Raw genomic sequence first — 230686 nt, forward strand, 5'->3', positions numbered from 1 at the left:
AGATGCCAGCCAAAGGAATTTTTCATCTTCAACGATAGACACAATACCCGCATCTTTTTTTAGTTCAGGTACTAGCTCGCGCATATTAAAATGTTCAAAGGTTTGGTCATCGGGATTAAATCGGCTGAAATTGCCGTTACGATAACCAATCCAAATATAATTTTGTGAGTCTAAGAACAAACTGAGAATTCGATTCGATGAAGGCGCATTGGCAGAGTGACTACCAGCCTCTTTCCATGGGGTAAATGTTTGTTTAGCCGCATTAAATAAGTTTAGTCCACCGCCATCAGTGGCTATCCACAAACGCTTTTTATGATCTTCTAGTACCGCGAATACGTTGCTACTACTAAGGGAGTTATCGTTGCGAGGCTCATGGACGAAATGCAACATTTGATAACCATCGTATCGATTAATGCCTTCTTGAGTCACTATCCACAAATAGCCAGTACTATCATGGTATATCTGACGCACGGTTTTTTGGGTTAATTGAGTGGTTAAATCTGCAGAAGAAAAATAGAAATTAGGAGAGTCGTCAGCAGTAGCGCTACTGCTTATTAACAGGAAAAATAAATAATAAAATAGTCTTTTGCTGACCATACTTCTTCACGACGCTTTGTTTTTAACCTAGGTTAACCTAACAAATTAACGAAGCCAATAAAATGCACACAATACCTGTAAAAAATCCTTATTTATTATACTCCTAATGGTTTAAAAATGACTTAGCCCCTGCAAAGCTGAACCTTGAGGGGCTAAGAGTATTATGTGTTCAGATTTATTCTTGCGGTAAGAAGTTTTCTTGGTTTACGTAAGCTTCTTCCCAGATGAATGCTTCTTCCCAGATGAATGCCTCTTCCCAGATGAATGCCTCTTCCCAGATGAACGCTTCTTCCCAAATGAATGCCTCTTCCCAGATAAACGCTTCTTCCCAAATGAATGCCTCTTCCCAGATGAACGCTTCTTCCCAGATGAAAGCTTCTTCCCAAAGTTCAAATTCGAACCCTTGGATGTAATAATTGCCGTCTTCATCTTTACGAGCTGCGCCCATATAGTGTTGTTCACCACTTAGGTCGGCGGCGATATCCATACCATTGTTTGCACACCCTGTGGCTGTCGATTCAACGGCTTTAACGGCATTAACACTACCAGAACCCTGTTGGAAAGGACTGTATGCAAGCTTGCCATTTGATAACTGTGCCATGGTAGTGCTGCTCATTAAACGACACTTCACATCGTTTGCACTCAGACTCGGATCATTTTGCAGCATCAAAGCGACAATTCCACTTACCACGCCTGACGCTTGCGATGTACCCGACATAATAAACCGATCATTTCCAACCATATATTGTGGGAATTTATTCGGCATATACATATCTTCACTGGCTAAACTAAATATATGACCACCTGGGGCAACTAAATCTGGCTTTACAAAAGCTTCATGAGTCGGACCTTGTGAAGAGAATGAAAGTAACTCGTCATCATGAGGGTTATCTTGGGTGTAATTATCAGTGATAGCGCCCACGCTAATAACATAAGGAACATTAGCAGGTACGCCGATAGTCATTGCCGCAGGTCCGGTGTTACCTGCTGAGGTCACAACTACAATATCTTTTTCCCAAAGCTTCATAATGGCTTGGTTAATTGGATCTGCCCAATAATTCGAGCGAGGTGGCGCACCAAAAGATAAATTGACTACGCGAATATTCAGCTCTTCATGATGATCAGAAACATATTGAATAGCACGAAGTGCATCCAAATATGTGCTGTGACCATCTTCATAAAAGGCTTTGATAACGACTAAATTTGCATCAGGGGCGACACCTTGATAATAATTGCGCATTTGGCCATCAACCACTGCGTAGTCACTATTAGCGATTATCCCTGAAATATGCGTACCATGACTATTCTCATCAGTCATATCTTCAGCTTGCATTTCTTGATTTTCAATTGCGTCAAATGCGGCTGTAATTCGAGGGTTATTATCAGTGTCGTTTTTTAACGCTTTATGGTCAGCCCAAGCCCCACTATCAATAACAGCGACAGTTATATCTTTCCCTGTAATGCCATCTTCATGAAGCTCGTTAGCCCCTATAGTGTTAACGTAATAACTGTTGCTGTCCCCATCATTTGCTTGAGTATCATAGCCTTTAACTAATTCACGATCACAATTTTGGGTAAAGGAGACATTCATTGAAAAGTCGTTTTGTTGATAATTTTCAGCACCACTACGAGCAAAGGTTAATTCTACTTTTGCATCATCATACGCATTCATTTTTGCGTAACGACTTAACCAAGAGGAGTCCAGTGTTAACTCCCCATTTTGGCGTCCAAAGAAACTCCAAAATACAGTGCTTCCATTAAATTTAACCGAAGTAACATTGCCTAGGCTTGTGGGCCAGGTAAATTTCATCTCATCAACATTTGTTTGCATGTCACGGGCGTTGTATAAATTCCAACTAACCTTTTTTCGCTCTAAGTCAACAACATGACTTCCATATACCTGACAATTATCAAGGGCACCAGCAGTAAAAAGAGGCTGGTTCTCAGTAATGGTTATCAACGTCGGAAAGCTCTTTAACAATTCCAATTGTAAATCAGAAACTCGCACACCAATACCGTCAACAAGGGATAATTCATGGGTTACAATCCCACCTACCAAGTTAACCAAATCGTTGACTACAGCAATATCACCACCCTGGATTAAAATTTCATTGTCCATTGAAAGGATACTGTCAATGACAGGCACTTCAGGTAAACCTAGAGAGGTTGTGAGGGCAGACACATCTGTTAAGTCAGCCACGCTATCAAGATCTAGACCTAATAGCCCACTGCTAGCAGCACTAGCATTAAATGTTGAAAAGCTTAACAAACCACTGACTAAAACTGCGAAAGTACTTCTTTTGTGTAGTTTCATATTAATTATCTCTTTGTGTTTCCATGCATGAAATGGTGTTGCACACCAATAGCAGGTTCCGTAACTTTCCATTCTAAGCAATTTGCGTGCCAATGATTAAGGCGCCATTTTCATTAGCCTTTAGTCTAATGTGAAAATTATGAACGCAACCAAAAAGAAAATAATGACTGTAAAAAATGGAGCCACAAACCAATATTTGCAATCATATTTTTCAAATATTATTAAAAATAGCGAGTTTGAACGACTTCTTATCCATCCATAAGCTTGCCTATACTCATCAGAAATATCATTGCAGTTAATCTCGATGACTATTATTTATTAAACTTGTCGTGTTTAATGAACCTTATTCCTTGAAAATAAAAATCACTATGCAACTACGTTTTGGTTTATTCATACTCACCTTGCTTACGTCGAATTATGGGATCGCTGATGCTAGCTCATTCCCTGTAACCTGTATTCCTCAGCCCCTCAAAGATATAGAAATTTGTTCACTGTCTACTCAATCTGAGCATTTTCCGGTGAATGATCTCGTATTGTATAAACGCGAAAAAGATCGCTTTCCTGTGCTTCTAGAAGTGATTAAAGGCGATGTTGCCGTTAGTTGGTTTTGGGGCTTTTCACGACATGGAAAGTACACTGTTATGGCCTTTGCTGAAGAAGGACATCCTTACTTTGTCGTTTACGAGACCAGCCGCTTTTTAGAAAGTGAACAACGTCCAACCGCCATAGCCATTCTTTCAGATTACTTTTTAAGCGATTTAATAGTACTGGAAGATGATGGTACCGCGCGTTTTGCAAAAAACCACGACACAAATAGGGAAGGCGAAAATATCGACTGTTTTGACCCGAACATTGATCGTGAATTACATAACGATACCTGTTTTGTGAACATCAATATATTCCATAAGAGCCACAAGCCTGTTAATTAAAGGCAGCTAGTCAAATATAAATAAAGATGAAAATATTTCTTTCACTAGGGTCACTTTTGCTTGTTCCCTAGGCGTCTTTTTACTAACTAAAGATTGAGTGAACTCATAATGGTATTGCGCGGGATGTATTTGTTTAATTTCACCACTTTCTAATTCATGTTTAATATAACTAAGTGGTAAATAACCAATATACATAGCGGATAAGATAAGCGTTTTACGGGTATCAAATTGATAAGCTTTGGCTTCTAGCTTGAGCTTCTGCAATTGTTTGCGACCTCCTTGATCAACATCTAGCCCGGGATGGATAGCAGCGTAAGAGGCAAGTCTTGACTCATCGAAGCCGTCATCAACAACGTCATACAACGGATGCCCCCTAGCGCAGCATAAATACATTGTCTCGCGAAATGCGGGAGAATACTCGAGGCCATCTACGGGCTTATAGTTCGGAAATAATCCAATATGCGCCTTATCTTTAAGCAAACTTTTTTCAATAAAATCAATGGATCCGCCATCTAAAACCAAATTTATCTTAGGCGCTCGTTGATGGATTTGATTCACCACCTTAGCTAAACTTTTTTGTTTACTACCATCAAGTTGATCGGCACATAAAATGACTAGCTCACCACTTAATTCACTATTTAACGAACGCACCAATAACGAAAAGTCATTCAAAGAATCAAAAAGATCTGTGCAAGCATGATAAACCACCTGGCCAGCTTCGGTGAGGGTAAATCCTTGTCGCCCTCGTAGACACAATTTGAGCTTCATGCGGCTTTCAAGGTTTCCCATATGAACGCTAATAGTAGATCGAGAGACACCAAGCTCACTTTCCGCAGCTGAAAAACCTCCATTTTCTACAACAGACTTGAACACCCTTAATAATCTTAAATCGTACTCGGTGATTGGTTTAGGAATTAAATTGTTTCTAGACATAATGTTTTACATCCTTAAACGTATAGATTGAAAGTTTAATATTTAAAGAGTAATTTAATTAGGTTTCAATAGCGAAAAAATTTGATGGAACCCTACATGCTTAACTTAAACGATCCAACCTTATTAAAAACAGCGTCCTATATTGATGGACGTTGGTTAATAACCGACAATCAAATCCCAGTAATTAATCCAGCCAATGGTCAAGAATTAGTCTCTATCTGCGACGCAGATGTAGAAGATGCTAACCGAGCCGTAGAAGCTGCCCACCGGGCCTTGCCGCAGTGGTCAGCTTTAAGTGCGCAACAACGCGCGAATTTGTTACGCAACCTTTTCCAATTAATGATGCAACATCAAGATGATTTAGCTCAGATTCTCACCTTAGAACAAGGCAAAACCTTTGCTGAAGCAAAAGGTGAAATCGCCTATGGCGCATCGTTTATTGAATGGTTTGCAGAAGAAGGTAAACGAATCTATGGAGATGTTATACCGGCCCCTAGCAGCGACAAACAAATTATTGTGCTAAAACAACCCATTGGAGTTGTAAGTGCAATTACGCCATGGAACTTCCCTAATGCAATGATCTCCCGAAAAGCGGCAGCGGCTTTAGCTGCGGGCTGTACTTTTGTGGTGAGACCGGCAACACAAACACCTTTATCCGCAATGGCAATGGCAGAACTGACCCACAGAGCGGGCTTTCCCCCAGGCGTTTTTAACCTGATAGTCGGTAAAGACTCTCAAGGATTGGGTAGCGTGTTAACGCAGCATCCACACGTAGCTAAATTCACTTTTACAGGTTCCACAGGGGTCGGCAAGAAGCTCATTGCCCAGTGTGCAACCAGCGTAAAACGCGTGTCCATGGAGTTAGGCGGTAATGCCCCCTTTATCGTCTTCGATGACGCCGATATCGACGAGGCTGTACAAGGCGCATTAGCTTCAAAATACCGAAATTCAGGCCAAACTTGTGTTTGCACAAACCGTATTTTGGTGCAAAAAGGTGTGTATGCTCAGTTTTGTGAGAAATTCATAGAAGAAACTGCAAAGTTAAAATTAGGCGCAGGAATGGACGCTGACGCCCATATTGGTCCCATGATTAATGCCAAAGCAGCCAATGATGTAGATGAATTGGTACAACAATCCATCGACCAAGGTGCAGTATTGAAATTAGGTGGCACCACCACCTCACAAGGTCCAAACTATTATCTACCAACTGTGCTGACCAATGTCAGCAATGATATGCCTATTGCCAGCAATGAAATCTTTGGGCCTGTTTCACCCATTATTCAATTTGAAGAAGAGAGCGAGGTAATTGAGTTAGCTAACGCCACTGAATATGGATTAGCAGCCTATTTTTACAGTCGCGATGTAGGTCGCATATTCCGAGTAGCCAAAGCACTCGAATTTGGTATGGTGGGGATTAATGAAGGGGCTATTTCAAATGCAGCGGCTCCCTTTGGCGGTATGAAACAATCAGGTAATGGCAGAGAAGGATCCCGTTACGGATTAGACGATTATTTAGAAATTAAATACCTATGTTTAGGTGGGCTAAACAACACTTAAAAACTAAAAATCACTCATACAAAGATGTCTATATATGTCATCTAAGATAAAAAAAACGCTATTTTTAGCCAATCAAGCCCTGCACTAACAGGGCTTGATTGTTAATTGAATGCCACATCTTTTGAGTATACCCTGACTCTATTTACGCCTGTTTCCTGTTTCCTGTTTAGCGTAAAACGATCATAGGAATATGACTGCGCTCAAGCATTTTCATTGTGTTACTGCCCACAAAAAACTGCCTAAGCTTAGAGTGAGCAAATGCGCCCATCACAATAAGCTCAATGTTTTGGGATGTTTTATATGTCATCAGGGATTCAAAAATATTTCCTTCAATATAAGCCGCTGTGACTTGAAATCCTTCATCTTGCAGCCTTTGCTTGGCCGATATAAATTTATCATGTAGATCTTTTTCGTTATTTTTTACCGAAACTAAATGACAATGAAGACCACGCAATAAGCCCCCTTCTATCACACGCTGCAACGCTTTATCAGCCGTTTCCCGGCCATCATAAGCGATCATAAATGAAGATGGAGGGTTAAATGCATTAGGAATAAGCAATACAGGATGACAAGCCTTGCGAAGTAACGTTTCAATATTAGAGCCTAGCGCGTCAAAGCTATTATCATGTTCTTTACCATTACGGCCAATAACAATGAGTCTGGTTTTCGCCTTTAAATCGGTGATGGAATCTACCACCTCACCATGTCTTTGCATGGACTCAACCTCGACCACACCTGAATTTTGAGCATGTTGCACCGCACCATCAAGTAACTCACGGCCAAGTTGCAACGCGACTTTTGCGCGTTGCTCATCAAGCTTAGTCATTTCTTCAAGCAATGCTGAGCGCGCACCTAAACCAATCGCACCAGTATAGTCATCCGCACCATGCTGCTGTTCTTTTTCCAAGGCATGCAAGAACAGAATAGGTTTATTTAGTTTTTTTGAAGCCCAGACAGCTGCATCTGTCACCGCAGGCGTGATTGCAGAACCATCTACACAGGTCACAATTTTAGTCATCATTATCTCCTTAATGTCCGCCAAACAGTTTTTCAACTTCTTTAGGATCGTTATGCACCCCAAATTCATCTACTACTGTAGCCGTTGCGTCATTCATTCCCATAAGCTTAACGGTTGCACCTTCGCGACGGAATTTAATGACCACTTTATCCAAAGATGATACCGCCGTTATGTCCCAGAAATGCGCATGAGTAAGATCAATTACAATACTTTCAACAGCTTCTTTGAAGTCAAACTGATTGACAAATTGTTCTGCTGAGGCAAAAAATACCTGACCAACAACTTCATAAGTTCGCACTTTTTCATGTTCATTGTAATAAGACTTAACTGCCATATAACGACCAATTTTATTGGAAAAGAACAAGGTCGCCAATAACACGCCTACAAACACCCCAATGGCTAAGTTATGGGTAGCAACAACCACAATAACGGTACTTATCATCACAATATTCGATGATTTAGGGTGCTTACGTAAATCGGTGATAGAAGACCAAGAAAACGTGCCTATGGAAACCATAATCATCACTGCCACCAGCGCCGCCATTGGAATTTTACCCACCCACTCGTCAAGGAATACCACCATAATGATTAAAAACAAACCGGCGATAAAGGTTGATAAACGTCCCCTTCCCCCAGATTTCACATTAATAATAGATTGACCAATCATCGCACAACCGGCCATTCCACCAAACAAACCAGCGCCAATATTTGCCATACCCTGGCCTTTACATTCTTTATTCTTGTCACTGTTTGTATCGGTTAGATCATCGACAATGGTTGCCGTCATCAAAGACTCAAGCAACCCAACTACGGCTAAACCGAGGGAATACGGCAAGATAATTTCTAGAGTGGTTAAATTAAGGGGCACTTCCGGCCATAAAAATATGGGTAAAGTATCAGGTAATTCCCCCATATCACCTACGGTTCGTATATCTAAGCCTAAAACAATGGACACGATAGTGAGACTAACAATACACACCAAAGGAGAGGGTACGATTTTCCCGATACTAGGAACGTAGGGTAATAGATAAATAATCCCCAATCCTGCGGCAGTCATGGCATAAACATGCCAAGTCACATTGGTCAGCTCAGGTAATTGCGCCATAAAAATCAGAATCGCTAGGGCATTCACGAAACCAGTGACAACAGAGCGAGAAACAAAGCGCATTAAACTGCCAAGCTTTAAGAAACCGAAGATAATTTGCAGCACACCGGTTAGCAAAGTAGCAGCAAGCAAATATTCCAAGCCATGCTCTTTAACTAGGGTAACCATCAGCAATGCCATTGCTCCGGTAGCAGCAGAAATCATTCCCGGACGACCTCCGACAAAGGCAATGATCACAGCAATACAAAACGAAGCATAGAGGCCCACTTTAGGATCCACTCCGGCAATAATAGAAAAAGCAATCGCTTCAGGTATTAAGGCTAGCGCTACCACAATACCAGCAAGCACATCACCACGAATATTAGAAAACCATTCTCTTTTCATGTTTTCGAGCATGTAAATAACCTAAAAGTTGAAGATTCTTGGCAATCAAGAAAAAAAGTATGTTTCAATGCAATAACATCGACGAGCAAACGAAATTCTTTGCGCGTTAAGCAATAACGAATTATTAGAGGAAGGGCACCCTAGGGTGGCGTGAATTTCAAGCTTTTAATCCTTAATAAATTGACTATAGTTTAGACGATATAACTTTAGAAATATGCTTACAAGCGCTAATGATAGAAAGTCATTAAAACCACTGTCCCACTATTAATTCAAGGCAGACTAAAATATCAGTACTGAATATTAACCTAATAAATTTAGATATTGCCCCTGTTTTATCAAGTACGTCTAAAAATGCGAAAACTCCCCAAACTCACGATGGGGAGCACAAAAACGGCAACAAATACCCAAGTAAGGGTACCGTAACCACTACCAATTAAAGCAACCAGCCCTACGGAAGAAGCGAGATAAATTGACAAAATCAGTGCTATTGCGGCAATTGTAGGACGCATTAACTTAGGCATTTTTTGTTGATTTTCTTTATACACTTCGGCGATTCGCTCATTCATACCATGGATAAAAGCAGTGCCTGTCTCGATAAAAGTACCAAATAACACTACATAAAAAATGGCCTGCAACCATGGAACGCCCAATTGCTGCATCATAAAATCAGATGGTACTTTTGCCTCAGTTACCTGCGCCGCATTTACCACCATCGCCACAAAGAAAAACAGCGCAGGCAGCATGGCTAGAGGGCCGGCAATAGCCCCAGCTAAAAGCGCGTCTTGGGATGTACGCATGTGCCGCACACAGAACAAAATGAGCGGTAAAGCGGCAATATTGTAACCAACGTACTGGATAGCGCCAATGAACCAATTATCCTCAATTTCGCCATAAAATAATTGCTCATATACATTCTCACCATACTCATGCAAGTACAAATACACAAACACGCCGTAAACTAGATACAACAGAAATGACCAGCCGGCTAATACCTTCTCAATTAATTTAGTGCCCCAGGCAACCAATACACAAATTGATGCCATCAACACCACTGTACCCAGGGTACTGGAAATAGACAGATGCTCAGAAACCACTTCTCCGGCAGCAGAGCCAATTACCGCTAAAACTAAAACCCCTAGGGCAAAATAGGCCAACTCATACACAAACCAAGCTCTTCCCAACAGCTTTTTAAAAAAGCGTCTGTAAGTATAACTTTGGGTTTGTCGAGCAAATTCAAAGCTAAGCATACTGATTACGCTAAAGGCAGCAGTTGCAACTAAAATACCTAAAAAACCACCTAATGCCCCTGAACTTAGAAAAAACTGAACTAATTCTCGACCTGTCGCATACCCGCCTCCAATCAAAACCGACTGGAGGATAAAACCTGGCAGTAAAACACGTTGGAAGAAACTTGTTTGCATAGTTTTCTCTTTTTGAGATGTGTTGAGCTAAGCAATTCTGTGTGGTTGATTCAACCCCTTGGAATTATTGTTTTAGCCGTTGATAACTGGACAATAAACGCTGCCATATGGGACCTGGTTTTCCTGCGCCAACCTTTTCCCCCTCGATGCTAATAATGGGTTTTAATTCTTCAAAAGAATTACTCACCCATACCTCATCAGCTTGTTTTACTTGTTCGACTGTGGGCGCGAGTTGTTTTACTGGAATACCTTGACTTTCGGCCAAATCAATAATGATTTTACGGGTGACTCCCGCCAAAATGTTATCCACAGGAGGGGTGAAAATAACGCCATTTTTTACTATGAACAAATTACTGCTAGGGGCTTCTACTACATACTCATCTCTAACTAGCAGAGCCTCACTATTGGCCACGCCATCATGTGCCAATTGCATATAGGACATCACATTACCCATCAAGCTTATGGATTTTATTGAGCAACGTTGCCAGCGCAAATCTTGTTGAAAATAAGCATCACAACCAGGATAAGACATGTCGATAGGGGGCGTAAAAGGAGTACTAAACATAAACACTGTCGGCTTTGCATCCACAGGGAAACGGTGCTTGCGAACGGCTTCAACACCTCGCGTAATTTGTACATATAACATTTGCGCGGGTTCATTATCGGTTAGCAAGGGTTGTGCAATATTGCTTAATTCCTGCACCGTTAAGTCCAGTGGAATATCGACAGAATTAAGTCCTTCAAGTAAACGTTGCCAGTGTTGAACCCCACCTAAAGCTTTGCCGTTATAAACAGGAACAACCTCATAAATACCATCTCCAAACAGAAAGCCCCGGTCCAGTGGCGAAATATTCACCTCCCTCAACGGCATATATTGGCCATTTAAGTATGCTGCACAATCGTTGTTATCCGTTTTATCATTAGCCATATAAAAACCAGCCTACAGAATTGTTTAGTATAAAAATCAAAAATGTACTGTACTGTAAATTTCTCTTATGTGTAATTTTTTTCGAATGACTAGAGGTAACCGCGCCCCAACACAGTTGTTGAATTAACCGCGAGGGCTTCGGATAAGTTAGCAACGTCATTCGCTTTCTACCTCCTTTGACTATTGAGCAATCAATTCATGAGGAAGTTATTGCCAAAATCACACAACTCTTTCAGGATGTAATACAAAGATAGAAATAGCCTAATAAAAAGTGAATTACCATGTTGAAACAGCTTATCCATATCGATACGACAATCAGTGAAAGTCTGCAAAGTCAGATTCGTAACAAATTGGTAGAGGGGATATTGGTAGGCTCGTTTCCATTGGGATGTAAACTCCCCTCATCACGTCGACTCGCTGAACAACTGGGCGTGGCGCGCAATACTGTAGTCTTGGTTTACCAAGCGTTACAAGATGAGGGTTATATCGTCACCAAAGAACGCAGTGGTATTTTCGTTAATGAAAAAATCCACCAAGGATGGGTAAACCAATCTCAAACAAAACCACGCTTTCAACCCAAAGCCACTGACAATACCCACCGCTTTAAAGGGGCTTTACAAACAACCAATCAAACAGCATGTCCAGCAGATTGGCAAAAATATAGCTATCCATTTATGGATGGAAAATTTGATGCTTCACTATACCCAGTAAAAGAATGGCGCGATGCCAATCAACAAGCCAACGTAACTCGGGAAATAAATCAATGGTCACAGCTTCAAGGCCTTGGCGATGATCCCAAACTCATTGATGAAATTCGCACTAAAATAATCCCGCGCAGAGGTATTCAAGCAACAAGTAGCGAAATACTTATAACAGTAGGCACTCAACAAGCGCTGTACTTGATTAGTGAGTTATTTGTGGATAAATCTATTACCGTGGCCGTAGAGGAGCCCGGATACCCAGAGGTGAGAGAGTTATTACAACATAAAGGAGCAAATTTAGTATATCAACCCGTTGATGACAACGGCATGCAAGTCGACTCGCAGTTAGATAAATGCGACATCGTTTACACTACCCCCAGTCATCAAACACCAACCAGTGTCACCATGTCGATGTCTCGCCGACAAGAGTTATTAGACAAAGCCAATCAGCAAGATCTGTTAATTATCGAAGACGACTTCGAGTTTGAAAGCAACTTTTTACGACAACCCCACCCGGCTCTGCGCAGTTTAGATGATAAAAATCGCGTGGTGTACATATCTTGTCTGTCCAAAGTCTTAGCTTCGGGTATTCAGATCGGATTTATCGTTGCAGACTCTGGCGTTATCAGCGAACTCAAAAAATTACGTAAAATTACCATGCGTAATCCGCCTTTAAATAATCAACGAGCGGTAGCTTATTTCCTGTCGTTAGGCTACTACGATGCATTTATGCTGCATTTGCATAAGGTCTTTTTTGAACGTTGGTTAACCTTAAGAGAAGCGTTGAATACGTATTTACCAAATTGCATAGATACAGGTCCAATCCAAGGTGGCACGGCTTATTGGATAACAGGTCCAAAGCAATTAGATGGTGAAAACTTGCAAGAAAAAGCCGCTGAGTTGGGGATTCTCATTGAGCCGGTAAAACGATATTTTGCCCTAAATAAACATCCAGAAAATTGCTTTCGAATGGGAATTACTAGTATTCCCAACAACAGAATCCGTGCAGGAGTTAAAATGCTTGCCGATCTAATTCGGCAATTAACTGCTCAGCACGAAGAGAAGCTTGATAACGCCAAAGGTAAACTATTAGATGAACAAGCATTACGTAACTTGTTACCTGGCATTCATTTAGAGTGCCAAATGGTTTATGGCGTTCCCTGTACAATCGAATTACTCCCCGATGGCACAATGACTGGTCGCACTGGAGGCATTGGTAGCGAAGAAGACACAGGTCGTTGGTGGATTGAAAACGGCATGTATTGGCGTCAATGGAAACTATGGAGCTATGGAGAAATTCGTGGATTTTACGTGATCATGGATAGCAAAAAAATGAAATGGTTTGACCAAGATTATCGATTTGTACGTGAACTGGAATTAATTTAGCTTCATCAGAACTGGACCAACACATCCATTCATTCTGGCACTATCACTTTACCTCTGGACCCATTAGAGTTTTACCTTATGCAAAGCAGTCAATTCAAATTGCTTTATAGTGAGGAACTAAATGAGTCATTTTGCCATAGCGGGTTTACAACTAGCCTCGTCAAAAGGTAACAACACCCAGCAAATCGCCGCTGAAATTACGCTCTGTAAACAGCGTTTCCCTTGGTTAAACATGTTAGTGCTGGGCGAGTTAAATAGTCACGGTCCAGAAAAGAAATATGCCGAGACCATGCCAGGCCCAACGGAATCCTTTTATCGCGATTTGGCTAAGCAACTTAATATTTGGTTAATTCCCGGCAGTTTATATGAAATAGCCAATCATCACATTTATAACACTACACCAGTCATAGATCCTCAAGGTCAGGTAATTTGCCGTTACCGAAAAATATTTCCTTTTTGCCCTTACGAAAGTGATGTATCACAAGGCCAAGACATTGTCGTTTTTGATGTTCCTCAAGGACGCATTGGTATCGCGATTTGCTATGACCTTTGGTTTCCAGAAGTAGCACGCAGCATGGCTTGCAAGGGAGCTGAAGTACTCATTTATCCGACCATGACAGGCACTATCGACCGTGGAATTGAATTAAATTTGGCACGGGCAACCGCGGCTAGCAATCAATGTTATGTGGTGGCCATCAATACTGCCGGTGAACTTGGCAATGGCCAGTCGATTATCGTTGGTCCGCAAGGTAACGATATTTACGTTGCAGGGGAGCAACAAGAAATTATCCCGGTAGAAATTGATTTTGCCCAAGTACGCCGCGACAGGAAGCGAGGACTACATAACCTGGGACAACCCCTAAAGAGCTTCAGAGAAAGTCAATGGCAAAAGTCAGTGTCTTCCTCTACAAACGACAACGAATTTTTAGCGTCTTTAGGCGAGCTAAAAATTCCAGAGCGCGATGACAATGAATAGTCATTCTGGACCAAAAGCGAGTCCCTAACTGGTACTACGGATTTAGTAACCACTGAACTACCCTCAAATAAGACTAAAAATAAAAAGATAATTGGAGTAACACTATGCATTCTGTGACATTTAGAAAACATACCATTGCTAAAGCTATTGCCAGTGCCTTGGTATTGGGGTCACCTGTTTATCACGCCTCCGCGCAACAAGTTGCGAACCAAGAAGGTAAGACAATTGAACGCATTGAAGTGACTGCCAGCCGCCGAACACAAAGTATTCAAGAAGTGCCTTATAATATTTCAGCCATTTCTGGAACCGAATTAGAAGACGGCCAAATTGTAGACTCAACGGAATTATTACGAAATATACCAGGTGCCACTATTGTTGACAGAGGTTACCGCAACTCTGGGGTTATCAGCGGTGTGGTAATACGTGGTATCAATGTAAACAGTGGTGCTCAAGGTGATGTACCATTATCTGCGGTTTCCACTGTTGCTGCATATGTCAACGACACCCCATTAAACGCCAACTTTATCCTCAAAGATATTGAAATGGTCGAAGTACTTCGCGGTCCTCAAGGCACATTGTACGGCTCAGGATCGCTGGCAGGTACAGTAAAATACCGCATGAATAAAGCTGAAACAGATGAGTTTTATGGCAGCGTGGGGATGTCAGTAGGTCAAACAAAAGGGTCTGAAGGCAATAGTATCAATATGGATGCGATGGTAAATATCCCGCTTTCAGAAACGTTAGCATTTAGGGCAAATATAGGTCGTATCGATAATGACGGCATTGTTGATTACACCAATGTTTACGTTTTAGATGCTGACAACTATGCCCCTGCAGCACAAGGTGGGGATCTCGCCACCGGTGGTGTAAGTTTTCGAAGTGTAGAAGATGCAGATACGGTAGATATTGACTACGGTCGCATGTCATTATTTTGGCAACCCACTGACAATTTAAATATCAGCCTGTCTTATCAAAAACAAACCGATGAAATCGGTGGTCGTAGACAAGTAACTCGCGGCACCAATTGGGTGGATGGAACTGAACAGGCTTATGGTGATTACCAGAATGGTGCAGTATTATTAGAACCTTCTGAACGAGATGTAGATTTAACCGCGCTAGAAGCGGAGTGGGATCTTGGCTTCGCCACATTAACGTCTAGTAGCTCAAAGTACAATCACGAAGGTAGTTCTACAAGTGATAATACCGGCTTTTACGCTAAGCAGAACTGGTTTGCCGATTTATACTATGGTTCACCTCGACCAATGGCATTGGCGGATAGAAGCTACGATGATGAAGCCTTTGTTCAGGAATTACGTTTAGTTTCGAATCAAACGGTCAACAACATAGATTGGGTGGTTGGGGCATACTATATGGACCAAGATAGTGTCGCCACACAAGATAGCTACATGCCTGGGTATCAAGAGTGGGCTGGCGCGGCTTTCCCTTGGTGGCCGAGCATGGCCGATTTTGGCATGGTTTACACAGATAACGACTTTCACTACGTCCGTACTGAGAACTTTAAAGATAAAGCGTTATTTGGCGAACTAACCTATCACTTTTCCGACGATTTGCGCAGCACTGTGGGTATTCGACGATTTGATAACACCTTTACTAACAATACTGAATTACTCCTTCCAATTTGGCCGTTTTTAGGGGCACAACCTAATTTTGAAACGTCAGAAAGCGATACCTTATTTAAGCTCAATATGTCTTATGACTTGAGCCAGGAAACAATGCTTTATGGCACAATTTCTGAAGGTTATCGTAGAGGAGGGGCTAATGCGGTGCCACTCAACGGGAGTTTGGCAGAAAGGCCAGAATGGCAGCAATATGACTCAGATAAAGCTGTAAATTATGAAATTGGTGTGAAGGGTTATTTAGATAACAAAAAACACAGTTACAGTTTATCTGCTTTCGTGCTCGATTGGGATGATCCTCAGCTTAGTACGTCTTCATTCTGGGGATTCTATACAGTTACTAACGGCGAGTCTGCACGTACCCAAGGCATTGAATTAGAGTTACAAGGCTATCTCAGTGACGAAATTCACTATGTGTTAGGTTATGCCTATGTCAATGCTGAACTAACCGCTGATTTCATCGTTCCTACCGGCGTATCAGCCGAAAACGCGACACGAGTACAGGCCTCAGATGGAACTCGATTGCCGGCATCGCCTGAACACACCTTGAGTTTAGCGCTAGACTACACTTACGAAATGAATAATGGCATGTACTGGATCACTCAAGTAAACACTTACTATCAGTCTGACTCTTTAAATTATCTAGGTGAAAGTCAAGCGTTGCAAGCTGACATAGATGGCTTCTCATTATGGAATTTAACCTCGAGAATTAGCAAAGATGATTGGAATGTCACTTTCTACATTAAAAATATGTTTAACGAAGATGGCACCACAGGCACATTGCCAGAAGCCTATATGGGTACTGATCCCGATGAAAACTTTTTGGGTAACTCTTCCAAAGATTACATCAGTCTTCCAAGAACCCTAGGTGTTGCATTTAACTATCGATTTTAATTTTATCCGAGCCATTTTACGTCCAGCACTCAGTGGTCAAAATGGCTCGCTAATACCGAAGCAGGTTAATATGCTCTAAACTCAATGACAAAATTTCATTATGACGCAATTTTTATGTTAACTGAACAATCGCAGAACGCACAAAAAAAACTCGATGATATTTGGCTACAGATTCGCAATAAGCAACTAGAAAGTGCTTTAGCACAATGCAAATCTTTGTGTGCTGATTTTCCTGAATATGCCCCTGCTTGGCATACATACAGCGAAGTGAACCTATTTTTAGGTAAACATGCATTAGCGTTGCGTTACATTGAAGCGGCATTGGCACTATCACCAAATATTCCAGATTGGTTATTACTCGAAGCAAAACTCCATTTTATATTGGGAGATAGAAGAAGCGCACAAGATATAGCTAGCTCGTTAACTGCTGAAGACAATGATTCAGTCGTCTTTAATGCTGAACTGGCTCTTCTACTGAATAAACTAAACCTCTATCAATCATCTTTAACTCACTATCAACGTGCGCTTACTTTGCAACCTGATAATCCGCAAATATTATTTAATTTAGCCTCAGTGCAACGATATGTAGGTAAGTTAGATAGTGCCAAGAGTACTCTTGATAAGCTCATAGCGCTGAACCCCAATGACAGTGAAGCTTGGCTAATGCGTTCTAACTTGCACAAACAGACCAGTGAAAGTAATCACGTAGATAAGATTAAAACGGCACTTACCCGCCTTGCTTCCCCTATCTCAAAATCACAACTTTATTATGCATTAGGCAAAGAACTTGAAGATTTAGCTGAATACGGAGATGCCTTTAATGCGTTTCAACAAGGTGCATCTATTCGGCGTCAGCATATGCAGTACTCTCTGGACAATGATCTTGCATCACTGGACCAAATTCGCAATGTATTTGATGCCAACACTGTCCATAACGATCAACCTGGATACGACTCCCAACAACCTATTTTTATTGTTGGTTTGCCCAGAACTGGCAGTACCTTGGTGGAGCGTATTATTAGCAGCCACTCGCAGGTAATGAGTGCCGGTGAGTTAAATAATTTTGCACTGCAAATGATGCAACAGATTCAGCACAGTGGTGCTGCTAAACCGGTTAATAAACTGGACTTAATCTCACTCACAAAACAGATAGATTTTAAACGTTTAGGCCAAAGTTATATCGAAAGCACCTACCCAGATACGCAAGGTCATCGCAAGTTTATAGATAAGTTGCCCTTGAACTCTCTGTATGTTGGGTTAATTCATTTAGCCCTTCCCAATGCCAAAATCATCCATGTAGAAAGAAACCCACTGGATACCTGTTACGCAATTTTTAAACACATTTTTACCCAAGGTTACCCTTTTTCTTACAATTTGGATGAATTAGCTCAGTATCAGATTGCTCACCATAAACTGATGACACATTGGAAAACCTTGTTACCGAATAAAATACACAGTATTTCATATGAAAACCTTACATCGAACATCGAGGCGCAAACAAACGCGATTTTAGACTATTGTGAACTTCCAATAGAACAACAATGTCATAATTTTCAAGATAATATTGCAGCTTCAACAACCGCCAGTGCAGCGCAAATTAGGCAACCGGTGTATTCAAGTTCTGTGAATAAATGGAAACATGTGAGTAAGCAATTGTCTTCAGTACATGCGAAATTTGAACTCGCAGGTTTAGTATGAGAATAATTTGGGCGATAACGTTGTTGTTGGTTAATTGCCTATTTGTTGTGTCAGCAACAACAATAAACGCCATTTTGGAAAGCCCTTCCGCGATACCCCAAAAACCTATTTTGATGTCTGAATTATTCATTCCTGATAGGGCTCAGAAGAAAAGTCAAAAAGGGCACATTGCATTACAAATGGATAAACTTAGGGCCAAAATTCAAGTCATTCAATCGGCGTCTCCCCTGCAAGAAAATATTGAGATTCTGCCGGATATGAGCTTTAACTGGGTGAGCAATGAATTAGGAGAAGTTATCCCTGAAAAGCGGCACTTGCTGCATAGTGACAACCCCAATTGGGACTTTTTTATCGGTGTAGGGAAATTTTGGGGCACTCCCCCTGAACATCAAGGGAGTAAAATCAGCCTGCCATTTGCGATAGTCGAGAAAAATGAGAACTGTGTACATAATGGTGTTTTAGTCATTGAATTAGGCTTAGCGGGCAGTTCTAATCAATTTTACTATCAAATAAGTAGTGAAACCTGTGCCTATTTTAAGGCTGACTTTTGGGGAACGGGCACCGCCCACTACACAGAAAATACGAGTGATTCACCCGGTGAAATAGTGACTCAATATGAAGCTGAGAAACACGCTAGATTACCCTGGGTTGCGTTAGATGAATTAGCCAAGAAACTCCCTAAAATAAAGATAGAAAACTTAGCTTTGCCACAACGAATAGCGCTGACAGATATGAGTGCTTATGGCGTACTTTATAAAGATATACATTATGTATCGTCATGTCCCACGCGCGCTGGCAACTACCCATTTTGTGAACAACTAGTGCTTCCATCCTACTCTACCGCAAAGTCATTATTTGCTGGATTAGCAATGTTTTATTTAGAAAAACACTACGGAAATGTGTTTGAACAGCCGGTAGACCGCTGGATAGAGCAATGCAGCGATAGCCAATGGCAGGGGGTAACTTTCGGTCATTTGTTAGATATGACCACGGGAAATTTCGATTCAGCTCAATACGGCGTTGATGAGGCATCTGCAGATAAGCTTAGTTTTTTTACTGCGAAAACAAACGAAGGTAGAATTGCCTATGCCTGCAACCACTATGTCCGTAAACGTTCTCCAGGAAGCACTTTTGTTTATCATTCCTCGGACACCTATTTGTTGGGTGTTGGCCTAAACAAATTTATAAAATCTAAACTGGGAGAAAATGCAGATATCTTCACCGATATTTTGTACAAACAGATTTTCCTTCCCTTAGGGCTAAGCCAAGTAAGTGCAAAAACAAGACGTACCCAAGGTGAGGCAAAGCAACCTTACACAGGCTATGGGCTATTCTTTAATCGCCACGATTTAGTTAAGTTGTCCCGTTATATTCAACGTCAATCGACTTCAACTGAATCCGCTTCGGAGCTCTCCAAAAATTATCTTCTAGCAGGATTACAACAAGCCCCAAACAATCGTGGTGCCACAACTGATTATCCTAACATTCGTTATCAACATGGTTTTTGGGGAAGAAAAGTGGATGCTAAGTTCAAATGTAAATCCGAAAGTTGGATACCATTTATGTCTGGCTATGGCGGAATTACGTTAGCACTTTTAGGCAACAACAATACCTACTATTACGTCAGTGATAGTTATCAGTTTAACTGGACAGAAGCCCTCAGTGAATTAGATAAGCTAAATTCGGTTTGTAGTGGTTAACCTATGAACCTTAATACATCAGCAGTACGGGAGAAGTAAGTGACTAAGCATATAGCCATCGAACACACTCAATTAAATCAATGGAAAGTCGATTCGAATGGCGCACTAGCCCGTATTTTCTTAGCTTTTCTGACCACCGCAGGTATCTTCTATATCAACATTATGCCCGCGCTAGTCAGTGGCTTAATTGAAGGTTTAAATTTTACTAACCAACAAGCAGGCTTTGTTAGCTCTTCAAATCTATATGGAGCAGCAGCCGGTGCGCTTTTAGCCGTCTTTATCGTCAAGCATATTAATTGGAAAAAATGGGCGTATGTACTGCTCCTCACTATTCTACTGGTCGACTTTTTATCTATTTTTATTACCTCCCCCACTATTATGGTGATAATCCGTGGCGCACATGGTTTAGTGGGCGGCTTGCTAGTAGGGATTGGTTTTGCCGTTATTTCACGCACCCGAGATGCAGATAAAACGTTCGGTTACCTGCTTCTTATCCAATGGGGATTAGGTGGTCTTGGGATTATGTATTTGCCCGCGATGGTACCTGAATATGGCACCTCCGCGTTATTTATCGCGTTGATGAGCTTTACTTTTATCTCACTTGCTATGCTGCCTTTTCTACCAAGTTATCCGGTAGCTGCAACCGATCCTTTAGCCAAGTTACCGGCTAAAGTTCGTCGTCAACCATTGGTCTTAACATTGTTGGCTATTTTCTTGTTTCAAGCTGCCAACATGGGATTATTCGCTTATGTAATTGGACTAGGAAAAGCAGAAGGCTTAACTATGGATTTTATGAGCCCAGCATTGGCCAGCGCCAGTTGGGTGGCACTCCTGGGTTCCATGTTAGTGATATTAATAGGTACAAAATACGGAAGAACTATGCCCTTAATTGCAGCAATTATTGTCACGGCAATCTGTACTTGGGTATTAATATATAGCGAAGTTTCAATGGTGTATTTGATAGCCAATGTGCTCATCGGTATCACCTGGGCGTTTGCGTTACCCTATATGTTTGGCATTTGTTCTGAATTAGACAAAGCAGGACAATTAGCTGCGTTAGGCGGATTTGCATCAAAGATGGGCTTGGCTTCCGGTCCAATGGCAGCCGCTTTGCTTCTCAATGATGATAGTTATGAAACCGTTATCTATTTTTCGTGTATCTTACTTATTGTTTGTTCCGCTGTAATTTTTTGGCCTGCAAGGCTGCTAGATTCTGATAAGAAGACCTCACTTTGACATGCAATTCTATCAACCAAAGAGTAAATGAGTAAATTGTCGGAAGCGTTTCACCTAGGACGTTTTCGAATAAACAGGAAAAAGCCTGAACTAAATAAAATAAACAGAAAAGTAGATGGCTCACTTACCTCTGTAACCTGCTGTTCAATTGCCGCTAAATTTGAATAAGTAATCAGATGGGACATGCTGATTTCTTCTCCGGGTTGCAAGGTAACACCCAATGCATAGGAAAACGTACCATCTCCAAACGCCTGTTGACTGCCACCAATATCCGATCCCGTCGCACTTGCGTTACCTGTAAAACTCAAATGGCCAGTATTTGCTACGTCAGTTTCCCGAATTAATGACGTAATGGCATTATCGCCGGTTTCAGTTTGATCATTGATATACAGGCTGGTATCGGCAAAGACAATGTCTAACCCATTACTGGACGTAAAAAACAGATCTAGCATTGCGAAGGCTTCAGCAAAGCTATTTTCACCATCAGCCATGGCAAAAAACCCCATTTCAAAGGTTCCTTCAATGGAAAATGTTAATGCTGTGGCGTTTTCATTGGAAAGCGTAAACTCTCTTTCCAAAGACACATCAGAGTCTGCTTGAGTATCAAAAAGTTCAGAGCTAATACTTGCTTGGGCCTGCCCACTGCCCCAAACTCCACGCTCAGAAATATCATTATTACCATCAGGAACTAATTCCTCCTCCACAATTTGATACAACTTAGTATCATTCATGCCGAAGGCACCTTCGGTGTCTGCGTTACGAGTACTGCTACTATACCGTGTAACAGTCGAGGGGGCTTCAGGAGCAAGACCGGCGATAACAATTTCTAAATCGTCAAATTCAACGGCATCATCTGCTTGCAATTCAGTATTGATTGGATTGCTAAAATCGGGAGCACCGGATCTAACCTCTAATCCAATCGGCAACTGCCCCCCGCCAGCAATGATGATGTCGTGGTAAAATGACACACCACTATCAGCACTAATGGGGACAGCCATGCTAGTCCCAAACCATACTGAAGTCACAGCAGCGATAAAAATCGAGTTCATTGCTTTCATGATTTTTCCTTATTTTCACGGGAGACCAAATACAATTGGTGCACAATCCTATGACTAAAAGTATAAGCGCATAAATGTGTTTAAAAATGTGCACTGGCACCTGATTTTTGAAATCTGAATACCTAAATTTGGTAAAAACTCTGCAATTTAGCCTAATTTAACTTAAATTAAATTGTATAGTTTAGGCTCAGCGAGCAGGTAATTTACATGTTATTAGAGCGAGAAGTCGCAATTGATAAGATATCAAACACTATCTCTCAAATAGCGCAGTCGGGAAAGGTATTGCTACTCAGTGGTGAGGCTGGAATTGGTAAAACCACCTTGCTAGAGCACGTACGTTCCCATGCAGACGATACCTTAGATATTTATTGGTCTGGTTGCGATCCTTTATTTACGCCGCGCCCCTATGCTCCCATCTACGATTTTGCTCAGCTCCTATCGCCTTCATTGCTTACTCAATTGGAAAACGGCGCTATTCCTAACTTAATTTATTCCAGCTTTTTTCAAGCCATAAGCCAACTGGGCAAACCGACTATTTTGGTAATAGAAGATGTGCATTGGGCCGACCATGCCAGCCTAGATCTCATCAAATATATAGTTAGACGTATCTCGTTTTTACCCTGTTTACTGTGTTTGAGTTATCGGGTTGATGAAGTGACACAAGATCATCCATTGAGCTCAGTACTTTCATTAGTGCCATCAGCTCATACAGTGCGAGTTCACCTTGAACAATTGAGCCAAGACGCAGTATCAAAGTTAAGTAAAGACAGTAGTTATGATCCAGAAACCTTGCACAAAATCACTGGCGGAAACCCGTTTTTCATTGCTGAATTATTAGCTAACAATGGTTATAACAATCACACAATACCGGCATCAATTAGAGAAGCAGTGAGCAGTAGAGTGCATTTATTAGGTCGCAATGAACGTGAATTGTTGCAAGTATTAAGCCTTATCCCTTATAGCATTCCAGCGGCTTTAATTAGCCAATTATTTGATGAAAACGCAGAGTCCTTCGCAATGGCCTGTGTAGCCAGAAAATTATTGGTTTGTGATCACCAAAGTGTGTTTCGATTTAAGCATGAGCTAGTTCGCTTAGCCATATTGGAAAATCAATCACCCCCGCAAATAAAACTAACTCATAAGCGCATAATTGAAAGTTTAGAAACATTGCCTTTGGTCACTAACTTAGCTTGGCTTGTGCATCATGCTGAAGGGGCCTTAGATGCAGAAAGAGTACTTAAATACGCACCTAATGCAGCGACTAAAGCTGCAGAACTAGGCGCACATAAGGAAGCCGCCTCGTTTTACCGTAAAGCCTTAAGTTTTGTAGAATATGCAGACCCTGAACTCGCCGCAAGCCTACATGAAAACTGGGCCTACGAAGTCAGCTTAACTACCCATATGCAGCAAACCGTCATTGACGCACGACGCCATGCTATTAGTCTATGGCGAGCCTTGGATAGGCAGGATAAAGTAGGGGAAAATTTACGTTCATTGTCGCGTCTATATTGGTATCAGGGCCATGCAGAGAAAGCGGAGCAATACGCCAATCAGGCAATCAAAACCTTTGAATCAATACCTGCTTCCAGCGAACTGGCCATGGCATACTCGTTACGCTCACAATTAGATATGCTTAACGATCGAATGGAGGACTCCTTGTATTGGGGAAATAAAGCCCTCGAATTAGCAGATCAGTTCTCAAATCCCACGGTGAAAGCACATGCCCTAAACAACATTGGAACGGCTTTATTGATGCACGGCGATGCCGCGGGTGAAGATAAACTAAAACAAAGTCTGGCTATTTCAGAACAACATGGATTCCACGAAGATGTGGCAAGGGTTTATACAAACTTTTCAGACTACTGTATTCGATTCAAGAAACTTGAAATGGCTGAAACTATGACCCTGAAAGGTATACAATATGATATTGCCCACGATCTCGATTCCTGGACGTACTATTTAGTCGGATTACAAGCCCAACTGCGACAAGAGCAAGGTCGATTAATAGATGCACAAACCATTGCTGCCGGTGTGCAATCAATTAGCAATCAAACATTGCTAATGAAACTGCCCGCGTTAATTGTATTAGCGCGAGTCAACTTACGATTGGGGGTAGCAAATAGCCAGGAACTGCTCAACCAAGCCTTAAAAGACGCCCAATCAACCAACGAAAATCAGTACATGATTCCAGCAAGGTTAGGATTGATTGAATACCTATGGTTAAACGCTGATAATACAATTCGTATAGAGGAGGCTAAAAAACACATAGATTGGCTAAATGAGTTGCCCTCTGGTGTATTAAACCCATGGCAGTTGGGCGAACTGTTAGTTTGGGCTAAACTTTTGCAATACGACATTTCAAATGGGCGGGAAGACAGTATATCAAAACCCTACCAACTCCAATTAAAAGATAACGGCGAAGCGGCGTATGCAGCATGGGATACCCTTGGAATGCCATTTAATGCAGCGATGTGTCTGCTGTCAATTCAAGGAAAGCATCGGCCATCTTCTTTGATAAAAGCATGGCAACTATTTGACAAGATGCATGCAAAAGCCTTTCAACAAAAGGTTAGGAGTATTGCTGCAGCAGAAGGCATTGCCGATATGCTTCCAAAAATTCGTCGCGGTCCTTACTCTAAAACACGTAAACACCCCATTGGGCTCACCAATAAAGAACAACAAGTTTTGAAGCTTTTAGTCACAGGCGCGAGCAATCTCGATATTGCCACTTCCCTTTCTCGCTCAAATCGCACAATAGAAAACCACGTGTCTTCGATTTTGAGTAAACTGAATGTGGATAACCGAGTTGAAGCGATGCTTAGAGTGCAAAACGAACCTTGGTTATCGGAATAATAGAAACCACAGCACACACTGTGCAAGCATATTAAAGTTTGAAAGTGGGGATCAATGTTAGAAACTCGAACAACTAAATTGCCCCCAATGTTGGTCGGGTTTGTGCCATGAGCAATCAGTGAGCAGGCGTTATTTGACAAGTTGCAGTGAGCCTTAAAACGGCCAGTCGAGTTATCCTTTAAATGATGACAGAAAGTGCGACATTCCTGACATTGTCGATGTCTAAGATAGGTAGGAAACTATTTTCATAATTGACGACGGCTTATTGAAAATTACAGGAAAAAAGCACCCAAAAATGTTGCGGGATAACAATTACCTCCATCGAAGGTCTTTGTTAAATTAAATTCAACAATAGGTGCTTTTCATTGATTAAATCAATTACTCAATGTTGTAACGAATAGCAACTTTTATAAATGTATATATAGTAACGACCAACAGCCATAAGAACACCAAGGTTTCGTCGTTATATAGTTTTGCCCAAAAATTATTTTCGATTTGAATAGGTTCGGCTTTATATCTGTATATTTGTCCTGATTCACCCTTACCGCTGAAATTAATGTACAAACCTTTCTCTTCATTCGCATATATGAACCCAGAACTTTGTGTAGAAGGTTTTAAAATTGAAAATTGTTCTCCCATTTTCAAATCGAAAATCTCCGCCAAATAGTAATTCTGCGAGAGGGCAGCTTTGTCAGCAATTTGCACTTGTCCTGAGTACATAATTGGAAACACAGAAACTTCTTCTTTAATAGAGCCACCTACTCTTACAATGCCATCAATTGGTAAGGTAACCGCAGACTCTTTAGAGGGATTCAAAATTAAGGTTGCACAATCAGTGAACTCAGTTACCTGGCCGTTATCGTTTGTAATTGAGCCAGTAGTAGGTTCATCGATTGAATCTAAATTAATTTCTAGCGTGCCTGTACTTAGTCGTGTGAACTCGATAGAAGAACTACCTGAGACTTGAACCAACCCAGACATTTCTTTATAGTCATTGCCACAGTCAAATGCAATTTTTGCCTTTTCGACTCTCCAAATTGGGTAAGCGACATCTTCGAACGGCATCACTTCTATAAGTTCAGCTCTAGCAGATACAGAAAATAAGGTGTTTTTTTCCGTAAAAAATAGTACTGAAACTACAATTATCCCGATCAAAATAAGCCAGAACAGACTTAAAAATATAAAGATAATTCTACCTTGAGCTTTTTCAGCAAATTCGTTAGCAGAATATGGAATGTCTTCGGATACGAAAAAAATACTAAGTAAAAATTTACGTATATAAAAAGCAAATGAGCTTTTAGTTTTAGAATTAGCTGTTTTCTTTTTAGCCATTACATTGCCAATAATATGGTTTCGTCAGGGATTTTTATATATTTCTTCCGTTTGACGACTAATTTGTTAATGCTTGTTAAATCTGTATTTTCTAATACGCATTTTTTGTCATATGATACGTTAGATGGACTATTAATTTTCTCACATTTGAATGACTTACCCGTGTCACCAACCGAAACACTGTCTCTTCTAGCGTTACTCCGAATCAACATTACGACATTACTTTTCGCTACTGAATCTGTCCAAGTAGATATAAAATAACGCTTGTCAGTGGATTCACAAGAACCTGCGACACTAGCGAGTACTGCCAAGCTGTTAGAATCGTATTCTTGCAATTCATCCATAAATTTAGATTGGTAAACTATTCTAGTAAAACCAGATATTTTTCCATCTATCTCATGTGACATAGAGGCTTTGTATTTTCCATCTTTACTTGTAATTGAGATACACAAAAGCCCTTGTATTCCACTTATCAGCTTAACGCTCAGAAATTTTTCATCGTCAGCTGATTCGTATTGAATGCCTTTGAGAAAAGTACCTGATACCTTGACCTTTTTGCTTAATGATTCAGAAAAGTCGCTTATGTTTATTACGTTCTGTGCCAGTGCTGAATTTGCAGCGAGCAGACACATGAATAGAAAGCATTTTATAATCATAAATGTAACCTTTGAGTTTTAACGTCAATCTCAAGCTAAAGAATTATTATAAGACGCATTTTCATTAAGGTTGCGAAACCAATAAATGAAATGGACCGTAATTTCCAGTAGCTATTAAACGAACGGTGTATAAAGCCGACTTGGGTGGCGTGAAAGGTAAATTGGCGTTTTTACGTGTGCTAATTTCCCATTGTCTTAAAGTCTTTCCTTGTTTATCAATAATGGCGAGGGTAAAGAATACTCGCTGCGCTGCGGCCAAACTCTCAAATACAATTGGGCTGTTTTCTCTTGCTTCCAACTGGTATTCGGCGATGCTACCTTCCGCAAACTGACCCTGAATTATATCGCCAACCTTGACCTTATTAGCGTCTCCGCGTAAGTCCGAATTTAATGCCCATTGATTGAGTCCTATATTGAACTCTCCATAGCCTTTAGTTGCTGTCAAACGGACCGTGTATAAACCCGACTTGGGTGGTGTGAAAGGTAAATTGGCGTTTTTACGTGTGCTAATTTCCCATTGTCTTAAAGTCTTTCCTTGTTTATCAATAATGGCGAGGGTAAAGAATACTCGCTGCGCTGCGGCCAAACTCTCAAATACAATTGGGCTGTTTTCTCTTGCTTCCAACTGGTATTCGGCGATGCTACCTTCCGCAAACTGACCTTGAATTGTATCGCCAACGTTGACCTTATTAGCGTCTCCGCGTAAATCAGAATTTAACGCCCATTGATTGAGTCCTATATTGAATAAGCCGTGATAGTTGTTAGCAACTAAGCGAACGGTATAAAGACCCGATTTAGGCGGAGTGAAAGGTAAATTGACAGCTCTACCTGAGCCAATGTCCCATTGTTTTAGGGTTTTTCCACGTTCGTTGATTATCTGAAATTTGAAATCAACACGTTGTTGTGTCGTTAAATTCTCAAATACAATAGCGCTATTTTCTCTTGCTTCCAACGAGTATTCGGCGATGCTACCTTCCGCAAACTGACCTTGAATTGTATCGCCAACGTTGACCTTATTAGCGTCTCCGCGTAAATCAGAATTTAACGCCCATTGATTCAGTCCTATATTGAATAAGCCGTGATAGTTGTTAGCAACTAAGCGAACGGTATAAAGACCCGATTTAGGCGGAGTGAAAGGTAAATTGACAGCTCTACCTGAGCCAATGTCCCATTGTTTTAGGGTTTTTCCACGTTCGTTGACTATCTGTAATTTGAAATCGACCCGTTTATCAGTTTTGTAGTTTTTAAGAATGATAGGACTATTTTCTTGAGCTCTAAAACGATATTCAGCGATACTCCCAATGGCAAATCGGCCGTTTATTGCATCCCCTTTATCTAATAAATTGGCTTCTCCACGTAAGTCTGAGTTGATAGACCACTGATGAAGTTTAATCTTATAGTTTCCGCTGTAGTTAGTTCCAGTAAGACGAATGGTGTAAGAGCCGGTCGTTAGAGGTGTAAATGCAAAGCGAGAGTGTCTTCCGGATCCTATGTCCCAACCAGCTTTTTGAATACCATTTTCGTCTAGTATTGCTAGCCTGTAGTCGACGCGTTTATCGGTTTTGAGGTTTTCAAGCTCAATAGCGCTATTTGCTTGACCGTCAAAGGTATATTCCTTTGTTTGGCCTTTTGCAAATGTACTTTGAAGCGTGGTTTTACCAATGACTAAGCTTTCATTGCCATCAGTTGGTACACCGTTCGGATAGAAATAATCATCTAGCAATGAACTAACAACATCGTACCTATATACGTACCCAACGTCGTCTTCTATTTCATATAGAATTCCCGCCGGTAAATTAGCAATGTATAATAGACTCCCGCTAAAACCCTGCTTAAGTGTGTCAGAGTTCAGTGCAGAGCGAATACCGAGAGCAGTTGTATTTTCTACCCCTATTATATTAACAAGCACCTGCTGGGTACTGCCATCTTCTAATTTCGTTTTCAATATACCTTCTTCTAATATATTGAGGAGCTGGGTTAATTTTTCGTGCTTTCGGAAAGTAGACAAATGACAGATGTTTGGTTTATCAATCAATGACAATAACGCTAAGTCGAATTCAAACTCTGTTTCAAACTCTGTGAGAAGTTCTGCCCGATAACTAATATTCTCGGCAGTAAGGACTGAGGGTTCACTGGAGTCTTTAACTACATGAAAAGGTGTGACAACGTAGCAGATATCTTCGTGCTCATACAAGAAACCTTGCCCTTCGCTAGAGCCTGCTGATATCAATACATCTGAAGCAAATGTTGAAGAAACAAGCATTAATGCAAGACAAATTATATATAAACGGTGCACTCACTATCCCTAAAGACATCAGTTTATCTTTTTACCATGTCAAAAATCGTTTAATTATTCAACAAAAATAAACAATTAGAATCACTTATTAATATTGTGACATCGCTAGATAAGAAATTTAACATGGAAAGTGCTGGGCATTCTTCTGATTGGCTTTATAGCAAAAGCGAGATTCAAGGGGCTGAACGCTTGAAAACTGACTTGTACAAAGCAGAGATTTAGGCACCATCACTTGAACGGCACCTCTTGGATGAGACAGCTAATGATTGTGAGCCAGTTTTGTCACAGTTTTATAGGATATTTGCGTATCACTCGCGTAATTTCTATGAAATTCTCTCGCTCAATAAAATAGACGGAATACGTTTGATAAATTGCTCTACGGTATCCTTTGCGGACCTCATCTATTCGGGCAAATTGAGCAGGATTATTAACGATTTTACGGATTAGACTTAGTAAGCCTTCGTAAAATCCGAGCGCTGCTTCAGTACCGAAATGTACTTCGCCGTATTCTAAAATGTCAGCGAGGTCCATTTCTGCGGCGAGTGTTAACCTATATTCAGACATTTATGCGGCGTTTTTCTTTAAACTCCTGCAAAATTTGTTCAGCTGATTTCGTGGAGTAGCCACTTTTTTCACCGGTAATTAACGCCTCTCTGATAACTTTAATTTCTTCGTTCCTTCGTTGTTCTTTACGTATTAAGTCTCTCAATAACTCACTATCACTAGCGTATTCGCCGCTTCTTAACTGACTTTGCATCCACTCATTTTGTTTATCAGTAACAGTGATGCTCTTTTTAACCATGCTCATTATTCACCTCACAGCCTCATTGGTAGTATTTAATAGTATTATGTATGGTATTTGTATTGCAATTAAATTCTCACAGTCTGCAGTCCTTCATAATTCTGGAGAATACTTATGTACCCACTTGCCGTTTATAAGAAAAAAGAGCCTTGGAATAAGGGAGAGCTAGTTGGTCAAGAACTAGCTTTGAAGCAAAAAACGGGATGGCCTATTCAATTTGAAATCACTGAACAGACTCGATTGGCAATAAAAAGCATTGATTCAAAAAGATACTCTCGGCCATTCTAAATTAGAAAGTTCGGTTTAATATCTGGGCATCGAAGTTGACGACGCATTAGAGATTACAGAGAACATCGATACATAAACTTTGTAGTGACTGCGCACAACCGCGTTGGGATGACACTTGCCGGTCAAACAAGTTAATCAAATAACCATTTTATTCAAAATAATTAGCTTATAAGCACCGGCTGTTTCCTTATGCTAAGCAGACGGTTGGCTAAATCAGAACCAACGGCTGCAATTCACCGAAACCTAGGCAAAGCCCATTGTTAGATTACACTAGAAAATTAGAGTTTTTTGCAGGACTCACGTATCTCCAACGAGCAAGGGATCAATATTTTGTGGGAAATATTAGTTTCTTTTGCAATATTATTTAATAACAACTTCGACGCTTCAATGCCTATGCTGTAAGGCTCTTGTTTTACTACGGTAATGGGCACTTTGAAGAATTCAGCCATAGGAACTTCATCAAATCCAAGTAATGAAACATCATCTGGGACCGATATATTAGCTCGGTTTAAACTTCTCAATAGCTCAACCGTGATGGGTAAATGCTGGGTAAAAAATGCGGTGGGAGCGTAAGATTTTATAATCTCTATTGGTGCCGTCTGAAAACCAGATTCACGGTCCCAACGCTGCACTAAATTATCGTCTAGTGGAATGTCATGCTTGCTCAATGCCTCTGCGTAGCCTTGGTAACGATCTATTCTAGAATTGACATTGTTGAAGTCTTGAGTCACGAAGCAAATGCGTTTGTGACCTAAGTTTATAAGGTACTCAGTGGCATCAAAAGCGGCCTTTTTATAATCGGATAGAATTATATTCTGCTCACTCCCATCATTTTCAATTTGAAAGTGGACAATAGGCATACCTTTCTCGATATATCCTGAAATAAGTTGAGTGTTATTCCCTGAAGAGGCAATAATAACGCCGTCGACACGCAACTGATACAGAGCCTCGATTGATTTTGCTTCCGTCTCTGGATCAAAATCCGTATTGTAAATCAATGCGTTATACCCCTTGGCTTTGCAATAATCATCTACCCCACGAATAACCCGACTGGAATAAAATCCGGTGATATCTCTTACCACTACCCCTATGGTTTTTGTCTTTGTTGCTTTTAGGTTTCTTGCAATGGGATTAGGCACATAATCCAACTCAGCCACGGCTGCGCGAATGCGTTCTTGGGTTTCTTTCGACATATAGTCAAAGCGGCCATTCAGGAATTGAGAGGCTGTACTTTTTGATACACCAGCAAAACGGGCCACATCAATTAATTTCACTTTTGCCATTTAGGTATCACTGTTTTTTAATTTGTTAATAGAAAGTTGACATACTGCAATACTATGCTAAATTAATCAACTAAACCGGTTTAGTAAGTTTATCTGCAAAGAGAGAATATCCGTTGAAAATTAAAGAAATCAAAGTATTTGTTTGTAATCCTGGCAGAAATTTTGTCACAGTGAAAATCATTACTGATGCAGGCATACATGGTATCGGCGATGCGACCCTAAATGGTCGCGAAATGGCAGTGGTTAGCTATTTAGAAGAGCATGTTGCACCTTGTTTGATTGGTCGTAATGCCCATGATATCGAGGATATCTGGCAGTATTTGTATAAAGGTGTTTATTGGCGTAAAGGGCCAGTGAACATGGCAGCGGTGGCAGCGATAGATATGGCGCTGTGGGACATTAAAGGAAAAGCTGCGGGCTTGCCGGTTTATCAGTTATTGGGTGGCAAGAGCAGACAAGCTGTGACCCTTTATGCCCACGCCAGTGGTGAAGACATCAAAGACACCCTAGATAAAACCGAAGAGTTGATTAATCAAGGGTTTAAGGCGGTTAGATTGCAATCTGCAGTCCCTGGCTTGAATGTCACCTACGGTGTACTGGGCGATAAAAAGGACTATTACGAATTACAGGGTAATCGACCTTTGCCGCCAGAAGAGGCTTGGTCCACACAAAAATACTTCAATATGATTGTCGATCTTTTTGCTCAGGCCAGAGAACGTTTTGGCAATGATGTTCATCTGCTCCATGATGTTCACAGTCGCTTAACCCCCATTGAGTCGGCAAGATTGGGTAAGTTATTAGAACCGTATAATTTAATGTTCTTGGAAGATGCATCCATCGCTGAGAATCAAGACAGTTACAAAGTCATCAGACAGCATACCACTACGCCATTGGCCATTGGTGAAACCTACAATACCATTTGGGATTGTAAGGATTTAATTCAAAACCAGTTAATTGATTACCTTCGAGCTGCGGCTACCCACGCCGGCGGCATCACCGCATTGAGACGCATGGCAGACTTTGCCAGTATTTATAACGTCAAAACGGCCCCCCATGGTGCCCCTGATTTATCGCCAGTTTGTTTTGCCGCCCATATGCACCTCAATATTTGGGCACCTAACTTTGGTATTCAAGAATTCGTTGGCCTAGGTAACGAGCAATTAAAGCAAATTTTTAAACATCAAATTAAAGTAGAACAAGGTATGGCATACGTAAGTGATGCACCAGGTCTAGGGATTGAGTTTGATGAAGAAGAAGCGAGTAAATATCCCTATAAGCGTTCTTATCTTCCCGTTAGTCGACTAGAAGATGGAACTGTTTGGAACTGGTAATTCAGTTCTACTTTTTTGAATTTAAACTTTGTTAGGTTGGAGAAACAACATGAGCAAAAAGATAAGCGTATTAGTATTCGGCACTGGCTTTGCGGGTCAAGGGCATGCAGAAGCATTTAGAGATATGGGTGCTGAAGTGGTTGGGATCGTTGGCAGAACGCAAAGTGTCGTTGAGCAAGTCGCCAAAGACATGAACATCCCTTATGCCGGCACAGACTGGCAAAAAGCTCTGCAAGATTGTCAACCCGATGTGGTGTCTATTGCCACCCCAGGAGGCGCTCACGTTGAAGCAATAACAGCTGCAATTGAAAATGGTTGCCACGTATTCTGTGATAAACCCTTAACTGAAAGTGGTGAAACCTCCAAACAATTATACGATTTAGCCGTTGCCAAAAACGTTAAAACGGCCTTTGCAGCAAGTTTTCGCTATATGCCTGATGTGATCCATGCCAAACGCTTAGTTGAAGCTGGCGCTATCGGTGAACCTTTGGAAGTTGAATGCATATCCCACTTCAATTTAGAACGAGACATTCCCTTTGGTTGGTCACACAGAAAAGAGCATGGTGGCGGACGGTTAAACAACAACTTCACCCATAAACTGTCAATTGTGACTTCTATTGTTGGCGAAAAAATCCTATCCATTATGGGCGAAGTACGGGATGACTTGGTCAAAGCGCCGATCGTTGAAGGTGTGCATAACTTCAAAAAGCGTCGTGATTTCATCCCCAGCGATCTAAATGATCCAGATCTAAAATGGGGTGAGTCAAATGTAGAATGGACTTATACCGTGCTGGCACAAATTGAAAGTGAGATGGCTAAAAATCCGGTATCAGTATTATTTAAACATGGTGGGTTACATCCTCGCTTCAACGAAGATCACGTTGTTATCTATGGCAGTGAAGGAGCTATTTATATTAAAGGCCATTATGCAAGTGGCCCCTTGTACGTCCACGACAAAGAAAATGGATGGCAAGAGCTTGCGTTACCAGAAGACATAGCCAATAACGTGCCTGATGCCGAAGGTGACACTGAAAAGAATTGGCGCTACCTCATCAGAGAATTGTTAAACGACATTAAAGGTGAAAAGGTTGCCCCTTATCAAACGTTTAAAGAAGGCAGCCAATATCAACAACTGATCGATTTAATCCGTAAAAATGACAATTGGATTGACGTTAGTCATCTGCAATAAAAGGCTTACTCATGTTATATGAATATATTGTTATTGCCGGCTATTTTACCTTGGTCATCGGAATTGGCTTTGCGTTTAAAAAAATGGCGGCAAACTCAACTAGTGATTACTTTCGTGGCGGCGGTCGTATGCTTTGGTGGATGGTTGGTTCAACTGCGTTTATGGCGCAGTTCTCCGCATGGACATTCACCGGTGGAGCCGGTAAAGCCTTCACCGATGGTTTTTCCATAAGTTTAGTATTTTTTGCTAATACCTTTGCATATTTTTGCGGCTGGGCCTTTTTTGCTGCGCGTTTTCGTCAAATGCGCGTAGACACCCCTACTGAAGGCATAAAACGCCGCTTTGGTCACCAAAACGAATTGTTTTTCTCGTGGGCACTCATTGCTTTTAGTTTTATTAATGCAGGTGTTTGGCTCAATGCCTTGGGGGTATTTACTAGTGTTGTTTTTGACGCGGATGTGAGTACCACCATTATCGCCACTGGCTTAACGGTACTATTTGTATCAGTATTGTCTGGTGCTTGGGGAGTAGTGGCTTCCGACTTCGTGCAAACCTTAGTGGTTGCCGTTATTTCTGTTGCCTGCGCCATCATTGCCCTGATTAATGTGGGCGGGCCAACAGCGATGATAGAAAACTTCCCGGTAGATTTTGTGATGGGACCAGATATGAACTACGGCATTATTTTAGTCGCTACTTTCGTATTTTTCCTGGCTAAGCAGATGATCACCATAATGAACATGCATGATTCATTTCGCTTTCTAAACGCAAAAGATTCCGATAATGCCCGTAAAGCTGCGTTGTTAGCAATGGTGCTGATGGGCGTAGGCAGTATTATTTGGTTTATACCACCTTGGACTTCTGCCACTTTGTATCCAGATGCAGCAGCGGCTTACCCTGAATTAGGCAACAAAGCCGCCGATGCGGTGTATTTGGTATTTACCCGCAATGCTATGCCAGTAGGCACAGTTGGACTTTTACTAGCCGGTTTGTTTGCCGCCACCATGTCTTCTATGGACTCTGCTTTGAATAAAAACTCAGGCATATTTGTGCGCAGTATTTACCAACCCTTTTTGACCAAAAGAAATAAAGATGTCAGCGATAAGCACATGCTTACCATCAGTCAAATTGTCAGTTTTATCAGTGGTATTTTAGTAATCGCCGTGGCCTTATTCTTCAAGTCTTTAAAAGAACTAAGCTTGTTCGATTTGATGATGAATGTGTCGACTATGATCCAAGTTCCCCTGCTCATTCCCCTTATTTTTGGTTTGTTTATCAAAAAGACACCACAATGGGCCCCATGGGCAACCGTGATAGTGGGTTTGTTCGTGTCATGGTTTGCTGCAAATATCTTCACGCCACAAGTTTTGGCTGATTTGATAGGCATGGAACAAGAGTTCACCCGTCGTGAATCCATCGATATTAATTTGATGATCACTATCGGCGGACACCTACTTATCACGGCAAGCTTCTTCTGTTTATCCAGTTTGTTTTATTCAGAACAAAAAGATCAGCATATCGCTGAAAGGGAGTTTTTCTTCAAAGATCTTGAAACTCCGTTTATTGCTGACTTTGAACAAGATGAATTTGACCGCCAACAACGAAGCAAACTCGGTTCTATGGTGATGTACATGGGAGTGGGTGTATTTGCGATGATGTTGATACCAAACCCAATGTGGGGAAGGTTAGTCTTTGTTGGCTGTGCACTGACCATTCTAGCCGTCGGTTTTCTATTGAAAAGAAGCGCAAATCCTAAAAAAGCTCTAAGCACCGCATAAGCGGTGCCTCTAGCTTGTATTTTTAACCTCTTATTACACGAGTAAACTCTATGTTTTCAAAGTTTAAATACCTTTATGTGGTGGGATTTATTTTACTGATCGCAGGTTGCGCGCCAAGCAACGACGAAAAGGCAGTAACCTTATCCCATGGCATCGATGAGTCTGCAGGCGGACTGGAAGCCTATATAGTCAATATTGCAAACGCCACCTTTTATCTTGAAAAGCAAGGCGGCGGTCTATCCAGTATGTTGGATAACGATGGCGTAGATTGGATAGGCTTCCATAATGAAAAAGGCTCTGGTTGGAAGGGTGAGTATCGCGGCTTTCCCAATGCTATCCATAAACAAGACGGTAATTATTTTCATGCCATGAACGCGGGAACAGATCCAGCATCATCCGTTGTGGAAATTGAAAGTGATAAGCACGTTCGTATCACTTTTACCTCAGACAATGGCAAATGGCAGGGACAATGGGATTTTTACCCAGATCGCTGTGATTTCACGATGATACAAGTCAGCAACGGTTATCAATATTGGGTACAATATGAGGGCGTGCCCGGTGGAGAAATGGACAAAACGGATTTCTGGTTTAACTCTGTAGATAATCAGCAACACCAGATAGATGAATCTTTTATCGGTGACCTTCCCTCACCTGAATGGTTCGCTTTTGGTGATGTTAAAACATCCAGAATGCTATACCTAGTTAATCATCAGGATGATGCACATCCAGATGATTATGTCAGCAGACCATACATGACCGTACTGGGATTTGGACGTCATGAAAAAGACAAGTCTTTAACTACTCCCCAAACATTTTCACTGGGATTTATTGAGTCATCTGACTATGCCCAAGTGAAGCAAAAAATAGAAAAAACACTTGAATGAGTTAACTTTAAAAGGTTCGAATAGCGCTTAAACCACACTATTTTTTGCGCTAATCAAGCTAAAATCAGATTTGCTAAAATTGTACTCCCCCTTGAAAAAGGTTATGTTTAAAAAACATACTCGTAAGGGAAGCCAAGATGCCAATCAAACTGTTTTTCAATATGCTCTTTGCGGTGATGCTACTCACCGCGTGTGCCGCCCCTCAACAAACTAAAAATACCATTTCAGTATCAACAGCGTCTAATGATGCAAAACAACAATTACAGCAAATACTGGATGAGGAATGGCTGTACTTTTTAGATACCAACCCAGTTTATGCTAGTTACCTTGGGTTAGGTAATAATCAGCAAAATAGTCGTTGGCAAGACATGAGTTTATCTGCTCTCAATGCTGTTGACGCCCACAATCGTAACGTCCTGGAAAAGCTCTCTACTATTGATGTCCAACAGTTAACTCAAAGCCAAAAGACTAACTATCAATTGTTTAAATGGCAGCTGGAAATGTCTGTCGAAGAGCACAAATATAAATCCTACCTTATCCCATTAGATCAAAACCAAGGGATACAAACCTTGGACGATATGGCCAATTTCGTGCCGCTAAGTTCTGTCAATGATTATGAAAATTGGCTAACCAGGTTGAAAAGCTTGCCCACATTAATTGGCCAAAATCAAACCTTGATGGAAACTGGCATGTCGCAAGGAATGATGCCAACCCGTGCTACTATGCTACGAATCCCAGATCAGCTCCAAAAGCAATTGGTAGATACACCTGAAGAAAGTCTTTTCTATCGACCCTTTGTTAACATCAGTGACGATATACCAGCTGATCAGCAGCAGCGTTTACAACAACAAGCAAAAACAATTATAGCGGACGAAATAATCCCAGCTTATTACGCATTTAATCAGTTTTTTGTAAATAAATACTTACCAGCAACTCGCACCAGCCATGGCTTATGGGACACCCCCAATGGCAAAGCTGCGTACGAACAAAAAGTACGCTATTTCACCACTACTGACCTTACGCCAGATGAAATCCATCAAATAGGCTTAGATGAGGTTGCTCGGAATCGTGCCGAGATGGATAAAGTCATAGAAGAAGTCGGCTTTGAAGGAACCTTTGAAGAATTTGTTAACTTTTTACGTACAGATCCTCAGTTCTATTATGAAACTCCAGAAGAATTGTTTGACGCCTATCTCGCAATCAGTAAACGCATTGACCCTGAGCTTGTGAAATTATTTGGCAAACTTCCCCGTATGCCCTATGGACTAAAAGCAATCCCAGATGCCGTGGCCCCAGACTCAACTACTGCATATTATAATACGCCTGCAGCTGATGGCTCTCGTGCTGGTTATTACTATGTGAACCTATATCAGCCTGAAACTCGCCCTAAATACGAAATGGAAGTATTGAGTGTTCATGAAGCGGTACCAGGTCACCATTTACAATTGGCGTTACAAATGGAATTAGATGATATGCCGAATTTTCGTCGTTTCTTAGGTTTCACCGTATTTGTAGAAGGATGGGGATTATACAGCGAACGCTTAGGATACGACTTAGGCTTGTACAAAGACCCATACTCGCGCTTTGGCCAATTAACCTATGATATGTGGCGCTCAGTGCGCTTAGTGGTGGATACCGGAATACATTACAAAGGTTGGACTCGACAACAAGCCATCGACTACTTCAAAGCCAATGCTGCAAAAAGTGAAGAAGATATTATTAATGAAATTGACCGCTATATTTCTTGGCCTGGGCAGGCCCTTGCTTACAAAATTGGACAGTTAAAAATGCTTGAGCTGCGCCAGCGGGCTGAAAATGAATTGGCTGATAAATTTGATATTAAAGGATTCCACGATACCTTATTGGGCAGTGGCTCTATACCTTTATCTGTTTTAGAAGCAAATATCGAAAACTGGATAGAATCAGTAAAATCGCCAAAATAAAGCCAATTTGGAGCCAAATACGGCGAAAATCTGTTAAAAGTAATAAACATCAACGACGGTTTAAACCTGTTGTTGATGTTCCCTCCCCCGTAAATTGAAATCTTAACCCATTAAAAATGGCAACTATTCCTGTTTGTCTTTTGCCTAAATTGGTATCTTAAAAACAACGCCATTTAGCTGAACACTCGATTTTATTTTAATCGTATTTACGAGGTCACTAACCCTTTAAAAGTGCCTCCGCTGTGCTTTTCTATGGTGAATGGAAGATTAATTCTAATCCTAACCATCCCCTAAGTTTAAGGGCATTTTATAAACTGTATTTTAATCCCTTCTTTCCTGCCTTTGACTCATTGACACGAACAACTAGCGGTTCTCACCCCATAAAACTGTCATGAAATGGATATTGACATTTTATCATCATATGTTAATTTAATTAAATAAACCGGTTTAGTAAACCGGTTTTTAAAAGTCTTTACACAATCAGATTGATAACCTTGTACGAGGCCGAAATGGGTAAAAATAGCGAATGTTCAGTACTCACTCAGCTTTCTGTCTACCAACTGGTTGGCTCCGCCATTGAAACAATTTATTTACAATTTGCCGAGGCATAAACAATAAATTTGACACTACTAAGTTAATGGAGACCCCATGGAAACTAAGCTTAATAAAATCAGTGCAGTACTTAAGAATCGCAGAACAAATACCGCAGTTTACAGTGCCGCTATAGTTGCGATGCTGACAGCACAAACTATTAATGCACAGGAACAGCAAAGCAATGAAGATCTTGAAGTAATACAAGTCAGTGGAATACGCAGTGCATTAACTAGTGCACTATTGGAAAAGCGTGAATCGAATAACCTAGTTGAAGTTATTGAAGCGGTAGATATTGGTAAATTACCCGATCAAAACTTGGCAGAAGTGCTTGAGAATATTACCGGAATACAAATTACGCGCTCTGCAGGTGTGGGTACCGGCGTACAAATTCGAGGAACTAATGCCAACCGCACCGAAATAAATGGGGTTTCTACCGTAGGTTCTGGCGCGGGTAGAACGGGCATTAACTTTGAAGATGTGTCAGCTTCCATTATTGCTGGGGTCGAAGTCACAAAAGCCCCCGATGCAAAAACCATCGAAGGTTCTGTGGGCGGCACTATCAATCTTAGAACGATTCGTCCATTACAACTAAATGAAACCTTAGCTTCCGTTAGAGTCCAGGGGGAATCAAGTAGCCTTTCGACCGACGGTGTTAAACCTAGGGTATCAGGAACCTATGGAGATAATTGGGAGTTTGATGCAGGAGAAATTGGCGTTGTAATAAGCGCTAGCTATGCTGAACAAGACGTCACTGCTTTTCGCCCACGTGTTGATCGAGACAACGTTGTGAGATCAGATGGCGGCACCGTTAACGCCCAAGAATTTGATTTTTTAGGTATTCAATTCCTTAACCAAGATTACGATAACCATGAATATGAAACGGTTAATTTATCGGGCTCTCTTGAATGGGCTCCCAATTCTGACTTGAAGTTTTACTTTGATGCCATCATCAATGATCAAGAGCGTTACTCAGAAAGTGTTTCAGCACAAGCATCTGGGGTAAGTGACCTTATTGGAATATCAGTTCCTAGTGAATTTGAAACCGTTAACTTTGGTAGTTTAGATGGCCAGGAGCTAGGCAGTATTCAAGCCGCCTTAAAAGGGGTTATTCCCGTTGAAGATGGAGGTGCTGATCCAAACCTACGTTTTGCAGGTGATACCATATCAAGGGTCACCAAGAGTGAAATATTTAGGCTTGGTGGGGAATGGCAAGGTGAAAACCTTAAGGTCACCCTGGAGTTGGCATCGTCGAGCTCTGAAACCACCAACCCTCGAATTAACACCACACTTAACTTCATCAATCCCAACGCTGCCACTAACTCTTCAAATGAAAATGGTACGCCATTTATTTACGATTTAACGGGAGGTTCACTGGCCTTTGGTATTGCATTTGACGAACCTAATGCACCCAGTACCGCAGACTTACTCGATCCAGCTAACTATATGTTGCGTTCCGTAGATACTGCGCGCGATCTCACTGAAAACACCGAAGACGCCTTTCGTGCTGACTTTGTTTACGATTTAGACTGGTCTGTGCTTACCACCCTTGATTTTGGCTATCGCCATAGTAAAGCAACCAGTATGACTGACGAAGTTCGTGCAAACGTGAACTTAAGAAGTTATGACGATAGCCCAACAGGTGATCTTTTTGCAGAAATACTGACTACCGGTCCCGATAACTTTGGGGATGCAGATGGTCGAGATTTATTTGTAAAAGATTTTCTGATGGTAAACCCCGAGATGATAACGGCTGATCAAGATAACGTATTGCGGATACTCAATGATGCTGTTACTGCTCATGGAGGCTCAATTCCAGTCACTGCGCCTACTTCTGCGGTAAACGCATTCTTTGATATCGAAGAAACCACTGATGCAATTTACTTGCAAGCAAACTTTTCAACTGATTATATGCGCGGTAATTTTGGTGTGCGTTATTTAGAAACCGAAGTGGTATCAACAGGTAATTCAACGACCACAGACGCAAATGGCGAGCTGACTATTTCGCAAATTACGACCGTTGGTGATTATGATTTTTTATTACCTAGAATTAATCTTGTAGCAGACATAACAGACGATGTTGTGCTTCGTGCCGGTTGGGGAAAAGATATACGCCGTCCTGACTTTGATGATCTATCCACTTCGGTTACTTATTCTACTAGCCCTAACCCTGCCGTAACTGTAGGTAATCCTGGCTTGGTTCCTGAAGAAGTGACCTCTTTTGATATCTCGGCTGAATGGTATTTTGCACAGGCAAGTGTTGTAAGCATTGGTTACTTTCATAAAACACGTAAAGATTTGCACGTTGGACAACAAAACGACCCTTATGAAGATCCAGTAACTGGTTTCCGTGACATTATCGGCCCTGAATGTGAACAAGGTGGCATCTGGAACCCCATTGCAGATATCAATGTATTCGGTCCTGTTGGTGTAGGAGTGTGTGTTCCTTGGTCAACTACCATTAATGATACTGGCGAAACCACCCAAAAAGGAATTGAAATGGCAGTGCAATATGACCTCTCGGGCTTCGAAGACGAGTTAGGTTGGGCATCGGGATTTGGGGTTTTAGCTAATTACACAATTCAGAAATTCGAAGGTGGTGAAGCAATTGATAATGCCACAAGCCGCGCCAACGCAATTTTTGCAGCATCCACAGGGATAGAAGACATTGATGTTTCAGCAAAACAGTCATTGATCGATCTATCTGAAAATGCTTACAACTTTACCTTGTACTATGAAAAGTATGGTCTGTCTGCACGTATGCGTTATACGTGGCGTGAAGCCTACCGTTCAACGGATTTTGGAAGTACTTCAAGCTTTCCATGGGGATTCCCAGTGGTTCAAGAAGATAGAGGGCAGCTGAATGCCAGCGTGAGTTATGACCTAACTGAACAGCTAAACATTGGAATTGAAGCGGTGAACTTAACAGAGTCAGAAGTTGAACAGTCTTGTGTAAGTGAAGGGGCGCTATTGTGTTTCCAAGGTTTAACAGACCGTCGTATTACAGTGGGTGCTAGCTATCATTGGTAAGGCTTTCACCGAGCAAAATTAAGATATGGAGTTATCGAAATAAACGAAAAGGCATGTAACCAAACTTATTGAGTTATTTTGGACATTTTGTGGTTTGGAAAAACGGCAACTTGTCCTCAGTCTTTTTGATATGTGCCTAAACGCAATAAACTTTAACCACTTCGAATACAGCATAGCGGGAGATCACAGAATATGAAAATGAGTCTAATAATATTAACGACAATGATGTTGTGTGCGACTTTTACAGTTAAATCGCAAACAACCTACACCCTCACAGATAACGATGTGACAGTGGTCAATGGAATAATTACAGCAGCTACTTTAACTGGTGTAAAAGGGGACAATTATCGCGCGGAAATTATGATCCCCAAGATCCTTGATGGACAAAAAGTAACAGGGATTGGCAATAATGTCTTCCAAGGTAACGGCCTAACTCGGGTGGACTTTCCTGATGGGCTGACATCTATTGGTAAACTCGCGTTTCAGAATAATCGCATCAGTAAAGTAGACTTACCCGATGGGCTCACCTCCATTGGCAGCGGTGCGTTTGAATTTAACAATATTGCCAGTGTGGATTTGCCTGAAGGGCTGACAACTATCGAACAAAGCGTTTTTGCTACAAATAGTATTATTAGTGTGACATGGCCAACTGAGCTAAAGTCTGTTAAAAGCAGTGCATTTCGCGACAACAGCCTCATCGTTGTGGACTTGCCCGCAAGTGTTACCTCCATTGGCGATTTTGCATTTCAAAATAACCGTATCACCACGTTGAGCTTGCCCGCTGGCTTAACCACCATTGAAGAGAGTGCATTTAACGTTAACTTTCTTATCAGTGTAGATTTACCATCAGGGCTGATATCCATTGAAGATAGCGCATTTCGAGACAATCGATTAACCCATTTATCGTTACCTGCAGGGTTGAAATCCATCGGCCATAAAGCCTTTCTTGCTAACCGCCTTAGCCATGTAGATTTGCCTGCTGGACTGAAATTTATCGGTGAAGATGTGTTTAAGATTAACAGTGATTTATCCAGTTTTGTTTTACCCATGGGGTTAGGCAATGGTAATGCAGTAAAATGGCAAGCTAGCGATGGCAGCATGCTAAAAGCCGGTGATGTCATTCTACCTGCTAACTTTGCTAAAAGTTATACTGTCATTGCACCTTAGTTAAAATCCAAAATACATCAATAGAGGCGGGTCAGTTGAAAACACAGTCAAGCGTTCTAGCCCCTATACTTCCCCTACGGCACCCATTCCTCTGTTACCTTAACAGTTCGATAATCAATAACGACTTGTTAAATTCATCTTATCAGGCCCTTGCGTATTATCCATGGCTTAACCTTCCCCCTCTTCCAAAAAACAATACTAAGCATTGAAATAGTTCTCTAGCACAGAGATATTCAGTATCAACACAACAAGTAAACACTCTGCACTGTAACGTCAATCATGACCCAGTGAGGATAGCTAATGACAAAGTTTTTGACAGCAAAGCCTCTGGTATTCAGAGTGCTAATTAAGACGAGGAGACAATAAAAAAGCAAACCCGAAGGTTTGCTTTTATCAATTACTTAACTAACTCTCCGGTTTCGTTAGAAACCTATTGCCGCCATTGACGGCAATCCGAGTTAGGATTTACTTATCTTAGAAGCGGTAGCTAGCACCAAGAGTAATTCTGCGGTCTGTTAAACCTTGGTAACAAAGCAATGCACCTTCGTTGATACAACTTTGTTCAACTTCAGATTCAGTAATGTTCACAGCTTCTATACCAACGTTGAATTGCTCATTGATATCATAATTTACGCTAGCGTTAAGCTGTCCTCTGTCTTCTTGAACCACTGGGAATCCCCAAGGCAAACTAGAAGTACTACCGAAGTCAGTTGAACGATACCCTTCACGCCATGTGTAACGCATACGAGCCGACAAACCGTACTTTTCATAGTACAAGGTAAAGTTATAAGAGTTCTCAGACAAATCAAGTAACCCTTGTACTGCTGAAACGTCGATATCCTCAACACCAGTCGTTAATGCAAACACTGTATTTGCACGACTAGTTGCTGAATCTTCAGCTTCACCGCCTGAGAATTCTTGAATGGTATAGTTGAAAATCACACCGAAACCAGACGCCCAACCTAGGTCATCTTCGAAACCAGCCAAGTCGTATTGAACGGCAAATTCAATCCCTTTTTGCGTCGTTTCACCACTGTCATTAATTTTCTGTGAGGTTGGTACACAAACCCCAGTCCCAACTGGACCGAATACGTTGATATCAGCGATAGGGTTAAAGATACCACCCTGTTCACAAGGATCGGTAATATCACGGAAACCAGTTACTGGATCTTCATATGGGTCATCTTGTTGAGTCACGTGTAGGTCTGAACGTTTTTTGTGGAAAATACCAAGACTTACCATACTCGCTTCAGCAAAATACCATTCTGCTGATAAGTCAAATGACGTCACTTCTTCTGGTGCTAAGCCTGGGTTACCAAGCTGAACCGCAGGGTTTGGACTAGTAGAGAAGGTATAAGAGGTAGAAAGGTCATCGAAATCTGGACGGCGTATATCTTTCCCCCAACCAGCACGTACTACAACATCATCGTGCACATCGGCTACAACGTTAATACGTGGTAATACAAAGTCATAATCACTTTCTGTTGTTACTGCTGTGACAACATCGTTTGTTACCGAGTTACCTCTTGAAGTGACGTCTGTTTTTAAATAACGCACACCGAAGTTACCGCGGAACATTTCATAGGAGAAGTTACCTTGTGCATACAATGCAGTTGTTTTCTCTTCAATGTCGAAGAAAGCAGCTGAACTTGATGTTGGAGAACTAATTGGACCACGAGTTGAACCGGTAATCGCATTATTAGCAACAATGGCGTCATTCAAGATATCCAAAACACCGTCTGGGTCTGAAGCAACTCTTTCAGCATCAATTAGTAGGAAATCACGAACATAAAGTTCTCTACCATCCGCATCGTTAAAGTTAGTTGGACCAGGTACAAGCAATTCTGCAAACAAATCACCTGTAGGGCTATCAGCGAACTCGCGCAGACCTACACTAGTGGTAATTTCATCACGAAGACTATTTACTTTGCTGTAACGGAAACCAACATCAACTGAGGTGACAACACCGTCTAGGTAATAAGTGAAATCCGTACGGAAAGCATCTTCACTATTTTCTGCAACGTTTTGACCAATTGCCACATCACGTAACACAACATTAGCAGGGTCAAGTAACTGTTCTGAGGTAGGACCGTTTGCTTCACCAGTTGCAACACCAAAGGTAAGTGCATTGCCGGTCAAATCATAAATAAAGGGTGTACCATTTTCGTTAGAGTCATATAAATCTTCGTTACCATTTGCTTCATTTTCAAAGTGATTGGCAAGAAGTGCTTCAGCATCTAACGGAGAGTTAGGGTTGATAAAGTTCAAAGTAGTATTGAAGCTGGGAGTGGTTGTATCAGAGCTTGAAGAAGATAACTCGGCACTGACTTTAAAGTTATCACCTGTCCATTCGCCACCAATTCGATAGATTTCACTTTTGGTTAAACGAGAGTTGGTATCACCGGAGAAACGTAGGTTACCATCAGAACCATCTTCGTCAATTGGAATAACGCCGCGAACCGCTGCTTGGATACTGCCCAAGTCTTGACCACCTAAAGAACCAAAGTCAACAGTTTCAAATTCGCTAGGTGTTGCAAGATTTTTAAGGCCACTAATACCTGATGCTTGAATTCTTGAGCTTTCTTGTCGACGTTCTTGGTCGTTGATAACCGCATCAAAGAACAACTTCAGCTCTTCTCTTGGCGCCCATTCAAACGTGGCCGCGATATTAGTAGATTCATATTCATAGTTATCATAATCTTGTACGAAGAATTGAATAGGAAGAAAGTCAAATTCTTGCGCACTTGCTGCACCGCTATCTGCAGCCACAGAGTTATCTCTGTCGGCACGAGGACGGAAAGCGGTAACATCTTGTTCTGCGTAGTTAAGACTGACTACAACACCAATCTCGCCGTTATCAGTATCCCAATTGTCACCGAAGGTGCCAGATAGTCGAGGTGTAAAAGTACTGTCGGTAGACAGACTACTATTTTCACCTTGCACTCGCACGGAAATTAGGGTGTCGTTTAATTGCAGTGGACGTATTGTTTTAAGGTTTACAGTACCACCCACAGATCCTTCAATTGTTTTAGCTTCAGGCGACTTAGTCACCTCAACACCAGCAATAATGCCAGCTGAAACGTCTTCAAAGCTAATACCACTTCGTCCCGCACCAGAACCCACAGTTGACACACCGTTAATTTCTGTTCGGTTAGAGTTTGTACCACGGATTTGAACACCTGTACCTACACCTGCGGTTCTGGTGATTTGAATACCAGTTACGTTTTCTAATACTTCCGCCAAGTTTTGGTCAGGTAACTTACCAATATCAACCGCTTCAATGACTTCAACGAGGTTATTAGATTCACGCTTTTCTGCTAAGGCACTAGTTAGTGAGCTGCGAATACCCGTTACTTGAATAACTTCGTAGTCGTCATCTGCATTTGCTTGAGCATCTTGTGCAAGAGCAGATGCGGACATATTTAGCGCGGTTGCTGAAAGCATCGCCAAAGTAATTTTCGATAATCTGTGTTGAATATATTGTTCCTGTGAGTTTTATGTGTGTTTTAACTTATTTGTAACAATTGAGTGTCTTCTTATTGGAATATAGTTTAGATAAAAATTTACACAAACTTATTCGTTTACATCAAAAAGGCCCAAGACTTACAAATAATTTACGTAATACTTACAAGTAATTTCGTAAAGGTCAACCTTTTGGTAATAAATAATTTAACAAATATTTAAAGTATTGGTCTAACCAAAGGTGAAAACTTAGTTACCAAAGTTTAAAATATACTAATAATTCAACTTTTAATCTATATATAACAACGACTTGAATAATTTTAAAAGTGTGCTTTTTAATCATTAGCCTTTGTTGATGAAATGAATTTCATCCTGACTAATTGTGTTAAAAAGAATCGAAAAATGATTAAAAATCTGTAACCCAGCTAATATATTGGTTGACCAATTTACTATTATTGGATACTTTGATTTTCGATTTTCACAATCACGCAACTTGCTAAAATGGAAATAGACACACATTAAATTGTGTCAAGCATGCACATGACGGTTAGGCTAAGAAACTGTCAAAGGTGTAAATCTGAGTTAAATGGCCATGGGAATATTTTTATATCCATAATCATGATGGCGCTGCGGTGAAGGTGGGAAGTTTATTTTTATCCTAATTAGAGAATCTTAACATGCGTGAATCTTGGAGATGGTTTGGTCCCAACGACCCGGTAACCATAAATGACATTAGACAAACAGGTGCAACTGATGTTGTCAGTGCACTTCATAATATCCCTACCGGTGATGTTTGGACGATTGACGCCATTCGCCAATATCAAGCACTTATCGAAGACTGTGAAGAGGGTCTGACAGCGTTAAAATGGAGCGTAGTGGAAAGTATTCCCGTTCATGAAGATATCAAATTAAAGCGCCCAGGCCATCAAAAGTATATCGATAATTGGATTGAATCCATGGAAAATCTCGCCAAATGCGGGATAAAAACGATTTGCTACAACTTTATGCCCGTCATTGATTGGACTCGTACCGATCTCAAATTTAAGCTTCCTAATGGTGCTTATGCACTGCGTTTTGATCAGAAAAAATTTGCCGCTTTCGATCTGTTTATACTGCAACGTGAAAATGCGGAATCAGAGTACAGTGCCGCTGAAATAGCTGAAGCCAAGCACATTTTTGAGAGCATGTCTGAAGCCGAAAAAGAGCAACTGACCAATAATATTATTGCCGGTCTGCCAGGCAAAATGACTGACGCTTATGGGTTAGATGACTTTCGTAAAATGTTAGCCAACTATAAAGATGTCACCAGTGACACCTTACGTGAAAGTCTCTTTGGATTTTTATCCCAAGTGCTTCCTCGCGCCGAAGCTTTGGGCGTGAAACTGGCCATTCATCCCGATGATCCTCCTCGTGATATGCTAGGACTACCGCGCATTATATGTACAGCAGACGATCTCGATATTCTATTTAATGCGCTACCTAGTCCTGCTAATGGTATTACTCTATGCGTTGGCACCTATAGTAGTCGTCCAGACAACGATCTACCGGCGATGGCAAAACAGTTTGGACCTCGCATTCACTTTTCACACCTTCGCGGTGTGAGTCGAGACCCTGAAGAACAACGCACGTTTTACGAAGCCAGTCACCTCGACAGTGATATTGATATGATTCATGTGGTCAAGGAATTGTTATTAGAAGAAAAGCGTCGTCGCCAAACAGAAGCTAAGGATCAAGCTATATTTATCCGTCCCGATCATGGCCACCAAATGATGGATGACATCGATAAAACCGTTAATCCGGGATACTCAGGCATAGGTCGTCTCAAAGGGCTTGCTGAAGTTAGAGGGGTCATCAGAGCCCTTTCAGCTCAATTAGAAGAACCATCATCATGAAAGATATTATCAAGTTCTCAGCGAACCGAGTTTGGCGTACTTACCAAGGTGGAAAGTTACTCGATTTAATCGAAGGCAAAGTTAACCCCCAAGACTCAAGTTTTCCAGAAGATTGGATTGGTTCAACCGTAGAGGCCCGCAACATCGGCCGCGAAGATATCTCAGAAGGTTTAGCGACCGTTAATCTTGAAAATGGCGAGTCGGTAACTTTTCGCGATTTGCTAAACCAAGACCAGCAACATTTTCTAGGCTCCGTAGGCGACGCCCCCCGCTCTTTAGATGATATTCCATTAGTAAAGTACTTGGACAGTGCAACGAGATTGCATTTCCAAGCGCACCCTACCCGCGAATTTGCGCAACAGCGATTAGGCTTTCCCCGCGGGAAAACGGAAGCATATGTGATTCTCGAGATCCGTGAAGATGTCACTGATCCCTATATTTACGCTGGCTTTCAAAGATCACCCAGTCGCGAGCAACTCAAAAAATGGATAGAAGAACAAGATATTGCTTCCATTGAAAAGTGTTTCGATCGCATACCTGTAAAACCCGGTGACGTATTTTTGTTACCAGGCGGCCGTCCCCACGCTTTGGGTGAAGGCATTTTGATGTTGGAGATCATGGAACCATCTGATTTAGCCGTCAGGTTTGAATTCGAAAGATGTGGTTATGTGATCCCGGAAAAAGCACGCTTTATGGATCGGGGCATCGAAACTGCGTTAGATGCGTTTAACTTCTCTCCTGTTCCACCAGAACAGATTGATGATGAATTTCGTTGCCTACCTGAAGTGTTAATTGACGACCACGCTGGGAATACACTAGAAGAACTCATTGGGCCTGAAAAAACCCCTTGTTTTACCGTCCGACGCGCTATCGTGAATGGTAATTTTGAGCGAAAGCAAGATGCGTTTTTCATCGGCGTAGTGACCCAAGGCAGTGGTCTTTTGCGAGTTGGAGATGAAGTTACCCAGTTAAATCAGTGGGACCGCTTTTTCTGTCCCGCAAAGGTGGATGATTTCCAATACGAATCCGAATCGGGAATGACGGTTTTGGAATGCTATCCCGGCGGATAGTACCAATAAAAAACGGTTTCGCCTGTGACTCATTAACGAGTGAAGCCGTTACAATAACTTAGGTAGTTAAAATGCAAAATTCCTCGCAAAAATCCCTGAAACAAAAATTCGCTCAAGGCTTAGCTTTGTTTCTACCTGGTATTTTCTTACTCGGTTTCAATATTGGTACTGGCAGTGTAACCGCCATGGCCAAGGCCGGCGCAGACTATGGTATGTCTTTATTGTGGACCATAATCGCGTCTTGTTTATGTACCTTTTTCATGATCAACTTGTATGGTCGCTATACCCTGATTACAGGCGAAACCGCCCTGCAAGCCTTTAGAAAACACATTCATCCTGGCGTAGGCATCTTTTTCTTAGTCGCACTGACCTTTGGTGTATGCGGCAGTGTCATGGGTGTGATGGGAATAGTGGCTGATATTTGTTACGAGTGGTCAAAATCTGCTGTTGATGGTGGTATCTCCCCTATTTACTTTGCTGGTTTTTTTCTCAGCTTGGTATATTTCATTTTTTGGAATGGTAAAACCCAGTTTTTTGAACGCAGCTTGGCGGTAATTGTTGCCATTATGTCAGCTTGTTTTCTAATTAACTTTTTTATCATGATGCCACCTCCAATGGAGATTTTGAAAGGCTTAGTACCCAGTATTCCAGAAGTAACATCAACTACTGATAAGGGACCATTTTTAGTCATTGCGTCTATGATTGGCACCACAGTATTTTCCGGATTATTTATTATCCGTACTACTTTGGTAAAAGAAGCGGGCTGGACCTTGGCAGATTATAGCAAGCAACGAAATGATGCTATTTTCTCAGTGTTTCTGATGTTCATTATTAGTGCCTCCATAATGGCTGCAGCAGCCGGAACCTTGTATGTAGAAGGTATTGGTTTATCAAAAGCATCACAAATGATCAGCATTTTAGAGCCACTCGCGGGAGCTTTGGCCACTTCGATATTTGCCTTTGGATTAATTGCCGCAGGGGTATCTTCACAGTTTCCAAACATATTAATGTTACCTTGGCTATTGTGCGATTATACCGGCGCTAAACGGGATATGACTCTGCCTAAGTACCGTATTATGGTGTTTGCTATTTCTTTGTTAGGGTTAGTGGTACCGATTTTTGAAGCACGCCCAGTATTTGTGATGATAATCTCGCAGGCGTTTAACGCCGTAATCCTGCCTGTTACCGTAGCCTGTATCTTCTATTTAGGTAATCGCAAAGATTTGATGAAAGAACACGCAAACAGCGCGTTCGCTAACATTGTTTTAGGCGCAATATTGTTGTTCTCTATTTTCACTTCAGCAGTGGGGATTAAAGGTGTTTGGCAATTAGTGGTTGCCTAGATAAATCATACTCTTGGGCAGGTCAGTGAATAGTCGGAGCCCTTCACTGACCTGCGGATAAATTCTGTTTGTTACCTTTCTCTTTTACACCCTAGCGTCAACAGTTTCCTCTCCAATAGAAAGAAATTCACAGTGCAATTTTCTGTCAGGTCAACGATTCGATATCCCCAGCTAAGGAAAAGTAAGTGGCCCCAAGCTGGTAAAAATTGCCGCGCATCTTCCTCAATGGGTTGCTTGGCTACACATTTAATAGCTTCCCATTGCGCCCGCTTAGGGCGCTTTTTTAAATAGATAGGTAAAATAAGCACACTGGGTAATTGTCTAGCCGCATCATCCTCCACTCCCTGATTAATTTAAGTCCTCTAATATCTGCATTTCAACGTAAACTAATGTTAACCGCATAGGTTTTTATCTAGGATGAAGACGAAAGCTTATAGACTAATGTTATCTGCGTCTCTAAGCATAGTGCTGTAGTTAAGCGTCATTCAAACTAACCGTTACAATAAAGGCAGCTAAAATGATTCAATCATATTTACCGACAACCAACTTGGCTTTAAAGACACTTGGGTTCAGCTTGTTTTCACTTTTTTGTGGTGTGTCCGAGGCCCTACCAACAAAGAATGAAAAGGTTACTCATAATAGCTTGGTCTCTGTAGAGCGTTATCCGGCAACGAATCCAACTCATAAAGTTCCACAATTTAGTGTGGATGCAAGCTGGCCGACTATGCCTGCGACTTGGTTAATGGGGCAAGTTCCTGGTTTAGCCGTAGATAAACAAAATAATGTGTGGGTTTTGCACCGCCCCAACTCCCTCAGCGGCTTAGATCTTGGATTAACCAACAACACTGGCTTATGTTGTGAAGCTGCACCGCACGTCATGCAATTTTCCCAAGCTGGAGAGCTGCTCGAAGCATGGGGCGGTCCAGAGTTAGCGCCCAGCCTAGCAGGTACTAACCAGTGGCCGGCGACTGTGCATGGCCTCTATGTCGATGACGATAATACGGTTTGGCTAGGAGGAAACGGTAATGACGACCATGTAGTATTGAATTTTACAACTAAAGGAAAGTTCATTCGTCAGTATGGCCAGCGGGGTAAAACCGATGGTAATTTGAGCCAAGATGCGTTGGGTAATCCGGCGGATATTTTCCACAACATTCAAAACAATCAGGTTTTTATCGCCGACGGATACATTAATAAACGCATTACTGCGTTTGATACCAAAGACAACCGTTTTGACCAACTATGGGGAGCCTACGGCGGTGAGCCAGGCGGTGGCACAAGACAAGGTGCATTTGACGTTTCCCAGGCTACTAGTAACAGCGAAAATACCAGTACTGAGGCCCAGAGTTTTGGTGACATCGTGCATTGCGTAACTCAATCCAAAGACGGACGTATATATGTCTGTGACCGCCGAAACAATCGTATTCAGGTATTCAAAGCCAACCAAGACGGCAAAGTGCAGTTCGTACAAGATGTAATTGTTGCCGGTGATACAGGCGGCTTAGGAACCGCATCAGATATCGACTTCTCTCCTGATAATAAATACATGTACGTTGCCGATATGATGAACGGTCGTATTTGGATTTTATGGCACGATACCTATGAAGTACTTGGTAGTTTTGGTCGCCCTGGTCGCTACCCCGGACAATTTACTTGGCTTCACAGCGTTGTGGTAGACGGCGACGGGAATTTATATACCTCAGAAGTGAGCTCTGGCAGACGGGTTCAGAAGTTCGTCCTAACGGGCTTTGATGGGAAATAGATAAGTGTTGGGCTTGGAAGCGTGGCGCTTTCAATATTATCAGGCTTGCAAAATCGGCTAAGTTGCAAGCCTGATATACTGTTCGCTCTTAGATTTTTAAAGTTAATTAGCTTCTAGCGTCAGAGAAACGCCACTTTCATCACTGGCTAAATGTTGACGGCTGTTAAGAAGAAACAATCGATTGGGGTCGATATTTCCTTGGGTGGTCAAAAATAATTTAACAGCTTTGGCTCTTTCTGCGGCTAAGTTTGCCAACTCACGTCTTGAAATATCAATAGAGCTTCTGACTTGGTTATACATCGCAATCAGAAGTGCTTGCTCTAATTGCTGTTCTGGGATCACTTTTTCGCTATCACCCTCTTGAAGTATTCCTTTTACAACTTCGCGTTCTTGCTCAACCAGTTTATTGGTAGTTGAAGTAAATAAACGAGTTAAGGCGTCAGTGAGTGGCCCTGACAGAGGCACAGTGCTTGGACCAAAGTCATCCGGCAATGAGGTTTCGCCTGACAGCTGGAGCAATTGTTCTAGTAGTTTCTGTTCTGCCAATTCATAGGCATCCGTGACTTCATCCACTGTACCTTCGATGTCGACTCTGAGTCCGGGACGTTTTGCCAAAGCCGCAGCTAAAGTACTAAGCGTTTGTGAAGCGGTTTCGTCCAGTTCGGCCACCCCATCAGCAAAGGCGACTTTGTTGAGTTCATCTTCACTCCCCACTAAATTGGCTAATAAAGAAAATGGTGCGGTTACCGCTTTGGTGATGATATTTCCCAGGGCTTTGAATATGATTGAACCAAAACCAAAGCTCGGATTGTTCAAGTCTCCAGAGACTTCCATTCCCAAATCAATAACACCATTAGAGTCTTGCAATAATGCAATGGCCAAGGATAAGGGCAGACTCACCGCTTGCTCGGATTGAGTTTTACGCCCTAAAGTGAGTTGGTCGATCACGATTTGGTTATCCCCCACCAACTGGTTATTTTCAAGTAGATAATTCACATTGATTGACAGTAGTCCTTTATCAATAAAATGTCCCATATAGGTACCCGAATAAGGGTTAACTGATGTTAGTTCAGCGCCATCAACGGTAAAATTCAAATCCAAAAACATTTGTTCGATGAGCGGGTTAACTTCCCCTTTGAGGAGCACAGGTGCGTAACCGTCTATTTTCCCCACTAAGTCAACTTTCGCTGCGCTCTGTGGTGAAGAAGAAAGTGATGCAATATTTCCGTTTAGCTGTTCAATACCTGAGGCGAAAGGCGCTTTTAAAGAGTTATCTTCGAAATAAGCACGACCATCATTGATACTAATATCATCAATAATAATAACCATGGGCGAGGTTGCAGCTTGTGCATTTTCAACACTTTGTTGTTGCGCTGACGCCAAAGAAGCACTCGGTGACGAAGGTGAACCATCTTCTAAGTCTAGTGTTGAATCTGGGTTAGATGACGAATTCTGAACAAGAATATTTCCGATATTCGTTTGTTTATCTTGATAAATAATAAATTTGCTAAAGGGTTTATCGAACCTGACAGTTTTTACTGACAGTTGATTTCCCGCAGACTGATATTGAATACCTTGAATATTCATATCTTGCCAATTGACTAGGGGTTGTTGGTGCAGTCCATCAATCACACTCAGGTTAGCGATATTGGCTTCCCCCGCAATGCTAATTGCATTGCTTGTACCGCCGTCGAATGTACCTGAGACACTAGCTAAACCATCGTCGATAGTGGCATTTACATAAGGAAGCAAATAAGATTGAAGTTGGGTTAACGCAAACTCTTCAATCTTAAAAGAACCAGTAACCTGCTCAGTGGCTACGCTGACCTCTCCGTCACTGCTAAAGTGGCCAGATGCCAATATGGGCTGGGCACTAACGTCACCACCTAGAGCTAGTGCTAACTTGTATTCAATGGGGGTTTCAAAGGCTGTATCTATAACACCGGTGGCGAGATTTAAATCAAGAACTTGCCAATACATGCCATCGGAAACCATTGATTCTTTAAGCTCAATAGTCCCCTTGTTTAAAGCAAAAGATTGTAAAATCACGCGCCATTTAGACTCATCAGCTTGGCTTTTTGGTGAATTCACCTGGGGCCCAGTTGGAGACGGTACTTGGGTTGACGTTGCCGCTTTGGTGGGCGTAAATAACCCTTGTAAATCTAAACCTTGTTTATCAAAGTTGGCGTCAATCCATGGCTGATCAATCGTAACTTCAGCCAAGTTAATTTGTTCTGAATCCGTGTCCAAACTGAGCTGCTTTATATCGATTGCGGCTACTTTTATGCGTGGTTCATTACTAGCGGATATGGCCAAATTGGATAACGATAATTGGGTATTATCGGCCCGAAAGCGCATTCCACTTTGCTCTTCTGACAGATGATAATCAGCATAAAACCCAAGCAAACCATCAGTTAATTTAGCTTCGATGAGGTCATTTGATAACGGCCATAAGGGGGCTAGAGCGATATCTGAAAGGGCAATATTGCCCTTAATTTCAAACGGCGCTAATTGCATTTGCCCGGTAAAATCAATGGATCCGCCTTCTGCGGTTTCGATGTGCACATCATAATGATTGTCGTCGGTTACCGGGTCTTGTTGCTGAATGACCTTAGAAATCGCCCCTTGGGTATCGAATTCCGTTAGTTCAAAGGCTAAATTAGGTAATGCGATATTGGTACTGGAAACCTCATCCGATAGCAGTATCTGTCCGCCCTCCAGAGTGAAATAATTCACTCGAAAATGGGCAATACCGGCCTCTTCTGTGGCAGCTTCTTGCTGACCATCTTCTGCTTGTAAAGTATCGAGAATATCGGAAAAGTTAAACTCGGTATGTTCTTTTTCTGCAAGCCTTGCTAAGTGCAAGTATGGTTGTTTAATTGACAGACTTTCTAACGTTGGCGTGAAATTTATCAAGGTTTGCCAGAAGCTCGCATCCACTTCTAATTGCGAAACGTTAACAAAGCGTTCGTCCCTTTTATTCTCCTCAATAACGAAATTGGCAACACGAATACGCAATAAAAATGGGTTTATGCTGATTTTTTCGATAGTGACATCCCGTTGCAGCTTGTCACTTAATATTTTCGGAAGCTGGGATTGTAGTATCAATGGCGTCAACAAACCCAAAATTAAGGCATAAATGAAATATGCGCTAAGCAAGTAAGTGGTGTATCGCAACCACCCGGGTTGTTTACGAAAGGCTAAAGATATATTTCTAGGAGTCATAATATGGGTTTTGTATCGTTGGCAAAGGGTAACAAAGGGCCAGAACTAAATAGGCCGCCAGATCGTAAGAAACAGGGTAACAATTAAAACTAACGTGTTACCCGTATTCACAAATTAAAGGGCTGTTGCTAAGTTACCTAAACCCGATTGCAACAGGGAAAGCGTATCTTTATCTTCACTAAAGAAGCTATTAATTTGGCTAATAAAGCTAGTGATCATCTCAGTATCTAAACCCAGAGCGTCAAATTGTTGTTTTAATTCATTAATAGTACTTAAAGACGAGCTGTATTCTGAGGCTTTGCTAAGTAAGCCGGATACAGAAGCGCTATCAGTAGATGCGTCCGAAGTAAGCGCTGGTACATTGTCTAACAGAGAATCTAAACCTGGGATAGTTTGCGCAAGTTCAGTGTAATTTGTATCAGAAAGATTATCTTTAGCGTAATCAAAGATCGAAGCCAAGCCACCTTCCGATTGTGCTTCAGATACGTCTAAATTTTCTGAAACCATGGTTACTAAACTGGCGATATCAAAAGATTGCGTGTCTTCGTTAGTATCTGTTCCTTGTGCATCCGTCACCTGTGAGCTAGATGATGAACTGCCAAGTAATCCCTGCAATTTATTGAGCGTGTCGTCGGCGGCAAGTACATTTCCAGAAAAGACAAATGTAGAGATAAGTAGAGCGGATAAAATTTTCATTTATATTCCTTCAAATCAGAGTCACGCTAGACAAGGCAAAAATTAATAACCTACGGGCCTTAAGAACCTAAATGGCAAAACGTGAGTTCAAATGTAGTGGTTGGTGGATTTTTCGCGCAGAATTTTACCAGTTATCGTTCGAAAATACCTGATTTGAAGTGTAAAGATTGTCTTTACAAAAGGGCGGTACTGACTGCCTACTGACATTGCCAATTGCAGCTTAAAGGCTAATTAGCTAAGACAATCACACCATCATGACTGCCAAAGCTGAAGAGTTAAGCCGTGAGTTTAGGTTGTTCCCCCAACTTACCTAAGCGCCATATTGCTGCTGTCGAATGATCTTTTGCAACTCAGAGATATTATGCTTGATATCCCTTCGATTAGGATTCAATTTTATCACCTGCTGTAACAGCCCTACAGCTTGTTGAAATTGACGCTGTTCAATTTGCATTTGCGCATGAGCCACTAATGCTTGCTGCTGAACTTGCGGTAAGGAGCTGGCTCGCACAAAGTAGTTTTCTGCCTGCTGATACTTATTTTGACTTTGATAGAGCTTAGCAATCCCAAGCAATGCTTCGGGCAACAGGGGATCATGTTTGATGGCTTGAGAAAAATACTTGAGTGCTCGCTTATTTGCGTTTCGCGCAACCGCGATTTGACCGCGATACAAATTAAGTAGCCCTTGAAAATCCACAGGTACTTCAACACGAGCCGCCGCGCTAAGTAAAGAATCAACAGATGCATAACGTTGTTGGTTCAATAGCCAAGGAAGCACTTGTTTTAATGTTGCCCAATATTCTGCAGATTCTACCACCTCATCGTTTCCTAAACTTAGTTTCAACAACTCAATAGCGCGCGGAATACTGCCGTGTTGAACATGTAACTTGGCTGCTAATAAGCTATTGCTTAAATCTTGGGGAGACAATTGTAACGCCACTTCTAAACTGCTTAGGGCTTGTTCGGGGTGTTCACGTTGCAAGGCAATTTGACTTCGCAACAACCAAAGTTCGTGAGGGTTTTCGTGTTGACCTTGTTCTATCATGTCTTCTACTAGACGCTGTGCTGAGTCAAAATTGTGACTGTTGAGCCAAGCGTAAAGCAAACCTTGTTGCCATTGCAGATTATCAGGTTGTAAATACAGAGCTTGTTGATAACCTGCAATCGCTGCCGCTGGCCGTTGACTATTTAAATTGAGATAAGCTAATTGGCCATACAGTTGCGCGTCGGCCACCCCTAATTCAATACTGCGGCTTAAGTGTTCTCTGGCCTTGCTATAATTTTTATTTAGCATGTAAAGCATACTCATGCTGCGGTGAGCTAACGCCAAGTTAGGCATCTGTTGCAAGGCAGATTTTAACGCGTTTTCAGCTTCATCATAACGTTTTAAGCTCAACATCACTTGCCCCCGCAGTTGTTGCAAAGCCGCACTGTCGTTTGCCAATGGCCGTTGCTCAAAAGCTGTTGCTACAGCTTCAAATTCTTGTTTAGATAACAAGGGTTGAATCTCGCGAGCAAAACGTTTTTCCTGAGGGGGTAATTGTGCGCTGATGGGACTCACCGGTGCACTTTCTAATAAAAATTGCCAATTAGGTTCAGCTAATGCAACCTCCACATTAGCAAAAACCTGTGTGCTCGATAACAGCAACAGTAAGCCAGCAAATACAGAATCTACCGCAGTTTTAAACCGCGTAGCTGGAATACATAAGTTAGGGAATAATTTAATCTTCATATATTAGTTAAACACTTATTTCTATTGGCCAAATGAAACGAGCTCGGGCAGGTTCGTTGTCTTTTTGTGGCGGGCTAAATCGGCTTTTTCTGACCAATTTACGTATTTCTTGATTAAGTTCAGGATAGGAATTGCTGGCCACATTGATTAAGGTAACCTTGCCCTCTTCATCAATCATTACATCTAATTTTACCAAGGTTTTGGTGACTCCCCGACGTTGCAGACTTTTAGGAAAGTCGACAACCAGTGGGGTGAGTAAAGTGGGTACAGCATCCAATGACTCTATACCCACTGCATCCCAATCAACCTCTAATGACTGCCATTGGGTGTTGAGGGGATCAATATTGATTTCTTGGGGTTTGAGTAAATCGATAGACTGTACGTCAAATTCAATAACCGGCAAAGTTGCGCCCTCCCCCTGCACGTTTAATTGCACATCGGTTTGACTGACTTCATGGGTTTGCTGAGGAGGCGGCGGTGGAGGTGGTGGCGGTAAATTAACTGTTGAGACGGTTCTAACAACCAAGGTTTCGTCGGTTTGGGTTTTCAACCAGTCACTCATCCACATAATGAACAAAGCCATGCTAAGCATTGCAATGCTGATTAACAATGATAAAGCGCGCCCACGCAGGTAATTATACAGGACAGTCATGATTTTAACGCCGCGATGTTCACTGTTATCGAGCCCGCCAACTTAGCTTCGTCAATAACTTCAAGCAACAGTTGAGTTGGCACATTTTTATCTGCTTGGATAACCACAGGTTTTGGATCATATTGCTGCAACTGCTCTAACGTACTGCGCACACCAACAACCCCAATTTGGCTGCCGTCATAAAACACTTCACCTGCGTCAGTGATTGCCAACAATATTACGGTTTTATCTAATTGTGAGGCTGAAATGGCTTGGGGTTTATCCACTTCCACACCGGTTTCTCGCACAAAAACCGTAGTGACAATAAAAAATATCAGTAAAATAAAAACCACATCTAGCAAGGGTGACATATCAATGCTGTGGTCATTTTGTTGTTCTATGCGTTGCTGTAATCGGGAAGCCATTGCTTATTCACTCCTAACAGAAACATAAGCTTGCTGTCTTGCTATTCGATTACGAATGTTACCTTGTAAGATCCAAGCGGGAATTGCACAGACTAACCCTAACTGAGTGGTTAACAATGCTTTGCCAATACCATCGCTCAATAGCGCACTGCTTGCCCCATCTGAAGCGATACCAGCGAAACACTCTAGTAATCCCATAATGGTTCCTAACAATCCCATTAAGGGTAATGCACCAATTAACACGGCTGTAAATTCACTGCTCAGGTTATTTTGTGTGCTGCCATTGTCATTTTTATCCATGCGAGTATCAGCAACAGCTTTGTTTGAGCTGCGGCCGTTGCTTCTACTAAATAAATACTGTTGCCACAATTCTTGATAACAATATATCGCCAGCAACAGTATCGCCCAGCACACCCAGCTGTGACTTATCTGTGAGATCATGCCGCCTCCTGTTTCAGTTCGCTCAGCGGCTCATCTGCCGGCTGACTGAGTAATACCGCAAAGTTTTCAAGCTCATGATAATAAGATTTAGTCCGCTTTGATAAAATAGCATTTAAAATCAAAGCCGGAATGGCAACTACCAGTCCAAGTTCGGTAGTGATCAAGGCTTGAGCAATGCCCCCAGACACCACTTCAGGATCACCACTGCCAAATAAGGTCATCATTTTAAATGTTTCAATCATGCCACTCACCGTACCCAAGAGTCCTAATAAAGGCGCAACAGATGCGGTAATACCAATCACTAACAACCAACGTTCTAACCAGTATTTATCTTGCTGTAATTGCACAAACAATTGGTCATCCCGCACTCTGTCATTTTTAGCTTGTAACGCGATTTCAAACAGCACCTTTTGTTGACCTTTAATAGTGGCAACTACTTTGTCACTTGGTGTGGATAATTGGCTTTGTAGGTAGGCCGGGGTAAAACGCTGCAACTTAGGTAAGCGCGCTAATTGAACCGATTTATAGATTGCGATAACTAAGGCCAAAACGGCAAAGGTAAGAATAGGGATAACCCACACGCCACCTTTTACAACATGTTGCCAGGCAGTCTGTTGATGTTGCTCACGGGCAACCGCACGATTCATGGTTGGATCAAAAAACAGCTCTCCGCGCCCTTCAGTTTGAATATCCTTTAGGCCAGAACTGGCGCTACCATCGAGTAATAAGGTTGCATGCAATTGGCCATTTTCTCGCGACGCTAACCCTGCTTGTTGCAACTCCTCATGCCAAAACCAATTTAGAGGACCTAGTGATAAAGTGGGTAACTGCTCAACTTTTCCATTACTCATCACAATGGATTGAGGTTGCCATTTGGGTGACAGTTTAGCTTGCAATTCTTGACTGAAGTTTTGTATCAACTGCATTTTCTCTGCAGTAGCTAATCCAGCAGGTTGATTATGCAGTTGTTGCTGGTGTAAAAAACGATTTAATAGGTTTTGTTGATATCGTTGTTGTTCTCGCCAATCTTTAATACGTGATTCAAGCTGATTCAAACTCAATGTTTTTTCATCACTCAGCCGTCTAGCCGCAGCGGTTTTCTGCTGTAGATTTTGCACTTCTTCTTCAAGTTTATTTAACTTTTCGAGTAAATTACGCTTCTGGGAAGCAATTTTTTTCTGACTGGAGCTCAATCGATTCTGGGCGTCACTTAACTTAGTTACTAACCCCTTATCGACAGCCTCATTTGCTAGAGCGATGTTTTGTAGTCCTAATAAGATCAATACACTTAGTGTGATAATTAAGGAACGATAATAATGAGTAAATGACATGGTTACTGCTCTTTTAGGCTGGAAATAGAAAACGGTAAACTGACAAAATCAGCTTCACTCTGTTTCTCGAATATGGCAATTGCCTGACTGATAGCATTGCTGTCTATATTGTCATCGAATTGCCACTGCCAACCGCTTTGTGTTACTCGCCCCGTTCCACTAAAACTGCCATCTAAGCTAACAAACCATGCGCTTGAAGCCCCAAGGTAAAGTTGCTTAACAAGTATCTGGTCGTTTTCATTATTAGCTATGGGCATTTGAACAACAGAAATTCGCTGGTCAAATTCAGCTAATTTCGATAGTCGTGCCAGGTTCCCCTGCAATTGAATGGAAGATTCTGCAGCACTATCCAACTCACCAATATCCTGTTGCCAAGCTTGCTTCACCGGTGGCGGTAAAGTTTCATCTAAGCCATTTAGTTGATTGGTTAACAAACCAATTTGTTGTTCCAATATCCCTTGCTCTTGTTCTAACCTTGTCTGCTCTTCAGCTAATGCCAAGCGCTGCTTTTCAACTTGAGAAGAATCCCCTTTTTTCTCCGATAGCATGGTTAAAAGCTGCTCTTTTTCCAGCTCAAGCAATCGCATTCTCTGGGTTAACAAAGGTTGCTGTTGTTGCCACTCCGATTCCAGAGCATTTATTTGGCGTTCAATTCCTAACCATTGATTCACCATAGTTTCAACTTTACTAATTTCTTGCCCATACAAATGACTAGACAATAAACAGCCAACTACCACCAGTATTCTATGATCTACCAGCTTATTTAATTTAAATCTCATGATTACCGTCGCTCTTCACTTTTATTTCCTACCGAAGCCCGTGCCTCATCGTGTCGACATCAAAATAAAAGATTGATTTATCACCGATATCCTCATTCTGACAGAAACGAACACAAGTGTAAATAACCATGCGAATGATAATTACTTGCATTTAGATTTATCATAAAATAAGCTTACTCCACCTTGAGTTATCTACTCAACACAAAAAACAAACCACACATAATTAACAATGGAGAACATAAATGACTGCAGTACAACACGCAGCGGTAAAAGATAAATTCGCCCGCAATGCGATTACTTTGGCTTTGAGCGCTTTATTACCAATGGGAGTTGCCCACGCTCAAGAGGTGCAGGAACTAGCGATTTCACAGGCAACGGCACAATCTGAAGAAAATTATAAAGTAGAGAGCTCTACTTCTGTAAAGTACACGCAGCCGCTGTTGGATACAGCTAAGTCAATTACTGTTATTCCTCAGTCTGTCATGAAAGATCGCAACGTTGATAGCTTGCGTTCTGCCTTGCGCAATGTACCGGGCATTTCCATGGCCGCTGGTGAAGGTGGCACACCCACTGGGGATAGCATGTCTATTCGTGGTTTCAACGCGGCAAATAATATTTTAATTGATGGCGTTCGTGATATCGCCGGCTATTCACGGGATATTTATAATATTGAAGCTGTTGAAGTAGCGAAAGGCCCAGGTGCCGCTATTTATGGCCGTGGCGCTGCAGGTGGGGCAATAAACCTGCAAACGAAAACCGCCACTCTTGATGAATTTGCTGATGTTAGTCTCAGATTAGGCACCGAAAATGATTACCGAGCACAAGTTGACGCTAACTTGACCCTTGGTGACACTTCAGCTTTGCGTATCAACGCATTATTAGACGATGGAGATGTAGCAGGTCGAAACTATGTTAACAACAGCAATAATGCCATTGCTATGTCACTTGCTACCGGTTTAGGCACAAATTCTCGTTTCAGCGTGAATGGCGACTATCAAAAACAAGATAACCTTCCCGACTATGGCATGCCTTGGGTATCTAACAGTGCCACATCCGATCCCGTTGCCGAATTAGCTGACTACGAAGGTGGCCCTTCAAACGCCGATTTCGATAATTTCTACGGTAATATTTATCGTGACTTCGAGGACATTAAGGGTCAGTCATTAACCGCTAAATACGAGTATGATGTAGATAGTTCCACGACTTTACGGGCTTTAGTCAGAACCGGCTCTATCGAACGTCAATCTGTTGTGACCGCTCCTAGGTTTATCAGTTTAACCACCAGCACGGATGTGCGCCTGAGTGATGAAAAAACCCGCGACACCAAAGATTCGATGACCGTTTTTCAAGGTGACCTAATCGGCAGTTACCAACTAGGCGATATTAAACATGATATTGCGACTGGCATAGAAATAAGCCAGGAAAAATTTGAGCGTTGGAATTTTGAAGCCATTGTGCCTGATAACCTCAATGATACCCCTGAATTGGTCGATTTATACAACCCAGATGCCGCAGTAGAGTTTACCGGACAATATGCCCGTACCGATAAAAGTAACGAAGCCACTGGCGACACCAAGGCTATTTATGTATTTGATACCATCACCTTAGATCCACAGTGGCAACTAACCCTTGGTCTTCGTTGGGATAGCTTTGAAACTGAGTATTTCTATGACCTAGATGGTGATGACCCAAGTGTTAAATTGAATGCGAAAAATGACGAATTAAGTTGGAACGCTGGCGTCGTTTATAAACCGGATGCAAGCAGTAGTATATATTTAAGCGCAGGCAACTCATTTAGTCCATCCGCTGAAGATTTAACCGCATCCACTAGAAGTAACAGCAATCAGAATGACCTAGATCCAGAAGAAACCCTCAGCTATGAACTAGGCTATAAGTGGGAGATGTATGACGGTAAATTATTTGGTAATGCCGCTATTTTTAGAAGCGAAAAAACCAATGCACTTACCGATGACCCTTTCTTCGAGGGAGATGAAAGTGGCTATGATACTCTAAATGGTAAACAACGAGTTGACGGTATTGAACTGGGGCTGGCAGGCAACCTAACCGACGAATTATCAATTATCGTAGCCTATACATATCAAGATAGTGAAGTGGTTAATGCTGAAGGTGATGATGAATCACAAATCGGCTATGAATTACCCCGCACTCCTCGAAACTCATATAGCCTCTGGGGTCGCTACGATTATTCAGACGCCTTAGCTTTTGGTCTAGGGGCGCAATATATGGGTAAGCGATACAACAGCAGTACACCTGAAAGTCGTGAAGCTGCTGACAGTTACTTGATCTGGGATATGATGGTATCGTACCAAGCTACTGAAAAATTAAGCCTCCAGTTGAATGGTAGTAACCTGACAGATGAAGACTATGTTGATCAATTAGCCGGCGGTCATTACATTCCTGGAGAAGGACGATATTTAAGTGTGACTGCAAACTATCAATTTTAATCGTCTACTTTATAGCGAATTAAAATAACCAAATAGAGTTAAACTAGAACCGACTTGTAAGAGTCGGTTTTGCAATTTTAGGAAAGCCTAGATGTTATTAAAAATACCCGCTGTTTTAAGCAAACAACAGGTTGAAACCGCAAGAAAAGCGCTTCTAGAAGCCCAGTGGTCAGATGGCAATATCACTGCGGGTTACCAAAGTGCGAAAACCAAAAATAACCTACAATTACCGGGTGATTCTCAGGTTGCTCGCGAATTAGGTGATGTTATTTTAGCGGCACTAGCACAAAATAACTTGTTTATGTCAGCGGCATTACCGAATAAAATTTTCCCGCCATTGTTTAACTGTTACCAAGGAGGTCAATCCTTTGGTACTCATGTCGACAACGCAATTCGCCAAGTGCCCGGCACGCCGGTAAAAGTAAGAACCGACCTTTCCATGACCTTATTTTTATCAGAGCCGGATGAATATGAAGGCGGAGAACTGGTTATGGAAGACACTTTTGGCTCCCAGCGAATTAAACTCGCGGCAGGTGATATGGTGCTCTACCCTTCCACCAGCTTACATCGCGTTACTCCGGTAACCAAAGGACGACGTTTAGCCTCATTTTTCTGGCTACAAAGCATGGTCTCCAGCGATGAAAAACGCAGCATTTTGTTCGATATGGACATGGCAATCCAAGCTTTACGCAATAAACTCGATGACAGCCCGGAAATAGTCCAGCTCACAGGGGTTTATCACAACTTGCTTAGGCAGTGGGCCCAAACATAGTAAAAAGCGATTTATTTATGTAAAAAAGATCAGCGACTTTGTAATCGCTGATCTACACATATTAACCATTTCTTACTTTAGAATCGAATAGATCTAGAATCTAGCACTCACACCGAAATCAGCATTGACGCCGTAAACTTCACGGGATGTAAATCGGCTTGAGTCACCTTGATATCCCACTAATGGCTCTTCGCTAACGTTAGATGCCGATACAAAGATCTCAATCCCCTCTTGAATTCGATAGGCCACCTTCGCATCAACCACAGTTCGTCCTTTAGTATAACTATCAAAATCAGCACTGGAACCCACACTGTTTAGATAGTCATCTCGATAGCTAAACGCAATTCGTGCATCAAAAGGCCCTTTTTCATAAAAAAGCGCACCGCTAGCTAACCATTTAGATTGACGGAAAAAGGTAAGGTTATCGTCTTCTCTGCCGGGTACATCGACACTAGAGTCAACATAGGTCAAGTTAGCTGAAATTCCGAAACCATCAAATATAGAAGGTAAAGAAGTAAAACGAGTCATCGCATTTAACTCAATCCCCAATAAATCACCGTCATTTGCATTTTGTGGTTGAGATAAACTCAGCAAATCAACGCCAGCAAATTCAGTATCGTAGACTGTCTGTGTATAAATTGGGTTTTTAATACGCTTGTAGAATGAGGCAACCGCCATGACGGTGTCCGCATCAGGATAAAACTCAGCTGAAAAGTCTAGACCCATAGATGAATAGGGTTCTAATTCTGGATTCCCAGACTCACCATTTCCATCTTCTTCTTCAAACGTCGGGACCACATCGCTGTAGTTGGGACGACCAATGGTGTTCGTCCATGCTGCACGCACCACAACTTCTGGTTTTGGCCGATAATTCAGCGCAAGACTAGGTAACACATCAGTATAGTCTTTATCGAAATTCAAAGCTTGAATATCAGATACGTCAATATCACCGTTACCATCAGTATCTCTAATTGCAAACGCGCTGTACTCGCCAGCTGTGCGCTCAATTCGAACACCGCCTATAACGGTAAAATCACCATACTCAAGGCTTGCCATACCGTAACCTGCGTATATTTTTTCACTAATATCATAGTCAGAAGCCTTATCGTTAAATGCGGTTGTTTCCTCATCTAATTCTAATAGGTCGATATTCTCAACGTAGTAATAATCCATGACGCCACGGTAGTCCATACTCGGGCCAAAGTCATATTGGCCATCATAAAAATTCGCTACGTCACCCAATGCACCGCCAGTATCGGCAAAGGTTGAATCTGTGGTTGGTTCCCACAATTCTTGTGCATTTTCACGTTCTTTTGATCGATCCGTTAACTTCATACCGACTTTAAAGAAGCTATCAGTGCCATCGGTAAAGTTAAATTTCACATCTGTCTTAAATGCATGTAAGTCCTCATCAATAGCCTCTTTACGCAAGCGAATACGACGCAGTGGGAAACTTTCCGGGTCATATAAAGCGCTATCAATATCAGTAAATACTGGCATTGAACTATCAACTAAGATTGTGGATGTATTATTGCTTCCAGTACGAAACTCAATATCGTTGCGCTCAGGGGTGTGCTCTTCAGCATGGGCATACGTATAATTTAGTTTCACTTCAATATTATCAAACTGCCAGTCTATTCCTGGCGAAATATTATAGAGCTTCTGAGTTTGATTATTTTGACGAAACTCGCGGGTAGCTCGACCACTGTCGTAGGTCACTTCATTGGCTGAAGGAAAGCTCACCTCTCCACGATACATGTCGTAGTCAAACTGGTCCCGGCCTTCTTCATCAGTGAACTCATTGTAAATCGTATTTAAATAAATTCGACTTTCGACATTGGGTCGCCATTCTAAATTGACAATCGCACCGATTCGCTCGCGCATAATTGAATAGTCATACATACGCATTCCGGTTGGAGCCCACTTGCCATTATCCAACTCTTCCCAACTCAATGGATTAACCAGTTCCGAATCGATAAAGCGTTTTGAATAGCTTGTACCAACAACGATACCAAACTGTTCATCATCACCAAAAACTTGACCATGCATCGCACTAACTGCAGGCCCAACTTTATCCGCTTCACTACCATACATCCCGCGCACGGAAAGAAACGTAAAAGGGTCATACTGATCATACGCACTAGGAGTTACGATGTTAATTGCACCACCAATCGCATTTGCATCGTAGTCTGCGGTAACTGTTTTCACTACTTCAATTGAACCAACTAAGTCGGAAGGAATAGTATCTAATGCAACGCGACGACCTTCAGCTTCTGGGATACCGACTACGTTACCGTCAATAGTAACCAAGTTAAGGTTTGAATCTACCCCACGAATCATTACATAGCGCGGTTCACCTTGGTCAATCTCTACTGAAATACCAGGTAATCGTTGCACGGCTTCAGCAGTATTATAATCAGGTAACTTACCAATCCCACCTGAGGATACTACATCAGCGACAACTGACATTGCACGCTTTCGCTCTACCGAAAGTAAACGAGATGCACGGGTACCAGTTACAACAACATGTTCGATTTGCTGATCAGATTGCAAAGATAAGCTGGCGTCAGCGATAACTTGACCTTCAACTGGCACATCAGCCGTTATCGTTTCACTGCCATACCCCGGCTGATGAATAGAAATGCTATATTTACCTGCATCCAACCCGTAAAAAACATATCGCCCTGACTCATTGGTTTGTGCTGATACATCCGTTCCCTCTATCGTTACAACCGCACCGCTCAATGGTCGGTTAAGTGCCGCACCAGAAATGGTGCCAGTCACTTCTCCAGCAATAACTGAAATAGGCGCAGCCAAACTGGTTAAAATTGCCATACTGATAAGATTACGACACCTTCTGTTCTGGGTGTTTTTACGACTAATCATACTTTCCTCTTTGGTTTTTATTAGCAATTGAAACCTGTACTGTTGAAAACAAAAGTACCAATGCTAGTGATTTTTAGGCGGCTGAGTGTAGGTTTAACTTATGAATTTTTGATGTGTTTTTTATGACAGAAAAGCGACAAAGGTTTGCAATAAAACTGTAATACCCCTGCGATAATCTTGAGGGAATAAATAGCGCTTTGTTGTTAATGTTAATGACCCACAAACCCCCTTACCCAACGTTCACTCGACGTAGTTTACTGCAGGCTACAGCACTATTATCCGCTGCAGCCATTTTGCCAGGAGAGCTATTTGCCTCTTTAAAAAATGGATTTACCCACTCAGTGGCAAGTGGCGATCCGCTGCAGCAAAGTGTGACTTTATGGACACGGTTTGTGACTCCAAATGGAGAAAGGGATGAACTCAAAGTTCAGATAGCTAAAGATAAAAGCTTTCGAAGTATTGTAAGAACTGAATCTACGATTAGCACTCCGGAAGCAAACTTTTGTGTGCACTCCCGTCCTACTGGTTTAGAACCTGGAGAATGGTATTGGTATCGTTTTATTTCGAGTGATGGGCAAATTTCAGATGTAGGTCGTACATGCACATTGCCCAGTGGTGACATCGATAACTTTCGCATTGGTGTATTTTCTTGTGCTAATGCGACCTCTGGTTGGTTCAATGCTTATGGTCATGCTGCCGCAAGAGATGATCTTAACTTATTAGTCCATTTGGGCGATTACATTTATGAATCCAAACTTACTCGCTCCGATGCACTAAAAGAGCTGGCCGTATCTCGGGGTATTCAACCTCAGCACGAAACAGTTTCCTTAGCAGACTATCGTTTACGTTATCAAAGCTACCGAATGGATCCAGATCTGCAAGCCTTGCATCGTCGTTACCCGATGATTTCTATGTGCGATGACCATGAAACCGTCAATAACAGCTGGCAACACGGAGCTAAAAACCATGGTAAAGACGAAGGTCCATGGCCATTACGAATGCAATCAGCTATGCAAGCCCATGATGAATGGATGCCCATGCGTCGTGAACCCTATACTCGTTATGAGTTGGGTAATTTAGCGACGCTTTTTCGTATTGAAACGCGCACTGTTGGCCGCAGTAAGCAATTAGATATAGCGGCTTGGCTTGCAAATCAGCCTGATAAATTAAAAGCTGCGAAGGAATTTCGTGATGGTCCTTTAGCTGATCCTTCTCGCACACTTATGGGTAGCGCTCAAGAAAAGTGGTTAACTGATGGATTGACCAATTCAACGCTTAACGGCACCAAATGGCAGATACTCGCCCAACAAGTCATTATGGGTACGACTATTATGCCACGTGATTTTATGGCGTGGTTCAAACCAGACGCGCCTCCTACCGAAAGTAAAAAAGCGTCACTAGAATTTGCAAGCCAATTAGGTGAGTTAGGCATTCCAACCAGTATGGATCGCTGGGATGGATATCCCGCAGCGCGAAAGCGTGTTCTGTCAGCTTCACAACAAGCCAATGCTAATTTGGTGGTATTGAGCGGAGATAGTCACAATGCTTGGGCGTATGACCTAGAAAACAATGGAAAAGCCGCAGGAGTAGAATTCGCAGTGCAAGGGGTTTCATCGTTGGGAATGGACAAACGCTATTTTGGCAATCCAGCTGACATTGAGCGTAGCTTTATGGACACCAACAAAAACATAAAGTGGTGCGATACAAGCCGTCGTGGATACATGGTAATAGATATCACCCCAGATAAAGTCACCAATGAATGGATATTTCTACATTCACGACATAAGCGCTCATTGGCCTTATTAGGGACGCACCGACTCACGGTCAGTAGAAATCAAAACAAATTAGCCAGTATTTAAATTTATTGGTGACATAATTCGGTTATTTTGGAATCTCAATTAAATGTACAGACTCAATACAGTGCTACTTTTATTTATTACTTTAACAGTTAATGCCGGTACTTCCTCAGATAGTGAGTGGCCAATTCACGAACCACCAATAATTCAAATGCTTCAATCAAAAGAACTTGTTCGACTTGATGCACCAGAAGCACGTCAAGGTGTGGCTGTAGACGCAAAACACTATTATGCAATTGGAAATTATGAGATTGCTAAGTATTCCCGCAACAAACATCAGCGAGTAGCACGATGGCGTGGGGCTAAAGGCGGCCCCGTGACTCACCTAAACTCATGTTTTGTGGATAAAGATGAATTAGTTTGTGCCCATTCCAATTATCCCAATGTTCCATTTGCGAATTCGGTGGAATGGTATGACCGAGCGACATTACAGCCTAAACGTTCAAAATCCCTAGGCGTCATGGATGAAGGCTCACTTGTATGGTTAGACAAAATATCTGATGGCTGGATTGTTGGCTTAGCCCATTATAATAATGCAAAAGGACTCGGATTTAAGGACAACCGATACGCCACAATAGAACGTTACGATTCACAATGGCGCAGAACAGGCGGTTGGGCATTTCCTGAAGCATTATTGCAGCATATTTCACCCAAAGCAGCCTCTGGCGGTGCATTAGGCCCAGACGGATACTTATATGTTATGGGTCATGACTATAAAGAAATGTATGTTTTGGGAAAACCACTTTTAGGTCCAACTCTTGTGCACTTTGCGACGATTGCAATTGATGCTGAAGGTCAGGCCTTTGACTTCGATGAGGATGCCTCAAGAAATGTATGCGCCATTAGTCGTCCCAATAAACAAATACGTTGTTTTGAGCTTCCCAATGTCGCCGCCAATCCTAAGCAATATTTACCCTTGCGGTAATAAATCGTCTCCGCGGGGCTAAAGCCCCCGCCTACAATTCCCCTGTAGCATGGTCTTTAGGCCATAGGCCATAGACCATAGACACAAAAAGCCACCACCGCGGGGCTGAAGCTCCCGCCTACAACCCCCCTGTAGCATGGCCTTTAGGCCATAGACACTAAAAACCCACCGCCGCGGGGCTAAAGCCCCCGCCTACAATCCACCTGTAGCATGGTCTTTAGGCCATAGACACTAAAAACTCACCGCCGCGGGGCTGAAGCCACCGCCTACAATCCCTCTGTAGCATGGTCTTTAGGCCATGAATTGTTAATGCGTTATTTTTTGCAATTCTTAATCGAATTTTTTCTGAATTGCTAATTTTATGCTCCATTCTATATCAGCTTTTATTTTGACAACGCCATAGCTATTGTGTATAAAATAATCTTATACGTGAGTATTCAAGTAATAAATAACGTATTTTATCTAGTTTTAAAACACACACATTTGTTAACACACCCAGTACTGGGCATTTACCGTTCACACATAAAAACTCTAATAATTAGGAAGGTATTACAACATGAGACACCACAAAATCGCCCTCGCTGTTGCTGCAACTCTAAGTCTAGGAATTACGTCCACCGCCATTGCGCAAGAAAGTGGTGTTTTTGAAAAAATTCAAGTGACGGCAAAGAAAAAATCCCAGGACTTGCAAGACGTCAGTGTCTCTGTCACCGCTTTTTCAGGTGATGCATTACGCGAACTCAATATGACCGACAGCGTTGATATTTCAGCGCAAACCCCGGGATTAAATATAGGTACACCTGTGGGTGAAGGTAATAATCCGTCTATTTCTTTACGCGGTGTGGGACTTAACGATTTCAATGACAACAACGAAGGCCCTATAGCGGTGTACCGTGATGAAGTATACCAATCAGCCATGCCAGGTTTGACCTTTCAATTATTCGACTTAGAACGTGTTGAAGTATTAAGAGGCCCGCAAGGTACATTGTATGGCAGAAATGCCACAGGTGGATTAGTCCACTTTATTTCCAATGCCCCCACTGAAGATACCGAAGTTTTGTTCGATTTAACCGTAGCAGAATACAATCAAATTAAAACTGAAGCAGCTGTTGGTGGCAGTTTAACAGACTCAATACAAGCACGACTTGCCATTGCAACAAACAATCACGACGGTTACGTGGAAAATAGAATTGGAAAAGATGCCAATGAAGCGGATAGTCGAGCTTATCGCTTGCAAGTCAACTTTGATATCACTGATGACTTTTCAGCGCTGTTGAATGTGCATGGCGGTAAATCCAATACCAACGCGCCTCAATACCAACATTTAGCAACGGATGACGGTGCTGGAAATTCTACCTCTGATTTTTATGGTTACGCAGATACAGATGGCGATAAATACGCTGGTGAATATAACCGACAAGGCGTATTAGATATAGATTCCGATGGCCTTTCTTTAAAATTAAACTGGGATAATGCTGATTATACCTTCACCTCAATCACCGCCATTGAAAACGTTGAAAAGCTCCATCAGGAAGATACGGATGTAGGGCCTTACAGTGGATTGATCCCCCAATTTGCTTCAAAAAACGAACAGTTCAGCCAAGAGTTTAGATTAAGTGGTTCAGCCGAGTCATTTGACTGGATAGTAGGGGCGTATCATTTTGAAAATGAAGTTAACGGCGCTTTGAATTTAGATATCAACTACCCTGGCCCTCTTATTGATGCTATTACTGGCGCTCCAGAAGGCACATTTGGCCCAGATTTAGTACCTTTTGTAAGTTACGATATAGACTATGATCAAGACACCGAATCCTACGGTTTATTTGGTCAAATAGAAAAGTCGCTAACTGATAAACTAACCCTTACGGTTGGGTTACGCTATACATCAGAAGAACGCAGCATGGACTATCAAAACCTTGCGACTACGAACCCTGATGCTGTGGTGAACTCTTGTCTCATCCCCGCAGGAGATGTGTGTGGTTTAGTGGGTGACACTAGCTATCCAGGCACCGATTACTATTTCGACTTTACCGAACAAAATCCTGCAGCGGCAGGGCTAACAACCATTGATGACGATAATATTTCAGGCCAAATTGGACTTGATTACAAAGTAAGCAAAGATACTTTGGTATTCTTCAATATAGCCAATGGGTTTAAAAGCGGCGGCTTTAATGGCGGCTTCCTCGACTTCACCGACGGCCTAACAGAGGACGACGTTGCATTTGATTCTGAAGAATTAACCAGTTACGAAGCAGGTATAAAAACCACCTTAGCCAGTGGCGACGTAAGAATAAACAGCAGTGTTTTCTATTACGATTATAAAAACTATCAAGCTCTAACGTTTGCCGGATTAAGCCAATTCATTAATAATTCTGATGCAACCTTACAGGGCTTAGATGCAGAAATAACCTGGGTTCCAGGTGACGATTGGGATATTAAACTCGGCGCTAGTTTACTCGATACTGAAATTGACAGCGTAGTTGTTCGTGGCGTTGGAACAGTGGAAGATAGAGAAATGGTGCTAGCACCCAAATTTACCTTCAATGGTATTGTTCGTTATCAAGCTACAGACGCACTTTCTGCACAAGTAGATTTCAATCACCAAGGTGAACAGTTCTTTGATATCACTAACAGTGAAACATCTAAAGAAGAATCATACACTGTGTTTAATGCACGACTCGGTTATCAGATAAATGACTATTGGAAAGCGTCAGCTTTTGTGAAAAACATCACAGACGAAGAATATCGAGTTTACACTTTTGATTTCACTCAAAGCGCTGGCTTCATCCAAGAGTTTTACGCTAGACCAAGATGGATTGGTGTTAACATTCAATACAACTACTACTAAAACGACACCAAAAGTAGATTTAACACACCTTAGTAACGGATGTTCCTTATTAGCGTTCACGCAAAATGGGTTCATCCGTTAAATTGTAAATAGTCAAACATAGCTGCGGTTAGGATTAAAACGATATGTTTATGAAAATCAAGCCCCCTAAAAAACTACTCACGAGCGTCATAATTTCAGCACTTGTGGCTGGCTGTTCAACAAGCCCTGAGATAACACAAGAAGCGTCAACTCAAGAGGCAAATATAAACCAAGAAAATGCTGTTATTAGCACACAGATAGATCCCAGCTTACCTCCCTTACCAATTGAAAAAACCGGTAATGTAGAAGTTTTACCCGCCCAATATCCCGAAAGCTGGATTTTCGTCGACGAAGCAAGCTTTACCAGTATGTTCGGCGGAAAAGTCATCATTTTAGACATAAATGCGCCAAAACAATCCAAGCAAATAAAAGGGACTGCGGATAAGAATTTGCTCGGTAATTTCGTCGCCGCCAAAACACGCCCTGAGTTTTACATTGTTGAATCATTTCACAGTCGTGGTAGTCGAGGCCCCAAAATAGATGTGCTAGCCATTTACGATAAAGTGACCTTAGCACCTATCAAAGAAATCACCTTAGAACATACTCGCCTGCAATCTCTGCCAAGACGAGATGCTATTACATTGTCCGCCGACGAGAAGTTTCTCTATATCGCTAATTTTAGTCCTGCGGCCTCTTTCACAGTGGTTAATCTAGACACCCATGAAGTGGTTAATACAGTTGGCACACCTGGTTGTGTTCTGCCCTTCCCCACAGGCAAATACAGTGTGACATCACTGTGTAGTAATGGCAGTTTGCTGACCACAGTGCTAGATGAAAATGGCGTCAAAGCTTCGCAACAACGCGTCCCACCATTTTTTGATACTGATAAAACACCGATTTTTGAACGTCCTGCTCATATAGATAACATTGCCTATTTCCCAAGTTTTGAAGGGGATGTACATGCTATCGATTTATCTTCTGAGATAGCAACTTACCAAGGAAAATGGAGCCTTGTTACTGAGCAAGAAAAAGCAGCTGGATGGAGACCTGGCGGATTGGCGCTAATCGACACTGATGAGCAAGGTTTAATGTATGTGGTCATGAACCCAAACGGTTTTGATGGATCGCAAACCCACGGCGGCGAGCAAATATGGGTATTTGACGTTAAAACCCAATCTCGCATTGCCACAATCGACGCTCCAAACTGGGCGGTATCCGTCGCTGTGACTCGCGGTAAAGAACCTATGTTGGTGGTCTCTAACGGTGAAATGAATCTAGACATTATTAACCCAAGAACGGGTAAGCTGATTAAAACTATAAGTGACTTTGGCAACATCACCCCACTTGTCATTCATAAGGCTTACTAATGAACCTGCTAAACTTTCTATCCGATGCTATTGCCTTGTTCTTTATGTGGCTGTTTATACGCGCCGCCATACATAAATTACAAACCGATAATGCCGAGTATTACCAACAGACCTTTGCCGACTATGGTGTTACTCAAACAAAGTTAGCATCTGCATTACGTTACACTCTGGGCTCGTTAGAATTAGTTATTGCAGTGGCTCTAATCTTTGATGGCAGCCGCACTAGTGCCTCAATGGTTGCTGCCTTGCTGTTAAGTGCTTACCTTATTGGCATGACTATTCAGCTAATTCAAGGTAAACGAGATATCAGTTGTGGATGCAGTGGCCCGAATTCTCACATAAAAGTCAGTTGGTCTTTGATAGTAAGAAATGCGCTATTAGTGCCGTTGGTATTAACCTGCACAATGCCCTCTGCCGGTTTTGCATCTTCCCTGTGGTTCGCCGTACTCATGACAGGGACATTTCTGATTTTAACTTATTCTTGCGTTGAGAATTTAATCGCTAACGCACAAAAAATTTCCATACTGAGGACCAACTAATGGACTTTATTACTGTTTCAAATAGCGTGTTGTGGATAATTGTTATTCTACAATCAATCGTAATATTCGCATTAACTCGCCAAGTGGGTGTGCTGTTTGAGCGAGTTGCTCCTGCAGGTGCTTTAGCCATGAATCAGACTTTAACAGTGGGAGATCCTGCTCCTAATTTAAGTCTCCAGACACTAGCCTCTACCTTGGTAGATGTGGGCGGAAAATCGAAAACTAACAAATCGCAATTAGTCTTCTTCGTTTCACCCGATTGTCCTGTGTGTAAGAGCTTATTACCCGCACTGAAATCTGCCGCTAAATCTGAAAGTGCCTGGATTGATTTAATCCTAGCGAGTGACGGAAAAACACAGGATCACGCCGGTTTTGTGAAGCAATATGGACTTTCTGATTACCCTTATATTGTGTCTGAGTTGTTAGGGAAATCCTACGGTGTAGCCAAACTACCCTATGGGGTGGTTATCGATGAATTAGGCAATGTTGCATCTATGGGAATAATCAATTCCAGAGAGCATTTAGATAGCTTGTTTGAAGCTAAAGAGCGAAAAATAGCGTCAATTCAAGATTTCATGCAAGGCCAACAAGCCGAAGAACAGTTCGTGGAGGTTAAATAAAATGAAATTTTTAGACCGAATGTTTGAAAAAAAGGCTCGTGAGTTAGCACAAACTAATGGAAGACGAGGATTGCTTAAAAAGCTTGGCGCTACTTTAGTAGGCGCAAGTGCGATTCCATTGCTTCCCGTTGCCAGAGCAGCCGAACCAAAAGGACTCCCGCAAGAAGTCGGTGATCCAGGAAGTTGTGACTATTGGCGCTACTGTGCAGTAGACGGATTTTTGTGTGAATGTTGTGGTGGCTCAACTAATTCTTGCCCTCCGGGTACTGAAATGTCACCTATTACCTGGATTGGCACTTGTACTAACCCAGTGGATGGCCGTAATTATGTTATTTCTTACAACGATTGCTGTGGCAAAACGCAGTGCAATACCTGCTTATGTCAACGAGACGAAGGCGACCGCCCATTATATCGCTCAGACAAATCTAACGATGTGAACTGGTGTTTAGGTGCTAGCAGTTCTGTGTATCACTGTTCAACCGCAATCGTGGTTGGTATCGCGTTTGATAAGTAATTGTAGATGAAAAAGCATCTTATCCGTCTGCTGTGGTTATGTTGTTTATTTAGCTTTAATTGCAATGCCGAAGAAGCCATTAATGAAGCTAGAGCATTGTTTAACTACCAAATGTTATGCCAGGGCTGCCATGTAGGCGATGGCACTGGCGGCAAGGACGTACCGAATTTAAAGGGTGCAGTCGGTGTGTTTCTAAATAGCACTGCTGGACGTGAATACCTAATTAAAGTGCCCGGTGCGGCTAACAGTGCATTGAATAGCAAAGATCTTGCTGAGTTGATGAACTGGATGATACCCGTCATGGGAAAAGACAGTGTTCCCGATGACTTTGTACCCTACACCGAACAAGAAGTCGAAACATTACGACAAGAACCATTAATGGAAGTGGTTGAACATAGAGCTAAGGTGCTGAACCAGATTTTAACCAACAGCACATCAATAACCACAATAAATTAAACACTTTTTGAGAAAAAATAATGATGAAAATCTCCTTAAAAAACGTGTCTCTTAAAATATTTTTATTAGTCAGTTTTTGTTTGTTAACTGCACAAACTTCTGCCGCCGATAATATCGAAACCTTAACCGCCAACTGTGTTGCTTGTCATGGTGAAAACGGCATTGCTAGTGTCAGCGAATGGCCCAGTTTAGCCGGACAAAAACAAGGCTACCTGTTAGCACAATTAAAAGCGTTTAAAGATGGAAGCCGAGAAAATATGTTAATGACGGGCTTATTAGATAGTATGTCGGAGCAAGACTTGGCCAACATTGCAGAATATTATTCAGACTTGCCCTTCGAAAAAGCAGCGTCTTCATCAATTAATCAAGCCGGCCAAAATGTTCGTGCCAATTGCATTTCATGCCACGGTATGACCGGCCAAACCATAAACGATACCTGGCCTAATTTAGCCGGTCAAAATAAAGCATATCTATTTCAACAATTAAAAGACTTTAGCAGCAACAAAAGGCATTCAATCATCATGAACGTCATTGCTAGCGAGTTAACCGAACAACAAATGAAAGATGTGGCCGAGTATTATGAACAAGTAGGTACGGTGCAATAAATTAAAATCGCGGGGCTAAAGCCCCCACCTACAACGCCCCTGTAGCATGGCCTTTAGGCCATGGACACTAAAAAGTCACCACCGCGGGGCTGAAGCACCCGCCTACAATCCAACCTTAGCGCACGTTATCATAGGCTGAGATCAAGGACGCTTTAAGGCTAGTTGTGGGTCGACCAATCAAAGCCGACAATGTTTTACTGTCGTCTTGCAACCATCCTGAAGCTGCATAATATTCAGTATCAGCTAGCGCAGCGGCGAGGCCTTCTGGTAAACCGGCGTCGACAAGTGCACTTCTAAAAGTGTCCTGATCTAAGTCGACAAAACCAATTTGTGTACCGGTAACAGTACTAATTTCTTCGGCATACTCTTTTAAGGTAAAACCGTCATCGCCCGCCAATTCATAGGTTTTTCCCACTTGAGAATCAGTAGCGATGAGCACAGCGGCAGCGGCTTCTGCATAGTCCTGACGGCTAGCCGTATTGAGTTTACCCTCCTTGGCTGCACCTGCAACTGCTCCCATTTTTAATACTGCGGCTAGGTTGTCAGTGTAGTTTTCTGTATACCACCCATTGCGTAGTAATACATAAGGAGCCCCTTTCGCTTTTAAATAGGCTTCTGTTTGCTTATGTTCTTGATTGAGCAACATTGGTGAAGTATCTGATTTTAGTATACTGGTGTAAGCAATTAACGATACGTTCGCTGACAAGGCTGCATCAATGACCGCTTTGTGCTGTTCGAAACGCTTTCCAAACTCTGTGCCTGAAATAAGTAAGACCTTATCAACACCGGCCAATGCTGGAGTAAGTGTCTCAGCTTGGTTGTAATCAGCCTTCCTCACCTGTACCCCTTTTTCTTTCAATTCAATGGCATTGTTTGGGTTTCGAACCAGCGCGACGATATTCTCTGGTGTTTGCGTTTTAAGTAAAGTATTTATAACTTTTTGGCCTAGTTGGCCGTTGGCACCTGTTACTGCAATCATGGTTAATTCCTCTTCTTGTTTAAACCTTTGGTTAAGTACAAGGAGATTATCTCAGCTTTTATTGTTATGATAAGCGGGTCAATTCAGAATGCACCGTCACGAAAATGAGTACAATAGATTTTTCACACCTCAAAGGTCTCGCCGTTTTTGCCAGCGTGGTAGAAAGTGGTAGTTTCGCAGAAGCAGCAAGGCGACTTCAGTCGAGCCGCTCCCGTGTAAGCGAGCAGGTTGCTGCATTAGAAGCCAGCCTCCAGGTTCGATTACTGCAGCGTACTACTCGTCAGTTAATGTTAACCGACGAAGGTAAACGGGTATTTGAACATGCTAAAAAGTGTCATTATATCTTGGATGACATTGACGAAAGCTTATCTGAAACCATTCCACAAGGGCGAGTTTCTATTACAGTAACCAATGACATTGCACACAAGTTTTTACTTCCTTTACTACCTGCATTTAAAAAGCGATACCCGAAAATTGACCTCAATATTGTCAGTAGTGACGACAAATTAGATTTAATAGCCAATAACATCGACATGGGATTACGCATTGGTTTACCCCGCGACGATTCACTGGTGGGGCGCGTGTTATATCAGGAACGGTTTGCGATTTATGCAAGCCCTAGTTATATTGAACAAAATGGACTCCCTGAATCGATTGACGCTCTGAATAAGCACAGATGGATCTTGCTATCTCAACTAAATATGCACACCATGCAATATTTAATGCTCGATAATAAGCCCGTTGAAATAACACCTAAATACTTTGAGTTGTGTAACTCCCCCCATCTTGTACAAGAAATGGTAAAAACAGGCTTAGGCGTGTCAACTTTGCTGCCATCTACGGTAAAAAGTGAAGTGGAAAACGGAGAGCTAGTGCGTATTTTTCCAAGGTTAAGCAGCGAAGTACTGCTTTTCACCTTGGTATACCCTTCTCGAAAACACGTGCCCAGCCGAACTCGCGCGCTTATCGATTACCTAATTGAAACCTGCCGATTTGGTGATGCACCAGATTAATACCCTTTGCCTAATTAAACGCACTTCGCGTTGAGTTCAAATTAGGTTTTGTATCATCCGATTTCGAAGATGTGCATTCACCTGTAGCATGGTCTTTAGGCCATGGCATTAAACACAATCACGAGGCTGAAGCACCCGCCTACAAATGTGAGCTATTCATTAATGGAGTAAAACCCAAATCGCAGGCACAAAAAAACAACCTGTAGCATGGTCTTTAGGCCATGGCATCAAACGACAAATAAGCAGGTTAAGTTTGGTACCAGAGGGTAAGACTAGTTTCTTTAGCAACGCAGTTGCGCCCAGCCGCACGACACACATGGGTGAAACTGGGGCTCTATGGAGCTCAGCTCCAGCCAGTTGAACGGCCGGACACGGACGTTCGGACTGGGTGAGTTACCAGGGACGGGTTCAACCTACGTTTTGTACATACTAAATACGAAGAACCAGCGACTCTAGCTGGGTGCGTCACCAAGGATGGGTTCAAACCGCGTTTTGTATTATTCATAATCGAAGATATGAAACCAAATATAGTCCGGCGAGTTGATACTTCCTCAAATCGCAGGCACAAAAAAACCAACTCAAAAGTTGGTTTAGATGTTTGGTACCAGAGGCCGGACTTGAACCGGCACACCATTACTGGCGGCGGATTTTGAATCCGCTGCGTCTACCAATTCCGCCACTCTGGCAACGTACGTTTAATCAATTTGACTAAGCGTTTGGTATACTCGCTGTGCTAACGAGTGGCACGCATTATATCTTCGCATTTTCTGCTTGCAAGTATTTTATGCAATGAACCTCATCAAATGTCGATAAATTAGGCATTATCGAGCATCTGATGTGCCCGATACACTAATTTTGACAACTAAGCGTAGGTATCTACAGTTTGCAAACTATCCGAACTAGACGTTTGTCCGGTAATTTCAGACAACGCGCTGAAGAACTGGCTGCCTTTTTCCCCATCGCTTAGGGTACTCGCCTGGGACTTATTGCTATCCAGAAAAGATTTTAGTTCCTCTTGTTGATCTTTAGATAATGAACTCAGCATAGAGGTTACTTGCTCTTGCTGCTCTGATGATAAAGATGCAACCGACGACTCAAGACCGGGAGGAACCGAACCTTGTGGCGGCGGTGGCGGCCTTCTCTGTTGAGTACTATCCAGGTTGATATCAGCCATATTGATTGAACTACTTTGACTATTAATTTGCATTATCAGCTCCTAAGTGAGTTTTAATTTTCTGGTTGGCGCTGTCCATGTCCTTCGGGCACGGCAACAAGTTCATCTTCCATAGTCTGGCAAGTTGCCGTAATGGTATCGCCACGAGGTGTACTAAAGCTGACTTCATCGCCTTCACTTTTTCCTGAACAAGCCTCAATTGCCTCTTGTGGCGGCTTGCCTCCTGGACCTCCACGCTCTGGTTTTGCAAAGGTCACTGGGCAGACCAAAACGGAACTCATAATCAACAATGACATCAATGTTTTTTGCATTTGGCTATTCTCCAAAATTAATAAATTTTAAACGGTTTAATTAACTATTATCACGGTTTTAATACTAACAAAGGAATGTGCAGAAAATGTGCACTTACTGTGGAATAAAGGGCTACTTGGGCTTTTGTCACTAGTGCATGCCCTATTCACTCGATATACTTGCCCCATGAAAATGACATCGAAACTATTTTTAATTTTATTGGGCCTGGTCACCACTATGCTGGTGATTTCTTTGAGCCTTGCCCAATGGAGCTTTAAACAAGGATTTTTGGAATTTGTTTCCGGAATAGAACAGAGCCGTCTTGAAAAAATTAGCGGTGACTTGTTGTCCCAGTATATTGCCTCCGATAACAGTTGGGAGGATGTACAACGTGTTGGGCTAGATGACTTTATTTCAAATAACAAAAGTTTCAACTCGCCACCAAAGCATCCACCTATGCGTAACGGAGGTGCGGGAAAACCACCAAGACGGGTTCCACCTCCTCATCTTCAACAACCTCCCGACAGATTAGGTGTAGAACCTGGGTTAGGTGATCCCTGGCGTGAAAAAGCATCTGGCCCACCGACTGCATTATTTGATGCAAAAGGCTCGCTAATTTCAGGAGAAGACCACTCTGCTAACAGTGAGAACTCCTTTAGCTATCCACTGTTTGTAAACGATATTAAAGTAGGCGAATTGAGAAGTTGGCCGACGATCGAAGGCTCGTCAGAGTCAGCCAGTTTATTCGCCCAAAAACAACTCATTGCTTTTCTAATTATTGGACTTGCCTGTGCGCTTCTAGCTGGGTTACTGTCACTACTGATATCGCGTAAATTGCTGCAACCCATCAAGTTAATTATGCAAGGAGTTTCGCAACTGAGTAGCGGAAATTATAATGTGAATCTCACCTCTGAACGCAAAGATGAACTTGGCGAACTGATGGAGAATGTTTCCTATTTAAGCCAGACATTGAATAAAAATCGTTCCGCTAAAAATCGATTTTTTGCCGATATTTCCCATGAGTTAAGAACACCGTTAACAGTATTAACCGGTGAAATTGATTTACTAAAAGAAGGGATACGACCGTTCAATCTGAAAAACTTACTTTCCCTAGAGCAAGAAACGGAACGGCTGAATCACTTAATTGATGACCTGTACCAATTATCCTTATCCGATGTAGGGGCCCTGAAATACAACATGGTTTCAACAAACTTATCGGAGACCCTAGAGCGAAGTATTCAAAGTGTGCAACAGCAAGCGGAGTTAAAAGGGTTAAAAATCAACTCTAAAATCCCACCGAACTTAACTATGAAAATGGATAGTCGGAGAATTGAGCAACTTTGTTTGAACTTACTCATGAATTCCATTGCCTATACGGATGCGCCTGGTCAGATAGACATAGTGCTGACTGTAGAGCAGGATCATATTAGTTTACGCATAAACGACTCTAAGCCATCGGTGTGTCAAAGTGACTGTGACAAACTTTTCGAGCCGCTGTTTAGAGTAGATTCATCCCGCACCAGCAGAGAGTCGGGTGCAGGTTTAGGTCTAACCATTAGTAAAAATATTGCCGAGGCTCATCTAGGCCAAATCAAAGCATCGCCATCTTCTTTAGGCGGTTTATGTATCGAAGTGATATTTCCACTACCAAGAGGTGAGAAGTGAATCAACAAAAGCATGTTCTTATAGTGGAAGATGAGCCTAAAATTGCTCAAATATTAGTAGAGTTTTTGCAACTAGAGCATTTTCAAGTTACGGTTTTACACGATGGTAAAAACGTCATTGAGTTTGTCAAAAAAAACACCCCAGATTTTATTATCCTAGATGTAATGTTACCATTTAAAGATGGCTACACCCTATGCAAAGAAATTCGCCAATTCTCATCCGTTCCTATATTAATGTTAACTGCCAGAGTTGATGAGATCGACAAAATCATGGGATTAGGCATAGGTGCTGACGATTACGTTTGCAAACCTTTCTCAGCCAGAGAAGTAGTCGCAAGAGTTCAAGCCATTTTGCGACGATCCGAGCAACAATCCCTATCCATGGAGAATGTCGTATCATACAAAAATATTCAACTGGATTTGGCTCGCCACCAAACATCCGTAGACGATATTCATGTTGAATTAACACCAGTAGAATTCCGTCTATTGTTGGCCTTAGTTAAGCGGCCAGGCGTCGTGTTTTCCCGGGAACAACTAATGAATACCTGCTACGAAGATGAACGCATTGTAAGCTCACGTACCATCGATAGTCATATGAAAAACCTAAGAGCCAAGTTGCAAACTGATCAATCAGCAAACTCACTTTTGCACTCAATTTATGGGGTTGGTTATAAAATAGAGTAAGTTCAAAGCAGTGGAGGTATTGCGCGCTTAAAATTAAGTCAAAAACGCACTTTAATTGCACCGTTTCTACACATTTAAGGGTTAACCTTTGCGCAACATAATGTGAATAAAAAAAAACAGAGGCGTGAAAATGCAAAAAAAGCCGTTCTTCGGATTACTATTGGTTTTAACTACCGTACTTTTATACGGATGCAATGGCAGCCAAACCGACGAAGCCTCTGGTGATGAAGATTCCGATACTGACGACAGTGCGGTTACTACTCAATCCACGTTCGACCCAGATGTTTTTCACGATGGTGCACTACTTGACACTCCGACCATAGAAGACTGTACGTTATCTGGTGGCACTTCAACCACTTGTTACAGAGTCACTATTGCAGGCGAGCCTGTGACAACAGATATTGGACCATTCTGCCCCCCTACGATTGATTCAGATGCCAGTGAAGGCGGAATATGGTTTGATGGTTCCGGGGAAGTATATGATATCGACGGCGAATTCATTCTCAATCTTGAAAACCTTTACGGCAGTGACTGGCAACTTTATGATCCTGAAACCGGCATAGTCAAGGTAACCGATACACAAGCTTCCTGCGAAGGGGCTGCTCGTCCAAATGTGGCAGAAGAATACCAAAATCACTGTGTAGAATGTTCCTTAAGCTATTTTGGGGGAGCTGTATCTGAAACTTTTTTAATACCTGTAGAACCTGTGCCATTGAGTAACCCGGACAGTATTAACAATAACAATTTAGGATTGACGGTTAATGGTGTAGTACTGGCTCCACCAGCACCAGTAGATGCTATTCTTGCTGCCAATACCATTGCCGCATTTGATGATTGTGGCGGCCATATTAACCCTTTTGAAGGATACCATTATCACGCTTCAACAGGATGTACCGAATCCGTTTTCCAAAGTGATAACCATGCGAGTTTATTGGGGTATGCCCTCGATGGATATGAAATATATGGCATGTTAAATATGGCTGGAGAGGAAGATTACGACTTAGACGAATGCCGTGGTCATAGTGACGAGACAAGAGGCTATCATTATCATTCAGCGAGTGCTGGCGAAAACATGTTCATCGGTTGTTTCAAAGGTGAACAAGGATCAATAGTCCAAGAATAAACAAGTAAGGAAACAATAATGATAAAATACCTAGGCCTGATGATTACGTTACTTACATTCAACAGTTTCGCCCACCAGGGACATATTGATGATACGGCGTTATTGGCCTGTACCGACAAACAAAAATCGGATCCATGTGGTTATGTTGCATCGAATTTAAAGCTGCACAAAGGCAGTTGCCAGCAATTCAATCAGCATCTCATTTGTGTTCGTAACCAACCACTTGAACCCCTAAGCCATGAGAAACTAGCTAAATTAAGATCTGAAGGTAAGGTAGCCATATCAAGCTGGCTGTCAAAACATCATGCTCCACATGAAGACCATTAATGCGCTGTTCTAAACCGAGTGACAAGGGGCTTAAAATCGCCCCTTGGCTAAGTTCACCAACCATTTGAATTAGCTGATAGGGCTTTTATCGATCACTAAAGTCATACACTTTAGGTAGATAAAGATCTTCGCCAGCTTTGTGTTTTTTCGCCATGACATCAAAAAGCGAACGTACTGAAATTCCGTGTACCTTAACCACATTTAATTTTTTTTGCAGGTCGTCAATGAAATCTTCACTAATATTATGGGCATACTTTATTAGTTCCAGATCTGCTTCATCTCCAATATCAAAATAGCTTTGAATAAAAGTGTGCAATTGCGCGATGCGGAAGAGCACTTTCATGGAGCTAGGACGCCAGCGCTTAAACTCCATATCAGGGTGATTTATTAGCTCTCTATCCACTTCTTGGTTTTTCATCCACGGAATACAGTGAACTTCAAATCCTCTATGGGTAAACACCTTATAGATAGATACTCTTGGGGAACTTACGAAGTCAATTGAGTTGAGTTGTCCGGGCAGACTTTCAAGGGTTTGAGGATTCCAATTAGACTGATCTAGCAAATCATCAAGTGAGTTTTCAAAGCCGTAACGAAACATTCCTTCGGCTAACCCTAAAGATGTTGAGACAGCGTGATAAAACGCGGGAACATTATTGAAGGTGATTTTTTGTTTAAGGCGATTAATGTCTCGCAACACTAAATCTTGGCCATTTTTGATGTTAGAAGTTACCGTCATTTTTCCGATTGCATTTAACCAAATTCAATATAGCGAATAATCTACTGCAATGTGGCTAAATGCAAGGAATGGATAGCGGCTGGTCAAATAAGGTTACGCGGCTTGGTATGCTTTCCAGAAACAGTTAAATTTGTCTTGAGGCATAATTGCGCCTCGATGATTTGTCACTTCTTTAGCCACCGCAGCGGCATGTTCAATTGCGCTTTTTATATTTAATCCCGCAATTCTTGCTCCTAAGTACACACCGGCAAAAGCATCGCCTGCAGAAGTGGAATCAATAACTTCAGAGTTTGGCGTCACTTGTACTTCACACAAAGCCTCATTGGAATACCCAAAAATGCTTTTTGCACCATCTTTAATAACCAATTCATCAAAACCGCAGGTACGTAAAAATTTGATAATTTGCTCCCGCTGTCGCAATTCGAATAGCTCGAAATCCTCAATCCCTGGAAGTAAAATATTCGCCACTTGGAAGCCTTGACCTATTCTATTCTTGGCGATTTTAGGGCTCTCCCACAACGCTGGGCGATAATTGGGGTCAAAGGCAATATTTACCCCTTTATTACGTAAGCGACCGAGCAAATGCAGCAAGCGAGCACGATCTTGCTCATCTAAGATGGCTAAAGTGATGCCTGAAAAAAATATCAGTTGGGAATCTTCTAGAGCCTGCTCTGCATCGGCTGACAAATTTTTCATGAGCTGCTTTGCTGCTGAGTCACTGCGCCAATACAAAAAAGAACGCTCGCCTTGGTCATCTGTTTTTACCATATAGGTGCCCATGATACGTTTTGAATCAACTTCAATAAATCGATTAGATAAACCTTCTTGCTGCAAGGTATCGATTAGCTGTGTGCTGACGGCATCATTACCAATACAACTCATAAAGTTGACATCTAGATGCTCAAAAGCACGTTTCATATAAACACTGCTATTATAGGTATCTCCAGCAAAGCTTTTAGAAAACTTGTCGTGGTCATATTGACTGAGTTCCATCATACACTCCCCTATCATTACAATGGGTTTTGCTGAATGTATGTTTGAGTTAGTACTTTTTTGCATCATTATTTAGCTCACTTGTTAGTAAAACTACACTTGGATCAGGGAGATCTGCTATTTATGTCTAGCTTCTGACGGTTCACATTAAACCACCAACAACAAACTAACCAAAATAGGATTCTAGCATTACCAATTATAATTATTGGTCTTACCACAATATGAATCTAGATAGTGAGCGGACATTTTGACTGGAACATACTGGATTCAAAAACAAGGGGGGAGAATAGGCCACCTAAGTGGCCACCGCAGGGTACGCGGGCACAGCCAAGTTACCTGAACTAGAAAAATTGTCAACCAAAACAAAAATAAGGTATAACCAAAAATATTTCATACTGTTGAATGGACCAATCGATTGTCTAAAAATTAGAATGACTGGCTATTGTGAGTGGGTTAAGCTTGATAATTCACAAGGGTAATTAACAGTAACCACACAATAAGAATCGTAAAAGGAGTAAGGTGTAGACTAGAAAACATTGGTTAGGTATTTATTTAGCCCCCTTTAAAATCAATAGTGATACATCCTTAAACCGGACATTAATCTTGGTTTGCCAATTGCTGATTTAAGTTAATTTTGAGGTTAATAAAATTCACCTATATTTAGGTGCCTTGCATAGAAATTGGTTTTAGTGTTAAGTGCGAGTATAATTGGCGGATTAATTCTCTGGCAGACTTCTTAACTTGTTCTTTGCTGTAAAAAATTTTGATTCAGGAAAATTTAGAAAATGAAAAATCGTCGTATGTTTTGGCAGATTGTAAGTAAAATTGAATCGCAAATTGATGCTGGTCGCTACCCTGTGGGTAGTCGTCTTCCACCAGAAAGAGAATTAGCAGAAAATTTTGAAGTCAGCCGTCCAACCATACGTGAAGCAATCATTGCGTTAGAAGTTAGGGGAAGAGTTGAAGTTAAAGTCAGTTCAGGGGTTTACGTCATCGATTCTGCATCGAAAGGACAGTCAACTCCCAACATCAGTGCATTTGAACTGACCCAAGCCAGAGCATTAGTGGAAGGTGAAGCTGCGGCACTAGCAGCCATATCAATTAATGATAAAGAATTAGAAGCCCTCGAAAAAACCTTACAGGCAATGGAAAAGGGTGATGAACCAGAAATTGCTGACCGAGAATTCCATACAATTATTGCCACAGCAACTCGTAATACTGCTTTGCTGCAATCTATTCAGCATTATTGGACGTTACGCGAATCTCAACCTCAAATTGTTTCTGCTTATAAGAGTGTATGTAGCGGTAGCATTCAAGATCGTCTCGAAGAACATAGACGAATTTATTTAGCATTGAAAAAACATGACTCCCAAGAAGCGAGAGCCGCGATGCACGCTCATTTTCATCGTTTAATTAATTCATTATTCGAAATATCTGAAGCAGAGGCTTTAGAAGAGGTTCGAAAAAAATCCAATGAAACCCGTGACAGATATTCATTAACTCATTTGGTAGGTTAACCCTTACTCTACGGATACAGTGTAAGGCTCAATATTCATTTGATTCGTTAGCATAATAATATCAAGATAAATCTTGGTAAATTATTTTACATCCATTGAAATTCAAGATTTTAGGTTAACATGTCCGAAACGACTCAGCACTTTCCTCGCGCAGGCTTCTTTAAACGATTAGCCGCCATGATCTATGACATATTAGTTGCGGTAGCCATAGGTATGTGTGCAGGGCTGATCTATTCAGTTATTGGCTTAATTTTATTTGAAAAAGGCATTATTGCTAACCAAGGTTTCGAACATTTTATGGATTTTACGGATCACGCCCTGTGGTTTAAAGTCAGTGAGCAAATATGGGTGGGCTTCTGGATTTTAGTATTTTTTCTATGGTTTTGGCGAAATGGCGGGCAGACCATAGGTATGCGAGCCTGGCGACTTCGGTTATTTAGTACCACTGACGAACCCTTAGGATACGGCAGGGCTTTGATGCGTATTATTTTCTCTTTGGGAGGACTAGGTACACTTTTAGTGTTGTTTGATGTCAAAAATAAACAATCTTTGCAAGACAGATTAGCTGGTACCGAAATGCTGGTATTAACTAAAGATGCTAATCACCACCGTGCTTGGAAATCACTTTAAACATTTTTAAAAACGCGATATCCATAAAGTGAAGACAATATTTAACTTGATTTTGTTGAAAATTGAACTTTAAGGTAAAAAACAGCTTCTCTTAGTCCAGATATTTTTCAGCTATCACCGCGTTTTCTGGGCCCTGCAGCGGTAAATAATAATACCTTTAGTCATATTGGGCTCTTGAACGATAACCTGTTCAGTATGGTGCAATGCTTATTTTTTAGGCCTTTTGTGGTGCACTTTTTAGATAATCACTATACCGGAAAATAATTACCCCACCAGAAAATAAAAATATATCATTATTTTTCAAATAGTTAAATGCCCCAAAAAAAAGCTGACCATCCGGTCAACTATCTGGCATCTTTTGTGCTAACTCTTTTGATTAATTGATTGAGAAGTCTAAATCAATTTTCAAATAAGAATTACACACAAGCCAGGAAACACACTATGAAAATCAACAACAAACAAAAGTTTCATCCAGTAGCATTGGGAATTGCTATTGGTCTTGCGACTTTACAGCCTTTGAGTTTATATGCGCAGGAAGCCGAAGAAAGCGTCGAGCGCATCTCAGTTACAGGCTCTTTAGGTAGCTTGCCTGGTCAAGATGTAGAATCGGTATTCGGATTCGGTAAATCCATTTTAGAAACCCCTCGCTCAGCGTCTACTATTAGTGATGAACAATTAGAACGTTTTGCAGTTTCAGATATTGACGAATTAGTCGCGTTTGCGCCAGGAACCTATACTCAATCATTCTTTGGTGTGGCCGGGTCTTTGGATGTACGTGGTACACCTGGTGAGGCTTATTTTCGCGGTGTTAAACGTTTAGATAACCCTGGAAACTACCCAACCCCTATTGGTGCATCAAGCAGTATCGATATAGTAAGAGGTCCTGCATCCCCCATTTATGGTCCCGCAAAAATAGGCGGATATCTTAATTTCAACCCTAAGTCAGCTCGAGCGAGCGGTGGCCAATACTTAGATGAAAATAAAGGCGCTATTTCCTACACACTTGGAAGTTGGGACAAAAGCGTTTTAACTGCAGAAGTAGGTGGCCCTGCCTCAATTGGCGATAAGAAAATGGGCTTTTACCTGTATGGTGAAGTAGAGAATTCAGGGAGTTACTACGATAACTCAGGTACTGACCAAACCGTACTGCAAGCCTCTTTTAATATCGATGTGACTGATAATTTACGCTTTGAGTTTGGCGGAATGCACCACGATTATGATGGCAATCAGGTTGCAGGTTGGAACCGTCTAACTCAAGACTTAATAGACACAGGTACATACATTACTGGTACTGCTAAGAACATTGATACCGATGGTTCGGGAGCAATTTCCCACGAAGAGTATGGCGCAGTTAACTTAGCTGGTGAGAACTTTTTCTATGCATTTGCACCATCGTTCACTGATGCAGACGCCACAGAGTTAATGCAACTAGATAACCCTGGTACTACAACTCTTAGTGGCAATCAAGTTTTAGTAGCCGCTGACGATGTGTTAACTAACACTGTGGATACGTTGTATTTTGATATTATTTATTACACAGATAATGGTTGGGAAATCAAAAACCAAATGTTTTATGAGGCATACGACAACCTCAATGAAAATGCCTATGGTTTCTCACAATTCCATGAAAGCTCAGTATTTGAAAACAAACTGATTTTATCAACTGAATATGAAAGTGATTCACTTCTTGCTCAATTTCAGGTTTCACCATCCGTTCGACGCACGCAATTCCTTCACGGTGATGATTTTACCTATGAGTATTTCAACCGTCGTGATTTAACCATGGAATCAACTGCGTTAGACAGACGTGAATTAGCTACGCGGATAGATGACAATTACGATAACTATGACGAAGGTAATTATATCGACTACGGTATCGCTGCGATGACTGATTTGACATGGGATTTCGGTCTTAATATTGTGTTAGGTCTTCGCTATGACAGTATCGATGTAGAAACCACCAGCCACGGTGATAAGCTACTCGTTAAAGGCGATGTTGTAACGGCTGAAGATACCTTTACCGGTACATCTTGGAACACCAGTATCTCATACAAGACAAATTTTGGTTTGATTCCATATATTACTATTGCTGAACAATCGACCGTCATCGCTGGTCAAGGTGCAGAGATAGGTTATGGTCAATTAATCGATGATAATGGTGATCCATACAACGGTGCATTTGATACCTCTGAACTAAAAGAAATTGGTATTAAAGGCTCATTCCTAGAAGATACCTTGTATTTTGCATTATCCGTATATGAGCAAGAAAGATCTGATTTCAATGCGCAAGCCATTGTCACTAATGCCACGACTGAGAACAAAGGAACAGAGTTTGAATTACGCTGGGTTGTTAATGAGCAACTAGTTGTTACTGCTGGTTATACCAACATGAAAGTCTACAACTTAACTGCATATAACAACGGAGAAGGTGGTTCATTGTTTGGTTTCCTAGGAGCTGAAGACCTGACCAGCTTGTCTGATCCATCACTGGTATTTGGCGGTAATCCAATTGGTTTAACACTAATTGATGTTGGCGCAAGTAAAGAAGATGCCCGTAAACAAGGTATTCCAGAAAACATTTACAGTGCAACAGCAACCTATGATTTCCAAAACGGTTTTGCGATAAATGGTAGCGTGATTCGTGCAGATGAAACCTATTCAAGTTTCTCTAAATCTGTAGAGTTACCGGCTTATACCCTAGTGAATGCGGGTGTATTTTACGATGCTGAAACTTGGACAGCTAGCTTATCAATTAAAAACTTAACTGATGAAAAATACTACAGAGCTAACTTCCCAGACCTATTTGGAGCTCAGATTGTATTGCCAGAGCTACCAAGACACTACCAAGCGAAATTTAGTTATAAATTTTAATGTTATAAATACAAGTAACATCAAAAATAGCTAAAAATCGTTTTATAGGTCCAAGGGTAAATATGCTTTAATTGCATATTTACCCTTTTTATAGGAATTAATAAATGTTTTCTAAAAGTCTTCAAAGGCTGTCCATTAAAGTTAATCTGTGTATCGCCATCTTATTCTTGGTTGCTTGCGATACTAAGGTTACGCCACCTGAACAAACAGATGAAATGGCCTCAAGTCAATCCGACGCCCCCATTGACGTAAAAGTGGTGGTGGTGACTATGTTTGAAATTGGCGAAGACGAAGGAGACAAACCTGGCGAATTTCAACTCTGGAAAGCCGGACAAAAGCTTTCCACTAAATTTGACTTCCCCCACTCCCATCATGATATTTATATGAACACTGAAACGGGAGTAATGGGAATTGTGACTGGAATGGGAACGGCAAAAGCCACTGCCGCCATTATGGCCCTAGGACTGGACCCGCGTTTCAATTTAAGTAAAGCCTATTGGTTAGTTGCTGGCATCGCAGGTTTCGACCCCGCCGATGCCTCCATTGGCTCAGCTGCATGGGCTACATGGCTAGTAGACGGTGATCTCGCCCACCAAATTGATGCTAGAGAAATTCCCGAACAATGGTCTACTGGTTATTTTCCGCTTTTTGCTAATGCTCCCTATTCAGAATCAAAACATGTATCGGATACTCAGCAGATTGCAAATGGAGAAGTATACAAACTGAATCCATCTCTTACGGAATGGGCCTTTCAATTAACTAAAGATATCCCATTAACCGATTATCCAGCAATGGCGGAATTGCGCACTAAATACAGCAGTTTTGAAAATGCCCAGAAGCAACCCTTTGTACTTAAGGGTGATCACCTTGCAGCCTCTACATTTTGGCATGGAAAACAACTGAATAAATGGGCGAATGACTGGACAAGTTTTTGGACTGACGGACAAGGTAACTTTGTCAGTTCAGGCATGGAAGACACGGGTACGATGCAAGCCATTGAGTATTTAGACCGAGTCGGAAAAGCAGATAGAGATAGAGTGATGGTACTGCGTACTGGCAGTAATTATTCCATGCAGCCAGATGGTTTAAGTGCGGCTGAAAACTTAGCGATGGAAAGTGGCGAAGCCGGTTTTGCTGGTATGCGTTCAGCTTTAGAGTCAGCATATACTGTTGGTAGTACTGTAGTAGAGGCTTTACTTGACGATTGGCAAACCTATAGCCAAACTCCACCAAGTCATTGATTTCAAAATAAAAATAAGCTAGCAAAAATCACAAGTAATATAATAACAAGAGACATCACTTAATGAACACACTTTTAGAGCGCTTTTTTAGTCTGGCGGAGCACGGCACAAACTTTAAAACGGAATGCATAGCAGGCCTCACTACATTCGCTGCTATGTCTTATGTGTTAGTCGTCAACCCAAGTATATTATCTGCATCAGGGATGCCCGTAGTAGGCTTAATTACAGTTACTGCGTTAGCGGCCTGTATTGGCACTTTGTTGATGGCTTTCATGACCAACTATCCCATTGCCATGGCTCCTGGTATGGGGCTAAATGCCTTCTTCGCCTTTACCATCTGTATCACCCGCGAAGTACCATGGGAAGCAGCCCTGGGGATTGTATTTTGGAACGGTATTTTATTTGTCTTGTTGTCGTTATTAGGCATCCGCAAAAAAATTGCTGACTCCATCCCGAATGCATTAAAAATAGGCGTGCAGTGCGGTATTGGATTGTTTATCGCATTTATTGGGCTGAAAAATGCGGGCTTGATTGTCGATAATCCAGCAACATTGGTATCTTTAGGAGACCTTTCGCAACCTGTCACTTTACTTGCTTTAGCGGGCATTGTCGGAACCATTGTGTTAGTCGCTAAGAATGTCACAGGAGCAATTTTAATATCGGTGATTGGCCTTGCTATTATTGGTGCTTTCATTCCCTACGGCGAAGGCACATTAACCCCCACCCCAGCAGGAATTGTAGGCCTACCAGAGAGTATCTCATCGACATTTTTTGCCATGGATATTATGTATCCCATCGAAAACTTTGCTCACACCTGGGATCTAATATTCGCACTGCTGTTTGTAAATATGTTCGATACCATCGGCACCCTTATTGGTGTATCACGCAAAGCTAATTTACTGGATAGTAAAGGTGAACTACCTAAAATGGGCAGTGCCATGACCGCGGATGCGACAGCCAGTGTTGTGGGAGCGACTTTAGGAACCTCTCCGGTTACCTCTTATGTTGAATCAGCATCAGGGGTGTCAGCCGGTGGTCGAACGGGTCTTACTGCGGTTGTGGTAGCAGTGTGTTTTGTTTTAGCCTTATTTTTCACGCCATTGATGGTGGTTGTCCCCGTAATGGCAACGACCCCTGCTCTTGTGATGGTGGGCATATTTATGATGGAGTCTATTCGTCAGATAGATTTTGATGACCTGCCTTCTTTGGCAACGGCAACGGTTGCTCTGTTAGCTATGCCCTTAACGTTTAGTATTAGCGAAGGGATCGCACTGGGCTTTATCACCTATGTTGGCGTAAATTTAGGTATGGGGAAATACAAACAAATCTCAATGCTTACTTACGTTATGGCAGCCATCTTTTTATTGCGCTACATATTTAACTTAAAATAAAACATTGGAATTAGTAAAACGTTAGCTATGTTAGCTAACGTTTTAATAAAAAGCCCGCAATAGCAGCAAAAACAATACTCGGCGTAATGGCACCGAGGAATGGTGGAAGTTGAAAAACCAAACTAAAGGTGCCAAAGGTTTCGTTGCTAATAAAAAACGCAAAACCCGCTAATACCCCCATGATAACCCTTGCACCCATTGTCACACTACGCAACGGACCAAACACAAAAGAGAGTGCGAGCAGCAACATCACACCAATAGAGACAGGTTGCAAAATTTTACGCCACAACGCCAAACTATAACGCCCAGAATCCTGACTATTATTTTGTAAATATTGAACGTACCCTCTTAACCCTTGAATCGATAAGGCTTCCGGCTTAACACTTACGACACTTAATTTATCCGGTGTCAGCGTAGACTGCCAACTTCCCTCTTCGACCTTTTGTCCGCGAATTTTTTTATCGCCAATAAAAGTATAATCCACGTTCGTCAATCGCCAGACATCGTTTACAAACTGGGCATTTTCTGCACTGGTAATTTGACGAAGATTCAAATCAGCATCAAACTCATAAACATTAATATCAATGAGGTTATTACTGTCTACTACTTCACCAATACTGACAAAGTTGTCCCCATCTTTAGCCCATACTAGGCTGTCAGATGAATATAAACTGCCTCCATAAATGGCTTCAGTTCGAATTTCTTTAGCCTTAGCCTCGGTAACAGGCGCTACCCACTCACCAATAGCCATAACAAACACGACCATGATGACCGCAGTTTTCATTGCCGAAACGGTAATGTTCCAACGTGAAAGTCCTGCCGACTGCATTATGACTAATTCGGAATTACTGGCTAGAATGCCCAAACCAATCAGACCACCTAGCAAGGTAGCCATGGGAAAAAATTGCTCTAACTCACGGGGAAGACTGAGTAACACATAAATGCCCGCAGCGGTCATATCGTAGCTGCCACGACCAACACTTTTCACTTGCTCTACGAATTTAATTAACGCACTTAACCCTACAAGCACAGATAAGCTTATGGCAGTCGTCCCTAACAAGGTTCTAGCAATATAAATATCGAGAATACGTACCATAACTAGCCTCTTCCCATTGCGGCTCTTAACCGCACTCCGATGGGACGCCCTTTTATCACTAAAGTTACGCCAATCAGCAACACCACAGCATGCACCCACCACAATCCATATGCCGGCGGAATTTTACCATCTTCTAACACTTTTCGACCGGCCATCAACAACATAAAGTAGCCTAGATAGAGTAATAATGCTGGAAACATTTTACCAAAGCGTCCTTGTCTTGGATCAACTGAACTTAAGGGAACTGCAATTAGAATGAGGAACGGAAGTGACAGGGGAATTGCAATCCGCCACTGTAATTCCGCAATGGCCTCGATACTGTCATCATCCAAAAGATCCATGGTTGGAATCGCCGTCATTTTGCGACGTTTTTGTTCGGCCTCACGTTCTGAAATTTCAATTTGATACTGATCGAATTCAACCACACGGTAATCCATCTGCCCTCGATTACCTTCATATTGAACTCCTTGCTGCAAAATTAATTGCTGAGATCCCTCTGCATCCAAACTTACCTGTCCTTTCTGTGAATAGACAATATGAACCCCTTGTTCATCCCGTTTATCATGCTGGGCCAGAAATACCTTGTTCAAGGTTGCATTATCTGAATCAATATTGTGTACAAATATGACCGCTTTGCGATTGGCTGTTTCTTGAAAGCGACCCGCTATTAACGCCGTCAAACCACTTTCAGCGCCCGCTTTTTCTTGCAACTGATATTCGCTTTCAACGGACAATGGCGCTAACCATAAGGTCAAGGTGGCAGTAACCACCATCATAAATACCGACAACACCAGCATCACTCGGGTGATATACCATTCGCTGATACCACAAGCACGCATCACAGACATTTCGCTGTCTACATACATGCGGCCATGGGCTAACATCACCCCTAAAAACAAGCTTAAAGGAAGAATCAAAGACGCTAAATAAGGGGTACTCAGGGCCAAAAAGCCCAGTACTAAACTAGCGGGAATTTCGCCGTCTGAGGCGTCTGCCAACACCTGCACGAAATTACGTGTCAGGAAAATGGCCATAATAACAAGAAACACAGCCAGTTGTGACTTTACGGTTTCTTTAAGTAAATAGCGGAATATCAGCACTTTTTGTCCAAGGTAAAAGTCGCTTTTTTAGTGGCATGATGCGAATTTTTAAGTAAACTTAGTGTTTTGACAAGTTTAATGTATGAATGACTTTAAATAAAGCCACTCTTGGACTTGAATTTCTTCGACTCTGCCAGGTATTAGTAAAAAGGCAGTCAATCTTGAAAATATAATGCTAACTGATAGCCGTTAGCTGTTTGAATAGCGGCGTATCAGTTACTTCTATTATAATGAGGAATTAGGATGGAATTTAGCGTAAAAAGCGGTAGCCCTGAAAAGCAACGCAGCGCTTGTATAGTCGTCGGTGTATTTGAACCTCGACGTTTAACCTCAGTAGCAGAACAATTAGACGAAATTAGTGAAGGTTATATTAGTAACCTGTTACGCCGGGGTGATTTAGAAGGTAAAGCTGGACAAATGCTACTTCTGCATCATGTACCCAATATTCTAAGTGAGCGTGTTTTATTAGTTGGTTGCGGTAAAGAACGTGAATTAGACGAGCGTCAGTATAAGCAAATTATTGATAAAACTATTAAAACATTGAACGAAACCGGTTCTATGGAGGCGGTTTGTTTCTTAAGTGAACTCCATGTAAAAGGGCGCGACGTTTATTGGAAAGTTCGACAAGCAGTCGAAACCACCCAAGACTCTCTTTATACCTTCTTGCAACTAAAAACCAAGAAAGGTGAACCTCGCCGTCCTCTACGTAAAATGGTTTTCAACGTGCCCACTAGGCGCGAATTACCCGTAGGCGAACGTGCAGTTGAGCATGGTTTAGCTATATCGGCAGGTATGAAAACCACCCGAGATGTTGCTAATATGCCGCCGAATATTTGTAACCCTGCTTACCTTTTAGAGCAGGCAAAAATATTAGAAAACGAATTTGACAGCCTAACCATTGAATCGGTTAATGAAGCGCAAATGGCAGAGTTAGAAATGAACTCCTACCTTGCTGTGGGCCGCGGTTCAGTAAACGAATCCATCATGACTATTATTCATCATAATGGTGGACCTAAAGATCAAGCCCCCGTTGTTTTAGTGGGTAAAGGGCTAACTTTTGATTCAGGTGGTATTTCCATTAAGCCAGGCGAAGGCATGGACGAAATGAAATATGACATGGGGGGCGCTGCCGGTGTTTTAGGTACTATGCATGCCATTGCAGCATTGAATATCCCATTGAATGTCATTGGTGTATTGGCAGGCTGTGAAAACATGCCAGATGCCAACGCCTATCGTCCTGGTGATATTCTAACTACCATGTCAGGTCAAACGGTAGAGGTACTTAACACAGACGCAGAAGGTCGTTTAGTGTTATGCGATGCATTAACCTATGTAGAAAGATTTGATCCCGAGTTAGTGGTTGATATGGCTACCTTAACAGGTGCATGTATAGTCGCATTAGGCGCCCATGCATCTGCAGTGTTGAGTAATCACAATCCCCTAGCTCACGAATTAATTAATGCCTCAGAGCAAAGTGGTGACAAAGCATGGCGTTTGCCACTTTGGGATGAGTATCAATCACAGCTAGACAGCCCTTTTGCAGATATGACCAACTTAGGTGGGCGTGCAGCAGGCACCATTACTGCGGCCTGCTTCTTGTCTCGTTTTACCAAGAAATATAATTGGGCACACATGGATATTGCTGGTACGGCTTGGCGCAGCGGCAAAAACAAAGGTGCAACGGGTAGACCTGTCCCTATGATGACCCAATTTCTAATGAACCGCGCAGGATTGGAAACTGAAGAGTAATGACTGATGTTACTTTTTACATGCTAGAAAAAGCTGATGAAGAGCATCCTGCACACTGGTTAACCGCTTGCGAGTTAGCCACTAAAAGCTATCGCAATAAACGCCGCTGCTTAGTTATCTGCGAGGATAAAAAAGCGGCAGAGGCGTTTGACGAGTTGCTTTGGCAACAGCCTCTGGACGCTTTCGTTCCTCATAATTTAAGTGGCGAAGGACCTAATGGCGGCGCGCCTGTGGAAATATGCTGGCAAGTGGATAATACCGTCAACAGGCCTGTGGTAATCAACCTTGGAAACAAAGTGCCAAGCAATACCCAAGGCTGTAAACAAATTTTCGATTTTGTTCCGACAGAAGAAACCGCTAAACAGCAGGCTCGAGAAAGATATAAACAATACCGCGCGGCAGGTTTTAATATGCACAACCTGCCCGCGAGTAGCATTAATGAGAATCAACATGGATAAGACTTTTAGTCCACAAAATATCGAACAAGCCCGTTACCAACTCTGGGAACAAAAAGGCTACTTTAAAGCCAGCGGAAAAGGGGATCCTTACTGCATTTTGTTACCGCCCCCCAATGTCACAGGTAACCTACACATGGGGCATGCTTTTCAACATACAATAATGGATTCATTAATTCGTTATCACCGCATGAAAGGCGACAACACCCTTTGGCAGTGCGGAACTGACCACGCCGGTATTGCAACGCAAATGGTTGTAGAGCGTCAATTAAATGCCCAAGGTAAAACTCGCCACGATTTAGGCCGCGAAGCTTTCGTCGATAAAATCTGGGATTGGAAAGAAGAATCTGGCGGCAACATTACACAACAAATGCGTCGTTTAGGCACTTCTCCTGATTGGGAAAGAGAAGCCTTTACCATGAACCCAGACCTATCTGAAGCCGTGCAAGAGGTATTCGTTAAATTGCATGAAGAAGGTCTTATTTATCGTGGCAAACGTTTAGTTAACTGGGATCCGGTATTGCACACTGCCGTATCTGATCTTGAGGTGCTAAACGAAGAAGAAGATGGCTTTATGTGGCATATGCGTTACCCACTTACAGATGGTAGTGGCGAACTCATAGTGGCAACAACCCGGCCTGAAACTATGCTTGGTGACACTGCCGTTGCAGTCCACCCAGATGACGAACGTTATCAAAGCTTTATTGGTAAAAGTATCACATTACCCTTAACTGGACGCGAAATTCCTGTCATCAGTGACGATTACGTAGATCCTGAGTTTGGTACTGGATGTGTCAAAATTACTCCAGCCCACGATTTCAACGATTATGAAATGGGTAAACGTCATGATCTTGAAATGATAAACATTTTCACTGCTGACGCAAAAGTCAATGAATTAGCGCCTGAGCAATATCAAGGCTTGGATCGTTTTGAAGCGCGCAAACAAATTGTTGCCGACTTAGAAGCCTCAGCTCAATTAGTTAAAGTAGAAAATCACAAACTTAAAGTACCCAGAGGCGATCGTACCGGTGCGGTAATTGAACCTTACTTAACCGACCAATGGTACGTTGCCGTTGAATCCCTTGCTAAACCCGCCATTGAAGCGGTGGAAAGTGGCGAAATTAAATTTGTTCCAGAGAATTGGAACAAAACCTATTACCAATGGATGTATAACATCCAAGATTGGTGTATCTCACGCCAGCTTTGGTGGGGACATAGAATTCCAGCATGGTATGACGACAAAGGCGGAATTTACGTAGGTCGTAACGAAGCTGAAGTTCGAGAAAAACATAACATCGGTTCTGATGTTAACTTACGTCAAGACGAAGACGTATTGGATACTTGGTTTTCATCTGCCCTTTGGCCATTTGCCACTATGGGTTGGCCAAAAGAAACACCAGAATTAGAAACCTTTGTGCCAAGTTCAGTATTGGTAACCGGGTTCGACATTATATTCTTCTGGGTTGCCAGAATGATTATGATGACGAAAAAATTCACAGGTAAAATTCCCTTTAAAGAAATCTATATCACCGGGCTTATTCGCGATGAGCAAGGGGATAAAATGTCTAAATCCAAAGGCAACGTACTTGACCCAATCGATTTGATTGATGGGATTACTTTGGATGCATTGTTAGAAAAACGCACTGCAGGCATGATGCAGCCGCAAAAAGCCAAAGCCATAACTAAGCGCACCACTAAACAGTTCCCCGAGGGGATCAATGCCTATGGTACGGATGCATTACGTTTCACTTTTGCAGCGATGGCGTCCACCAGCAGAGATATTAACTTTGATATGGGCAGGGTCGAAGGATACCGCAACTTCTGCAACAAGTTGTGGAACGCTTCTCGTTTTGTGTTGATGAACACCGAAGAGCAAGATACCGGTATCAATGGCGGCGAACTGGAATTAAGTCTTGCCGACAAATGGATTTGGGCTCGCTTCCAGCAAACCCTGAGTGAGTTTGAATCTGCGATTAAAGATTATCGATTTGATATTGCCGCTCAGGCTGTGTACGAGTTCACCTGGAATCAATTTTGTGATTGGTACTTGGAGCTGTCTAAACCCGTTCTTAATGCTGAAACCAGCACCGATGCGCAAAAACGTGGTACCCGACATACCCTAATCAATGTGCTCGAAAGTCTATTGCGTTTAATGCACCCTATTATGCCATTTATAACAGATGAAATTTGGTTAAGAGTCGCGCCATTGTGCGGCCTTGAAGGCGATAGCATTATGGAAAGACCATTTCCAGAATTAGATGAGACTCGTCAAAATGAAGCTGTACTGGCTGATATAGAGTGGGTGAAAAGCTTTATTGTGGGTATCCGTAACATCCGTGGTGAAATGGATATCTCTCCCAATAAGCCGTTGAACGTGCTGTTAAAAAATGTCAGTGATAACGATCAATCTCGCTTAGACTTGAGTCAAAGTTTCTTAGCTAAAATGGCCAAACTTGACAGCATTACACAGTTAGAAGAGGGTGACAAAGGTCCAGCTTCTGCGACCGCCCTTGTGGGTGAAATGGAAATTCTTATTCCCATGGCAGGTCTCATCGATAAAGACGCCGAGCTATCACGAATAGCAAAAGCTTTAGATAAAATCGAAAAAGACTTTGCGCGCACCCAAGGCAAGCTTAATAATGAAAAATTTGTGAGTAATGCCCCTGAAGCGGTAATTAATAAAGAAAAGGCGAAATTGGAAGACTTCCAGATGCAAATCAATAAACTCAACGAACAGCGAGAAACTATTCAAGCACTTTGAGTTTAGTCTTTTTCTAAATAAAAACTCTATCTGTAGTCTAATGCCAGACAGTTAATAACTGACTGGCATTTTCTTTTTAGGGATATATAGTGTCTGTTAGTTAGCGGGCTAGCTATCAATATATAAGATGAAACTGGTTTGGATCAACCTATAGTGAGTAGTCACCATTTACATTATCTGACTCCCTAAACAAACATGGCCGCGAATAAACCAATTAAACCACCAAATACGCCTCCCCATACCACTAACCAGGCAAGATGCTGTTTAATCATTTGTTGCACCAATACTTTTACCATCGTTGGCGTAAGTTCATTTAAACGCTGCTCAACAATTTTATTAATATTTTTTATCAGGTCGTCATTGGAATTGGATGCAGAGAGTTGTTCTTCAAGAGCAGCCATAAATGCGGGATCTTGAACAATGCCTTCAAGTGACATTTCCATTTTAGTAACAAAAGGTTGTTTAAGAGGTGCTAAGGCTTCTTCACCTCCAAACATGCCAAGCATCTGACCAAATGACGATTCTTTAATCACCGCAACCAAAGAATCAAACGTGGGGTTTAAATCGACTTTTTTAAGCAGCGCCCCCACATGTATAGCTAAAGAAGGTTTATTGTCCGTCAAGAATCGTTGAATATTTTCGCTATTGAAAAACTGCTCCATAATCAAATTTCGAATACCTAACTTAAAATCTTCGAAGTGTTCAGGAATAACGCCAGAACCATATAACCCTGGCACCTTTTCAAATAACATATGAACGGCAAGCCAGTTGGTTAGCGCCCCTGACAAAGCAAACAATCCCACAGTTTTCACTATGCTATTGTCTAAACCGAAACCAACCAACACTAACAAGGCGGCCAAACCATTTGTGGCAATACTTTTATTCAAACTTAATCTCCGCTAAATACACTAGGATGAGTTAATACAACATTAAAAACGATGGCGAGCATGCTAGCCTAAGTCAGCCTAAATTGGCATATCAAGGAAGATATTGTTTGATTTGAAAACTTCAAGATCCTAATTTAAATTTCTTTGCCCAATTTATACACATAAAAAAGGGAAGCTAAGCTTCCCTCGAAAATCTTACCTCACCAAACCTAACGTCTTATGAAAAATACTCTTCCCACTAGGATTGGTAGTAACAACAAGGTAAGAAATCCAAAACTTCCGCCATGTTCATTCACAATAATGACTCGCGGCTCTTCGTAACTGCGACTTTCTAACGTCAGTAAACTTAAGTCAGCATCACTGTACCCGTCCGAGATCGCGACTAAACGGTTATCATAACTATCATAAAGCTCAATTAGTAGCTCATAATCACCAGGAGGGAAACCCGTTTGCAGATCACTTTCTATCACGTAACTATCACCACTTGAATCACCATTAATATAAAATAGTGAGGTGGTGTGATACTCTTCAAATACATCACCCCTTGCCAAATATAATCGAGCATAAACCTCCGCTTCGGTATAAATAGTGTCAGCATCGAACTCAAGGGTGAATCCAGAATAATAGCCGTCTGAGTCTTCATCTATATCTAACCAAACAGTTGCATCATATATCCAGAAGTCAGGATCATCCTCGACTATGCGCAGATCTCTATCCAACGGCCTAGTTAAAGGTGAAGCGGCTTGCCGTAATTTGTGCGCTTCTGACTTATCTACAGAGACAGACTCCATAGATTGTTTTTTCACACTCCCTGGTATACCTGTTTTGGTTACCTCTCCAAGTACCGAGCCATATTGAGACTCGGTAGAGGTCACACTAATGGCTTCCACTTCTTCCCCCTGCTCACTCAACGCAGAAAAAGAAGCAAATGAAAAAGCGAGTGAACAAAAACTAGTGATTACAAATCGGCGCATAATGACTCCAAAAAACCTTCCTGTTAATTTGAGCACCATTGTGACGTCATTAAGATGAATAAAAGCTGAAGGAATACTTAACTATAGATGGTTAACGGCAATAATTTCCGGTCCCAATTGTATTAACCCCATTTTAGTTAGCCTCATTCTTAATATAGGTAAGTGAAATGAAAAAAGGAGGATTTTGCAATGGTAGGGAAGTCCAATACCAAATAACGAGTAGAAGACCCCCATTCTGAGCCACTTTTTAAAGCCAATGCCCCCCTAAAAACCTGACTTTTATGTAAAAAAACGCGCATTCTTTTAACAAGTCCCTATAAAACGGGGGGTACAGAGGAACGTGTAATTTAATTACAATGCAACTTTCATATAAAAACACTAAAACATATATTGTAAAGATATATGCAAAAAACATTTTAGCCAATAAAAACAATAACCTAATGGCAAATGTGACTATTTTGGGAAGCGTGTAACACAATTTTAAATAAACCTATACAGTATAAAAACAACATTAAACTGAAATTTAATTACAATTAGTATCACTGGTTAGGTAATCAGTGATTCGAAATTTGGTGTTTAATTATTTAAAAGGTGTCCATTATGAAAAAGTTAGTATTAGCAACTTTGGTTGCATTATCTGTTCCGTTCACTGCTTCTGCTTCAGGTACTTCTACTGAAAGCGTTAAATTTGTTGGTGATTTGGAATATGCATCATTTTGTAAAGCGGTAGTGAATAACGACGTTGAGTTGTTTAAAGTATCTTTAAACCGTTTTGTTGGCGAGCTAGGTTCTTCTAGAAAGCGTGTTCTTAAGCGTATTTTAGCAGACAACAACGTTACTTGTTCTGGCCAATCTTTGATTGAATTTTCTGCAAAGCGCAATGCAACGCAAGTAGGTTCATTCATTACTGCACAGGCTGAATAGTGTCGGTAAGTAGGCAAGCTGGAAATCAATAATCCAGCTTGCTAAATCTTCTCCATGATGTTCATAAGATCTTACCCTTTTGTCAGTAACGCTGACATCCCGCGATTAAAGTGCCCAAGCCAAGTTTTACAATATTGACCTTCTGCGGCTCTATTAATTTCGACCACAGCTCTTTTCTTAGGCTGCTGATTGTGACCTGTATAAGCACGACTATGAGTTATCGCATCAAAACTATCTAAAATCGCTAACAACCTTGCTCCATCACAGATATCTTGATCTTTTATACCCAACGGGTACCCACTCCCATCAATTCGCTCATGATGTTGCATTACCATTTTTCGAGCACTATTCCATTGATCTAGGTGTTCCAAAAGCCTGGAACTTTTATAAACATGAGAGCGCACCAGATTAAACTCGTTATCCGTCAACTTACCTTCTTTGTGTAAAATACTCAGTGGCATAAAAGCCATGCCAAAATCGTGTACATAACACGCGACAGCAAGTTGATCTTCCTCAATTGGGTTACCGGCAATATTGTTGATATAAAAAGCAAGTTTGGCTATTCGATCACCACGACCTTGCCAATACATGGAACGCCTTTCTATGGGTTTCATTAATTCTCTAAAAAACAAAATATCCATTTGCTTTTCATTACTTAACCCCTTGGGAATACCGGTATTGGCAAGAGTGACAGAACGTGATGGCGTCGTTTCTCCTGCGGCCTCCTGAATGACCTCAGTAACGCTATGATCTAATTCTGGATTGAGTAACAATACCGCTTCTGAAAGAAGTTGCTCATGGGAAGACGTATTGTGAGGGGTGATTTTAGCCACATGGTTAACTAACAAGCGGTACAATTCTGGATCATATTCAGCAAAGCCGTTTTCGAAACAACTTTCCACAAATATTTTCACGCGGTCCATCGTCAGAAGCACCAAATCACTCATAGTACTGGTATATCTAATCTGATTTTTACGCAAGTAATCGAGTAAGTCTTCGACATGTTGCAATAAGGGCAACATAGGCTTAAAACTCACTAAACCTAAGTCTCCTTTGATTGTATGCACAGAACGAAATAGCGATCGCTGAAGTTCGTTATCTTCCGGACGAAGTTCTAATTCAATTAATGTTTGCTCACTGGCTTCATAGAGTTCATTAATTTCATCAAGTAGGTCATTTAAGATATCATTGTCGAGCTCTTCAGGCGTAAAGGTTTGCATCAATTTGATTTCCCTCAGGTAAAATCACAATTTTAATGATAACTGTTAGTTATCGACCATCCGTATCCTATCTGAACACGATATCACTACTTTTTGGATTTAGCACTGGGTAAAAAGTGTTAATTTTGAGAGTACGGCAGCCCTGAATTAGCTTTAAATTGGGTATTTTTCAGAAACACTGTATACTCTTCGCCCATTTTTTATTTGAGAGTACACGTGTTAGCTATTGGACGAGTAATATTCATTTTGTGCTATTTTGTTGTTGCCAGTTTGGCAATGATTTTGATGTGTATAGTACGTCCATTCCACCGTAATAATGTACATATTATTGGTAAGCTGTATGGTGCTATCGCAACGATGATAGGTGTAAAGGTAAAAGTTAATGTACCTGATAGCGTTAAAAACGGTGGCCCATTCGTTTTTGTAGCAAACCACCAAAATAGCTATGATCTTATAACGGTCTGTCTTTCAGCTCAAAAAGGCGTGGTCTGCGTGGGTAAAAAGAGCCTGGTTTTTATTCCTGTATTTGGTTGGCTGTTTTGGTTATCGGGTAATATTCTCATTGACCGTAAAAATACCGGGCGTGCAAAAGACACCTTGCAACAAACAATAGATAAAATTAATCAACGAAAGCTATCTGTCTTCTTTTTTCCGGAAGGTACACGCAGCAGAGGGCGTGGTCTACTCAGTTTTAAAACTGGAGCATTTAGAATTTCCCAAGCAGTTAACGAACCCATCGTTATGGTATGTACCAGTAATTTGCATCAAAAAATAAAGTTAAATCGGTGGAATAATGGCACTTTGCTAATTGACTTAAGTGAACCAGTAAACTTGGATAAACAGCATGATGCCAAGATATGGGCTACTGAAATCCATAACAGGATGAAAATCAAAATTGCTGAACTTGACAATCAAGTTGCACAAATCGACGAAGTTAAATAGATTACCTTATTAGAACACACATAAAGGATAGCCAATGAGCAATGCAGAACAGAAAGAAGAATGGTACGAATTTAATCAAGAAACCGTAGAAGCATTGATTGAAGACGGAAGTAATGCCGAGGCACCGCATACAATTGAATATCATTTTGCTCATTCTGATTTTGACATCCTTGAAAAAGCCGCCGTAGATGCGTTTAAAGCAGGCTTTGAAGTAGGAGATGCTGAAGAGTTGATGTTAGACGATGGTGGCACCGTATTCTGTTTTGATGCCGTTGTAGAAAGAATGCTAGATATTGATTTAATCAATAAAGATACGGATACACTGTTAAAAATTGCCGACAAACACAACATTCATTATGACGGTTGGGGCACTTACTTTATCGAATAGTTTTGTGGGTTACTTGCCGCAACGCTAACAACATAGCAGGCGGTGATGGTAGATAAATTGTTACTCGCTATTCAGTATAGGTAACCCTAATCCGGTTTGGGCTTAGCCCCTAAGATATCTAAGGTTGCTAGAGCCTAAAGCCATATGGTTTAGAATTCTGTTAACAATGTCGTAGCAGAACTATTAGTAATAAGGAAATACACGATGTCTAAAGTTAAATTAGTTGTTCTATATCCTCAACCTACCGATGCAGCTCAATTCGATACCGATTATTTAGCACACTTATCGATGCTCCATGAGAAAATGAATATACCATTGGAGCATAAGCCTTACACTGTCACCAAATTTGTGTCTCCACCAGACATCCCAGCACCATACTATCAAATGTTTTCCATGCCATTTCCTTCCGCAGAGGAGTTGCAGCAAACGATGGGAAGTGTCGAGATGCAAGAGGTAGCAGGTGACGCTGTGCGCATTTCAAGCGGCGGCGCACCGGTTATTTTGGTTGGAAACGACGCAATATAATTGCCCCTTATCGTCCATCCGAGGTTGTCATACCGACCTCCGTGTAGCATGGTCTTTAGGCCATGGATATTCAAAGGCTTCTCGCGGGGCTGAAGCGCCCGCCTACAAGTTTGTAGCATGGTCTTTAGGCCATGGGATTTTTCGCCATGGATATTCAAAGGCTTCTCGCGGGGCTAAAGCACCCGCCTACAAGATTCCCCCCCCCCCTGTAGCATGGTCTTTAGGCCATGGGGTGTTGGGCCATGGGCATTCAAAGGCTTCTCGCGGGGCTAAAGCCACCGCCTACAAGATTCCCCCCTGTAGCATGGTCTTTAGGCCATGGGATACGCAGCATAAATTAAGACAATAATGTGTGGCTGATAAGCCGGGAAAGAATTTAATTGATCAGTGGGGCGATAGCCCCACTGTATTGGTACCTGTAAAACCTAAACTCTCAGTGATTTTTCACCACGAGCTAAGCCACAGACACCGGTTCTAGACGACTCGATGACTTCCGTCTGGGCCCACATTGCTTGGGCAAATGCATCCAACTTATCACTGGTTCCTGTCACTTGAATAGTGTAATTCTTTGCATCAGTATCGACTATTTGCGCTCTAAAAATATCAACCGTTCGATTGACTTCAGAACGCACCAAATCGGTTTTCGCAGCCACTTTAATTAACATTAACTCACGTTCAACATGAGTACCATCTGTTAAGTCCGTCACTTTCAGTACGTCTATTAATTTATTGACTTGTTTCGTAATTTGTTCAATGACTTTGTCATCACCATGGGTAACTATGGTTAGTCGCGAAAGACTTGAATCAGTGGTGGGTGCTACACACAGTGAATCAACGTTATATCCTCGCTGTGAAAACACACCAACAATGCGTGACAATGAACCTGGTTCGTTTTCCATCAATACAGAGATAATTCTTCTCATCAGGTACGCTCCGTTTTACTTAATCTCATTTCATCCATTGCACCGTATTTAATTTGCATGGGATAGACATGTTCATTTTGATCAATGGCAATATCCATAAACACTAAGCGGTCTTTAAGGGCGAAACACTTAGCCATAGCGTCATCCAATTCAGACGGATGATTCACTTTAATGCCGACGTGACCATAGGCTTCCGCTAATTTTACAAAATCAGGCATAGAATCCATATAAGAGTGAGAATGACGACCTTTATAGATCATATCTTGCCATTGTCTAACCATACCTAACGCACGGTTATTCAAAGAGATAATTTTTACTGGCAAGTTGTACTGCAAGCAGGTAGATAACTCTTGAATGTTCATTTGAATACTACCATCACCAGTGACCACTACTGATACGGCGTCTGGGTTGGCCATTTGCACGCCCATTGCTGCAGGTAATCCAAAGCCCATAGTGCCTAGGCCACCAGAGTTAATCCATCTTCTAGGTTTAGCAAAGGGATAGTAAAGAGCGGCAAACATTTGGTGTTGACCCACATCTGAACTCACATATGCATCGCCATTTGTATGCTTATATAGAGCTTCGATAACTTGCTGAGGTTTAATCACATCAGCACTCTTTTCATAACTTAAGCACTTGCGGTCGCGCCATGAGTTAATTTGGCTCCACCAATCTGCAAGTTTTTGTTTTTGCTCCGTTAAGTCCTTTTTATTCAATTGACTTAAAACCTGTTCAACCACTTTATCCACTGAACCAACAACGGGTATATGTACGGCCACTGTTTTCGAGATAGATGCCGGATCAATATCAACATGAATAATGGTTGCATGGGGACAGAATTTTTCCACGTTATTGGTCACACGATCATCAAACCTTGCCCCTAAGGCAAAGATACAATCGGCGTTGTGCATGGTTTTATTCGCTTCAAGGGTGCCATGCATACCTAACATGCCAACGAACTGCTCATGAACGCTTGAGAACGCTCCTATGCCCATCAAAGTAGAGGTAACAGGTGCATTGAGCTTTTCTGCCAATTCGGTGATCAACTCTGATGCTTCAGAGGTAATTGCACCGCCCCCCACATAAAGTACCGGTCTTTTCGCATTAACTAGGGTATCAACAGTTTTTCTAATCTGCTTACTATGGCCTTTCAACGTAGGATTGTAAGAGCGCATAGTCACATCTGATGGATACTCATAGGGATGAGATTCAAGTACATTCACCAAATCTTTTGGTAAATCAACGACTACAGGGCCGGGTCGCCCCGTGTTAGCAATATAGTATGCCTTAGCAATAGCCTTAGGAATATCAATTGCGCGTTTAACTAAAAAGCTATGCTTAACGATTGGGCGAGAACAGCCCACCATGTCTGTCTCTTGGAATGCGTCTTCCCCGATGTGCATTGACGGCACCTGACCTGACAACACAACCATTGGAATTGAATCCATATAAGCAGTCGCAATACCTGTAATGGTATTGGTTGCTCCGGGACCAGAAGTTACTAAGACTGTACCTGTTTTGCCTGTAGAGCGAGCATAACCGTCAGCCATATGAGCAGCAGCTTGTTCGTGGCGGACGAGTACATGTTTGACATCATCTTGTGCATATAAAGCATCATAAATGTCGAGAACGGCACCACCAGGGTAACCGAAAACATGGGTAACTCCAGAATCTTTAAGGGCGCGAACTACCATAGCCGCACCTGACATCATTTCCACCAGACATCCTCCTGTGTAATTAATAAGTGACTGTTAGATTTATACGGACTATACGTGACAGATTAGGAAGATAAAACAGCAAAACGGCATAAAGTGAGATATATATCCCAATATACCGCATTTTTAGGATAAACATCCTATTAATGAGCATATTTCGTTCAAAAATAGGATGGTTTTACATTTATTTTACACACTTCTACGAATCGAGATCCACTTCAAGCTCTTCATCATCACTAATTGTGGCATCTTCGTCATCATCGTTAAGGTGAGACGGCTTATTGCCGTAGATGCTTCCCAATTTAGGTCGATTGATTCGTTTTTGATATTTTAACCAAGCACGCTCAGATACAGTTTCAGGTTCCACCTTGCCAAATGCCGATTCAACAAAGTGTTGATCTTCATGTGTTTCGGGTGAAATAACACCATCAACTAGCGCTGCGTATAAAGCACCATATTGACTCAACGCTTTGCTCTCATTAATCGAAAAGTCTCCAGAACGTGAAAAACCATAAGGGTAATTTTTCACATCAGTGAATACGCGCTTTACTAAAGAATCTCTTGTAATATTTGCCATAATGGACATCCCAAAAAAACAAAAATAATTAACTTAAAAAAGCTGATTCCAATTGAGTGCTTGTGTTGATGTAAAACCCCAATTGAGTACGTCTATACAGGGGGATAAATAAAACCAAAACGCAGTGGTGTCAACAAATATTTTATGACAATTTGATGATCCGGAGAAATTGTTGCTAATCCACGACATTATTGACTTAAAGCGTCAATTTCGCGGGGAAATAATTAGCATAAATCAGGCCAAACTGCCTAATTTTTGCGGATTTTATGATGTTGGAGATGAGTGCAATAACGAGTGCAATTATTTGTTGAGGCTGGGCCTCAATTGAACACTATATTTAATTCAAAACAGTTCACGACTTTAATAAATAGTTGCGCTAAACGAGATATTTCAATCGAAGTTTTGCGGTGCATCTTCCGTTACACCAATCAGGCCATTGAACAACCTAAATAAGAAAGCATAGTTCGCGAACTTCCCTTTACCCAGTTTTGAATCATCGAAGTATCACCAAAGACCAAGCAAAATCGCGATGTGACTATAGACAGCTAATTCTGAAAATTGACTGCTAAGGAATTAACCGTGGCATTGAGTGGGGGACATATGGCTTCGCTCTTTAGTTGAAGCTTCCCAAGACATCATCGACAATTAAGTAACGTTTTTCGTATTGCTTAGATAATGTCAGGGACAACAAAGCCTCGTAAACTCTTCTATCGTTTTTCGCTGACCCATATAGTTATCGTACCTTCAACAACAACTTTACCTTGTTGGTCGTAAGCCTTTACTATTACAGGCAAATCTCCGGGTTTCCAGGCACCTTTTGGAACCTCTGCTACACACTTGATGTCGGTGTCAGCCTTGGCGGGGTACTTAACCTCCATACCCTTTGGTATCCAGCGTAGATTTTTTGGAATAGATGCTTCACTCATGAACCCCATCGCCATTTCAAGTCCGTTGCAAATCGCTATAACGTGGACTGTGCCAATGTGATTTTGTGTTATTTTTCGCTTCTTGATAAGCACTTCACAACGGTCAGGTCTAAGTTCTGTAACTAGCGGCGATATTGTTGAAAAGTAAGGCGCACGTCGCGCTGAATACCAGCTAAAAAGCTTCCTACCAAAAGGAAACTTCAAAAACTTTTTATATATTTTCAGTAGATAATTATCGGCCATATTCGGTCTCAGGTCTTTTTTAAAATTCTGTAAGGCAACAGAAAGCTAACAACTTTCTGTTGTGTCATTTTAATCTTCGTAAATCCAAGCTATTTGAGCTTAACCTAACCATCTGAAAGTCATATCAACATTTAATTTATTGATATATGGGCTTTGACCTTCTCTATCTTGTTAACAAGTAAAGAATCTATCGTTTTTAAAATTAATCTGACGTGAACCACAAAATTAACCCCCATACAACGCTACCAACATAATTCTCAAATTTGCTTCTGTTTAATTTCACAAACGTCTTTGACTTATCATCAGTATGCAAAATTTCAACTTTGGATATACCGGATAGTTTCACTTTATCAACGAACCAACGTAACGGGTTTTTAGCCGTCACTCTTGACATGTTCGACTGGTTAGACCAGATAAGTGTGATGCATTTTTAGGTCAGTATCAAGTTTTTAAGCAGTAACGCACGTTTTTGCCCAATATAAGTTTGTGAAACTCAATACAGTAAAGCGATTAAAATAACGGCTTAAAAATTACAATGGATTAGTCCATGAGAAATCATCAGGTACTATCAAGTATTATTAGAGTGTAGAATTTGGAGCGGGAAACGAGACTCGAACTCGCGACCCCGACCTTGGCAAGGTCGTGCTCTACCAACTGAGCTATTCCCGCATTTTGGTGGTGGTTGGCATATCCTTTATTGCCGTTTTGCTTTCGGTTCATCCTAAACCGGGAGCGCATTGTACAAAAATAATCTAACGAATCAAGTGTTATTTTAAATAAATTTAGTTAAATTGAATTTTTTAGCGAAAATATAAACATAGCGCTTATATATTGAGCACATGTTTGCGGTAGTAAACCAATTCTTCAATAGACTCTCGAATATCGTCTAGAGCTTGATGGGTACCTTTTTTTTGCAATCCATCTAAAACTTCAGGTTTCCAGCGTTTTATCAGCTCTTTGAGAGTACTCACATCAATACTACGGTAGTGAAAATAATTTTCCAAGTCCGGCATATATTTCACCAAAAACCGACGATCTTGACCAATCGTATTTCCGCATAGAGGTGAAACACCACTGGGCACATATTGTTGCAAAAAGGCAATGGTCTGTTTCACAGCTTCATTTTCATCTATTGAGCTTGCTTTGCAGCGGTCCGTTAACCCTGATTTACCGTGCACATCAACACACCAAGCACTCATATTATCGAGAATTTCATCGGATTGATGTATAGCCAGAACCGGCCCTTCTGCCAACACATTGAGGTTTTTATCCGTCACAATAGTGGCGATTTCTAAAATGACATCGGTTTCTGGTTCTAGACCGGTCATTTCTAAATCTATCCAAACCAAATTTTCGTTATTTACTGGCATAATACAAACCTTATGTATGGGTTTACTCATTCTCTTTTTCGACTACTGGTGGCCTGTAAATTGTTAATCTCGCATACTTTAAGTGAAGGAAATTAGCTGATGAATAACACAAGCCAAATAAAATATTATCAAAATTTACGCGCTGACGTTACCATGTATGAGTCTAACGAGCCAAATTAAGTAAAGTAAACGTGGCAAAAAAACCAAAATTAACCAAAAAGCAAAAACGTCAAGTCTCTACCAATCGCCAAAAGAGACTTTCGACCAAAGAATCATTTCACAGTGATGAACAATTAGCTGATAGCCGTCAAGGGACAGTTATTGGACGTTTTGGAAAACATGCTGATGTGCAAGATGAGTCTGGGGAAGTGACTAAGTGCCACATGCGTCGCACCGCTGGTAGCGTAGTATGCGGTGATAAAGTTGAATTCCGCCCCGGTAAAGAAGCAAGTGAAGGGGTGAACGGTATTATCGAGTTAGTCCACGATCGAACCTCTGTTCTTACTCGCCCTGACTTTTATGATGGGGTGAAACCAATTGCTGCTAACATTGACCAAATCATCATTGTGAGTTCAGTTTTACCTGCCTTGTCTTTAAATATAATTGATCGTTATTTAGTTGCCTCTGAAGATGTTCAAATTCAGCCAATTTTGCTCTTGAATAAAATTGAGATGCTAGACGCAGACGCCCGTGAAAGGGTTGATAAAGAGCTGCAAATATATAGAGATATTGGCTATCAAGTACTGCTCACCAGTTGCAAAACCGGCGAAGGTATCGACCAACTTAAAGATATTTTAGCAGATAAAATTAGTGTGTTCGTTGGACAATCGGGTGTAGGAAAGTCAAGTATTGTCAATCAATTACTACCGGGTGCAGATGAGGCCATTGGTGACATTTCAGATAACTCAGGCTTGGGTCAACACACTACGACTGCGGCTAAAATGTTACATTTCCCCGGCGGCGGTGACTTAATTGATTCACCTGGGGTACGGGAGTTTGCCCTTTGGCACCTTCCCGTAGAAAAAGTCACATCTGGATTTATTGAATTTAGGGATTACATTGGCGGCTGCAAATTTCGAGACTGTAAGCATCTAGATGATCCTGGTTGCATTATAAAGCAAGCGGCATTAAATGGTGAGATATCAATGCAACGTTATGAAAGCTATCATAAAATTTTGTCTTCAATGGAAGAGAATCGTCCAAACCGCGCAATCCCTAATTAGCTGTAATTATTTGTTTCCACAATTGCCTTCCAAGCCCTAAAAATGGGGCTGTTTTCTACTCCCCATCAAAATGGCATGACTTAGACCGACTCATTATCAGACTAAAATAGCAATATACGATACAATTATTTTGTCGAAATTATGGAGGCTCCGGTCTTGATCAGTTGGTTCAAAATAAAGTTACAGTACATCTTACCTAAACATTTGCTTTCCAGACTTGTAGGTAAGTTAGCAGCGGCTGAAGCAGGTGGATTAACGACTGCTTTGATTAAGTTATTTATCAAACAGTTTAACGTTGATATGTCCGAGGCTAAATTTCCAGAGCCAGACCACTACCGCACTTTTAATGAATTCTTCACCCGGGAATTAAAAGAAGGTCTACGACCAATTTGTGATGATCCAAAACAGTTAGCCATGTCCGTTGACGGTACCGTCAGTCAACTGGGCGACATTGATTTTGATACTATTTTTCAAGCAAAAGGCCATAACTACAGTTTGACCGCGCTATTGGGCGGTAATCCTGATATTTCAGCCCCTTTTCAAGGCGGCAAGTTTGCAACCATTTACTTATCGCCAAAAGATTATCATCGAATCCATATGCCCTTGGACGGTGTATTGACCGACATGATTTACGTACCGGGCGAGCTGTTTTCAGTTAACCCACTTACCACTCAAAACGTGCCCGGGTTGTTCGCTCGTAATGAACGTGTGGTTTGTGTATTTGAGTCTAAGCAAGGTAAGTTTGCAATTGTGCTTGTGGGTGCCACTATTGTCGCGAGCATCGAGACGGTTTGGGCGGGCACAGTTACCCCCCCACCAGGGCAAAATGTTCAACATTGGCGATACCCCAAAGATAGTGAAAACACCATTACCTTAGCCAAAGGTGAAGAGCTGGGGCTATTCAAATTGGGCTCTACCATTGTGGCCTGTTTTGAACCTGACATGATCGACTTCAACGGTCAATCTAGCGGAGATACAACACGCCTAGGTGAAGTTTTCGCCACTTTGAAAGACTAAGATTTATGCATCCAGTAAAACGAAGCCTATGGTCTTTGCACCTAACCGTGATTTTGTTAGGTGCCACGGCGCTAATGTCTAAAATAATTCCGTTGTCTGCCACTGATATCACATTTGGGCGCTCGGTGGTTGCATGTATTGTACTAGGGTTATTAGTCAAACTCTCTGGTAGCAGTTTACGGCTGAATAATGCTAAAGATTATTGGGTAGCATTAGCACTGGGAATATTAATGTCGGCGCATTGGGTAACCTATTTCGCGGCAATGCAATACTCGTCGGTGTCAGTGGGCATGATAGCTCTTTTTACCTTCCCCGTTATCGCCGTTTTATTAGAGCCATTCTTTGAGGGAATTCGATTAGTTTGGCAGGATGTTGTCAGCGCAATCGTAGTATTTATAGGTATTTTCCTGATCGTTCCTGAAATTTCATTAAAAAATGACATCACCCTAGGAATATTGATCGGCATGCTTTCAGCTGTGCTTTACGCACTTAGAAACCTTTGTCATCGGAAGTATTTTTCCCATTACTCTGGCTCCCATGCTATGGCATATCAAACATTGGTGATTTTAGTTAGCTTGCTATTTTTTGTTTCCGATGATTTTTTCACCGCCAGCAATGAAACCTATATGTGGTTAGTGGTGTTGGGTATCTTTTTAACTGCCCTACCCCATGCGCTGATTGCAACCAGCTTAAAACATTTGCGCGTAAAAACCTTTGCGCTTGTGGCCTGTATGCAACCATTTTATGGGGTAATACTTGCCATTATTGTGCTCGATGAAAAACCTAATTGGCAAACTTTTCTCGGTGGTGCACTGGTAATTTCAGCCGCGATATACGAGACTGTCAACGCCCAAAAACTGCATCGCAAATAGTCCAATTCTGTTAGGCTAGCGATTAATGGATTGATTGTGTTTATATATGCTCATCGTGGTGCCAGTGCATTAGCACCAGAAAACACTTTATTAGCCCTTAAAACCGCAATCGCTCAGCAAGCAGATGGGATTGAATTTGATGTGTTTCAGCATCAAAATGAGTTTATATTAATCCATGATCGCTGGTTACATCGCACTACCAATGGCATTGGTAGTATTGATTCTTTACTCCTCGAACAAATTAGAAAACTCGATGCAGGGGAAGGAGAAACCGTTCCTACTCTTCTGGAAGCGCTACAGTGTATTGGTTTATCATGTCAAATAAACATTGAATTAAAGGGTGTTAGGGATGTTCCACTGCTTTTGAAATACGTTCATGATGCCTGCGACAGTTTATCCATTCCCAGTTCAAATATTTTATATTCTTCATTTGATCACCATTTGCTCAAGACCATCAAAACCATTGCTCCAAGCGCCAGAATTGGTGCGTTAACAGCCAATAAGCCAATAGATTATGCCGGTTTTGCTGAGGTTTTGGGTGCAGAATTTGTGAATGCCGACGTGACCTTTGTAGACAAAAATTTTGTTTACGATGCAAAGCGAAGAGGCCTGAAAATGGGAGTTTACACCGTAGATCAACCGGAAGATTTAGTACGTTTACAAGAATGGGGAGTAGACGCTGTATTTTGCAACAATCCACTCAATGCTAGATTAGCTCTTGCTGATTCAGCTAGTGACTAGTCTCACAATCATGACAAGAGTGGCAACTTTTACATAGACGAATATTAGCGACATGGGCAGCGACAATAAGCAGTGCCCCTAAACCAATAGTAAATGGTTCGTACGCCTCGCCAAACATATCTTTATTCCAATATATCAATCCGCCTAACAGTAAGCTGTATATTGGATACAATTGTCTATGGTAACGATAAAATCCAAAAAGTAGCGCCCAGAAACCGATAATCATCGATAAGGTAAGTATGGTTTTCTCAAACCAATCTTGCGCAAAAAAACTCGCGCCAATAAAAGGCACTAGAGGTATTAGAATAGGCAACAGCAGGCAATGCAAAGCACAGATACTGGACGTCCAGATCCCCACTCTATCCATTACTGATTTATTTTCAGATGCCGCCATGTCGCTGATTAATCCTCTGTGTTTATGGAAATTCAATTCAGGTTTGTTTTTAAATTAAGTATAAAGATCGCAAATTTATCTTCGTACTTTTCAAACCGGGGCGTTATAGTATAACATTTCTTTGGAAATGCAACCGTTATTAGTTTTTTTTATGGTTATTGAAATTCATTCTAGCCCTGTAGCATGGCCTTTAGGCCATGGGGTTTCCATGGGATTTTCCATGGGTTATTGGTATCCCTTTCTCGGGGCTAAAGCCGCCGACTACAGGTTTGGGATTTGCCTCGATATTGGATATTCATTCCAGACCTGTAGCATGGTCTTTAGGCCATGGGGTTTTCATGGGATTTTCCATGGGTTATTGTTACCCTCTCTCGGGGCTAAAGCCGCCGACTACAGGTTTGGGATTTGCCTCGGCATTGGATATTCATTCTAGACCTGTAGCATGGTCTTTAGGCCATGGGGTTTTGGTTATTGTTACCCTTTCTCGGGGCTAAAGCCACCGACTACAGGTTTGGGATTTGCCTCGGTATTAAATATTCATTCCAGACCTGTAGCATGGTCTTTAGGCCATGGGGTTTTGGTTATTGTTACCCTCTCTCAGGGCTAAAGCCACCGACTACAGGTTTGGGATTTGCCTCTCTCAGGGCTAAAGCCGCCGACTACGGGTTTGGGATTTAGGATTGAAAATGCACTATTCGCCTAACATATCGCGTAATTTTTGTTCGGCAATTTGCGCTGGCGTTAATGCTTTATCTTCATTATTGGCCGCTGATTTGGGGACGTTGTCTACTGCTGGCTCGTCACCAAACAGAACTGCCAATTGTGCTTTAGCTTGCTGTGCTTTGTCGTCATGAGTGGCTGTAAAGACGTTTCCAGATGGCGAAAAATAATCGCAAAAATTAGCCTTTTCAGTATCACTTACCTGTTCCGCCCTAGGTTCATTACAACCGCTTCGAACATCGTAATCTTTACACATTTTACACACGTGTTGATCTGCTCCGCAGTTGGCACATTCTTCTCGTCGAGACATGGGAAATATAACATCGTCTAGACGGTTTCCACACTTCCAGCAAGTTAACTGACAAGCACTCATTGGTGCTGATCGAACATGATGACATTGCCATCTGGGTCTTTGACAATACAGTGCGCTGGCCCAGAATTACCTTGAGTTTCAGAATCAATTTGATAGCCAATTTTACGTATATGGGCTTCTATTGCGCGCGCATCTGTTGGGTTAAAAGTCAGAATATTGTCTTCGAACATTCCTTCGAATAACCCTATAACAGTTGTGTCTTTTTGCAAAATTAACCATTTGTCTTCGATGCTGCCACATTCTTCATGTGTTTTAAAACCGAGCATTTCGTAAAAAGCCTGTGATTTGGCGATATCTTTGACTGTTAAGCTAACCGAAAATTGTCCTAATTCCATACTAGATCACCTTATTTTTATCATGGGAGCATTCATTTTCGTAGATACACTAATAATCAATATAGTCTCAATCAACATAAATGATAAGAAAGTTAACAATCCGTTTTACGATTTATTGCGTCGCTTTTCACGTCTATTTAGGATGACTTTTTAATTTTAGTCACTAAGGTTACAATCAGCATTACCACAGCGCCGGCCATGACTCCGGTTAACCCTTCAAGTAAAATTGGAGCGACGCTTTGGCTAATACTCCCTAACAAAGTTTCAAGCCAGGCTACAATGTCGTGAACAACATGATGGATAGTCGGAATACTATGAACTAAAATCCCTCCCCCCACTAGAAACATCGCGGCGGTGCCTACAATGGCCAGTGTTTTCATTAGCATCGGGGCAAACATCAATAGCCATCTTCCCAGGGTGCGTTGAATACCATCGAAACGACCGCTCAACGACTTTCTGAGCAAATACAAACCTAAGTCATCCAGTTTTACAATACCTGCCACTAGGCCATAAACACCCACCGTAATAAGCAGTGCTAACCCAGACACAACAGCAAATTGTGTCATGAATATTTCATCTTTAACGGTACCCAAAACAATCACAATTATCTCCGCAGAAAGAATAAAGTCGGTGCGAATTGCGCCTTTAATTTTATCCTTTTCTAAAGCAACGAGATCGACGTTAGGATCTGCTAAAGCTTTTATCTTTTCAGCATGTTCAGCGTCTAACTCTTCTTTCGAGTGAAAGAATTTATGGAATACCTTTTCAAATCCTTCAAAACTTAAATATAAACCACCGATAACCATTAGCACGGTTATGAGCACGGGTAAAAAAGCACTAATAGCTAACGCAGCAGGCACTAAAATAAGTTTGTTGAGAAATGATCCTTTTGCCACCGCCCAAACCACAGGTAACTCTCGTTCAGCTTTTACTCCAGAAACTTGCTCGGCATTTAACGCAAGATCATCTCCTAGAACACCAGCGGTTTTCTTCGCTGCCACTTTAGAAAGCACTGCAACATCATCAAGAATAGTGGCAATGTCATCAATTAAAGCAAGTAGATTAGAAGCAGCCATAATGATTCCTTTTTTCTGCTAAAAGTTTATTCAAGTTCAGATAAAACTCGATCAGGTTTAATATCTAAATGGTGATTTACGGCCAACTGCTGGGTATGCAAAAGGTCGCTGATGGCAACAAGTTGCACGTCTAGTTTCACCAATGTTGGTAGATTTTTTTGCAAATAAGCGATGGTTTGTGGATACGGATGCGCTATGCCAACAGCATATCCGTCTTTTTGGGATAGTTGAATTAATCGCTTAAACTGAACATCAATTTCTGCAGGGTGATTATCGTTATCTAAAAACACATTTCGTCGCGCACTCAACACGCCATTTTGCTGGGCTATTTTAAGCGCTTTACTGTATCGCGTTGTTCTACTGTCTACAAAAAACAAATGCTGCTGAGCTAAAAATTCCATGGTGACATTCATCGGTAAACTTAATTGAGTAAGCTTACTGCCCATATGGTTATTGACACCAATTGCATCAGGGACGGTGGCCAGTGCCTGTATAAGAGTAAGGCGAATCGATTCAGCTGACATATTGGCAGTGAGAGCGCCTGGCCCTAAGGGTTTTCCAGCCAAGGACTCCATCGGAATATGTAGCATCACATCTCTTTTTTGCACTGCCGCTTTATGGGAATACTCTTCAGATAGGTGAGTGAGCGGCAGTATTGAAAATGCCACTTCTTTGGGTAAAAGAAATGCCGCTTCATCGCGTTTAGTATTCCCCATGTCATCGATAATCAGGGCTATTTCCGCTGCAAATAGGGGCGAAATGGCCAGACTTAACAGCATTAATGTAATCAATTTGCTCAGGGATTTAGGAATATAATGCACAATTATTCTAATTCTTAATTTTTGTTGTCAAGGCGGTTATTTTTTAAGCCACTGACTTGGGTTAATGGGGGTACCCTTATGACGGATCTCAAAGTATAAGTTAGGGCTACTTTGACCACCGCTTTGACCGACCAACGCAATCGTCTCTCCACTTTGTACAGTGTCACCCACTTTTTTCAATAACGCTTGATTGTGGCCATACAAGCTCATGTAACCATCCCCATGGTTTAGCACTGTCACTAAGCCAAAACCTCTGAGCCAATCAGCATATAATACTCTCCCCGCGTGAACTGCTCTGACGGGTGCACCAGTATTGCCATTAAATAGAACGCCTTTCCAACGTATTTGCCCCTGTCTAATTCGACCGAACATATTTCGCATTTTACCTTGAGTGGGCAAGTTCAACTTACCTTTAAGGCTGGCTAACCCAGTTAACTCAATGGGACCTTGTTTGGCATTTCGCTCAGCTTCTTCAATGGCTTTCAACAACGCTTGCTCGTTAATTTGCAATTGTTCTATTTTTGCCGCTTCAGAATCAATTTTCTTTTCAATTTTAGCTAACGTAATTTGCCGCAAGTCTTGCTGTTGCTCAAGTTGAGTTTGTTGTTGAGTTTGTTCTTTTTCTAATTCTTCTAGTTGATGTTGTTTGTTTAATAGTTGCTGTGATATTTCACGCAATTCAATAACTAAATTACGAAAATCATCGATTTGCTTTTTTCTAGCGTCAGTGAGATATCGATAATAACTCAAGGATCGCTCCATTTTTGCTGCATCTTCGAGATTAAATAACATCTTAGCGAAATCATTTTCGCCAACCATGTACATACTTTTCAATTGATTTGTTAAGGCGTGTTGCTGTTGCTTCACTTGAGTTTTTAATGACGTTTGTTGAGCGGCCAACTCTTTACGCTGATGCTGGGTGCTGTCTATCGACTCGCGGGTAGCCTCGATACTTTTAACTGTTTGAGCAATATTTAACTCGGCAGCTTTTAACTGTTGTTGTAATTGTTTTGCTTCGGCAAGTTGCTTTTCGATTTGTTGCTGTTTCTGCTTTATTTGTGCCTGAATATCTTTTAACTTTTCAGATTGCTGGGCAGCAACAGGCACGCAAACTGCGACAACCAAAGAAACACCAACCATTGCTGCCCACAATGGTTGGCGTAAACATCGTAACAGGATCATCTTAAACTGAGCACATTATTAAATGAATCATCAATTTTTAAGAGTCATAATAGGTTTACCTGTCATTTCTTTAGGCTGCTCCATTCCCATTAAATGCAACATGGTAGGTGCAACATCACTCAAGGTACCGCCAGTGCGAACATCCGCATCTCGCCCAACATAAATAAAAGGTACTAACTCACTAGTATGAGCGGTATGGGCCTGGCCAGTTTTGGCATTAACCATTTGTTCAGCGTTTCCATGGTCAGCGGTGATCAAACACTCGCCTCCTACCTTTTTAAGGGCTTCTGTCACGCGACCGATACAGGCATCAACGGCTTCAACCGCTTTTATAGCAGCCTCATAAACCCCCGTGTGGCCAACCATATCACCGTTAGGGTAATTGCAAATAATTGCATCGTATTTGCCAGATTCAATGGCTTCAACTAACTTGTCTGTTAGTAGCTTTGAATTCATTTCTGGCTGCAAATCGTACGTTGCCACTTTCGGCGAAGGAATCAAAATACGGTCTTCACCCTCATACTCAGCTTCGCGACCACCACTGTAAAAGAAGGTAACATGAGCGTATTTTTCGGTTTCAGATATACGCAACTGCGTTTTATGATGGTCAGCTAACCATTCCCCCATCACATTCACTAATGGTTCTGGCGGATAAGCCGCTGGCGCATCAATGGAATCTGCATACTGAGTTAACATGACGAAATTTAAATCTTTCGGACGATATTCTCGCTCGAAACCGTTAAATTCTGGGTCAACGAATGCACGGGTAATTTCCCTTGCTCTATCTGCCCTAAAATTCATAAAGATAAGAGAATCGCCGTCTTCCACTTTAACTGGCTCACCAATACTTGTGGGTTTAACAAATTCATCTTTTTCATCGCGCTCATAGGACGCTTCAAGTGCTTCAATTGCTGAAGCGTACTGGTATTCGCTTTTTCCCTGAGAAATTAAATCATAGGCCCCTTGAACCCGTTCCCAACGCTCATCTCTGTCCATGGCGTAATAACGACCAATTAAGCTTGCAGTTTTGCCAACGCCTAACGTTTTAAATAATTCATCTGCTTTTTCTAAAGATTCTTTTGCACTTTTCGGTGCCGTATCACGGCCATCAAGAAAACAATGCAAATACACTTTTTGCGCGCCTTTGTGTACGGCCATTTTCACCATCGCAAACAAATGATCTTCATGACTATGCACACCACCTGGCGACAGTAGCCCCATCACATGTACCGCTTTGTCATTTTTTACCGCATTCTCAACCGAAGAAGCCAAAACCGAATTATTTTCAAATTCATTGTCTTCAATGGCTTTACTAATACGGGTAAACTCTTGATATACCACGCGGCCCGCACCTAAGTTAACGTGCCCGACTTCGGAGTTTCCCATCTGCCCAGGGGGCAAACCAACGTCTAGGCCAGATCCAGAAATAAATGTGTTGGGATACTCCTGCACCAACTTATCTAAAACCGGCGTATTGGCGTTAGCAATGGCGTTTTTATCGGTATCTTCGCGATGTCCCCATCCATCCAATATAAGCAGTGCTAGCGTCTTTTTCGCGTTGGGCATAAGTTGCTCCTGTGTAATTTTTGACAAAATAAATAGTAAGAATGACGTTATCTATCGCGTTTTCATGGATTTTGAAAATACTGATAGCGATAGATTAGCAACAGTTTATCCTGTGAACATCATCACTTAAAGTGTATTTATGAGTTAAGTTATAGCTGAATTGCAGATTCCACTAAGCAGGGACTGGTTTCTGTAAAGATTTTCTATATACTTTGCACTCTTTTTTCTACGCCAAGGGGCCGAAGTAGTAATGGATCAAATTATTGAGTTTGTTGGGAACCATCCTTTTTTGTCTGCTGGGTGGGTAGCACTAGTAGTGTTAATTATTTATAGCTATGTGGCAGGAGTCATTTCTCCAGTCAAAGAACTTAGCACCCACGAAGCAACGATTCTAATGAATCGACAGGATGCTATAGTGTTAGATACTCGCCCTGCTGCCGAGTTCAATAAAGGTCATATTTTAGGGGCCAAACAACTTAAATCAGAGCAACTTAACAAGGCTGACTTCAGTGCCCTTGAAAAATATAAAGACAAACCCATTATTGTAGTATGTGCCATGGGTATGACCGCTAAAAAGACAGCATCAGCAATGTTGAAAGCTGGCTTTAGTCAAACCTCTGTGCTCAAAGGTGGAATGAATTCTTGGCAAAGCGCCAATCTGCCAGTTGCGAAATAAACTGATTTAAGGCGAACAATGAGCAAAGTTGAACTATATACCAAAGGTTATTGCCCTTACTGCCATCGAGCAAAGGCATTATTGGAAGAAAAAGGCGTTGCATTCGATGAGTATCGAATTGATCAAAATCCAGATCTTCGTGACACTATGATTACCCGCGCGAACGGCGGTTATACCGTTCCACAAATTTTTATCAATGACCAGCATATAGGTGGTTGTGACGACATGTATGCACTTGAGTCACAAAATAAACTAGACAATCTACTTAGCGTGTAACGCAGTAAACTAAGGAAAACTTAACATGGCAGATGATATTCAAGCTAACCAAGCCGGTGAGCAAACCCCACAACAAAATGCACAATTTGCAATTCAACGTGTTTTCACTAAAGACATTTCTTTTGAAACACCAAATTCTCCAGCTATCTTTAAGAAAGAGTGGAAACCTGAAATTAAACTGGATTTAGATACTAAAACAGTTGAATTAGAAGCAAATCTTTATGAAGTTGTTTTATCCGTTACGGTTACTGCCACTTTAGGAGAAGAAACGGCTTTCCTTTGTGAAGTACAGCAAGCAGGTATTTTCATGGTTGGCGAAATGCCTGAAGCAAATAAAGCCCATACGTTAGGTTCATTCTGCCCGAACACCTTGTTCCCTTATGCAAGAGAAACCATTTCTAATTTGGTTAATAGAGGTACTTTCCCTCCATTGAACCTTGCTCCGGTTAATTTTGATGCAATCTTTGCAGCCTATATGCAAAAGCGTGCCCAAGAACAGCAAGGTCAAGCTCAAAAACTTGATGCTTAATCATCAATGACCATGCTAAATAAGCAAAGCGTAACAGTATTAGGAGCGGGGTCGTACGGCACCGCTCTTGCTTTTTGTCTTGCTCGAAATAGTATAAAAACCTATTTATGGGGTCGTGACACAGCGCAAATGCAAGAAATGCAACAATCTAGATGCAACCAACGGTATTTGCCCGACGCGATATTTCCTGATGCCTTAGAGATCGCCCTAGAACTTGACTCGGCTATCTCCAAAAGCCAGGATATTTTAGTTGTAGTTCCTAGCCATGCGTTTGCGCAAACACTCAAGGCAATCAAACCTTTTTTGACAGAGCAACATCGTTTGGTTTGGGCAACAAAAGGATTAGAACCCAAAACCGGTCGTCTCCTTCAAGAAGTAGCCGAAGAGGTACTAGGCAATGAGATTCCATTGGCCGTGCTCTCAGGGCCAACATTCGCCAAAGAAATGGTGGCAGGGTTACCCACAGCGATTTCATTGTCCTCTACAGATGAAGTATTGGCTGAAGAATTTAGTGCAAAACTCCATTGTTCAAAAAGCTTTAGGGTATACAAAAACCCCGATTTTATTGGTGTGCAATTAGGTGGCGCAGTTAAAAATGTTATCGCTATTGGCGCAGGTTTATCTGATGGCCTAGGGTTTGGCGCAAATGCACGAACCGCACTCATAACTCGTGGACTAGCAGAACTAACACGGTTAGGGCTGAAAATGGGAGCCAAACCTGAAACCTTTATGGGCATGGCAGGATTAGGCGACCTTGTACTCACCTGCACCGATGATCAATCGCGAAATAGACGTTTCGGATTGGCCTTAGGCACGGGGAAATCGGTACAAGATGCGATAGATAGTATCGGTCAAGTTGTAGAAGGTTATCGAAACGCAGAAGAAGTCAAAATCTTAGCAGATAAATTAGCGGTGGAAATGCCAATTACTGAGCAAATTTATCAAGTACTGTATCAAGGTAAACCAGCTAAACATGCTGCCCTTACTTTGCTCGGTCGAGAACCAACAGTAGAAGGTTAGGACCCTCTAACCTCTACTCAAACCGCCCCTTCAAAGCCTAATTGCCGCCAAGATTCATACACAAATACCGAAACAGCGTTCGATAGATTCATACTTCGACTTTTAGCTAACATCGGGATTCGTAGACGTTGTTCAGCAGGCAAGCCCTGTATCACCTCATCGGGTAAACCTCGGGTCTCTGGGCCAAACAACAAAGCATCGCCTTTTTTAAATTCAGCTTCTGCAAAGTTTTTCGTCCCTTTTGTTGTGCAAGCGAACACTCTTTTAGGGCTTTCTGTCTGTATATAGGTTTCAAGATCCTGATGACGTTTGACCTGAGCGAATTCATGATAATCTAATCCAGCTCGACGCACTTTTTTATCATCCCAATCAAACCCCAAAGGTTCTATCAAATGCAGATCATAACCAGTGTTAGCACATAAACGAATAATATTCCCTGTGTTGGGTGGGATTTCAGGTTGATAAAGAACAATACTGAGCATAGGTTATCTAAGGTCGGAAAAAGAATGTTGCAAGTGTAACAAATAATATCTGTTCACGAACCCGCAACGTAATTATTTTATAGGGTAGAGTGATACATGTGTCTATGCAAGAAACCTTAAAATGGCACGCAGGGACTGATCACGAATCTCTTCACTTTCCAAAAATATTTCATGTTTAGCATTTTCTATATGCAGCACTTTACAGTTCAACATTTTCCACGCTACTTGAGTCTGTTTAGTATTATTTACGACGCTATCTTGGCCAGCCTGTATTAATAGAATAGGAGTGGTAATTTTAGCTGCATTTTTTTGGATATATGTCATCGCTTTATCGGCTTGTTTGAGCCAAGTGGTAGTTACCCCACCTAGCTTGCATTGGGGATTAGCTTCGTAAATATCTCGAAAAATTTTGTATCTTTGCCGGCAATGCGTTAATTCGTTCACCTCAAATGCCTTAGGCTTATATTTAGTTTGACCAATAAAATACCAAGGTGATTTGCCAAAAAACCGATTGAGGGCCAAATAGCCTTCGATTAGCAAACAACTAAACCACTTAGGTAAGGCGGGTCGAACACCAAACATAGGTGCTGACATAATGCATTTTGCGAAGTCATCTGGGTGGGTCAAAAGGTACAAACTCGCAATTGCAGCACCCATAGAATGACTGAGCAAAATTGGTTTTTGTTTACTCTTAGGAGCGATTACCTGATCATAAAAAAGTTTAAAATCGGCAACATAATCAGCAAAGTCATCCACATACCCCTTTTCAGGATCTTCTAACATTCGTCCTGACAACCCTTGACCACGATGGTCATGAATAAACACGCTAAACCCAGCATGATAGAGGTTGAACACCAGTTCTTTATATTTTAGTAAGCTTTCTATTCGGCCCGAAGAAATAGCGATACTGCCAACTGGTTCTGGGTTAATAACATAGGCATAAGCAATTCGTACTTGTTGCTTGCCAAAAATGTTATCGCTGGTTACCTGCTTTTGCCAAAACGGTTCAATAAATTGTGCGTTCCGCTTTTCTATCAAAGATTCAAATTCTGCGACTTGAAAATCTTCACCCATGTTTTGTGCTAACAATTCAATCACTCACCAAGATGCTAGATACCGCATTATTCCAAGTAATAACCTTGGAGTATAATTCACTCTCAATCTTGCCTTATATGTCTTTTATTATTCTTTAATAGGAATTGTGATAGTAACCATCAATCCACCTTCAGGAGAATTAACAGCAATAACTTGGCCGCCGTGCACTTTTACAGCTTGTTTAACAATAGCTAACCCTAATCCTATTCCACCAGTATCTCTATTTCGAGATGCAGACAGTCGATAAAACGGTTTAAACATATCTTCCAAATCCGACTCTGGCACTCCTTGCCCATCATCTTTTACTGTCACTTGCAGTGTAGTAGTGAGATTGGAAACTGACACTTCAACTTTAGTAGAAGAATATTTTATACCATTGCTAATCACGTTACCCACGGCACTTTTCAACAGGTTTGGGTAGCAATTCAAGGTGAGTTCAGGGATGTCACCTAAAATTAACTGCTTGCCACTATTTTGCGCCTCAAAGGCAGCATCATTAAAAAGCTCGGTTAAACAATTTTCCAAACTAACCAATTGTCTATCTTCAACCGCCACATCGGCTTCTAGCCTAGACAGACGTAGTACTTGACCAATCATTGAGTCTATTTGCTGGGCTTCTTTTTCAATTCTCAAAAGCTGTTTTTCAATGGACTCTGGAAGTGGTTCTTGTTGATTTTGGGCAATGCCAATGGCGAGTTGCAATCTGGCCAATGGCGATCTCAATTCATGTGATATATCGGCCACCAGCCTCTTTTGACTACCAATTAATTGGGAAAGGCGCTTAGTCATAGAATTAAAGTCTTTACCCAACTCGCCTATTTCATCCCCTCTTTTAGATGCAAATGCTAAATGCTGAGTTAAATCACCATTTGCCACTTGCCTTGCACTTTTCTGTAACTGACGAATAGGCCTCAGTAGCGACCATACAAACAACGCGCAGAGACTACCACTGACAAAAAGCACACTAAGGGTTAGTGCTACAGGATTGGTTCGAATCAATTGCCTAATAAGATTAGGGGGACGAGGCTTACCCGCGAACAATACATAATTTAGTTCGTTTATTCTGACCTTAAATGGGCCGTAAAAATTTCCCGAAGTGGTGCGGATCATATAAGGTTGTGACTCATTCATCAATTCCAAAAACGGCTCTTTTAAGGGCATCATCTCCTTTGGAAAACCGTAAACAAAGCTTTTACTTTGTTGCTCCACTAAAAGCAGCGCGTCTTTGTTTCTTTGCCCCGTTCGATTCAACAACCTAATTAAATCAGCATTAGGAAATCGTGCGGCACCAAGTTCGATGCGTGTAACTAATTTTTCAATACGATGAATATTATTGTCATTCAGCGGTCTAATGGAATAATCGGAGTGGGTCTGTTTGGCCAACCAAGCACCTACAACACCCAACATAATTGCGGCCAACCAAAACCATAAAAATGTTTTTCCAAAAAGGCTATTAATAGGATTTAGTTTGCGTAAAAACCTCATTGTTCTACCACAAATAAATAACCAGTCCCTCTGACCGTCTTAATCTTTTCTTCGTCAATGTACTGCATTAACTTGCGTCTAATGTTACTCACATGCATATCAATGCTGCGGTCAAAAGCCATTAACTTTCTGCCCAACACTTTTTCACTAATATCGTTCTTACTGACAATTTGCCCAGCATTTATCATCAGTAGCTGTAAAATTAAAAATTCGGTAGCAGTAAACTCCAAGCTATTCCCTGCGCACTCAACGCTTTGAGTATTCGGATTCAAGATAACGCTACCGATTTGCAGGCGCTGTTGGGAGCCTGAAGAAGGTAGGTAGTCCATGCGCCGCACAATGGCCTTAATACGTGCTGACAATTCTCGATGATTAAATGGTTTAGGTAAATAATCATCAGCTCCCAACTCCAACCCAAAAATCTTGTCAAAATCATCGCCTTTGGCAGTTAACATAAGTACCGGGGTTAAATGACTCGTCCTTAATCGCTTGAGCACTTCAAAACCATCGATTTTAGGCAGCATAACGTCCAACAAAATTAAATCGTAGTGTTTTGGACCTATGGCTTTTTGTAAGCCTGTCTCACCATCGTTGGCTTGATCTATTTCATAACCTTGGGGCGACAAATATTCTATCAACAAGTCGCATAATTCTTTATCATCATCAATAACAAGTAGTGATTTAGTTTGCATGTTACCTCAATATTCTTGCAGTCATTGGCACATTATGGAATGGATTGTAAGCTTCCAGCTATTCAAGTGACAGCCAAGAAGAACATTATTTACACAAGCTTTACAATGCCCAGACACATCTTTGCGTTGACGTTACTATAATGTTTATCAAGTTAACGACAAAGTTAAAGTCGTTATTTCGATAAGCTAATAACCAAAAGGTGATACACATGAAAAGGAAATTATTTTTATCTAAAGCGCTAATCGCGATGGCGGCCACAGCAGCCATTTCTTCAATAGCGGTTCAAGCTCATGAGCGTCCAGAATCTCCTATGCGAGCAGTGTTCAAAAAATTAGATCTAACGGATCAACAAAAGCTTGATGTACGCACCATCATGAAACAAAGCAAAGAAGATGGCAAAATATATAAGCAAGATCTGAAAGATATCAAAGAGCAGCTTAAGAGTTTAATTCGATCAACAGATTGGGATCAAGAAGCCGTGGTCAGTCTTTTAGAAACTGAGCAGGAAATTAAAGCACAACTGGCTCTTGGTGCAGCGACTAAACGCAATGCAATCTGGAATACCCTCACCGCCGAGCAACAACAAAAGTTAAGTGCCATGGACGAAAAGGGTAAAAATCGCAAAGGCAAAAAGGCGAAAGGAGATAAGCGCCGCTCGCCAATGAAGATGTTTAAGAGACTGGATTTAACTGAAGAGCAAAGCAGCGAAATTAAAGCCTTATTTAAAGCCCAAAAAACGACGATGGACACACAGCGTGAAACGGCTAAAGGTTATCGCCAGCAGGCTCAAGAAATCGTTAGAAGTGAGTCATTCGATCAAGATGCATGGTTAGCGGTTAGCCAAAAGCTGCAAGCAGTGCAATTGGAAATGTCCACAGAAATGTCTAGTGTTCGCCATCAAATCTGGAATATTCTTAATCAAGAACAACAGGCAAAAATGGCGAAAATGGAAGAAAAAAGAGAGCACCGCAAAGGTGGTGACAGAGGTGATAAGAAAAGACGTCATCAAGACGACGAAGCATAACTATCACCTCAGCTAGTAACAGATTATTGAGTGGGAATAGCCCGCTCAATAATCAGGTACCTTTCTCATATATTCGTCGCTGTCAAACAGCGGCGAACTAATGATTAAATCCGCAGTACAACGATTACAGGCCACCGGTAAATTCCACACAGAACATAATCGAAGCAATGCTTTCACATCCGGATCATGTGGTGCTGGGTTTAACGGATCCCAAAAAAAGATTAAGCAATCCAATTTACGTTCTGCGATTAACGCGCCAATTTGCTGATCTCCACCTAATGGGCCACTCTTAAAGCGATGAACCGGTAAATTCAAACTGTCAGTTATCAAACCACCTGTCGTGCCCGTGGCGACTAAATTGAAATGTTTTAATTGTTCAATATGAGAACGGCTCCAATCCACCAATTCTGCTTTCATGTGATCGTGCGCAACTAAAGCAATGGTTTTTTTAGCTAACTTAGTCATAGTTTACATTTCCTAGTTTTATGTTGCCTATTCGCTAAAGCAGACGTGTTTTATCATATTCTTTATCAATGTGACGGTGGGATCCACATATTCTAACGAAATAAATTCATCCGGTTGATGGGCTTGATTGATACTCCCCGGGCCCAACACCAGCGTATCGCAGCCCAGTTGATTAATAAAAGGGGCTTCGGTTGCATAATTGGCATTGGTTACCTTAAAGTCCGTTAACCGTTCCGCCAAAGCGATAATATCGTGCTCGTTTTTACACGAAAACGCCGGAGCAGTCGGATACATCAACTGCATGTCCACGCGATCAGGATAAGCTTGCTTTACGGGCAACAGTGCTTCATCAATTAAGGCAATCGCTTCTTCATCGCTGAGGCCAGGCACACAGCGGACATCAAAATTCAGTTTACAATGACCACAAATTCTATTTTCGCCGTCACCGCCATGAATATGACCTAAATTCAATGTTGCCTGAGGAACACTAAAACTTTCATCACGATAATTTTTCGCTAATTTATCACGCAGTGTCAGTAGCTGCTGTATTGCCATTTGCATGATTTCAATTGCATTGACCCCTTTATCTGGGTCACTTGAATGACCCGCTTTTCCGGTAATATTTAGGCTTTGCGCCATATGCCCCTTATGTTTACCTATGGGTTTGAGCTCGGTGGGTTCGCCAATAATTGCCATATCCGGTTTGATTAACTGTTGCTGTGCGAAAAATCTAGCACCAGCCATAGAGGTTTCTTCGTCGGCAGTCGCCAAAATATATAGGGGTTTTTGCAGTTTATTCAGGGGGATATCTTTTAACGCTTCTAAAATAAACGCAAAAAAACCTTTCATATCGCACGTACCTAAACCATATAAGAGGTTGTCTTTTTGCTTCAGAGTAAAGGGGTCACTGTTCCATCGCCCTTCATCAAAAGGCACCGTGTCCGAGTGCCCTGCCAATAATAAGCCGCCCTCGCCCGTGCCGAGTTTAGCAAGCAAGTTAAATTTATTTCGTGCTTCTGGTACTTGTTGAATAGAAATGCTGAAACCTAAACCAGAAAAAAGATTCCCTAAGTAATCAATTAACTGACGATTGCTCATGTCCAGTTTTTCGTCTATTGCGCTTATTGTAGGGATGGAAATGATTTTTTCATAAACTTCTAAGAAAGTTAAATTTGGCATAAAAACCTTTAAATATAATTATTCACTTTTATTGCATATTTATAACATTGATGGCATGCTACGTCCATGTTACAAAGAACCAGTTTTAAACTGATTATTAAACCTTAGCGGTCAATTACAGTGCATATTGCCTGAAAATTGATGAATAGAGAATAAATGAGCACCATGACAACAAATAACTCCCTGCCTAGCTACGCGTTTACGTCTATTCGACGAGTCTAAATTTTTGTTGCGTAGCACGCTCCTCTCCTTTGATATAGAAGAAGTTTTTGAAGGATTGGGGCGCTTTTTTTATTATTCTAAGTTAACATTTTTAAAAATTATCGGTAATCATCATTATGTTGAAAGCATGTGTAATCGGAGCGAGTGGATATACTGGAGCAGAAGTGGCCAGAATATTGACGTTGCACCCTAAATTTGAACTAGCAGGATTGTTTGTTTCCCAAAACAGTCAAGATGCAAATAAACCTTTGAGTCAGCTTCACCCATCATTAACCGGGTTAGTAGACAAAAAAGTGGTACCAATTAATGATCAGCTATTAAGTGAATTGGCTGGTTCAGTAGATGCAATATTTTTAGCCACGCCTCACGAAGCTAGCCACGATTGGATGCCCACTCTAGTAGCAGGAAAAGCCAAGGTATTTGATTTATCGGGGGCCTTTAGAATTAAAGATGTGGATGTATTTTCAGACTTTTACGGTTTTGAACATCAACATAGTGACTTACTGGAACAAGCGGTTTATGGTTTGGCCGAGTGGAATGCAGATGCTATTGCTGATGCATCTTTAGTTGCCGTGCCTGGTTGCTATCCTACGGCTTCATTAACGGCATTAAAACCATTGTTTAATCAAAATCTATTAGATAAAGATCACCGCCCCATTATTAATGCGGTATCCGGTGTCAGTGGGGCTGGAAGAAAAGCAGCACTGGGTAATAGCTATTGTGAGGTGAGCTTGCAGGCATATGGTGTGCTTGGCCATCGCCACCAGCCAGAAATTAGCCAATCTCTGGGTACCGAGGTAATTTTCACCCCCCACTTGGGTAACTTTAAACGCGGTATTCTTGCCACTGTTACAGTAAAAACTGTTGCAGGTACTAGCGCCGCACAAGTTTCTGAAGCATTTCATCGAGCGTATAACAATCAATCCATTGTCCGATTGTTAGCGCACTTCCCCAAATTGGACGATGTGGTAAACACAGCGCACTGTGATCTGCATTGGAAGCTGGATGAAACGTCAGGATATTTAGTGATTGGTAGTGCCATCGACAATTTATTGAAAGGAGCAGCCTCTCAAGCAATTCAATGTGCAAACTTGAGCTTCGGTTATGCATCTTCAACTGGATTAATTGCAGAGGTGGGACAATGAAAGTTAAAGTTGTCAAAGTAGGTGGGGCATTTTTAGATGATCCCAGTATTTCCAATGACTTTTTTAGCGCACTATTTGCAGCTCAAGAACAGCAACCTGTAGTACTTGTCCATGGTGGCGGGAGCAGTGTTGAAAAGTTGCTTAAAGGTTTATCCCTCACAAGTCAGAAAGTAAATGGTCTGAGAGTCACCCCTAAATCTCAAATTGATTATGTGGTAGGCGCATTGGCTGGTACTGCAAACAAAAATTTGTGCGCTTTAGCGAAAAAAAGTGGACTTAACCCTGTAGGATTAAGTTTATTGGATGGTAACATTACGCATTGCCATCAGATTAGTGAAGAGTTAGGAAATGTAGGCTCAGCTGAGCCCGTTGACCAAACACTACTAACCACGTTGTTGGCCGCCGGTTTTTTGCCCATTGTTAGTTCTATCGGGGCGGATGACCAAGGTGAATTACTAAATATCAACGCCGATCAAGCAGCGACCGCCATTGCCAAACTGCTTAATGCACAACTGGTTTTATTATCAGATGTAGCTGGTGTGCTGGATCACAATAAATCACTTATTAACAAACTCACGTCTAGCGATATTGAAACCTTAATATCAGATGGCGTTATTCGCGAAGGTATGACAGTGAAAGTAGAAGCAGCTTTAGATGCAGCGAACCAAATAGGGCAATCTGTGACTATAGCAAGTTGGAAAAACCTTGAAATATTAACCCAAGGTACTGAAGTTGAAGACAATGCTTCTGCAGGTACAACCATTTTCCCATCGTTAAAGGAAAACAAATGAAACAGGACCTACTAACGTTTAAAGATTGGAGCTCAGAGGCATTAACCAATTTGTTAACCCTTGCGTCTGAAATCAAAGCTGCACCTGAAAAATACAATCAAGTTTTGGCGGGTAAATCTATTGCCGCCTTATTTGAGAAACCTTCTCTGCGCACCCGAGTAAGTTTTGATATTGGTATCAATAAACTCGGTGGTCACATGGTTTATCTTGATTCCCAAGCGGGTAAGTTAGCTGGACGAGAGGACGCCAAAGACACGGCAGCAAATTTAGCCTGTTGGGCCGACGCCATTGTTGCCAGAGTTTATAGTCACGAGACCTTAGTACAATTTAGCCAGGCGGCTAAAGTACCAGTCATCAACGCATTATGTGACCTGTACCACCCCTGCCAAGCGGTAGCTGACTTTCTAACCTTAAAAGAAACCTACGGGTCGTTAGAAAATTTGACCTTAGCCTATGTGGGTGATGGTAATAATGTTACTCATTCACTTTTAATTGTTGGCGCAATACTTGGGGTCAATATTGTGAGTGTAACGCCTGAAGGTTACGAAGTTGACCAAAGGATATTTGAAATTAGCCAGAAGATTGCCCAAAAAACCGGAGCGAAAATCACCCAAAGTGATGACATCTCCGCTGCTAAAGGGGCAAATGTCCTGTATGCAGATACGTGGTTATCAATGGGTGACGAAACGCCTTTAGAAGATATTAAACGTATTTTTGACCCTTATAAAGTAGATGAGGCTATGATGGCGTTAACCGGTGCTGAGTATGTAATGCATTGCCAACCAGCCCATCGTGATTTAGAAATTAGCGGTGCGCTAATTGATGGCGATAAATCATTATTAATGCAGCAAGCTGAAAATAGAATGCATGGTCAAAATGCAATTCTAGTAACCTTGTTGGCTTAACAGCATAAATGGCACGCTTTAATCGTGCATAAAAAGAATTGTTTGAAATTTAGTTAATAAATTAATCCATTTAAGCTGATTTGCTCAAATTACCAATCAGCGCAAGTTTATTTAGGAAATAGTTATGTCAAAACCCGACGTTAAAAAAGTTGTACTTGCCTATTCAGGCGGCTTAGATACCTCTGCCATTATTCCATGGTTGAAAGAAAATTATGATTGTGAAGTAGTGGCCTTTGCTGCCGATGTAGGTCAAGGTGATGAAGAATTAGAAGGCCTCCATGAAAAAGCCATCAAAACCGGTGCCAGCGAATGTTATATCGTTGATTTGAAAGAAGAGTTTGTTGCAGATTATATTTATCCAACGATTAAAACTGGCGCAGTATACGAAGGTGAGTACTTACTAGGTACGTCTATGGCGCGTCCAGTAATTGCTAAAGCTCAAGTAGAAATTGCCCGCAAAGTAGGGGCAGATGCGCTTTGTCACGGTTGTACGGGTAAAGGTAACGACCAAGTGCGTTTCGAAAGTACATTTGCTGCACTAGCACCTGATTTACAAGTCATTGCTCCATGGCGTGAGTGGGATATGGTTTCACGTGAAGATTTACTAGATTATCTAGCAGAACGGGATATTAAAACCAGTGCTTCTGCCACGAAGATTTACAGCCGTGATGCAAACGCATGGCACATCTCCCATGAAGGCGGTGAACTAGAGGATCCTTGGTGTGAACCAACCAAAGGCATTTGGACCATGACAGTGGATCCAGAGGATGCCCCAGACAAGCCAGAAAGTGTTGCCTTGAGTTTTGATAAAGGACAACTCACCACAGTAAACGGTGTTGCCTTATCGCCATATCAAGCACTCGTTGAATTAAACAACATTGCAGCTAAACATGGCGTTGGCCGCATTGATATTGTTGAAAACCGGTTAGTGGGAATGAAGTCTCGCGGATGTTATGAAACACCTGGGGGCACCGTAATGATGGCAGCATACAAAGCGCTAGAGTGTATGGTTTTAGATAAAGCGGCATTAAAACATCGTGAATACCTAGGCTTAGAATTCTCCCACGTAATGTATGACGGCCGTTGGTTTACAGCCCTATCTGATTCTTTGTTAGCAGGTGCCGAAGTGTTTGCACAGCAAGTTACCGGTGACATTGTGATCAAGCTATATAAAGGACGTGCCACTGTGACCCAACGTCGCTCGCCAAATAGCTTGTATTCAGAAGACTTTGCGACTTTTGGTGAAGACGATGTTTATGACCAAAAACATGCCGAAGGATTCATTCGTTTGTTTAGCTTGTCGAGCCGCATCGCAACCTTGAATAAAAAAGCGCAAGACGCTAAAAAAGGAAACTAGTCATGGGTTTATGGGGAGGCCGCTTCCAAGAGGGCAGCAGTAACATGTTCAAACAGGTCAATGACTCTTTGCCCTTTGACCGAATATTAGCGAGCCAAGATATTCGTGGCTCGATTGTTTGGTCTCGTGCCATAGCGAAAGCTGGCGTGTTAACCACTGAAGAACAGCAACAACTTGAATCTGCATTAAATGAATTGCTGAGTAAAGCCGATGCCGATGAACTGGATTTTGATGCCAGTGGTGAAGAAGATATTCATAGCTTCATCGAGTCAGCGTTAATTGAAAAGCTAGGTGACTTAGGCCGAAAACTGCATACAGGACGCAGTCGAAACGACCAAGTGGCGACGGATTTTAGACTCTGGTGTAAAGAGCATTTAGAAAGTCTTAAAGATGATCTAATCGCAATTAAAAATGCCCTTGTACTGTCAGCCGATCGCAATAGAAAAGTTATCTTGCCAGGTTATACCCATTTGCAACGCGCTCAACCCGTGCGTTATCCGCATTGGTGTTTGGCGTATGTTGAAATGCTCAAACGCGACATTAGTCGTTTACAAGATTTGCTGGCAAGAATGAACCAATGTCCATTAGGCAGTGGTGCTTTAGCAGGCACTGTGTACGCTATTGATCGTCAGGAGATTGCAGAGCAACTTAGCTTTGCCTCTCCTTGTGTGAATAGTTTAGATGCAGTATCTGATCGAGACTATGTTCTAGAGCTTTTATTCTGCGCAAGTACATCCATGATGCATTTATCACGCATGGCAGAAGATCTTATCTTCTTTAATTCTGGTGAAGCTGGGTTTATCACCTTAGGTGATGCTGTCACTTCTGGCTCATCATTGATGCCACAAAAGAAAAACCCTGATGCATTGGAATTAATGCGCGGCAAATGCGGCAGAGTATTTGGTAGCTTGCAGGCATTATTAGTCACTATGAAAGGCCTTCCGCTTGCGTACAACAAAGACATGCAAGAAGACAAAGAAGGTGCCTTTGATGCGGTTAATCAATGGCATATTTGTTTGTGCATAGCTGCCGAAGTAGTAGACACCATTGAATTAGATGCAGAGCGCACAGCGCAAGCAGCTAAGCAAGGTTATGCCAATGCGACCGAAATGGCCGATTATCTTGTTGCCAAAGGTATTCCATTTAGAACTGCACATGACATTTCTGGACAAATCGTACTCGCTGCTATCGAACAAAACAAAGCCATTGAAAATTTAACGCTAGAGGAATTACAAAACTTCAGTTCTGAAATTGAAGACGATGTGTATGCCGTACTAGAGCTAGAGTACTTGGTTGATAAGCGCAATATACTTGGTGGCACAGGTGCACAGCCAGTATTTGCAGCCCTTGATGCTGAACTGAAAAGTATAAAGAGCTGAGGAACGAAATAATGGTGATGTCAGACATTGATAGCGTTAGGTTGTTTCGCAACTCTGCCCCTTATATTAATTCTCATAGGGGCAAAACGTTTGTTTTAATGTTTGGTGGCGAGGCCGTTGAAGACATTAACTTCCCCAATATTATCAATGACATAGCCTTACTTAATAGTTTGGGTGTGAAACTTGTTTTGGTACACGGTGCGCGCCCGCAAATCGACCAACGTATTGCCTTACGGGGTGTTGAAAAACGCTTTAGTAATAATGTTCGCTTAACCGACAAAGACACCTTGGAATCGGTAAAAGACGCTGCAGGCTCAGTACGTTCGCAAATTGAGGCTCTGTTAACCATGGGGCTGGCAAACTCGCCAATGCACGGCGCGCATATTCGTGTGTGCTCTGGTAATTTGGTTGTCGCCATGCCTATGGGCGTTAGAGACGGTGTTGATTTTGAGCACACGGGCGTGGTGAGACGTATTGATGTAGTTGGCATAAACGATCACCTTCAAGATGGCTCCATCGTCTTGTTATCACCTATGGGATACTCATCCACAGGAGAAGTGTTTAACTTATCTCATGAAGATGTTGCCACTCAAGCGGCGATAAGCTTAAACGCCGACAAGTTGATTGTTTTTTCTGAGCATCAAGGCATTTTAGATGAAAGCGGAAAACTGCGCCGCAACATAGACTCATCAAAGTTGGCTGATTTGCTGGAAGAAGGTGCCAGAGAAGATCAACGAGGCATCTTAGACGCAATCAATCAAACCATTGCTGCGGATATTCCCCGCTGCCATTGCGTTAGCTTCAAAAAAGATGGGGCTTTACTGCAAGAGTTATTCACACGAGACGGTTCTGGTTCTCTTGTTTCAAAACGCCATTACGAGCAACTTCGCAAAGCGAAAATTGAAGATGTGGGAGGGATCCTACAGTTGATCAATCCCCTCGAAGAGAAAGGGATTTTGGTTAAACGTTCTCGAGAGCTTTTAGAAGCGGAGATTGAACAGTTTACTGTTATCGAGCGCGACGGCATGATTATCGCCTGTGCTGCTTTTTACCCTTACCCCCAAGATGGTACGGGAGAGCTTGCTTGTGTTGCTACCCATGGTGACTATCGTGGTAAAAGTCGAGCTGAACGCTTACTTGAAGCCATAAAGCAAGACGCTGAAGAACAAGGATTAGAGAGTATTTTTGTGCTGACAACTGTGACCGCTCATTGGTTTCAAGAGCAAGGTTTTGTGATGTCCAGCATTGATGCCCTGCCTGAATCGAAAAAGTTGTTATACAACTTTCAGAGGAACTCGAAGGTATTTGTTATGCCCCTAGATAAATAGACTTCTGGAACTAACCAGTATCGAGCTATTTCTGAATAAAAAAACGGCCAACTATTTTTGCGAATCGTTGGCCGTTTTTTTTTGGCATTGTATTAAGTTACAACGAGTTTAGATACTCACTCGTTTGTATTGACGGTATTTAGGTTTCCAGAAATTAGCTTCAATACTTGCTCGTAGCGCATCGTCGCTGGTTTCTAGTGCCAAACCTTGTTGTTGAGCAACCTTTCCTACTGCAAATGCAATCTTTTTACTTAAACTTGCAATATCAGTTAAAGGCGGTAATAACGACCCCTCACCTTCGCTAGCTAAAGGAGAAGCCAGCGCTAAGGCTTCACTAGTGGCCATCAGCATCTCCTCACTGACCAATCGAGCTTTAGTAGCCAACACACCCAAACCAATTCCTGGGAAAATATAGCTGTTATTACATTGGGCAATGGGGAATATACTGCCGTTATATTCAACTGGGTCAAAAGGACTTCCCGTAGCAATAATTACCTGCCCGTTAGTCCATTCAATAACTTGTTCAGGTCTGGCTTCAACCTGACGAGAGGGATTGCTTAATGGGAAGATAATGGGTAAATCACAATTCGCTTTCATACCGCGAATGACGTCTTCGGTAAATAAACCAGCCTGACCGGATACCCCAATCAAAATATCTGGTTTTGCATGGTTCACCACATCTAATAAGCTTGCCCACTCATTTTCGGTGTTCCAGCCTTTAATCACTTCAGGGTTTTGAACTAATTTCTGTTGGAAATCTCGCAACCCTTGCATACCATCGGTTAATAACCCAAAACGGTCAATCATGAATACTTGCTGCCTGGCTTGAGCATCGCTGATACCCTCATGGCACATACGGCTGATAATCATCTCTGCGATCCCACATCCAGCCGATCCTGACCCCACAAACACCACTTTTTGATCTTTTAACTTAACTCCTTTGCTCAAGCATGCTGCCAAAATAGAACCAAGAGTGACAGCTGCTGTACCTTGAATATCATCATTGAAACAACATACCTGCTCACGATAGCGCTCTAACAATGGCATAGCATTAGGCTGTGCAAAATCTTCAAACTGAATTAACACTTCAGGCCAGCGTTTATGGGCTGCTTGAATAAACATATCCACAAAGTCATTATACTCTTCGCCAGTTATCCGTTTGTGACGGGCGCCCATGTACATTGGATCATCAAGTAATTTTTCATTGTTGGTACCCACATCCAGCATTACAGGTAAGGTATAAGCTGGGCTAATTCCACCGCAAGCGGTATATAATGAAAGCTTACCAATGGGTATTCCCATGCCGCCAATACCTTGGTCACCCAACCCTAAAATCCGCTCACCATCGGTTACCACTATGACTTTCACTTTGCGCTTGGTTGCGTTGCGCAAGATATCGTCAATTTGCGTCCGCTCAGAATAGGAAATAAATAAGCCACGTGAACTACGATAAATATCAGAAAATTGTTCACAAGCATCCCCTACCGTTGGGGTATAAATAATTGGCATCATTTCATCGATGTGAGACTGCACTAAACGATAAAATAAGGTTTCATTATTGTCCTGTATCGCTCGTAGATAAATATGCTTGTTAATAGGAGAAGAAAAACTGGAATATTGCATATAGGCGCGCTCTACCTGTTCTTCAATGCTCTCATAGCGTGGTGGTAATAGACCGGTTAAATTAAAATTTTCACGCTCCTTTGCAGTAAATGCACTGCCCTTATTTAATAATGGCGTTTCTAATAATGATGGGCCTGAGTGGGGAATGTACAAGTATTTAGATGTATTACTCATTAGAGGTTATCTTTTTCCGTTTTTCTCTTATTTCTAAAGAGGATTTTATGGGTTAACTGTTTAGTGAGCGTAAGTCTAACCAATACTGAGGTAAACTCAGTATCAATTTGTCTGGTCAGATGAGCCCGTCAATATAGTGCTAAATGTTTAACGAAAGTTCACGTCCATCAAAGTAGCTCACAGGCTCCAAAATTAGCGATTAAGTTACCCGGCTAATCTTGGAGCTCATTTTATTTATAGTTAATATAGGTGGATAGCACTTTAGCTCGTTAAAAAATATCTTCAGGTTCGACACTGTCCTGTTGACTCGTTTCAAAGGGATCCACAATACTATCTGATTGAACTGAAGTTGTTGGTTCTGTTCCCTGGATAAAGTATTCAAACATTGAAGTGTAATCGGTTCGCGTTGTGAGCTTGCCTGTTTCCCGATCAATTCTTACGGTGATAATATCTTCAGGCATAGGTTTAGTTTGTTGTGGTACGCCGTCCAGGGCTTTTTCCATAAATCGGATCCACGCTGGTTGAGCTGCTTTAGCACCATCTTCGGCACCTATCATAGCGTTACCAATCCAATTAAACTTCTCAGGGTTTTCGTTGATCAAATTCTGATTTCGGGAAGTGCGCCCCAACATTCGACTCATATCATCAAAGCCAACCCAAGAGGTAGCAACGAGTCCAGGCGCAAAGCCACTGAACCAAGTATCACGAGAGTCATTGGTAGTACCGGTTTTACCCGCCAAATCAGTGCGGCCGAGAATATTTCTAGCTCGCCAACCTGTGCCCAGCCAATAGGTATTGCGCTTAGGATCGTTGCTCCAACGACCATTGCCACGCACAGCGGTGCGCATCATTTCTCGGACTAAAAATGTGTTTTGGGCCGACACCACTCGTTCAGCAATATTTATCTCGGGCTCTTCCTCAGCCCCGGCTTCTGGTTCCGACAAACCATTTAATTCAGCTGCCAACAAAGCTTCAATCTGCTGCTCTGTCAGCTCTTCTGGATTGAGTTCTGACGAGCTTTCCTCTTGGGTTTGCTCGGCATTAAGGCTTTCACATTCTTCACAAACCTGTGGTGGATTAGCTTGCCATAGAATTTTGCCATATTCATCCTCGATACGCTGGATGAAATGAGGGCGCACATAATAGCCACCGTTAGCGATTACTGACATGGCAGTGGCAACCTCTAAAGGTGTTTGCGAGCCTGAGCCCAAAGATAAGGTTTCATCTTTAGGGATTTCACTGCGGTCAAAACCAAATTTACTAAGATGGTCCACTGCTGCGTTGATACCAATTGCACGTAACAAACGAACAGATACAACGTTTTTCGATTTTCCTAAAGCAACACGCATGCGAATGGGTCCATCATAAACTGCCGGTGAGTTTTGTGGCCGCCATGCAGTACCTGTGCTTGCATCCCATTGATTAATGGGGGCGTCATTAATGATACTCGCTAAGGTATAGCCTTGTTCGATTGCGGCAGAATATATGAAAGGTTTAATATTTGAGCCCACTTGCCTTTTTGCTTGGGTCGCGCGATTAAATTGACTCTGGTAAAAACTATAACCGCCTACAACTGCCTGAACCGCACCATTATTAGGGTCAAGAGCCACAAATGCGCCACTCACCGTAGGCAATTGCGATAACTTCCAGATACCTTCTTCGTTTTGTCTAATCCATATTAATTGACCTTCGGCAACAATATCACTCGCAGTTTTAGGATCCTTACCTTGGCGATTATCATCTATATAAGGCCTTGCCCAATGCATACCTTGCCATTCGATGGTTTGATATTCCCCTTGGCCATTAAAAACTTCAAAACTGGTTTCATCAACTTTAGTGACCACTGCCGGATTAAGAACTCCAATTTTCGGATACGCAGTCAAAACCTCTAACATCTGAGTTTCGTCCCATGGGGCTGAGTCGAGTTCTACCAGTTCAATCAGTTCAGAATTTTCATCTGCACTGTTATTCTGTTGGTTATTTTCTTCTTGCTCTCCCCATAACACTCGAATGGGACCACGATATCCATGGCGTTCGTCATAATCATGCAAATTACGTATCACTGCAGTTTGTGCGGCAAACTGTAAATCCGATGGCGCAGTAGCAAATACTTGATAACCGCCGGTTTCAGCTTCTTCTTTGCCATACAGCTCAACCATTTCATTGTAGATAAGATCGGCTAAGTAAGGCGCATCTAACTGAATTTCCGCGCCATGACGTTTAGAAATCACCGGTTCGTTATTAGCCTGATCAAACTCCTCACGAGTTATATACTCCTCATCAAGCATTCTTAACAATACAACTCTGCGGCGCGCTTTAGCCCTTTCTGGACTGGAAATTGGATTCAATGTAGAAGGAGCTTTAGGCAGCCCAGCAATGGTCGCCACTTCAGCTAGACTCAGCTCATTCACCGCCTTGCCATAATAAACTTGGGCGGCTGCACCAAACCCGAAAGCGCGATGCCCCAATTCAATTTTATTTAAATACAGCGCCAATATTTCATCTTTGCTAAGCAAACCTTCCATATGCCATGCAATAAAGATCTCTTTTATTTTTCGAATGTAGGTTTTATCACGGGTTAAGAAAAAGCCTCTCGCTAGCTGCATTGTAAGGGTACTACCACCTTGCCCACGCTCGCCAGTCAAGACTAAATTCACAAAAGCTCGCCCTAAGCCGATAGGATCTATACCAGGGTGTTCGTAGAATCGACTATCCTCTATTGCAAGTACGGCATTAATGAGTGATTGCGGGACTTCGTCTAACTCTAATGGTATGCGACGCTTGACACCAAACTGAGAAATCAGTTTACCGTCTTGTGTATAAATCTTCATGGGTGTTTGTAAGCGAACGTCTTTTAACACTTCAACACTTGGAAGATCGGGTTTGATATAAAAGTACATACCTACAATCGCTATCGTACCAAGCAGAAATGCGGCTATACTCATTATTAATAACAGTTTGATGTACTTCACAAAAATTAAACTACCAGAGCAAAATTAACTAAATGACTTATATTTTATACCTATGTACCGTTATTAGAACCATTAAAAACAAAAAAATGAGTAATAATGGTAAAACTAAAGCAATTAATATGGTTCGGAACTAACTGTGTTGAAAGAACTTTTCAAGAAAAAAGCCTCTCAAATGATAGGTCTCGATATCGGTACCAGGTACGTTAAGGCCGTTTTGTTCGAACAAGATGGCAAGCAAACTAAGGTACAGAGTTTCGCATGTGAGCAAATAAACGGCAATGCCTTTGCTGACAGAGAAATAAAAGATTTTGACGCTATTAGTAACGTGCTCAAAAAAGTGAAACTGTCTCTGAAAAGCAAAAACAAAAATGTTGTGGTGGCTATATCAGGCAGTTCAGTGTTAAGTAAAATCGTTTATATGGATCCCGACCAACAAGATTTCGAACTGGAAACACAAATCGAAATCGAATCTGACAGCCTTATTCCCTATCCATTAGAAGAAGTCTATTTAGATTTTGAAGAGCTAGGTGAGAGCAAGACACATATAGGTAAAGTGGATGTATTGTTAAGTGCTGCCCACAAAGATGTCGTCGATAGCCGTATTACCCTGTTAAGGGAGCTCGAGTTTATACCTAAAATTGTTGATATCGAAAATTATGCGCTGGGCAATGCAATAATTGAATTTGCCGATTATCCTGCAGACAAACCCGTGCTATGTTTCAATATTGGCGCGTCTCAATTACAACTTTGCGTGGTCGAAAATGACAGAGTTGTTTATAGCAAAGAGCATAGTTTTGGGATGGATAGTCTTATTCAAGATTTGAGTATTATTCACACCCTGGATAAATCAGAAACCGAGCAACAATTGGTTAAAGGTGAGTTACCTGCTACCTGGCGTGAAGATACATTCCCGATATTTTTAGCTAACCTAAATCAACATATCAGTCGCGCGGTTCAGATGTATATTAGTTCAACTGGTGCGGAACGACCTGAATCCATGATGGTCTGTGGTGGTGGCGCAAATATACAACAAATAGCCGCTGATTTAGAATCAGAATTAGCAGTGGAAGTGACTGTTTTCAATCCATTTAAAGCAATGCAAATTTCTGAAAAAGCGGAACAGCAAGGTTTCCAAGACGTAGCTCCACAATTAGCGATTGCAGCCGGTTTAGCATCTAGGAGTTTCAAGCCATGTCACATGTAAATTTATTACCATGGCGAGAGGAACTGCGCAAAAGACAGAAGAAGGATTTTTTAACGCTGCTGTTTGCCGTCGCCCTTTTTGTGATGATTATTGTTTACCTAATAGGCATGCTAATCGATAGCAAGATCGCTGGCCAAAATCAGCGAAATGCATTTTTAGAAGGTCAAATAGCCGTTTTAGATGCCGAGATTGCCAAGATAAAAGATATTAAAGAAAGTAAAAAAGCCATTGAACAAAGAATGGCCTTGATTGAACAATTGCAGACCAGCCGTAATGTTGCTCCAATCATATTCGATGAACTTGCACGCTTAGTTCCACCTGGTGTTTCTTTCCGCTCATTCTCGAGACAAGGGAATATCATAGAATTATCAGGGGTCAGCGAATCTAACAACCGTTTATCTTCATTTATGCGCAAAATAGAAGACTCTAAAATATTTGGTCAAGGTGAATTATCATCTATTGTCGCCGATACCTCCGCGCCAGATGCTGTAAGTGAATTTAAGTTAACCTTTACCATAAACTCCTCAGTGGCACCGGATTTCTCTGCAACACCAACAGAGGAACAGCAATGAAATTTGATGTAAACAAACTCAAAGAAATGAACGAGCTGGATTTCGAACAGGTCGCCAACTGGCCGTTCGAAGTGAAAACAGTAGTCGCGTTATTTGTCGCTATATTGGTATCAGTGGGTGGATACTATGGATTGATATCCTCTAAATTGCCCGTTTTAGGACGTGTTCAAGGCAACGAAGTGGAGTTAAAACAAACTTTTGCTGCTAAATATAGAATTGCCGTTAATTTAAAAGCTTATGAGGAACAGCTCGCTCGCATAGAAGCAGATTTCTCCTCAATGTTAAAATCACTGCCAACCAGTAATGAAACGCCAGGTCTGATAGATGATATTACTTTTGTGGGTACAACCGCAGGTTTAAACTTTAAACTGATAAACTGGCAACAAGAAATTCCAAAAGAATTTTATACTGAGCTACCTATTCAAATGGAAGTCACTGGCAACTATCATGAATTTGGACAATTTGTATCTAATATCGCTGCCTTGCCGCGCATTGTAACTTTGCATAATTTTGATATAACTCAACAAGGTTCTGAATTACGTTTACAGCTTCAAGCAAAAACATATCGCACAGCAGTTTCGGAGCAAGGTCAATGAAAATAGTATTTTTTATGATGGCCGTTATTACGTTAGCGGGCTGTGAAGCGAAAACCGACGATTTAGTCACCTACGTAGTTGAAGTTAAACAAAGTACTTCCATAAGTATTGAGCCCTATCCTGAGTTCAAAACCCAACCCGCTTTTGAATATAAAGCTGGCGGACTACGTAGCCCTTTTAAACGACCTCGAAGCACAGCGGTTCAAACGGTAGAAGTAAAACGTGAAAATTGTTTGCAACCAGACTTCAATAGAAGCAAAGGTCCATTGGAGGCGTTTGGATTAGACGCACTAACCATTTCTGGAACGTTCACCAGTCAAGGACGAAAATGGGCACTAATTACCGCCAATGATGGTTCGTTACATAAGGTCACCACAGGAGACTACATAGGTTTGTTTTTCGGAAAAATTACGTCTATCAACAATGGTGATATTTCAATTGAAGAAATGCTGCCTGATGGTGCCGGATGCTGGCAAAAAAATAAAGCAACATTAAGCATGTCTTCACAGGCAGGAGAAAATAACAATGTCTGAGCGTTATATCTTTAATCACAAACTAAACAAAGCCAATCACACTTGGATTTGGCTAGCGTTAGTGCTTGCCGGAATATCTTCTGTTTCGTTCAATTCCAAAGCCCAACAAGTTCAAGCAGAATTAGTTAATCCCGAACAGGCAGTGGCGAGTGCTTTTCGCTCACAATTGACAGATTTGAACTTTAACCGCACTTCAACAGGAGGCAGTCGTATTTCGTTAGATTTCGATAATAGCGACTTCCAAATGCAGCTATCGCAAAAAAACAGCAAAATAACCCTTACCTTGCCAGCTGTAAAACTCGCTGAAGATCAACTTTTCACCCTTGATGTTGCAGACTTTGCCAGCCAAGTATCGAGCATAGAAACCTTTCAAGAAACCAAAGGTAGTAAAGTCGAGTTCAATTTAGTTAACAAATCAATTTTTAGTCATAAAAAGAACGGTAAACAATTAGTCATCGAAATTGAGCAAGATGATACCCCCGAAGCAAATAAAGCAGTTTCAGCATATACTGGTGAGCCCATCTCGTTAGACTTTCAAGATGTTCCTGTTCGTCAAGTGCTACAGATTATTGCCCAGGTCAATGGTTTCAATTTAGTTACTACAGATACTGTTAGTGGTAACGTAACTATTAGTTTGTCTGGCGTTCCTTGGGACCAAGCCCTTGAAATGATATTAAAAATTAAGGGCTTAGATAAACGACTTGAAGGGAATATTCTGCTTATAGCGCCTTCTGAAGAATTGACTGCTCGAGAAACACAACAATTGCAGTCTAAGCAACAAGTGGCCGATTTAGCGCCCCTAAATGCAGTCAATATTCCAATTAACTACGCTAAAGCCCAAGAGATGGCAGCAATTTTAAAATCTGCCGACGCGAGTATTCTTAGTCCAAGGGGTTCTGTCACCATTGATGAGCGCACCAATACAGTGTTGTTGCGAGATACTCAGGAGTCAGTAGAAGAAGCTCGCGCTCTGATAAAAGCCTTGGATATTCCCATTAAGCAAGTTTTAATTGAATCCAGAATGGTAACCGTTCGCGACAATGTTGATGAGCAACTTGGAGTCAGATGGGGCATAAGTGACAGCACTTCCGATGGCGGCATTTCAGGATCACTGGAAGGCGCTAATGACATTGCCTCAGGGGTATTCCCAGATTTAGCAGATAGATTGAATGTTAATCTTCCAGTAACGAACCCAGCGGGAAGTATCGGTATTCAAATCGCGAGATTGGTAGATGGCACTATTATCGATTTAGAACTCAGCGCACTTGAAACAGAAAACAAAGGTGAAATCATCGCGAGCCCGCGCATCACAGTAGCCAACCAACAAGAAGCCTACATCGAGCAAGGGACGGAAATTCCGTATGTACAAGCTACCTCTAGTGGTGCGACGTCCGTAGAGTTTAAGAAAGCGGTATTGAGTTTAAAAGTGACTCCCCATATTACCCCTGACAATCGGGTTATATTAGATCTTGTTGTGACCCAAGACACTCGCGGTGAAACTGTGTCCACCTCGACAGGTCCTGCAGTCGCTATCGATACACAGGAAATCAGCACACAAGTATTAGTGGAAAATGGCGAAACCATTGTACTAGGCGGGATATTCCAACAAACATCCACTGATGATGTGTCTAAAATTCCTCTTTTAGGCGACTTGCCGGTCGTGGGTACGCTTTTTAGAAACACTCAAAAGGTAAATGAAAAACGTGAACTGCTGATTTTTGTTACCCCTAAAATACTAGTGGATACACTCTAATAACCTAGACGCATTTTTGAATAACCACTCCAGGGCAATTTTATTGCCTTTTTTTATGAAATAGAACCTTTGTTTACACACTCTTGATCTGCTGTGTCTTTTAGCTACAATGTAACTCTTCGCAATTGTGTCCATAACAATTAAGTAACTCAACAATTTTATGGTACATTTGCTAGCGCTTTTGTTGAGACGAATACTCCTTTTAATGTAACTAAACACATCGTTAATGGGGTACCAAAAACATATCTTTACACCTCTATATTTGATGATGGTGCAAATTAAAAGCAACAAAACTTGCAAATTTCAGCATATAACTGAGATAATCGCGCTCTCGAAATTTTGACGAGGTCATGTTCAGACCAATTACCTAGACGAATCGAGTCGACTAGATTTAACTATCTAGCTGATTTAATGGGACTTTTACGTAGTTGGAATAATTCAAATTGGGCTGCAAATCCCCAGTTAACTAAAGTTGTGATAAAAGCAAAAATGGCAGAAAAGCGTAATATTTTTCTTGTTGGTCCTATGGGGGCTGGCAAAAGCACGATAGGAAGGCATCTTGCCGACGAACTTCATCTAGAGTTTTTTGATTCCGATCAGGAAATCGAGCGTCGTACTGGCGCGGATATCGCGTGGATATTTGATTTAGAAGGTGAAGATGGTTTTAGGCTTAGAGAAGAAACCGTAATTAACGACCTAACTGATAAACAAGGTATCGTTTTAGCAACCGGTGGCGGCTCTATTGTCAGTAAGAATGTTCGTAATCGTTTGTCCGCTCGAGGCATTGTGGTTTATTTGCAAACTACCATAGACAAGCAAGTGGCTCGTACTCAACGAGACAAACGTCGTCCTTTATTGCAAAAAGATGATCCGGAAATGGTTCTGCGTGAACTTGCAGACTCTCGTAACCCTCTTTATGAGGAAGTAGCTGACTATATCGTAGATACTGACGATCAGAGCGCACGGGCTGTTGCAAGTCAAATCATAAACAAAATCGGACTTTAACCAGGTCGTTCCGCACAAGAGGTACACGCTCATGTCAACAATTAGAGTAGAGTTGGGTGAGCGTAGTTACCCAATCAATATAGATTCAGATTTACTCACTTCCAAAAGTTCGTTCGAAGAACATGTTAAAAGCAATAAAGTGATAGTCGTTACCAACGACGTCGTAAAGCCCCTTTACCTGAATTCACTATTGAGTGCGTTGGAAGGATTGGATGTGAGCGTTGTGTGCTTACCTGATGGCGAACAACATAAAAACCTAACCCAATTTGATGCAGTGACGACACAACTGCTAGAACAACATGCTGCACGAGATACCACACTAATAGCCCTAGGCGGAGGTGTCATTGGTGATTTAACCGGCTTTGTTGCTGCGTGTTTCCAAAGGGGTATCCCTTTTATTCAAGTTCCGACCACCTTGCTTTCTCAAGTTGATTCATCAGTAGGCGGTAAAACAGCCGTTAACCATCCTCTTGGAAAAAATATGATCGGCGCTTTTTATCAGCCCCAATGCGTTGTAATTGATATTGATACCTTAAAAACCTTACCAGCCCGAGAATTTGCTGCAGGTATGGCTGAAGTGATCAAATACGGTATCATTTATGATGCTGAGTTTTTCCAATGGTTAGAAGAAAACGCTCAAGGGTTGAAAGACCTTTCCCCAGAACATTTGAAATTTGTCGTCAAACGCTGTTGCGAAATCAAAGCTGAAATTGTATCTAAGGATGAAAAAGAGCACGGAATTAGGGCCCTACTAAACCTTGGACACACCTTTGGTCACGCTATAGAAGCCGAACAAGGTTATGGCAATTGGTTACATGGTGAAGCTGTTGGCTGTGGCATGGTATTAGCCGCCAAAGCGGCCTTTAAGAAAAATTGGATTTCAAAATCTGATTTGGATCGCATGATAGCCCTTATAAAGCTATTCGAATTACCTGTGGAAGCGCCTGAACACATGAATTACGATATTTTCATGCAGCATATGCAACATGACAAGAAAGTGTTATCTGGCGCCATTAGGTTCATTATTCCGACTGCCATTGGTGAAGCTGTTGTGACTAAAGAGGTAGAACAGGATATATTGCAAGATATATTGAATCGCTAAGAGAATGGATTGTGGCCATAAACGAGTTGCATAGCCGACTGGAATATTTAGTTTCATACTCGTCGCAGCTCATATTTATAAGCTGTGAAAGTTTGTCGCAACAACAATCCTCATTGCAGCAGTTTATAGCCAAGCAGCATGAAAATACCGAAGTGGCGTTTATCAATGGCCAAAGTACCCTTCGAGATTCGGATTACAGAAACGAAATATATCGCCAGTTAGTGAGTCACCCGCTATCTCCTAATGTTCCCCTGGACAAACAACTTATCCAACAGCTTGCTAAAGAAACTGGACCGATTCTATTGTGTATTTGTGCTGCCCAGCATATTTCAAAAAATTTACTCAATGAGCTCTGGAGCTTAGTATTAAAAAACAAAGATTTAGAAAAGGGCCATCACCTCAATGTACTCTTGTTCGGAAGCCCAGAATGGACCGAATCGGCTAAATCAAACTTAGCGAAAGATAATCAACACTTGCCCATTTTACTAAGCTCGGAAGTTATCAGCAAAAATCAATTTACCCAAAGCTACAGTGAAAGTATCAATCAAAAACGCGCGGAAATAGCCCAACGGTTTAAAAACAATGGTGACGGAGAAACTGACTCAACAATAAATAAACCGCTGTTCAAAATTTTAGCTGGAATCGCTTTTTTAGGCATTTTTTCTATGCTGGTATTCTGGCAGTATCCTGATGAGATAAAACAATTTGTCAATGCTGATTACACCAATATGGATGAGACTGGCAGGGAAATTGAAGAACTAGAAAAAGCAGCTCTGACTGAGTCCACGAAAGTTTCTCCAATACAAGAAGAAGACTTAGCAGAACAGAATAATCTGACTGAAGAACACCTGGAAAAAGCAAACCAATTAATAGAATCCACAGCAACGGAAGAAGAAGCCAATATTTTGTCTGCAGACGAATCACAAGAACTGGTAACCACTTGGCAACAGGAAATTGAAAAACAAGAATTGCAAACCCAGAAAGAACTTCAGGAAAAGCCGCTAGATAAACCTAATCAACCAGACTCAGTATCCGTTAACGAAGACCTTAATTCTGATGATAAACAGGTTGATCACCCAATAGCAGAGTTAAATGACCAGCTATTTGTTTTACAATTGGCGTCAATGAGTGACTTAGATGTGGCAACTCGATTTGTGCAAGAGCATGATTTACAAGATACAAGTTGGCTATACACGACTCAACGCTTCGGGGGTGATTGGCATGTGGTAATTTTCAAAAAAACCTTTGCCAATGTACAACAAGCGCGGCAGTATACGGCTTCCTTACCCGATAGCATTGATAAAACAGTTCCATTTGCTAAATCAGTTAAACAAATTAAGGTAGAATTGGCAGTACCTCAGCAATAACCTCGTTGTAGTTACACCAAAAAGCGGACATGAATAAAAACAAAAATCGGGCATTTCTGAAATGGGCAGGTGGAAAATATGGGCTGATCGATGAAATTCGCCAACGCTTGCCTCAAGGTAACAAATTAATCGAACCTTTTGTCGGTGCCGGATCGGTTTTTTTAAACACCGAATACCCCCAATATATTTTGAATGATATTAATCCAGACCTCATTAATCTTTACTCGGTTGTCAAAACCCAGGCTGATTATTTCATTCAAGAAGCAGAAAAGCTTTTTAGTCCATTGAATAATCAGGAACAAAGGTTTTACGAACTGCGTAAAGAGTTTAACCAGTCCGATGATCTGTTTTTTAAATCAATTTTATTCTTGTATTTGAATAGACATGGTTATAACGGGCTCTGTCGATATAATCTGTCAGGTGGATTTAATGTGCCATTTGGTCGATACAAAGCACCCTACTTCCCCAAAAAAGAGCTATTCTATTTTGCTGAAAAATCTCAAAAAGCAATCTTCACCTGTGAACCCTTTCAGCAGAGTTTTGCCCGTGCTAGAGCGGGAAATGTTATCTATAGTGATCCCCCCTACGCACCGATTAGTTTAACCGCTAACTTCACTCAATATTCCAAAAATGGATTCTCATTAGATGAACAACTGATGTTGGCTAAATTAGCAAAACATAATGCCTCGAAGAAGTCCGTTAGTGTTTTGATTAGTAACCACGATACTCCCTTTACCCGTGATATATATTCACAAGCCGATATCACCAGCTTAATGGTAAGCCGCACTATCAGTCAAAAAGGCGATAAACGTGTAAAGGTGGGCGAATTGTTAGCCCTGTACGCATAAGTTCAAGTAGCTAGCGTTAGATTGCAAAACTAACTTAATGCAATGTTCACCACAGCGACCAAACCAAGTATTAAGGCGATAACAAAGACAATACCAACCAATAGAAACGGAACAAATGACTTCTGTTGAAAATCATGCTCATAATTTTGGTGAGATTGCACTCCAAATACGCTTGCTGCGACGCTTTTAAACACGCCCCACAAACTATTATTTGATTTGGATTCTGACAACTACTGAGCGTCCGAAGATACAGGAGAGTTAGTATCTGCCGCCCGAAACAGCAGCTCTAACAAATCTAGATAGTGAAACTTGTAGCCAGAACGTCCAGAAAACCAATTCTTCCAGCTAACATTATTGTGATTGACTGAAGCACATCGATTAATCGGATGTGTAATGGGCAAGTTTGGATTAAATTCAAGGGTATCAATGTTTTGACAGAAGTCATCAGCACCAGAAAGTTGTGTTTGCAGGACAAAAACCATGCTGAACATAACTGCACCAAGTGAAGAAAATACTTTCAACTTTCTGTTCATTTGACCACCTCAGAATAAATCCATTGGGGCTATTATACGTGTGTTGATAAAATGAACAACTATCTTTTATCTTATTAGCCTGTCATTTGTCGTAGTTGGGATGGGTTTATGCGATCAAATAGGCGATCAAACACCACTATATTTCTGCTTAACAAGCAAAAAAGCCAACTTTTCAGTTGGCTTTTCAGGCGTTTCAAATAACTATTTACTTAGAACGATGTACCCCAGCTAACAACGAATTTAGTATCGTCATCACCTGATTCATCATCTGCTTTAGAAAGGCTCAAAGTAAAATCACCTTTCGATAAATCTATTTGAAAATGACCAAAGTCAACGTCGCCGTATAATTCATCATCGCTATCGAAATCGTAGTAGCCATAGGTTAGACCAAGGCCAAATTCATTTGGAAGGTCAACACCATAGCCGACACTATAATACAGATCACCAGTACCATAAGGTGCATCATCGTCATATTGACTGTTTACCGTATAAGCAACACCAAATGAAAATGCTTTATATGAACCATTGAAATAGACTTCACCAAAATCTGAATCTTCAAAGCCTGTTGCTGGATACATGTAATAAATATAACCAACATCGTATCCAAAGTCCCCTGATTCACCGCCATAACCTAGATAGAAGTCGTTTTCAGTACCGTCACCGTTACCCCAGTCAATTGAGCCAACCCAAGTTCCCGCGTAAAAGCCGCTTTCGTTCGAATAATCGATGCCACCAGAGACTGATACATCATTAGAACTTTGGCTCATACCACGCCAAATATAGTTGCTTGTTGCACCAAAATTAGCTGATACTTCAGCTTGAACTAAGGAACTAAAACTGGTTGCAGAAAGTACAGCTACAGCCAATGCTGCCAATTTCAAGGTTTTCATATGTGTTCTCCGAAATTTATATTATTTTCAATGTTTTAAGTTTTATTTTTATTATTATTATTATTTTTTTGTTTTGTTGCTGGCACAGATAACGCAATTCTAATGCCGCTTATTTACATAATCACAACAATAACGTAACCCTTTGTTTCTTATAAATAAATCTTAATATTGAATAAACAATGCTTATACTAAAATCCTCTATTCAGGGCTTTTGAAGCACCGTTTTGGTTCTAAAGCACCAATATGGTGCTTGGGTTTGAAGTGACTAACGCTTTTTTCATTAGTCATTTTTCTTTACACTATCGGCAAATTTATCTGGAGAAATTCATGAGTCCTTTTTTAATCGCGCCATCTATTCTGTCTGCCAACTTTGCTTGTTTGGGAAGTGAAGTAGAGCAAGTAATAGAGGCAGGTGCAGATTTAGTTCATTTTGACGTGATGGATAACCATTACGTACCTAATTTGACGGTAGGCCCGTTGGTGTGTGAATCCTTAGTAAAGTACGGGATTAAAAAGCCTATCGACGTACATTTGATGGTTGATCCTGTTGACCAAATGATTGAGGATTTTGCTACAGCAGGGGCACACAGAATCAGTTTCCATCCAGAAGCAACTAAACATTTAGATCGTAGTGTGCAATTAGTAGTCGATAATGGCTGCGAAGTTGGCCTAGTGCTAAACCCTGCAACACCGTTAAATTGTCTCGACCACATCATCGACAAGCTTGATTTTATTCTTATGATGTCTGTTAACCCTGGATTTGGCGGACAAAAATTTATCCCCCAAACCCTTGAAAAAATCAGAGCTGTTAAGCAGAGGGTACAAGCATCGGGCAAACAAATTAGAATTCAAATTGACGGTGGCGTAAAAGTCGATAATATTCGCAGCATTGCTGAAGCAGGAGCCGATACTTTTGTAGCTGGCTCAGCTATCTTTAATCAGCCAGATTACAAACAGGTTATAGACCAAATGCGTCTAGAATTAAGCAAAGTAAATATGGCTTAAGCCTTTTTCTCACTTTTAAGAAGATTATTTTATACTATGAGTAAACCAATTGTATTAAGCGGTTGTCAGCCTTCTGGACAACTAACTATAGGTAATTATATGGGCGCATTGCGCCAATGGGTGGGGATGCAGCAGGATAATGATTGCCTGTATATGATTGTAGACATGCATGCCATTACCGTTCGTCAAGATCCTGAAGCCCTCTACAATGCTTGTTTAGATGGTTTATCGTTGTATTTAGCCTGTGGAATTGATCCCAACCAAAGCACGATCTTTATGCAATCCCATGTGCCAGAGCACGCTCAGTTGGCTTGGGTGCTAAATTGCTATACGCAAATGGGTGAATTGAACAGAATGACTCAATTCAAAGATAAATCAGCCAAAAATGTCGCTAATGTTAATGCAGGTCTTTTGACTTACCCTTCCCTTATGGCTGCCGACATACTGTTGTATCAACCTAATAAAGTCCCCGTAGGCGACGATCAAAAGCAGCATCTAGAATTAACCCGAGATGTCGCCACCCGCTTTAATAACTTATATGGCGATATTTTTACTATTCCCGATCCTTTTATCCCAGAATATGGCGCGCGCATAATGAGTCTTCAGGATCCGAGTAGTAAGATGTCAAAATCTGATGCGAATCCAAACAACTTTGTTGGCCTGCTAGAAGACACGAAAAAAATCAGTAAAAAGATTAAACGTGCAGTGACTGACTCCGATGAGCAAGCTCGTATCTATTTCGACAAACAGGAGAAGCCAGGGGTTTCGAATCTATTATCCTTACTATCCTGTGCGACCGGCAAGAGTATCGACAGTCTAGTGCCTGAATACGAAGACAAAATGTATGGTCATTTAAAAGGTGACGTGGCAGATGCCGTGGTTGCTTTGTTAGAACCTATTCAAACTAGATTCCACGAAATACGTTCAGACCAAACCTATTTGAATAGCGTCATGAAAGATGGGGCTGAAAAAGCCAGTGCTCGCGCTTCGGTCATGATTGAAAAAGTGTTTAAATCCGTTGGGTTTATTCCAAAGCCATAGGCACAAAACGTTTCAGAAATTCATTTGTTGAAAGTAATGTTGTTGTGATAGCTGTTTATTAGGAAAGTAAATTGTCATGCTATTGTTGATCGATAATTATGACTCATTTACTCACAACCTTGCACGTTACTTTCGAGAATTGAATGTAGAAGTTCAGGTAGTGAGAAATGACCAAATAACCTGTGCGCAAATTGCACAATTAGCGCCAAAGTATTTGGTTTTCTCGCCCGGGCCTTGTACCCCCAATGAAGCGGGGGTGACCTTAGAAGCGATTCAAAACTTCGCTGGCAAGATCCCTATTTTAGGAGTCTGTTTAGGGCATCAAGCCATCGGACAAGTGTTTGGTGCAAAAGTAGAAGTAGCTGAACACATTATGCATGGCAAGACCTCAAGTATCCGCCATAAAGGAACCTCATTGTTTGACAATATAGAGGATCCGTTTGTTGCTACCCGTTATCATTCGTTAATCCTGAATACGCCTTCATTACCAAACGCATTTCGTGTAACGGCTTGGTGCGAAGAATTCAATAACGTTGAGCCCATGGCAATTGAACACATAAGTTGGCCGCTAATGGGGGTGCAATTTCACCCAGAATCACTTTTAACCTTAGAAGGGCATAAATTGCTATCTAATTTTGTTAACATTGCCGATAAATGGTGGATAGATAAAAGCCAAGGTGCTTTTTAGCTCAGTTTGAGCAACTAATTTAATAAGAACACTCTCTTTAAATATTATTCAAAGGCACTAAGAAAAATCCATGAGCGAACTTTTGGCACTGAAGAACGAAATCAATTTACGCTTTGATTACTTAACGATAAGTCTAAAGTTAGCTCAGCAGCATATGGGAGTAGGAAGCGAACCCAGCGCCGTTGAATCAGACGTGAGTAAAGATACGCAACGCACCTTACTAGAAGTCGAAAAACAAGCTAGGTATGATAAAGAGCTCAACAGGCTCTCTTATTCAAACTATGTTCAAAGTCTTCAAAACAAGATACACAATGAAATTAATAAACGTATAAAGCTACAACTTGAAGATAAACAACAACTAGTTCACAACGTTTTAGGCTTCGACCAAAACCTTCCAGATTTACTCGATGCTTTGGCAACGAAAGCAACTTCAATTAGTAAAATTGAACCTATAGCTGCGGGTATGCCTTGGCTATATGATGAATTAATCAGACTGATCAATACACCTAAGTATCGTAGGGTCGATTCTAATGGCAAAGTTGTAGTGGTCGAAAGCTTAAAAACAGCGTTAAGTTATTTAGGGGTGGAGAATATCAAAATGTTGATTCCATCCATTGCATTTAGACGCTGTTTGCCACAAATTACCGACCCTTTCCCTAAAATTAAAGTGCAAATGATGGATGCGTCCATTGGCACCGCGATGTCCTGTAAAAAACTAGCCCAAGTAAATAAGTTAGATAGTTATAATGCTTTTTTGTTAGGCTTATTCCATGATTTTGGAAAAATTGTGATCATTCGTTTATTTTTCAAGTTCTTTGACGAAGTACACAGGGAAGCATTGTTAGAAGCACAGAATCAACGTAAACCTGATGAACATTTTGCATTAGGTGAAGTGACACCTTCCGAAACCTTTTTGTTACAAGCACTAAACAAATATGGTTTTGCTCTAAGCACTGAATTGCTCTCGCACATGCCATTTAAACGACTCGCTTTTGTTGAAGCAATGGGCGATTTTGCGAGCGACAAAGAAATCGCAGATTTATCCCCTCTAGGGAAAGTATTGGTTCAAGGAGAAGGTTACAATCGATACCGTACCCTTAAAGCAAATAAATTGATTACATTAGAAGAAGCGAAAGTATATCTGCGACAATTTAGTTTTCCCAAAGGGGCATTAGCAGAATTGAAGCTAACAAACTTGCGTGATTTCGACATCATTTTGGATGAAAAGTAGCCAACCTCGTTTCTTAGAAGAAAACCTATATAAATTTGTTAAATTTTTTTTTACATATTCATGCAAACCACTTTAATCTTGTAATAATCTTCCTCTGTGGCAAATCTAAAGGGAGATATGCCCATGTTATTTCATAGTTAGCGTATTTTAATCAAATTGCCCAGCCTCAAATGCCCCCACTCACAGATTTTTTAGACATCTACACGCTACTCGGACGTAGCACAAATTTATTCAGCCATGGAGGTTTCCTTAGTATTAATAGTTATTCACTATTCCTGCAAAATTAGCCGCATCCCTTTAAATTTAAGGGTTTTCGGCATTTCTGCTAGAGACAGATTGATTTAAATCTGACACAATGCGCAGTCCAAATTGGTCGTTGGGCAGCATATTATTGCTGCCAACAGAGTATTAATCAGAAGTGAAAATACACGTCCAGAATTTTAAGTGAGGTAAAGAATGCAAGTAACACGCGCAACGTTTGACGAAGTTATGGTTCCTAATTATAACCCAGCTGCCATAGTTCCTGTAAAAGGCCAGGGATCGCGAGTATGGGATCAGGAAGGGAAAGAATACATAGACTTTGCCGGTGGTATCGCTGTGAACGTATTAGGTCATTGCCACCCTGATTTAGTTGCGACATTGAAAGAGCAAGGCGAAAAGCTTTGGCATCTTAGTAATGTTTTTACAAATGAACCGGCGCTTCGTTTAGGTAAAAAGTTAACTCACGCCACTTTCGCGGATAAAGCTTACTTTTGTAACTCAGGCGCAGAAGCAAATGAAGCCGCACTGAAATTAGCTAGACGTTATGCATTAGAACATTTTGGCGAAGATAAAAATCAAATCATCGCCTTTAACCAAGGTTTTCACGGACGTACATTTTTCACCGTCACTGTGGGCGGCCAATCAGCTTATTCAGATGGTTTTGGTCCAAAACCTGGCGCTGTTGAGCATGTCGACTTCAACAACCTTGATGCACTGAAAGACATTATTTCAGACAAAACCTGTGCGGTCATCATGGAACCTTTGCAAGGCGAAGGCGGTGTCATTAGCTCCACCCAGGAATTTGTGGAAGGCGTCCGTGCGTTATGTTCTGAACACAATGCATTACTTATATTTGATGAAGTCCAATCAGGTGTAGGCCGTACAGGCAACCTATATGCTTATATGGGTCTTAATGTAATTCCTGATATTTTGACGACTGCAAAATCCTTAGGTGGCGGTTTTCCCATTGGTGCCATGTTAACGACTACAGAAATTGCTGCTAGTTTGAAAGTGGGTACTCACGGAAGTACATATGGCGGTAATCCATTAGCTTGTGCTGTGGCTGAAAAAGTGCTGGATATTGTGAATACACCAGCGGTTCTGCAGGACGTTAAGCGTAAAGAGCAATTATTCCGTGATGGCCTTGAAAAAATTAACCAGAAATTTCATGTATTCAGTGAAATTCGTGGTGAAGGCCTATTGATAGGTTGTGCCTTAGCTGAACAATATCAAGGGAAAGCAAGAGACTTCTTAGTGGCCTCGGCCGCTAATAATATGATGTGTTTGGTTGCAGGCGCAAACGTGGTGCGGTTTGCTCCTTCATTGGTCATTCCTGATGAAGATATTGCCGAAGGACTAGCTCGGTTTGAACGTGCTATTGAGCATGTTGTAAATAGCTAAGTTAACACGCGAACAGTAAAGTGAGCACCCTACTATGAAAGTGATCCGTCCTATTGCGTTAAGCGATTATGATGAGTTGTACAATATTGCGGTTGAATCAGGCATTGGTTTTACATCATTGCCTGTTAACGAAGGTCTATTGCGACGCAAAATAGAACAATCTGAAATTGCATTTCGAGAGCAGGTCGATAAGCCTGCAAACCAAAGCTATTTATTTGTAATGGAAGATACCGATAGCCATGAGGTTGTCGGTACTAGCGGTATTGCTGCAACTGTCGGTTTAGAAGACTCTTTTTACCACTACCATTGTGGCAAAGTGGTTCACGCTTCTCGCGAACTTAAAATTCACAATACTGTCGACATTCTTACCCTATGTAACGACTACACAGGTGTATCTGAAATTTGTACATTGTTTCTTAAAGAAAGTGCCCGACAAGGCAGTAATGGTCGCCTGCTTTCTAAGTTTAGATTTTTGTTTATGCTAGAGCATCAAACACGATTTTCAGAAACAGTAATTGCTGAAATGCGCGGAGTAAGTGACGAAAACGGAAGATCTCCTTTTTGGCAGTGGCTTGAAGAACATTTCTTTTCAATGGACTTCCCTACTGCGGATTACTTAACCGGCATTGGTGATAAAGTGTTCATTGCCGAGCTAATGCCTAAATACCCTATTTATGTGAGTTTACTCAGCAAAGCGGCGCAAGCTGTTATTGGTCAGGTTCACGAAAAAACCCGTCCCGCTTTGCAGCTTTTGCAGCAAGAAGGGTTTATTAGCCGTGGTTATGTCGATATTTTCGACGGCGGTCCAACCGTAGAAGCCAATATCCAACATATTAGAACCGCTCAAGCTAGTCGCAAGCTACCCATCAAAATTGACCAGCAAAAAGCGGCTGAAGGCACCTTGTGTTACGTAATTAACACCAAGGTAAAAGACTTCAGAGCAATTTCTACAGAAGTTTATGTGGATGCTGACAACAACTTTGCGTATCTCTCTCCCCAAAGCGCTGCAGCGTTAATGGTCGCTGAAAATGACCAAATACGTTATGCACCAACCAAAATAATTTAATAACCCAGCCATAGGAATTATGTATGACGACACAAGCCCACTATATTGCAGGTGAGTGGCACCTAGGTGAAGGTCACGATATTCAATCAATTGATCCCGCGAAAAACACTATTATTTGGCAAGCCAAGTCGGCTTCGCCTAAACAGATAGATTCAGCCATTAAAGCGGCTCGAAATGCGTTTATCAGCTGGAGTGATTTCGCCCTTGAAAAGCGCTTGGAAATCGTTAAGCGCTATGCAGAGCTGCTTACTGAAAACAAACAAGACTTGGCATTAACCATTGCTCAAGAAACAGGAAAACCGTTATGGGAAACCGCCACTGAAGTCGGTGCTATGGTCGGTAAAATAGCCATATCAGAACGTGCCTATCAAGATCGCACAGGCACAGTTGAAAACCCAATGCCTGTTGGCAAAGCCTTTATTCGCCACAAGCCTCATGGTGTAGTTGCTGTATTTGGTCCTTATAACTTTCCAGGACACCTGCCGAATGGACACATAGTTCCGGCCCTTATCGCCGGTAACTGCATAGTATTTAAACCTAGCGACCTAACACCTTTAGTGGCTCAGAAAATGGTAAAACTCTGGCAACAAGCTGGTTTACCAGCTGGAGTTTTGAATTTAGTGCAAGGTGAAGTAGAAACAGGCAAAGCACTAGCCAGTCATACTGATATTGATGGCCTATTTTTCACCGGAAGTTCTCGCACTGGCAAAATTCTGCATGAACAGTTTGCTGGCCATCCCGGCAAAATACTAGCGTTAGAAATGGGCGGTAATAATCCCCTTATCGTAAAAGATGCAAAAGATATTGATGCAGTGGTTCACGATATTGTGCAATCAGCATTTGTCACCTCTGGACAACGTTGCACCTGTGCTCGCCGTTTGTTTATTCAAACCGGTGAACAAGGCGACGCAATCCTAGCGAAGCTGATTGAGGTCACCAAAAATATCAAAGTTGACCATTATGATGCCGAAGATCAGCCTTTTATGGGCGCGATGATCTCTGCTAATGCCGCAGCAGGAATGGTTAAAGCACAGCAACAATTAGTTGATTTAGGTGCCACTGAGTTAGTCAAACTGATCCACACAGATACAGCAACAGGTTTCGTTACTCCAGGCATTCTCGATGTCACATCTATGGCGAATGAGATGCCTGATGAAGAGCATTTCGGACCACTTTTGAAAGTCATTAGATACGATGATTTTGACCAAGCAATTGCGTCAGCAAATAATACTAAATTCGGATTAAGCGCAGGTTTTATCGGCGATAATGAAGCGGATTATCAGTATTTCTTTAAACGCATACGTGCAGGCATTGTAAATTGGAATAGACCAATAACGGGTGCAAGTAGTGCCGCTCCATTTGGGGGAATAGGCGAAAGTGGTAATCACCGTGCCAGTGCCTATTACGCTGCGGACTACTGCGCATTTCCTGTGGCTTCAGTGGAATTGGAACAGGTAACTCTACCTGGAACCTTAAGCCCAGGTTTAAGCATATAATTAATTCAACCGCCTGCAATCATTCAGCTTTGCAGGCCCTTTTACTAAATTGAGATAGGTTGCAGCTATGCACACTGATATTGACGCTCTGTTTGCAAATCTTTGGCAAGATTATTTGAACATTACCCCTTCTGCGCAAAAAGTGCATGAACTACTGGGGCAATACAATGGAGAATCTGCGTTAGTAAATGACCATGTGGCGTTTCGTACATTTGATATAGATACAGTCAACTTGGATAAACTAGCGGCGCATTTTTTGGCTTTGGGTTATGTGGAAAAAGGCCAATACGATTTTGTGCAAAAGAAACTCAAAGCAAAGCATTTTGAGCATCCAGAAAGTACCAAACCTAAAGTATTCATCAGTGAATTACGGGTTAACGAGTTCGACAAGCCGATACAAGACATTATTCACAAGATGGTCAGTCAGGTTGCAGAGGATGCAACAAGCCAGGAAAACTTTTTGTATTCTGGCCCCCATTGGCAAATCTCCAGTGCTGATTATGAAACCCTTTTAGAGGTTTCAGAATATGCAGCTTGGATGGCAGCTTGGGGATATCGCGCCAACCATTTCACCGTATCAGTTAACCATCTTCAAGGCTTAGATGCATTAACGGATGTGAACGAATTATTGAAAAAGGCAGGTTTTACACTCAATACCTCAGGTGGAGAAATTAAAGGCGGCCCAGAAGTATATTTGGCACAGTCGTCCACTATGGCAGACCATATTGAAGTGAGTTTTGCAGACACTAGTAAAATCATACCGAGCTGTTTTTATGAATTTGCTCAGCGATACGAATTGCCCAATGGTGAGCTTTATCAGGGTTTTGTGGCCGCTTCTGCTGATAAGATTTTCGAAAGCACCAACGCTAAAAAACCTTAAGCGGAACAATCTTGAGCAAACGAATTATGGTGGGCGCAGATGCCTTCTGCCCACAATAGTGTCGTGATTTCGCAAGTGATAACATCTATTGTGTTATTCGCCATCCCTTTTCTTAATTCAAAACTCAAACTGTCATGAGTAAGGGCGACGAAGGCAAAATGCGCACCTGTTTAGGTGCGCGGCAACTTAGCTAATCGGTTAAAAGGCGTGAAGCTCGTTTCTATTCCAGGTTGCTAGCGCTTATTCGCTACCGTTGGCCAATTTATCTGCATACGCTTGCACACTATAGTTACGTCCAAGAAAGTCTTTAACTAACTCTGCAGCGGGTTTTGTTCCTACTCTTGCAAGCACCATATGTCGATAATCATCCGCCGTTTTAGTATTACGCAAACCTTCCTTCTTAAAGCGAGAGAGCAGTTCTTCGGCGATGGAATTCGACCATTGGTAGGTGTAATACTTAGCACCATATCCGGTCAAGTGACCAAAGGACGCATATGTGTATGTGCCCTCATCATGTCCATAGGGAGAATAGCGGTTAAAAATATCTTTTTCGAAAGCATTTAAGTCTATACCTTCTGGGTTTTGATTATATAACTCAAAAGACAAGGCAGCATAAGTGAGTTGATTAGCAACATTTAGTGCTCGTCCAAAATAACGTGCCTGGTTCATTTTTTCCACTAGCGACTTAGGAATAACCTGACCTTTGTCATCCACTGCAAATTGTTTAAGGGTGTCATAATCCCAAACCCATTCTTCAAGCATCGTGGAAGGGGCTTCACCAAAGTCAGATTCCCCTTGAAAGCTGCTGAATCCAATCTCATTTTGACCGGCAAAAATAAAATGTAGCAAATGCCCGTACTCATGTAAGAATGTTTTTACTTGACCATGCTCCATTAACCCATCTGGAAAGTTCATCAAAAGGACTGCCTTAGGTGTAGATCCCCCCTGTTTACCGAATGCCAATGGAAATTGAGCGGCGTGAGTAAATTTCCCTTCTCTAGGGTGAGAGTCGAGATAAAATTGGCCAATTAGCTTACCATTTTCAAACACATCATAGGGTTCAACACTTTGATGCCAAACATCCAGATTAGATGGCTTAATAGTCAAGCCAAATAAATCTTCAGATAACGCTAAAATTCCATCACGAACCTTGCCGTAACTAAAATATTGGCGTACCAGTTTTGCGTCTAATTTAAACTCTTTTTCACGAACAACATTTTGCAAATAAGAGGCATCCCAACTCTGAACTTGTGTTGCAGAGGGGGCGATAGTTTGCTTTTCAGCAAGCAATAATGCTTTTTCTTTGACCACAAGGCTCTTAATGGCATCGCTCAATGTTTGCATGAAATTAACCACATTTTGCGGTGTTTGTACCATAGTTCCCAGCATATTGGTCTCGGCAAAATTCTTGTGCCCCAACAATTTAGCTAACTCATAACGCTTTGATAATAATTCCTGTAGTACCTTTTGGTTCTCTGGCATTGCTCGAGTACTGTCCATAAGTAACGTTTCTTCACGTAAAGAAGCATCGTGTGCGTACCTAAATATGGGTTGAATATCAGGATAAGCCGTAGTAATAGTCACTAATCCATCTTCATTGACTCGGTGGCTATCCAAATAGTCTTGAGGTAAGCCAGCTAAACGTTCCGGCTTGACCTGAATAGATTTAATAGAATCGGTGATATTTTTATCAAAAGCTTGGCTAATTTCATTAATTTCATCATTCACTTTTTGAATACGTTCTCGCATAGCCTTATCTTTACCGATACCAGACATTTCAAACTGCTGCTTCCAATAATTGACCGTAAACTTTTGGGCATCTGAAAGGTCTTGGGTCGTGACTTTTGACATCCGTTCATACAAAGGTCGATTCGCATTCATGGCACTCAGTGTCGAAAATCCCTTTAATGCACAATCAGCACTGGCCTCTCTGATACTCTTATCAATATGAACATTTTGCATTAAGTAGTCGTGGGATAATTGGTCGCCAAACTCAACAATATAATCATCCAAAGGTTTAAATACCGTATCGTAGGTTGCGTCGTCATTAGCAGCAGCAAGTGCATTTATTTGCCCATCAAACTTCGCAAGATACTCAGAGCAGTGCTTAGATATTTGTTCTGCAGAACGATCGTATACGGTCTCTGCATAGGTAGGTATTGCATAGATAGATAGTACCAAGGAAGACAAGCCCATAAGACCAATACAGTTAACTAACAAGCTGAAACGTTTTTTCATATCCCTATTCCTAAATGAAAGTCATCACTTTTCGCGTATACAAAAATAAAACCGGTACGTTTTAGTAAGCTAAATCCATTTTATAATTACGCTTTAATTGTTATCGAACTTGATAATGCCAATTTGCTAGGGATCAGATCATGAGTCACGCCGCAGTTCGAACAAGCTCCGAACTAGAATAGAACGATAGGCTATTCTTTGCAACGGGGTCGTTTTTGCCTTTGCTGGTACACTCAAAGATGGCAAGAGGATAAAAGATAGTTTGGGAAATGTATCCGTATTTTATGAATGACTTAGGTGTCTATTTAATAGAAGCCAGAGTAGGACCCACAAGGCTGTTCGTCGCTTGGGGCACAAACATAATCACGCAAATTGTAAAGCTAATTACGCGTTTACAATGGTCGCTTTTCAACATCAAGGGTTTGCATAGCTAAATTGAGTACCTGCTGATAAGGCAAGCTTTGACAAAGACCAAAACCATTCAGTGTTCTAGCTCTAATTTTTGTCAAATAAGGACCCGTCAATCCAGCTAAAAATCGAGTAAATAATGGAATGGAAAGCGGTTCTTTTAGCTTAGCTTCAAATACCGAAGCTAATTCTTGATATGCACGGGTAAGCTGTTCTTCACTAGGTGTGTTAGACACAATAACGTCAGGCAGGTCAATCCCGCCTGAAATACAAACGCTACAATGTCCACAAGGTTGAGATAAGCTATGATCATCAAAATAAACAGCTAAAGTTTGACTCAAACATTGTTTACTTTGAAAAAATGCGACCAAATCTGCGATTCGTTTTATCTCCGCCGATTCTCTCAGTTTAAAATATTCAAATAGAGACTCACCCAGCCCTGCAGCTAACAGTTTCTGTTGGTCCACTGAGTAAACATCTGTGTGACGTTGACTCTGCAATTCAACTTGTTGTTGTCCATGTAAATAGTCCAAGGCACTTACTAATCGGTTTCGCTGATGAGGATACGATTGGCTTAGCGCTTCTTGATCTAAAGTTGACCAGATCTTTTTCATCGGACTGGCGCTAAACACGGCTTCTAGAAATTGACGCCTTTCTCCATCAAAACTAGCCAGTATCTTGGACTTTTCTTCGATAAAACGAAAACGTATTTCAGAAAAATAACCAAATAACGGAGTGATAACCTGACGCAATTCCAATTGCACTAACAAGGTTTTTAAGGGTAATTGGCGAACATTTGTCCCATTAGACAATGGAATTAATTGCGTTTCCCAGCGCAGCTCACCCGTGCTCGAATCTTCAGACAATTGGTTAATATTACTAAGTACTTTATCAATTCCACTTTGCTCTGGGGTATCTGCATAAACAAAATTTTCAAGGCGAGTTAAGTTGTTCAAATTGGCTAGGGTAATGCACTCTGAGGTTACCCCATCTCTGCCCGCCCTGCCAATCTCCTGGCTATACGCTTCTATTGATTTAGGTAGTTCGTAGTGAATGACAAAACGTATATTTGATTTATCTACCCCCATACCGAATGCAATAGTGGCTACCACAATATCCACCTGATCAGCCATAAATTGCTGTTGAGTGGCTTGTCGCTGTTGATCTTTCAATCCAGCATGATAGGGCACCGCGTTGTGTCCGTTTTGACGTAAAAGTAACGCCAAGTCTTCAGCTTCTTTTTGCAACGTAACATACACTATTCCAGCACCATCGAGTTGAGCAAGCTGATCAACTAACATCTCGGCTTTGTGTTCCTCAGGAGCGTGGAGGACCTTGAGGTTTAAGTTTGAACGATAAAACCCAGTTTGCACAATATGCTGGGGCTGAATGGCAAATTTGTTCGCCATATCGTGCTTAACATTTGCCGTGGCTGTAGCAGTAAGCAGCAATACCTGGGGGATATTCAATGCTTTTTGATAGTCAGGTAACTTTAAATAGTCTGGCCGAAAGTTATGACCCCACTCAGAAATACAATGGGCTTCATCTATGACTAATAATGACACATTCACCGATTCAATAAATTGCCTAAAGCGTTCATTTTTAAAACGCTCTACTGACACCATCAATATCTTCAAAGCACCACTGCGGGCGTCCTGCATAATCTGCCGATTTTCAGCATAACTGAGTGTTGAATCTATTTTGGCGGCAGGGATGTTTTTGCTCAATAAAAAGTCTAATTGATCTTGCATCAATGCAAGCAGCGGTGAAACCACTAAAGTTAAATGTGGTAAATGTAGCGCACTAAACTGATAACACAGCGACTTACCAGAGCCAGTGGGAAATATGGCTAAACAGGAATGCTTATGCAAAATAGCGTCAATTACCGGAAACTGTCCATCCCTAAAATCATCGAAACCAAAGTGTTGCTTGAGAGAAGAGACTAATTCCTGTTTCAATTGATATTTCCTAATTATACAAGTGTGGTTTTCAATGTTTGCTGGCAAAACATCAAATAATATTTTGAGCGTCTGAGTTGATAGTAGGATTGGAGATTAAGAAATGCAATTTCCGGTCAAAAATCTGTACTTTTGACCGAAATTCATCTGCGGTGAAATAGAGTTTAAGCTATCCAGCCTTTTTCTATTGCTTTACCTGATAACCAGATTAGGAAGATTGAAAAGATTAAGATCATTATTGGCATGACAGCAGCGCCAGGACCATAAACATCCAATGCATTTGAGATAAAAAAGGAGTGTGTCATTTGGACCAACACACCAATAAATGACAAGTAAAATATAACGCGCGCAAAGGACTTTTTAAGTAGCAAAGCAAGGCACCCTAAAGTGCCACCAAACACCGCGAAAGCAAAGGCTAACAGCACCCAAAAAGGTTGTTCCAAATATAGTCGCTGCTCGGCTACTGGCATGCTGTTGATTTGCTCCGGGCTCATAGTCACTTGCTGAACAAAGGCCATTACTCCTAATAAATTCCATAGCAACATTACACTGGCGACGATCCAAAACCATTTAGGTACTTGATTAATCTGCGAAGTTTGCATAGCTATCCCCTATGTTTTGTCTTCAGAGTCTTGATTCTCCGAGTCGGACTCAACGGAAGAGGCGACAAATTCGACTTCAACATCATCGACTCTTTGTAATCCACGAGGAAGTTTATTTCCTCTTCGACCTCTCTCACCTTGATAGTGAGCGAGATCAGCAGAACTAAGTGTCATGCTGCGTTTACCAGCAATAATTTTCACACTAGCGCCTTCAGGCACTACCGTTAGCACAGTTACGTATTCTTCTCTGGTTTTTGCTTTGGCGGATGGAATATTAATTATTTTGTTGCCTTTCCCTTTCCCTAAGCTTGGTAAATCTCGCAACGGAAACATTAACATTCGGCCTTCATTCGAGATGGCCATACACCAGTCGGTTTCAATATTAGAAACCGTTTGTGGTTTAATCACTTTTGCACCACTTGGTAAGGAGATATAAGCCTTACCTGCTTTGTTCTTGCTGACCATATCAGCAAATTTACCCACAAAACCATAACCTGCATCGGATGAAATTAAATACCGTTGATCATCGGATGCCATTATTACATGCTGGAAACTTTCCCCGCCGACAACGCTAAAGCGTCCAGTTAAGGGTTCACCCTGGCTTCGTGCCGAAGGTAAAGTATGAGCATCACAGGCAAAGGTGCGTCCAGAACTATCTAAAAACACAGCTTGCTGATTACTGCGTCCTTTTGCACTGGCAAGATAAACATCGCCAGCTTTATAACTTAACCCTTCAACATCGACATCATGCCCTTTTGCACAACGCGCCCATCCTTTGTCAGATAACACGACTGTTACCGCTTCAGATGGCACTAATTCTTTTTCAGACAAAGCTTTAGCCTCTTCTCGCTGCACCAAAGGTGAGCGTCTATCGTCACCATATTTGGCAGCGTCAGCTAAGATCTCTTTTTTAATCAGGGTTTTTAAGCGACGATCTGAACCTAACAATAATTGTAGTTCATCACGCTCTTTTGCAAGTTCTTCTTGTTCAGACTTAATTTTAAACTCTTCAAGTTTTGCAAGGTGACGCAACTTGAGTTCTAAAATGGCTTCAGCTTGTTTATCTGATAAATTAAAGGTTTTAATTAATTCTTGTTTAGGTTCATCTTCATAACGAATTATACGAATGACTTCATCAATATTAAGAAAAGCAATTAGTAAACCTTCCAAAATATGTAACCTTGCCAATACTTTATCGAGACGATACTGTAAGCGCCTAACCACTGTGTCTTTTCGAAAAACTAACCATTCACTCAAAATCGTGCGTAGATCTTTAACCTGAGGACGTCCATCCAAGCCAATCATATTGATATTGACTCGATAGTTCTTCTCAAGATCAGTAGTAGCAAATAGATGCTGCATTAATTGTTCAACATCCACACGGTTTGAGCGCGGTGTGATAACTAACCTAGTTGGATTTTCGTGATCAGATTCATCTCGTAAATCACTCACCATTGGCAATTTTTTGGCCTGCATTTGGTGGGCTATTTGTTCGAGAATTTTTCCACCAGAGGCCTGATGGGGTAAAGCGGTAATAACAATATCACCACTCTCATCATGATACACCGCGCGCATTTTTATTGAACCACGCCCAGTTTCATAAAGTTTAGCGATATCTTCCCTAGGGGTAATAATTTCCGCTTCCGTGGGATAGTCTGGGCCTTGGATATGTGCCAAAATATCCTGTAACTCAGCTTTACTATTATCCAGTAACAAGGCACAGGCATTGGCTACTTCACGCACATTGTGAGGCGGTATATCAGTGGCCATACCCACTGCAATACCAGTCACGCCATTGAGTAATATATGAGGAAGACGCGCTGGCAACACTTTAGGTTCATCCATAGTGCCATCAAAGTTTGGTTGCCAATCAACCGTTCCTTGACCAAGCTCACTAAGGAGTACTTCACTGAATTTAGATAAACGTGATTCAGTGTATCGCATGGCAGCAAAAGATTTAGGATCATCTGGCGCTCCCCAATTTCCTTGCCCATCCACCAAAGGATAGCGATAGGAAAACGGCTGGGCCATTAACACCATGGCTTCGTAACATGCCGAGTCACCATGGGGGTGAAACTTACCTAACACATCACCAACGGTTCTAGCTGACTTTTTATATTTCGCAGATGCGCTTAAACCCAATTCGGACATGGCATAAACGATTCGTCGTTGCACCGGCTTAAGACCATCACCGATGTGAGGCAAAGCACGGTCCATGATGACGTACATTGAATAATTTAAATAAGCATCTTCGGTAAAACGACTCAGTGCGAGTTGCTCTGAGCCATCTTTATTGATAATTGTATCTTCACTCATATTATATTTGTGCGGGCCATTTTCAATGCGACAAGAATAAATAGGGCATTCTTAATCGGTATTTTTATTATTTTTCACTGCCCTTGCGGGCAACTTTATCACTGATTAACAGAGTAGCTAATGTGCTATTCAAAAGCGTAATTACACTGTCTATTTTTGATAGGTTACCTTATAAATCACGTTAGCGAAATCATCGGATATCAACAAACTCCCATCAGGCAGGGTCAAAAACGCAACAGGACGCCCCCAAACGGTATCATCTGGATTAAGGAAACCTTCGATAAAGGTCTCATAAGAACCAATTTCAGTACCGTCAAAATTTGCTCGCATTACCCGATACCCAGATTTTTCAGTGCGATTCCAAGAGCCGTGTTCAGCGACAAAAAGTGATTTTTTATATGCTGCTGGAAATTGCGTGCCCTGGTAAAATTGAACTCCTAATGGCGCAACATGAGCCCCCAATTTAAGTTCAGGCTTAGTGTAATCATCAGGATCTTTTCCTGTACCAAACTCAGGATCAATAATATCTCCGCCATGGATATAAGGATATCCAAAATGCTGTTCATCGGCAGTCACGCGATTAATTTCACAAGGCGGAATGTCGTCCCCCATCCAATCTCGGCCATTATCACTAAACCATAAAGCCTCACTGTCAGGATGCCAATCGAATCCAACGGTATTTCTAACTCCCTTAGCGACCCACTTCATTTCTTTAGTGGCAAGGTTAAATTTCAGAATGCTGGCGAATCTAGGATCATCGAATTTACCATCGCCTACGGTTTGGCAGATATTGCATGGTGCGCCAACGGGTACATATAACCAACCGTCTGGTCCAAAATCAATGTACTTCCAACCATGATGGGTTTCTGTAGGTAAACCACTGATGACAACCTCTCCTTTAGGTGAGTTAGCATACTCCTCATCAATATTTTCATACATTAGTACTTCGCTAACGGCGGCAACATAAAGATCACCGTCTTTATAAGCAATACCCGTAGGCATTGTTAAATTATCAGCAACCACTACCACTTTGTCGGCTTTACCGTCTTGGTTGGTATCGATGACAGCGTGCACCTTGCCTTCTGAGCGACTACCAACATAAATTATGCCATTTTTTCCCATGGCCATCTGCCGCGCATTGGTTACATCTTCAGCATAAACGGCAATTTTAAACCCATCTGGTAAGATCAATTTATCTAGTGGTACGCTGAGCCCTGAAGTTGAATACAAAACTGCAAAAAATAGTAGCAGTAAGCCTTGTATATTTTTCATCTAAAAATCCTTCAATACTGTAATTTGTTCAACCCATTAACTATACGCACTTTCTTATGATTTTAGTCCAACTATTTAGACTAAAACGACGAGCGGAAATATAAGCTAGTCATTCTGTTTATTCTAGGGTCACATTTTTCGCTCAGTATGTCTAAAGGTAGTCACTTAATCGCCAAACTAAAAATTTTAGAATTGAAAAAACTGAAGCCAAAGGGTTTAATGATATTTACACTTTTCAAATACTTGGAAAATAAAGTTCATCATGGGATTGCCAAAAAGTTTACTGTTAGGACTATTCCTACTATTCATGGAACTACCCGCCTTTGCGCAGTCGACTTTGCAATTAATTAACAATGATGAAACGACTCACCTTTCTGACAAAGTCAAGGTTCTAGCAGAAACCGACATCCAACTAACAATCGATGAAGTGCGCACGCGAATTGATGACTTTTCCTGGCATTCTTCTACTAATCCCAATTATGGAGTTCACGAAAGCGGAATTTGGTTACGCACTAGTCTGAATCGTATTAGCGACCTAGAGGAATGGGTAATTGATATTGGATTTGCTCACATGGATCGGGCTGATTTCTATTTATTTGAGGGAAATAAATTAATTGCCTCGAATAAACAAGGTAAGTTATCGAGTAAGCAATTCAGTCGATTTCCCGCATTTAAAGTAGAACTGCCATTGGCAAAAAAAGTCGACCTATACGTTCGAATTGAATCAAAAAGTATGCAAATCATTGCCCCTTTGAGTATTCAACCTTACGAAAAGTATATGCTAATGACCTTCTGGGACAACCTAATTTGGGGGTTATTCTATGGTGGCTTAATCATTTTAGCATTATACAACCTAGTCTTATATATGATTAACAAAGAACTCAGTTTGTTAGCTTTTGTTGGCTATATTAGCGCTGTAATCACTTGGCAATTTGTGTGGGGAGGACATTCAGTTTTACTGTTGCCCTATGAAGCGACTCTGTGGTTAACCAGTCATATGGATTTGGTATTCGTGTTAGTGGGAATCGCTTCAGGTGTATTCACCTACAGCTTTCTAGAAGCGAAAAGAACCGCATACAAAACCGCGCCTTTTATCAAAATTAATATTGGCGTGTTAATTACCATGGGGTTCTGCTCATTAATTAGTTTATTTCCTGGAACCTGGCAAAATGCAATTGTTTACCTGGTTACCTTATTTGCAATCGTTAGTTTTTTAGTCGCTGGATTTGAAAGTTATAAAAACAAATTTATCGCTGCTCGGTATTTTATAGCAGCATGGTTAATACTATTTATTAGCGCACTTGTCAGTATGACTAGCATTACAGGTCTGTTGCCAACCAATATTTTTACAACCTATTGCCTACATGTAGGTTTGTTCATTCAAGCTGGTTTATTCTCAATTGCGATGATGGATAAAAGTCACAATCAATTGGAACGAGAGATTCAGCAAGCTACAAATGATTTACGAAATAATATGGAGTTTATCGAAGAGCAAAATGCGCGGTTAGATATTGCGAGAAAAGATGCAATAAACGCAAGTACCATAAAATCTCAGTTTTTAGCCAACATGAGCCATGAAATCCGGACACCATTAAATGCTATTTTAGGGTTTAGCAAAGAACTCATCCACACTCCCTTACCTGTTGATAAACAAGAACATGTGAGAATCATCAACTCTGCAGCAGATACCTTGCTTAATATCGTCAACGATGTGTTAGATGTATCGAAAATAGAAGCTGGCAAACTTCAGTTACACAGTCAACCCTTTTGCCCCAATGATGTGTTGGAGGAAATGGTTAGCGTAATGGCTCGTTCTGCACACAATAAAAAATTGGAATTTATCTATGAGCTGACGCCGTTGCCACAAAAGTTGGTCGGGGATGCCCAACGCATTAAGCAAATTTTAACTAATCTGCTGGGCAACGCCTTAAAGTTTACTCCCAGTGGACACATTAGTCTTATCGTAAAAGGAAAAATGCTGCCCCACAACATGTACGAACTGAACTTCAATATCGAAGATACTGGGATAGGCATCAGCCAAGAAGATCGCAAAAAACTGTTCAACGCCTTTTCGCAAATAGAAGACTCCACCAGCCGAACATATCAAGGCACTGGGTTAGGCTTGATGATTTGTCAGCAGTTAGTGCATTTAATGGGTGGCAAAATCACCTTAACCAGCAATCCAGGTAAAGGCAGTTGCTTTAGTGTCACTATTAGCACCAACATCTTGAATAAATCTGATGAGTTTGCCCGTAAAATTGGTTGGGGTAAGAAAAAGGTATTGCTGTTAGAAACCGATGAACTAATAACATTGTCAGCGGCAAAGATGCTTGAAAATACCGGAGCTCAAGTTGCAATCACGGCAAATATCACTGAATTTATCGGAGCAAAAGAAGCATACGACACCCTCTTTGTTTGCCTCCCTGAGAGCTATTTAAATCAGCATAAAGACCTACTGCCTCAGTTAAGCAACGTAAATATTAGCAACCTAGTTACGCTATATTCAGGTGAAGGTATTGCATTTGACGAGTCTCAAAGTCTTAAAAAGCCCACCCTACTGCGCTTGCCCCTTACACTTAGCAAAATGGTAAGCTTAACCGAAACTTCAAACGAGACCACCCAAAGTCAATTAGTTCAAAACCTTCTTGATCTACCTAACATCAAAATTCTCGCCGTTGATGATATGGACATGAATCTGCGCTTGCTGAAAACCTGGTTAAATCCCTCAAATTTAGAATTAAGTCTCGCTTACAGTGGTGAAGAAGCGGTGAACTTTTGTAAAGAAAACGAGTTCGATATCATTTTGATGGACGTGCAAATGCCGATTATGGACGGCTTACAAGCCTCTCGCTTAATCCGTAAAACCAAATTAAATGTGGGAACACCAATAATAGCCGTTACCGCACATGCACTCAAAGAAGAGCAAGAAAGGTTATTGGCTTCTGGAATGGATGATTACCTGCCTAAACCAATAGATTTAGAAGATTTGATTGTGTTGATTAAACGCTGGTGCGATACCGAGAGTACGTCAACGGAGAACTCTGCAGTAGATTGGTCGATGGCTTTGAAAATAGCCAACCAAAATGAAGCCGCAGCAAAAGATATGCTAAATGCGTTTGTTGCAGAGTTACCGGAACTCATATCGCAAATCGAAGGCGCGTGGAAAGTTACCGATAAACTGGCCCTCAAGCAATTAATCCACAAATTACATGGCGCCTGTTTGTATACCGGAGTGCCTATGTTGCTTGATTTATGCGACGAGTTAGAAACCGCCATAAAATTAGATGAATTTAGTATTGTAAAATTGCGCCTTCCAACATTAATCAAAGAAGCCAGCAATGTCATCGAGCACAGCGAAGCCTATTTATAAAGCAACGCTTAATCAGAGGTGGGGCGATTCACACTTGCTAGACATTCCCTAAGTAAACTAACAAATTCTTCACTACTGCGATCAAGCTCACCCACTGAGATAAAAACATCATAACCTAATCCTGCTCTAAGTTTAGTCATTCGATTGGCTAACATTGCAGGGATGCCTTTGATGATCTTACCTTCAGAGGTTTTGTAGGTATCATTTTCAATTAGGGTATTACTATAACAACCGCCGCCTACACATTGGTTATTCTGTAGTAGCAATGGTCGTTGTTCTAACAAAAGATTTGTTGCCAGACGAGGAGAAATACTGGTTAACAATGGCTCATATTGTTTAATTTTAATCCCCACCATGTCTAGGTTTACCTGCTGTACACCCTCACTGACTTTAGGCACATCCACACGCTGAATATTTGCCCACTCTAACGCCCATTTTCCATGTCGGTGCTGATATAAAATATGGGTTTTAGTCAGTTCAATGCTATGTACTGGTTCGCGTACTTTGAACCAGCCTATAAGCATAGTGACAATAGATGCACTAAGGGCGAAAATACCAATCAAATAGAGGGAGTCCGGTAACAACACCAGTAACATGATAGCTAAAAATAAAGCCACAACACCGCACAGAAAAGTGGTTAATCCATTGCGCTTGGCTACCCCTTTTATCTTAATACTGTACTGTTCACCTTCAAGGTTTCCATCGATTTCGGTTTCAGTTTTAACTTGACGATCTTGTTCATTGCCAGACATAAAAATACACTACCATCATAATAACGCCCCAAAGCACAATCAGTCTTAAGCGCTGGCAAAAAGCACAATCTGTACTAAACACTTGTTTCATCAATTTTCGCATTAGTCGATGCCATCACAATAAGAAGATTGGGCGAGAATGCCTCAGTTTAGACCAATTGAAAGCCGCAATAAATACGTTATCCCCTAGACTATTATATACTCGAATTGAGTTTAAAGGTTCAATCATCTAGGTTAGGCAAAAATTTGCACTAATTGAGATGCTCAACTAACCAAAACCGCCCCTTCGGATGCAGCTTTCCTGCCCCTACGAATAGCTAATCGCCCCGCCACTATGGGGGTGTAAATTAACGATAAGATAACCGAAAAGCCAACACCTCCGGCCAACACAACCGCCAAAGGTGGCCAAAACGTCCCTTCACTGAAAATCAGTAACGGAATAAAGCCGCCCACAGTGGTAAAGGTTGTAGATAAAATATGCCGACTACAACTCATCGTCTCTTTCACAATGGCTTCAATATCTCCGAATTTAGCTGCAGGGTTAGCATTGATAGAAGCTATCACCACAATAGAACCATTTATTGCCACACCAATGAGTCCAGCACTCCCCAGTAATGGATTAAAGCCAATGGGTAAACCCGATAACCACAAGCTAAACATACCTAATCCCACAGATAAAACCGCAACTGAAGCAATTAAGGCTGCCAGCTTGACACTTCTGAAGGTCAATATCAGAGTCGTTACCATCAATACCAGCAATACAGGTGCATAAGCGGCTAAAAGCCCCAAGGCTTCTTGCTGCTCATCAGCATCGCCCGCTAAACGAATTCGATACCCTTTAGGTAATTCGAATCCTGATTCGGCCAACTTTACTTGCAATAGTTTACTGGCATCAACGGCAGGGGCATTTGGCATTAAATAGCCTTCGATAATATTCACCCTTTCACCATTTTTTCTGGTAATCCCTGCGATGCTTGACGTAAACCTAAACTCACCTAGGGCTGAAGCAGGAACCCAGCGTTGTTGATTAGTCAATGAACTGGTTAATAATGGAATGGCATTTAAACTATCTAAATTGTTGCGTTGCGATTCCGGTAACCTAATGCGAATAGGGATTTCTTCAGTACCTTCCAAAACAGAACCGCCTACTTGCCCATCTAGGGCGGCTTGCAGTTGGCTTGCAATATCATTTAATGACAGTCCAGCTAACGCCGACTCATTGCGGGTGACATCAAAAATAAATTCAGGCTCGCCAAGGGTGACTGTGGGTACACTATTGATGACGCCAGGGATTTGCGACATTACCAAACGCACTTGCTGTCCCAACTCTTCGATAACCGCTAAATCCGGTCCATAGATTTCAACCCCTATGGGGGCGGTAATTGGTGGACCTTGCCCAAAGGCTTTCACTACAACTCGTGCCTGAGGAAAACGCTCATCTAAACTTAACTGTAAATCAGAAATCAGCGCTGCTGCCGAGGAAACAGATTCAGTTGTCACAACCCCTTGAGCGAAATGAGCAGTATTGTCTCGCTTCATTACTTGGTTGTAATAAATCGATGGCGTAGAACCACCTACCAACCAGGTGACTTGCTCAACACTACTATGGGAACGGATATGTTCGTCCATCTGTATCGCCACAGCTTCGGTAGTTTGCAATGAACTACCGTCAGGCAACCACATTTGGATCTCAAACTGATCTCGATCTGCACTGGGGAAAAAGACGTTACCCAATTGACCTGCCAGCACAAAGCCCGCCACGGGTAAAGCCGTTGTCAGTATGAGTAATAATATAGGTCGCTTAATGGCTTGACTGATGCTGCGTTTATACCAATCCGTCAAAGAAGTAAATTGGATCCCCCCCTGATACCAGTGCCTTGTCGGCTTGCTTGCATCGGGGCGCGGCAAAAAACGAGCAGCCAGAGATGCAATAACAGTAAGAGAAATGAGCAGCGAGCCGAGCAATGCCATCACTACACTAACGGCAATAGAACTAATGAAATCACCGATATTGCCGGGTAATAAAAATATCGGCATAAAACCTAAAATAGTGGTTAATGTCGAAGCTAATAGCGGGCTAAACAGGTGCCGTACACTTTTCACTAATGCATCTAAGCGGGAATTCACAGGATCTAACAGATTCGCCCGAATTTCATCGGTGATCACAATCGCGTTATCAATTAACAAACCAATCGCGATAATAATGCCGAAAATTGACATTTGATGAATTTGCTCGTTGAAAAAATTTAAAGAAAAAAGCGTAAAAGCTGCACTTAAGGGTAGCGAGAGCCCCACAATCCAAGCAGAGCGGAACCCCATGAACACAAATACCACAATCATTACCACTAAACACCCCATCAACAGGTTCTGGGTAAGATCCACTAGTCTGGTTTCAGTATATTGATTTTGCTCAAAAATAATCTCTGCTGCCACGCTTCCTTGATAAAGGGAATTGAAATCTTCAAGGGCCTGTTTACTGTTGGCTGTCCAATTATCAACACGCACTGTGGGTTGCATGCGAGCGGCTACAAAGACCTTTTGCTGGCCATTAACCAATGCAATATCATTAGGTGGATTTTGTGAGCCCCGGTAGACTTCTGCCACATCCTGCACCCGCAAAAACTGCCCATTATTCGATACCGATAACGGAATATTGCGGATCACATCTAAGCTAGCCAACTCTTGGGCAACTTGAATACGAATATTTTGACTGTTTGTGCGCACAACCCCAGCCGGTAACTTAGGATCTGCATTAGCAATTAATTGGCTAACTTGGGGAACCGTTAATCCCACACTCGAGAGTTTATGAGGGTCGACCTCGACCACAATTTCTTCGTCTAATTCTCCGTATATCCTGACAAGTTCGGTACCCGGGACATTTCTCAGCCGATCAGCAACTTCATCACTCATGCGGCTGATGATAGACATGGGAGTTTGATACCCTTCTGGCGAACCTAAGGCAACTAACAGGGTAAAGGACGTGGCACCACGCTTTTCGTCTAACTCAGGTTCTCCCGCACCAGCGGGAAATAGCTGACTGGCGTCAGCAATACTGTCGCGAATTTTCGAAAAAATTTGTTCGTTGTTACTGTCGTCAACCCAAGCTTGAAGTTCAATACTGATCACCGAGATACCTGCCCGGGAAGTAGAGTTAATCTCTTTTATTTCAAACAATTGACGTAACTCATCTTCCAGAACATCACTCACTAAGGCTTCAACTCGTTCGGCTGACGCCCCCGGATAAGGGGTAATCACCAGCACGTTACGGGTATCAATGCGCGGATCTTCAAGCCTCGGCAATGAAGAGACAGCGGAAATTCCGGCCACTAATAGAATGATGATTGTCAGCGCCAGTAAGTGACCATTACTAAAAAACTGGGTAAACCAAGGTCCTTTAAGTTTATTTTGAGTAGGCTGTTGCATAGTTAAAGCTTACCTTGGTGGGATGCAAGCTCACTCTCTAGAGCGGCAGATTTGCTAGCCTCTACAGCATTGACAATTTGTCCAGGAACAAGACGATGAGCGCCATTGATAACCATCCAATCATTTGCACTAAGGGTGCCGCGCACATAACTATGGGTTTTACCTGCAAATAACACTTCAACGGAACGAGAGGTAACCTTTTGTTGACCTTTGTCAGACACGGTAAACAAGGTCCATAAGCCCCGAATACCGCTACTAAGGGCTTGTTTCGGAACCCATACTCCAGATTCATTGACTTGTTTATTGTAAACTAATGCAATTAAATCCCCTGGTAACAATCTATCTTGACTCGCTTCTACGGAAAAAATCACATCTATGGTTCGTGTGTCCATTTGCCGAGTTTTAGCGATAGATTTCACCACCCCAGTAAGTGTTACACCATTGGCGATTAATGGATGTTTTTGACCCACGGTTAAACCAAATGCTTGGTCACTAGACATCGCAATTCGCGCATCATAAGCAGACGTCTGTTGCACCACCACCACAGGTTGGCCCGCACTAACCACTGTTGAAGGATCAACGGGTCGAGACACAACAGTGCCATCAAAGGATGCTCTTAATTCAGATTTTTCAATTTCTACCTGCAAGGTATTGATCCGTGCCTGAGTTTGTTCTACCAAGGCGTTTGCTACTTGCGTGTTTTCATCTACTTCATTCAAGCGTTGAGTAGACTCCAAATTCCTACTCACCAACTCAGCCACCCGTTGTTGCGATTGCTTAGCTAAGCGTAAATCTGCTTTAGCAGATTGCAAAGCTGCCTCTAATTCTTTCATGGATGCATCTAGTCGCTGAGTATCGAGCTTGGCAATGAGTTGGCCGACAACAATTTGATCCCCTTCATCCACCAGAATTTGTTGCACTTTGCCTGCTAACTCAAAACCAAGGTTTGAAAGGTTGGCAGATTCTAGACGGCCATAAGCGAGTTGTTCCAACTGATAACTATCTTGAGGCGAGAGCTGAACCACTTCTACTTGATGAATTTTTGCTTGCGAGGGAGGTGGCGTTACCTGCCCAGAGCCAGCTGTGACCATTAATCCCACCACGGCAATTAAAGGCAATATAATTGCAATTGGAATTAATAATGATTTAAACGACACTTTGTTCACAGTTCAAGCCTATTTAAGATTGGTATTTTGTCTAAGACAGTTTTGTATTAACATAGAGAATAATATATAAATACTAGACCGTCTAGTTTGATAATTAATTTTTAGTTTAAACAAGAGTAAAAAAGTGCCCCAACCTAAAGCTAATATAAACCTGAACTGTCCGCAAACTCCAGCAAAAGTTGGCAGACCAAAGAGTGAAGAAAAGCGTGTCAGCATTTTGTTGGCAGCTAGCGATTTGTTTTTAGGGCAAGGATTTTCCTCAACCTCTATGGATCAAGTAGCAAAAAAAGCGGAAGTGTCTAAACAAACCGTTTACTCTCATTTCAGCAATAAAGAAGCACTGTTTAGCTCGGTTATTGCCTACAAATGTGCACAATATCAATTAGGCGAAGAGCATATGAGGGATGTTGAACAAGATCCCGTTGAAGCCCTACTGACTTACGGAAATCAGATTATTAACTTGCTACAAGACGAGCAATCAATTGCCATGCACCGCGTAGTGATTGGAGAAATTACCACTAACCCTCGTGTAGCAGAATTGTTTTACATAGCGGGTCCACAGCATGGCATTGAAATTTTACGAGACTTTTTCCAACAAAATTCGCAGCTAAAATTAGACAAAAATAAGGCTGAATACTGGGCCTACACGTTTTTTAATATGCTAAAAGGTGATTTTTATCTACGAAGTTTATTAGGCTTACCATTTAGTAAGTCGGAAGCGAAACAAACTGAGTTAGTCACACAAACCGTTAATCATGTTATTCAGATGATAAAAGCTGAAGATTAATGGTTAGCGTATGCCCAACACTCTAACTCCAACATCGATCCCATGGCTAACCCATCAGCACCAAATGCACTCCGTGACGGCAGCTTTTTAGGATTAAAATAAGTGACGTACACCTTATTAAAGTCTGCCCATTTTTCGATATCTTCGATCATCACGGTGCACTTAAACACATCATCCATGCTTAAACCTATGGTTTTTAATGTTGCCGCAATGTTTTTCATTACCTGATGAGACTGATCCGTAATATTATCAGCTAAATTCCCGTGTTCATCATTGGCAATTTGGCCTGACAAATACACGATATTATCCACTTGAGTGGCCAGTGAAAAAGGCATATTTTCATTAGCCGAAGGATAATACTTAACCTCTGCAAAGCTGTTAAAAAACGTGCATGACAGTAGCGTTAATATTCCCATTTTAGTCATTTTTAACATATCTCAGTTTCCTTATAATGATTTTTCGATTCTAATATTGAGGATTATTAACCAACCCGAACCTTTTACATGGACAGCTATATTAGTGGCAAACTGCTTAATGTCACTATATTCCCAAAAACTTAAGTGCCATTTTAGTCAATCTGCAAATAACTAGTATATTGAGTCTCCCACAACACCAAAACCGCTTCAACAAGGACAAATCCAAATCGGCTAAAATGCGTAATAATCAGTCTAAAAGGGTCTAAGATGACCTTTAAACGAAGATTTTGGCAATTTCATTTCCTTGAGCTCTTAAATCATTTAAAAACAAATTGCAGAATTAATCGCTGTTTCATACTAAAGTAGTCTTGAAACGCTATGCTTTACGAAGCATATTTTGGCTAAAACACGCAAGATTTTATTGGGATTTTGATGACATTTTTTTTCCGTACCTATTTCACCCTTTTGTTAGCCAGCACTTGCTTTTCGGTGATCGCTCAAACCCAAGACCAATCGTTGTGGCAACCCTCACAAGCAAGCACTAAAATTGATGCAGGTTACAGACAAACGGTAGGAGCAGGATACGAACTGACCATTAATGCTGATGCATTAACCTCACTGGTAAACAACCAAAACACTGAGTTCCAACTATCCATTCCCACACCCAACGGTGATCACCTGACGTTTGAATTAAAGCAAGTTCAGGTAATGGCTGAAGCGCTGGCCAACAAATACCCTTTAATCCGCTCATTTACGGGTTTTAACATTAATAACCCCGAAGATAAGGGGCGTTTTAACCTATCGACAAAGGGATTGTCGGCGATGTTCAAGATAGATGGCGAGTGGGCAATGTTAACTTTTGATAAATTGGGTAACCCAGAAGACTATGTCAGTTATTGGGTTAAAGATGAGATTATCCCCGAGACGCAAACATCAACACTGTCACTTCAGCCAGATTATATGCGCTTGCCTTCAACCGTTAAAACGGAATGGAAGAAACTCGCTACTTCAAACACCGTTGCCGCCCGCGCCAATGGCAACGCGATAACCACTTATCGAATTGCTATCAGCACCAGCGGTGAGTACACCTCGCGCAACGGCGGTGAAGCGGGAACTCTGGCTGAATTGGCGACACTGATTAATCGCATTAATGAAATTTTACTTACTGACTTTTCCATCCAGTTTGAGCTTGTGGCGAATAACGACAGAATCATATACACAGATAGTAGTACCGATCCCTTTGTGAATGACGCCGGTGAGGATATAGACGCCAATCAGGTGGTTATCGATGACCTCATCGGCCCTGAAAACTATGATATTGGCCATCTTTTAAATACCGATTCAGGGGGTCTCGCTACCATTCAGAGCATTTGCATCGACGACTACAAAGCACGTGGACAAACAGGCAGCAACCAACCTTTCGGTGAAAGCTTCTACACCCAGCTAGTTATTCATGAATTTGGTCACCAATTAGGTGCAGAGCATACCTTTAATGCTACCAATACAGCAGGCTGCAGCGAAGACCAACGTTCTACACTTTCTGCAGTTGAGCCAGGCAGTGGATCGACCATCATGTCATACGCCGGATTGTGCTCTAACCAAAACATTGAGAATGACTCTGATGACTATTTTCACAGCTTCTCAGTGGAGCAAATTCAATCACTTTTGAGTCGCAGAAATTGCGGCACAACCGAGTCTAATGGCAATAGTATCCCGACCATCAACAGTGCCCAGATAAATCATACGATTCCAGCCGAAACTCCCTTTGTACTTACTGCTCAAGCAACTGACAGCGATAACGATAGCCTAACTTATGTTTGGGATCAGGTTGATCCCGGCGGCTTTGAAGGGGCGACTGAATCTTTAGGGGAAATGTCTGAAGACAATGGTTTTAACCCGTTGTTTCGCTCCTTTCCACCATCAGACTCTGCAACGCGCTATTTCCCGCAAATTGATGGCGTGTTAACGGGTTCATTAGACCTCGGAGAAACTTACCCAAGCACAGAGCGTGAACTCACCTTTGAGCTTATTGTCCGTGATGGAAACGGTGGGGTGAACACGCAAACGGCGAATATTAATATTGAACCAACAGGCAGCGCATTTTCGGTGTCGCAACCTTTAACCGATTCGCGCTGGATTGGCGGCCAAAGTCATGAGGTTGAATGGGAGGTCGCCAACACAGACAGTGCACCTATTTCCTGTGCATCGGTGGATATTACCCTAGATGCTGACGGAGATGACGTATTCGAATCGACAATTTTAGCCAATACCGAAAATGATGGGCAGCAAAGCATTATCTCGCCGAGCACCAATACCAGCAACGCTCGCTTGAAGGTGAGCTGTTCTGATAATGTATTTTACGCTGTGAATCCTGGAAACTTTGAAATCGTACCTGGCAGTGATCCTGTGGCCCCTTTGATAACAGGTCAAACCGAGCGTACAGAATTGGAAGATTCAAGTTTTGTCATTAGTTTTTCAGATTTAATTGTGGACGATCCCGATTCTAGCTACCCATCAAACTTCACGTTAGATGTCTTTCCTGGCGCTAACTATGTTGCCAGTGATACCAGTGTTTCACCCAATGAGGATTACTCAGGTAGCCTAACAGTGAACTTGTCTGTAAATGATGGCGTCAGTGATAGTAATGTTTTCCCCTTTGTCGTCCAAATCGAAGCCGTGAATGATGCACCTATAGCGGTAGACGACAGCATTGAAATAGACCAAGACTCAGAAACAATTAGCATTGATGTATTAAGTAACGATACAGATGCCGACCAAGACACATTAATTATTTCAGAGGTCACTTATGTGGGCACCGGGCGAGTTTCAATTGATAATGGACAAATCAGTTATACCCCTGACAATGGCTTTTTTGGTAGCGACAGCATTATATATCGCATAGAAGACCCCAGTTTCGCAACGGATTCTGCAACCATTAGCATCACTGTTAACCAAGAAGTGGTGACACCAACGCCTATACCAACGCCAACACCAACATCAGAAGACAGTTCTGGTGGCGGGAGTATGGGCTGGCTAATTTTATTACTTGCTGCCACAAGGTTAACATTCCACAAAATCGTGGTTAATGGTAAATGAAAGTATCGCAATGGGCGTACACTGGGTTGGCATTCATGATTTCGTCAGGTTGTGTAACCGAACACAACACTGTTCCTCACCAGACAACGACCCTAAAACCTGCAGGCAATTCAGCCTCCCAGACTGAATTGTCCCCAACCCAACAAGCTAAACTCGATGCAAAGATTGCGGTTGAGCAAGGGAACTTTAAGTTATTAGCGTTTACTAACAGAGTAATTAACTTTCCTGGTATAGATATGAACCTCTATCCATTGGAGGTAATTGAACAACAGTGTGAGGTGAAGTACCTAGCTGGTAGTGGTGATACCTTAAAATTAGGTGAAAGTACCGAGGCCAGAAAAGCCCTTAAGAAGTATGCCACAACCTATAATTTAATTGTTTTGAAAGCCTGCCAATCATTTCATAAAAATAATCAGAAATAAGATTATCCGACTGCAAATTTTTGATAGACTCTCGGGCCAGCAACAGGATAAGCGCTATTCTCAGCCAAATCATTCTTCCTGTCTTTAAACATAAGGGTATGCGATGAAATTTGAAGGTCAGCACATTCTTTCAGTTAATCAGTTCGACCGTGATTCTATTCAGGCGATATTCGATGTAGCTGATAAAATGACACCCTATGCGCTTCGTCAAAAACGCACAACAGTGTTGGACGGAGCAATTTTGGGCAACTTATTTTTTGAAGCTAGCACGCGAACACGGGTTAGCTTTGGAACAGCATTTAACCTGCTCGGTGGTGAAGTACGCGAAACCACAGGCATGAGTAGTTCGGCGTTGGCCAAAGGCGAATCATTGTTCGATACCGCCAGAGTGTTAAGCGGTTATTCCGATATTATCACTATGCGTCATCCACAATCAGGTTCGGTTTCTGAATTTGCAGAAGGCAGCCGTGTTCCTGTACTCAATGGCGGTGACGGTGCTAATGAACACCCAACTCAAGCCCTTTTAGATTTATACACTATCAGTAAAGAGCAGCAGTACCATGGTGGGCAAATTGACGGTATACATATCGCTATGATTGGCGATTTAAAATATGGTCGAACTGTGCATTCTTTGTCAAAGCTTTTGAGTTTATTTAAGAATGTACGTTTTACCCTCATTTCACCAAAAGAACTGGCAATGCCAGAAGCTATTTTGCAACTCATCCGCGATGCAGGCCATACGGTTAAAATAACAGACCAGCTTGAAGGCAGTGTAGATGCCGACATTTGTTATCAAACCCGCATTCAAGAAGAGCGTTTTGAATCCCAAGCAGAAGCTGATAAATACCGCGGAAAATTCCGTTTAAACCAAACTATATACACCAAACATTTTCAATCTAAAACCGTCATTATGCATCCACTTCCTAGAGACTCGCGAGCTGATGCAAACGAGTTAGATAATGACCTTAACCTTCACCCCAATTTAGCCATTTTCAGACAAGCTGATAACGGCGTATTAGTTAGAATGGCGCTTTTTGCATTGACCCTTGGGGTAGAGAATTTAGTGTCAAAATACGATCGCGACGTTCATTGGTATAGTTCAAAGAGATTATAAATTACATGCAAAAATCAACACAATTGTTCGAACAAGCACAAAAACACATTCCCGGTGGCGTGAATTCACCAGTAAGGGCATTTAAAGCTGTTGGCGGCACACCGCCATTCATCGTCAAAGCTGATGGACCATACATTTACGATGCCGATGGCAAACAATACATCGACTATGTGCAATCTTGGGGACCCATGGTTTTAGGCCACAATAATCCTAAGATTCGTCAAGCGGTCATCAAAGCCGCTGAAAATGGTCTGAGTTTTGGCGCACCTACTGAATCTGAAGTGACCATGGCTGAACTAGTCAATAAACTGGTACCCTCCATGGAAATGTTGCGCATGGTCAACTCTGGCACAGAAGCCACCATGAGTGCAATCCGCTTAGCCAGAGGGGTGACAGGCAAAAACAAAATTCTTAAATTCGAAGGCTGCTACCACGGACATGCCGACTCCTTGTTAGTAAAAGCAGGGTCTGGTGCGTTAACCTTAGGTGCGCCAAGCTCCCCAGGTGTGCCTGCTGATGTGGCACAACATACTTTGACCATGGAATACAATAATATCGATAGCGTGAAGCAAGCGTTTGCGGAATTTGGCGATGATATTGCGTGTATCATTGTAGAACCCGTAGCCGGCAATATGAACTGTATTCCGCCCGTCGACGGATTTTTACAAGGTTTAAGAGACATTTGTGACCAGCATCAAAGTATTTTGATCTTTGATGAAGTCATGACCGGTTTTAGAGTGAGTCGTGGCGGTGCCCAAGAGCTGTATTCCATTGTTCCAGATTTGACCTGTTTAGGAAAAGTGATCGGTGGCGGCATGCCTGTGGGCGCATTTGGCGGTAGAGCAGACATTATGAAACAAATAGCGCCAACAGGCTCTATATATCAAGCAGGTACTTTGTCTGGTAATCCTATTGCAATGGCCGCGGGTTTAGCATCACTGACACAAATTCAACAGCCGGGCTTGTATGACCAACTTTCCCTAGCAACCAAAACCTTGGCAGAAGGGATAAAGTCCTTGGCCCTAGAGCATGGTATTCCCATGACGGTAAACTATGCCGGTAGTATGTTCGGAATTTTCTTTACCGACATCGATAAGGTGACCAATTATAAGCAAGCGATTAATTGCGACACCGAAATGTTTAATCGTTTCTTCCACGGCATGTTAGCTAAAGGCGTTTATTTGGCCCCAGCTTCATACGAGGCAGGATTTGTATCGGCAATGCATGATATGGACATCGTCGAAAAAACCTTGCAAATTACTAAAGAAGTCTTCGCTGAATTAACAGCCTGATAGGTTTAAAGGTGATGCTGTGTTAGGTTGAATGCAGCATCCATAAAATAATAAGAAAAAGACGCAAAAATGTTGCAACAAATTTTACAACCTGTGCCCTTAGTTTTAATGATTATTATTGTAATCTTGGCTGCGGCATTGTTGCGTCTCAACACAAAATTAAAAAGTCAAAACAACCCAAACCAATCGAATCAAAACGATGCTGAAATGGAAACGCAGGTACAAAGTACTCAGCGAGCCAACGAGGCAGATCAGCGATTTTTAACCAAAGCAGATGAAGCATTACGTCTAACCCAGACTTTTCAAAAATTTGTGCCTCGACAATTTGTTGAACATTTTGCTAAACATGGTTCAGACACTTTAGAGCTTGGTCGTGCAGATGAGGATGAAGTGGCGATTTTGTTTTCCGATATTCGTGGCTTTACGGGTCTGTCGGAAAAAATGACACCGCAAGAATTAATGAAATTTCTCAATTCCTATTTCTTGCGAATGAACGATCCAATTCATCAAAATGGGGGCTTTATTGATAAGTTTATTGGTGATGCCATTATGGCTTTGTTCGACCACCCCAAAGGCACTAATCAGGATAAAGCCATTGATGCCCTTAATGCTGCGGTGGATTTGCGTTATGCATTAAACGTGTATAACCAGCACAGACACAACAGTGGCTATCCCCCTATAAATATCGGTGTCGGTATTCACTTTGGACCTGTGATTATTGGAACCGTGGGCTCTGATGATAGAATGGATACCACTGTGATCGGTGATAGTGTCAATATCGCCTATCGTTTAGAATCCTTGGCCCCTAAGTTAGGCGCGGACATCATAGTCAGTTCACAATTGCTGGATACTGCGGCTGCCAAAGAGAAGTTCAGCTATAGGTTTCTCGACTGGGTGCGAGTCAAAGGGCGCAAAAACCCAGTTGAAGTGTACGAAATTCTCAACCACCTGCCCGAAGAAAGTATTACATTAAGACTAAAAACCGCACCTTGGATTGAAAAAGGTGTAGAACACCGCAAGTCTCAACAATGGGATGAAGCATTAAATTGTTTCGAGAAAGCCCGTATGTTAAGTCCTGATGATCATTTAATTGCCCATCATATTACCCAATGCCACTCCATAAAAAGCTCCCTCGTACCTCTCCATTGGGATGGTGCCGCTGACTTGTAACACACGGGGCTAAAGCATCCGCCTACAGGCCATGGAAAAAACACACCTCCGCGGGGCTAAAACATCCTTCGGTCGATGTTTTCGGAGCAAAAAACAATCAATCAGACAGCATCAATTCAATGCCTGACGTTCAATGATTCTCATTCTTTCGTAGGTTTGCTATATTGCCTTGAGTAGTAGCAAGGAGAACCGCTAGTGGCTTCAAATTCCGCCCAACAACAACCTTCAGATAGTCAACTTTGTTTCACAACAATATCCCCAATTGACGTGCCTTTTTCTCTCATAAGAGGGTTCAATCGCAAATCTAATAACTTCAAAAAACTTATGACTTCGTTAAGTGAAAGGGAAGATATTGAGAGTGTAACCTGGCTGAATGATGGTCCAGAATATGTGAATCTAGATAGTGATGTGTCTTCTATGTCATTTTTCTTGTGGAAGACTCAGAGTGACAATGTTGAGGTGAAGTTTCATGTTTTCCCAAATGAATTAGCTGTAGTGGAATGCCAATTGATACTTCCGGTTCAGTCTGATGTGAAAACCATGGAGTCGCAGGTTCAACAGCACGCTGAAGCAGCCATTCAACAATCACTACCGGCCCTAGAGGCATTGATAAAAGACATTTACAGCAAGATTAATAACCCGTTGTTAATCAAACCAAGGTCAAATTCAACACGGCTGTATTGGACAGCCCGTTCATTGAACGTTCAACGAACACAACTTGAAAATACTGAAATACGCCAGCTAATTCATCAATGGTTAGCAGAAACGGAATGCCCTCAAGACGCAGAAAAAATTTGCAACTTGATTAACTATAATAACGAAACTAACGCCAATGGTTTTGATCCAGTCAAAACAGAGTCCATGACCTGGTTAAATTATGTGGTTGTTGATAAACGGGCAAAAAATGATCCTCGAATCGAAACGATGATACTCGCTCAGTACTGCTATACCGCGCAAGAGAAGTGTAATTTGCGATTACACGAGGCCATTGCACGTGCATACATAGATGGCAATTTATTAGGTGCACAAAATCAACTGGAAGACAGTCGCATTCAATCTAAACTTCACCAAGTGTCGATAAATGAGCACAAGAAGTACCTAACGCGACAAAAAAGAAAGTATTTGGACGAAATCTTTGAATCATGGGAATTCGATTTGCTGATAAAAAACGGCGATGACATGAAAGAAATTTGTTCGAATAAAATAGAAGAAGCAAACTCTAAACAAAGTAAACTCAATAGTATCAAAACCGATAGAATTTTATTTGCCATCAGTCTGTTTACCATTTTTGAGTTATTGATATTTCTTTCCCAGCACAGCAGAGAGGTTATGTCTCGCCCAGCTTTGGATTACAACGATGAAAGCTCCTCTTGGATCCTGACGTTAATTGCGAGTTTAGATGCTGATACCATGTTTGGCATCGGCATTGGCTTAATGATTGCCCTTGCGTTCATTTATATGTCTGTTGCTAAAAGGAAGTTGTAAACATGACTAAAAAACTGTTTTTATTCGTTACATTGGTTTTAAGCGGCTTTTTGCAGGCTGACAGGGTCTATGCACAAGACCCTGTAATTGAAGTGTTGACCGATGAATGGGCTCCTTACATTAATCCAGAAAGTGAGCCCTTAGGGCGAGCGGCGAAAGTGTTGGATACCATAGGGGCATACGCACAAGCCAAGATTAAGTGGCGTTATGTACCTTATCGAGATTCTGCGTTGCTATTAGAAAAGCAAAAAGTACATATTAGTTATCCATACTTTTATACCCAACAAAGGGCTGAAAAACTCTACTATTCCAAACCCATATTTTACCTTACCAGTCGGCTATATTTTAACCGTCACTTTGTGTCTTCTGAGTTTGCCAATAACAACTATCAAACCCTCAAAATAGCCAAAGTCGCAGGCTATAGCTACGGTGAAAAAATCGATAGTATCGTCACAGATGGACAGCAATATGAAACCGAAGAAGACGCACTTATCGCGCTTTTAAACAATGAAGTACAAATACTGCCGATGACCGAAGGGGTCATGAATAACTTACTGGATACACGTTATGCGGAACAAAAGCAGCTGATTATTCCGGTAGAAAATGTGAAAGATGAAGCTAGTCTTCACATTATTGCCAGCAAAACGGCCGAAGGTAAGGCACTTATTGAAAAGTTTGATCAGGCGATCACCATGCGGCTCAATGGCGAAGATGCGCAACTTCAACCTACTCAAAACCTGCAACAAAAAGTAGACTTAGCCACCTTGGTCACTTCTGAGGGCTTTCCTGCCATACTAGGAGAGTTTGCCAACCCTAACGGCAGCATTGATTACTACACCATTCCCATTGGCACTAAAGTGATTGTTTTGCAGTGGAGCTCGAAGATTTTAAACCCTTCCCACTCTGATCGTATTTACAAAAACATGATGGAAACCAGTAATGTCGTCATTTTAAATGGTCCCCATGTGGGAAAAGAATTGCGGGTTAAAAACATGCATATTCAATTAGAGCCGTGATTACTATAGGGTTAGGATGGATAGGAACGGTTTTATATTTGCTCAACCACGCCTACCTATCCTTAATAACAAACTGGTCTCCACGGGTATATTATGCTGGAAATTTGATAGCCGCCACTAGCCTTATTATAAATTCAGTCTTGGTTTCTTCCTGGCAAGCTGTTGTCATAAATGGATTTTGGGCGGTGATTAGTTTGTTATTGCTACTCAAAATTCCCTTAAAAAACACCCCGCTTACATTCCGAATGATGGCAATCACAGTAGGCTTTATATGGGGTGCAGCCCTGTTAGGTTTATTTTCCGAATTTGAACTCTTCATTCGTATTGTTGGTTGGACATCGGCGTTGGTATTCGGAGCCGCGTATTTATTGTTTTGTGCCCAGAAAATGTCACAAAAAACCTACCTGTATTTAAATGTGTATGCAGCATTGGCATTGACTCCACAATTATGGATAGATAAAAATTACCCAGTGCTTACCTTAGAAGTTATTTGGGCATTGATATCTATTCACGGAGCGCTTCGTCAACGAGATAATACCCATTTAATCGATTAAATGTGCGGGGCTAAAGCACCCGCCTACAGGCCATGGAAAAACAAACCTCGGCGGAGCTAAAGCTCCCGCCTAGAACTCCTATAAACTCTACGACCTATGTCTTATTGTTTGCTGCGACCGCCAATGACATCCTAGTGAAAACCCAAATAAAGGTGATGATGATGAAAGCTGCAAACCGTTTAAAACTGATTGGATTAACTGCTTATATACTCGCGATATTTGCGCTCCAGCAAGTGATCATTATTCCATTAGTTGCCTTACTTTCTATTGTCGCGATTTATAAAAGCAAATCCGAAATCATTAAATCTCATGCTAAGTACATCATCTCTGTATTTGTGGTAGTGATTTCAGTGGTATTAGTCACTGCAAACGTGTTTAGCGGCGAACAGCAAGTGTTTGCGGCTATGGTAGCCATCAGCATTGCCTTTCTTATGTTAACTTACGGGGCACTGAGAATGGGATTTTCTAAGAAGCCATTTGCGAATCGAGTAACGACTAACCTAGAACAAAACTAGGATGAACAACCGCTGTATGGTAATTTCACCAACATCTTGAAGTCGCGTAAAAGGATGTTGATGGGTAACATAGGTTTTGCACAAATACTGTTGTTTTTTTAATTTGGGTTTTTCCTATTAGACTTATCTTTAAATCAGATAAGACCACAGGAAAAAAACTAGCGTGGGTTTTAGCAATCGTATTTATATCTTGGTTGGCATGGATTTTTTATCTACTTTTAGCGCAAATTCAAACCATTACTAAAGATGTCGTCTTGCTGCATGACATATTTAACGTTAAAGACGTTTTAAAGTCTGTTTTACTTGTCTTTGTTGGTTTTAATAAAGTTAAGTGAGGGAGCAAAAAATGCAGCACCGGTTTCTGGTACTGTAAAATCGAGTAACCTATCATAAACGCCATTTTCATCACCAAACACCATGCTGCTTAACATCTGGGTAAACGGCTTGGGACTATTGGCTAGGGACACAAAAAACAGTCCTTTCACAACCATATCGCCATAAGGCATGCTCTGTCGTAATATTTCAAGACTGTTCCCCTGGGCATCTTTAATTCCCGAGCGTTTAACATGAGAAAACGCCGGCTTGTCTTCACTGGTGTACTCCACATTGTCTTCCTTGGTTCGGCCAATAATATCTTCTTGAGCCTTAACGGGTAGTCTTTGCCAACGCTCCATATGAGTACGGTAGCGTTGAATGTGAATATAACTGCCACCAGCAAAATCAGGATCTTTATCGCCCACCACGGCAACTTTACGTTTATGCATACCTCTAGGGTTTTCCGTTCCATCAACAAACCCAATCAAATCGCGACCATCTAAATAGCGGAAGCCTTTCACTTCTTCAAATAATTCCACGTGACCTTTTAGCAACTCACACACTTCACTACCTATAGCAAAACACACATCGGCACGGTCAGCGCGAATTTGAATAAATAAATCACAGGGGGTTGCTGGCGCATGGCGGTCATCACATTCCATATCCGGAAAAGGCGCTAGCTCCAGTGGAATTAAACCGGGATATAAATCTGTCCAATAACTACTGCCAACAGCAATAATACCAGATACCATGGCTTCATAATGTTCCTCATCATAGTGCTCAAATACATTGAGGATATGCGCTAATTTTGCCCTTATAACTTGAGCATCGTCATCGATAACGTTAAACATTAAATATTGCGCATGTAAATTAGGTTCCGCGCAAATGCCTTTTTGAGGTTCTGTCATATTTTTGTTGGTCTTTTAAATTAATTTAATTAACAATCAAAGTTGCATTAATAGCCTGCCGCTTGTCCATCTTTACGGCTTTCAGACGCACCGAAGTATACGCCAGTTTTAGTGTCTCTGAGAATAGCTTGATAACCACCAAAACTGCCCGATACATCTCTCAATATGTGTCCTTTTTGCACCAACTCCCGACGAGTCTTAGGAGAAAAGCCACTTTCTAGGCTCACATATCCGCCATCGATCATCTGACTACCAGTGGGTTGACTTGAACCACTGTGTAGTATTCTTGGAGCGTCACCCGCTTCTTGTAGGTTCATCCCAAAATCAATGAGGTTGACAATAATCTGGGCATGCATTTGAGGTTGTGTACCACCGCCCATGACTCCAAAGCTCAACCACGGTTTGCCATTTTTTGTCACAAAGGCAGGTATGATAGTGTGAAAAGGACGTTTACCTGGCTCGTAAAGGTTAAAATGGCCTTCTTGTAAGGAAAACAACTCGCCACGATCTTGTAAAATAAACCCTAAACCTGTGGGTGTCATCCCCGAGCCCATACCTCGATAGTTTGATTGGATAAGGGACACCATATTGCCATCTTTATCAGCAGTGGTTAGATAAATAGTGTCGCCTTCGTTAAGGCCGGCATCATAACGCTTTGATGCGCGTTTTGGATTTATTAGCTTTAGTCTTTGCTGGGCATATTCTTTAGATATCAGCCAGTCAGTGGGTATCTGATTAAATGCTGGATCAGCGTAGTATTTGGCCCGATCTTCAAATGCCAGTTTTTTCGCTTCCACAAATGTATGTACGTACTCAGCGGAACCAAAACCCATGCCTTCAATATCAAATTGTTCAAGGATATTTAAAATTTGTAACGCCGCAATCCCTTGGGAATTAGGTGGTAACTCCCACACATCATACCCACGGTAATTGCTCGACACCGGCTCTACCCAATCAGAAGTATGACTGGCTAAGTCTTCATAACTGAGGAATCCGCCTTGCTCTTTGATGTAGGCAGCAATAGTGCGGGCAATATCCCCTTTATAAAAAGCATCACGACCACCCGTCGCTATTTTTTCCAGTGTAACGGCTAAGTTCTGATTGACAAAAATTTCACCTTTTTTCGGCGTTGAACCATTCGGCATATAAGTGTCTGCGAAGCCTTCATACTTGCTCAGAATCGGTACGCTACGATTCATATACCATGCAATCAACTCACTGACAGGGAACCCTTTTTTGGCATATTCAATAGTGGGCGATAAAATCTCTGTCATGGGTAAAGAGCCAAACTTACCATGCAGCTCAAACCATCCGTCCACAGCGCCTGGCACAGAAACAGGCAGTGGCCCGTGAGAGGGTATTTTTTCCATATTATTTTGTTTGAAGTATTCCAAGGTAAGGGACTTTGGAGAACGACCTGAAGCATTTAGCCCATAAAGCTGCTTCGTTTTCGCATCCCAAACAATCGCAAACAAATCGCCACCAATACCGTTACCTGTAGGCTCAACTAAACCCAACATAGCATTCGCCGCAATGGCTGCATCGATAGCATTACCGCCTTGCTTTAGAATATCTAACCCCACTTGGGTAGCCAACGGCTGGCTAGTGGCAACCATACCATTACTTGCAATCACCTCAGAGCGTGAAGCGAACGTTTCCCCAGTGATACGATCGTAAGCCATACTGAATTGACTAAAGAAAATTAACGACGCAAAGATACACGACAAATATCTCATTAAAGCACCTATAAAACGATTGAATGCCATAAAGGATACGCTTTGCGCGCAATGGTTTAAAGAAAATATAGAAGCAAGTAGGATAAAACCAGTTTCTTTACCTTAGCGCTTATTCATAAACCTCTTCAAAATTGACTATCCCGACAGAATTGCTCTGTTCTATTGTGACTTGTTTTACTTGAACAAACCTGACCTCATCATCTTTTTCGGGAGCGTCGGTAAGATTACAAGTTAACCCCAGGGTGTAACTGCCGAAAGGAACAAAACCTATTTCAAATGCATAAATGGTTTGCGAGGAATCAAAATAAACCGCTGAACTTGCAAAAGGCGCGATATCCTCTGAGCCGCCATTATCAGCCAATGAATCCTTGTCTAAATTAGTCTCTGGATAGAGGTAGATAGCCGCTGGAGCCCCATGTATATCTGCTAACGGCTCACACAGATGATTAATCAAAACCGTTTCAAAAACCTGCCCCTGAATATGTCCAGCTTGTTGATTATTGACTATTCTTGTCCCCTCTGGTTGCAAAATATAACCAGCTTGTCCTTCTGGCATTGTCAAACTGTTGCGCAAATCAAACTCCACGGTGAACTCAACCTGGGTACTTTCATCAACACTAAAGCCGTCTAGCTCAATTTCATTAAAAGGCACAGTGATTGGCGTTTTTGTGTAATCTAATTTATCTACCGCGTAAGAACCATCAACCATACCAAGAATAACCTGTGAGTAGTCACCCTCCTCAATCGGAATCTCTTTAAGCAATGACAAAAACTCACTGCCCTGATAATCAAGGAGATTAATACCAACAGCATTGGGCACAATATTGCCTGTATCATCCAAGCACAGATCATTCGCAGTAATACCAAATTCAACATCACTAACGTCCAACACGAGCTCTTCTGATTCACCTGTGAGGGTAATAGTCGAAAAGCACAAGGTAACCTCGGACAGCCCACCTACTGGGGCATCACTCACGGCAACAGAAAAAATCGGTTTAACCCTATCAACAGGTACGGACAGGATGGGCAAACCATCTTCACTGCTACCACAAGCAGATAACGCCACCAGTAAACATAATAAAGACGCCTGAAATGGCTTTAAATTCATAACTTCTCCTTAGAAAAATACAGCGGTACTTTAAATGCCTATAGGTTTCTGACAACACCCTTAGCATTAGTTCAAAGGGAGGCTATGAACAAGAATGTTAGAAATTATTTAATTCCAGTTTGTTCAATAGCTTATAACGATTCAGTAGATGACTAGGATGGAAAAAAGCAAATAAAAAACCCCGCTAGTGAGCGGGGTTTTGTCTATTATTAAAACAGTAGGACTTTATTTTTGTTCTTGTTGTTATTCTTATTTTTTTATTGCCCTATGTGTTTTTTAAACTAAAGGTATTATGAACGTCCACCTGTGAAGTCTGGATATGCTTCCAAACCACACTCGCCGATATCCACACCTTCAAACTCTTCTTCTTCGCTTACGCGGATTCCGATGATAGCTTTCAGAATTAACCAAGCTACCAAGCTAGTTACGAATACCCATACGAAGATAGTGATAGCACCGATGATTTGACCAGAGAAAGAAGAACCATCATTTGTAATAGGTACAAGTAGAAGTCCTAAGAGACCTACCACACCGTGAACAGAGATAGCACCTACTGGATCATCAATTTTCATTTTATCTAAAGCAATGATACTTCCAACAACCAAAAGACCACCGATAGCACCGAATAAAGTCGCTTGTAGTGGAGTCGGTGTTGACGGCTCTGCAGTAATCGCAACCAAACCAGCTAAAGCACCGTTCAAGGCCATAGTAAGGTCAGCTTTACCGAATAAGACGCGTGCTAGAATTAGGGCAGCAACAAGACCACCAGCAGCAGCAGCGTTAGTATTCATAAATACTACAGCAACAGCATTAGCGCTTTCTACAGTAGCCGTTGCTAGAACAGAACCACCGTTGAAACCAAACCAACCCATCCATAAGATGAATGTACCTAAAGTGGCTAAAGGTAGATTAGCACCAGGAATTGCGTTGACTTTACCTTCCGCGGTGTATTTACCTTTACGAGCACCAAGTATCAACACACCAGCTAACGCTGCAGCAGCACCAGCCATATGCACAATACCAGACCCTGCGAAGTCAGAGAAACCTAGGTCGCCAAGTGTATACATACCGAATACAGACGCGCCACCCCAAGTCCAAGAACCTTCCATAGGATAGATGAAACCCGTTAAGATAACTGCAAATGCAAGGAACGACCACAATTTCATACGCTCAGCTACCGCACCTGAAACGATTGACATTGCAGTGGCAACAAAAACCACTTGGAAGAAGAAGTCAGCTGAAGGAGCATAAGTAGCAGGTTCAGCTTCACCTGTAGCGCCGTCGCCAACGATTCCATCTAGGAATAACGTAAAGTCGTCACCACCGTACATGATAGAGTAACCGCAGATCATATACATAATACAAGCTACAGAGTATAAGGTAATATTCTTAGTTAATATTTCAGTGGTGTTTTTAGCACGCACTAAACCGGCTTCTAGCATGGTAAAACCAGCCGCCATCCACATGACTAATGCGCCACATATCAAAAAGTAAAAGGTATCTAGTGCATACCCAAGTTCAAATGTAATTTCCATGATTTTCTCCTGCCCTGCTGCTTAAATGGCTTCGCCGTCAGTTTCACCCGTGCGGATACGTACTGCATGCTCTAAGTCATATACAAATACTTTTCCGTCTCCAATCTTGCCTGTTTTAGCTGCGCTAACAATAGCTTCAACTAAACGTTCAACATGATCGTCTTGTACCGCAATTTCCAATTTCACTTTTGGTAAAAAGTCTACTTGGTATTCTGCTCCACGGTACAATTCGGTATGACCCTTTTGACGCCCAAAGCCTTTCACTTCAGTGACAGTCAAGCCATCAATGCCAATTTCTGAAATGGCTTCGCGAACATCATCAAGCTTGAAAGGCTTAACTATCGCAGTTACTAATTTCATTGTGTTACTCCCGATATTTTAATTTTGTTTTTATTGAAACGCTCCATTCCTAAAACAAGTCTTATGCCACTAATGTTTACATATAAAAATCAACAACTTAGATTAGAAAAAAGGTATTTGATTTACAATTAAAGCACCAATAGCAAGCAAAAGGCAAATTTTGCACTAAATTGGTGCGCAACTTTGCTGAAATTGGAAAACGTTGCTGATAGGGAACTAAACGAGATGCTATCAGTCTACTGTCGAATGAAATTAACATTAACCATGCTGGATAGCGCACACCTTGGATTTTGAACGCCAACAATACATTCCCCCAGAAACAACGAACCATTCTTTACGAAAAATATTGCTTGTCTCTGTGCTTATCCATGCTTTGGTTGGCTGGTTGATCTTATCTCAACAGCGCATAAATATTCCGGCAAAAGTCGATGAACCCACATCCGCTATCAATGCGAAATTGGTATTTTTCCCGCCTCCAAAAGCGGTAGAAAAAACCATTGAAGCTGAATCAAATGAACAAATACCAGAATTGCCCCCAGAACAGACTGAACAGAACCAACCAAGGGAGCAAACGATTGAAGATTCTGTAAGTGTTGAAGAAGTGATTGTTGCAGAGGTGCCTGTTGAAGATGTGCCAGCAGAGAACCAAGCCTCCCTTGAAAAAGCACCTTTAGAACAAGAGGTGCAAGTTAACCAAGAACCTGAAATTGTTGACTCGGTGACCCCTCAATTACCACTAATCGAAAATGATACAAGACGTGAAGACTTGCCGTCTATTGATTTTCCAGATGACTCTGAAAGTGACGCTCCCGTGGGCACTTCACGTAATTTAGCCCAAAAACACTTATTAGATCACTCGGCGCAAGCTAATCAACGTATGGCTGAACAAGAAGCACAGCGCTACCGTCAACAACGAGAATCACCAGATTTAAACCTGCCTAAATTTGATCCCTATAAAACCGAAGATGAAAAGTTAATCGAAGAAAACCGTATCAGAGTAGATTGTAGTTCGATGGTAAATAAAACCCTACTAACGGTCTTGCGCTTCACTACCGGAGGTACGATGGATTGTAGTAAACCCCAAGATTTCGAGCCGTTCATCGACAAGCATGTTAAAAAGCCCACAAAGCCTAAAGACAAACGTTAATTAGCGTTCTTTTAGTTAATAATTTTTTCTGCGCTAGTTGCCAAAAAGCCGCTCCCAAAAACTCTTACGCTCTTGAATTTTTGGGTTTTTGGTATCACATTTATCCGCTCGTTTTGGTAACACTTCTAGAATGGCTGGCAAACTCATACTGGTTTGACACCCCGCCTGGGTCGATCTGCCCGTTTGGGGGTTAAAGTGAGCAATCCCCAATCCTTTAGGAAAACGCCGTACCAATGATTTTGGCGCTTGTAGTGCTTGAAAATCTAAAAACAATCTTAATGCACCACTTGCCCCCGTTAACCCGGTACTTTTATTGTCATCCGTGCCTATCCAGCTGGTGACTAGAATATTTTTATCATAACCGCTAAACCAGCTATCACGATAGTCATCGGTTGTACCAGTTTTGCCGGCCATATTAATACTTGGGAAACGTCGACGAACTTGTTTAGCCGTGCCTTCTAAGGTCACTTTGTGAAGTGCGTAATTCATCAAATAAGCCACTTTTTCATCAACAATTGGCTTGGCTGGCGCGTCAAAGGAATACATCAATTGGTTGTCTGACGACATAATGGCATTAACAGTGTGCAGGGGAATTTGTACACCATTGTTAGCTATCGTTTGATATAGCTGATTGACCTGAATTGGAGATAAATCCAAAGCTCCTAACGTCAATGCGGGATATTGGGTAATGGGCTCTGTCACCCCAAGGCGTTTGAGGGTTTGGGTAATGCTATCTAACCCTAACTCCATACCTAAACTCACCGTCGGAACATTGAGGGATTGGGTTAATGCCGTATACAAAGGAACCTGACCGCGAAACATTTTATCGGCATTCTGTGGCTCCCAGGTTTCCCCCCCTTCACTGGGTAATTGTATGGGGTCATCGAACAAAGGTGTTGCTAAATTATATTCTTCAGGGCGCTCTAAGGCAGTCAGATAAATTGCTGGTTTAATTAACGACCCTATAGATCGTTTAGCATCCAATGCTCGGTTAAAGCCACTAAAGCGCGTCTTGCGATCTCCCACCATAGCGCGAATTTCACCGCTATCGATGTCAGTGACGACCATTGCTGCTTGCAAATTTTCCAACTTACGCTGCTTTTCAATACTGGTTAAGCCACCTGACACAGCCGATTCAGCCTTTCGCTGTGCGTTTGAATCAAGAGTGGTGAACAACTTTACCCCTGAATCACGAATATTTGGGTTATCTAAGATAGTATGTAATTCACGCCCCACCTTATCCATAAAGGCCGGGTGCTTGCCTTTAACTAGCGTTGCACCTGTGGCGACCTGAATGGGCTTGTCTAACAGTTTTTCAAAAGTGGTTTTATTGATTTTACCTCCCTCAAATAACAGTCTAAGTACCAGGTTACGACGCTCTAAAACACGCTCAGGATGACGCCTTGGATTATAATAAGAAGGTCCTTTGATCATGCCAACTAAGGTCGTCATTTCTTCAAGGTTAAGCTCGTTTAATGGACGGTCGAAATAAAAGTAACTGGCCAAGCCAAAACCATGCACACCGGTATTACCATTTTGCCCAAGAAACACCTCATTTAAATACGCTTCCATTATCTGATCTTTGCTATATCGCGCATCGATTAATATGGACATAAAGGCTTCTTTAATTTTTCGCGTTATCGACTTTTCATTGGTCAAATACATATTCTTAACCAATTGCTGCGTTAAGGTACTTCCTCCTTGAACAGCACGTCCGGCAGAGATATTTGCTATTAATGCTCTTAAAATTGAAAGAGGTGCTATTCCATGATGCTCATAAAAGTCCTTATCCTCAACCAGAACTAGTGCTTCTACTAGCTCTTTGGGAACCTGCCCTAACGACACCAACATGCGATCTTCTTTACCGTCACTAAGCAATCGTGTTACTAGCCATGGCTCTAGACGAAAGCTACTAATTTGCTTGCCACTATTGAGATTCACAATGCTTGCTACACGGCCTGATTTAACCGTTAAAGACAAGGCGGTTTCGCCCTGAAAACCATCTGGAAAATGAAATGCTCTACGATAAACTTCAAAGTGATTATTACGGTATTGGTACTCCCCTGTACGACTAGCATTGGCCACCCGCCGATAGCCCAACAGTGTTAGCTCTTCTATAATTTCCTTACTGGTGATTTCTTCTTTTAAACTTAAAACCAAAGGACGGGCATAAATCTGCGCAGGAACTTGCCATTTATTACCAGAAAACTGATGAGCAATCACCGCATCCAAGTAAACCATGTAAGCACTCATCGCAACGATACATACCAGAAGCATCTTCCAGAAATATTTGCGGAACCAAGGTAAGGGATTCAATTTTTGGGCTATTGACATGATTAATTAAGGGGATCTTTGTTGGAGTTGTTTCAGACAAGCAGTTTATCAGTGCCTGCGGGCTGGCTCAAATTAGTATTTATAAAATGTACACAAGTAAGTATTTTGCCATCACTATTTACCGTCATTCCTTTGGTAAATAGTGATCTTCTGAACTTAATCTTAATTTAGCGAATAATGACGTTTCTAAAAACGGAATCAGAATTGGGGTTTTCAACGTCATTATCCATTCCAAAAACGATATAAGGGTAAAACCCAGTGAAATACTCTCCGATTGGAATAACGAATGTTTGGTATTCTCCATCACCGGTATATTGAAAATCATGATTTCCCCATACTTGAGTACCAAACAAGCGGAAGGTTAAGCTTTCATTTGTAAATGCATTATTGGTGAAGCCAATACCGTGAATTTCTCCCTCTGCCGTTGATTTGAATTCAAATTCTAAAACTGTAACTGAAGTGATATCGGTGTTGAGCTCAATTTTTTGCCACAAATTGCCTTCGAGTTGCAAAGTATAACCAGCATCTAAAATAGTTATCGTACTAGCACCTTCTGGGTTCTGATTCGGGTCTAAGTCTAAAATATCAAGTTCATTGAAATTTAAACCTTCATTGGAAGGGGGCTCTTCATCAGAAGATTCAAAAATAGAAATTCGACTGAAGTAGCTGTTGGAAACAGGCTCTGAAATATCGTTATCCATTGCAAATACGAGATAAGGATATGTGCCTTGCGCATAATATTGCCCTATAGGAATTGTAAAGGACTGATACTCTCCGTTGCCTGAATAGTTAAAGCCACCTAACCCCCATTCCTGGGTACCATATAATTTAAATGTTTCATCTCTATCAGCCAAATCAGTCGTATAAAAGCCAATTCCATGGATTTCTCCTTGAGATGTAGATTTGAAATCGAAGGTTATCATTGTATTTTCTGTAATATCCTGATTTAAATTAATTTTACGCCATAAGTTACCTTGCAGATGCAGGGTCTCTCCATCGTCAATAACCTCACTTACACTTGAACCTGAGGGGTTTTGTGCGGGATCAAATTCCGAGAATGTAAACTGGCTTAAATCAAGGGTTTCTGTGGGCGCAACTGTATCGTCATTAATGTTGTATACCGTTACATTTGAATAGGTGCCATTGGCGGTAGAACCTTCAACATCATTATCCATTGCAAAATAGAGAAACTCGACATTACCGGTATAAAACTGCCCAACAGGAATTGAGATACGCTGAACTTCACCAAACTCAGTATAACGAGCACTTTCCAGCCCCCAAGACTGAGAACCTGCTAATGAGAAAGTTCTAGCTTCTTCCATTTTATTATCATCATCTAAACCAATACCGTGAATTTCCCCTAATGACGTACTAATAAAATCAAACTCAATAACCGTATCTGCTTGAATTGCATAATTGAAGTCCACTTTAACCCAACGATTGCCTTGTAAGGTAATACTCGCTCCACTGTCCCCAATAGTCACTGTTCCTTCGAAATCTTGTCCTGTACTAAATGACGAATAAGGTAATTCATTGAAGTTAAGAAATTCACCCGACGGGTTTTGAGTCACCTCAATCTCAAAGTTTTGTGTATCTGTACCATAAGCATTGCTGGCGCTAATTTGCACTAAACTAGTTCCTGTCTGAGTTTCAATGGGTATCCATTCAACTAGCCCATCTTCTGATACTGTCATGCCTTCTGGACCAAAATCGAGGTTGAAAGTTAAGCTACCAGAACCATCAGCATCTACCCGACTATCTGTATCATATTCATAAGCTAAACCAGCAGTTGCCGTTGTATTAGGGGTAGAAATAATTGTAGGTGGAGATACATTGGTTAAGCAGGCTGCGGAACTAACCAAGGCATCCATTTGCGTCAAACTGCAATCAGAAAACTGATCACTGCCATTAATACTTGGACTCATTAAAAAGCTACCATTAGTCGCAGCACAAGCTGATCCCGATTGGTTATCATGGGGTGCACCGAAATTATGCCCAATCTCGTGGGCAGTCACTAAGGCAGTACTGGAACCAAAACGTTGCGTTACGCCAACAGAATAACTATTGCAAACCGCTCCAACGTAGGCAATACCTATAGTACTACCGTCTAAATCTTTACCGGTAAATAGGTGGCTTATGCCTGGATTATTATAATTAATCGCAACATAAGTACGGTAAGCTACAATTAAATCTTCAGCATCGCTCATGGTTAAGGTGCCGTTGTCTTCTAAAACACGAATGTCATCCACCGTAACCTGCACGCCAACTTGTTCCGAAAATATGCCATCTACGACATTCATTTCTACCAACATTTCTGTAGCAGCATCTTGAGGATCACCAGTTTCGAATTCAGAATCGGCAACTAAAGAAATTAATATCTCTTTGCTAGCCATTTCACTTGTCATTTGTGCTAGTTCGTCAATGTAACCCGAATAGCTAAAAGCTGACTGAATGGCACTATTTTCTAATGCACAGGTGGCACTGTGACTAACGTCTTTAGCGTTATAAATTAATAAATCACTCGTAACTTCTTTACTACTTTCAATATTGTTTAATTGCGCGTTTAGCTGACTTTTATAATTCACAAAATACAGATCTTGACCATCATAAAATGCACCCGTTAATTTCTCTCCTACTAAACTAAATCTAGCCCAAGAGTTTGTTACATTTTCCAATGTCCCCTTGTACAAACTTATGCTGGAATGTAATTTCAGCTTTAAGGGTGCAGATAGGAGTGATTTGTTTTCGACTAAATTGAATGTTCGCACTATCCCATTTGTGCTTATTTCCAATCTGTTTTCCAAATTATCATTATCTATTTTTGAAATAGTAAACTGTGCCTCGCTTAGATGGGCAATGCTGACTTCATGGTTGGGTTTGGCATCTACACCAGAAACGGAAAGTGTAACTAACGTAAAAATAAGGGTTAAAATGGGAAGCTGGAAAAAGCGCTGGATGTGCATGTTTACTACCTTAAAGTGTTCAACACAGTCCCGCTTTAACTGGAACTGTTTAACAATTACTCTATTGTATCGGTTAAGCGATGCGCATCTCCAGCATTATATGTGAACACAATGTTAAACGAATGAATTTACAGGTAAATTAATTTCCAGACCCAAACACCGCAATATACTTAAGCTACATATATTTCTTAACTCGCGTGGTAGCTTGCGCTGTTGCTGGGTTATCTGGCCAAAAGTGCTTTGGATATCTGCCTTTCATTTCTTTTTGAACTTGAGCGTAGCTCCCCTGCCAAAACCCCGCGAGATCCTGAGTTTTCTGCAATGGCCTACCAGCAGGCGATAGAAGGGTTAATGTGATTGGAACTTTACCATTGGCGACACTTGGAGAACCGTCGTAGCCATACATGTGCTGCATTTTCACTTGCATTTCAACTTGACCATCGGCTGAATACACGAGTTTGCAGTCTTGCCCTGTTGCGTCTTTTATTTTCAGGGGATAATGCTTGTGTAATTGTTGTTGCTGTTGCCAACTTAATCGACTCTTCAATATGGTTATCCAATCCAGTTGGTATAACTTACTGGCGTTGACTATGCCATCGAGAAAGGGTAGCAACCAATCTTCAATTTCAGCTAATAAAACCGCCTCGGAGAAATCAGGCCACAGGTCATCTTCAACCTTATTTGCTAAATTTAGCCGATGGATCAATGTCCAAATAGCCTCTTTCCAGTTTAAAAACCCTAACCCTTGTTGTTTGATTTGCGCAACTAAGATTTGAACGCATTGTGATCCATCTACAGCTTCTATCTGTTTTTCCCGAATAGTAATAGCGCCAAGTATTTGTTTTTCTCGCGCCACAACTTTGTTTAAGGAACTCGACCAGGTGTATTCATTGCGTTGTTCAAAATGTCCTTTGAATAATTCAAAAACCAAAGGTTCTTCAATGGGTTCGGCTAATTGAATTAGCGCATCAGCATGTTCGCCTATGGTAAATTTGCTCACGACAATCCATTTGCTCAAGCTAGCAGTAGATTGCGTAGCAGAATTGAAATATTTTGCCCCTGTTCCGTTTACCAATTGATAAGAACCATTGTCTCTTAATCGACCTATTCGGTCGGGATAAGCTGCGCTCAACAATTGGCTCAGTTTACCTTTTTCCAGATTCACAGTTTGGCTATCACAATGACACCCGAGGCGTTTAGCCCAACGTTTAGCTTGTGTCCAAATTGGGTGTGAAGGTTGCCCAAGAAGAAAGAGTAAATGTTGCCGTAACTGTGTTTCTCTTCGTAATTCATTGATCGGCCTGAATTCTAATAAAGCGACTAGCAAAGATGCCATGGCTTTTTGAAAACGATCTCCTTGCTGACTTCTCAGTAAAATCGCTGCTAACCTTGGATGACAACCAAAACTGTTCAGTGAGCGCCCAAGGGAGGTCAGTTTTTCATTAGAATCGATAGCACCTAATAACAATAGTACTGACTTAGCATAGTCAAGTTGTGATGAACTTGGATAATCTAGCAGAGGTAGTTCAGATAGCTCGCTTCCCCATACTTTTGCATCTAAATACAAGCCACTAATGTCTGTCTCTGTTATTTCTGGGGCACGCTGAGCAATTAGCCGTTGGTGAGTATCCTTTGACCATAGTCGATAACAATTTCCAGCCGATAAACGACCCGCTCGACCAGCGCGCTGCGTTGCAGATGCTTTGGAAATATGTTTCATGGTCAGTTGTTCGATTCGTCGCTGCCAATTGAAATTGGCGACATTTTCTAAACCTGAGTCGATAACCACAGTAATACCATCAATGGTTAAACTGGTTTCAGCAATATTGGTAGCAAGCACAATTTTACGTTTGCCCTGCTGAGCGGGTTGAATTGCCACTCGCTGCTTTTGTTTGTCCAATTGTCCAAACAAAGTGTGGATTTCTATTTCGGATGGGGTCGAGTTTACAAAATAATTTCCACAAAGCTGCTGTGTTGCCAGTATTTGTTTTGCCCCAGGTAAAAATACAAGAATATCGCCTTCGTGATTGTCTACGGCCTCTTTAATTACCTGAAAAACATCTTGTTCAAGTTGTCTGTTACTTCTTGGACGATAATGGCTAGTAACAGGAAAGCTGCGACCATGACTTTCCATCTGTTTGGCATTGGGCAATAATTTAGCCACCGCTCCGGCATCTAAAGTCGCTGACATGACCAATAATCGCAGGTCATCGCGAAGTGCTTGTTTTACTTCCAAACATAAGGCTAAGGCAAAATCAGAATGTATATTGCGCTCATGAAACTCATCAAAAATAATCAAGCCAACATTGGCTAACTCAGGATCGTTTTGCAACATGCGAGTAAGCAATCCTTCGGTGACAATCTCCAACCTGGTGTGAGCACTTACTTTGGCTTCACCTCTTATGCGATATCCGATAGTATTCCCTACCGACTCACCTAGTCGCTCGGATAAATAATTAGCAATCGAAGTCACTGCAATTTGTCTCGGTTGCAGCATGATGATTTTCTGATCGATAAATTTGGGATGTTGCAGCAGTTTTAATGGCAAGTAGGTAGACTTACCAGCGCCAGGGGGAGCAACTAATACAACATCTTGATGAACTAAATCTTTTTCTAATGCTGGCCAGCAACTTTCTACAGGTAACACGCACTCAAACCAAAAAATTCCTCTATAATCATTTCATTCTATCGTTGCTGGAGTTTCAATGCGCTACTTTTTAGGATTTGATTTAGAATCCAAATCAAAAATTGCCATAGATGATTGGCGAAACAAAGCCTTACCTAAGTTTGAACGCGCCGTTCCAGCTAAAAATTTTCACATCACCAGTGTGTTTTTGGGGCAAGTTAAAGAGCAACAACTCGATCAACTTTGTTGTGCCATACAAAGCAGTGAATTTCACAATTTTAATTTGCAAATTGATACGCTAGGTTATTGGTCAAAACCTAAGATCTTATGGCTAGGCAGTACACAAATTCCAGCTCAGATGTTGCGAATAACTAAACGTTTAACAGAATATGCTCAACAAGCCGGATTAAATCTGCCCATTAGAGAATATATTCCCCATATTACGCTAGTGAGAAATGCTAAAAGTAATCCTCCAGCTCCCCTGATTAGCCCGGACTTCCAACTGCAGGTGAAGCATTTACATTTGTTTGAGTCGGTGAGTGGAAAAAATGGAGTGCAATATCCTATTCGACAGACTTGGCCGCTGCATCCTTCCATTCGCCCTCGATAAACTTTTATGTAATTCCAATAAGTGCTTTACCTCAGGCCTATTCCGCAAGCACAATAAGGGGATTAGTATTGAGTTCGATTTTTAAAGAGTAATTTATTCATGCAACAAACCTTTAGACTGGTAATTGATTGCCCAGATCAAGTGGGATTAGTCGCCGCAGTGAGTCAGTTTTTAGCTGATCAACAAGCTACTATTGTGGAAGCAAGCCACCATACAGACGCGAAACTTGGACGCTTTTTTATGCGCCATGAAATCAAGACTGAAACATTGAAACTGACGTTGGAGAGCTTCAAACAAGCGTTTGAACCCATTGCCGTACAATTTTCAATGAAATGGAAAGTATCTGACTCTTTACAAAAACAAAAAGTCGCCTTACTTGCCAGCCATGAGTCTCACTGTCTTATTGATATCCTACACCGCTGGCATAGTGGTGAGCTTGATTGTGAAATCCCTTGCATTATTGCCAATCACCCTCAGATGAAACAATTTGCTGATTGGTATCGAGTGCCGTTTCACTGGGTGGATTTTAAAAACCAAGATAAAGCAGTTGCCTTCGCCCAAGTAGAAGCCTTATTGGAAGAGTATCAAGCTGACCTCACTGTTCTCGCCCGATTTATGCAAATTGTCCCTGACAACTTATGTCAAAAGTTAGCCGGTAAAGCAATCAATATCCACCATAGCTTTTTGCCCTCATTTGCTGGCGCTAAACCCTATCAACAAGCCTATGACCGCGGTGTAAAGCTGATTGGTGCGACTTGCCATTATGTGACCAAAGATTTAGATGAAGGACCCATCATCGAGCAAGAAGTCATACGCATCAGTCACAGCGATTCGGCTGAAGATATGGTTCGCAAGGGAAAAAACTGTGAAAAAGCCGCGTTAGCCAATGGCGTTCGCTACCACTTGCAAGACAGAGTGATCATTCACAAAAACAAAACCGTTGTATTTGCATAAGCGAAGGTAAATTTATGTCTATTTATTTAGTCCGCCACGGCGAAACAGACGGTAACCGAAATCGAATTGTACAGACGCCGGAAACTCCGTTATCTGCACAGGGTCATCTACAAGCACAAGATTTGGCAGATGCTTATAAAGACCATTCGATTTCAACAATATTGTGCAGTGATCATACTCGTACCCAACAAACTGCCAAACCTGTGCAGCAATTATTAGGCTGCGAATTGGTGTTAACTGAACTGTTGCAGGAGCGCAATTTAGGTGCACTTAGAGGCGTGCCATGGAAGCAGATCGAATTTGATTTTTTAGCCGAAGATTACCATCCCGAGAATGGCGAAAGTCAGCTGCAATTCGGGCAACGCGTGGAACAAGCATGGCAGCAGATTGTTGCGCAGGCTAACGCAACAGAAAACAGTTTAATGGTGATTACTCATGGATTAGTTTTACGCTATATTTTGCGACACATTTTAAAAGTTGATGAGGTGAACTTAGAACGTGCTGGTATTGAAAATACCTGTGTTACCCAAATCGATAAGAAGGACTTCGCATCCATAAAATTGTTATGTGATATTGGCCATTTGCGTCAAGAGGTAGTGCAAGGAACAGCGGTGTAATGCTATTCCTAGATTTAAAAAAATGCGGAGTAGTTAACGTTAACCTGATTATCTACTAATCCGTTATCAAACAAAGTACCAAACTCGCTTGTTGCATCCCAATGATGGCTACTCAACGCGAAATCTACCTGGTGGTCATCCCGTAGTCCTTTAAAGCGACTGCTAATTTTAAAAATTTTACTTTTGGGTAAGGCTAATTCCAATCCTTGGGAGGTACTAAATTCAGGCGCAGACTGTAAAATCACACCAGCACTGACACTCATTTTACGATTCACGCTGTAGCGAGGTAATAAAGCATATCGCTTAAGGCTAATTTTTTGATTATTGATCCCCCATTCTAACTTGCCTTTTGCGTAGCTCATTCCGCCTTCAAATGATAATCGTTGATTAACTGGATGCACAAAACTCAACTCATACTCACGATGACGGCAGCCATCAAATTTTATACGGAACTTATTAAATTCAATTTTGGTTGTCTCAGGTATAAAGCTGTTTAACCAGTTCACTCCTTTGGCTATAAAGTGTTCCTCTGCCTGGCAAGTACCGCCAATGAGTAACATAAACAAACATATATATTTGCACATGATGTGAACTCTTGTGAGTGATTTAATGTGTTCAAATAATACTCAAAAAAAGCGAACTGTAACGTACATCAACAGACATTAGGTATTTAAATAAATACCTGACAACCTGTCTACCGCGATGCTAAATACTATTTTTCAGATACTTAGCGAAATAAATAGTGAGTAATGTTGAGCCAAAGTCATCCAAAAAAGATTCATATGGGCAGCTGTGTAAGGGTTTGTAGACGATATTTCAAAACCTATTTAGCGCCAACTCTTGTAGTTTTCTTGCTGGGGATTAGTATTAACCGCAATACTCGGTATAGAGTATAAAATGTATAACTATAAAAATAACAACAGAACCATCTCTTAATTAATTGGTAAATATTAAATGAAAAAATTTGCTCTGACACTGACAAGTGCAATGCTAATTGCCACACTAAGTGGGTGCTCGCAAAGCACAAGCCCTTCTCAAACTAAAGACGACGTATCCATGGCTGAACAGGCTAAACAAGAAACCAATCCTTTACTCGCTGAATACTCTGGCCCTTATGGCGGTGTTCCTGCCTTTGATAAAATGGATTTAGCCTTACTTATTCCTGCATTAGAAAAAGGTATGGAAATTAATTTGGCCGAAATCGAGGCAATTATTAATAACCCTGAACCGGCTACTTTTGAAAATACCATTGTTCCTTTGGAAAAATCTGGTGCAGATCTTGGTCGCGTGTTCACCTACTGGGGCATTTGGAGCTCCAATAAAAATAGCCCTGAATTCCGTGAAATTCAAAAGGAAATGGTTCCTAAAATTTCCGCCTTTAGCTCAAAGATAAACCAAAACGAAAAGCTTTTTGCACGAGTAAAAGCGGTATATGAAAGCGAAGAATATAAACAGTTAAATTCAGAACAGCAACGTGTAACTTGGCTAACTTACAACGGTTTTGCACGCAACGGTGCGACCTTAGAAGGGGAAGCGAAAAAGCGCTATGCTGCAATCAACCAAGAAGTCGCAAGTTTACAAACCAAATTTGCAAACAATGTATTGGCTGATGAAGAAAATTATGTGCTCTATATCGAAGCAGATCAACTTTCTGGTTTACCTGAGTCCTTTGTAACAGGTGCTGCATCCGCGGCAGCTCAACGGGGTCATGAAGGTAAATATGCAATCACCAATACCCGTTCATCAATGGATCCTTTCCTAACCTACTCTGAAGAGCGTGAACTGCGCCAAAAAGTGTGGGAAACCTATTATAGCCGAGGCAACAATGGTGATGAATATGACAACAATGAATTGATCAAACAAATCTTAAAATTACGTCATGAACGTGTTCAGTTGTTAGGCTACGACAACTATTCCCAGTGGCGATTAGAAGATCGCATGGCAAAAACTCCTGAAAACGCCATGGACTTAATGCAAAAAGTTTGGCCTGCAGCAATTGCTCGTGTTGATGAAGAAGTAAAAGACATGCAAGCAGTAGCTGATGCTGAAAATGCGAATATCACCATTGAGCCATGGGATTATCGTTTTTACGCTGAAAAAGTGCGTAAACAAAAATACGACTTAGACTCAGACCAAGTAAAACAGTATTTGCAATTAGACAAACTTCGCGAAGCGATGTTTTATGTTGCTGGTCGCTTATTCAACTTCAAATTCACGCCCATTGAAGAAGGCAAAGTTCCTGTATTTCATCCTGATGTAAAAGTTTGGGAAGTGACCGATCTCACTTCTGGTGAGCACATTGGGTTGTGGTATTTAGATCCATTTGCGCGCACTGGTAAACGTTCTGGCGCCTGGGCAACCACGTATCGTAGCTACACGACTTTTGATGGCAAGAAAACAGTACTTTCTTCAAATAACTCAAACTTCGTAAAAGGTCCGGAAGGCGAACCAACGTTGATTTCATGGGATGATGCAGAAACTTACTTCCATGAATTTGGCCACGCATTGCACTTCTTGTCGGCCAAGGTAGCGTATCCAACATCACATTCAGGTGTACGTGACTACACAGAATTCCAGTCACAGCTATTGGAACGCTGGTTAATCACCGATGAAGTCATTAATAACTACCTAGTACATTACAAAACCGGTGAACCGATTCCACAAGAACTAGTGGCTAAAATCAAAAAAGCCTCTACTTTCAATGAAGGGTTTAAAACAACTGAATACATGGCATCTGCAATTATGGACTTGTTGTATCATACGACAGATCCTGCTGCCATCGATCCTCAAAAATTTGAACAAGAACAGCTTGTAAAAATGGGTATGCCAGAAGAAATGGTAATGCGCCATCGTAGTACTCAATTTGGCCACATCTTTAGTAGTGAAGGGTATGCCTCTAGCTACTATGGTTACATGTGGGCAGAAGTACTAACCTCAGATGCGGCTGAAGCATTTGCTGAAGCACCTGGTGGTTTCTACGACAAAGAGCTTAGTGAGAAGCTAGTTAAGCATCTATTCGCAATCCGCAATGCGATGGATCCTGCTGAAGCTTATCGCCTATTCAGAGGCAGAGATGCGAATGTTGAAGCCTTAATGCGTGATCGCGGGTTTCCCGTGAAATAAGACTGATACAAATCAATATAAACAATTGAAAAATAGCACTTTTAAAGTGCTATTTTTTTTGATTGGAGATAAATTTGAGTTGGCCTATCAGAGGTTTTTGGAGATATGTTTTTTAGATGATTTAAAAATGCCTACCCACAACGCAATTTCCAATAGTAAACCTAAAGCAATAAATGCAATGGCCCCAATCATACTTCCTATGTAATAACAGACCAAAGCTAAACAAAATACCGCGGCTAATAATAGATATTTAGTGGTTTTAGACATATACGTTTATCCTTATCTAAGGGCACTGAGGCGACACTTCATTCTCAGTGCAGGGGAAGCAACTGCGAACCTGCTCGCCAATATAGGCATTGCAAACCCGACCGGTTTCAACATCTATTAAAAAAGATTGATTCTCAGTGTGGTAATAATAGTGTTCAAAAATGTTTCCTTGATCTTCAAATTGTTTTTGAGAGCTAGGCTCACCTTTGACGAACAATAAGTCTTCTTGATTTGCAAATTGCACTTCCTCGTTGCCCATCCCCAATTTAATATTAAAAAGTGAGCCACAGGCCAACAATAATAAAACCGCCTTTTTCATTTTGCCCTTAATTCCCCATTAATTTCAAAGCAAGATATGGCGCTACAATAAAAACCAAAGTCATGACTTTGTATAGGCTGAGAAAGTTAAAATACAAAGGAGACAAAGTTGTCTTTTCTACTTGAAACACCTTACTATGAATTGAAGTTATTATTTCCGGCTTAAGTGTAACAATTAATGTAGCTAGGGATAAATAAGCGATATTAATTACCGAGGCCCACCCAAATAGCTCGGTTATTTGTATAATACTCATTGAGAATTACCTTTAACTTTCAGTTGATGAATAAGTATGGCTCATTAACAGATGAAAAGCCTAATAAGTTGGATGTCTTAAAACGGCTAGTTGCCATCATAATAATCGAAAATATCTCGCATTTTTTTAGCAACATCCGCTTAGTAAAATGATTGAGGTATATTTGTTCCACACCAGAAATTCACAGGATTATGTTTTGAAACGTCATATTGGTTTTGCTTTAAATATTCTTGCAATAGCTTTGTTTTTCCCAGGGATATTGTTACCTATGTTTTCATTGGATATGGATTTAGCCGCTTCCCTAGGAGGCTCTTCTTTAGGGTCCAATATAGTTGATAAAGAGCTTTCTATAATGGCGACTATCGACGAATTATGGCAAGACCAGAGAATATTGGTTGCGACCCTTATTTTACTTTTTTCAGTGGGGATACCGCTTATCAAAACAACGATGGTTTGCTTTGCTTATTTTCAAACCGGAACCAAGCTAGAACGCATATTTTTAAGTGTGGTTTCTAGTATTGGTAAATGGTCCATGGCCGATGTATTTGTGGTTGCGGTTTTTCTAGCAATCTTATCCACAAACCACGCAGAAACAACAGACTCCCACAATTTTGCTGTATTTGGTTTTAAAATGTCCTTAGAAATTAGCACCCAAACCCTATCTAATGTTGGCCAAGGGTTTTACTATTTTACGGGTTACTGTCTATTGTCATTACTAGGTACGCACTTTGCCATCAAAGGAATGAAACAAGGAAATTTTAAGGGTTAAATTAACCGAAAAATCACTTTTACCTTTAAATACACACAAAATTGTATAAAAATACAGCAGTGCGTATTGAAAAGCTGTCGCATAACAACACAGGTTCAGACAATTGCTATTTTTATAATGGTTATGAGTCGCAGTAGATAACCCGTAAATTTCCCCATTACTATAGAAAGGAGTCGTTATGGCTATTGGTATTATGGAATTTATTGGCGGTATATTTAAACCAGCAGCAGATCTAATTGATAATGTGCATACTTCAGACGAAGAGCGCTTAATGTTGAGAAAACAATTAGATGAAATTAGTTCAGGTGTGCAACTTAAAATGATCGAGTTGGAGCACAAAGTACTAGAATATGAAACGAAATTACTTCAAGCACAGCAAGCAGTGATTATTGCTGAAGCGCAAGGTAAAAGCTGGATACAGAGAAACTGGCGACCGGTATTAATGATGGTCATCATTTTTATAGTGGCGAATAACTATATTCTTTTTCCCTATCTCAGTTTATTCACCGACAAGGTCTCTATGTTAAAATTGCCCGAAGAACTCTTCACCCTATTAACTGTGGGCGTTGGCGGTTACGTGGTAGGTCGAAGCGGTGAAAAAATCGCCCAATCCATGCGCAAGCAACCCGCAGTAGAAAGCGAGAAAAAATAGCACCTATGCAAGACCACATTAGTTTATAACGTGGTCTTGAGTTTTTCTCCCATTTTGAGCTTGTATTTGCGGCTCACTTTTAGCTCAGCGCCAGAGCTTAACCGAGCGATATATTCGCCATTTGAATTAGGGGTAAGGCGAGTAATTTGGTTCAAGTTTACAATTGTTGAACGATTGATCCGCGGAAAGTACATGTCATCTAATTCAGCTTCAAATTGACGAAGGGTTTTACGCACAATGAATGTCTCCTCAAGGGTGTGAATGCACATATAATCTCCAGCTGCTTGTATCCACAAAATCGTTTCCAGCTTTATCCTTACCCATTGAGAGCCACTTTTAATTGAAATAGTTTGTTGCAAATCCATTAAACTAATTTGCTTGGAATGCTCGAGAGATTGCATAAAGCCATTCAATGATTTGCCGGTTTTATTACAAAGTAATTGATTTAGTTTAGTTTGCGCTTGCAACGCTTGATTTTCTAATAATGCATTTTGTAGACGCCCTAAACACCCACTTAAGCGGCAACTAGAAATGGGTTTAATTAAGTAATCAAAGGCATTGTATTCAAACCCTTGGAGCGCATATTCGCTAGAGTCTGCTACAAAAACAGTTTTAGGCTGGATATCCATTGTCTTGTTTAAATTTTCAAGCAGAGCAAGGCCTTGCGCGCCTAGCATTTGCATATCAATAAACAGTACATCCGGCTGGCGTTTAAGAACACAGGCAACACCACGACTTGCCTCATTGCAAGTGGCAATTATGTTAAGATTTTCTATCATCTTAAGTCTTGCTGTTAAGGAATTATCCGTATCTAACTCGTCTTCAATGACGACAACCGAAAACCTTTCCATCCAATTTACTCATAGAATTTATCGTTAATATAATTTTGATGCTTAACTGCTGACCTGCAACTTGTATATGTAACAAGGTGTTGATAATGCTATGGCGGGTTAGTGTTGGATAGTTATATGTGGCGCTAGTCGAGCTGGCCCCCCTAAGAGTGCTTAGGTTTTGAAAACAGTATAAGAATGTGCAGACTTTGGCAGTCACCGCGAAAATTGGCGGTGACCAGTTCAACGGGTAAAATTAGTTTTTTAACTTGCGTTTTAGGCGAGCCATCAGCCCTAACAAACCAATGGCAAAGAAGCCAAATGTTGCTGGTTCAGGTACTTGTGAAACGGTTATACGTGCAACTTCAAAACCACTTTGAGTGAAGTCTGCAGCAGCTTGATCAATTGTATAACCGGTCGCAGTTGTCCCACCAATAATAGCTAATCCACCAGGTAAGACTTCAAGTCCATTGTGGAAAGTGACCACGCCACTTTCATTTTGCCGAGCTTCGGCATCGGCTCCTTGAAGAAACGGCGATCCATAGCCTCTATTTAATTCGGTACCAGAATCCCAAACAGATGAACCCAATACCAAGATATCTAAGCCGACAAAATTACCATCGTCATTAAAAAGTGAGTAAGCCATTGGATTTTCGTTGCCAATAAAGGCGTCGTTTGTGGGAATGAGCATCGATAAGAAACTAAAGTAGCCACTGTTCATCGCATCAATTTCTAATAACTCTGAGTTGGCGGTTTCTCCCGGTTCAAACACCGGTGCAGCCCCAGTAGGAGCAGCTAAAACCGTTTGAACTCCCGTCGCATTGCTGCTAGAGAAGTCGGATTCAATCCCGCCAGTCATCCCATTTTCAGCCAAACTTTGCAGTGATGATGAAGCAGCAGAACCGACATCAAATGAATCAAATGTGCCGTCGTGAAAGCCCAGCCATACCGGTGTCATGGCCAAGCCACCGTCGTCAAACAAACTACTGACCTGCACTTCAATGGTTGTCGCATTAGCAGTGAAGGTCAAGCAAGTTCCTAAAACAACGGTGATAATTCCTTTGTTAAATGTTTTCATAATTATGATATTCCAATATTCTAAGTTAACGCGAAGCCAACACTAAGTTGAAAACGCTGCCACTGCTTATATCCCTTACATTTGTATTATCAATATTTAAGTTAGAGCTAATGACAAACATAAATTCATTTCTACACAGCAAGCCTTAAGGGATAACTACTAGCAATAGGTAGAATAAGAATGATTTATCACGGAAGTATCACAGACTGATCACGAAAGAATAAAAACAATGAACCGGTAGAGTGTCAGAACAGACCTATATAGTATGAAACGAAATAGTGAAACAATTTTAACAGAGTGGTTGGTCGTCAATATTCAAATGGGCGATGATAAAGCACTCGACCAGTTACTTCGTATTTGGTATCCGAAATTAATTGGATATGCCTCTAGACTCTTAAAGGACGAGCATTTAGCAAACGACAGCGTTCAAAATGCGTTATTGGACATGTGTAAGAGTATTAAAAACATTGAAGATCCAGCCGCGTTTCCGAAATGGATTTACCGAATTTTACAAAATAAATGCGCAGATACAATCGCCCATATTCAAAAAGAACGCATAAAAGTCAACGCCCTTGCAGAAAATTTAGACACCCAAGTCAGCAGTGAAGGCATGCTCGCAAATACACCCGAACTAGATTTATCTAATTTAGATTCAAATGCCTACCAGTTGGTGTATTTACATTATTTTGAGGAATTTTCACTAACCGATATTAGTCACATCGTTGAGCTACCTGTGGGTACATTGAAATCAAGGCTTCACGGGATTCGTCAGAAGTTAAAACTAACCAATAAAGGACAATAAAATGAGCGATATCAATCAAAAAATTTTAGCGGCCATGCAACAAGAATCAGCCGCGGAAAAAGTCTCAGAACAACAAGCCAACACCTTGCAGCTTATAGGGCGGAGCTTCAAGGGTACATTCAAATTCACCGCTATCGCCGTCATCACCTTACAGATAGTGTTCATAGGTTTAACTGTCTATTTTGGGATCAACTTATTTGCTGAACAACGCGCTGACATAAAATTACATTGGCTACTCGGGTCGTTAATTTCGTTCATTATTTTTGCAGCAATGCGTTTATGGCTATTTATGGAATTAAATCGATTATCTGTACTCAGAGAAGTTAAACGGGTTGAACTACAATTGTCATTGATTGCGAATCAACTCCATATGAAAGATAGTAACTAATCAGTGAACTTTTTTTCAATTAACACGTTAATATAGTGTTAGATTGATATAGCGAAGCGATATACTCAATCGATAAAACTAATTATACAAAAATTACTAAACAATTATACTGATTAGTAGATTCTCTAGATAACAAGGAAATATTATGAAAATTGACATTGGTATTAACGAAACAGATCGTAATCAAATCGCAGACGGTTTGAAAAAGTTACTTGCAGATAGTTACACCTTGTACTTACAAACTCACAATTTCCACTGGAATGTTACGGGTCCACAATTCAGAGAACTACATTTGATGTTTGAAGAGCATTATACGGAACTAGCTGTCGCAGTAGATGACATTGCTGAACGTATTCGTACATTAGGATTAGTTGCTCCAGGCACGTATAAAGAATTTGCAAAGCTAAGTGCTATCAAAGAAGTGGATGGCGTTCCCGCTGCAGATGAAATGGTTAAAATTTTACTGCAAGGACATGAGCAAGTAGTAAAAACCTGTAGAGATGCCCTTAAATTAGCTCAGGACGCCGACGATGAGTCTTCTGCAGCATTGGTATCAGACAGAATGCGTGAGCATGAAAAAACAGCCTGGATGCTTAGAGCGACCTTAAGATAGATATTTTCAGTTGCTTTATTAATTTTAAGCAATAGATAGAAGTATTCAGCTATATGTGTCGCCTGAGTTAGCTCAACCTGACGGTTTGAGTTAGCGCAGGCGATTTTTATTTGACCTATCGCGAAATAGTTGCCCCTTAGAAGATCACTAAAACGACATAGTATTTGGTTGATGACAATAAAATTCATGACAGTGTGGCATTGGTTCTGGTTAGAGGTGAAGACCTAAATACAACTATACCTTGCTGTTAAACTGCATATCCTGTGTATAGGTTTGGACTTGGTTTTTTCCTTGAGCTTTGGCTTCGTAAAGTGCCATATCGGCAAAGCTAGCTAACTCGTTAAAATCGCTGCATTGCTCTAGATTTGCCGCTAAGCCAATACTAAAGGTTACATCATTCACCTTTAAATCAGCTGCTGGAAAGTTTGCTTGGATATTTTGAAACAGGCGCTTGGTTAATTGAATACCTTCTTTTTCACCGCTATTAGGTAGGATAAAAATAAACTCTTCACCGCCAACTCGCCCTACGTAGTCAGAAGCTCTCAAGGCTTCTTTACAAACTGAAGCAACAAACTTCAGTACTCTATCTCCTTCAGCATGACCGTAATTATCATTGACTAACTTGAAGTTATCTACGTCTAACATAAGCACACATAAGCTTTGTTTGTAACGTCGACTAATTGTAAAAGCTTGTTCACCCACTTCTAAAATACTTCTTCGATTTCGCAATCCAGTCAGGTTATCCAAAATTGCTAGGCGTTTATTTTTACGATAAAGGGTAAATATTATGCAAAGGAAAAGCATCACTAGAACGGTAAAAATCATTAGCCCAAACACGATCCAATTTTGTCTTTCTTGTAATTGGCGTTGTTGCTCCAACTGGGTTTGCAACAAACTGTTCTTTTCATCTAGAAACTCATTTTCTAATTGTTGCTGTGCTAAATTGAACTCGCTGTTTAATCTAGCAGATTGACTAGTGATGTCTAATCTAGCCTTAGCCAAAAGAGCCCGTTCAGACTTAGACATATACTCAAATGCCTTCTTATAATTGCCCATTTCACTTAGGATCACGCCATACTGATTAAAGGCATCCCACTGTCCCGCTAAGTCATCAGTCTGGGCGGCTAAGTCAGCGGCTTTTTGCCCATAAACAAGAGCTCGTTCAAGGAATCCATTTCCTTGGAGCAGCGAACTGTAATGAACATAGGAATTAGCAATAGCAACAGGATTGTTCAACTCTTCTCGTAATGTCACTGACTCAGCAATCCAGGTCAGCGCTTCTTCATCATTACCATCTTTACTATGAAAATAGGATTTAAGTAGATAGGCGTAGGCCAAAGAAGAAATATCTTCCATTTTTGCAAATATCTGTATGCCATTATCTAATAAAAAAAACGCGCGCTTTCGGTCTCCTACAATATTAATCATTTGAGCTTCCGCCATTAACGACACGGCTCGAAATATAGTAGTTTGCTCCGTAAACATTTGTTTAGATAACTGGTAGAAGACTTCCGCTTGTTCGTAATTTTTCAATTCGTAGTTAACGTCACCACTATAATATAAAGACAGCCCCGATAGCACTTTCCAATCATTTTCATTGGCAATACTGTTTACTTCAGACAGTGCCTCCGTCGCCTTGGTATAGCGTTGCAAGTAGGCATCATTGATACCGTTGTACATAGATAAAACCGCTGATAAGTAAGCAATTTGAGATTCAGCTAGGTGTTCTTTACTGCCGTTAAGCGCATCAAGTATTGCTTGAGCTTGCTTAAAAGATGACTCTGCTTTAACGTATTGGCTTAATGAATAAAACCTATAACCTTCAAATACATGCCACTTTAATGCATTAGTATCATAGGATTGATTTATCTCTAATGTTGCTAACTCATCAAGTATTTCAGTGAGCAGTTCTACCCGATCAAACTGCAGGTATAAAGAAGCCAAAGACAAACTAAAATGGACTCTTTGTTCTACAGAGTTTGCATTGGCAATTTTCGTTTCAAGTGAGCTGTGCATGGATGAAAACGGAGTTTGAGTATCTGCATACTCAAAGAAAAAATCGGTTTCAGCTCTTAGGGTAAAACTGCAGAACACAATCAATACTACAAGTAGTGATGGAATGTTAATGAAGCGCAACCTCATAAAGATAACTGCCCTTTATATGCGTAAAAACGGTATAGGTAAATAGTTGATTATTCGAGCAAAATAATCAACACATAAATTCTATATTTAATTAATAAGCGCATTATTTGTTTGCTTTGGAATTTTTTTGACCGTTATGCTAGTTGAATTTCCTGACAGAATTTAAACAACAGTCGTGTTTAGGGCAAATAGAATAAAGAAAAACCACAGCATACATAATGTCTGATGAGGGAATAATGATTGCGGGTTCGCTATTTGACGGTGTTTGAGTAATATATCCCTGATAAGAGTTTGAAGAATATACAGTGACTAACTACAAGCTAAATCATAACTAGTTGGGCATCTAGCGCTACAGTCTGTTGTATTTATTCACCCATGTTTACTTTTTGAATTTCACCAGCACTGCCAGAATAGGTCTGGCCTAACGTGGTAAAACTTGCCACATCATTAATGAAATATGCAAAATGAGGCAGATCCCCAGAAGCGAAAGTAGCATCATTAAATTTCTTACCATAAATGCAAATATTAGAACTACCTATTGCACTCCAACCGGCAACTTGCGGACTACTATTACTGATTGCATTCATGGGTTCTGCGTCTTCTAACAAACTTTCCCACAAATTAATACAGAGACACTAGTACCCGATCCACTGCCTGTTGGCCATTCAGAAGCACTATCAATTTCAACTGTAGAACCGTGGACAACAATGGGACTTGTTTTTCTAATCAAATACGTACTGCGAACCAAATCAACTGCTGATTTAAACGCTGCAGTTTCCCCTTTCATTGCAGCTAGATTGGCATCATCGGACAAATTCACGTAACGCGGCAATGCAGTAACTGCTAATATTCCCAATATCACGATGACAATGATTAGCTCAATTAAGGTGAAACCACGCTGATTCAACAATGTACAATCCCTTCTGTGAATTTTTTACTATAAGACGTTTCTTACGCCCTTTCTAAGATAAGATAAATAGATATGTAAAACAAGTAATTAGGATGTTTTTAGGTTAGATGAAGTTATAACGAAAACACTTATCAGCACACCCAAAAGCGAGTGTGACTTCACATTTTAGAATCGAAACAGTTTACATTAATCCATGCAGCCCAATATTTAAATTTGTATATCTACTTGCACCTATTGGCTGAAGCTGAATCATAAATTCCACCATTTAAACGAATCGAATTGCTCAACTGACCAGACTCCCGAAAGGTTCTCCACTGGCGGTTCAAAGCTGGAAGGATGTGCTCTAAGTCTTTATTAATCACAAAAACCAATGACGTATCATGAACAGAACTAGGGGATTTATAAAAAGTCTGACCACAAAACTGCGTTTGATTTATAACAGAATTAGCATTGTATTCATTCATCACTGCATAATCGCAACGCCCTTTTAATAACATATTGACGATGGTTATTTGTGCGCTTGAATCAACCCGTATTAACTTTCCGTCTGTAAAAGATTGGGTTAAAGAAGGATAAACATAACCTCTTCTCGCGCAAATCAGTTTTTGGGAAATTGTAGACAATGAAAAAGGTTGGTTAAATTGCGTTAGAGAATATAAAAAACTTTTATGAAGTAGCAATTCATTACTGAACAAAACCTCTTCAGGTTCGTTTAACCAAGCTGGACTTGAAAGAAAAATATCTGCTTTTCCCGCTAAAACCAAATGCTCATTTCGAGATCGATTAGAATCTAAAAATACTACCTTGAACTTTTCATCTTCTGGAAAACTTGCAAAAAAATCAGGAACGATCCCTTGGTAACGATGACGCTTTTCATCAAAATACAAATAAGGTGGAGCCCCAGGATCATTTATCGCAAAAACAAGTTTAATTGGCTGCTCTACTCGTTTTACCTCTTGATTCGCGTAGCTACTACTGGAAAATACTAAGCAACCAACAAATATGACTTTTATGAGATAGTCTAACACTACCAAAACTCCTAACTGCGAAATTTAAAACTTTAATACCAAGTCTTTTATTAAGGCCGTAAGCCAATTCGAACTAATCAATTATAAACGATTTTGGTAGGGACAGTTTAGGATTTTGACTATCAGGAAGGCTTAAGACGCGGAATTGAACTTCCTAAAACATCCTAGTTTATTTATCTGACTGATGAGTTTGAATATCTATTTTATCCTTTATAAATTAATAGATAACTTAATTCCAAAAGGTTAGTTCCCGTCGATTTCAGACAAATCTTGGTATGGCGTTGGCACCCCATATTTCTCATAATATTGATTAATTTTTCCAGTCTTTCGGTATCGCAGCATCACTCGCGCTATATCATCGTAAAAAATAATCGCTTTTGATTTTAATGGTATGCTGATGTAGTGATGATTATAAAAACTATCTTCAAAGGTCACTTTGTCGAATCGTTCTTCAAATAATTCACTATTGTGTGAGGATGATGTAACCACAATATCTATTCTAGCCATATCTAACATTCCCACTAGCTGTTCGGTTTTACCCACTAGTGTTAGGGTATTGCTGTCTATTTTTGCAAAATTTGGCGAGTAAAAGACACCACGAATAGCGCCGATGGATAACTTTTCAAGTTGCTCATAAGAGGTAACATCTTCCGTAATTCGTTTAGATTTATAGAAATATAAGGTTCTTTTTTCAACAGCATACTTGATGGGTTTCAAAAACGTTTGACGCTTTTTAGTCATCGAGTGACGAACTAACAGATCAACATTTCCGCGCTTAGCTTCTTTTGTCGATCTTATCCAAGGCGCGTATACCCAGTCGATATCATGTCCTAATTCACTAAGAACATCTTCTACAAGTTCAGGAAGAATACCGATACATTTTTTACCATTAAAATACAAATCAGGTGGATAGTCCCGACAATGGGAAACCAGAGTGTCGGCGATAACATATGAAGGCAAAAAGACCAAAGATAGAGTAACCCATACACAAACAGCTATTTTCATAGAAGCATTTTTCAGATAAACACATAATGAGTATAGCCATATTTAAACCTGAGTTTAAATCTATTTTAGATTTCACCTCAGGTTTCAATATTGTTGTGCAATTTGTAGATTGGAATGAATTAAGACTGTTTAGTAGTACCCTGCTAGCAGGATTTAGTCATTGTCTAACAAACGCGAATTGACTTTACGCAGGCACAAAAAAGCCGCTCGAAAGAGCGGCTTTTAATCTATAACTTTCTACAACTTAAATAGCAGTTGCTTTAGTTACTACGTCAACCAAGGTCCAGTTTTTAGACTTTGACAAAGGACGACATTCAGTAATAGTTACTACGTCACCTTCGTTACATTGGTTAGTTTCGTCATGGGCGTGAAGTTTAGTAGAACGCTTTTGGAACTTCCCATAAATAGGATGTTTTACGAAACGTTCAACAACAACTGTAATGGTTTTATCCATTTTGTTGCTTACCACACGACCGCGAACTGTACGAATTTGTTGTTCAGTCATTAGCTATCAGCCTTTTCAGTCAGAATGGTTTTAACACGCGCAATGTTACGACGCACTTTACGTAGCTGGTCAGTCTTTTCCAACTGTCCAGTGCTGTGCTGCATACGTAGGTTAAATTGTTCGCGAAGAAGGTTTAACAACTCTGCGTTCAATTCTTCTACGTTTTTGGCTTTCAGTTCAGCTTTCATTACATCACCGTCCGAGTTACAAAGGTTGTCTTAAATGGCAATTTAGCCGCTGCCAATTCAAACGCTTCGCGAGCCAATGATTCTGGAACACCTTCCATCTCATATAACACACGGCCTGGTTGAATTTGGCATACCCAGTACTCAACGTTACCTTTACCTTTACCTTGACGCACTTCTAGAGGCTTCTCAGTAATTGGCTTGTCAGGGAAAACTCGAATCCAAATTTTACCTTGACGTTTAACGTGACGAGTCATAGCACGACGGGCTGCTTCAATTTGACGTGCAGTCATACGACCACGGCCAATTGATTTCAATCCGTAAGTACCAAAGCTAACTTTGCCGCCCGCAACTGCCATGCCGCGGTTGCGACCTTTATGCATTTTGCGGAATTTCATACGTTTAGGTTGTAACATAATTATTAGCCCTCACGCTTAGCAGAACGGCCTTTCTTCTTAGGTGCTTGAGCAGGTTGCTCTTGCGTAAGAGGCAATCCGCCTAGTACTTCACCTTTGAAGATCCAAACTTTTACGCCAATGATGCCGTAAGTAGTCAAAGCTTCTGAAGTTGCATAATCGATGTCAGCACGGAAAGTGTGTAGTGGTACACGACCTTCACGATACCATTCTGAACGTGCAATCTCTGCTCCGCCCAAACGACCGCTTACTTCAACCTTGATACCTTTAGCGCCAAGACGCATTGCATTCTGTACAGCACGCTTCATAGCACGACGGAACATTACACGACGTTCTAATTGGCTAGAAATACTGTCAGCAACAAGCTGGCCATCTAGTTCAGGTTTACGCACTTCAGCAATATTGATCTGAGCTGGCACACCGGCTAGCTTAGAAACAAACTTGCGAAGTTTCTCTACATCTTCACCTTTCTTACCGATTACAACACCAGGGCGAGCTGTGTGAATAGTCACACGAATGCTTTTTGCTGGGCGTTCGATAACGATTTTCGATAGAGACGCGTTTTTCAATTCTTTAGTCAGGTATTTACGTACCTGGTGATCATTAAACAGGTTGTCTGCATATTCCGCTGTGTTAGCGTACCAAGTAGACGTCCATGGTTTGCTGATACCCAGGCGTATACCTGTAGGATGTACCTTCTGTCCCATTTCTAATCTCCTAGTCCGCTACTACAACAGTAATATGACTGCTGCGTTTAAAGATACGATCAGCTCGGCCTTTGGCTCGTGGCTTGATACGCTTCATAGTTGGGCCTTCATCAACGAAGATTTTTGCGACAGTCAACTCATCGATGTCTGCGCCTTCATTGTGTTCAGCGTTCGCAATCGCAGACTCTAGTACTTTTTTGACTAGAGCAGCACTTTTCTTCGGACTATAAGTCAGAACTTCAAGCGCCTTTTCAACGTGTAAACCGCGAATTTGATCTGCAACCAAGCGTGCTTTCTGAGCCGAAGAACGGGCAAAACGATGTTTAGCTAAAGCTTCCATAATTTTTCCTCTTATCTCTTCGCTTTCTTATCCGCGACATGGCCGCGGTAAGTACGCGTTGGAGCAAATTCGCCCAACTTATGGCCAACCATTTCGTCAGAGACGAAAACAGGTACGTGCTGGCGACCGTTATGGACCGCAATGGTCAACCCAATCATATCTGGGATGATCATGGAGCGACGAGACCAAGTCTTAATTGGTTTCTTTTCGCCCTTTTCCACTGCAGCCTCTACCTTCTTCAGCAAGTGCAGGTCAATAAATGGACCTTTCTTGAGAGAACGTGGCATGGTGAATCCTCGCTGTTACTTGTTACGACGACGTACGATAAGTTTATCGGTACGCTTGTTACTACGGGTTTTCTTACCCTTAGTTGGTACACCCCAAGGTGAAACTGGATGACGGCCACCAGAGGTACGACCTTCACCACCACCATGTGGGTGATCTACTGGGTTCATGGCTACACCACGAACTGTTGGACGCACACCGCGCCAACGTGTTGCACCAGCTTTACCTAGTGAACGTAGCATATGTTCAGCGTTACCCACTTCACCAATGGTGGCGCGGCAATCAGCTAAAACACGGCGTACTTCACCAGAACGTAGACGAAGTGTTACATAACCTTCGGCACGCGCTAATATTTGTGCATATTGACCTGCAGAACGAGCAATTTGAGCACCTTTACCAGGCTTCATCTCAATAGCGTGTACAGTTGTACCTACTGGGATGTTACGCATTGGCATGGCGTTACCCGCTTTGATTGGCGCATCAGAACCAGACTGCAAAGCTTGTCCAGCTTGAGCACCTTTCGGAGCAAGAATATAACGACGCTCACCATCAGCATAAAGCACAAGTGCAATATTAGCTGAACGGTTAGGATCGTATTCCAAACGTTCAATTTTGGCTGGAATGCCGTCTTTGTTACGTTTGAAGTCAATTATACGATAATGCTGTTTGTGACCACCACCAATGTGACGCACAGTAATGCGACCATTGTTGTTACGACCACCAGACTTGCTGTTTTTCTCAAGTAGTGGTGCGTAAGGTGCGCCTTTATGTAGGTCAGGATTTGTAACCTGAACTACGTGACGACGACCTGCAGAAGTCGGCTTAGCTTTTAATAATGGCATATCAAATCCCCTTCTTAAGCTTCGCCACCGACGAAGTCGATGTCTTGACCTTCTTTAAGCACAACATATGCTTTTTTCCAGTCGTTACGCTTACCAAAAGACTGACCGTGACGCTTGGTTTTACCCTTCACGTTTAAGGTACGAACACTGCTAACTTCAACTTCAAACAGTTTTTCAACTGCCGCTTTGATTTCAGCTTTGTTTGCGTCTTTTACGACTTTGAAAACAACAGCGTTGTTGCCTTCAGCAGCCATGGTTGATTTTTCAGAAACATGCGGTGCTAAAAGCACCTTAAGTAAACGCTCTTCAGAGATCATGCTAACGACTCCTCTAGCTGTTTAACTGCATCGGCAGTGATTAACACTTTTTCGAATGCAATTAAGCTTACTGGGTCAATGCCTTGAACATCACGTACGTCAACTTTATATAAGTTACGAGCAGCTAAGAACAAGTTCTCTTCTACTTCTGACGTTACGATTAACACGTCGTTAAGCTCAAGTTCGTCAAGCTTAGCAATCAATGCTTTTGTTTTAGGTGCATCAACACCAAATTTTTCTACCACAATCAAACGATCTTGACGTACCAATTCAGAAAGGATGCTACGGATAGCTCCACGGTACATCTTTTTGTTCACTTTTTGACTGTGATCTTGAGGTTTGGCTGCAAACGCACGGCCACCACCAACCCAAATTGGGCTGCGGATTGTACCAGCACGGGCACGACCTGTACCTTTTTGACGCCAAGGCTTCTTGCCACCGCCTCTAACTTCAGAGCGTGTTTTTTGTGCTTTAGAACCCTGACGGGCACCTGCACCGTAAGCCACTACTACTTGGTGTACTAGCGCTTCGTTAAAATCACGTCCAAAGGTTGCTTCGGAGACTTCAAGAGCGCTATTCGCGTCTTTCAATACTAATTCCATCACTTAACTCCCAGACGTTACGCTTTAACTGCAGGCTTGACGATAACGTCACTGCCTGGAGCACCAGGTACTGCACCTTTGATTAGAAGAAGGTTGTTCTCTGCGTCAACACGGACTAGTTCCAAAGATTGAGTAGTCACAGCTTTATTGCCTAATTGGCCAGCCATTTTCTTCCCTTTGAAAACTTTACCTGGGGATTGGTTTTGACCAATCGAACCAGGAGCACGGTGAGACAAAGAGTTACCATGTGTCATACGTTGGTGACTAAAGTTCCAACGTTTGATAGCACCGGCAAAACCTTTACCTTTAGAAGTTCCAGCAACATCAACTTTGGTAGCTTCAGTAAAAATTTCAACAGTAATTTCACTGCCTACTTCGATACCTTCACCTTCGTTGTTATCTAAACGAAACTCCCATAAACCACGGCCTGCTTCCACGCCAGCTTTAGCAAAATGACCTGCTGCAGCTTTATTTACGCGGTTTGCTTTTTTATCACCAGCGGTTACTTGTAGCGCGCGATACCCATCTGTTTCATCAGTACGTAACTGAGTCACACGGTTTGGGGTCGCTTCTATAACAGTCACAGGAATTGAAATACCATCTTCAGTGAAGATGCGAGTCATTCCTACTTTACGACCGATAAGACCAATCGCCATTGTTAAAACCCTCTCTTGTTAGCCCAGGCTGATTTGAACATCAACACCGGCAGCCAAGTCCAATCTCATCAATGCATCAACTGTTTTATCAGTTGGTTCAATGATATCTACCAAACGCTTATGTGTACGGATTTCATACTGATCACGTGCGTCTTTGTTCACGTGAGGTGAAACCAATATTGTATAGCGTTCCTTGCGAGTAGGTAGTGGAATAGGACCGCTAACCTGAGCACCTGTACGTTTCGCAGTTTCAACGATTTCAGCCGTAGACTGATCGATCAACTTGTGATCAAACGCTTTCAAACGAATACGAATTCTTTGATTTGGCATCGATTAAGCTCCAATCGAAAGAACAAAAAAAACCATCCACACCAACCTTTCATTAGGTGGGAGGATGCATGTAAACCGATGACCCACAATTGGGGTCTTGTTCATAATATTTCGGCATTCCCGCAAATTAATCTCTTTCGCTATTAATTATTGTTAGAACCGAA

General features: G+C 41.5%; 200 protein-coding genes and 2 tRNA genes (1 of these 202 running past the window's edge). 104 read left to right on the forward strand and 98 right to left on the reverse strand.

Annotated elements, in window-relative coordinates:
* Together ACYVIL_RS01315 and ACYVIL_RS01320 are read right to left on the reverse strand one after the other, a co-directional pair.
* On the reverse strand, window positions 1–597 hold the start of the coding sequence (locus ACYVIL_RS01315; protein WP_460311291.1) for a ligand-binding sensor domain-containing protein. 1449 nt of this gene lie to the left of the window's left edge; 597 of the gene's 2046 nt are visible here — the first part of the coding sequence; the start codon lies at window positions 595–597; its stop codon lies beyond the left edge, outside the window.
* Between the two features lie 175 nt (window positions 598–772).
* On the reverse strand, window positions 773–2911 hold the full coding sequence (locus tag ACYVIL_RS01320; RefSeq protein WP_460311292.1) for a S8 family peptidase: 2139 nt from the start codon (window positions 2909–2911) through the stop codon (window positions 773–775).
* Window positions 2912–3261: 350 nt separating this feature from the next.
* Here ACYVIL_RS01320 and ACYVIL_RS01325 point away from each other — a divergent pair, with 350 nt between their 5' ends.
* A complete protein-coding gene (locus tag ACYVIL_RS01325; protein ID WP_460311293.1) occupies window positions 3262–3840 on the forward strand; it encodes a hypothetical protein in 579 nt (192 codons plus the stop codon).
* Window positions 3841–3846: 6 nt separating this feature from the next.
* On the opposite strand, the gene ACYVIL_RS01330 is transcribed toward ACYVIL_RS01325, so the two are convergent.
* Window positions 3847–4773 (reverse strand): LysR family transcriptional regulator, encoded by a 927-nt coding sequence (locus ACYVIL_RS01330; RefSeq protein WP_303474544.1) that lies wholly within the window; start codon window positions 4771–4773, stop codon window positions 3847–3849.
* Window positions 4774–4869: 96 nt separating this feature from the next.
* Between ACYVIL_RS01330 and ACYVIL_RS01335 the strand changes: the two genes are divergently transcribed.
* Window positions 4870–6330 carry an NAD-dependent succinate-semialdehyde dehydrogenase gene (locus tag ACYVIL_RS01335; protein ID WP_460311294.1) on the forward strand — a complete coding sequence of 487 codons (1461 nt, stop codon included), beginning with the start codon at window positions 4870–4872 and terminating at the stop codon, window positions 6328–6330.
* 166 nt (window positions 6331–6496) lie between these two features.
* On the opposite strand, the gene ACYVIL_RS01340 is transcribed toward ACYVIL_RS01335, so the two are convergent.
* The 4 genes from ACYVIL_RS01340 to ACYVIL_RS01355 form a co-directional block, all read right to left on the reverse strand.
* Complete coding sequence (locus ACYVIL_RS01340; RefSeq protein ID WP_460311295.1) at window positions 6497–7348, reverse strand: universal stress protein; 852 nt, start codon at window positions 7346–7348, stop codon at window positions 6497–6499.
* 10 nt (window positions 7349–7358) lie between these two features.
* On the reverse strand, window positions 7359–8849 hold the full coding sequence (locus tag ACYVIL_RS01345; RefSeq protein ID WP_460311296.1) for a SulP family inorganic anion transporter: 1491 nt from the start codon (window positions 8847–8849) through the stop codon (window positions 7359–7361).
* A 323-nt stretch (window positions 8850–9172) separates the two neighbouring features.
* Window positions 9173–10258 (reverse strand): YkvI family membrane protein, encoded by a 1086-nt coding sequence (locus ACYVIL_RS01350; RefSeq protein WP_460311297.1) that lies wholly within the window; start codon window positions 10256–10258, stop codon window positions 9173–9175.
* A gap of 64 nt (window positions 10259–10322) precedes the next feature.
* Window positions 10323–11186: an aminotransferase class IV gene (locus tag ACYVIL_RS01355; protein ID WP_460311298.1), complete on the reverse strand. Its 864-nt coding sequence runs from the start codon at window positions 11184–11186 to the stop codon at window positions 10323–10325.
* 281 nt (window positions 11187–11467) lie between these two features.
* On the opposite strand from ACYVIL_RS01355, the gene pdxR reads away from it, so the two are divergent.
* From pdxR to ACYVIL_RS01385, 6 genes are all read left to right on the forward strand, one after another.
* Window positions 11468–13273: a MocR-like pyridoxine biosynthesis transcription factor PdxR gene (gene pdxR / locus ACYVIL_RS01360; RefSeq protein ID WP_303474550.1), complete on the forward strand. Its 1806-nt coding sequence runs from the start codon at window positions 11468–11470 to the stop codon at window positions 13271–13273.
* A 121-nt stretch (window positions 13274–13394) separates the two neighbouring features.
* The gene (locus ACYVIL_RS01365; protein WP_303474551.1) at window positions 13395–14249 is read left to right on the forward strand and encodes a carbon-nitrogen hydrolase family protein; all 855 of its coding nucleotides are present in this window, start codon (window positions 13395–13397) and stop codon (window positions 14247–14249) included.
* Window positions 14250–14353: 104 nt separating this feature from the next.
* A complete protein-coding gene (locus ACYVIL_RS01370; protein WP_460311299.1) occupies window positions 14354–16780 on the forward strand; it encodes a TonB-dependent receptor in 2427 nt (808 codons plus the stop codon).
* A 114-nt stretch (window positions 16781–16894) separates the two neighbouring features.
* Window positions 16895–18478, forward strand: a complete 1584-nt coding sequence (locus tag ACYVIL_RS01375) for a tetratricopeptide repeat-containing sulfotransferase family protein (RefSeq protein ID WP_460311300.1) — start codon at window positions 16895–16897, stop codon at window positions 18476–18478.
* Window positions 18475–20178 carry a serine hydrolase gene (locus ACYVIL_RS01380; RefSeq protein WP_460311301.1) on the forward strand — a complete coding sequence of 568 codons (1704 nt, stop codon included), beginning with the start codon at window positions 18475–18477 and terminating at the stop codon, window positions 20176–20178. Before ACYVIL_RS01375 ends, ACYVIL_RS01380 begins: the two co-directional genes overlap by 4 nt.
* A gap of 39 nt (window positions 20179–20217) precedes the next feature.
* On the forward strand, window positions 20218–21414 hold the full coding sequence (locus tag ACYVIL_RS01385) for an MFS transporter (RefSeq protein ID WP_460311302.1): 1197 nt from the start codon (window positions 20218–20220) through the stop codon (window positions 21412–21414).
* Between the two features lie 50 nt (window positions 21415–21464).
* On the opposite strand, the gene ACYVIL_RS01390 is transcribed toward ACYVIL_RS01385, so the two are convergent.
* Complete coding sequence (locus tag ACYVIL_RS01390) at window positions 21465–22472, reverse strand: hypothetical protein (RefSeq protein WP_460311303.1); 1008 nt, start codon at window positions 22470–22472, stop codon at window positions 21465–21467.
* Between the two features lie 207 nt (window positions 22473–22679).
* Here ACYVIL_RS01390 and ACYVIL_RS01395 point away from each other — a divergent pair, with 207 nt between their 5' ends.
* The gene (locus tag ACYVIL_RS01395; protein ID WP_460311304.1) at window positions 22680–25325 is read left to right on the forward strand and encodes a helix-turn-helix transcriptional regulator; all 2646 of its coding nucleotides are present in this window, start codon (window positions 22680–22682) and stop codon (window positions 25323–25325) included.
* Window positions 25326–25703: 378 nt separating this feature from the next.
* Here ACYVIL_RS01395 and ACYVIL_RS01400 read toward each other — a convergent pair whose 3' ends face one another.
* The 5 genes from ACYVIL_RS01400 to ACYVIL_RS01420 all read right to left on the reverse strand — a co-directional run bounded on the left by ACYVIL_RS01400 (window position 25704) and on the right by ACYVIL_RS01420 (window position 30417).
* Window positions 25704–26657, reverse strand: coding sequence for a hypothetical protein (locus ACYVIL_RS01400; RefSeq protein ID WP_303474558.1), 954 nt, complete (start codon window positions 26655–26657; stop codon window positions 25704–25706).
* The gene (locus ACYVIL_RS01405) at window positions 26657–27313 is read right to left on the reverse strand and encodes a hypothetical protein (protein ID WP_303474559.1); all 657 of its coding nucleotides are present in this window, start codon (window positions 27311–27313) and stop codon (window positions 26657–26659) included. Before ACYVIL_RS01405 ends, ACYVIL_RS01400 begins: the two co-directional genes overlap by 1 nt.
* A gap of 64 nt (window positions 27314–27377) precedes the next feature.
* Window positions 27378–29609: a hypothetical protein gene (locus ACYVIL_RS01410; protein ID WP_460311305.1), complete on the reverse strand. Its 2232-nt coding sequence runs from the start codon at window positions 29607–29609 to the stop codon at window positions 27378–27380.
* Window positions 29610–29891: 282 nt separating this feature from the next.
* The gene (locus ACYVIL_RS01415; RefSeq protein WP_303474561.1) at window positions 29892–30173 is read right to left on the reverse strand and encodes a type II toxin-antitoxin system RelE/ParE family toxin; all 282 of its coding nucleotides are present in this window, start codon (window positions 30171–30173) and stop codon (window positions 29892–29894) included.
* Complete coding sequence (locus ACYVIL_RS01420) at window positions 30166–30417, reverse strand: ribbon-helix-helix domain-containing protein (protein WP_303474562.1); 252 nt, start codon at window positions 30415–30417, stop codon at window positions 30166–30168. The genes ACYVIL_RS01415 and ACYVIL_RS01420 overlap by 8 nt, the downstream gene beginning before the upstream one ends.
* A 108-nt stretch (window positions 30418–30525) precedes the next feature.
* On the opposite strand from ACYVIL_RS01420, the gene ACYVIL_RS01425 reads away from it, so the two are divergent.
* On the forward strand, window positions 30526–30699 hold the full coding sequence (locus ACYVIL_RS01425; protein ID WP_460311306.1) for a hypothetical protein: 174 nt from the start codon (window positions 30526–30528) through the stop codon (window positions 30697–30699).
* A gap of 278 nt (window positions 30700–30977) precedes the next feature.
* On the opposite strand, the gene ACYVIL_RS01430 is transcribed toward ACYVIL_RS01425, so the two are convergent.
* Complete coding sequence (locus ACYVIL_RS01430) at window positions 30978–31982, reverse strand: LacI family DNA-binding transcriptional regulator (RefSeq protein ID WP_303474563.1); 1005 nt, start codon at window positions 31980–31982, stop codon at window positions 30978–30980.
* A 113-nt stretch (window positions 31983–32095) separates the two neighbouring features.
* Here ACYVIL_RS01430 and manD point away from each other — a divergent pair, with 113 nt between their 5' ends.
* The 7 genes from manD to ACYVIL_RS01465 all read left to right on the forward strand — a co-directional run bounded on the left by manD (window position 32096) and on the right by ACYVIL_RS01465 (window position 43892).
* Window positions 32096–33313, forward strand: coding sequence for a D-mannonate dehydratase ManD (gene manD / locus ACYVIL_RS01435; protein WP_303474564.1), 1218 nt, complete (start codon window positions 32096–32098; stop codon window positions 33311–33313).
* Window positions 33314–33362: 49 nt separating this feature from the next.
* Window positions 33363–34502, forward strand: a complete 1140-nt coding sequence (locus tag ACYVIL_RS01440; RefSeq protein WP_460311307.1) for a Gfo/Idh/MocA family protein — start codon at window positions 33363–33365, stop codon at window positions 34500–34502.
* 11 nt (window positions 34503–34513) lie between these two features.
* Entirely contained in the window at window positions 34514–36277 is a 1764-nt protein-coding gene (locus ACYVIL_RS01445) for a sodium:solute symporter family transporter (RefSeq protein ID WP_460311308.1), read from the forward strand.
* Between the two features lie 50 nt (window positions 36278–36327).
* The gene (locus ACYVIL_RS01450; RefSeq protein ID WP_460311309.1) at window positions 36328–37161 is read left to right on the forward strand and encodes a hypothetical protein; all 834 of its coding nucleotides are present in this window, start codon (window positions 36328–36330) and stop codon (window positions 37159–37161) included.
* Window positions 37162–37298: 137 nt separating this feature from the next.
* Window positions 37299–39104: a DUF885 domain-containing protein gene (locus tag ACYVIL_RS01455; RefSeq protein WP_460311310.1), complete on the forward strand. Its 1806-nt coding sequence runs from the start codon at window positions 37299–37301 to the stop codon at window positions 39102–39104.
* 648 nt (window positions 39105–39752) lie between these two features.
* Window positions 39753–42725 (forward strand): TonB-dependent receptor, encoded by a 2973-nt coding sequence (locus ACYVIL_RS01460; RefSeq protein ID WP_460311311.1) that lies wholly within the window; start codon window positions 39753–39755, stop codon window positions 42723–42725.
* Window positions 42726–42917: 192 nt separating this feature from the next.
* Window positions 42918–43892, forward strand: coding sequence for a leucine-rich repeat domain-containing protein (locus tag ACYVIL_RS01465; protein ID WP_460311312.1), 975 nt, complete (start codon window positions 42918–42920; stop codon window positions 43890–43892).
* A 474-nt stretch (window positions 43893–44366) separates the two neighbouring features.
* On the opposite strand, the gene ACYVIL_RS01470 is transcribed toward ACYVIL_RS01465, so the two are convergent.
* Window positions 44367–47369: a TonB-dependent receptor gene (locus tag ACYVIL_RS01470; RefSeq protein WP_460311450.1), complete on the reverse strand. Its 3003-nt coding sequence runs from the start codon at window positions 47367–47369 to the stop codon at window positions 44367–44369.
* 662 nt (window positions 47370–48031) lie between these two features.
* On the opposite strand from ACYVIL_RS01470, the gene uxuA reads away from it, so the two are divergent.
* The 4 genes from uxuA (at window position 48032) to ACYVIL_RS01490 (ending at window position 53421) form a co-directional block, all read left to right on the forward strand.
* A complete protein-coding gene (gene uxuA, locus ACYVIL_RS01475) occupies window positions 48032–49246 on the forward strand; it encodes a mannonate dehydratase (protein WP_460311313.1) in 1215 nt (404 codons plus the stop codon).
* Window positions 49243–50316 carry a class I mannose-6-phosphate isomerase gene (locus tag ACYVIL_RS01480; RefSeq protein WP_460311314.1) on the forward strand — a complete coding sequence of 358 codons (1074 nt, stop codon included), beginning with the start codon at window positions 49243–49245 and terminating at the stop codon, window positions 50314–50316. Before uxuA ends, ACYVIL_RS01480 begins: the two co-directional genes overlap by 4 nt.
* 71 nt (window positions 50317–50387) lie before the next feature.
* Window positions 50388–51659 carry an Nramp family divalent metal transporter gene (locus tag ACYVIL_RS01485; protein WP_460311315.1) on the forward strand — a complete coding sequence of 424 codons (1272 nt, stop codon included), beginning with the start codon at window positions 50388–50390 and terminating at the stop codon, window positions 51657–51659.
* A 517-nt stretch (window positions 51660–52176) separates the two neighbouring features.
* Window positions 52177–53421 carry a beta-propeller fold lactonase family protein gene (locus ACYVIL_RS01490; RefSeq protein ID WP_460311316.1) on the forward strand — a complete coding sequence of 415 codons (1245 nt, stop codon included), beginning with the start codon at window positions 52177–52179 and terminating at the stop codon, window positions 53419–53421.
* 102 nt (window positions 53422–53523) lie between these two features.
* Here ACYVIL_RS01490 and ACYVIL_RS01495 read toward each other — a convergent pair whose 3' ends face one another.
* From ACYVIL_RS01495 to ACYVIL_RS01530, 8 genes are all read right to left on the reverse strand, one after another.
* The gene (locus ACYVIL_RS01495; RefSeq protein ID WP_460311317.1) at window positions 53524–56646 is read right to left on the reverse strand and encodes a DUF748 domain-containing protein; all 3123 of its coding nucleotides are present in this window, start codon (window positions 56644–56646) and stop codon (window positions 53524–53526) included.
* 114 nt (window positions 56647–56760) lie between these two features.
* On the reverse strand, window positions 56761–57342 hold the full coding sequence (locus ACYVIL_RS01500) for a DUF2780 domain-containing protein (protein WP_303474577.1): 582 nt from the start codon (window positions 57340–57342) through the stop codon (window positions 56761–56763).
* 310 nt (window positions 57343–57652) lie between these two features.
* Window positions 57653–59071 (reverse strand): tetratricopeptide repeat protein, encoded by a 1419-nt coding sequence (locus ACYVIL_RS01505; RefSeq protein ID WP_460311318.1) that lies wholly within the window; start codon window positions 59069–59071, stop codon window positions 57653–57655.
* A gap of 7 nt (window positions 59072–59078) precedes the next feature.
* A complete protein-coding gene (locus tag ACYVIL_RS01510; RefSeq protein ID WP_460311319.1) occupies window positions 59079–59723 on the reverse strand; it encodes an energy transducer TonB in 645 nt (214 codons plus the stop codon).
* Window positions 59720–60127: an ExbD/TolR family protein gene (locus tag ACYVIL_RS01515; protein WP_460311320.1), complete on the reverse strand. Its 408-nt coding sequence runs from the start codon at window positions 60125–60127 to the stop codon at window positions 59720–59722. The genes ACYVIL_RS01510 and ACYVIL_RS01515 overlap by 4 nt, the downstream gene beginning before the upstream one ends.
* Before the next feature lie 3 nt (window positions 60128–60130).
* Window positions 60131–60568 carry a MotA/TolQ/ExbB proton channel family protein gene (locus ACYVIL_RS01520; protein WP_460311321.1) on the reverse strand — a complete coding sequence of 146 codons (438 nt, stop codon included), beginning with the start codon at window positions 60566–60568 and terminating at the stop codon, window positions 60131–60133.
* A complete protein-coding gene (locus ACYVIL_RS01525; RefSeq protein WP_460311322.1) occupies window positions 60565–61899 on the reverse strand; it encodes a MotA/TolQ/ExbB proton channel family protein in 1335 nt (444 codons plus the stop codon). The genes ACYVIL_RS01520 and ACYVIL_RS01525 overlap by 4 nt, the downstream gene beginning before the upstream one ends.
* 2 nt (window positions 61900–61901) lie before the next feature.
* Entirely contained in the window at window positions 61902–62678 is a 777-nt protein-coding gene (locus tag ACYVIL_RS01530; RefSeq protein WP_460311323.1) for a DUF3450 family protein, read from the reverse strand.
* Between the two features lie 242 nt (window positions 62679–62920).
* Here ACYVIL_RS01530 and ACYVIL_RS01535 point away from each other — a divergent pair, with 242 nt between their 5' ends.
* Window positions 62921–65143 carry a TonB-dependent receptor gene (locus tag ACYVIL_RS01535; protein ID WP_460311324.1) on the forward strand — a complete coding sequence of 741 codons (2223 nt, stop codon included), beginning with the start codon at window positions 62921–62923 and terminating at the stop codon, window positions 65141–65143.
* A 91-nt stretch (window positions 65144–65234) separates the two neighbouring features.
* Window positions 65235–65915 (forward strand): Fe2+-dependent dioxygenase, encoded by a 681-nt coding sequence (locus ACYVIL_RS01540; RefSeq protein WP_460311325.1) that lies wholly within the window; start codon window positions 65235–65237, stop codon window positions 65913–65915.
* A gap of 93 nt (window positions 65916–66008) precedes the next feature.
* Here the strand turns inward: ACYVIL_RS01540 and ACYVIL_RS01545 are convergent, their stop codons facing one another.
* Entirely contained in the window at window positions 66009–68801 is a 2793-nt protein-coding gene (locus ACYVIL_RS01545; RefSeq protein ID WP_460311326.1) for a TonB-dependent receptor, read from the reverse strand.
* A 206-nt stretch (window positions 68802–69007) separates the two neighbouring features.
* On the opposite strand from ACYVIL_RS01545, the gene ACYVIL_RS01550 reads away from it, so the two are divergent.
* The 9 genes from ACYVIL_RS01550 to ACYVIL_RS01590 all read left to right on the forward strand — a co-directional run bounded on the left by ACYVIL_RS01550 (window position 69008) and on the right by ACYVIL_RS01590 (window position 78552).
* Window positions 69008–70660, forward strand: coding sequence for an alkaline phosphatase D family protein (locus ACYVIL_RS01550; protein ID WP_460311451.1), 1653 nt, complete (start codon window positions 69008–69010; stop codon window positions 70658–70660).
* Between the two features lie 43 nt (window positions 70661–70703).
* Entirely contained in the window at window positions 70704–71582 is an 879-nt protein-coding gene (locus ACYVIL_RS01555) for a hypothetical protein (protein ID WP_460311327.1), read from the forward strand.
* A gap of 556 nt (window positions 71583–72138) precedes the next feature.
* Entirely contained in the window at window positions 72139–74430 is a 2292-nt protein-coding gene (locus tag ACYVIL_RS01560) for a TonB-dependent receptor (protein WP_460311328.1), read from the forward strand.
* A gap of 131 nt (window positions 74431–74561) precedes the next feature.
* A complete protein-coding gene (locus ACYVIL_RS01565) occupies window positions 74562–75818 on the forward strand; it encodes an amine dehydrogenase large subunit (RefSeq protein WP_460311329.1) in 1257 nt (418 codons plus the stop codon).
* Complete coding sequence (locus ACYVIL_RS01570; protein ID WP_460311330.1) at window positions 75818–76357, forward strand: MauE/DoxX family redox-associated membrane protein; 540 nt, start codon at window positions 75818–75820, stop codon at window positions 76355–76357. Before ACYVIL_RS01565 ends, ACYVIL_RS01570 begins: the two co-directional genes overlap by 1 nt.
* Window positions 76357–76977, forward strand: coding sequence for a redoxin family protein (locus ACYVIL_RS01575; protein ID WP_460311331.1), 621 nt, complete (start codon window positions 76357–76359; stop codon window positions 76975–76977). The genes ACYVIL_RS01570 and ACYVIL_RS01575 overlap by 1 nt, the downstream gene beginning before the upstream one ends.
* Window position 76978: 1 nt before the next feature.
* Window positions 76979–77491 carry a methylamine dehydrogenase light chain gene (locus ACYVIL_RS01580; protein WP_216049550.1) on the forward strand — a complete coding sequence of 171 codons (513 nt, stop codon included), beginning with the start codon at window positions 76979–76981 and terminating at the stop codon, window positions 77489–77491.
* Window positions 77492–77497: 6 nt separating this feature from the next.
* Complete coding sequence (locus ACYVIL_RS01585; protein ID WP_460311332.1) at window positions 77498–77947, forward strand: c-type cytochrome; 450 nt, start codon at window positions 77498–77500, stop codon at window positions 77945–77947.
* A gap of 20 nt (window positions 77948–77967) precedes the next feature.
* Window positions 77968–78552, forward strand: coding sequence for a c-type cytochrome (locus tag ACYVIL_RS01590; protein ID WP_460311333.1), 585 nt, complete (start codon window positions 77968–77970; stop codon window positions 78550–78552).
* Window positions 78553–78667: 115 nt separating this feature from the next.
* On the opposite strand, the gene ACYVIL_RS01595 is transcribed toward ACYVIL_RS01590, so the two are convergent.
* On the reverse strand, window positions 78668–79531 hold the full coding sequence (locus tag ACYVIL_RS01595) for an SDR family oxidoreductase (RefSeq protein WP_460311334.1): 864 nt from the start codon (window positions 79529–79531) through the stop codon (window positions 78668–78670).
* 104 nt (window positions 79532–79635) lie between these two features.
* On the opposite strand from ACYVIL_RS01595, the gene ACYVIL_RS01600 reads away from it, so the two are divergent.
* Entirely contained in the window at window positions 79636–80544 is a 909-nt protein-coding gene (locus ACYVIL_RS01600) for a LysR family transcriptional regulator (protein ID WP_460311335.1), read from the forward strand.
* Between the two features lie 599 nt (window positions 80545–81143).
* On the opposite strand, the gene ACYVIL_RS01605 is transcribed toward ACYVIL_RS01600, so the two are convergent.
* The 3 genes from ACYVIL_RS01605 to ACYVIL_RS01615 form a co-directional block, all read right to left on the reverse strand.
* Window positions 81144–81230, reverse strand: a tRNA-Leu gene (locus tag ACYVIL_RS01605).
* A gap of 176 nt (window positions 81231–81406) precedes the next feature.
* The gene (locus ACYVIL_RS01610) at window positions 81407–81751 is read right to left on the reverse strand and encodes a hypothetical protein (RefSeq protein WP_303477293.1); all 345 of its coding nucleotides are present in this window, start codon (window positions 81749–81751) and stop codon (window positions 81407–81409) included.
* 20 nt (window positions 81752–81771) lie between these two features.
* Window positions 81772–82029 carry a hypothetical protein gene (locus ACYVIL_RS01615; protein WP_460311336.1) on the reverse strand — a complete coding sequence of 86 codons (258 nt, stop codon included), beginning with the start codon at window positions 82027–82029 and terminating at the stop codon, window positions 81772–81774.
* A 217-nt stretch (window positions 82030–82246) separates the two neighbouring features.
* On the opposite strand from ACYVIL_RS01615, the gene ACYVIL_RS01620 reads away from it, so the two are divergent.
* From ACYVIL_RS01620 to ACYVIL_RS01635, 4 genes are all read left to right on the forward strand, one after another.
* Entirely contained in the window at window positions 82247–83674 is a 1428-nt protein-coding gene (locus ACYVIL_RS01620) for an ATP-binding protein (protein ID WP_460311337.1), read from the forward strand.
* Window positions 83671–84357: a response regulator gene (locus ACYVIL_RS01625; RefSeq protein ID WP_303477301.1), complete on the forward strand. Its 687-nt coding sequence runs from the start codon at window positions 83671–83673 to the stop codon at window positions 84355–84357. The genes ACYVIL_RS01620 and ACYVIL_RS01625 overlap by 4 nt, the downstream gene beginning before the upstream one ends.
* Before the next feature lie 130 nt (window positions 84358–84487).
* Entirely contained in the window at window positions 84488–85480 is a 993-nt protein-coding gene (locus tag ACYVIL_RS01630; RefSeq protein WP_460311338.1) for a YHYH protein, read from the forward strand.
* Window positions 85481–85498: 18 nt separating this feature from the next.
* Window positions 85499–85807, forward strand: coding sequence for a hypothetical protein (locus ACYVIL_RS01635; RefSeq protein ID WP_460311339.1), 309 nt, complete (start codon window positions 85499–85501; stop codon window positions 85805–85807).
* A gap of 85 nt (window positions 85808–85892) precedes the next feature.
* On the opposite strand, the gene ACYVIL_RS01640 is transcribed toward ACYVIL_RS01635, so the two are convergent.
* On the reverse strand, window positions 85893–86543 hold the full coding sequence (locus ACYVIL_RS01640) for a hypothetical protein (RefSeq protein WP_460311340.1): 651 nt from the start codon (window positions 86541–86543) through the stop codon (window positions 85893–85895).
* 93 nt (window positions 86544–86636) lie between these two features.
* Window positions 86637–87605: a sugar kinase gene (locus tag ACYVIL_RS01645; protein WP_460311341.1), complete on the reverse strand. Its 969-nt coding sequence runs from the start codon at window positions 87603–87605 to the stop codon at window positions 86637–86639.
* Between the two features lie 716 nt (window positions 87606–88321).
* Between ACYVIL_RS01645 and ACYVIL_RS01650 the strand changes: the two genes are divergently transcribed.
* The 5 genes from ACYVIL_RS01650 (at window position 88322) to ACYVIL_RS01670 (ending at window position 95186) form a co-directional block, all read left to right on the forward strand.
* Window positions 88322–89053 carry a FadR/GntR family transcriptional regulator gene (locus ACYVIL_RS01650; protein ID WP_460311342.1) on the forward strand — a complete coding sequence of 244 codons (732 nt, stop codon included), beginning with the start codon at window positions 88322–88324 and terminating at the stop codon, window positions 89051–89053.
* A gap of 120 nt (window positions 89054–89173) precedes the next feature.
* Window positions 89174–89683, forward strand: a complete 510-nt coding sequence (locus tag ACYVIL_RS01655; RefSeq protein WP_460311343.1) for an RDD family protein — start codon at window positions 89174–89176, stop codon at window positions 89681–89683.
* A gap of 441 nt (window positions 89684–90124) precedes the next feature.
* Window positions 90125–92554 carry a TonB-dependent siderophore receptor gene (locus tag ACYVIL_RS01660; RefSeq protein ID WP_460311344.1) on the forward strand — a complete coding sequence of 810 codons (2430 nt, stop codon included), beginning with the start codon at window positions 90125–90127 and terminating at the stop codon, window positions 92552–92554.
* Between the two features lie 104 nt (window positions 92555–92658).
* Window positions 92659–93795 carry a purine nucleoside permease gene (locus ACYVIL_RS01665; protein WP_460311345.1) on the forward strand — a complete coding sequence of 379 codons (1137 nt, stop codon included), beginning with the start codon at window positions 92659–92661 and terminating at the stop codon, window positions 93793–93795.
* 62 nt (window positions 93796–93857) lie between these two features.
* A complete protein-coding gene (locus ACYVIL_RS01670) occupies window positions 93858–95186 on the forward strand; it encodes an NCS2 family permease (protein WP_460311346.1) in 1329 nt (442 codons plus the stop codon).
* A 34-nt stretch (window positions 95187–95220) separates the two neighbouring features.
* Here ACYVIL_RS01670 and lptG read toward each other — a convergent pair whose 3' ends face one another.
* Both lptG and lptF read right to left on the reverse strand, forming a co-directional pair.
* Window positions 95221–96282 carry an LPS export ABC transporter permease LptG gene (gene lptG, locus ACYVIL_RS01675; protein WP_460311347.1) on the reverse strand — a complete coding sequence of 354 codons (1062 nt, stop codon included), beginning with the start codon at window positions 96280–96282 and terminating at the stop codon, window positions 95221–95223.
* Between the two features lie 2 nt (window positions 96283–96284).
* Window positions 96285–97382 carry an LPS export ABC transporter permease LptF gene (lptF, locus tag ACYVIL_RS01680; protein WP_460311348.1) on the reverse strand — a complete coding sequence of 366 codons (1098 nt, stop codon included), beginning with the start codon at window positions 97380–97382 and terminating at the stop codon, window positions 96285–96287.
* A 243-nt stretch (window positions 97383–97625) separates the two neighbouring features.
* Between lptF and pepA the strand changes: the two genes are divergently transcribed.
* From pepA to ACYVIL_RS01695, 3 genes are read left to right on the forward strand one after another with little or no spacing between them, the layout of a single operon-like run.
* A complete protein-coding gene (gene pepA / locus ACYVIL_RS01685; RefSeq protein WP_303477324.1) occupies window positions 97626–99131 on the forward strand; it encodes a leucyl aminopeptidase in 1506 nt (501 codons plus the stop codon).
* Window positions 99131–99589 carry a DNA polymerase III subunit chi gene (locus ACYVIL_RS01690; protein WP_303477326.1) on the forward strand — a complete coding sequence of 153 codons (459 nt, stop codon included), beginning with the start codon at window positions 99131–99133 and terminating at the stop codon, window positions 99587–99589. Before pepA ends, ACYVIL_RS01690 begins: the two co-directional genes overlap by 1 nt.
* Window positions 99582–102347 carry a valine--tRNA ligase gene (locus ACYVIL_RS01695; protein WP_460311349.1) on the forward strand — a complete coding sequence of 922 codons (2766 nt, stop codon included), beginning with the start codon at window positions 99582–99584 and terminating at the stop codon, window positions 102345–102347. The genes ACYVIL_RS01690 and ACYVIL_RS01695 overlap by 8 nt, the downstream gene beginning before the upstream one ends.
* A gap of 185 nt (window positions 102348–102532) precedes the next feature.
* Here the strand turns inward: ACYVIL_RS01695 and ACYVIL_RS01700 are convergent, their stop codons facing one another.
* Together ACYVIL_RS01700 and ACYVIL_RS01705 are read right to left on the reverse strand one after the other, a co-directional pair.
* On the reverse strand, window positions 102533–103234 hold the full coding sequence (locus ACYVIL_RS01700; protein WP_460311350.1) for a DUF445 domain-containing protein: 702 nt from the start codon (window positions 103232–103234) through the stop codon (window positions 102533–102535).
* A 209-nt stretch (window positions 103235–103443) separates the two neighbouring features.
* Window positions 103444–104208 carry a choice-of-anchor H family protein gene (locus ACYVIL_RS01705; RefSeq protein WP_460311351.1) on the reverse strand — a complete coding sequence of 255 codons (765 nt, stop codon included), beginning with the start codon at window positions 104206–104208 and terminating at the stop codon, window positions 103444–103446.
* Window positions 104209–104808: 600 nt separating this feature from the next.
* On the opposite strand from ACYVIL_RS01705, the gene ACYVIL_RS01710 reads away from it, so the two are divergent.
* A complete protein-coding gene (locus ACYVIL_RS01710) occupies window positions 104809–105132 on the forward strand; it encodes a DUF3718 domain-containing protein (RefSeq protein ID WP_303477334.1) in 324 nt (107 codons plus the stop codon).
* Window positions 105133–105203: 71 nt separating this feature from the next.
* On the opposite strand, the gene ACYVIL_RS01715 is transcribed toward ACYVIL_RS01710, so the two are convergent.
* Window positions 105204–106352 (reverse strand): HD-GYP domain-containing protein, encoded by a 1149-nt coding sequence (locus ACYVIL_RS01715; RefSeq protein ID WP_303477336.1) that lies wholly within the window; start codon window positions 106350–106352, stop codon window positions 105204–105206.
* A 216-nt stretch (window positions 106353–106568) separates the two neighbouring features.
* On the opposite strand from ACYVIL_RS01715, the gene ACYVIL_RS01720 reads away from it, so the two are divergent.
* The 3 genes from ACYVIL_RS01720 (at window position 106569) to ACYVIL_RS01730 (ending at window position 108207) form a co-directional block, all read left to right on the forward strand.
* A complete protein-coding gene (locus ACYVIL_RS01720; RefSeq protein WP_460311352.1) occupies window positions 106569–107294 on the forward strand; it encodes a 1-acylglycerol-3-phosphate O-acyltransferase in 726 nt (241 codons plus the stop codon).
* 34 nt (window positions 107295–107328) lie between these two features.
* The gene (rraB, locus tag ACYVIL_RS01725) at window positions 107329–107682 is read left to right on the forward strand and encodes a ribonuclease E inhibitor RraB (protein ID WP_460311353.1); all 354 of its coding nucleotides are present in this window, start codon (window positions 107329–107331) and stop codon (window positions 107680–107682) included.
* A 204-nt stretch (window positions 107683–107886) separates the two neighbouring features.
* Window positions 107887–108207: an EthD family reductase gene (locus tag ACYVIL_RS01730; protein ID WP_303477340.1), complete on the forward strand. Its 321-nt coding sequence runs from the start codon at window positions 107887–107889 to the stop codon at window positions 108205–108207.
* A gap of 425 nt (window positions 108208–108632) precedes the next feature.
* Here the strand turns inward: ACYVIL_RS01730 and ilvN are convergent, their stop codons facing one another.
* From ilvN to orn, 6 genes are all read right to left on the reverse strand, one after another.
* A complete protein-coding gene (ilvN, locus tag ACYVIL_RS01735; RefSeq protein ID WP_216048780.1) occupies window positions 108633–109130 on the reverse strand; it encodes an acetolactate synthase small subunit in 498 nt (165 codons plus the stop codon).
* The gene (locus ACYVIL_RS01740) at window positions 109130–110848 is read right to left on the reverse strand and encodes an acetolactate synthase 3 large subunit (protein ID WP_303477344.1); all 1719 of its coding nucleotides are present in this window, start codon (window positions 110846–110848) and stop codon (window positions 109130–109132) included. Before ACYVIL_RS01740 ends, ilvN begins: the two co-directional genes overlap by 1 nt.
* A 196-nt stretch (window positions 110849–111044) precedes the next feature.
* Window positions 111045–111422, reverse strand: a complete 378-nt coding sequence (locus ACYVIL_RS01745; RefSeq protein WP_303477346.1) for a MaoP family protein — start codon at window positions 111420–111422, stop codon at window positions 111045–111047.
* Window positions 111423–112129: 707 nt separating this feature from the next.
* A complete protein-coding gene (locus ACYVIL_RS01750; protein ID WP_303477349.1) occupies window positions 112130–112591 on the reverse strand; it encodes a hotdog fold domain-containing protein in 462 nt (153 codons plus the stop codon).
* Window positions 112592–113184: 593 nt separating this feature from the next.
* Window positions 113185–113260: transfer RNA gene (locus ACYVIL_RS01755), tRNA-Gly, on the reverse strand.
* A 155-nt stretch (window positions 113261–113415) separates the two neighbouring features.
* On the reverse strand, window positions 113416–113961 hold the full coding sequence (orn, locus tag ACYVIL_RS01760; protein ID WP_460311354.1) for an oligoribonuclease: 546 nt from the start codon (window positions 113959–113961) through the stop codon (window positions 113416–113418).
* A 191-nt stretch (window positions 113962–114152) separates the two neighbouring features.
* On the opposite strand from orn, the gene rsgA reads away from it, so the two are divergent.
* From rsgA to ACYVIL_RS01780, 4 genes are all read left to right on the forward strand, one after another.
* The gene (gene rsgA, locus ACYVIL_RS01765) at window positions 114153–115184 is read left to right on the forward strand and encodes a small ribosomal subunit biogenesis GTPase RsgA (RefSeq protein ID WP_460311355.1); all 1032 of its coding nucleotides are present in this window, start codon (window positions 114153–114155) and stop codon (window positions 115182–115184) included.
* A gap of 156 nt (window positions 115185–115340) precedes the next feature.
* Window positions 115341–116201, forward strand: coding sequence for an archaetidylserine decarboxylase (asd, locus tag ACYVIL_RS01770; protein WP_303477357.1), 861 nt, complete (start codon window positions 115341–115343; stop codon window positions 116199–116201).
* 5 nt (window positions 116202–116206) lie between these two features.
* A complete protein-coding gene (locus ACYVIL_RS01775; protein WP_303477359.1) occupies window positions 116207–117073 on the forward strand; it encodes a DMT family transporter in 867 nt (288 codons plus the stop codon).
* 36 nt (window positions 117074–117109) lie between these two features.
* Window positions 117110–117814: a glycerophosphodiester phosphodiesterase gene (locus tag ACYVIL_RS01780; RefSeq protein ID WP_460311356.1), complete on the forward strand. Its 705-nt coding sequence runs from the start codon at window positions 117110–117112 to the stop codon at window positions 117812–117814.
* On the opposite strand, the gene ACYVIL_RS01785 is transcribed toward ACYVIL_RS01780, so the two are convergent.
* Window positions 117804–118208, reverse strand: coding sequence for a MerC domain-containing protein (locus tag ACYVIL_RS01785; protein ID WP_303477363.1), 405 nt, complete (start codon window positions 118206–118208; stop codon window positions 117804–117806). The two genes, ACYVIL_RS01780 and ACYVIL_RS01785, sit on opposite strands and share 11 nt — an antisense overlap.
* 197 nt (window positions 118209–118405) lie before the next feature.
* Between ACYVIL_RS01785 and ACYVIL_RS01790 the strand changes: the two genes are divergently transcribed.
* On the forward strand, window positions 118406–118702 hold the full coding sequence (locus ACYVIL_RS01790) for a hypothetical protein (RefSeq protein ID WP_460311357.1): 297 nt from the start codon (window positions 118406–118408) through the stop codon (window positions 118700–118702).
* Window positions 118703–118899: 197 nt separating this feature from the next.
* On the opposite strand, the gene ACYVIL_RS01795 is transcribed toward ACYVIL_RS01790, so the two are convergent.
* From ACYVIL_RS01795 to gpmI, 6 genes are all read right to left on the reverse strand, one after another.
* A complete protein-coding gene (locus ACYVIL_RS01795) occupies window positions 118900–119301 on the reverse strand; it encodes a hypothetical protein (protein ID WP_460311358.1) in 402 nt (133 codons plus the stop codon).
* The gene (locus ACYVIL_RS01800; protein WP_460311359.1) at window positions 119298–119636 is read right to left on the reverse strand and encodes a VOC family protein; all 339 of its coding nucleotides are present in this window, start codon (window positions 119634–119636) and stop codon (window positions 119298–119300) included. The genes ACYVIL_RS01795 and ACYVIL_RS01800 overlap by 4 nt, the downstream gene beginning before the upstream one ends.
* Before the next feature lie 137 nt (window positions 119637–119773).
* Window positions 119774–120712 carry a DUF808 domain-containing protein gene (locus ACYVIL_RS01805; protein WP_303470853.1) on the reverse strand — a complete coding sequence of 313 codons (939 nt, stop codon included), beginning with the start codon at window positions 120710–120712 and terminating at the stop codon, window positions 119774–119776.
* Between the two features lie 26 nt (window positions 120713–120738).
* Window positions 120739–121491, reverse strand: coding sequence for a divergent polysaccharide deacetylase family protein (locus ACYVIL_RS01810; RefSeq protein ID WP_460311360.1), 753 nt, complete (start codon window positions 121489–121491; stop codon window positions 120739–120741).
* Window positions 121492–121569: 78 nt separating this feature from the next.
* Window positions 121570–122715, reverse strand: a complete 1146-nt coding sequence (locus ACYVIL_RS01815) for a murein hydrolase activator EnvC family protein (protein ID WP_460311361.1) — start codon at window positions 122713–122715, stop codon at window positions 121570–121572.
* 30 nt (window positions 122716–122745) lie between these two features.
* Complete coding sequence (gpmI, locus tag ACYVIL_RS01820) at window positions 122746–124281, reverse strand: 2,3-bisphosphoglycerate-independent phosphoglycerate mutase (RefSeq protein ID WP_303470856.1); 1536 nt, start codon at window positions 124279–124281, stop codon at window positions 122746–122748.
* Between the two features lie 250 nt (window positions 124282–124531).
* Here gpmI and ACYVIL_RS01825 point away from each other — a divergent pair, with 250 nt between their 5' ends.
* Genes ACYVIL_RS01825 through gpsA form a run of 4 tightly spaced genes read left to right on the forward strand, consistent with a single transcriptional unit; the run spans window position 124532 to window position 126782 of the window.
* A complete protein-coding gene (locus ACYVIL_RS01825) occupies window positions 124532–124957 on the forward strand; it encodes a rhodanese-like domain-containing protein (RefSeq protein ID WP_303470858.1) in 426 nt (141 codons plus the stop codon).
* Window positions 124958–124975: 18 nt separating this feature from the next.
* Window positions 124976–125233, forward strand: a complete 258-nt coding sequence (grxC, locus tag ACYVIL_RS01830; RefSeq protein ID WP_303470860.1) for a glutaredoxin 3 — start codon at window positions 124976–124978, stop codon at window positions 125231–125233.
* A 25-nt stretch (window positions 125234–125258) separates the two neighbouring features.
* Window positions 125259–125762, forward strand: a complete 504-nt coding sequence (gene secB / locus ACYVIL_RS01835) for a protein-export chaperone SecB (protein ID WP_460311362.1) — start codon at window positions 125259–125261, stop codon at window positions 125760–125762.
* Between the two features lie 6 nt (window positions 125763–125768).
* On the forward strand, window positions 125769–126782 hold the full coding sequence (gene gpsA / locus ACYVIL_RS01840; RefSeq protein ID WP_460311363.1) for an NAD(P)H-dependent glycerol-3-phosphate dehydrogenase: 1014 nt from the start codon (window positions 125769–125771) through the stop codon (window positions 126780–126782).
* A 17-nt stretch (window positions 126783–126799) separates the two neighbouring features.
* Here gpsA and trmL read toward each other — a convergent pair whose 3' ends face one another.
* The 4 genes from trmL to ACYVIL_RS01860 form a co-directional block, all read right to left on the reverse strand.
* Window positions 126800–127264: a tRNA (uridine(34)/cytosine(34)/5-carboxymethylaminomethyluridine(34)-2'-O)-methyltransferase TrmL gene (trmL, locus tag ACYVIL_RS01845; protein ID WP_303470866.1), complete on the reverse strand. Its 465-nt coding sequence runs from the start codon at window positions 127262–127264 to the stop codon at window positions 126800–126802.
* 102 nt (window positions 127265–127366) lie between these two features.
* Window positions 127367–128362, reverse strand: a complete 996-nt coding sequence (locus tag ACYVIL_RS01850) for an alpha/beta fold hydrolase (RefSeq protein WP_460311364.1) — start codon at window positions 128360–128362, stop codon at window positions 127367–127369.
* Window positions 128363–128446: 84 nt separating this feature from the next.
* Window positions 128447–129844 carry an ATP-binding protein gene (locus ACYVIL_RS01855; RefSeq protein WP_460311365.1) on the reverse strand — a complete coding sequence of 466 codons (1398 nt, stop codon included), beginning with the start codon at window positions 129842–129844 and terminating at the stop codon, window positions 128447–128449.
* The gene (locus ACYVIL_RS01860; RefSeq protein WP_460311366.1) at window positions 129841–130536 is read right to left on the reverse strand and encodes a response regulator; all 696 of its coding nucleotides are present in this window, start codon (window positions 130534–130536) and stop codon (window positions 129841–129843) included. The genes ACYVIL_RS01855 and ACYVIL_RS01860 overlap by 4 nt, the downstream gene beginning before the upstream one ends.
* 209 nt (window positions 130537–130745) lie before the next feature.
* Here ACYVIL_RS01860 and ACYVIL_RS01865 point away from each other — a divergent pair, with 209 nt between their 5' ends.
* Window positions 130746–131561: a Spy/CpxP family protein refolding chaperone gene (locus ACYVIL_RS01865; protein ID WP_303470874.1), complete on the forward strand. Its 816-nt coding sequence runs from the start codon at window positions 130746–130748 to the stop codon at window positions 131559–131561.
* Window positions 131562–131606: 45 nt separating this feature from the next.
* Here ACYVIL_RS01865 and ACYVIL_RS01870 read toward each other — a convergent pair whose 3' ends face one another.
* Together ACYVIL_RS01870 and argE are read right to left on the reverse strand one after the other, a co-directional pair.
* Window positions 131607–132026, reverse strand: coding sequence for a methylglyoxal synthase (locus ACYVIL_RS01870; protein WP_460311367.1), 420 nt, complete (start codon window positions 132024–132026; stop codon window positions 131607–131609).
* 27 nt (window positions 132027–132053) lie between these two features.
* Window positions 132054–133205: an acetylornithine deacetylase gene (argE, locus tag ACYVIL_RS01875; protein WP_460311368.1), complete on the reverse strand. Its 1152-nt coding sequence runs from the start codon at window positions 133203–133205 to the stop codon at window positions 132054–132056.
* Between the two features lie 338 nt (window positions 133206–133543).
* Between argE and argC the strand changes: the two genes are divergently transcribed.
* From argC to argA, 6 genes are all read left to right on the forward strand, one after another.
* Window positions 133544–134572 carry an N-acetyl-gamma-glutamyl-phosphate reductase gene (gene argC / locus ACYVIL_RS01880; RefSeq protein ID WP_303470879.1) on the forward strand — a complete coding sequence of 343 codons (1029 nt, stop codon included), beginning with the start codon at window positions 133544–133546 and terminating at the stop codon, window positions 134570–134572.
* Window positions 134569–135363, forward strand: coding sequence for an acetylglutamate kinase (argB, locus tag ACYVIL_RS01885; RefSeq protein ID WP_460311369.1), 795 nt, complete (start codon window positions 134569–134571; stop codon window positions 135361–135363). Before argC ends, argB begins: the two co-directional genes overlap by 4 nt.
* Window positions 135360–136268 carry an ornithine carbamoyltransferase gene (locus ACYVIL_RS01890; RefSeq protein WP_460311370.1) on the forward strand — a complete coding sequence of 303 codons (909 nt, stop codon included), beginning with the start codon at window positions 135360–135362 and terminating at the stop codon, window positions 136266–136268. Before argB ends, ACYVIL_RS01890 begins: the two co-directional genes overlap by 4 nt.
* A gap of 124 nt (window positions 136269–136392) precedes the next feature.
* The gene (locus ACYVIL_RS01895; RefSeq protein WP_303470884.1) at window positions 136393–137625 is read left to right on the forward strand and encodes an argininosuccinate synthase; all 1233 of its coding nucleotides are present in this window, start codon (window positions 136393–136395) and stop codon (window positions 137623–137625) included.
* A 2-nt stretch (window positions 137626–137627) separates the two neighbouring features.
* Window positions 137628–139004, forward strand: a complete 1377-nt coding sequence (argH, locus tag ACYVIL_RS01900; RefSeq protein ID WP_303470886.1) for an argininosuccinate lyase — start codon at window positions 137628–137630, stop codon at window positions 139002–139004.
* Window positions 139005–139015: 11 nt separating this feature from the next.
* A complete protein-coding gene (gene argA / locus ACYVIL_RS01905) occupies window positions 139016–140332 on the forward strand; it encodes an amino-acid N-acetyltransferase (protein ID WP_303470887.1) in 1317 nt (438 codons plus the stop codon).
* 108 nt (window positions 140333–140440) lie between these two features.
* Here argA and ACYVIL_RS01910 read toward each other — a convergent pair whose 3' ends face one another.
* Window positions 140441–142129, reverse strand: coding sequence for an NAD-dependent malic enzyme (locus ACYVIL_RS01910; protein WP_460311371.1), 1689 nt, complete (start codon window positions 142127–142129; stop codon window positions 140441–140443).
* Between the two features lie 269 nt (window positions 142130–142398).
* Entirely contained in the window at window positions 142399–145101 is a 2703-nt protein-coding gene (locus ACYVIL_RS01915) for a penicillin-binding protein 1A (protein WP_460311372.1), read from the reverse strand.
* 139 nt (window positions 145102–145240) lie between these two features.
* Here ACYVIL_RS01915 and pilM point away from each other — a divergent pair, with 139 nt between their 5' ends.
* The 9 genes from pilM (at window position 145241) to ACYVIL_RS01960 (ending at window position 154081) form a co-directional block, all read left to right on the forward strand.
* On the forward strand, window positions 145241–146305 hold the full coding sequence (pilM, locus tag ACYVIL_RS01920) for a type IV pilus assembly protein PilM (protein ID WP_460311452.1): 1065 nt from the start codon (window positions 145241–145243) through the stop codon (window positions 146303–146305).
* Entirely contained in the window at window positions 146293–146877 is a 585-nt protein-coding gene (locus tag ACYVIL_RS01925) for a PilN domain-containing protein (protein ID WP_303470893.1), read from the forward strand. Before pilM ends, ACYVIL_RS01925 begins: the two co-directional genes overlap by 13 nt.
* On the forward strand, window positions 146874–147473 hold the full coding sequence (locus ACYVIL_RS01930) for a type IV pilus inner membrane component PilO (protein ID WP_460311373.1): 600 nt from the start codon (window positions 146874–146876) through the stop codon (window positions 147471–147473). Before ACYVIL_RS01925 ends, ACYVIL_RS01930 begins: the two co-directional genes overlap by 4 nt.
* The gene (locus tag ACYVIL_RS01935) at window positions 147470–148006 is read left to right on the forward strand and encodes a pilus assembly protein PilP (RefSeq protein WP_460311374.1); all 537 of its coding nucleotides are present in this window, start codon (window positions 147470–147472) and stop codon (window positions 148004–148006) included. Before ACYVIL_RS01930 ends, ACYVIL_RS01935 begins: the two co-directional genes overlap by 4 nt.
* Window positions 147999–149759, forward strand: coding sequence for a type IV pilus secretin PilQ (locus ACYVIL_RS01940; RefSeq protein ID WP_303470899.1), 1761 nt, complete (start codon window positions 147999–148001; stop codon window positions 149757–149759). The genes ACYVIL_RS01935 and ACYVIL_RS01940 overlap by 8 nt, the downstream gene beginning before the upstream one ends.
* A 489-nt stretch (window positions 149760–150248) precedes the next feature.
* Window positions 150249–150764, forward strand: a complete 516-nt coding sequence (aroK, locus tag ACYVIL_RS01945) for a shikimate kinase AroK (protein WP_303471661.1) — start codon at window positions 150249–150251, stop codon at window positions 150762–150764.
* 31 nt (window positions 150765–150795) lie between these two features.
* Window positions 150796–151866, forward strand: a complete 1071-nt coding sequence (gene aroB / locus ACYVIL_RS01950; protein ID WP_460311375.1) for a 3-dehydroquinate synthase — start codon at window positions 150796–150798, stop codon at window positions 151864–151866.
* A 92-nt stretch (window positions 151867–151958) separates the two neighbouring features.
* A complete protein-coding gene (locus tag ACYVIL_RS01955; protein ID WP_460311376.1) occupies window positions 151959–153233 on the forward strand; it encodes a hypothetical protein in 1275 nt (424 codons plus the stop codon).
* A gap of 29 nt (window positions 153234–153262) precedes the next feature.
* Window positions 153263–154081, forward strand: a complete 819-nt coding sequence (locus ACYVIL_RS01960) for a Dam family site-specific DNA-(adenine-N6)-methyltransferase (protein WP_303470905.1) — start codon at window positions 153263–153265, stop codon at window positions 154079–154081.
* 29 nt (window positions 154082–154110) lie between these two features.
* Here the strand turns inward: ACYVIL_RS01960 and ACYVIL_RS01965 are convergent, their stop codons facing one another.
* From ACYVIL_RS01965 to ACYVIL_RS01975, 3 genes are all read right to left on the reverse strand, one after another.
* A complete protein-coding gene (locus tag ACYVIL_RS01965; protein ID WP_303470907.1) occupies window positions 154111–154311 on the reverse strand; it encodes a DUF2970 domain-containing protein in 201 nt (66 codons plus the stop codon).
* Complete coding sequence (locus ACYVIL_RS01970; RefSeq protein ID WP_303470910.1) at window positions 154312–154614, reverse strand: hypothetical protein; 303 nt, start codon at window positions 154612–154614, stop codon at window positions 154312–154314.
* A 209-nt stretch (window positions 154615–154823) separates the two neighbouring features.
* A complete protein-coding gene (locus ACYVIL_RS01975; protein ID WP_303470912.1) occupies window positions 154824–155504 on the reverse strand; it encodes a TorF family putative porin in 681 nt (226 codons plus the stop codon).
* Window positions 155505–155831: 327 nt separating this feature from the next.
* On the opposite strand from ACYVIL_RS01975, the gene rpe reads away from it, so the two are divergent.
* From rpe to ACYVIL_RS02015, 8 genes are all read left to right on the forward strand, one after another.
* Window positions 155832–156509, forward strand: coding sequence for a ribulose-phosphate 3-epimerase (gene rpe, locus ACYVIL_RS01980; RefSeq protein WP_460311377.1), 678 nt, complete (start codon window positions 155832–155834; stop codon window positions 156507–156509).
* A 36-nt stretch (window positions 156510–156545) separates the two neighbouring features.
* Complete coding sequence (gene trpS, locus ACYVIL_RS01985; RefSeq protein ID WP_303470918.1) at window positions 156546–157550, forward strand: tryptophan--tRNA ligase; 1005 nt, start codon at window positions 156546–156548, stop codon at window positions 157548–157550.
* Between the two features lie 76 nt (window positions 157551–157626).
* Window positions 157627–158238, forward strand: a complete 612-nt coding sequence (locus ACYVIL_RS01990) for an anthranilate synthase component II (RefSeq protein ID WP_460311378.1) — start codon at window positions 157627–157629, stop codon at window positions 158236–158238.
* 70 nt (window positions 158239–158308) lie between these two features.
* Complete coding sequence (locus ACYVIL_RS01995; RefSeq protein WP_460311379.1) at window positions 158309–159469, forward strand: HDOD domain-containing protein; 1161 nt, start codon at window positions 158309–158311, stop codon at window positions 159467–159469.
* A gap of 456 nt (window positions 159470–159925) precedes the next feature.
* A complete protein-coding gene (locus tag ACYVIL_RS02000) occupies window positions 159926–161131 on the forward strand; it encodes an aspartate aminotransferase family protein (protein ID WP_303470926.1) in 1206 nt (401 codons plus the stop codon).
* Between the two features lie 34 nt (window positions 161132–161165).
* Complete coding sequence (gene astA, locus ACYVIL_RS02005; protein WP_303470927.1) at window positions 161166–162197, forward strand: arginine N-succinyltransferase; 1032 nt, start codon at window positions 161166–161168, stop codon at window positions 162195–162197.
* A gap of 23 nt (window positions 162198–162220) precedes the next feature.
* Window positions 162221–163693, forward strand: a complete 1473-nt coding sequence (gene astD / locus ACYVIL_RS02010; RefSeq protein ID WP_460311380.1) for a succinylglutamate-semialdehyde dehydrogenase — start codon at window positions 162221–162223, stop codon at window positions 163691–163693.
* A gap of 67 nt (window positions 163694–163760) precedes the next feature.
* Complete coding sequence (locus ACYVIL_RS02015; RefSeq protein WP_460311381.1) at window positions 163761–164573, forward strand: 2-oxoadipate dioxygenase/decarboxylase family protein; 813 nt, start codon at window positions 163761–163763, stop codon at window positions 164571–164573.
* Between the two features lie 240 nt (window positions 164574–164813).
* On the opposite strand, the gene ACYVIL_RS02020 is transcribed toward ACYVIL_RS02015, so the two are convergent.
* From ACYVIL_RS02020 to ACYVIL_RS02040, 5 genes are all read right to left on the reverse strand, one after another.
* Window positions 164814–166811: a M3 family metallopeptidase gene (locus ACYVIL_RS02020; protein WP_460311382.1), complete on the reverse strand. Its 1998-nt coding sequence runs from the start codon at window positions 166809–166811 to the stop codon at window positions 164814–164816.
* A 392-nt stretch (window positions 166812–167203) separates the two neighbouring features.
* On the reverse strand, window positions 167204–169177 hold the full coding sequence (locus ACYVIL_RS02025; protein WP_460311383.1) for a RecQ family ATP-dependent DNA helicase: 1974 nt from the start codon (window positions 169175–169177) through the stop codon (window positions 167204–167206).
* A gap of 164 nt (window positions 169178–169341) precedes the next feature.
* Window positions 169342–169779 carry a hypothetical protein gene (locus ACYVIL_RS02030; RefSeq protein WP_460311384.1) on the reverse strand — a complete coding sequence of 146 codons (438 nt, stop codon included), beginning with the start codon at window positions 169777–169779 and terminating at the stop codon, window positions 169342–169344.
* A gap of 9 nt (window positions 169780–169788) precedes the next feature.
* Window positions 169789–172095, reverse strand: coding sequence for a DNA topoisomerase IV subunit A (gene parC, locus ACYVIL_RS02035; RefSeq protein WP_303470940.1), 2307 nt, complete (start codon window positions 172093–172095; stop codon window positions 169789–169791).
* Between the two features lie 150 nt (window positions 172096–172245).
* The gene (locus ACYVIL_RS02040; protein ID WP_460311385.1) at window positions 172246–173367 is read right to left on the reverse strand and encodes a PQQ-dependent sugar dehydrogenase; all 1122 of its coding nucleotides are present in this window, start codon (window positions 173365–173367) and stop codon (window positions 172246–172248) included.
* 262 nt (window positions 173368–173629) lie between these two features.
* Here ACYVIL_RS02040 and ACYVIL_RS02045 point away from each other — a divergent pair, with 262 nt between their 5' ends.
* Entirely contained in the window at window positions 173630–176737 is a 3108-nt protein-coding gene (locus ACYVIL_RS02045; RefSeq protein WP_460311386.1) for a hybrid sensor histidine kinase/response regulator, read from the forward strand.
* 8 nt (window positions 176738–176745) lie between these two features.
* Here ACYVIL_RS02045 and ACYVIL_RS02050 read toward each other — a convergent pair whose 3' ends face one another.
* The 3 genes from ACYVIL_RS02050 to ACYVIL_RS02060 all read right to left on the reverse strand — a co-directional run bounded on the left by ACYVIL_RS02050 (window position 176746) and on the right by ACYVIL_RS02060 (window position 182078).
* Window positions 176746–177489 (reverse strand): DUF2982 domain-containing protein, encoded by a 744-nt coding sequence (locus ACYVIL_RS02050; RefSeq protein WP_460311387.1) that lies wholly within the window; start codon window positions 177487–177489, stop codon window positions 176746–176748.
* Between the two features lie 264 nt (window positions 177490–177753).
* On the reverse strand, window positions 177754–180912 hold the full coding sequence (locus ACYVIL_RS02055) for an efflux RND transporter permease subunit (protein WP_460311388.1): 3159 nt from the start codon (window positions 180910–180912) through the stop codon (window positions 177754–177756).
* 2 nt (window positions 180913–180914) lie between these two features.
* Window positions 180915–182078 (reverse strand): efflux RND transporter periplasmic adaptor subunit, encoded by a 1164-nt coding sequence (locus ACYVIL_RS02060; protein WP_460311389.1) that lies wholly within the window; start codon window positions 182076–182078, stop codon window positions 180915–180917.
* 124 nt (window positions 182079–182202) lie between these two features.
* Between ACYVIL_RS02060 and ACYVIL_RS02065 the strand changes: the two genes are divergently transcribed.
* Entirely contained in the window at window positions 182203–182865 is a 663-nt protein-coding gene (locus ACYVIL_RS02065; RefSeq protein WP_460311390.1) for a TetR/AcrR family transcriptional regulator, read from the forward strand.
* Here ACYVIL_RS02065 and ACYVIL_RS02070 read toward each other — a convergent pair.
* Window positions 182862–183299, reverse strand: coding sequence for a RidA family protein (locus tag ACYVIL_RS02070; RefSeq protein ID WP_303470954.1), 438 nt, complete (start codon window positions 183297–183299; stop codon window positions 182862–182864). The genes ACYVIL_RS02065 and ACYVIL_RS02070 overlap by 4 nt on opposite strands.
* A 414-nt stretch (window positions 183300–183713) precedes the next feature.
* On the opposite strand from ACYVIL_RS02070, the gene ACYVIL_RS02075 reads away from it, so the two are divergent.
* The 10 genes from ACYVIL_RS02075 to ACYVIL_RS02120 all read left to right on the forward strand — a co-directional run bounded on the left by ACYVIL_RS02075 (window position 183714) and on the right by ACYVIL_RS02120 (window position 194280).
* The gene (locus tag ACYVIL_RS02075) at window positions 183714–186377 is read left to right on the forward strand and encodes a reprolysin-like metallopeptidase (RefSeq protein WP_460311391.1); all 2664 of its coding nucleotides are present in this window, start codon (window positions 183714–183716) and stop codon (window positions 186375–186377) included.
* Window positions 186374–186799, forward strand: coding sequence for a hypothetical protein (locus tag ACYVIL_RS02080; RefSeq protein ID WP_460311392.1), 426 nt, complete (start codon window positions 186374–186376; stop codon window positions 186797–186799). Before ACYVIL_RS02075 ends, ACYVIL_RS02080 begins: the two co-directional genes overlap by 4 nt.
* A gap of 103 nt (window positions 186800–186902) precedes the next feature.
* The gene (locus ACYVIL_RS02085; protein WP_303470961.1) at window positions 186903–187913 is read left to right on the forward strand and encodes an aspartate carbamoyltransferase; all 1011 of its coding nucleotides are present in this window, start codon (window positions 186903–186905) and stop codon (window positions 187911–187913) included.
* A gap of 5 nt (window positions 187914–187918) precedes the next feature.
* The gene (gene hemL / locus ACYVIL_RS02090) at window positions 187919–189205 is read left to right on the forward strand and encodes a glutamate-1-semialdehyde 2,1-aminomutase (RefSeq protein ID WP_460311393.1); all 1287 of its coding nucleotides are present in this window, start codon (window positions 187919–187921) and stop codon (window positions 189203–189205) included.
* A 69-nt stretch (window positions 189206–189274) separates the two neighbouring features.
* Window positions 189275–190375, forward strand: coding sequence for an adenylate/guanylate cyclase domain-containing protein (locus ACYVIL_RS02095; protein WP_303470964.1), 1101 nt, complete (start codon window positions 189275–189277; stop codon window positions 190373–190375).
* A gap of 195 nt (window positions 190376–190570) precedes the next feature.
* Entirely contained in the window at window positions 190571–191860 is a 1290-nt protein-coding gene (locus tag ACYVIL_RS02100; RefSeq protein WP_303470967.1) for a hypothetical protein, read from the forward strand.
* A 2-nt stretch (window positions 191861–191862) separates the two neighbouring features.
* Window positions 191863–192876: a substrate-binding periplasmic protein gene (locus tag ACYVIL_RS02105; RefSeq protein ID WP_460311394.1), complete on the forward strand. Its 1014-nt coding sequence runs from the start codon at window positions 191863–191865 to the stop codon at window positions 192874–192876.
* Window positions 192877–193061: 185 nt separating this feature from the next.
* Window positions 193062–193430 carry a CBU_0592 family membrane protein gene (locus tag ACYVIL_RS02110; protein ID WP_460311395.1) on the forward strand — a complete coding sequence of 123 codons (369 nt, stop codon included), beginning with the start codon at window positions 193062–193064 and terminating at the stop codon, window positions 193428–193430.
* A 161-nt stretch (window positions 193431–193591) separates the two neighbouring features.
* Window positions 193592–193945 carry a hypothetical protein gene (locus ACYVIL_RS02115; RefSeq protein ID WP_303470975.1) on the forward strand — a complete coding sequence of 118 codons (354 nt, stop codon included), beginning with the start codon at window positions 193592–193594 and terminating at the stop codon, window positions 193943–193945.
* Window positions 193946–194046: 101 nt separating this feature from the next.
* Window positions 194047–194280: a PLDc N-terminal domain-containing protein gene (locus ACYVIL_RS02120; protein ID WP_460311453.1), complete on the forward strand. Its 234-nt coding sequence runs from the start codon at window positions 194047–194049 to the stop codon at window positions 194278–194280.
* On the opposite strand, the gene ACYVIL_RS02125 is transcribed toward ACYVIL_RS02120, so the two are convergent.
* From ACYVIL_RS02125 to glnK, 5 genes are all read right to left on the reverse strand, one after another.
* Window positions 194245–195168, reverse strand: coding sequence for a Dyp-type peroxidase (locus tag ACYVIL_RS02125; RefSeq protein ID WP_303470978.1), 924 nt, complete (start codon window positions 195166–195168; stop codon window positions 194245–194247). The genes ACYVIL_RS02120 and ACYVIL_RS02125 overlap by 36 nt on opposite strands.
* Before the next feature lie 47 nt (window positions 195169–195215).
* Window positions 195216–196904 carry a gamma-glutamyltransferase gene (gene ggt / locus ACYVIL_RS02130; RefSeq protein ID WP_460311396.1) on the reverse strand — a complete coding sequence of 563 codons (1689 nt, stop codon included), beginning with the start codon at window positions 196902–196904 and terminating at the stop codon, window positions 195216–195218.
* 109 nt (window positions 196905–197013) lie between these two features.
* Window positions 197014–198012, reverse strand: a complete 999-nt coding sequence (locus ACYVIL_RS02135; RefSeq protein WP_460311397.1) for a DUF4382 domain-containing protein — start codon at window positions 198010–198012, stop codon at window positions 197014–197016.
* Between the two features lie 290 nt (window positions 198013–198302).
* Window positions 198303–199547 carry an ammonium transporter gene (locus tag ACYVIL_RS02140; protein WP_460311398.1) on the reverse strand — a complete coding sequence of 415 codons (1245 nt, stop codon included), beginning with the start codon at window positions 199545–199547 and terminating at the stop codon, window positions 198303–198305.
* A 21-nt stretch (window positions 199548–199568) separates the two neighbouring features.
* A complete protein-coding gene (glnK, locus tag ACYVIL_RS02145) occupies window positions 199569–199907 on the reverse strand; it encodes a P-II family nitrogen regulator (protein WP_216048856.1) in 339 nt (112 codons plus the stop codon).
* 283 nt (window positions 199908–200190) lie between these two features.
* Between glnK and ACYVIL_RS02150 the strand changes: the two genes are divergently transcribed.
* A complete protein-coding gene (locus ACYVIL_RS02150; protein ID WP_460311399.1) occupies window positions 200191–201054 on the forward strand; it encodes a hypothetical protein in 864 nt (287 codons plus the stop codon).
* A 33-nt stretch (window positions 201055–201087) separates the two neighbouring features.
* On the opposite strand, the gene mrcB is transcribed toward ACYVIL_RS02150, so the two are convergent.
* The 3 genes from mrcB to hrpB all read right to left on the reverse strand — a co-directional run bounded on the left by mrcB (window position 201088) and on the right by hrpB (window position 208998).
* Window positions 201088–203388: a penicillin-binding protein 1B gene (gene mrcB / locus ACYVIL_RS02155; protein WP_460311400.1), complete on the reverse strand. Its 2301-nt coding sequence runs from the start codon at window positions 203386–203388 to the stop codon at window positions 201088–201090.
* 167 nt (window positions 203389–203555) lie between these two features.
* Window positions 203556–206351, reverse strand: coding sequence for a M12 family metallo-peptidase (locus ACYVIL_RS02160; RefSeq protein ID WP_460311401.1), 2796 nt, complete (start codon window positions 206349–206351; stop codon window positions 203556–203558).
* Between the two features lie 175 nt (window positions 206352–206526).
* On the reverse strand, window positions 206527–208998 hold the full coding sequence (hrpB, locus tag ACYVIL_RS02165) for an ATP-dependent helicase HrpB (RefSeq protein WP_460311402.1): 2472 nt from the start codon (window positions 208996–208998) through the stop codon (window positions 206527–206529).
* A 58-nt stretch (window positions 208999–209056) separates the two neighbouring features.
* Here hrpB and thpR point away from each other — a divergent pair, with 58 nt between their 5' ends.
* The 3 genes from thpR (at window position 209057) to ACYVIL_RS02180 (ending at window position 211158) form a co-directional block, all read left to right on the forward strand.
* Window positions 209057–209587: an RNA 2',3'-cyclic phosphodiesterase gene (gene thpR, locus ACYVIL_RS02170; RefSeq protein ID WP_460311403.1), complete on the forward strand. Its 531-nt coding sequence runs from the start codon at window positions 209057–209059 to the stop codon at window positions 209585–209587.
* 99 nt (window positions 209588–209686) lie between these two features.
* Window positions 209687–210541: a formyltetrahydrofolate deformylase gene (purU, locus tag ACYVIL_RS02175; protein WP_460311404.1), complete on the forward strand. Its 855-nt coding sequence runs from the start codon at window positions 209687–209689 to the stop codon at window positions 210539–210541.
* A gap of 14 nt (window positions 210542–210555) precedes the next feature.
* On the forward strand, window positions 210556–211158 hold the full coding sequence (locus tag ACYVIL_RS02180) for a histidine phosphatase family protein (protein WP_460311405.1): 603 nt from the start codon (window positions 210556–210558) through the stop codon (window positions 211156–211158).
* A 14-nt stretch (window positions 211159–211172) separates the two neighbouring features.
* Here ACYVIL_RS02180 and ACYVIL_RS02185 read toward each other — a convergent pair whose 3' ends face one another.
* Entirely contained in the window at window positions 211173–211742 is a 570-nt protein-coding gene (locus ACYVIL_RS02185; RefSeq protein ID WP_460311406.1) for a hypothetical protein, read from the reverse strand.
* A 370-nt stretch (window positions 211743–212112) separates the two neighbouring features.
* Here ACYVIL_RS02185 and ACYVIL_RS02190 point away from each other — a divergent pair, with 370 nt between their 5' ends.
* Window positions 212113–214281, forward strand: coding sequence for a M3 family metallopeptidase (locus ACYVIL_RS02190; protein WP_460311407.1), 2169 nt, complete (start codon window positions 212113–212115; stop codon window positions 214279–214281).
* Between the two features lie 87 nt (window positions 214282–214368).
* On the opposite strand, the gene ACYVIL_RS02195 is transcribed toward ACYVIL_RS02190, so the two are convergent.
* The 3 genes from ACYVIL_RS02195 to ACYVIL_RS02205 are packed head-to-tail and all read right to left on the reverse strand — an operon-like array spanning window position 214369 to window position 215120.
* Window positions 214369–214548: a hypothetical protein gene (locus tag ACYVIL_RS02195; protein ID WP_460311408.1), complete on the reverse strand. Its 180-nt coding sequence runs from the start codon at window positions 214546–214548 to the stop codon at window positions 214369–214371.
* A 16-nt stretch (window positions 214549–214564) separates the two neighbouring features.
* A complete protein-coding gene (locus tag ACYVIL_RS02200; protein ID WP_460311409.1) occupies window positions 214565–214867 on the reverse strand; it encodes a hypothetical protein in 303 nt (100 codons plus the stop codon).
* A 7-nt stretch (window positions 214868–214874) separates the two neighbouring features.
* The gene (locus tag ACYVIL_RS02205; protein ID WP_460311410.1) at window positions 214875–215120 is read right to left on the reverse strand and encodes a DUF6868 family protein; all 246 of its coding nucleotides are present in this window, start codon (window positions 215118–215120) and stop codon (window positions 214875–214877) included.
* Window positions 215121–215316: 196 nt separating this feature from the next.
* Here ACYVIL_RS02205 and ACYVIL_RS02210 point away from each other — a divergent pair, with 196 nt between their 5' ends.
* Both ACYVIL_RS02210 and ACYVIL_RS02215 read left to right on the forward strand, forming a co-directional pair.
* Entirely contained in the window at window positions 215317–215889 is a 573-nt protein-coding gene (locus tag ACYVIL_RS02210; protein WP_460311411.1) for a paraquat-inducible protein A, read from the forward strand.
* Between the two features lie 178 nt (window positions 215890–216067).
* A complete protein-coding gene (locus ACYVIL_RS02215; protein ID WP_460311412.1) occupies window positions 216068–216541 on the forward strand; it encodes a 3TM-type holin in 474 nt (157 codons plus the stop codon).
* A 23-nt stretch (window positions 216542–216564) separates the two neighbouring features.
* On the opposite strand, the gene ACYVIL_RS02220 is transcribed toward ACYVIL_RS02215, so the two are convergent.
* Window positions 216565–217392, reverse strand: coding sequence for a LytR/AlgR family response regulator transcription factor (locus ACYVIL_RS02220; RefSeq protein ID WP_460311413.1), 828 nt, complete (start codon window positions 217390–217392; stop codon window positions 216565–216567).
* A gap of 235 nt (window positions 217393–217627) precedes the next feature.
* The gene (locus tag ACYVIL_RS02225) at window positions 217628–218449 is read right to left on the reverse strand and encodes a spondin domain-containing protein (RefSeq protein WP_460311414.1); all 822 of its coding nucleotides are present in this window, start codon (window positions 218447–218449) and stop codon (window positions 217628–217630) included.
* Between the two features lie 265 nt (window positions 218450–218714).
* Between ACYVIL_RS02225 and ACYVIL_RS02230 the strand changes: the two genes are divergently transcribed.
* From ACYVIL_RS02230 to ACYVIL_RS02240, 3 genes are all read left to right on the forward strand, one after another.
* Window positions 218715–219251: an RNA polymerase sigma factor gene (locus ACYVIL_RS02230; RefSeq protein ID WP_460311415.1), complete on the forward strand. Its 537-nt coding sequence runs from the start codon at window positions 218715–218717 to the stop codon at window positions 219249–219251.
* Window position 219252: 1 nt separating this feature from the next.
* Window positions 219253–219639 (forward strand): DUF6768 family protein, encoded by a 387-nt coding sequence (locus ACYVIL_RS02235; protein ID WP_460311416.1) that lies wholly within the window; start codon window positions 219253–219255, stop codon window positions 219637–219639.
* A gap of 142 nt (window positions 219640–219781) precedes the next feature.
* Complete coding sequence (locus ACYVIL_RS02240; RefSeq protein WP_460311454.1) at window positions 219782–220252, forward strand: Dps family protein; 471 nt, start codon at window positions 219782–219784, stop codon at window positions 220250–220252.
* Window positions 220253–220486: 234 nt separating this feature from the next.
* On the opposite strand, the gene ACYVIL_RS02245 is transcribed toward ACYVIL_RS02240, so the two are convergent.
* From ACYVIL_RS02245 to rpsJ, 16 genes are all read right to left on the reverse strand, one after another.
* Entirely contained in the window at window positions 220487–222394 is a 1908-nt protein-coding gene (locus ACYVIL_RS02245) for a diguanylate cyclase (protein ID WP_460311417.1), read from the reverse strand.
* A 365-nt stretch (window positions 222395–222759) separates the two neighbouring features.
* The gene (locus ACYVIL_RS02250; protein WP_460311418.1) at window positions 222760–223002 is read right to left on the reverse strand and encodes a hypothetical protein; all 243 of its coding nucleotides are present in this window, start codon (window positions 223000–223002) and stop codon (window positions 222760–222762) included.
* Window positions 222996–223304: a prepilin-type N-terminal cleavage/methylation domain-containing protein gene (locus tag ACYVIL_RS02255; RefSeq protein WP_460311419.1), complete on the reverse strand. Its 309-nt coding sequence runs from the start codon at window positions 223302–223304 to the stop codon at window positions 222996–222998. The genes ACYVIL_RS02250 and ACYVIL_RS02255 overlap by 7 nt, the downstream gene beginning before the upstream one ends.
* Window positions 223305–223525: 221 nt before the next feature.
* Window positions 223526–224332, reverse strand: coding sequence for a substrate-binding periplasmic protein (locus tag ACYVIL_RS02260; protein WP_303471029.1), 807 nt, complete (start codon window positions 224330–224332; stop codon window positions 223526–223528).
* Between the two features lie 243 nt (window positions 224333–224575).
* Window positions 224576–225337, reverse strand: a complete 762-nt coding sequence (locus tag ACYVIL_RS02265; protein WP_460311420.1) for a substrate-binding periplasmic protein — start codon at window positions 225335–225337, stop codon at window positions 224576–224578.
* A 244-nt stretch (window positions 225338–225581) separates the two neighbouring features.
* The gene (gene rpsQ, locus ACYVIL_RS02270) at window positions 225582–225842 is read right to left on the reverse strand and encodes a 30S ribosomal protein S17 (protein ID WP_216048881.1); all 261 of its coding nucleotides are present in this window, start codon (window positions 225840–225842) and stop codon (window positions 225582–225584) included.
* A complete protein-coding gene (gene rpmC, locus ACYVIL_RS02275) occupies window positions 225842–226030 on the reverse strand; it encodes a 50S ribosomal protein L29 (protein WP_216048882.1) in 189 nt (62 codons plus the stop codon). Before rpmC ends, rpsQ begins: the two co-directional genes overlap by 1 nt.
* Window positions 226030–226443, reverse strand: a complete 414-nt coding sequence (gene rplP / locus ACYVIL_RS02280; protein ID WP_216048883.1) for a 50S ribosomal protein L16 — start codon at window positions 226441–226443, stop codon at window positions 226030–226032. Before rplP ends, rpmC begins: the two co-directional genes overlap by 1 nt.
* 5 nt (window positions 226444–226448) lie before the next feature.
* A complete protein-coding gene (gene rpsC, locus ACYVIL_RS02285; RefSeq protein ID WP_216048884.1) occupies window positions 226449–227150 on the reverse strand; it encodes a 30S ribosomal protein S3 in 702 nt (233 codons plus the stop codon).
* 10 nt (window positions 227151–227160) lie between these two features.
* Window positions 227161–227490, reverse strand: coding sequence for a 50S ribosomal protein L22 (rplV, locus tag ACYVIL_RS02290; RefSeq protein WP_008845781.1), 330 nt, complete (start codon window positions 227488–227490; stop codon window positions 227161–227163).
* A gap of 11 nt (window positions 227491–227501) precedes the next feature.
* Complete coding sequence (gene rpsS / locus ACYVIL_RS02295) at window positions 227502–227777, reverse strand: 30S ribosomal protein S19 (RefSeq protein ID WP_014107406.1); 276 nt, start codon at window positions 227775–227777, stop codon at window positions 227502–227504.
* A 15-nt stretch (window positions 227778–227792) separates the two neighbouring features.
* On the reverse strand, window positions 227793–228617 hold the full coding sequence (gene rplB, locus ACYVIL_RS02300; RefSeq protein WP_303471038.1) for a 50S ribosomal protein L2: 825 nt from the start codon (window positions 228615–228617) through the stop codon (window positions 227793–227795).
* 14 nt (window positions 228618–228631) lie between these two features.
* Window positions 228632–228934 (reverse strand): 50S ribosomal protein L23, encoded by a 303-nt coding sequence (rplW, locus tag ACYVIL_RS02305; protein WP_216048886.1) that lies wholly within the window; start codon window positions 228932–228934, stop codon window positions 228632–228634.
* Window positions 228931–229536 (reverse strand): 50S ribosomal protein L4, encoded by a 606-nt coding sequence (rplD, locus tag ACYVIL_RS02310; RefSeq protein WP_216048887.1) that lies wholly within the window; start codon window positions 229534–229536, stop codon window positions 228931–228933. Before rplD ends, rplW begins: the two co-directional genes overlap by 4 nt.
* A 17-nt stretch (window positions 229537–229553) precedes the next feature.
* Window positions 229554–230192, reverse strand: coding sequence for a 50S ribosomal protein L3 (gene rplC, locus ACYVIL_RS02315; RefSeq protein WP_303471042.1), 639 nt, complete (start codon window positions 230190–230192; stop codon window positions 229554–229556).
* A gap of 18 nt (window positions 230193–230210) precedes the next feature.
* The gene (gene rpsJ, locus ACYVIL_RS02320) at window positions 230211–230522 is read right to left on the reverse strand and encodes a 30S ribosomal protein S10 (protein ID WP_006002183.1); all 312 of its coding nucleotides are present in this window, start codon (window positions 230520–230522) and stop codon (window positions 230211–230213) included.
* Window positions 230523–230686: the final 164 nt, after the last annotated feature.

The organism is Aliiglaciecola aliphaticivorans (genome assembly GCF_054782055.1).

Excerpts from the sequence above, each read along its gene's own strand:
- ACYVIL_RS01505 (WP_460311318.1), bottom strand. The coding sequence starts at position 59,071 with ATGAAGATTAAATTATTCCCTAACTTATGTATTCCAGCTACGCGGTTT.
- ACYVIL_RS02245 (WP_460311417.1), bottom strand. The coding sequence starts at position 222,394 with ATGAGGTTGCGCTTCATTAACATTCCATCACTACTTGTAGTATTGATT.
- ACYVIL_RS01930 (WP_460311373.1), top strand. The coding sequence starts at position 146,874 with ATGAAATTTGATGTAAACAAACTCAAAGAAATGAACGAGCTGGATTTC.
- ACYVIL_RS01370 (WP_460311299.1), top strand. The coding sequence starts at position 14,354 with ATGCATTCTGTGACATTTAGAAAACATACCATTGCTAAAGCTATTGCC.
- ACYVIL_RS01570 (WP_460311330.1), top strand. The coding sequence starts at position 75,818 with ATGAACCTGCTAAACTTTCTATCCGATGCTATTGCCTTGTTCTTTATG.
- ACYVIL_RS01610 (WP_303477293.1), bottom strand. The coding sequence starts at position 81,751 with ATGCAAATTAATAGTCAAAGTAGTTCAATCAATATGGCTGATATCAAC.
- ACYVIL_RS01750 (WP_303477349.1), bottom strand. The coding sequence starts at position 112,591 with ATGGCCGATAATTATCTACTGAAAATATATAAAAAGTTTTTGAAGTTT.
- ACYVIL_RS01515 (WP_460311320.1), bottom strand. The coding sequence starts at position 60,127 with ATGGCTTCCCGATTACAGCAACGCATAGAACAACAAAATGACCACAGC.
- ACYVIL_RS01795 (WP_460311358.1), bottom strand. The coding sequence starts at position 119,301 with ATGAGTGCTTGTCAGTTAACTTGCTGGAAGTGTGGAAACCGTCTAGAC.
- ACYVIL_RS01590 (WP_460311333.1), top strand. The coding sequence starts at position 77,968 with ATGATGAAAATCTCCTTAAAAAACGTGTCTCTTAAAATATTTTTATTA.
- ACYVIL_RS01800 (WP_460311359.1), bottom strand. The coding sequence starts at position 119,636 with ATGGAATTAGGACAATTTTCGGTTAGCTTAACAGTCAAAGATATCGCC.
- ACYVIL_RS01855 (WP_460311365.1), bottom strand. The coding sequence starts at position 129,844 with ATGAGGTTTTTACGCAAACTAAATCCTATTAATAGCCTTTTTGGAAAA.
- ACYVIL_RS01560 (WP_460311328.1), top strand. The coding sequence starts at position 72,139 with ATGAGACACCACAAAATCGCCCTCGCTGTTGCTGCAACTCTAAGTCTA.
- ACYVIL_RS01910 (WP_460311371.1), bottom strand. The coding sequence starts at position 142,129 with ATGAGTAATACATCTAAATACTTGTACATTCCCCACTCAGGCCCATCA.
- ACYVIL_RS02095 (WP_303470964.1), top strand. The coding sequence starts at position 189,275 with ATGTTGCAACAAATTTTACAACCTGTGCCCTTAGTTTTAATGATTATT.
- ACYVIL_RS02140 (WP_460311398.1), bottom strand. The coding sequence starts at position 199,547 with ATGGAAATTACATTTGAACTTGGGTATGCACTAGATACCTTTTACTTT.
- ACYVIL_RS01465 (WP_460311312.1), top strand. The coding sequence starts at position 42,918 with ATGAAAATGAGTCTAATAATATTAACGACAATGATGTTGTGTGCGACT.
- ACYVIL_RS01600 (WP_460311335.1), top strand. The coding sequence starts at position 79,636 with ATGAGTACAATAGATTTTTCACACCTCAAAGGTCTCGCCGTTTTTGCC.
- ACYVIL_RS02235 (WP_460311416.1), top strand. The coding sequence starts at position 219,253 with ATGAGCGATATCAATCAAAAAATTTTAGCGGCCATGCAACAAGAATCA.
- ACYVIL_RS01745 (WP_303477346.1), bottom strand. The coding sequence starts at position 111,422 with ATGGCAAATATTACAAGAGATTCTTTAGTAAAGCGCGTATTCACTGAT.
- ACYVIL_RS01660 (WP_460311344.1), top strand. The coding sequence starts at position 90,125 with ATGAAAATCAACAACAAACAAAAGTTTCATCCAGTAGCATTGGGAATT.
- ACYVIL_RS01500 (WP_303474577.1), bottom strand. The coding sequence starts at position 57,342 with ATGAAAATTTTATCCGCTCTACTTATCTCTACATTTGTCTTTTCTGGA.
- ACYVIL_RS01635 (WP_460311339.1), top strand. The coding sequence starts at position 85,499 with ATGATAAAATACCTAGGCCTGATGATTACGTTACTTACATTCAACAGT.
- ACYVIL_RS02125 (WP_303470978.1), bottom strand. The coding sequence starts at position 195,168 with ATGACAGAACCTCAAAAAGGCATTTGCGCGGAACCTAATTTACATGCG.
- ACYVIL_RS01815 (WP_460311361.1), bottom strand. The coding sequence starts at position 122,715 with ATGATCCTGTTACGATGTTTACGCCAACCATTGTGGGCAGCAATGGTT.
- rplP (WP_216048883.1), bottom strand. The coding sequence starts at position 226,443 with ATGTTACAACCTAAACGTATGAAATTCCGCAAAATGCATAAAGGTCGC.
- ACYVIL_RS02045 (WP_460311386.1), top strand. The coding sequence starts at position 173,630 with ATGGGATTGCCAAAAAGTTTACTGTTAGGACTATTCCTACTATTCATG.
- ilvN (WP_216048780.1), bottom strand. The coding sequence starts at position 109,130 with ATGAGAAGAATTATCTCTGTATTGATGGAAAACGAACCAGGTTCATTG.
- gpsA (WP_460311363.1), top strand. The coding sequence starts at position 125,769 with ATGACCATGCTAAATAAGCAAAGCGTAACAGTATTAGGAGCGGGGTCG.
- ACYVIL_RS02000 (WP_303470926.1), top strand. The coding sequence starts at position 159,926 with ATGCAAGTAACACGCGCAACGTTTGACGAAGTTATGGTTCCTAATTAT.
- ACYVIL_RS01585 (WP_460311332.1), top strand. The coding sequence starts at position 77,498 with ATGAAAAAGCATCTTATCCGTCTGCTGTGGTTATGTTGTTTATTTAGC.
- ACYVIL_RS02020 (WP_460311382.1), bottom strand. The coding sequence starts at position 166,811 with ATGAAAAAACGTTTCAGCTTGTTAGTTAACTGTATTGGTCTTATGGGC.
- ACYVIL_RS01420 (WP_303474562.1), bottom strand. The coding sequence starts at position 30,417 with ATGAGCATGGTTAAAAAGAGCATCACTGTTACTGATAAACAAAATGAG.
- ACYVIL_RS01340 (WP_460311295.1), bottom strand. The coding sequence starts at position 7,348 with ATGACTAAAATTGTGACCTGTGTAGATGGTTCTGCAATCACGCCTGCG.
- ACYVIL_RS01995 (WP_460311379.1), top strand. The coding sequence starts at position 158,309 with ATGAGCGAACTTTTGGCACTGAAGAACGAAATCAATTTACGCTTTGAT.
- argE (WP_460311368.1), bottom strand. The coding sequence starts at position 133,205 with ATGCCAAATTTAACTTTCTTAGAAGTTTATGAAAAAATCATTTCCATC.
- rplB (WP_303471038.1), bottom strand. The coding sequence starts at position 228,617 with ATGCCATTATTAAAAGCTAAGCCGACTTCTGCAGGTCGTCGTCACGTA.
- ACYVIL_RS01415 (WP_303474561.1), bottom strand. The coding sequence starts at position 30,173 with ATGTCTGAATATAGGTTAACACTCGCCGCAGAAATGGACCTCGCTGAC.
- ACYVIL_RS01400 (WP_303474558.1), bottom strand. The coding sequence starts at position 26,657 with ATGGCTAAAAAGAAAACAGCTAATTCTAAAACTAAAAGCTCATTTGCT.
- rpsC (WP_216048884.1), bottom strand. The coding sequence starts at position 227,150 with ATGGGACAGAAGGTACATCCTACAGGTATACGCCTGGGTATCAGCAAA.
- ACYVIL_RS01520 (WP_460311321.1), bottom strand. The coding sequence starts at position 60,568 with ATGATCTCACAGATAAGTCACAGCTGGGTGTGCTGGGCGATACTGTTG.
- rpmC (WP_216048882.1), bottom strand. The coding sequence starts at position 226,030 with ATGAAAGCTGAACTGAAAGCCAAAAACGTAGAAGAATTGAACGCAGAG.
- ACYVIL_RS02220 (WP_460311413.1), bottom strand. The coding sequence starts at position 217,392 with ATGGAAAGGTTTTCGGTTGTCGTCATTGAAGACGAGTTAGATACGGAT.
- grxC (WP_303470860.1), top strand. The coding sequence starts at position 124,976 with ATGAGCAAAGTTGAACTATATACCAAAGGTTATTGCCCTTACTGCCAT.
- ACYVIL_RS01395 (WP_460311304.1), top strand. The coding sequence starts at position 22,680 with ATGTTATTAGAGCGAGAAGTCGCAATTGATAAGATATCAAACACTATC.
- secB (WP_460311362.1), top strand. The coding sequence starts at position 125,259 with ATGGCAGATGATATTCAAGCTAACCAAGCCGGTGAGCAAACCCCACAA.
- ACYVIL_RS01790 (WP_460311357.1), top strand. The coding sequence starts at position 118,406 with ATGGGGTTTCCATGGGATTTTCCATGGGTTATTGGTATCCCTTTCTCG.
- pdxR (WP_303474550.1), top strand. The coding sequence starts at position 11,468 with ATGTTGAAACAGCTTATCCATATCGATACGACAATCAGTGAAAGTCTG.
- ACYVIL_RS01450 (WP_460311309.1), top strand. The coding sequence starts at position 36,328 with ATGTTTTCAAAGTTTAAATACCTTTATGTGGTGGGATTTATTTTACTG.
- ACYVIL_RS01870 (WP_460311367.1), bottom strand. The coding sequence starts at position 132,026 with ATGACTAAGTTAGCTAAAAAAACCATTGCTTTAGTTGCGCACGATCAC.
- ACYVIL_RS01555 (WP_460311327.1), top strand. The coding sequence starts at position 70,704 with ATGTACAGACTCAATACAGTGCTACTTTTATTTATTACTTTAACAGTT.
- rplW (WP_216048886.1), bottom strand. The coding sequence starts at position 228,934 with ATGATCTCTGAAGAGCGTTTACTTAAGGTGCTTTTAGCACCGCATGTT.
- ACYVIL_RS01445 (WP_460311308.1), top strand. The coding sequence starts at position 34,514 with ATGTTATATGAATATATTGTTATTGCCGGCTATTTTACCTTGGTCATC.
- ACYVIL_RS01940 (WP_303470899.1), top strand. The coding sequence starts at position 147,999 with ATGTCTGAGCGTTATATCTTTAATCACAAACTAAACAAAGCCAATCAC.
- ACYVIL_RS01860 (WP_460311366.1), bottom strand. The coding sequence starts at position 130,536 with ATGCAAACTAAATCACTACTTGTTATTGATGATGATAAAGAATTATGC.
- uxuA (WP_460311313.1), top strand. The coding sequence starts at position 48,032 with ATGCGTGAATCTTGGAGATGGTTTGGTCCCAACGACCCGGTAACCATA.
- ACYVIL_RS01670 (WP_460311346.1), top strand. The coding sequence starts at position 93,858 with ATGAACACACTTTTAGAGCGCTTTTTTAGTCTGGCGGAGCACGGCACA.
- ACYVIL_RS01480 (WP_460311314.1), top strand. The coding sequence starts at position 49,243 with ATGAAAGATATTATCAAGTTCTCAGCGAACCGAGTTTGGCGTACTTAC.
- aroB (WP_460311375.1), top strand. The coding sequence starts at position 150,796 with ATGTCAACAATTAGAGTAGAGTTGGGTGAGCGTAGTTACCCAATCAAT.
- trmL (WP_303470866.1), bottom strand. The coding sequence starts at position 127,264 with ATGCTCAGTATTGTTCTTTATCAACCTGAAATCCCACCCAACACAGGG.
- ACYVIL_RS01345 (WP_460311296.1), bottom strand. The coding sequence starts at position 8,849 with ATGCTCGAAAACATGAAAAGAGAATGGTTTTCTAATATTCGTGGTGAT.
- ACYVIL_RS02040 (WP_460311385.1), bottom strand. The coding sequence starts at position 173,367 with ATGAAAAATATACAAGGCTTACTGCTACTATTTTTTGCAGTTTTGTAT.
- rpsQ (WP_216048881.1), bottom strand. The coding sequence starts at position 225,842 with ATGACTGAACAACAAATTCGTACAGTTCGCGGTCGTGTGGTAAGCAAC.
- ACYVIL_RS02205 (WP_460311410.1), bottom strand. The coding sequence starts at position 215,120 with ATGAGTATTATACAAATAACCGAGCTATTTGGGTGGGCCTCGGTAATT.
- ACYVIL_RS01580 (WP_216049550.1), top strand. The coding sequence starts at position 76,979 with ATGAAATTTTTAGACCGAATGTTTGAAAAAAAGGCTCGTGAGTTAGCA.
- ACYVIL_RS02200 (WP_460311409.1), bottom strand. The coding sequence starts at position 214,867 with ATGAAAAAGGCGGTTTTATTATTGTTGGCCTGTGGCTCACTTTTTAAT.
- glnK (WP_216048856.1), bottom strand. The coding sequence starts at position 199,907 with ATGAAATTAGTAACTGCGATAGTTAAGCCTTTCAAGCTTGATGATGTT.
- ACYVIL_RS01630 (WP_460311338.1), top strand. The coding sequence starts at position 84,488 with ATGCAAAAAAAGCCGTTCTTCGGATTACTATTGGTTTTAACTACCGTA.
- ACYVIL_RS01895 (WP_303470884.1), top strand. The coding sequence starts at position 136,393 with ATGTCAAAACCCGACGTTAAAAAAGTTGTACTTGCCTATTCAGGCGGC.
- ACYVIL_RS01960 (WP_303470905.1), top strand. The coding sequence starts at position 153,263 with ATGAATAAAAACAAAAATCGGGCATTTCTGAAATGGGCAGGTGGAAAA.
- pepA (WP_303477324.1), top strand. The coding sequence starts at position 97,626 with ATGGAATTTAGCGTAAAAAGCGGTAGCCCTGAAAAGCAACGCAGCGCT.
- orn (WP_460311354.1), bottom strand. The coding sequence starts at position 113,961 with ATGCCAGTAAATAACGAAAATTTGGTTTGGATAGATTTAGAAATGACC.
- rpsS (WP_014107406.1), bottom strand. The coding sequence starts at position 227,777 with ATGCCACGTTCTCTCAAGAAAGGTCCATTTATTGACCTGCACTTGCTG.
- ggt (WP_460311396.1), bottom strand. The coding sequence starts at position 196,904 with ATGAGATATTTGTCGTGTATCTTTGCGTCGTTAATTTTCTTTAGTCAA.
- ACYVIL_RS02115 (WP_303470975.1), top strand. The coding sequence starts at position 193,592 with ATGAAAGCTGCAAACCGTTTAAAACTGATTGGATTAACTGCTTATATA.
- ACYVIL_RS01540 (WP_460311325.1), top strand. The coding sequence starts at position 65,235 with ATGTTATTAAAAATACCCGCTGTTTTAAGCAAACAACAGGTTGAAACC.
- rraB (WP_460311353.1), top strand. The coding sequence starts at position 107,329 with ATGAGCAATGCAGAACAGAAAGAAGAATGGTACGAATTTAATCAAGAA.
- ACYVIL_RS02180 (WP_460311405.1), top strand. The coding sequence starts at position 210,556 with ATGTCTATTTATTTAGTCCGCCACGGCGAAACAGACGGTAACCGAAAT.
- ACYVIL_RS02185 (WP_460311406.1), bottom strand. The coding sequence starts at position 211,742 with ATGTGCAAATATATATGTTTGTTTATGTTACTCATTGGCGGTACTTGC.
- ACYVIL_RS01925 (WP_303470893.1), top strand. The coding sequence starts at position 146,293 with ATGTCACATGTAAATTTATTACCATGGCGAGAGGAACTGCGCAAAAGA.
- ACYVIL_RS01715 (WP_303477336.1), bottom strand. The coding sequence starts at position 106,352 with ATGCAAACCTTTACGCCTGAAGAGCTCGACAATGATATCTTAAATGAC.
- ACYVIL_RS01335 (WP_460311294.1), top strand. The coding sequence starts at position 4,870 with ATGCTTAACTTAAACGATCCAACCTTATTAAAAACAGCGTCCTATATT.
- ACYVIL_RS01825 (WP_303470858.1), top strand. The coding sequence starts at position 124,532 with ATGGATCAAATTATTGAGTTTGTTGGGAACCATCCTTTTTTGTCTGCT.
- ACYVIL_RS02230 (WP_460311415.1), top strand. The coding sequence starts at position 218,715 with ATGAAACGAAATAGTGAAACAATTTTAACAGAGTGGTTGGTCGTCAAT.
- ACYVIL_RS01575 (WP_460311331.1), top strand. The coding sequence starts at position 76,357 with ATGGACTTTATTACTGTTTCAAATAGCGTGTTGTGGATAATTGTTATT.
- ACYVIL_RS01690 (WP_303477326.1), top strand. The coding sequence starts at position 99,131 with ATGACTGATGTTACTTTTTACATGCTAGAAAAAGCTGATGAAGAGCAT.
- ACYVIL_RS01615 (WP_460311336.1), bottom strand. The coding sequence starts at position 82,029 with ATGCAAAAAACATTGATGTCATTGTTGATTATGAGTTCCGTTTTGGTC.
- ACYVIL_RS01730 (WP_303477340.1), top strand. The coding sequence starts at position 107,887 with ATGTCTAAAGTTAAATTAGTTGTTCTATATCCTCAACCTACCGATGCA.
- ACYVIL_RS01495 (WP_460311317.1), bottom strand. The coding sequence starts at position 56,646 with ATGACTCCTAGAAATATATCTTTAGCCTTTCGTAAACAACCCGGGTGG.
- ACYVIL_RS02190 (WP_460311407.1), top strand. The coding sequence starts at position 212,113 with ATGAAAAAATTTGCTCTGACACTGACAAGTGCAATGCTAATTGCCACA.
- ACYVIL_RS02195 (WP_460311408.1), bottom strand. The coding sequence starts at position 214,548 with ATGTCTAAAACCACTAAATATCTATTATTAGCCGCGGTATTTTGTTTA.
- ACYVIL_RS02015 (WP_460311381.1), top strand. The coding sequence starts at position 163,761 with ATGCACACTGATATTGACGCTCTGTTTGCAAATCTTTGGCAAGATTAT.
- rplC (WP_303471042.1), bottom strand. The coding sequence starts at position 230,192 with ATGGCGATTGGTCTTATCGGTCGTAAAGTAGGAATGACTCGCATCTTC.
- ACYVIL_RS02265 (WP_460311420.1), bottom strand. The coding sequence starts at position 225,337 with ATGAAAATAGCTGTTTGTGTATGGGTTACTCTATCTTTGGTCTTTTTG.
- ACYVIL_RS01565 (WP_460311329.1), top strand. The coding sequence starts at position 74,562 with ATGAAAATCAAGCCCCCTAAAAAACTACTCACGAGCGTCATAATTTCA.
- ACYVIL_RS01405 (WP_303474559.1), bottom strand. The coding sequence starts at position 27,313 with ATGATTATAAAATGCTTTCTATTCATGTGTCTGCTCGCTGCAAATTCA.
- ACYVIL_RS01890 (WP_460311370.1), top strand. The coding sequence starts at position 135,360 with ATGAAACAGGACCTACTAACGTTTAAAGATTGGAGCTCAGAGGCATTA.
- parC (WP_303470940.1), bottom strand. The coding sequence starts at position 172,095 with ATGAGTGAAGATACAATTATCAATAAAGATGGCTCAGAGCAACTCGCA.
- trpS (WP_303470918.1), top strand. The coding sequence starts at position 156,546 with ATGAGTAAACCAATTGTATTAAGCGGTTGTCAGCCTTCTGGACAACTA.
- ACYVIL_RS01425 (WP_460311306.1), top strand. The coding sequence starts at position 30,526 with ATGTACCCACTTGCCGTTTATAAGAAAAAAGAGCCTTGGAATAAGGGA.
- ACYVIL_RS01440 (WP_460311307.1), top strand. The coding sequence starts at position 33,363 with ATGAGCAAAAAGATAAGCGTATTAGTATTCGGCACTGGCTTTGCGGGT.
- ACYVIL_RS02225 (WP_460311414.1), bottom strand. The coding sequence starts at position 218,449 with ATGAAAACATTTAACAAAGGAATTATCACCGTTGTTTTAGGAACTTGC.
- astD (WP_460311380.1), top strand. The coding sequence starts at position 162,221 with ATGACGACACAAGCCCACTATATTGCAGGTGAGTGGCACCTAGGTGAA.
- ACYVIL_RS01655 (WP_460311343.1), top strand. The coding sequence starts at position 89,174 with ATGTCCGAAACGACTCAGCACTTTCCTCGCGCAGGCTTCTTTAAACGA.
- ACYVIL_RS01705 (WP_460311351.1), bottom strand. The coding sequence starts at position 104,208 with ATGCGCCGATTTGTAATCACTAGTTTTTGTTCACTCGCTTTTTCATTT.
- ACYVIL_RS01545 (WP_460311326.1), bottom strand. The coding sequence starts at position 68,801 with ATGATTAGTCGTAAAAACACCCAGAACAGAAGGTGTCGTAATCTTATC.
- hemL (WP_460311393.1), top strand. The coding sequence starts at position 187,919 with ATGCAAAAATCAACACAATTGTTCGAACAAGCACAAAAACACATTCCC.
- ACYVIL_RS02055 (WP_460311388.1), bottom strand. The coding sequence starts at position 180,912 with ATGCAACAGCCTACTCAAAATAAACTTAAAGGACCTTGGTTTACCCAG.
- ACYVIL_RS01455 (WP_460311310.1), top strand. The coding sequence starts at position 37,299 with ATGCCAATCAAACTGTTTTTCAATATGCTCTTTGCGGTGATGCTACTC.
- ACYVIL_RS02085 (WP_303470961.1), top strand. The coding sequence starts at position 186,903 with ATGAAATTTGAAGGTCAGCACATTCTTTCAGTTAATCAGTTCGACCGT.
- ACYVIL_RS01510 (WP_460311319.1), bottom strand. The coding sequence starts at position 59,723 with ATGACTGTCCTGTATAATTACCTGCGTGGGCGCGCTTTATCATTGTTA.
- ACYVIL_RS01550 (WP_460311451.1), top strand. The coding sequence starts at position 69,008 with ATGTTAATGACCCACAAACCCCCTTACCCAACGTTCACTCGACGTAGT.
- ACYVIL_RS01620 (WP_460311337.1), top strand. The coding sequence starts at position 82,247 with ATGCTGGTGATTTCTTTGAGCCTTGCCCAATGGAGCTTTAAACAAGGA.
- ACYVIL_RS01330 (WP_303474544.1), bottom strand. The coding sequence starts at position 4,773 with ATGTCTAGAAACAATTTAATTCCTAAACCAATCACCGAGTACGATTTA.
- argH (WP_303470886.1), top strand. The coding sequence starts at position 137,628 with ATGGGTTTATGGGGAGGCCGCTTCCAAGAGGGCAGCAGTAACATGTTC.
- ACYVIL_RS01640 (WP_460311340.1), bottom strand. The coding sequence starts at position 86,543 with ATGACGGTAACTTCTAACATCAAAAATGGCCAAGATTTAGTGTTGCGA.
- rpe (WP_460311377.1), top strand. The coding sequence starts at position 155,832 with ATGAGTCCTTTTTTAATCGCGCCATCTATTCTGTCTGCCAACTTTGCT.
- rplD (WP_216048887.1), bottom strand. The coding sequence starts at position 229,536 with ATGGAATTAGTATTGAAAGACGCGAATAGCGCTCTTGAAGTCTCCGAA.
- ACYVIL_RS01865 (WP_303470874.1), top strand. The coding sequence starts at position 130,746 with ATGAAAAGGAAATTATTTTTATCTAAAGCGCTAATCGCGATGGCGGCC.
- ACYVIL_RS01365 (WP_303474551.1), top strand. The coding sequence starts at position 13,395 with ATGAGTCATTTTGCCATAGCGGGTTTACAACTAGCCTCGTCAAAAGGT.
- ACYVIL_RS01530 (WP_460311323.1), bottom strand. The coding sequence starts at position 62,678 with ATGAGATTTAAATTAAATAAGCTGGTAGATCATAGAATACTGGTGGTA.
- ACYVIL_RS01350 (WP_460311297.1), bottom strand. The coding sequence starts at position 10,258 with ATGCAAACAAGTTTCTTCCAACGTGTTTTACTGCCAGGTTTTATCCTC.
- ACYVIL_RS01785 (WP_303477363.1), bottom strand. The coding sequence starts at position 118,208 with ATGGCGGCATCTGAAAATAAATCAGTAATGGATAGAGTGGGGATCTGG.
- ACYVIL_RS01650 (WP_460311342.1), top strand. The coding sequence starts at position 88,322 with ATGAAAAATCGTCGTATGTTTTGGCAGATTGTAAGTAAAATTGAATCG.
- ACYVIL_RS01990 (WP_460311378.1), top strand. The coding sequence starts at position 157,627 with ATGCTATTGTTGATCGATAATTATGACTCATTTACTCACAACCTTGCA.
- aroK (WP_303471661.1), top strand. The coding sequence starts at position 150,249 with ATGGCAGAAAAGCGTAATATTTTTCTTGTTGGTCCTATGGGGGCTGGC.
- ACYVIL_RS01375 (WP_460311300.1), top strand. The coding sequence starts at position 16,895 with ATGTTAACTGAACAATCGCAGAACGCACAAAAAAAACTCGATGATATT.
- ACYVIL_RS01490 (WP_460311316.1), top strand. The coding sequence starts at position 52,177 with ATGATTCAATCATATTTACCGACAACCAACTTGGCTTTAAAGACACTT.
- ACYVIL_RS01645 (WP_460311341.1), bottom strand. The coding sequence starts at position 87,605 with ATGATGCAAAAAAGTACTAACTCAAACATACATTCAGCAAAACCCATT.
- argC (WP_303470879.1), top strand. The coding sequence starts at position 133,544 with ATGTTGAAAGCATGTGTAATCGGAGCGAGTGGATATACTGGAGCAGAA.
- ACYVIL_RS02105 (WP_460311394.1), top strand. The coding sequence starts at position 191,863 with ATGACTAAAAAACTGTTTTTATTCGTTACATTGGTTTTAAGCGGCTTT.
- rpsJ (WP_006002183.1), bottom strand. The coding sequence starts at position 230,522 with ATGCCAAATCAAAGAATTCGTATTCGTTTGAAAGCGTTTGATCACAAG.
- ACYVIL_RS01535 (WP_460311324.1), top strand. The coding sequence starts at position 62,921 with ATGACTGCAGTACAACACGCAGCGGTAAAAGATAAATTCGCCCGCAAT.
- ACYVIL_RS01380 (WP_460311301.1), top strand. The coding sequence starts at position 18,475 with ATGAGAATAATTTGGGCGATAACGTTGTTGTTGGTTAATTGCCTATTT.
- ACYVIL_RS01355 (WP_460311298.1), bottom strand. The coding sequence starts at position 11,186 with ATGGCTAATGATAAAACGGATAACAACGATTGTGCAGCATACTTAAAT.
- gpmI (WP_303470856.1), bottom strand. The coding sequence starts at position 124,281 with ATGCCCAACGCGAAAAAGACGCTAGCACTGCTTATATTGGATGGATGG.
- ACYVIL_RS02215 (WP_460311412.1), top strand. The coding sequence starts at position 216,068 with ATGGCTATTGGTATTATGGAATTTATTGGCGGTATATTTAAACCAGCA.
- astA (WP_303470927.1), top strand. The coding sequence starts at position 161,166 with ATGAAAGTGATCCGTCCTATTGCGTTAAGCGATTATGATGAGTTGTAC.
- ACYVIL_RS02075 (WP_460311391.1), top strand. The coding sequence starts at position 183,714 with ATGACATTTTTTTTCCGTACCTATTTCACCCTTTTGTTAGCCAGCACT.
- argA (WP_303470887.1), top strand. The coding sequence starts at position 139,016 with ATGGTGATGTCAGACATTGATAGCGTTAGGTTGTTTCGCAACTCTGCC.
- ACYVIL_RS01975 (WP_303470912.1), bottom strand. The coding sequence starts at position 155,504 with ATGAAAACCTTGAAATTGGCAGCATTGGCTGTAGCTGTACTTTCTGCA.
- ACYVIL_RS01665 (WP_460311345.1), top strand. The coding sequence starts at position 92,659 with ATGTTTTCTAAAAGTCTTCAAAGGCTGTCCATTAAAGTTAATCTGTGT.
- ACYVIL_RS01970 (WP_303470910.1), bottom strand. The coding sequence starts at position 154,614 with ATGAACAGAAAGTTGAAAGTATTTTCTTCACTTGGTGCAGTTATGTTC.
- ACYVIL_RS01460 (WP_460311311.1), top strand. The coding sequence starts at position 39,753 with ATGGAAACTAAGCTTAATAAAATCAGTGCAGTACTTAAGAATCGCAGA.
- ACYVIL_RS01935 (WP_460311374.1), top strand. The coding sequence starts at position 147,470 with ATGAAAATAGTATTTTTTATGATGGCCGTTATTACGTTAGCGGGCTGT.
- ACYVIL_RS02135 (WP_460311397.1), bottom strand. The coding sequence starts at position 198,012 with ATGAATTTAAAGCCATTTCAGGCGTCTTTATTATGTTTACTGGTGGCG.
- ACYVIL_RS01805 (WP_303470853.1), bottom strand. The coding sequence starts at position 120,712 with ATGGCTGCTTCTAATCTACTTGCTTTAATTGATGACATTGCCACTATT.
- ACYVIL_RS01810 (WP_460311360.1), bottom strand. The coding sequence starts at position 121,491 with ATGCTGTTAAGTCTGGCCATTTCGCCCCTATTTGCAGCGGAAATAGCC.
- ACYVIL_RS01430 (WP_303474563.1), bottom strand. The coding sequence starts at position 31,982 with ATGGCAAAAGTGAAATTAATTGATGTGGCCCGTTTTGCTGGTGTATCA.
- ACYVIL_RS01595 (WP_460311334.1), bottom strand. The coding sequence starts at position 79,531 with ATGATTGCAGTAACAGGTGCCAACGGCCAACTAGGCCAAAAAGTTATA.
- ACYVIL_RS02080 (WP_460311392.1), top strand. The coding sequence starts at position 186,374 with ATGAAAGTATCGCAATGGGCGTACACTGGGTTGGCATTCATGATTTCG.
- ACYVIL_RS02160 (WP_460311401.1), bottom strand. The coding sequence starts at position 206,351 with ATGCACATCCAGCGCTTTTTCCAGCTTCCCATTTTAACCCTTATTTTT.
- ACYVIL_RS01710 (WP_303477334.1), top strand. The coding sequence starts at position 104,809 with ATGAAAAAGTTAGTATTAGCAACTTTGGTTGCATTATCTGTTCCGTTC.
- ACYVIL_RS01525 (WP_460311322.1), bottom strand. The coding sequence starts at position 61,899 with ATGTCATTTACTCATTATTATCGTTCCTTAATTATCACACTAAGTGTA.
- ACYVIL_RS01775 (WP_303477359.1), top strand. The coding sequence starts at position 116,207 with ATGCATCCAGTAAAACGAAGCCTATGGTCTTTGCACCTAACCGTGATT.
- ACYVIL_RS01320 (WP_460311292.1), bottom strand. The coding sequence starts at position 2,911 with ATGAAACTACACAAAAGAAGTACTTTCGCAGTTTTAGTCAGTGGTTTG.
- thpR (WP_460311403.1), top strand. The coding sequence starts at position 209,057 with ATGCGCTACTTTTTAGGATTTGATTTAGAATCCAAATCAAAAATTGCC.
- lptG (WP_460311347.1), bottom strand. The coding sequence starts at position 96,282 with ATGGTACGTATTCTCGATATTTATATTGCTAGAACCTTGTTAGGGACG.
- mrcB (WP_460311400.1), bottom strand. The coding sequence starts at position 203,388 with ATGTCAATAGCCCAAAAATTGAATCCCTTACCTTGGTTCCGCAAATAT.
- purU (WP_460311404.1), top strand. The coding sequence starts at position 209,687 with ATGCAACAAACCTTTAGACTGGTAATTGATTGCCCAGATCAAGTGGGA.
- ACYVIL_RS02070 (WP_303470954.1), bottom strand. The coding sequence starts at position 183,299 with ATGTTAAAAATGACTAAAATGGGAATATTAACGCTACTGTCATGCACG.
- argB (WP_460311369.1), top strand. The coding sequence starts at position 134,569 with ATGAAAGTTAAAGTTGTCAAAGTAGGTGGGGCATTTTTAGATGATCCC.
- ACYVIL_RS01390 (WP_460311303.1), bottom strand. The coding sequence starts at position 22,472 with ATGAAAGCAATGAACTCGATTTTTATCGCTGCTGTGACTTCAGTATGG.
- ACYVIL_RS02050 (WP_460311387.1), bottom strand. The coding sequence starts at position 177,489 with ATGTCTGGCAATGAACAAGATCGTCAAGTTAAAACTGAAACCGAAATC.
- ACYVIL_RS01485 (WP_460311315.1), top strand. The coding sequence starts at position 50,388 with ATGCAAAATTCCTCGCAAAAATCCCTGAAACAAAAATTCGCTCAAGGC.
- ACYVIL_RS01695 (WP_460311349.1), top strand. The coding sequence starts at position 99,582 with ATGGATAAGACTTTTAGTCCACAAAATATCGAACAAGCCCGTTACCAA.
- ACYVIL_RS02030 (WP_460311384.1), bottom strand. The coding sequence starts at position 169,779 with ATGCAAACTTCGCAGATTAATCAAGTACCTAAATGGTTTTGGATCGTC.
- rplV (WP_008845781.1), bottom strand. The coding sequence starts at position 227,490 with ATGGAAGCTTTAGCTAAACATCGTTTTGCCCGTTCTTCGGCTCAGAAA.